Origin of the sequence: Streptomyces sp. SPB162 (genome assembly GCF_029504575.1) — a bacterium.
Taxonomy (GTDB): Bacteria; Actinomycetota; Actinomycetes; order Streptomycetales; family Streptomycetaceae; genus Actinacidiphila.
Genome location: NZ_JAQFII010000001.1, coordinates 1 through 227,710 on the forward strand (window position 1 = coordinate 1; position 227,710 = coordinate 227,710).

Sequence of the window (227,710 nt, forward strand, 5' to 3'; positions counted from 1 at the left end):
CTCTCAGTACGTGCGGTCGAAGTGCACAACCTCCCCAGCATCGAGATGAAAGATCACGATTTCAGCAAGTAAATCTGCGTGCGCGACCCTTGTAGAAGTTCCATACTTCACGCTTTGATGGTGAAGTGCGCAGAAAATGGCTCTACTTGCACATGGGACGGGCAGCGGCTCTCACACTTGGGATCATAACGCTTGCTGGAACGACAGCCTGGCTGCTAATGGTTCCGGGGGCCTGGCTGATCGCTGGCGCCACAGTGCGACAGATGTCAGGGGAAAAGCAAGCGGCAGCGTTGAACGCAGTGCGCGCGACGCTCGTCGCAGCCTTCGTTGCTCTCACCGGCAGCTTCACGTACCTCTTAAATCGGCAGGGTTACTTTCTCAGCCGTCGAGGCCAAGTGGCAGACCGGTACACGAAGGCTGTCGAGCAATTGTCATCGGACCGCCTGATGGCTCGAATTGGCGCAATCAACTCTTTGGAAAGCATACTCAGGGAGGCCCCTTCGTATCACTGGGCCATTGTGTCGACCCTAGCCACATTTCTCCGGGTAACTACTAAAACCGTCACTCCGCCACCAGTGCCGGAAGAAGACGCAATCGCCGCAATGATCGCTCTTGCGCGCCGGCCTGAAGGCCGCGAAGAATTTCGGATTGACCTATCTGGAGTCGTGCTGTGCGGGTTGGATTTACGCAACCGAGGCCTGCCCGGCCCGGCCAGACTGCGTGGGGTCGAGCTGACAAACTCCGACCTACGAAAAGCCAATTTGGGGAAATCAGCTGACCTATCCAATGCCATCCTAGAGGAAGCAAATCTATCCGGCATCATAGCGACTTCCGCCATATTCAAGAGAGCTCGGATGGCAGGAGCAAAATTAACCGAGGCCAAGCTGGAGGGCGCCCAATTCCAAGTGGCGCAACTCGATGGCGCCGACCTGAACATGGCGCACCTCAACAAGGCGGACCTGACCGAGGCCTGGCTGGACGAGGCACAGGTTTATCAGACGAGCTTCAACTGTGCATTTTTGACCAAGACATCGTTCGGCAGAACCGACCTGAGTAATTGCAACCTACTACGCAAGGATCAGCTACTAAAGGCGGATCTGCGGGGCACCACTATCCTTCCTGTATTGTTCGCCCGGGACCCAGACGTACTGGCCCATGTGGCTGACTGCGAGTCGCGTCCCCGCCGCACCCGCCCGGAGCCAGTTGATTAGCCTGCGCCGACGGACGCCCTGCCGGAGGCTTTTGGAAATAGCACCTGCTTGCACCCTGCCCGCGAACTCGCGGCTCACCTGTGCTTAGCGTGCAGTCCTTCGGCCGGGGTCGATTCCCAGCGCTTCGCGGTGCCGCCAGGCCAATGCCAGGCAGGCTCGCGCTGCCGGCAGGGTTGCCGAGCTATCCCGATACTGACAGACGACGTCCTCAGTAAATGACAGCCCTTGGTATGGGCCCTTTTTACCCCGCAGCGCGTAGAGCGATTTTCTGAGTCGCTCAGTTACCAACAGCTCGCCCTCGAACATACTTTCCACCATGCCCGCGAAGACTTTATCGAAGACTTTATCGTCGAAGACGCTCACGACCAGAATCTCCGGCTTCCAAGTGAGTGGGTATAGCCCGATACCGAGATAGTGCAGCCGGGCGCCGCCGCCGAGCACAACCTCCTTCAGATAATGATACTCATCAGGGTGCAGCCGCGGGTCATGCTCGGCCGGGTCTTGAACATCGGCTTCACCGAGAAATTCCTCCGCGTATTCGCGAATTATCGTCGACCTCAGGTCGAACTCGTCCGAGATCATCGACGCCTTATCCGTCGAAGGCTGGAATTCTCCAGCCGGCACCACGTGCACTGTCCCCCCAGCCGTCGCAACTCCTGTGCGCCGATGCAGGTAGAAGCTGATGTCACGTTTAGCCCGTCGAATCGTAAGCGTGTTCACGCCGGGTACGCAGCATCGCTTTGACAGATCGAATGGGTCGGCGAGCCATCTGCGGTACAGACCCAGCACCGAGCGACCTTCACTTTCCTCGAACCGCTTGGCCGCTTCGAACCCCAACGGCTCGCACGTGTCAAAGGCATCGAAATAGGAGCCCTCAGTGAAGGTAAGTAGAGGTGACGGGTCAACCTCAAGTAATCGGAAAGACTTTCCATTGAAGAAATGCCCAGGTGCCTGGTAATGACTTACCGCATCCGAGTACGTGGGAAGCGCTTTGCCTGCAACCTCGGGCCAATAACGAGCACACTGAGTTCTGGCCTGGGCATGGTCGTCTTGCACCGAGGCTTGGAAGCGGAGCCGGACATCGCTGAGCGGAAGCGGCCCAGGTGGAATCCAACCTTCCTTAGTGAGTAACGGAACTCCGGCGTCTGCCCGATGCACGGCCTGTTCCTCAATTGATCTCTGGATGAGCTCTGGGGCGCGATCACTGATAAACTTGCGGATTCTCACGAATTCCTCGACGCCTGTGCCGGTTCGCATTTGGGCTCCAGTATGTGGGTACCGAACCTCAGTCCTAGCAGGCGCGCTGCGTCCTGGCGATGGTGCGGGCTCCGCAAGCCCTTCGGTTTCGGCAGAGACGGCTGCCCGCCAGGCATCCATGGTGCATTGGGCCAGAGCAAGGGGGTCCCGATCAGAACCCTCGGAGTAGGCAAGCAAGATCCTTGTGAGGGCGCTGATCCGCGGTCGATCCGACAGCGAGACGCCGCGAAGGATGGCTCCCGCAGTCCAGGTGCTGAGCACGGGGCCTGGTGGGCTCATCGACCGATCAGCAATCCTCCGCAGGGACGGCTGCCCCGCCTCTACGTACAACTCCCAGAGCGCGTCGATGAAACCGCGCCGCCCTGGTGCCACGGCTTCGCCACTGGGTCTGATCAGACGAGCCATACACGTTCCCCTCACCCGTATGCCGTACCACCAGACTACGCGGCGACCAGTTAGGATTCATGACATTGGTGACTTTGACTGAAACTGCAGGGCGCCCAACGTTGGTCATCTACGGGGACAGGTTTACCGCGAGGGCTCCGCCCTGCCTCCCAAGATGAGATAGTCAACTTATGACCTGGTTGATCTTTGATTTCGCAGGCGTCATCGGACAACATCAACCACAGGAAGATCAAAGTGCGCTGCTATCCGCGGCAGGAGGTCCGGCGGGTGCCGCTTTCTGGCAGGCCTACTGGGATCATCGCGAGGGCTACGACGCGGGCAGTTTCGAGGCCCAGGACTACTGGTCAGCAGTGCTGGCCGACTGTGGCAAGACCTTGACCCCGCATGCGCTCGATCGGCTCATCGCGCTCGATGTCGCCAGTTGGATTCACCCGAACCGAGAAACCATCGCGCTACTCGATGCTCTAGCCTTGCGTGGAACCAACATGGCCCTGCTCTCCAACTGTCCAAGGGAACTCGCCGCAACGCTGGACAAGGTTTCCTGGCTCGGCCATCTCTCTCGAAAGTTCTACAGCAGTCGCCTGGCGATGGTTAAGCCGAATGCCGAGATCTACCTGACGGTGACACGGCTACTCGGCACCGAGCCGACGGAGTGTGTTTTCGTTGATGACCGACCAGCTAACGTCGCCGGCGCTGAACAAGTAGACATGCGCGGGATAGAGTTCACAAACACCAACAGTCTCAGACAAAGGTTGATTGAACTCGACATATTATGATACCGAGGTCGAGGCGGTCGCCGTTATGTTCTGTCGTCGGGGCGTCCTGAGGCCGGGGGCCAGGGAGCGTGTTCGTAATAGTCACGGACATGGATGCTCGAGATCATGCTTTACCTGTCTCAGAGCGTGTCTGACAGGGCGTTTCATCCTGTTGTTTAGTCCCGGATTGCCGGGTTCGGCTGATTCATGCTTCACACCATGTCGGGGTGGATTCGGCGGTGAGTCTGCGGGTCATGAGGATGGCGATGGTGGTTGCCGGTGGTTCTGTCGACCGTGCGCCACCCGCCGCCATCGGGGATGTTGCCGAGTTTCTTGATGTCGACGTGCACCAGCTCGCCGGGCCGGTCCGCCCGTAGCGGCGGATCGGCTCGCCGGTCGGGCGGTCCAGCCAGGCGAGCCGGTTCATCCCGTGACGGGTCAAGATCCGGTGCACGGTCGAGGCGGGAAGTCCGAGGATGGGGCCGATGCGGGCCGGGCCGGCCTTGCGGGTCTGCCGCAGATCACAGACGGCGGCTTCCCTCTCGGGGATCGTGCGGTGCGGGGTGGTGTGCGGTCGGCTCGAGCGGTCGAACAGCCCCTGATCGCCTTCCGTGCGCCACCGGCGCACCCACTTGTGGGCCGTGGCCCGCGAGATGCCCATCTCGGCCGCGACATGCGCGACGGGACGGCCCGAAACGACGCGTTCGACCAACAGACGCCTGCCAAAGACCGTCAGTCGGGCATTACGGTGGGACACGAAGGCTTCCGGTGGGTGTGTTCCTCAGGGCTGTCCCGTAATCCCTGGCGGGCGCCCGACGACAACTACGGCACCTCGCTGCGTTGTCGGAACGCCCGAATACATCCAGTATGCGGGCGCCCCTCCGCCGTGCGATGCACCGCATCTGACGCCGCGCGCTGATCCACCAGGGATGACGGGACAGCCCTTGGACAGCTCCACCACACCGGAGGTCTTCGCCATGTTCAAGACCCACGACTGTCAACAACGCTCGTGATCAATACGCCTAGCCGGAACCCGATACGGCGGGGGCTCCGCCGGCAGGACCGTGTCGATCGTCCAGGGCGACAAGGCCGCCTCCGGTGTGCGGAGGCGGGCACGTGGGGGCGCGCTCTTGCGGGTGGAAGTACTGCAGGAACAGCTGCCGCACTACGGCCGGGGGCCGGGCTCGCCACGGTCGTGACACCGCATCAGGATGCCGGGCGGGAGGCGTAGCCCACCCGGCAGGCGGTGGCAACCGGCGATGGCGTCAGACGGGGTTGCTGCGGCCGTGCCAGTCGAGGCAGACCACCAGGGCATCATCGTCGGCGTCCGCGTCGCGGTAGTCGGCGAGTTCCCGCAGCACGGCGCCGGGCACGTCGGCCGCGGGCAGCATGGTGGCCGCGCCGATCGCACGCGCCAGTGCCTGCTCCTCATACGCCACGCCGGCCGGTGACGAGGCGGCGTAGACCCCGTCGCTGACGAAGACCAGCCGGTCGCCGGGCAGGACCCGGAACTCCTGGACGACGTAGTCCGTCTGGTCGAACATCCCCAGGGGCAGCTGGGCCTCGAACGGGATACGTTCCACGGCCTTGTCCCGCTGGCGCCACAACTGGGGCGAGCCCGCGTCCACCACCTGCACCTGGCCGGTGGCCAGGTCGAAGCAGAGCAGCAACGTGGACACGTGCGCGTCGCCGCCGTGTTCGGTGTACAGGGCCTGGTCGGCGAGCGCCGCCTGGTCGGCGATGCCGATGCCGGCACGCCGCGCGTTGCGCAGGGCGTTGACCGCGAGGTTGGTCAGGAGGGAGGCGTCGATGCCCTCGCCCATGCCGTTGGTGATGGTCAGGGTGAGGGTCTGCGCGGTGCCGGCCCAGTCGAAATTATCGCCGTGGATCGCATAGGCGGGCTCCAGCTGGGCACCGATGGAGTACTCGGTGCGGGCGCAGGAGCGGGCCGGCAGCAGCTGCCACTGCATCTCGGCGGCGAGCGTGAGCCGGTTGATCCGACGGGCCTGCAGATAGACGTCGGTGTCGCGCTCGGCGACCAGGATCTCGTGGCCCAGGAGCCCGGCGATGTCGGCGAGGTCGCGGACGGCCACCGGGGTGCAGTCCGCGGGAGGCAGGCGGACGGTGAGGACGCCCAGCCGGTCGCCCCGCACGGTCACCGGCAGGTGCAGGTCGATCATGTCGTCGTCCGTCGACCGTTCCTCGGTCGGTTCCTGGCTGCCGAAGGCACGGCCCTGCGCGCTGGAGTGCACCGAAACCGCGGCGGCAGTGTGCGGCAGCGCCGTGACCTGCTGCAGAGCGCTCTGGCTGTAATCGGCCATCAGCAGATCCACCGCGTGCGCACCGTAGTGGGCGGCGAGTGCCGAACGCACCGCGTCCAGCAGGGCGTGCGGAGCGGCTGTGCGCAGCGCACGCTCCACGGACAGGAAATTCTTCATGGGGTGGTTCAGACTTTCTCGACGGAGACGATGTGGAAAACATGATCGCCGGTGATCACGGCGGGCCAGGGGCAGATGACGGGGTGGAAAGAAGCCGCGACGGATGACACAGTGGGGTGATGCCCCCCACTCCCCCGTCGTTCGATGCCGCGCGTGCGGCTCACGCTGCCGGGACAGTGGCGGAGTGGCTCGAAGTGCTCTGGGGTCGTGGTCAGGACGGCACCACGCTCGGCTCGCTCCCGCCTTCGCAGCTGCGAGCGCTGACCGTGGTCGAGGAGCGCGCGGGAGCCAACCTGCGGACCTTGAGCGACGCTCTCGGTTCGCGTCCCCCCTCGGTGAGCCGGCTGTGCGACCGCCTGGAAGCGGGCGGCCTTCTCGAACGTACCCCCAGTGCCACCAGCGGGCGCGAAGTGGAGCTGCGTCTGACCAGCCGTGGCCGAACCGCTCTGCACGACATAAGGGCCCTGCGCCGGCACGAGGTCACCGAGGTGCTGCAGACGATGTCCGCGGCTCAGCTCGCCGCTCTCGCCGAGGGGCTGGAGGCGTTCCAGGACGCCGCGCGTTCCCGCGTCGGCCTGGAACAGCCGTCTGCGACGATCGGGCGCGGCGAAGCGGACACCGCTTAGCGTCTGTCCCACTCCCGCTCCCCCTTCCTGACCCCGCTCGAGGCCGCCGGGTGTCGCCGGAGACCCGATGTCGGGCACCGCGAACCCGGCCCACCACTGCTCATCGGGTGCCCTCACCAGGAAATGTTGCCATACGGAAACTAAATGGCTAGCGTGGCGGTCCTGGCCGCATCCACGGTCGGCACCTGCCCGCCGGCGACCCGAGCAAACTCGCCGGCACCACGGGACCCGCAGCCGGCTCGGCCACCAGGCCTCCGCCGGCGCTACCGCCATGAGAGGCCGACGCGTGCACTCCCCCGGCACCGCTGAGCACGGCATGGGGCTCACCAGCCGCCGCACCGACCGCACTCTGGTCATCACCGTCAGCGGCGACATCGACCCCGGCACCGTCGGTCCGCTGCAGTACGCCCTGAGCAGCGCGCGCACGGGCCCCGACGAGGATCGCACCGTCGTTCTGGACCTGTCCGGGGTGGGCTTCGCGGGCACTTCCCTGATAAACGCCCTGCTGCGCGCCCGGAGCTTCCTGGGCGCGGAGCGCCTCATGATCACCGACCCTTCGCCCTGCGTCGTCCGTCTGCTGCGCCTGGCCGAGCTCGACCGGCATTTCCTCGCCGACGCGGGGGGCGAATTAACGCTGATCGGGGCAACGGCCACTTGATCCCCCCGCGCCCGGGAGGGGGCACTCCCGCGCCGGGCACGGCGCACTGCCGTGAGCGGCCCTGGCAATGGATCACGTGTACGTATATTGGGGGTGCGTCGCCCCACCGGGAGCTGGGCAGTTACTGTCCAGACCGGCGACCGACGCTGGCGAAGCACTCCGCAGTCCGTGGAGGCAGACATGGATCAGGGGTGGACCTTATGGAGTCGTTGCAGGTACGCCCAATCGGGCCGGACCGTGATGACGTGGTGGTGCTGGCGGTATCCGGTGAGCTCGACTACGCCACGGAGCAGGCTCTCGGTGACGCGGTGGCACGCGCCATGGGCGACCACTGCCGGCGCCTGGTCCTGGAGTGCGCGGGCGTGACGTTTTGCGACTCCCAGGGCCTGAACCGCTTCCTGCAGTTGCGGCTGGACCTGGAGAGTCGCGGCATCGACCTGATCCTGACAGGGATCAGCGCGTCCCTGCGGGCCGTCCTGGACCTCACCGGCGCGATCGAGGTCTTCCTGCTCACCGACACCGTCGAGGACGCCCTGCGCGCGTCCTGAGCCGCGGACCTCTCGCGAAGCACCTGCCCCTCCCCGCTCGGCGCGAGCCGCGCCCGACCACGCTGACGGGTCACTTGTCGGCGACGGCGAACAAGGTGCCTGCCACGTCGGAAAGTTGCGTGCCCGGCCCGGGCGACGCGGACGCGGGGCGCACGACGGCTCCGCCCGCCGCGACGGCGCGAGCAGCCGCCGCCTCCGCGTTCGGGGTGCGGAACGTCACCTGCCAGCGGGGCCGGACCTTCGGATCCGGTGCCTGGTCCACCGCGCCTCCGTGCAGGCTCGCCACGGCGTGTCCGTGGATCACGAGGACCTCCCGGTCGTCCTCGTAGCGCAGCGCGCACCGCTCGGGGGGTTCGGTGTCCCAGCCCAGAGCCTGGCTGTAGAAGATCGCCGCGGCGAAGGTGTCGCGGGTGTGCAGTTCCATCCACACCAGCCGGTCGTCCGCGCCCCCCGGGCCCCCGGCGCCCCAGCGGGGCGTGACGGGGCCCTCCCACAACACGAACGGCGCGCCGTCGGGGTCGGTGGCCCATGCCATCCGCCCCGGGCCGAAGGACAGCGGACCGACCGCGACGGTACCGCCCCGTTCACGTACCCGGCCGGCCGCCTGGTCCACGCTGCTCACCACGAAGTGCACCGACCACTCCCTCGGTACACCAGGTGCGCGCCCGGCGGCCCCCACCCCGGCGAGCGGGGGCCTCGTCGCTCCAAGCGATCGCGTACTCGTCGAGACCGAACCCGCGCCGGTAGGACCAGCCCAGCGTCGCGGCGTAGAAATCCTTGACCATCGAGAAGTCAGGGGCCGCCAGGCTCACCCAGCACGGCGCGCCCTGCACTACATCCACAGCAGCCGGCATACCGGCTCCTTTCTGCCCAAAGGGTGAGTGATCACTGTGCCACCAGCGGGGCACGGTCGCGGTCCGGGGCGCGCTCCCCGGGGCGGGCGTGTCGAGCGCCGCGGTTGACGCCTCGCGCCCCACAGACGCGTGTTCGTCACCCCGCGGACCTGATACCGGCGTACAGGCGCCGGGTTGCCCCCGGGGGGGTACTGCCGCTGTGTCGGTGCTGTGCGGTAGGAAGGGGGAACAAGCAGGGCTGGTCAGAGGGGGTTACGGACATGGGGCCACGGAATCGGCCGTTGGGGGCGCTGGAGCACGGCAGCGAGGCGGGTGCTTTCGCCGGCCTGACGGTGCCGCTGCGGGTCGCCGCGTCACTGCTGGGGATCTCGACCTACATGCTCGACAAGCTGATAGCCGACGGTGTGTTCGTCATCGAACGGGAGGACGGTTCGTCGCAACGCGTCATCGCCCTACCGCGCGTCCTGGCGGTCCGCCGCTGGATGCTCGACGGTTCCTCCGCGGACTGAGGCGCTGCCGATCCGCACGTCCGCACGCCGTCACGGAAGCAGGGGCCCGGCCAACTGCCCCTCTCCGACGCCGGGTCACCCCGGCCACGCCGACTCCGCTGCCCGCCGCCTGTGCCCAACGCGTCGACGGGTCCACGGCTCCACGGCTCCACGGCTCCACGGCTCCACGGCCGGCGCCTACACCGGTCCCGGGGTCCCGGCGATCACGTCGAACCCCGACGCCGAGACCGACCACGTCTACGACGTCAAGGAGAACCGCTACTCCGGGCACCCCCACCCGTCCCGTTGCGCATGGGTGCCGGCCTTCCCGACGTCGCCCCGTGGGTGAACGCGGCGGGGCCGGGCGGCCCGGAGCGCGTCGACACACGCTCGGGGCCGCCCGGTCGTCAGCGCAACTGCCACAGGTGGTCGGCGGTGCCGTTGTCGTCGTACTGCACCACGTGGGCGCTGTTCGCGGTCGACATCAGATCCACGCCCAGGACCTTGCCGGAGTTGCGGTTGCGGATGCGGTACCAGCCGTCACCGTTGTCGACCAGCGACCACAAGTGGTCGGCGGTGCCGTTGTCGTCGTACTGCACCACATGCGCGCTGTTCGCCGTCGACATCAGATCCACCCCCAGGACCTTGCCGGAGTTGCGGTTGCGGATGCGGTACCAGCCGTCACCGTTGTCGACCAGCGACCACAAGTGGTCGGCGGTGCCGTTGTCGTCGTACTGCACCACATGCGCGCTGTTCGCCGTCGACATCAGATCCACCCCCAGGACCTTGCCGGAATTGCGGTTCCAGATCCGGTATTCGGTGGCGGCCGGGATCCAGGGGTGGCCGTCGGGAGCGGCGGTGGGGAACGCGGTGATGCGGAGCCGGGCCGCGCCCATCGGTATGAGGGTGAGGGTCTCGACGGGGGCGGTACTGCGCGCCGGGCTCTCCTGCAGCGGTGTGACCACATGCTGGCTGTCGGCCGTCCACTCGGCGATCCGACGGCCGGGGGCCGTGATCCGCACCGGGGTGCCGGCCTGGGTGAAGGGATTGGCCGTCAGGCGGCCGGTGGGTCCGGTGAAGGTCAGCCCGGCCGGGGCGGCCGGGTCGATGGCCAGACCGTAGTTCCATGGCGAGGTCGCGTGCACCGCGTATTCGGGGAACTGGTCGCTGCCGGCGAAGCGCTCGTACTGTTCGCCGACCTTCAGGGAGTAGGTGAGGGGGCCGTGATCGACTGAGACGGAGTGGTGGTTGGCGCCCCAGGTGCGGACGGCCGTGGTCTGCGGGAAGCGCACGGTGACCTTGTCGCCGCTGGACCACGTCCGGTTGATCTTGGTGAACGCCGGTCCGGCCGGCGCCGCCTGCGGCCGGCCGTTGACGGCGATGACCGGGGCGGTGCACCAGGCCGGGATGCGCAGGTAGAGGGGGAACGCGACGGCGGCCGGGGTGGTGAGCGTCAGGGTCAGGGTGTCGGCGAAGGGGTAGTCGGTGTCCTCGGTGACGGTGACCGTCGTTCCGTTGCCGACCTTGGCCGTGACGACGCTGGGGGCGTACAGGGCGGCCGCGAGGCCGAGATCCGGGGTGGCGAGCCACAGCTCCTCGGTGAAGTACGGCCAGCCCATGCCGTAGTTGTGGGGGCAGCAGCGGTACTGGTCGACTCCCGGCAGATACGCCTGCATCGCGAAGCCGTTCTGGAACTGCCCCTGCGACTTGGGCGCGTTGTCCAGATCGACGCTGTTGGCGCTGGTGATGTAGTGGATGGCGCGCCCTGCCGGATCGAGCGAGGCGGGAAGGGAGTTGAAGGCCAGGTCCTCGCAGCGGTCGGCCCACAGCGGATCGCCGGTGATCCGGGTCAGCAGCTGGTGGCTGGCCATGAACTCGACGATGCCGCAGGTCTCGAACCCCTGGCGCGGGTCGCCGAATCCGGGCCGGGCGTTCTCGTCCCCGGCGAACCCGCCGCCGGGGAACTGCCCGTAGGAGTTCATGACCGCGCCGTACGTGTCGTAGGTCGCCCGGGTCAGCGCGGCGGATCCGTTGCGCAGCGCGTACTGGGCGGGTTCGCGGAACCCCTGCGCGATGTTGACGTTGTGCAGGCTGGGGAGGTTGTTCACCCAGCTGGCTCCATTGGTGTGGATCTTGTCGGCGAGGGTCAGCAGGAAGGCGTCCTGCGTCCGGTTGAACAGCCAGAGGACGCTGTCCAGGCCGTCGCCCCAGCGCACCGAGACCCAGCTGGAGTTGAAGGCGCCGGGCCCCTGCGCGTTCATGTAGCGGAAGAACCGGGTGAGGAAGGGCACGATCCTGGTGTCACCCGTGTACTCCTGCCAGGAGCGCAGCGCCTGGAGCAGCGGGAGGAAGGGCCAGAAGTCCGGCCCGTTGTTGAGGGACGTCCGCAGCGCGGTCGGGCCGAAGAACCCGTCGGACTGCTGGGTCGCGAGGATGCCGTCGATCCACCGCCGGCTGCCGGCGCGCGCGGCGGCGTCGCCGGTGACGGCCGCCAGGTCGACGTAGCCGCGCAGCCAGTACGGCACCTCCTCCCAGCCGGCACGTTCCGGGTGCGTCCACCCGGAGGTGGTGATGTCCAGAAAGTGCGAGGCCTGCTCGTAGCGGCCGCACAGGCCGTCGAGCTGGAGCTGTAGTTGTCCGGCCAGCCAGCCTCTGGCGGTGACACTGCCCGGCGGCAGCCTGAGGAAGGCCGTCGGCTGGAGGGGGGCTGCGTTGGGGAAGTACAGGCCGCCACGCGCGGGGGCGACGCGGGCCGTGGCGGGCGGTGACGGATCCTGCCCAGCGAGCGGACATCGCGACGGTCAACCCGGTGGCCATGGCGCTGCTGATGAACTGCCGGCGGTTCACGGACATGGTGACGGCTCCTCGTCAGGCGCGGAACCCGTCTCCGTTGCGAGGGGCGGATGGCGCGCGCTGGGCACAGGTGTGAACACCGCCCGGCACCAGGGGTGGAGAGGGTGGGACGCCATCTTCTCCATCGTTGCAAAGAAGGTGTTCAGCGAAATGACAGCATGCCGGAGGAAGCCTGTCCAGATGCGCGACAGCATCTGATGCGCATTCATGCGCCCGTGGATGCAACGTTATAAATATCGTCGCAGGCCAAGGGAGCACCGCGGAAGTACGCGCCGGCGGAGCGCGGTTCAGCGCTCCACGACGTTCTCGTCACGCGGGTCGGAAGCGTGCGGATCGGGCTGGCCGGGCTGGTCGGGCGGGGTGAAACAGGCGGTCACGGTCTTCCCCGACCGCTGGTGGTGGGTCTCCCAGCTGTCGGCGAAGTGATCGATGAGAGCCATCCCCCGCCCGGACGTCGCGGCATCGCCGGCTTCGCGCGGCGCGGGCAGCTCGGTACTGGAGTCATGGACGCTCACGTGCAGGCACTGGCTGTCCCACGCCAGGACGAGCTGGGCGGTGCTGTGCGCGTGCACATGCGCGTTGGTGATCAGTTCGGAGACGGTGAGGAGGACCGCGTCCACCGTATCGGGCGCCTGGTGGGTCCACCCCAGGGCGTCGAGATGTTCCCGCGCCCAGACGCGCCCCTGTCGTACACCGCCGGACACCGGGAAGGACTGCGCCCATCCGACGGCCCGCAAGGACATGTCGCCCATCGTATTACTCCTTAATGCCGGGGTTGCGCTTCGCCTACCCCGGCAGCGGGCGATCAGCCACCCCGGCCCACGAGCCCCGGAACCGACCGGCCCGCGAGCACCGGCCCGCGAGCACCGGCCGACCCGTGTGGTGCTACCGGAGCCGATCGTCGTCCTGGCAGGATGGCGGCATGGAACGTGTGCTGGGAATCGGTGGACACTTCATGCGGGCAGCGGACCCGGCGGCCCTGGGCGCCTGGTATCGCGAGTGCCTGGGGATGGCAGCCGACGAGAACGGCCTGTGGCGTCAGGAAGCCGGACCGACGGTGTTCGCCGCGTTCGACTCCGAGACCGACTACTTCGGGTCCCGCACCCAGCAGGCCATGCTCAACTTCCGGGTCCGCGACCTGGACGCGATGCTCGCGCAGCTGCGCGCCAAGGGAGCGGACGTGGCCGACGAGACGCAGGACATGGCGGGCGTGGGGCGCTTCGGCTGGGTCACCGATCCCGAGGGCAATCGCGTCGAGCTGTGGCAGCCCGCCTGACCGTGTCCTCACGCGCCCGCCCCGGAGCGGCGCGCGGGTGTCGTCGCGGACGGCCGGGGCAGGCGCCGACCATGTGGGCATCAGGCGTTCGCGGAAGAAGAGGCATGCGGTCGGGTGAGGAAGGGTGACGGTCGGCGACGCCGGGAAGGGCGCGCCGGATCTGCTGGCCGGGCTGCGGGTGGACCGTTCCCGCGCCGAGGCGCCGGTGCTGCTCAGCGGTGACGGCTCGGAGATCGAGACGTGGCGCGAGAACTTCCCGTACCGGAACAGACTCCATCGCAAGGAGTACGAGCGGAACAAGCGCGTCCTGCAGATCGAGCTGCTGAAGTTCCAGCGCTGGGTGAAGGAGACGGGAAGCCGCGTCGTCGTCGTGTTCGAGGGCCGGGACGCCGCGGGCAAGGGCGGAACCATCAAACGGTTCACGGAGTACCTCAACCCGCGCGGAGCACGGGTGGTCGCGCTGGACAAGCCGAGCGGGCGCGAGCAGTCGCAGTGGTACTTCCAGCGGTATGTCGCGCACCTGCCCGCGGCCGGCGAGATCGTCATGTTCGACCGCTCCTGGTACAACCGCGCCGGAGTCGAGCGTGTCATGGGCTACTGCACGGACGAGGAGTACGAGCGTTTCCTGCGGCAGACGCCCGCGTTCGAACGGATGCTGATCGACGACGGCATCGTCATGGTGAAGTTCTGGTTCTCCGTCTCCCGCGGCGAACAGCGCACCCGCTTCGCGATACGCCGGGTCGACCCGGTACGGCAGTGGAAACTCTCGCCGACCGACCTCGCCTCGCTCGACCAGTGGGACAGCTATACGGCGGCCAAGGTGGCGATGTTCCGGCAGACCGACACGGAGCAGGCCCCCTGGACGGTGGTCAAGAACAACGACAAACTCCGCGGCCGCCTGGAGGCGATGCGCAGCTTCCTGGCCCGGTTCGACTACGACGGCAAGGACGTGGAGGCGGTCGGCGTGCCGGATCCGCACATCATCGGCGCGGCCAACACGCTGCTGGAACCGGGCGAGGAGGACACCGACCTGTCCCCCACCCCGCTCACCCCGCGACACATGGGGCCGGGAAAACATCCGTAAGTCGTGTCATCACCTTCCCCGGGCGGACGACACCGATCGGACGTCTCCTCCCCCGCCCGCGACCCACTGCCCGGACGGGCAGCGGGTCGCGGTGATCAGCCGAAGGCGGAGAAGCCGTGCGCCTCCTTCTTCTGCTGGGACAACCGCACGTCGCTCCAGTCCAGATCAACCGCGGCCTGGCGTTGTACCTGCTGGGCGGCCTCGCGTGCCTCCGCCGGTGCGTCGCCGCGTTCTTCTATCAGGCGCCCGTAGATCGGCGGGTGCTCCGTTATCTCTGCAGTGCTCATAATGCTGGCTCCTGCCCCCGAACCGACGATCTACCCGGCCGTCTTCCACCGGATCGCGGGGCGGTCCGGGACTGCTGTTGCGCAGGGGCACACAGTGGCCGCACCTGCCGTGGCGCCCGGCCCCGGGCCGCACCGACGGCGTCTTGTCTCCCCGCGGGACCACCGCGATGATGGAAGCACGACAGCACCGAGCCGCCGTCGGCTGTGAGGGGATCACCGTGAAGCCTGTTGCCGAGCCAGCCGCCGATCCGATCACACCCGAAGGGCTGGTCCACAGTGCGATTCCGGACTACCGGGACACTCCCCTGGGCCGTCCTGTAGCCCTCACCCCGGGCCTCCTGGACCGATGGGTACCGTCCCTGCGGTCATCGGCTGCGAGTTTCAACTCCAGTATCTGAACGCCGGGGCCGACGATGCCGGTGCCGTTATCGGGGGAAGCGCGACCGGTTCCGTCGGTCCGGCCGTTCCGTCAGTTCGTGGTGAAAGTGCACAGCCGGTGCGATCTGGCCTGTGATCACTGCTACGTCTACCAGCACGCCGACCAGAGCTGGGCCGCCCGCCCCAAGGTGATGGCCGACGCGACGATCACGACGACCGCCCGGCGGATCTCCGAGCACGCCGCCGCGCACGGCCTCGACGAGGTCCATGTGGTGCTGCACGGCGGAGAGCCGCTGCTGGCCGGGCGCGAGCGGCTGCGCCGCGTCTCGGAGGAGTTACGGCATGCCCTCGCGGGCGTCTGCCGTCTCGATCTGCGGATGCAGACCAACGGCCTGCTGCTGGACGACGCCTACTGCGCCATGCTCGCGCAGGAGGACATCCGGACCGGGATCTCGCTCGACGGCGATCGGACCTCCAACGACCGGCACCGCCGCCGGGCGGACGGTTCGGGCTCCTACGACGCGGTGGTCCGCGCGACGCGCCTCCTCGGCTCGCCGCCGTACCGCTCCGCCTTCGCGGGGCTGCTCTGCACCATCGACATCGCCAACGACCCGACGGCGGTGTACGAGGCGCTCATCGCGCTCGATCCGCCGCGTATCGACTTCCTGCTCCCACACGCGACCTGGGACCACCCGCCCCCGCGTCCGGCCGGTGACGACGGCGCCACCGCGTACGCGCGCTGGCTGATGACCATCTACGACCGCTGGCTCCTCGACGGCTGCCGTCCGCCGGTGCGGCTGTTCGACTCGATCGAAGCGACCGCCAACGGTCTGGCCAGCTTCACCGAAGCCCTGGGGCTGGGCAGCCCCGACCTCGTCGTGGTGGAGACCGATGGCGAGATCGAGCAGGCGGACTGGCTGAAGACGGTCGCCCGGGGAGCGCCCGCGACCGGGTTCCACATCGACCGGCACGCATTCGACGAGGCGGCCCGGCACCCGGGCTTCCTGGCCCGGCATGCCGGGCCGGCCGGGCTGTCGGGCCAGTGCCGGCGGTGCCCGGTCGTCCAGGTGTGCGGTGGCGGCCTCTACGGCCACCGGCACCGGCACGGCCGGGGCTTCGACAACCCCTCGGTGTTCTGTGCCGACCTGTTCGCGCTCATCGGCCACGTCCGACGAACGCCCCGCTCGGCTCGGAGCCGCCCCACGGAGGCGCCCGCGCCCCCGGTGCACGTCCTGACCGGCGACGACTACGACGCGCTGGCGGCGGGTCGCGGCGATGAACGGGCCGTGCGTGCTCTGCTGGCCACCGAGCTGAGTACGCGCCGGGTCCTGCTCGACGCCGTGCGCGAGCGGATCGGCGACGCGGCCGACCCCGCCCTGTCGGTGTTGATCGAGCTCGCCGAAACCTCGGCGCACACCGTGCCCGGGGTGCTGTCACAGCCCTGCTTCCGTGCCTGGGCGGTGCGCTGCCTCACCGACCCCAGCGCCACCCCCGCCCTCGCCGGCGCCCGGCTGGCGGAGATGGCACTGGCCGCCGCCGTACGCGCGGGAGGCTCCGCCCGGCTGACGGTGGCCTTGCGCGGGGGCAGCGCGCACCTGCCGTCGCTGGGGCGGTTGGTCGCGCAGGACGCCGTGGCCGCCGACCTGGAGGTACGCGGCGGTGAGCTGTTCGTGCACACGGGGGGCGCGGCGTACGCCGTGCGCGAGCCGCCGGACGGCATGCGCTGGGAGCCGCTGCGGTACCTGCACTTCACCGGCCGGCCGGTGGCCGTCGAGGACATGGATCCGTTCCGCGACGTCTACCGGGCGCCGGCCCGTCCCCGTCTGACGGACGACGAGTTCGACCGCTGGCGTTCGGCCCTCACCGCCGCATGGCACGTCGTCGGCACCCGGCACGCCCCGTACGCGGTCGCCACCGCCGCCGTGCTCACCGCGCTGACACCCCTGGACGATCCGGAGGGGAACGGCCTGGCCCACGTCGACGATCACGTGTTCGGTGTCCTCGGGCTCGCGCTCGCGCCCGACGCCGAAGCGCTGGCCTCGCTGCTCGTGGACGGTGCGCGGCGCCTCACGACGAACGCGCTGCTGGAGTGCTATGCGCCGGCCGCCGGTCCGCGGAGCTGAGGGCGGATGCGCGAGCCCGGCGTCGGGGACCTGGAACTCAAGATCACGGCCGACCTGCGGGCCCTGGGGCTGGGCAGGGGGGACACGGTGTTGGTGCACGCGTCGATGAGCCGCGTCGCTCCCCCGCCCGGCAGCGAGGACGCGGTGTTACGGGCCATGCTCACCGTGACCGGTCCCGAAGGGACCATCGTGGCCCCCGCGTTCACCGACGAGAACTCCCTCACCTCGCGGGCGCACCTGAAGGCCATCTACGGCTTGACAGAACGTCAGGTAGACGCGTTCCGTGCCGCCATGCGCCCCTTCGACCTGGGGACTCCTTCGACCAGTACCGGCCGCCTGAGCGAGCGGATCAGGAGCACGCCGGGCGCCCTGCGCAGCGATCATCCGCAGACCTCCTTCGTCGCCATCGGCCGCCTCGCGGAAGAGATCACCGCACGCCACGCCCCTGACTGCCTGCTGGGAGAGGACTCCCCGCTGGGCACGCTGTACGCGGCCGACGCGCGGATCCTGCTGCTCGGGGTCGGCTTCGACTCGTGCTCGGCCTTCCATCTCGCGGAATACCGCGTGCCCACGCCGCCCCGCCGCGACTACACCTGCAAAGTAGCCACGCCCTACGGCCCGCGATGGCGGCGGGTGCGCGATGTGGTCCTGGACGACACGGACTTCCGGCTGATCGGCCGCGCCGTGGAGGCGCCGGCACCCGGCTGCCGCCCCTTGGTCGTCCACGGACGCGTCGGGAGGGCGAGTGCGCGACTGCTGCCGTTCGCGCCCGCCGTGGACGCGGCGGTGCGCTGGCTGACCGAGCACCGCCCCGCCGCACCGGCGGCAGCGCCCACGACGGCGACACCCGCACCCGGGGAGCGGGTGCGCGATGCCTGAACATCCCGTCCGCAGGCGCGGCGCGCAGGCCGCGTACTTCTTCCTCAGCTACGGCCGGACACCCTCGCGGCCGGGCGAGCGTCAACACCCGGACAAGAACCTCATCCGCTTCTACGAATCGGTGGCCACGCACCTCATGCAGTTCACCGACCTGGAGGGAGGCATCGCACCGGGCTACCTCGACCGCAGAACGGAGATCGGCACCCCGTGGCGGCAGGAGCTCAGGAAGGCCCTGGCCACCTGCCAGGTGCTCGTTCCGGTGCTCTCGCGCCGGTACATCACCAGCGAGTGGTGCGGCAGGGAGTGGCAGGCCTTCGAACACCGCCAGCAGCTCCAGCGGGACAAGGGCACCTTCACCCGCAGCGCCATCGTCCCGGTCATCTGGACGCCGCTGGACGCCGCCGACCTGCCGCGGGTGGTGCGGGAAGTCCAGTACACGCACGACGACCTCGGGTACACCTACCGCCAGGAAGGCCTCTACGCACTCATGGCCGCAGACCGCAGGACCGCGTACAACCGGGCCACCCTGGAGATCGCCCGCACCATAGAAGCCGTCGCCCGCAGCTCACGGCTGGAGCAGTGCGATCCGGACCTGCTGGACGGTCTCGGCAACGCGTTCGAGGAGGAGTCGTGACCCCCGCCGGCGCACCACCCCCGAACGCGGCGACGCGCGCCACCTCGCCGCCCGTCTTCTTCCTCAGCTACGTCCGTACCCCACCCCCTGCCGACGTCCCGGAACCCGAACACGCCCCTGACAAGCTGGTGCTGGAACTCTTCGCCGAACTCAACGCGGAGGTCGTCCGGCTCACCGGCGCTCCGCCCGGAGCCCAGGTCGGATATCTGCCGCGCCCCGACGACTCCGCGGAGCAGTCGGCGGACGCCCTCGCACGCTGCCGGGCCTTCGTGCCGCTGTGTTCGCCGCGCTACTTCGCCAGCACCGGCTGCGGGCAGCAGTGGCATGCCTTCACCTCGCGGCCGGGCGATCCGCGGGCCGCGATCATTCCCGCGCTGTGGGTCCCGGTGCCGACCTCCGGCCAGCCGTCGGTCTTCCGGAACCTTCCGCAGGCCACCCCGGCCGCGAGCCTCCCCGACGTCGCGCGGCGCTACGCGGAGGAGGGGCTGTACGGGCTGATGGCCCTGGAGGAGAGCAACGACGCCTACTCGCTGATCGTGCGCCGGATAGCGGAGCGGATCGTCGAGACGGCACGCCGTTCGCCCGCCGCCCCCGTCGACCGCCACGAGCTGGGCGTCCTGCGGGAGCAGCCCGACGCCTTCGCGGCCTCCCCGCCGCCGCGGCTGGCCATCGCCGTCCTGGCCCCGCGTGCGAGCGGTCTCCCCCAGGACCGTCAACCCCACCGCTACGGGCCGTCGCCCCTCGACTGGCACCCCTACGGCGGCAGTGTCGGAGCGCCCCTCGCGGAACGCATGTCCGAACTCGCGCGCAACCTCGGGTTCGTTCCCGACATCAGGACCTTCCACGACGCGACGGCCGAGCTCCTCGACGCCACGGAGCCGACCAGTCCGTGGATCCTGGTGCTCGACCCCTGGTCGCTGTACGACGAGGAAACGGCCGTCCTCGTACGGCGCTTCGACGCCGGGGACCGGCCATGGGCCGCCGTACTGGCCCCGTTGGCCGACGACGATCCGCAGAACGCGCAGCACGGCCCCACCCTTCGGGAGTTCCTGCGCGGAGCCCTGCCGCGCCGGCGCGCCTCGAGCCGGATGATGCACCGCGCCGCGATGGACGGCATCCCCAACGCGGAGGTGTTCGGGCGTCTGTTCAGCGAACTTGCGGAGAGCGCGGGCCTGCAGTTCCTAAGGGTGTTTCAGGTACCATTCCGGACACGGCCGTCCAGCGCTGCGGGAAGCGGTCACGACCCTACATCGATGGACTGAGCCGGCCTCGAGTGAACGATCCAGGGCGATGGCGCAGCGGTCCGGAGGCGACACAATGAGCGACGGCGGGCGACGGGGCAAGATCGTCACGTTCTATTCGTACAAGGGCGGCACCGGCCGCACGATGGCGCTCGCCAACACCGCCTGGATCATGGCCTCGGCCGGCCGCCGTACCCTCGTGGTCGACTGGGATCTCGAAGCGCCCGGCCTCGACCGTTTCTTACACCCCTTCCTTGATCAACGCGCCCTGCAGACCACTCCCGGCGTCCTCAACCTCATCACCGACTACGTGCAGAAAGTCTCCGACGAGAAGCGGCCCCACAAGCCACTGCACGAGTGGCACGAGCACGAACTCAAGACGCATGCGGCGTGGATGGCCCAACAGGCGAGCATCGAGCGCGCGGTGACCACCCTGGACTGGCGCTTCCCTCAGGGCGGCCGACTCGACTACATCTCCGCGGGCCGCCAGGACCGCAACTACTCCTCGTCCTTCTCGCAACTCGACTGGAACGTCTTCTACGAGAACCTGTTCGGCGGAGAGTACCTGGACGCCCTCTGCGAGGAGTTCCGCCGCGGCTACGACTACGTGCTCATCGACAGCCGGACGGGCCTCAGCGACATCTCCGACATCTGCACGATCCACTTCCCCGACGTGCTGGTGAACTGCTTCACGCTGAACGACCAGAACATCGACGGGGCCGCCGCCGTCGCCCGGCGCGTCGAGGACACCTACGGAGACCGTCGCCGGATCCGCATCCTGCCCGTCCCCATGCGCGTGGACGACTCCGACGGCGAGCGTTTGGGAGCCGCCCGGGCCAAGGTGCGCCACCGGTTCGACCAGCTGGTCGCCCGCATCTCCGACGCCGATCCGCGCGACTACTGGGGCGGGGTCGAGATCCCGTACAAGGCGACGTACGCCTACGAGGAGATCCTCGCCACCTTCCTCGACACTCCGCGCGCACCCGCCTCCCTGCTGGCCGCCTGTGAGCGGCTGACGAACGTCATCACCGAGGGCGACGTACCCGCCTTCCATCCGATGGACGACGTGCGCCGCGCCCGCTATCTCGACACCGTCACCCGCCGCCGTCCGCCGGGCGCCTCCCAGGTGTTCCTCAGTTACGTTCCCGCGGACCGCACCTGGGCCGAGTGGATCGGCCGGGTCCTGACCGACGCCGGGTTCACCGTCCGCGACGAGCTGTACGACTCGGGCGTCACCGCGGGCGCGTCCCTGACCGAGGCGACCGACCACCAGGTGGCCACCACGACCCGCACACTGGCCGTCCTCACCACCGCGTACCAGAACTCCCCGCACGCCAGGGCGGTCTGGGAGGCCGTCGCGTCCAGTGACATGACGGGCGCCAAACGCACCCTGGTACCGGTCAAGGTCAGCGACGTACGGCTGCGCGACCCGTTCGCCGACCGTATGCCCGTCGACCTCTCGCCCCTCGACGAGCAGGGCGCCCGAGCGGCCCTCCTGCGGGCCATGGACGCCCCCGCGCAGTTGCTCGAGCATCCGGCCGACCCCGCGCACAGCGGCCCGCGCTTCCCCGGCGCCCGACCGCCGGTGTGGTCCGTACCGCTGCGCAACATGTCCTTCACCGGCCGCTCGGCCATGCTCGACGACGTACGCGAACGCCTGCGGTCCACCGGCGCGGCCACGCTGCTGCACGGCATGGGCGGCGTCGGCAAGACCCAGCTCGCGCTCGAGTACGCCCACCGCTTCATGGCCGACTACGACGTGGTCTGGTGGATCTCCGCGGAGCTCACCAACGCCGCACGCGAGCAGTACGCCAAGCTCGCCCCTCACCTGGACGTGCTGCCCCGCGAGAGCATCAGCCGTACCGCGGAGGCCACCCGCGACGCGCTGCGACGCGGCGCGCCCTACCACCGCTGGCTGCTGGTCCTCGACAACGCCGACGACCCGGACGCTCTCAAGGAACTGCTGGTCAGCGGCGGTGACGGGCACATCATCATCACGACGCGCAAGGAGGGCTGGGCGCGCATCGCCGAGCCCTTGGAGGTCGAGGTCTTCACCCGCACCGAGAGCGTCGAACACCTGACCCGCTGGGTCCCGGCCATCAGTGCCGAGGACGCCGCGGGCGTCGCCGCCGTCCTGGGTGACCTCCCGCTGGCCATCGACCAGGCGGCCGCGTGGCTGAACGAGACGGGCCAGCAGGCCTCCGCCTACCGCGAACTGCTGGAGCGCCAGGTCGCCACCGCGGTCCACGGCACGCGCGACGACGTCTACCCCCTGCAGGTGGCGGCGACCTGGACGGTCTCCATCGACCGCCTGCGCGAGGCCGTGCCCGTCGCCGTCCGGCTGCTGGAACTCTGCGCGCACTTCAGCGCCGACCCGATCTCCCTCAACCTGCTCTACGGCCAGGAGATGGCCGACGCCCTGGGGGACTCCCAGCCGCTCGACGAGCACAGCTTGGGGCGTGCCATCCAGGAACTCAGTCGCTACGCGCTGGTCAAGGTCGACCGCAAGAGCCACAGCCTGCAGGTGCACCGACTCGTGCAGGCGGCCGTGCGGTCCTCCATGACCGCCGACGAGCACCGGGCGGCTTACACCACCGTGCACAGCGTCCTGGCCGGCGCGCGGCCGCCGCAGGGTGACGTGGAGAGCCCGGAGAACCGGAGCCGCTACGCCACCGTCTGGCCGCACCTGGCGCCGCCGTGGACTATCACCTCCCTCAACAACCGCATCCGGCAGCTCATGGCGGACCGCATGCGCTACCTGCGCACGCGCGGCGAGTACGACGCCGCCGTCGTGCTCGGCGAGGAGCTGGTCGCGTCCTGGACCCCGCGCACCGGTGAGGACGACCGGTGGACGCTGCACCTGCGCTTCCAGATCGCCAACGCGAAGCGCTCCCAGGGCGAGTACGAGGCGGCCCTGACCATCGACCAGGCCGTCCACGCCCGTCAGCTCGCCGTCCTGGGCCGCGACGACCCGCACACACTCATGACGGCCGGCAGCATCACCGCCGGCCTGCGCGGCGTCGGCCGCTTCCAGGAGGCGCTCGACCTCGACCGGCAGACCCGGGCCCGGTTCATCCACCTGTTCGGCCAGGACGACCCACGCTCACTGACCGCCGCCAACAACCTCGCCGTGTCCATGCGCATGTCCGGCGATTGTTTCGCTGCCCGCGACGTGGACGACGAGACCCGCGAACTGCGCACGAGCATCCTGGGCGAGAATCACCCGCTGACCCTCTCCTCCATGATCAGCCTCGGCCGCGACATGCGGTCGTGCGGCGACTACGAGGGTTCGCTGGCGATCCTGCGCGACGCCTACCTCAAGGCCTGCCGCCACTCGGAGCTGGGCAGTGACTACCCCCCTGCGCGGGAGGCGGCCAAGGCGCTGGCAACCACGCTGCGTCGGTTGGGGCAGCTGGAGGAGGCCGAGCGGCTCACGCTGGAGGTGCTGGAGAACTGCCGGCGCCGGTTCGGCGACCACTCGCCCGAAACCCTGGTTGTCTGGCTGGGACAGGCGGGACACCTGTCCGCCGCGCGCCGCCACACCGAAGCACGTGACCTGACCGAGAGACTGCTGGAAGGCTTCCGCACCGCCCTGCACCCCGAACACCCCAACACCCTGGCCTGCGCGGCCAACCACGCGGTACACCTGCTCGCCGCGGGCAACGCCGGCGAAGCCAGGGCCGTGGCCGAGGAGACCGGAAGCGTCCTGGAGCGGCTGCTCGGCCCCGAGCACCCGTTCTCGTTGTCCTGCTCCGTCAACCTCGCCAACGCGGAAGCCGCCCTGGGTGACACCGCCTCCGCCGAACAGCGTTACGGCACGGCGCTACCCGCCCTGCAGCGCCTCCTGCGACCCAACCACCCCTCGGTCCTGGTGTGTGCGGCCAACCACGCGCTCCTGCTGAAGGCCACGCATCGAACGGACGAGGGAGCCGCGCGCTTCACCCAGGTTCTGGAGACACTGGCCGGACTCCTGGGCGAGGACCACCCCAAGGTGACGCAGCTGCGGGACGGGGAGTGGGTCGGCCTGGAGCTCGACCCGCACCCCATCTGACGCGGAGCTGTCCGCTCCCCGCCAAGGCGTGACGCCGGGCGGAACGACACCGTCGAATACCGCGGTGCTTTCGGAGGGCTGGTGCCCCCGCAGAACAAACCCTGCCGTGTTCAGCGCTGCCTGCCACGAATTCTCCGGATGGGTCTATTCAAGCCATCGTCACGCGCCTGATCCAGAATCTCGAAATATTTCGAGCATCGCCTCAGGCCTACTCTGTAAACATTCGAAGAAGTTTCGGAAACAGAGTCATTGACCGCCCTTGCGAGCCCGATCCATACTTTCCAGCGGTCGAGGGTTCCCCCACCCGAGAAACGCCTTCACCGAGCTGCATGAAGCGGCCGTTCCAGCATTGCTCCACGGCCGCATTCCGCTTCTTCGGACGTAACCGTCGGCCGATCCCCTCACCCGTCCCCCGGAAGGAAACACGCACATGGACATGGACATGGGCACGGACATGGAGAAGGACAACGCACTCGCGCACCGAATGAGCCGCAGGGGCTTCATCGGCCGCGCCGGCGCCCTGACGCTGGCCGCGTCCGCGTCCGGGCTGCTGCTGCTGCCCGGCATCGCCAACGCCGCCTCCATCACCACCAACCAGACCGGTACCAACAACGGGTTCTACTACTCGTTCTGGACCGACGGTGGCGGGTCGGTCTCCATGAACCTCGGGTCCGGCGGCAACTACAGCACCTCGTGGCGCAACTGCGGGAACTTCGTCGCGGGCAAGGGCTGGAGCAACGGCGGCCGCAGGAACGTCTCCTACTCGGGCAGCTTCAACCCGTCCGGCAACGGATACCTGGCGCTGTACGGATGGACCTCGAACCCGCTCGTCGAGTACTACATCGTCGACAACTGGGGCACCTACCGGCCCACCGGAACCTACAAGGGTTCCGTCACCAGCGACGGCGGCACGTACGACATCTACCAGACGACTCGGTACAACGCCCCTTCCGTGGAGGGGACCAAGACCTTCAACCAGTACTGGAGCGTCCGGCAGGCGAAGAGGACGGGCGGAACCATCACCACCGGCAACCACTTCGACGCCTGGGCCCGCTACGGAATGCGGATGGGCAGCTTCAACTACTACATGATCCTCGCCACCGAGGGTTACCAGAGCAGCGGGAACTCCAACATCACGGTGAGCGGGTGAAGGTCCCGGACGCGCGACGAACCCGACCGCGGTCACACCGCCGACACGAGGAGGACCCGACCGCATGAGATCCCGACCACGCTCCCTGGCCATAGGACTGGCCGTCGCCGCGACGGCCGTGGCAGGCACCGTCACAGCCGGCGTCCACGCCACCCCGGCCCAGGCCGCCACCTGCAACGGATACGTCGGGCTGACGTTCGATGACGGCCCGTCCAACAGCCACACACCCGCTCTGCTCAACGCGCTCACACAGAACCGGCTGCGGGCCACGATGTTCAACGAGGGCCAGTACGCGGCCGCCTACCCCGCCCAGGTCCGGGCCCAGGTGCAGGCCGGCATGTGGGTCGGCAATCACAGCTACACCCATCCGCACCTGACCCAGCTGGGCCAGTCCCAGATCGACTCCGAGATCTCCAGGACGCAGCAGGCCATCACCAACGCGGGCGGCGGCAGCCCGCAGCTGTTCCGTCCTCCGTACGGTGAGACCAACGCGACCGTGCGGTCTGTGGAGGCCAGGTACGGGCTGACCGAGATCATCTGGAATGTCGACTCACAGGACTGGAACAACGCCAGTACGGACGCGATCGTGCAGGCCGTGAACCGGCTGACCAACGGCCAGATCATCCTCATGCACGAGTGGCCCGCCAACACCCTCGCCGCGATCCCGCGCATCGCGCAGGCCCTGGCGAACAAGGGCCTGTGCTCCGGCCGGATCTCCCCGCAGACCGGTCGCGCCGTCGCCCCCTGACGGCAGACGCACCGGCATTGGCGCCGGTATTGGCGCCGACCAGCGCGTCCCCACCGTAATGCTCTCCGCCGGCCGGCACGCGCCGTACTACGTGGGTGGCACCCCGTGGGCCATGGTGCGTGCCGCGTCCGGTGAGGCGGGATGGGTGCGGAGCCAGACCAGAACCTCGGGCAGCGCCGAGACCGCCGCGAAGTGCGCGACACCGGGTTGGAGCACCACGGTGGCTCCCTCGATGCGTTCGGCCAGCCAGCGAAAATGCCCCAGCGGCGAGAAGACATCGAGCTCACCGTGCCACAGCAGCGTCGGCACTCGGATGTCCGCGGGGTCGAATCCCCATTTCTGGCAGAACGACACCGCGTCGTCGACCCAACCGCCTGGGCAGTCCTCATCAGTGGCCAGCCCGGTCGCGAAGTTGCGGCGCAGCATTGTACGAATTCCGGCGTCGGCCACCACCGTGCGGTCGGCGACCGGCATTTCCTCGACCAGGTCCGATAAGAGGGAGAGCGGGTCGCCACTTATGGCGCCGGCGTTCTCGCCGAGGGATTTGGACAGTTCGTCGCGGTTCTGCTGGGCTTTGGTGTACTCGCGGACGTTGGACTCGGTCATGCCGTCGAACCAGTCGAGCCCTTCCGCATCGTGCGGGGCCAGGCTCACCAGAACGGCCGCGCTCCGCACGAGTCCCGGATATCTGGCAGCGCAGGCGAGTGCGTGCGGGCCGCCGCCCGAGCGGCCTACCACCGAGAAGGATTTCAGCCCGAGGCTCTCGGCGATGGTCCGCACGTCGTCGGCCGCGTGGACGACCTGCCGACCGGAGGCGCGGGTGGAGCCACCGTATCCGGGCCGATCGTATGCGATCAGGTAGATCCCGAGTTGGTAGAGCACCATCGTGCGGGGCCGGGGACCGTGGCGGCTGCCGGGAGTGCCGTGCAGGAGGAAGACCGGGTGGCCCTTGGGATCGCCCCATGCCTCGTAGACGAGCTTGCGCCCGTCCTCCGTGGTCACTTCACGGTTCACCCAGTGCCTCCCGTCGCTTGTGACCCCCCGCCCGGGTTCGCCGCCTGCGGCCGATTCGAATCACCGAAGTGGATCCTTTCACAGAGGATCCGTGCCACCGGCGGCTTTGCCACGACCGGCCAAGAAGTCATCCTTTTTGGTCACAGCGTCAATCGGCGAGCTAGAGAGCTCCTCAGTCAGCGCTGTAATCATTCCACGAATGGCTCCCGCAGGTCCCGGCAGTGCGGTCGCAGTTGCGACACAGCGTGGGACCGCGGAGGGGGAATTCGCGACGGCATCGCGCGGGACCGTCCACGGACGGCGGCGGAGACGGTCCCCAGACGACACGCAGGGTGGCCTATCGCGGCGCGTCCAGCCCGCGACCATCGCCCGTGCCACCGGCGGTAGGTCGTTCGACGGGCGACAGCGAGCCGGTCACTCGCCGTTCCACTTGACCATCCAGGTGTCGTTGAGCACGGAGATGACCTGTTCACAGCGTTCGACGAAAGCGTCGGGTCCCAGAGCGTCCTGTCCGGCCGCGTTCTCCCGTCGTCGCATGAGATGCTCCAACTCGGTCGCCGTACGGGTGAACTCCAGTTGCTGGTATTCGTACTTCGCCGCCATGGAATGTGCGGCGAGGACAGCGGCCACGGTCGAGGTCACAGCGACCCAGGCGGCTGCCGGCACGACGGCGAAGGCTCCCGACAGGGCTCCCAGCGCCGCTCCTGACGCGGCCAGCGCGAACTCGATCCGCCGCGTCAGGGCCAGCCGTCGGCCCATGAGCCGGGCCTTCGGCCGGTAGTAGTCCTGGATCTGGTTCTTCAATCGCAGCTCTATATACGAATCGACACCCGACACCGGCGGAAGTCCGCGGTTCCCGACCTCGACGCCCGCGATGTGCGGCAGCAGATCCGACGCCTCCCGGCGCGTCCTGTCGAACCGGTCCAGCAGCACGGGCAGAGCGTCGTCACCGCGGTAGGGGGCGACACCCGCCAGGAAGGTGTAGACATCCCTCTTGAACGCCTCGCTCGCCGAGCGCAACCGCGTCCAGTCCTGTATCTGCAGCGGGCCGGCCCGACCGGACACCACAGGGATCAGGCCGGCGGCGGCCGCTGCCACGCACGCCAGAACCTTCGCGAGGATCTCGTTCGCCGCCGCCAGTTGGGACGAAGCCGTCCCGACGACCGCGGCGGCGATGCCGAGCGCCAGTGAAGCCGCTCTGACTCTGCCGATCACGCGCTTGCGCCGATTGGCGGCCTGTGACCAGACGCCCTGTTCATTCCAGAGGTCCGTCACCGCTGAGCGCACGTCGGATGCCACCATGGCCACAATTCTGACGAAGCCTCAGCCCCTGAATGCGGGGAAGTCCCGAATTCGCGTCAGGTCGGCACGGCGGTGCCGCCACCAGGGCGCGAGCTGGACGACGCCGAAGGCCACTTCCATGACGAGGAACAGCCAGAGGAACCGCGGCGCACCGTGGGTCAGCGCGTACGCCTGCCACGCGGCGAACAGCGTGCGCGCGACGCCGTCGAGCAGTCCGTGCACCGGCAGCGGCCGGACGATGCGCAGAACGGCCCAGACGACCACGACCGAACCCATCAGGTTGGCGTACAGGGTCTGTATCGGGTCGAGTTCGGGCAGGCGGCCCAGGCCGAGTGTGTCGCCCAGGGACGACAGCGCGTCGTGCATCAGCGCATACGTCCAAGGTGTCGCGAACCCGGCCGTGACGACCAGGTCGTACCAGGCGCTCGCGCGTACGACGCGCAGATAGGGAGGACGGGTGGGGGTGAGGCGAGTGATCACAGTGAGGCTCCTGCTGTTCAGGGGGCGGCGACACCTCACGCTAAACAGTGGAGTACGGTCCAAGGTCAAGTCCATCAGCTGACGGAGGGTCATGCGTATCGGAGAGCTGGCCGCGCAGGCGGGCATGAGCAGGGACACCATCCGGTTCTACGAGAAGATCGGCCTCGTCCAAGGCCGACGGCTGCCCAACGGATATCGCGACTTCCCGCCCGAGACGGTGACCTGGCTGCACTACGTGCGCACCGCGCAGACACTGGGCTTCTCCCTGGCGGAGATCGCACGGACCGGCGAAGAACTGCGCGCACTGCCGGATGCCGCGGAAGCGTTGTCCGTGCTGTTCCAGGAGAAGATCCACGTCGTCGACGCCCGCATGGCCGAACTCGCCACCCTGCGGACGGAACTCGTCGCACGCGTCGGTACCGGATGCCCCCTGCGGGCAGCCGGCCGGTCGGCCTGAGCGCGCCCGAGCGCACCCGCCATGAGCCGGCGGACTTTCCTTCGAGACGCAACCCAACGGTTGCACCCAGGTGAGCGATGTGCAACTCTGGAGTTGCACTCAATGACGACAGTGAAGGAGTCTTCCCATGAGCGAGGATCGGATCGAACGTGACACCCTGATCGCGGCACCGATGGAGCGGGTCTGGTCGCTGGTGGCACAGCCCGGGTTCTGGGTGGCCGACAAGGCGAGTCTGCCCGGCACGGAGGCCAGGGAAGGCGAAGTGCTGGTGGCGAAGCACCCCGAGCACGGTGACTTCCCGGTGCGCGTGGAGAAGGTCGAGCCGCCGACGTACCTGGCCTACCGCTGGACCAGCGCGTTCCCGGGAGAGGAACTGCGGGAGGACAACAGCACCCTCGTGGAGTTCACCCTGACCCCCGAGGGCGACCAGACACGGCTGCGCGTCGTCGAGAGCGGGTTCCTGGCGCTGGCCGGTTCCGACGAGCTGCGCGAGGAGAACCACAAGGACCACAGCGGAGGCTGGCCGCTGGAGCTGGACGCCCTCAAGTCGCGCGCCGAACAGCCGTCCGTGTGACGGACGAACAGGGCGGCGCGGACGAACCGGTCGACAGCGTCCTGACCGCACTGGCCGACCCGACGCGCCGTCAGTTGCTGCAACTGCTCGCCGCCCAGGGTGAGGCCACCGCGACGACGCTTGCCGAGCGGCTGCCTGTCTCGCGGCAGGCTGTGGTCAAGCACCTCGGCGTCCTCGACGCCGCGGGACTGGTCTCCGGCAGCCGGGTCGGACGCGAGGTGCGGTACACGGTGCGGCCCGCGGCCCTGGACGCCACGGCCCGGTGGATGGCCGCGCTCGCGACCGACTGGGACCAGCGGCTGGCGATCATCAAGCGCGCCGCCGAGGCGGCGGAGCGGAACGAGCGCTGACGCGCCCGGCGTGATCGCCCGCGGACGGAGGAGGCTCGGGTCCGGTGGCGGCGACACCAGGCCCGAGCGGACCTGCCCCCTACTCTCCCGTCCGGTCAGCGCAGTCGGCGAGCGCGCAGCACCACGTCGTCGGTGTGGTGCGCTCCGGCGCCGCCATCGGGTACGACGCGCGCCCGCTGCTCGTCGACCTGCACCTCCCAGTCGTCGTCCAGCAGCGCGACGACCATCGAGGGCCAGACGTAGTCGTCCGGGTCGAATCCGTCCTCGCGCGCCGGCTCGGCGTCCATCCCCGCGTGGTGCACGAGCAGCAGCACACCACCCGGTGCGACGGCCGCGAGCAACGCCCGCTCGGACGCGCCGTCGGGGCTGCGCAGCAGCGCCGGGTACTGCGCGGAGACCAGGTCGAAGGAGCCCGGCGGCAGTGCCGCCCGCGCCAGCTCGGCGTGCACCCACCGAATCGTGAGATCGGCGTCCCGGGCGTGCCCGGCCGCTCGCTCCAGGGCCACGCTCGAGACCTCGAGGGCGGTCACGTCCCAGCCGCCGCGCGCGAGCCAGAGGGCGTCCGCGCCCTCGCCGCAGCCGACGTCCAGGGCCCGACCGGGGGCGAGCCCGGCGGTCTCGGCCACGAGCGCGCCGTTGGGCTGTCCGCTCCACAGCTGGTGCCGGTCGGCGTAACGGCTGTCCCACTCCGCACGCACCGCGGGGTCTCCGACGTATCCGTCGGCGGACGAGGGGGTGGCGGACGCGGGGGACTGTGCTGCGAAGTCGATGTCATCGGTCATGGGCCCACCGTCACCCATCGCGTCCCGATCGCGCCACTCCTGTTGCCGGTTCGGCAACGTCCCGGGCCTCATCGTCCCGCGCGCGGGCCGCGGGTCCCGCCGGTGGGTACGGACCCCGCGCAGGCGACGTCCGCGGTGGGCAGTTTCCCGGTCCGCAGGTAGGCGTTGACCGTGTCATCGGCGCAGACGTTGCCGTAGGAGCCGAAAATGCCGTGCTGGTCGGCGCCGTTCACGGTGACCAGGCGCGAACTGGGCCACGCACGGTGCATCGCGGTGGCGCCGGCGTAGGGCGTACGCGGGTCACCCGTGGCGTTGACCATCAGGGCCGGAAGGTCGTGGCGCACGGCGGTGGGACGCTCGCGCGGCCGGTCCCAGAACGCGCAGGGAGTGATGTCGTTCGTGAACGGTCCCATCAGCGGATGACGCTCGCGGCTGCGCTGGATGCCGCGCCAGTACACCTCCGGGTCACGCGGGGCGGCCACGTCACCGCAGAGGATCGCGGTCTGCACGCTGCCGTAGGCCGATCCGCCGTCGCCCCCCTTGAGCACGAAGTCCAGCGCGGCCGCCAGATCGGCGTCGGGCTCGGCCGGCCGGCCCTGCGCGGCCTGCCACATGGTCCGGATCACGGACGCGAACGACCGACGCGCCGGCTCCGTGTCGTCCGACAGGCCGCTGAAGACCATGAAGGGCACCGTGTGCTCGTCGAGCCGGTACGACGGCGTGGACCCGCCGCCGATCGTCAGGGGTCGCTCGGTCGCGGCGTGCTGGATGCGGTCGATAGTGGCCAGGACCGCGTCACGGGTCGTACCGAGCCCGTAGTCCGCGTCGTGCTGGGCGGCCCACGCGGCCCAGTGGCGCAGTGCCTTCTCGTTGATGGCCTCGGTGCCGACGAGCAGCCGGGGGCTGTAGCGGGCGGGATCGATCACGCCGTCGAGGACCATGCGGTCGGTACGGCCGGGGAACATCGTCGCGTAGACCTCGCCGAGGTACGTGCCGTAGGAGTAACCCAGGTAGGAGACACGGCGCTCGCCGAGGGCGGCCCGGACGACGTCCATGTCGCGGGCGGTATTGCGGGTGGTGATGTACGGCAGCACATCCGCGTTGGTCGCGCGACACCGGTCGGCCAAGTCCCGCTGCAACGCTGTCATCCGGTCGAAGCCGGCCCGGTCGTGACCGGCGAAGCGGAAGGGGCTGCCGGTCGGCCATCCGCAGTCCAGCGGGGTGCTGCGGCCGACGAATCGGGGGTCCATGCCCACGATGTCGTAGCGGTCGCCCACGTCCCGCAGCGCGTCGTGCACCCAGGGCGGGTCGCCCAGGTCCGTTCCGCCCGGGCCGCCGGTGTTGAGCAGGAGGGAGCCGACGCGGTGCGCGGTGTCCGCCGCTGCGATCCGCGAGATGGCGACCGTGATCGTGCGGCCGCCGGGATCGGTGTAGTCGAGCGGCACGGTGACGTCCGCGCAGCGCGCCCCGGCCTTCTCCAGCTCCTTGCCGGTGTCGTCGCCGGGGCCGAGGACGCAGCTCTTCCAGAGCAGTGGCTGGTGCTCGTACCGGTCCAGGCCGGTAGCGGATATCGGACCGGTCGCGGCCACGGCCACGGCCGGCAAAGTGGTCAGGACGGCGGTGGCGGCGAGGGCCAGCGCGCAGGCGCGGAGGCTCATGCGGAATCCCCTTCGGTCGTGCGGTCGGACGTCGTACGGGCGGACGTCGTACGGATGGGCGTCGTAAGGATGGGCGCGGTACGGACGAGTGCGGTGCCGGCGGAAGCCGTACGGGCGGGGGTCGTACGGGCGGAATCCGTCTGGGCAGGAGCCGTACGAACGGAATCCGTCCGCGCGGGAGTCGTGGGGGCGCGGTCCGGTCGGCGGCCTTCGCACAGGGCCGCCTCCACCACGCCGCGGAACTCCTCCTCCGCTCGCTCGGTGGACGGCACCTGGGTGAGCGCGACGGCCACGCGGCGCCCGCCGGGGCCGACCGCACCGAGCGCCCGGTGGCCTCCGGGCACGGTTCCGGCGTGGCCCCACCACACCCCGCCGCAGCGCAGCGGACTGGAGATCAGACCGAGTCCGTAGCGGGCACCGGGCCACAGGCGGTCCGGGTCGGCTGCCACCGTGTCCTGCATGGCGGCCAGTTGCGCCGGGGGCAGCAGGCGGCCGCCGAGCAGGGCGGCGAAGAAGTGCTCCAGGTCGGCGGGTGAGGAGACCAGGGCGCCGCCGGTGCCCGCGAACGTCATGTTCCAGTCGGTGCCGTCCGTCCGGCCGGCCGCCTGCTCGGGCACCCAGTAGCTGTGCGAGTGCGGGCCGTGCAGGTGCGGGTCGTCGCCGGGCCAGGAGGTGTCGCGCAGCCCGAGCGGCCGGATGATCCGGCGGGTGATCTCGGATTCAGCCGAGCGACCGGTGACCTTTTCGATGATCAGGCCGGCGGCCAGGTAGTTGGTCGTCGCGTAGTGGAAGGAGGAACCGGCCGGTGTGATGGGGTGCGGCATGCCCAGCGCCCGGGTGATCAGCTCGCGCGGCTCGAAGTGGTGGTATCGCAGCCGCTCGGGGTGAGCCCAGTCGAGCGAGTCGAGGTAGTCGGGCAGCCCGCTGGTGTGTTGCAGCAGCTGCCGAACGGTGATTCTCCTGCCGTCGTATCCGTTGCCGCTGATCAGACCGGGTACGTAGCGGTCGATCGGCGCCTCGGGGTCGATCCGGTGCTCGGCGGCGAGTTGCAGGACGACCGTGGCGGTGAACGTCTTGGTGACACTGCCGACGCGCAGCCGGTCCCGGGCGGTCATCGGGCGGCCGGTGTCGAGGTCGGCCGTTCCGGTGGCGTCGCTCCAACGGCCGCACACCGGGTCGGTGACCTCGACGGCGGCGCCCGCGAGATGGTCGCCGTCGGCCAGCGTGCGCAGTGCCCGGCGCACGGCGTCATGTTCACCGCAGCCGGGTAACGCCGTGTTCGAGGGGCGCGCGGCGGGGGCGGCGGCCGCCGGAGCCACGCCCGCGGCCAGCACGAACGCGGCGGCCGCGAGGGCCGCCGCCGTGCGCGGATGTTTCACAAGTCCCATGCGCACCGACGCTATGCGGCGCCGTTCTGCGACTCACTCCGGCCAGCTCCCGGCCACAACGGGTGTCACCCCTACCGCCGTTGCTCGGGCTACCCCCATCCAGGGGTCATCTGGGATCCGCACGACGCCATACGGCACTGCGCCGCGGAACCGGTCGCACAGCGAGCCGCACCAGCGGCGGGCCTGGCCAAGGTGCCGCGCACTGAGCCGATCTTCGCGCTGCTGTAAACGCCCGGATGAGGAGAGGCGCCGGGTGCCGCCTTCCCGACATGGGGGACGGCCGGACGGAGCCCGGGTGCGGGCTGCCGTCCGGCCGCGAGGCGCGGAGCGCCGGGGCGCTATTCGAGGAGCTCCGCGTACGTACCCATGGCCATGGCGATGTCCGCCTGGGCCCAGAAGCGGTGGTACGTGAAGGACGGGGCCGCGCCGCCCGCCAGGTACGCCTGGATCTTCGGCCAGGCCGGGTCGTTCTTGTAGAACGACCGCAGCGAGGAGAACGTCGACGCGGAGTTGATCGCGTCACCGTTGGGCATCGTGCCGGTCCATCCGCTCGGCACGGAGACGGGGTCGTTGAAGCGGCTGTAGTCGGTGCGGGTCTCGGGCACCGCGATGCCGATCGCATCCCGGTTGTGGTCCCACATACCGTCGAGCAGCGCCTTGGCGACCGTCTTGGCCTGGGCGTTGCCGGACTTCGCGGCGTAGTAGGACAGGGTCTTGGCGTACGCGGCGGCCACGCCGACGTCGTTGGTGTAGTCGGCGACGGTCACGTGCAGACTCGCGTTGGCGCCGGGGCTGGTGGCGTTCCAGGTGTCCGGGGCGCCGGCCCAGTGCAGGGTGGAGGGGATCAGGAAGGTGCCGTCGGGGTTGATGGTGGTCTTCGACAGGGCCCAGCCGACCCACTTGTCGAGTACGGCCTTCGCCGCGGCGCTGCCGCTCTCGTGGTAGTACTCGGCGACGCGCTCCATCGACCACGCCTGGAAGCCGAACCACTGGTTCGACGGCGGGTCGTGGTAGACCGGCGCCTCGTCGTAGAACATGCCGTAGAACGTGGGCGTCCCGGCGGGCGGGGTCGCGTAGCGGCCCTGCCAGCTGTTGGTCGCGCCGCCCGCTATGGCGCCCTCGTCGGACTGCAGCCAGCGGTAGAACTCCAACTGCCGTCCCAGGCTGGTCGCCCAGTCGGCCTGTCCGGTCGCCGACTTGGGCTTGAGGTCGGCGTTCTGGCTCAGCGCGTAGGCCGCCATCGGGTTCTGGTAGCCGCCATGCGCGTGGCCGGAGCCGATGCGCCATGCCCAGCCGGCAGACGGGTCGGCGGCGCCGCCCCAGGCGTAGTACCAGGTCAGCAGGTACTCGGAACTGTTCTTGCCGGAACCTGCCGGGCAAGCGGACGGCCCGACGCAGTTGCCTATCTTCTTGAAGTACTTGTCGTACATCGCGTACCGCAGGTAGTCGCCCATCTTGGCGGCCTTGCCGACGGTGGTCGACACCGCGGTGCCCTTGCCCTGCTCCTTGGCCCATATGTCGGCCCAGTAGGCGGCCTGCACCGCGCGGGCGTCGGCGTCGGGGGCGTCGGTGAACTTCCACTGCTTGGCGTAGGAGGCGTCCTTGGTGAACAGGTCCAGGTAGCCGTTCTTACCGCCGTACTGGAAGTCGTCGCAGGTCGGTTGCGGAACGGTCTCCCAGACCGACTCCTGCGGGCCGCGCTGGAAGGTGTTGATGTACGAGGGGCCGGTGTCGGTGGGGCCGGCCGTGCACTTGCCGGGAGAGTTGCCGTAGCCGTAGACGTTGTCGACGTCCTGCAGCCAGTGCATGCCGTAGATGTCGTCGGTGCCGTACGCGCTCTTCAGTTCACCGGCGATCGGGTCGGTGCCCGCGGCGACCGAGGGGTCGAGGGCCGCCGGGTACTGCGAGGGCAGGTCCCATTCGGGTGCGTAGGTGGCGGGTTTCGACGCGTTGTAGAAGGAGTTGGTGGGCTGGTCGGCGTGGGTGGGGATCATGTACTTCTCCATGAGGTCCCACGCACCGTTGAACTTCGTCCAGTCCCCGGTGATCTTCCCGTACATGGCCTGCAGCCAGATCAGGTAGCTGTACGCCTCCGAGGTCGTCTCGTGGCCCTGGTCGGGGGCCTCGACGATCAGCGTCTCCACCGAGTGGTAGGGGATGCCCTCGGGCGAGAAGTAGCCGCTCGCCGGGTCGTTGATCTTCGCGTACAGGTCGAGGAAGCGGGCGTCGTAGTCCTGGCCGGCGGCCAGTTCCGTGACGGACACCTGGGCCTGGGCCAGACCCGGCGCGGTCACGGTGAATGTGGCCGCCCCGGTGCCCGCGGCGTCGGCGGCGACGGTGACCTGCTGGGCGGTGGCCCAGTTCGCCGGGGTGAACGTCAGGCTCGCGCCGGAGGTGATGGACAGTCCGGTGTTGCCTGCCGTGCGGGCCACGGTGGCGGTGACGTTCGCGGTCGGCGCGGCGGAGAGCTTGACGCCGAAGGAGCCCGTCTTCGATTGCTGGACGGAGAGTTGGGAGGGTGTGGCGATCAGCGCCGCACCGGCGGCGACCGTGATGCCGACCGGCGTGGACTCGCCCGAGGCGCCCTGGTTGTCGTACGCCTTCGCGTACAGCGAGTACGCTCCGGCCGCGAGACCGGTGGCGTCGAAGGTGTACGGGGCGCTGGTGTCGGTGCCGAGCAGGGTGGTGTCGCTGTAGAACTCGACCTTGGTGACGGTGGCGCCGTCGGCGGCCGCGGCGGTGGCGGCCATCGGCACGGCGGCGCCCGCGGTGAAGACCGCTCCGGGCGCCGGGCTGGTCAGCACCGCGAGAGGCGGTTGGTGGGCCCCGGCGCACAGGGTGCCGTTGACGGAGAAGGCGGTCGGGGCGGCATTGGTGCCGCTGTAGCTGAAGTTGGCGCCCGCGCTGACGGCGGCGCCAGCGGCGATGGTCCGGTTCCAGTCCATGTTCTTGGCGGTGACGGTCTTGCCGGACTGCGTCCAGGCGGCGCTCCAGCCGCTCGACAGCTGCTGATTGCCCGCGTACGCGTACGTCAGGGTCCAGCCGTCGAGGGCGGCCGTGCCGCGGTTGGTGATGGTGACGTTGGCGGTGAAGCCGCTGCCCCAGTCATTGGCCGTGTAGTCGACGCCGCACTGCACGGCGGCGGCCCGCGCGGGGCCGGCTTCGGCGACGGTCAGGGCCACCGGCAGCGCGAGCGCCACCACGAGCGCTGTCCGTAATCGCCACTTGACTCTACTTCTTGACAACGCGGGCATGGCCATGGGGCCCTCCTCGGCGGCTCGGAAACGTGGGGGTGTGCAGCAGGAGCACCAGTGGGAGCGCTCCCATGATTCGAGCGGCGCGCAATTGCTGTCAAGGAAAATTACAAAGACCGCCCCGCCAAACTGCTCCGCTTGATGAGGTGAACGCACCCCCTGGCGCGGTCCGCCACTCGCCACTACATTCTGACGACACCAGTGGGAGCGTTTCCGTCGACCGAGTGCCGCAGCAGGGCGCTTGTGACCTCAAGGAGCGCTCGTGTCACCACCCCCGCGCCTACCGATCCTGCTCGCCGGAGCCGCCCTCCTCCTGGCGGGCACGGCCCTGGTCCCGCTCGCCTCCACCTCCGCTGCCGGGGCAACACCCCTGTGCACGGTGCAGTACACCACCACCAACCAGTGGGAAACCGGCTTCCAGGGCGCCGTCAGCATCACCAACAATGGTCCCGCGCTCAGCAGTTGGGCGCTGACCTTCGACTTCACCGGCAACCAGAAGGTGACGCAGGGCTGGAACGCCAAGTGGTCCCAGTCCGGCGCCACCGTCACCGCCGCCAACGAGAGCTGGAACGGCTCCCTGGCCACCGGCGGCAACGTCTCCGGGGGATTCCTCGCGTCCTGGTCCGGGACCAACCCCGCCCCCACCGTCTTCAAGCTCAACGGTGTCACCTGCAACCAGGACACCCAGCCGCCGACGACGCCGCCCACCACCCCGCCCACGACCCCGCCGGGGAATCCGGGCGCGCCGCCCAAGCTGCACGTGTCGGGCAACAAGCTCGTCGACCAGAACGGCGCCACCCGCCGGATGCTCGGCGTCAACCGCTCGGGCGGCGAGTTCCTGTGCGTCCAGGGCTACGGCTTCTTCGACGGCCCGGTCGACGACGCGTCGGTCGCCGCCATCGCGTCCTGGGGCGTCAACACCGTCCGCATCCCCCTCAACGAGGAGTGCTGGCTGGGCCTGGACAACGTCAACCCCGCCTACGCCGGCGCCGCCTACATCAGCGCCGTCAAGGCCTTCGCCGGCCGCCTCGAAGCGCACGGGATCACGCCGCTGGTCGAACTCCACTGGACACACGGGCAGTACACCGGCAACTCCTCCGGCTGCGCCGACATCCACGCGACCTGCCAGAAGCCGATGCCCGACGCCCAGTACACGCCGGCCTTCTGGACCTCGGTCGCCAACACCTTCGCGGCGGATCCGGCCGTCGCCTTCGACCTGTTCAACGAGCCCTATCCGGACCGCGCCACCTCCACCGCCGATCAGGCGTGGGCCTGCTGGCGTGACGGCGGCACCTGCCCCCGGCATCGGCTACGAGGTGGCGGGAATGCAGGACCTGCTGGACGCCGTCCGCGCCACGGGTGCGACCAACCTCGTCCTGATCCCGGGGCTCGCCTACTCCAACGACCTGAGTCAGTGGCTGCGGTACGCGCCGACCGACCCGGCGGGCAACCTCGCCGCGGCCTGGCACAGCTACAACTTCAACACCTGCTCGACGGCGACCTGCTGGGACGCCACCCTCGCGCCGGTCGCCGCCCGTGTCCCGCTCGTCGCGGGTGAGATCGGCGAGAACACCTGCGGGCACGGCTACATCGACGGTGTCATGCGGTGGCTCGACCAGCACGGAGCCTCATACCTGGGCTGGACGTGGAACACCTGGGACTGCTCCACCGGCCCGTCCCTGATCAGCAACTACGACGGCACTCCCACTGCCTTCGGCATGGGGCTGCGGGACCATCTGCGTGCTCTGAGCTGACCGGTACGCCTCCGCGCCGGGGCAACGGCCGCAGGCTGCCGGGGCGAGGCCGGGGCGAGGCGGGGTCCGCACCCACGTGGTGCGGACCCCTCGGCGCGCTCACGGATACCTCGCCCCGTGCCCCGGAGCGGCGGCCGGCCGGACAGGCTCCCCGCGGGTCTCATCACGGCGGCGCACCGCCGGGGAGCCAGCCCGGTCCGGCCCCCACCGCCTGAACCGCCGCGCCCGGCACCCCGGACCACGGCGTCCTGCGGCTCCCGGCCGGCCCGGGCGGCGTCCGAGAACATCCCGCCCCGGGCCGGGCCCCGGAGCCGGGCCCGCGACCGGGAGCCCTGCGGCAGCCGGGCCGCGGACCCAATGCCGGGCTACCGCCCGCGGGCGTGGCAGGGTGGGTGTCATGTGTGGCCGATACGTCTCCACCCGCACCCCGCAGGACCTCGCTCCGCTGTTCCACGTCAGCGCTCCGCATCCGGAACAGGTCCTGGCGCCGAGCTGGAACGTGGCTCCGACGGACGACGTGTGGGCCGTGCTGGAGCGGGCCGACCACGAAAGCGGGGAGCTGGCGCGGCAGCTGCGTCCGCTGCGCTGGGGCCTGGTGCCGTCCTGGGCCAAGAGCCTCGGCGTCGGAGCGAAGATGATCAACGCCCGGGTGGAGACGGTCCACGAGAAGCCGGCTTACCGACGCGCGTTCGCCAAGCGGCGGTGCCTGTTGCCGGCCGACGGCTTCTACGAGTGGCAGGCGGTCCCGGCGACCGAGAGCGCCAAGGCCTACAAGCAGCCGTACTTCATCAGCCCCGAGGACGGCGCGGTGATGGCCATGGCAGGGCTGTACGAGTTCTGGCGGGACCCGGAGGTGGCGGGGGACGACGACCCGGGGGCGTGGTGGATGACCTGCACCATCATCACCACGGAGGCCACCGACGCGGCCGGGCGGATCCATCCGCGGATGCCGCTGGCCATCGCCCCGTCCGACCACGACGCGTGGCTCGACCCCACCCATCAGGACCCGCACGAGCTCCGGGCGCTGCTCACCACTCCGGCCGGCGGCCACCTCGACACCCGAGCGGTCTCCACCGCGGTCAACAGCGTGCGCAACAACGGCCCCCAGCTCCTGGACGCCCCGCCCGCGGAGCGCACCGCGTAGCCGGAGAGCGAAGTGCCGCCCGCCCGGGCGCTCGCCGCCCCTCGCGACGTCTCCATGTCCGAACAACACCATATGCGCCATATGTAGTTAATCGCAGGTTACATTCTCGTCCAGTGGATGGGTGAGGCGCCGTAGTCGATCCCCCTCGTGGAACGGGGCGGGCATGCGGGACGAAGATCGTGCCGGATGCGAGCGAGAGCGCGTCAGAGGCTTGAGCCGGCCCGTCGTCAGTCGCCCGCACGCCGAGCTCCGTCGACGAGGGAAGTCATGAGCCACGTGGAAACCACCGCGCCCGCGCCCGCAGAGCGGCCGGCCGCCAAACTGACGCTCCTGACCCTGACCGCGATGGTGGTCGGCTCGATGGTCGGCGCCGGAGTCTTCTCCCTGCCCCGGCGCTTCGCCCAGGAGACCGGTGTCGCCGGGGCGCTCATCGCCTGGGCGATCGCGGGCACCGGCATGCTGATGCTCGCCTTCGTCTTTCAGAGCCTGGCCGTCCGCAGACCGGACCTGGACGCGGGCGTCTACGCGTACGCCAAGGCCGGGTTCGGCGAGTACCTCGGCTTCTTCTCGGCGTTCGGCTACTGGGCCAGCGCCTGCGTCGGCAATGTCACCTACTGGGTGCTGATCATGTCGACGATCGGCGCGATCTGGCCCGCGCTCGGGGACGGCGACACCGTGTTGGCCGTCGCCCTGTCCTCGGTCGGCCTGTGGGCGTTCTTCCTGTTCATCCGGCGGGGAGTCAAGGAAGCGGCGGCGATCAACAAGATCGTGACGGTCGCGAAGATCGTACCCATCCTGGTCTTCGTCGTCCTCGCGCTGTTCTTCCTCGACACGGACGTCTTCGCGGCCAACTGGGGCGGCGCCGACTACGCCGGCTCACTGTTCAACCAGGTCCGCGGAACGATGCTGGCCACCGTCTTCGTCTTCCTCGGTGTCGAGGGAGCGAGCGTCTACTCCCGGCACGCCGAACGGCGCGAGGACGTCGGCCGCGCCACCGTCCTGGGCTTCCTCAGCGTCTTCGCCGTGTTCGCCTCGGTCACCATCGTGTCCTACGGCATCATGCCGATGGCCGAGATCGCCGAGCTGCGCCAGCCGTCGATGGCCGGAGTCCTGGAGCACGCGGTCGGCACCTGGGGCGAGGTGTTCGTCAGCGTCGGACTGATCGTCTCCGTCCTGGGCGCCTACCTCGCCTGGACGCTGATGGCCGCCGAGGTGCTGTTCGTGGCCGCGAAGGACGACGACATGCCCCGGTTCCTGCGGCAGGCCACCGCGGAGGACGTACCGGTCCCGGCGCTGCTGATGACCACCGTGCTGAGTCAGGTCGTCCTGGTCATCACGATGTTCTCCGACGACGCGTTCAATTTCGCGCTCGACCTGACGAGCGCGCTGAGTCTGATCCCGTTCCTGCTCGCCGCGGCCTTCGCCGTCAAGATCGCGTTGCGGCCGGACCGGGAGCGCGTCGCCGGGCAGGTCACCCGCAGCGAACTCGTGATCGCCGCGATCGCCACGGTGTACACGGCGTTCCTGCTGTACGCCGCCGGGCTGAAGTTCGTGCTGGTCTCCTTCCTCATCTACGCACCGGCGACGTTCCTGTTCATCAAGGCCCGGCGGGAGCAGCACCGGCGCCTGTTCTCACCCGGCGAGGCCGTCATCTGCGCCGTCTCGGTCGTCGGCGCGGCCGTGGGCGTGATCGCCCTGGCGCTGGGCTGGATCGAACTGTGACCCGCACCCGACCCCCTGGTTGTCCTCGACCGAAAGGCGCAACGCGATGAGCACCGACATCACCTCCCAGCCGGGCTTCGGCGTCCATTCCGAGGTCGGCAGGCTCCGCAAGGTCCTGGTGTGCGCGCCCGGCCTGGCGCACCGCCGGCTGACTCCGACCAACGCCGAGGACCTGCTCTTCGACGACGTGATGTGGGTGGAGAACGCCCAGCGCGACCACGCCGACTTCGTCAACAAGCTGCGCGGACGCGGGGTGGAGGTCGTGGAGCTGCACGACCTGCTGGCGCAGACGATGGCGATCCCGGCGGCGCGGTCCTGGCTGCTCGACCGGAAGATCGGCGCGAATCAGGTCGGCCTGGGGCTCATCGAGCCGACGCGGGAGTTCCTGGACACGCTGGAGCCGAGCGCCCTGGTGGAGTTCCTCATCGGCGGCCTGGCGACGGCGGACCTGCCGGAGGGCTTCCGGCCGGGGTACCTCGCCCTGGCGGGCATCCGCGAGTACCTCATGCCGCCGCTGCCCAATACCCTCTACACGCGGGACACGACGTGCTGGCTCTACGGGGGTGTGACGCTCAACCCGCTGTACTGGCCGGCGCGGCACGACGAGACGCTCCTGATGAAGGCCGTCTACACCTTCCACCCCGACTACAAGGAGTCGAGGGTGTGGTGGGGCGACCCGGAGAAGGACTGGGGGCAGGCCACGTTCGAGGGCGGCGACATCATGCCGGTCGGCAACGGCGTGGTCCTCATGGGCATGAGTGAACGCACCTCCCGGCAGGCGATCACCCAGGTCGCGGCGGCACTGTTCGAGCAGGGCGCGGCGCAGCACGTCGTCGTCGCCGGCATGCCCAAACTCCGGGCGGCCATGCACCTGGACACGGTCTTCACCTTCGCGGACCGTGACATCGTCACGCTGCACCCACCCATCATGAACGCGGTCCACACGTTCTCGCTCCGGCCCAGTGACAGCGCGCCGGGAGTCGAGATCACCGACGAGCGCGATCGCCCGTTCACCGACGTCGTCGCCCGGTCCCTGGGCCTGAAGGAACTGCGCGTGATCGAGACCGCCGGTGACGCGTACGCCTCCGAGCGCCAGCAGTGGGACAGCGGCAACAACGCCGTGGCGCTGGAGCCGGGCGTGGTGTTCACCTACGACCGCAACACCCAGACCAACACCCAATTGCGCAAGGCCGGAGTGGAAGTGATCACGATCGTCGGTGCGGAACTGGGTAGGGGCCGCGGCGGCGGCCACTGCATGACCTGCCCCATCATCCGCGAGCCCGTCGACTACTGATTCCGCCGGGCACCTGAAGTGCGCACGGGTCGGAGGCCCGTCGCCACGCGGATGAGGTCGGCGACCGCGGCAGTCGGCTCTGCGTCGGCCAGGCGATCACTGGATGAACTGCGTCAGGTTCCGCACCTCAGCCCCTGGCCCCTCCGGGTAGTCCACGGATCGCAACGGGTTCAGCGGTACCCAGACCCCTGAGCAGCAGGGTGCGGTGGCCGCCATCCGCCTGGCGCTGCTGCCCGACGACGGCCCCACCGGAGGGCTCTTCGACGACGAGGGAGCCGTGCCCCGGTGATGGGGTGGCGGGCTCCCGCGGCGCCCTGCGCGGTGGTCAGCGGTTCGCCGCTCGCGCCAAGTGGCGGGGAAAGCCGCCGTGCGGCAGCGGGTAGGCGTCCGTGTCCTGATCCTCGTCGCTGTGGCTGTGGCCGTAGAGGGTGTTGATGGCGGCCTCCATGGCGGGGGGCAGGTGGGGGGAGGCCCCTTGGTGGCACTGGGTGAGCAGGGCGTGGCGCACCCGGCGGGGCAGCAGAGGAAGCGAACTGGGGGGCCGGCGCGGGACGCTCGGCCGGTCCGCGGTCTCCAACTGGTGGGTCTGGCTGCGCCACTGCTGGGCGGTGCGGTGCTGGCCCTGGTTGCGGTGGTGGAGATACAGACAGAAGGCGGCGGTGGGGTTCTCGCCACCGGCGGCGTACTGCCACCAGTACTCGGCGGCGTCGCTGTGACCGGCCAGGAAGAGCAGACAGCCGAAGACGAGCGCGCCTTCGGTCTCGGCGCCGGCCTGGTCGGCGAAGCGGGCGAGCGCGGCGGCGGCGCGGGCGTCGCTCACGACCAGGGAGACGGCCAGGTGCAGGTCGCGGGCGGCGGTCTGCCGGATGGAGTCGGCGCAGGCCGGTACGCACAGCGGCTCGCGTACGCGGTCCGCGGGGGCGTCGGACGGCGGGGGGCGGTGGTGGCGGCAGGGCTCGTGCACCGCGTCCTCGGGCTCGGCGGCGGTGTCGAGGTCGGCGTCCAGGTCGTCGACGTCGGGGTCGTCCCGGTTCGGGAAGACGTCGGTCTCCCGCAGGAGGGCCTCGATGTCCTCGCGCAGCCGGCGGGAGGCTCGTCTGGTCACGCTTCCTCCTTGAGCAGGGACGTCAGCTTGGTGGCGAGCCGGTCCTTGGCGCGCATGACGTGGGAGCGCACGGTGTCGGTGGTCGTGCCCAGGTACTCGGCGATGTCGTGGTCCTCGGCCTTGAGGACGTAGCGCAGGATGATGACGTCGCACTGCCGTTCCGGAAGCTCGGAGATGGCCGTGTACAGGCCCAGTTCGCTCTCCAGCAGGGCCCAGCCGTCCTGGAGCTCGCGTACCAGCAGCTTCCGCATCGCGGCGCGGAACGCGGCGGTGTCGGGCATGACCGGGGTGCGCCGGTGGCGCACCAGCCAGTGGTGGATGTGGTCCTTCAGCGCGGTCCACGCGTACTGCGGCACGGACTCCTGGCGCAGGACCAGATCCCAGTCCTGTGCCAGCTGGTCGTGGACCTCGCGCACCAGTCGCGCCGCCTGGTGGCCGTCGCCGACCTGCAGCAGCGCGTACCGCAGCCACAGAGTGCGGTGGTACTCGTAGAACGCGGCCAGGGTCAGGTTGGCGCGGCGCTGCGCGACCTGTTCGGAGGTGGCGCGCGCCGAGGGAGCGATGGGGTGGGGTCGGGTCATCGTGTCATCGCCTTCCATCGGCCGGCACGTCTTCGATCTCGCTCACGGGCGTCCCGTCCGCTGGCACCGCACCGTTCCGTGGATGGAGGGGCGTCGGCGGGGAGTTGATGTGCTCCCACGATCAGCAAAGCGGATCACGACCCCTGCTGTTGAAGATCGTTTCGACTATTTTTTCACACCACGTGATGAGACGGTAACGCATACATGTTCGACTGATGGACGTATTTGCGGAGGAAACCCCGCGAATCCATCGCCACAGGGCCCGGCCGGTGTGAAATTGGCCGAAGGGGGTGCTTGTAGGCTGCGCGGTCCGGGGAGGAGCCCGGGGGGCCGCCCGGTGCCCGCGCCGCGAGGGGGAACACCATGAGCATCGATCACGAGTCCGGCATCGACCTGCAACTGGACCGGCCCCACTCGGCGCGGATGTACGACTACTACCTCGGGGGCTACACCAACTTCCCCGCCGACCGCGAGGCGGCGGGCCGAGCCATCGTGGCCTTTCCCTCCGCGCTGGTCGCCGCGCGCGCCAACCGCCGCTTCATGCACCGCTCCACCCGCTACCTGGCCTCCCTGGGGCTCACCCAGTTCCTGGACATCGGCACCGGTATCCCCACCCCGCCCAACCTGCACGAGATCGCCCAAGAGACCGACCCCGCCTCCCGCGTGGTCTACGCCGACAACGACCCCATCGTGCTGGCCCACGCCGCCGCCCTGCTGCACGGCACTCCCGAAGGGCGCACGGCGTACACGCAGGCGGACGTCACCGACCCCCGGGCCCTCCTGGACTCCCTTGAGGTCAAACGGACCCTCGACCTCTCCCGACCCGTCGCCCTGAGTCTCAACGCCCTCCTGCACTTCGTCACCGACGACCAGGACGCGCACGGCATCGTCGAAACCCTCAAGAGCGAGTTGGCCCCCGGCAGCACCCTCACCCTCACCCACCTGACCGCGGACTTCGACCCCGACCCGATCGATCGCGCCCTGCAGGTCTACCGGGCCGCCGGCACCCCCGTCCAAGCGCGCACCCTCGCCGAGTTCACCGCCTTCTTCACGGACTGGACCTTCCTGGACCCCGGCATCACGTCCACCCAGCAGTGGCGACCCGATCCCGAGGACAGCCTCGGCGGAATCACCAACAACGAGACCGCCTGCTACGGGGCCATCGCCCGCAAGCCCTGAGCCCGATCCGCACGGTCGGGCGACCGACGGCACTCGACTCGCGCGCGCCCCGGCACAGGTCGGCGGATACCGCGCTCATACGATGCGATCGTGCTCCTCTCCGTCTACATCGCCTCCGTCCTCGCGTTCCTCGCCTTCGCCGTCAGCCTCCGCAAGGACCGCCGCCTGTTCCGCAACGCTGTCTTCCTCGGGCTGGGTCTCGGGCTCTTCAGTGTCGCGTTCGTGGCGTCGCTGCACGGGGCACCGATCCCCGGGACGCGCTTCGTCCTCTACCTGCTGCCGGGGCTGGTCGTGCTCGCCGGCCTCGCGCTGCCCTTCGCGCTCGTCGCCAACGGTCTGCTGATGGTCCGCAAGGAGGGACGCGGCCTGGGCAACCTGCTGTCACTGCTCGCGGGCCTGGGCATCTTCCTCCTCCTGGCGTTCCTCGCCTTCGCCGCGAGCTCCGGGTCCCGTGTGATCTTCTCCGCGGGTGTGCTGACCGTGTTCGTCGTCGCGTATGTCTCGTTCCTCTTCGTCTGCTACCTCATGTACTCCTTCCTCTACGGGCGGATCACGGTGCGCGCCGGTGTGGACTTCGTCGTCGTGCTCGGCTGCGGTCTGGCCGGTGACCAGGTCCCGCCCCTGCTCGCGTCCCGGCTGGAGCGGGCACTGGCCGCCTACGCGGCGGAGGAGCGCCACGGTGGGTCGCCCCACCTGCTGGTCTCCGGCGGGCAGGGGCCCGACGAGGGCCGCCCCGAGTCGCACGCCATGGCGGAGTACCTGGTGGCGAAGGGGGTTCCGGAAGAGCGGATCCTGCGGGAGGAGCAGTCGCGGACCACGGAGGAGAACCTGGCCTGCAGCAAGGCGTTGATGGCGGAGCGCGGCCCGGCGTACCGGTGCGTCGTGGTGACCAACAACTTCCATGCGTTCCGGGCCGCGCTGATGGCGCGACGGGCGGGCATCAACGGGCAGGTGATCGGCTCACCCACCGCCGCGTACTTCTGGCCGAGCGCGACGATCAGGGAGTTCGTGGCGATCTTCGTGGACCACCTGAAGTTGAATCTCGCGATCTGCGGCGGACTCGTCGCGCTCGGCGTGGCGGCCCTCGTCGCGACCTGAACCGGCGCAGTGGCAGTGCTCGAAGGCCTGACGCGCGACCGCCCCTACTCCCGCCGGGCGCGCGCCAGGCTCGCCGGACGTACCGCTCCCGGGCCGAAACGGGCGTTGGCGCGGTCGATGGCCGGTTCGATGGCGAGGCGGTTCTCCCGGACCTGGTCCAGGCTCAGTTGCTGCGCCGCGTCGTGGGCGGGGCGCAGTTGCTCGGCGCGCACGCTGAGGGATCGGACCCGGGCCCGCTGCAGACCCAGCGCGGTGTACAGCGCGTAGACGGTGGCGCGGACGTCATCCCCGTGCGCCGAGGCTTCGGGCAGTGACCGGGTCCTGGTGGTGGTCGAACGGTCGGCGTAGCGGACGGTGAGGGACAGGGCGCCGGTGATCTGCGCCTGGGAGCGCAGACGGGAGCCGAGCTGGTCGCTGAGGTCGAGCAGGACGCGCCGGTGCCGCCCGGGGTCGAGCTCGTCGCGGTCGAAGTGGTGGTCGGCGGAGACGGAGCGGGCGACGGGCTGCGGGGTGACGGGGCGGGGGTCTCGGCCGTGGGCGAGGTCGTGCAGGGCCCGCCCCGTGGTCGCTCCCAGGAGCCGCTGGGTCGTGAGCAACGGCGCGTCGGCGAGGTCCCCGATACGGTGCAGGCCGTGCCGGACCAGCGTCTTCGCGGTGGCCGGTCCGACGCCGGGCAGGGCGCCGACGGGTTGCGGGCGCAGGAACGCGGCGACGTCGTGCGGGTCGTGGCCGATGACGGTGATGCCGCCCGGCGCCGTCACCGCGGCGGCCATGCCGGCCAGCAGCCGGTTGCCCGCGACGGCCAGCGTCACCTGCACCCCGTGCAGCGCCACGACCCGCATCCGGATCAGTTCGGCGAGGTCCCGGGGGGATCGGTCGAAATACCGCAGCGCACCGCTGAGGTCCATCTGCGCGCCGTCGGGTTCCAGCGCCTGGACGCGCGGGCTGATGCCCTGCAGGACTTCCAGGAGCTGCTGGTACAGCGCGGGGTCGTCGCGGGTCTCGCCGTGGAAGTGCGCGTGCAGGATGTGGCGCTGCGCCGGTTGCATGAGGGTCACCCCGCACTTCCGGGGCTGATGTGACCGAGCTTGGCGAGGTTCGCGGAGCGGGTGCCGGCAGGCTGCAGGTCGGCCCACGGGTGCAGGACGGCGCCGGTGGTTCCGTTGGCGAGTGCGCGCCGCGGCGGCTGGGCGGGGGTGGGCCCGGGGACGGCTGTGTCGCCCAGGAGGCGCACGACGGCCTCGGGTCCGTGGTCGCGGCGGGCGGTGGCGAGCGCTTCGAGGTCCCAGACGCGGCTGCCGACCACCGTGCGGCGCGGTCCGCGGCGCTGGACGGTGCCGCGGACCAGGAGCAGTCCGCTGTGGAAGACGGTGTGGGCGCAGGCGGCGTGGGAGTCCTCGAAGAAGGCCAGGTCGACAAGGCCGGAGCCGTCTTCGAGGGTGACGAAGATGATGCGCTTGCCCGACGCGATGGGCGGGGTCTGCGTCGAGGCGCGCACCCCGGCGACCAGGACGGTCTGCCCGGACTCGAAGGCCTCCAGGTGGGCGGCGTCGGTGGCGCCGACCTCGCGCAGGAGCCGGTGGTGGTGCTCCATGAGGTGCTGGCTGACGTCGATGCTCAACGTCTCCAGTTCCGCGCCCAGCGCTTCGCGGCCGGTCATCTCCGGCAGGCCGCTGGGGGCGGAGCCGGCGCTGATGTCCTGCAGCGGCAGCTGACCGTCGCCCTGGCGGCCGCGGGCGTGGGCGTGGAGTTCGGCGATCTGCAGGAGCAGGTCCCGGCGGGTCAGCGACCCGCGCAGGGCGTCCAGGGCGCCGACCTCCGCGAGGCGTTCCGCGGTGGGGCGGTCGGGGCGGCCGCGCTGCCACAGATCCTGCAGCGAGGTGTAGGGCTGGGCGTCCACCAGGCGGCCGACCTGGTCCTCGCTGATGCCCTTGACCGCGGAGAACGCCAGCCGTACACCCCAGGTGCCGTCGTCGGTCTTCTCCACGGTGTGAGTGGCCCGGGAGTGGTTGACGTCGACGCCCAGGACGGGCACGTCGTGGCGCCGGGCGTCCGCGACGATCACCCGCTTGGGCCACATCCCCGGGTCGTGTTCGAGGAGACCGGCCACCAGGAAGGCCGGGAAGTGCGCTTTCAGCCAGGCCGACTGCAGGGCGGGTACGGCGAAGGCGACCGCGTGCGCCCGGCAGAAGCCGAACGAGCCGAACCCCTCGATGATCCTCCACACCTCCTCCCGGACCTCGGGGGTGTAGCCGCGGGCGGCGGCCTCCCGGTGGAACCACTCCCGCAGTTTCGGCAGGCGGTTCCTGTCGCCCAGGGCGCGGCGGCCGACTTCGCCCATGGCACGGTCGCAGCCGGTGAGGGTCGCGAGCATGTCGATGATCTGCTCGTGCCAGATCGTCACCCCGTAGGTGTCGGCGAGGACCGGTTCGAGGTCGGGGTGCGGGTAGACGGGGGCGGCGCCGTGGCGGGCGGCGATGTACTGGGCGGGCATCCCGCCGGCGACCGGTCCCGGACGGAAGAGGCTGATGTCGGCGATGACGTCCTGCGGGTCCCTGGGCTGCAGTCGGGCCAGCAGATCCTGCTGGCCGGGGCTCTCCAGCTGGAACATGCCGATGGTGTCGGAGGCCTGGATCAGCTTGAAGGCGAAGAAGTCGTCCAGCGGCACCTGCCGGTGGTCGTCGAGGTCGATGCTCTGCCCGGTGACGCGCTGGATCTCGGTGACGGCGTGCGCCATCGCGGACTGCATCCGCACCCCCAGCACATCCAGTTTGATCAGCCCGAGGTCCTCGACGTCCTCCTTGTCGGCCTGCACCATCGGGTAGCCGCCCGGGGTGGGCTGCACCGGCAGCCGGTCCAGCAGGGTGGTGTTGCTGACGATGACGCCGCACGGGTGCATCGCCATCCCGCGGGGCAGCGCGTCCAGGCCTTCGGCGAGTTCCCACAGCGGTCCGAACCGGTCCGCCGCCGCGGCCAGGTCCCGCAGTTCCGGCAGCTCGGCCAGGGCCGAGGTGATGTCGCAGGCCCGGATGTGCGGGAACGACTTCGCGATGCGGTCCACCGTGTGCGGCGCGATGCCCAGGGCCATACCGGTGTCGCGCAGGGCGTGGCGGGCCCGGTAGGTCTCGGGCATGCCGGTGACCGCGACACGCTCCGTGCCGAAGCGTTCGATGATCCGGTCGTAGACCTCCAGGCGGCGGGCGGACTCCACGTCGATGTCGATGTCGGGCAGTGAGTTCCGCCGGGGGTTGAGGAAGCGCTCGAAGAGCAGGTGGTGTTCCAGCGGGTTGGCGGTGGCGATGTACAGGGCGTGGTTGACCATGGAGCCGGCGCCCGAGCCACGGGCGGCCACCCGGATCCCCATCTCCCGCACGTCGGCCACGACGGCCGCCACGGTGAGAAAGTACGTGTCGTACTGCATGCGGGCGATGACCTCGAGCTCCTCCTCCAATCTCTGTACCGCAGCCGCGTCACGGTCCAGACCCCGTCGGATCATGCCCGCCTCACAACGCTTCCGCAGCAACGCCGCCGCCTCACCCGGACCCGGGCCGGCGCCAACGACCGCAGATTCGGGAAAGTGCGGGGTGCCCAGCCCCAGGTCGGCCACCGGGTCGACGCGGCACCGCTCCGCCGTGCGGTCGGTCTCCGCCAGCAGCCGCCGCGCGCGCTCCGTCCCGGCACCCGCCGCCTCGGTGACGCGGTCGGCGACCGTGGACATCGCCGTCGGGTCCTTCAGCCAGCGCTCGCCGGTGTCGAGGCGGCGCCGGTCGATGGGGCGCAGCAGCCGGGCGGCGTCCAGGACGTCGGCGAGGCGGTGCTGCTCGCGGTCGGCGTAGCGGACCGCGTTGGTCAGCACGGCCGGGACGCCGAGCCGGTCGGCCAGGGCCAGGGTGCGGCCGGCCAGCCGCAGGGAGCCGGGGCCGGTGCCCTGCAGGCCGAACCACGCCACCTCCATCCGCAGGTTGTCACCGGCCAGGTCGCGCCATGGGGTGAGGAGCTGTCCTGCCAGGTCCTCACGGCCGGCGCTCAGGGCGCGGACGGGTTCGGAGACCGGGCCCAGCAGGACCGTCAGCCCCTCCCCCGCGTACTGGGCCAAGGCCGCCCAGGACACCACCGGCACACCCGCGACCGGATCGGTGTACGCGGTGGACACCAGGCGGCACAGCCGGGCCCATCCGTCGGCGTGCTGCGCCAGCAGCGTCACCCGCAGTGGTGCCTCCACCACGTGGGCGCCGCCGCGCACCGGAGTGCGGGAACGGGTCGCGGTGGGTGCGTGGCGGTGGGGCGCGACGGCGATGTCGACACCGAGGATCGGGCGGACGCCGTGGGTCGCGCAGGACTTGGCGAACCGTACGATCCCGGTGACTGTGTCACGGTCGGTGAGCGCGAGTGCACCCATGCCTCGTTCCGCCGCACGGCGCACCAACTGGTCGACGTGCGCGGCGCCGTAGCGGGCCGAATAGCCGGACATGGCGTGGAGGTGCGTAAACGATGGCATCGGCACCTCCACTCACAGTCCACGCGTCCTCCCCCACCGGATCTCCTCCGTCGCTCTTCCACCATAACCCGAGATCCGTACATTTGTTCGATAGCTACTGTGCGTCACCATCATGGCCACCAGCGGCAGCGCCGAACCACCGCGGCAGCCGGCCGAGCAGCTCCTGCTGGTCGGCACCGACCCACGCCACGTGCCCGTCCGGCCGCAACAGCACCGCGGGAGCGTCCGGTTCCTCGCTGACGTCGACGACATGGTCGACCCGGTCCTCCCAGCCCGCCACCGAGAGCCGGCCGGTCCGGTCGAGCAGCAGCCCGCGACCGCCGTGCATCAGCTCGTAGAGGCGCCCGCGCCGCAGCGCCACGTCCCGCATCCGCCGGCCGAGCAGTTCATGGCCCTCGCCGAAGTCGTAGCGGACGTCGACAGCGGTGATCATCCCGGTGACGTAGCGGTTCACCTCCTCGAAGTCCATCAGCTTCGAGAACAGCCCCCGCAGCGCGGTCGGACCCGGTTCGGCTCCCAACAGGGTTATCTGCGCACGGGTGTTGTCCAGCACACGGGCGCCCACCGGATGCCGTTCGACGTGGTAGCTGTCGAGCAGCCCCTCCGGCGCCCAGCCCTTCACCGTGGCGGCCAGCTTCCAGCCGAGGTTGAACGCGTCCTGCACACCGAGGTTGAGCCCCTGTCCACCGGTCGGCGGGTGGATGTGCGCCGCGTCGCCTGCCAGCAGCACCCGGCCGACCCGGTAGCGCTCGACCTGCCGGGTGGCATCGCCGAACCGGGACAGCCAACGCGGCGAGTGCACACCGAAGTCGGTGCCGGCCACCGTCCGCAGCCGCCGCCTGAACTCCTCCAAGGTCGGCGCGGCCGTACGGTCCTCGGCCACCCCGTCGGCCGGCACGACAACGCGCCACGCCCCGTTCTCGCTCGGGACGACACCGAATCGCAACTGGGTCCTGCGGACCTCCTCGACGACGGCGGCGACCGCCGCCGGATCCTCGCTGATCTCCATCTCCCCCAGCAGCGTCTCGACCGTCGCGGGCTCGCCGGGAAAGCCGACCCCCAGCCGCTTGCGCACCACGCTGCGGCCGCCGTCGCACCCGACGAGGTAACGCGAGCGCAGCTCCGTGCCCCCGCTCGCCGACCGGACGGTCACCCCTTCCTCGTCCTGGCTCAACCCGACCACTTCGCAGCCGCGCCGGATGTCGGCACCGAGTTCGAGTGCCCACGCGTGGAGCAACCGCTCGGTGACCGGTTGCGGCGTGGCGAGACCGTACGGGTGTGCCGTGTCCAACCGGTCCGGCCACGGTGTGACGATGCCGCCGAAGAGACCGCCGACCCGGAACCTCTCACTCACCGCCGAGAACCGGTCCAGCAGGCCGCGCTGGTCCATCACCTCGACGCTGCGCGCGTGCAGTCCCTGCCCGCGGGACTCCCCGGTCGGCCCGGTCAGCTTCTCCAGCACGACCACCCGCACACCGTGCAACCGCAACTCGCCGGCCAGCATCAACCCGGTCGGTCCAGCGCCGACCACGATCACGTCAATCATCGCAACACCCGTTCAACAGGATCGGAATCGGTCCGGCCGCTCCCCGCGAGTCGGCGCCACACATCCGCGCCGAGCCGTCGCGAATCTCGCGTTCTTGCAGGTCAAAGCCTTGACCAACCATTCTGCGGGCCGCCCGGGGTCTTGCCGCAAGCCCCCGGGCGCGCTATACGTTGAGAGTGGCGAGGACGGGGTTTCCCTCCCGCCGCTCTCCCGTCCGCCGTGCACCCTCCCTCTTCCCATGGAACGGCGACCCTCCTTTTCACGGCCGGGCCACTGTCAACGCGGTGCGGTCGCGGGGTGGCGGTGGCGGTCGTAGCGTCGGAACATGAGTCACTCAACCGGCGGGATCGTGGAATGAAGCCGCTGTGGTCCGGAACGGTCTCCTTCGGGCTGGTCTCCATCCCGGTGCGCCTGGGATCGACGGTGAGCAGCCACAAGATCCCGTTCCGGCAGATGCACAAGGCGGACCACGGGCCGGTCCGGTACCGCAAGAAGTGCGAGCTGGACGACACGGTCCTCAACCAGGACGAGATCGGCCGCGCCTACGAGACGTCCGACGGCACGCTGGTGGAGATCACCGACGACGAACTCGCCGCCATGCCGCTGCCCACCGCCAAGACGATCGAGATCAGCGGCTTCCTCGACATGGCCGGCGTTCCCAGCGCCCAGTACAACACCCCGTACGTCCTGCAGCCGAGCTCCGGCGGCGACAAGCCCTACGTCCTGATGCGCCAGGCCCTCGCCCGCTCAGGGAAGGCAGCTGTGGGCAAGGTGGCGCTGCACAACAAGGAACAGCTGGTGCTGATCTACGCCCATGACGATGTCCTGATCGCCCACACCCTGCACTGGCCCGACGAGATGAAGTCCCCCGCCGAGGGGCCGCGCCCACCGCCAAGGTGGAGCTCGCCGACAACGAGATCAAGGCCGCCATCGCCCTCATCGACGCACTGGGCGAAGCGGACCTGGACACCTACGAGGACCAGTACACCGCCGCGGTGGCGGACCTGGTGCGCGGCAAGGTCGAAGGCGCCGAGGTCGCTCCGGCCGGCGCTCCCGCGCCGGCGGCCGGGAAGGTCGTGGACCTCATGGAGGCGCTGGAGGCCAGCCTCGCCCAGGCCAAGGAGAACCGCGGCCAGGACGCCACGGTCCACGACATCGCCCCGGCGAAGGCGAAGGCGAGCGCCGACAAGGCGCCCGCGAAGAAGACGACGGCGAAGAAGACGACCGCGAAGAAGGCGGCGAAGAAGGCCCCCGCGAAGAAGACCGCCGCGCGCAAGCGCAGCGCCTGACCGCCCGGCCATCGGGGGCGGACTCACGCCGAGTGATCATCGACCGTCGCCCCGACGTGCCCAAAACGCTGCGGCCAGGACCGCCGGCCAGTGCAGGATGACACCTCCGTCATCCACACAAACCGACAGGACTGGGGTGCAGTGAACAGCCGACTTCGTCACTTGTGGAGCCGTTCAGCCAGAGCCGTGTTCCGCGGCAGGATCGCCGCGATCGTGGGAGCGGTCGCGCTGCTCGCGGCCGTGTTCACCGGCACGGCCACCGGAACGTCCGCGGCCGCCGACAGCCGGGCACAGGCCGCGGTGGGCGGATGGACCTGTCCGGGCGTGGCCGTGCCACCCGGATACGTGATCACCATGTTCGACCGGAACGGCTGCAACGGCGCGGGAGCGTGGTTGCAGCAGCCCGTCCGTGACGGGATCTGGACCTGCGCGGGATCGCCGATCGTGTCCGGCTACGTCATCACCATGTACGACCGCAATGGCTGCAGCGGCATCGGCGCCTGGTTCCACAAGCTCGCCCGCGACGGGATCTGGACCTGTGCCGGGTCCCCGGTCGTGTCCGGGTACGTCATCACCAACTACGACCGCAACGGCTGCAGCGGCATCGGCGCCTGGTTCCATCAACTGGTGCGCAACGGCATCTGGACCTGCCCCTACTCCCCCATCCCGGCGGGCTACCGCAGCACCACGTATGACGCGCGCGGGTGCAGCGGCCTGGGCGCCTGGCTCACCGTTCGCGCCTGACCTCGAACGGACTCCCGTAGGCACCGCCCGGCCGGGCGGTGCCTACGGGCGGTTTTCGGACGATCTTCCGACACCCAAGCGCCACCCCGCGGCTACGGAACGTGCGGGGAGGCCCACGTTCCCCTTCCGCGACAGCCAACGCCGGCACCGGGGTCGGCCGCAGTGGAGTGGTGCGTTGCGGGTAGGCGCGAGGCATGGCGGAGCGGGAAGCAGTGCAAGAGCCGGTGGAGCTGTGCGACTGGTGCGGCCGGCTCTGGTACGACGGCGGAGTCCTGGCGATAGTGCGTGACTCCTCGGCCGTACATGCCACCGATCCGGCCAAGGACGGCATGCGGCTCCTCGTGGCCTGCGGCGGCGAACACCTGGGGGCGCTCCTGGAGAGGTACCGCCAACGGCCCTTCGTCGAGGAGGAGTTGTGGTCCTGGCAGATCGTCCGGGCCCTGTCGGCCGCTCCGCACGACATGACCGTCGAGGAGCTCAGCCCGGTGACCGGCCTGACCACGCCACAGATCCACCGGGCGCTGGCCTGGCGCGACGAGTGCGCCCTGCACGCCGACCGACCCGGACAGGACCCGCCGTAGCACCGGTGGCACTGACCTGACCGCTGCCGGGGAGTGCCGAGGCGCTTCGGCGGTCAGGTGAGTTGGACGCCGATGAGGCAGGTGTCGTCGTCGGTGTCGGCGTTGCTGCGGGTCAGCAGGTAGTCCAGGTGTGCGTCCAGGGTCGGCGTGGAGCTTTCGGCGGCGGTGATGAGCTGGTCCAGGGAGGACTGGACGGAGCGGTCCCGCCGTTCGATCAGACCGTCGGTGTACATCAACAGGGTGTCGCCGACCTTGAGTTGCACCTCGCCCTCCTGGAACTGCGCGTCGGGCCGCGCGCCGAGCAGGATGCCCTTGATGGCGGGCAGCGGTTCGGCGCGGCCCTTGCGGACCAGGATCGGCGGGAGATGGCCGGCACGGGCCCAGCGCAGGATCCGGGTGGAGGGGTCGTACAGGGCGCAGACCGCGGTGGCGGTGACGTGCTCGGTGAGGTAGTGGGCGACGGTGTTGAGCCACACGAGCAGTTGGGCGGGCCCGGCGCCGGTGGCGGTCAGGCCGCGCAGGGCGTTCCGCAGCACGATCATGGAGGTGGCGGCCCGGATGCCGTGGCCCGCGATGTCGCCGACGGCCAGCAGGACCTGCCGGTTCGGCAGCGTGACGATGTCGTACCAGTCGCCGCCGACCAGACGGTCCTCCTCGGCCGGCCGGTAGCGCACCGCGATGTGCAGTCCCGGGGTGTCGATGGGGGCGCTGGTGGGCGGCATGATGGCGTGCTGGAGCTGCAGGGCGAGCCGGTTGTGCTCGGCGGACTCCCTTTCGGTGTGCGCGAGTTGGTCACGGGTGGCGGCGAGCGCGACCTCGGTCCAGTGCTGGGCCGAGATGTCCTGGTACGCACCGCGGATGACCTGCAGGTTCCCCTGGCTGTCCAGGACCGGTTCGGCGACGATCCGGATGTGTCGGGAGGTCGTGTCGGGCCGGTTCAGCCGGAACGCGGTGGACGCCGGCCGGTGGTGGTGCAGCAGGGTGCGCAGGAACCGTCCCAGGGCGATGGCGTCATCGCGGTGGGCGTGGGCGGCGAGCTCCTGCAGCGGGATCGGCTTGTCGGTCGGCTGCAGGCCGCACAGGGCGAAGAGCTGGCTGTTCCAGGTGATCTCGCCGGTGTGGAAGTCCTCCTCGAAGCCGCCGATGCGCCCCAGTCGCTGTGCGTGCTGCAGCACGCTGGCCAGGCGGGTGCCCTCGTCGTGGATGCGCCAGGTCGCCAGGACCTCCTCGCCGTGACGGGTGATGCTGACGTCCGCGACGATGGGTAGCGGGATCTGGTCGACCAGGCTGGTGGTGGCCAGCCGCCGGGCCCGGAAGGGCTCGCCGGTGGCGTGGACGTGCTCGACCTTCTCGTACAGGCCGTTGGGGTCGGCGCTCACCGGGTAGCTCTCGAGGAGCAGCGAACCGGCGATGGCGGTGGGCGGCCGGCCCGCGAGGTCGGCGAAGTGCGCGTTGAGGTGGTGGATCCAGAAGTCGGTGACGCGTCCGTCCCCGTCCAGGTGCGGTCGCAGGACCATGGCGGGGTCCCACAGGCCTTCGGCGAGACCGACCAGGTCGGAGGGCTCGGTGGTGGGTCCGAGCGGGACGTGGGCGTCCAGGGTGTGGGCGCACAGATCGGCCAGGGCCTCGACCTGGCGCTGGACCTGGGGCGGCTGGGGGTCCAGGGGGCCGGGCCAGCAGATCTCCAGGGCGCCCACCAGACGCCCGCTGGTGCCGGCGGGTACGACGACGCGGCCGGCCTGTGGGGAGGTCGTGCCGCCGATGGAGGGTAGTTGGGCCTCGGCCAGGGTCCGGGCCCACACCGTACGGCGCTGGGTCAGTGCCCGCCGGGCCAGCGTCGCCACCTCCGGGGGAACATAGTGCCAGCGGGCCCCCTCGGCCTCGGGGAAGCCCGCGTGGCCGGCCAGCCGCAGGGCCCCGTCGTAGGTCACGGACCAGATGGCCAGCGCGTGGGCGCCCAACGGCGCCAGCGCGTAACGCAGCAGGGAGTCGGCGACGGTCTGGGTGTCCCCGGCCGACAGGGTGCCGCTCTCGGCGGTCCGCATGCGCACGGTCGCCGCGGTGGTCACGTCGGGGACCTCGTGGGAGGGGGCCGCTTTGAGCATGGCGGCGGTGAGCTCGGTGAGGTGGTCGCGGGCGGCCTGGTTGACGATGTCCGCGGCCAGTTCCAACAGGGTGACACTGGCACTCGCGGCAAGGGTGTCGAGTTGCCGGGCCGCCTCGCGCGGACCACAGTGCAGACGCTCCACCAGGATGCCCTTGGCCTGTTCGATCAGCGCCTGGCCGGCGGCCGCGTCCTGGGCCTGCTGGACCTGCACGCGCAGCCGCGCGACCGTGCCGGCCAGGCGGCCCGGGGTGCTCTGGTCGTCTTCGCGCACGGAATCCTGGTCGTCTCCGCGCGCGGAGACGACCACCACGCTGGACTCCGCGGACCCCGGTGGCTCTGGGGGTGTGGACATGTGTTGCTCCTTGCGAAAGGCCTGCCGACCGCGTTGCCGCGTCACACGAGTGGATACCTGCTGATCGGCCGATCACCCAGCGCGTTCGACCGGCCGATCAGCTCCTGCCGGAACGCTCCGGGCGCCCGGGTCAGGCCCGCAGCCACTGCTGGATGCAGGCGATCAGCGCATGGGCGTCCACGGGCTTGGTGACGTAGTCACTCGACCCCGAGGCCAGGCTCTTCTCCCGATCCCCGTGCATGGCCTTGGCGGTGACCGCGATGATCGGCAGATCGGCGTGCTCCGGCATGGCCCGGATCGCGGCGGTGGCGGCGTAACCGTCCATCTCGGGCATCATCACGTCCATCAGGATGAGTTCGATGCCTTCGTGCCGCGACAGTGCCTCGATCCCGGCCCGCCCGTTGTCGGCGTGCAGGACCTGCATGCCGTGCAGCTCCAGGATGCCGGTGAGCGCGAAGACGTTGCGCGGGTCATCGTCCACGACCAGGACCTTGCGCCCGGCCAGCCGCCCGTCCACCGGGTTGAACACCGGCTGGGTCTCCCGCCCTGGGCGCACCAGCGGCAGCACGTCGCTGGGCTGCTCCGCGCTCAGGTGCAACACGATGCGCTCGCGCAGCTCGTCCAGGCTGGGCAGCAACTCCAGGGGCTGGGAGTCCGAGCGCGCGTGCAGTTGCTGCTCGTGCACGGCGTCCAGCCGCCGGCTGTTGTGGGCCAGCACCGGCACCCCGCGCAGCGCCCGGTCGCCGTCGAGGGCCTCCAGGAAGGTGAAGGCCTCGTCGCCGGACATGTCGAGCTCCAGCACGACGCAGTGGCACGGTTGCGCGGCCAGCGCGGCCGCGGCCTGCCCGGCACCCAGCACCGAGATGACCTCGACGTGGCTGCGGGGGTCCGTGGGTTCGCGGCTGGCGGCGACATCGGCCACGGCGCTCTCCGCGACCATCGACAGCAACCCGTGGGCGCGCTCCTCGATCACCAGCACCCGGCGCCGCGGCGTCGACGGCAGCCCGTTGGCCGTCGCGGGCACCGCCGGCGTCGCCACCGGCGCTTCGGATCCGTCCGGGTCGAGGGTCTGCGGGCCGTCCTGGGAGCCGGCGGAGGAGTCCTCGAAGCCGGGACGCTCGATGGGGATGTGGAGGGTGAAGGCGCTGCCTTCCCCCAGCGTGCTCTCCGCACTGATCGAACCGCCGAGCAGCTGCGCGATCTCTCTGCTGATGGACAGCCCCAGCCCCGTGCCGCCGTACTTGCGGCTGGTGGTGCCGTCGGCCTGCTGGAAGGCCCCGAAGATGGTCTCCAACTGCTGCTCGGCGATACCGATGCCGGTGTCGCGCACCCGGAAGGACAGGGCCGGGCCGCTGTCCCTGACGTACGCGGGCAGCCCGTCCGGATCGGCGGTCTCGATGTGCAGTTCGACCTGGCCGGACTCGGTGAACTTCACCGCGTTGGACAGCAGGTTGCCCAGCACCTGCCGGAGCCGCGAGTCGTCGGTCACCAGGTGCGGAGCGACATCGGGAGCGGTGGTGACCTGGAAGTCCAGGCTCTTCTGGGTGGTCAGCGGGCGGAAGGTGGCCTCCACGTAATCCACCAGCTGCCGCAGCGGGACGCGTTCGGGAGTGATGTCCATCTTCCCGGCCTCGACCTTGGACAGGTCCAGGATGTCGTTGATCAGCTGCAGCAGGTCGGAACCGGCGGAGTGGATGACCCCGGCGTACTCCACCTGCTTGGGCGTCAGGTTTCTGGCCGGGTTCTGGGCCAGCAACTGGGCCAGGATCAGCAGGCTGTTGAGCGGGGTGCGCAGTTCGTGGCTCATGTTGGCCAGGAACTCCGACTTGTACTTCGACGCCAGCGACAGCTGCTGGGCGCGTGCTTCCAGTTCCTGACGGGCCTGCTCGATCTCGAGGTTCTTGGCCTCGATGTCGCGGTTCTGGGTGGCCAGCAGCGCGGCCTTCTCCTCCAGTTCGGCGTTGGAGAGCTGGAGTTCCTCCTGCCGGTTCTGCAGCTCCTCCGAGCGGGCCTGCAGCTCGCCCGCCAGGCGCTGGGACTCACCCAGCAGCTCGTCGGTACGGGAGTTGGCGACGATGGTGTTGACGTTGACGCCGACGGTCTCCATCAGCTGCTCGAGGAAGTCGCGGTGGACCGGGGTGAAGCGGTTGACCGACGCCAGCTCGATGACTCCGAGCACCTGGTCCTCGACCACGATGGGCAGCAGGATCAGACTGGTGGGCGCGCTCTGGCCGAGTCCGGACCCGATGGCGACATAGTCCTGCGGTACGTCCTCGACCGCGATGATGCGACGGCTGCGCGCGGCCTGGCCCACCAGCGACTGGCCGAGGCGGAAGTGCCGCGGCCTGCCGTCGCCGCCCACCCCGCCGGGGTGTCCGTAGGAGCCGACCAGGTGCAGCTCCACCCGGTCCGCGCTCTGCGCGCTCTCGTCCGTCTCGGCGAGGTAGAAGGCGCCGTACTGCGCGGACACCAGCGGGGCCAGCTCGTCCATGATGAGTTCGGCGACGACGGCCAGATCGCGGCGGCCCTGCATCAGGCTGGAGATGCGGGCCAGGTTGGTCTTGAGCCAGTCCTGGTCGTGGTTGGCCCGGGTGGTCTCGCGCAGCGACTCCACCATGGAGTTGATGTTGTCCTTGAGGTCCGCGACCTCACCGGAGGCGTCCACGGTGATGGAGCGCGTCAGGTCGCCCTCGGCGACGGCGCTGGTGACCTCGGCGATCGCGCGCACCTGGCGCGTCAGGTTCCCCGCCAGCCCGTTGACGTTCTCCGTCAGCCGCTTCCAGGTGCCCGAGACCCCTTCGACCTCGGCCTGTCCGCCGAGTCGGCCCTCGCTGCCGACCTCGCGGGCGACGCGGGTGACCTCGGCGGCGAACGACGACAGCTGGTCGACCATCGTGTTGATGGTGGTCTTGAGCTCCAGGATCTCCCCGCGCGCGTCCACGTCGATCTTGCGGGTCAGGTCGCCCCGGGCGACAGCGGTGGTGACCTGGGCGATGTTGCGGACCTGTCCCGTCAGGTTGTTCGCCATGGAGTTGACGTTGTCGGTCAGGTCCTTCCAGGTCCCGGCGACGTTGGAGACCCGGGCCTGGCCGCCGAGGATCCCCTCGGTGCCGACCTCGCGCGCGACACGGGTCACCTCGTCGGCGAACGCGGACAGCGTGTCGACCATGGTGTTGATCACCCCGGCGAGCGCGGCGACCTCGCCCTTCGCCTCCACGGTGATCTTCTGTGACAGGTCGCCCTTGGCCACCGCGGTCGCGACCTGGGCGATGGACCGCACCTGGCCGGTCAGGTTGGAGGCCATCACGTTGACGTTGTCGGTGAGGTCCTTCCACGTGCCCGACACCCCGCGCACGGTGGCCTGCCCGCCCAGGTTCCCCTCGGTGCCGACCTCACGCGCCACGCGGGTCACCTCGTCCGCGAACGCGGACAGCTGGTCGACCATCGTGTTGATGGTCTCCTTCAGCTCCAGGATCTCCCCGCGCGCGTCCACCCGGATCTTCTGCGACAGGTCACCCTTGGCCACCGCCGTGGTGACCTGGGCGATCGACCGCACCTGCGCCGTCAGGTTGTCGCCCATGACGTTGACGGACTCCGTCAGGTCCTTCCACGTCCCCGACACGCCCTTGACGTCCGCCTGGCCGCCCAGGCGCCCCTCGGTGCCGACCTCACGCGCCATGCGCGTGACCTCGTCGGCGAACGAGGACAGCTGGTCGACCATCGTGTTGATGGTGTTCTTCAGCTCCAGGATCTCGCCCCGGGCGTCGACCCGGATCTTCTGCGACAGGTCGCCCTTGGCGACCGCGGTCGCCACCTGGGCGATGGACCGGACCTGTGCGGTGAGGTTGCCGGCCATGAAGTTGACGGAGTCGGTCAGGTCCCGCCAGGTCCCTCCGACGTCGGGGACCCGGGCCTGGCCGCCCAGGCTGCCCTCGGTGCCGACCTCGCGCGCCACGCGGGTGACCTCGTCGGCGAACGAGGACAGCTGGTCGACCATCGTGTTGATGGTGTTCTTCAGCTCCAGGATCTCGCCCCGGGCGTCGACCGTGATCTTCTGCGACAGGTCGCCCCGAGCGACCGCGGTGGTGACCTGGGCGATGTTGCGGACCTGGTCGGTGAGGTTGCCGGCCATGAAGTTGACCGAGTCGGTCAGATCACGCCACACGCCGCCCACGCCGGGCACCAGCGCCTGGCCGCCGAGACGTCCCTCGCTGCCGACCTCGCGCGCCACGCGGGTCACTTCGGCCCCGAAGGAGGACAGCTGGTCGACCATCGTGTTGACGGTGTCCTTGAGCTCGAGGATCTCCCCGCGCGCGTCCACGTCGATCTTCTGCGACAGGTCGCCCTTGGCGACGGCCGTCGCGACCTGGGCGATGTCACGCACCTGCGTGGTCAGGTTCCCGGCCATCGCGTTCACCGAATCGGTCAGGTCCGCCCAGGTCCCCGACACTCCCGGCACCTCGGCCTGGCCGCCGAGCCGTCCCTCCGTGCCGACCTCCCGGGCCACCCGGGTGACCTCGGAGGTGAACAGCGACAACTGGTCGACCATGCCGTTGAAGACCGTGGCGATCTCCCCCAGCAGGCCCTCGCCGTCCCCGGGAAGACGGGGGCCGAAGTCCCCGTCACGCACCGCGGTCAGCCCTGCCAGGAGCTGGCGCAGTTCGGGCTCCCCCACCCCGCCCCCGCTGGGCACGGGCACCTTGCTGGTCGTGATCCGCTGACCCTCGCTCATACCCAACCCTTACCCTGCTGTGTGACCGCGGACGCGGCAGCAGGCAGCCCGCCCCTGACCGGACCGGCTGCCCGCACTCAAGACGTGTTCGACCATTTGAGTTTACCGTCAGTCACCTGCGGACCTGCCGAGATCGCGACACTGCGGGGTGGGGCATCGCCTCGACAGCGCCACGTATGTGCCGTTTGTACGGCCTTGAGCGGGAGCGGCGGCGTTCCACCGGGGTCAGGCGCGGCGTGCGGCCCACACCGTACGTTCGGTGCGGACCGCCAGGTCGCCGCGGCGCAGGATGCCGCGGGGACTGTCGGGGTCGAGCAGCTCGTCCAGCAGATCGAGATCCTCGGCGGCGAGGGCGTGGGCCGCGCTGCTCCGCAGGCGCCTGAAGCTGCTGAGCGCGTACCGGCCCACCGCCTCGCCGCGGGAGCCGTCGACGTTCACCGTGATCGTGCGCTCGCCCGCCACGGTGAAACCCGCGGCGGTCAGCTTGGGGCCCCAGTCGGCACCGCGGTGAGGCGCCTGCTCGGCATGGTGGTGGGCGAGGGCGGCGTGGCAGCGCTCCTCGAGGCCCGGCCGTTCCCGCGGAGCGCCGGCGGGCAGGAAGCGCGGGAAGCCGGCCAGCTCGACGACGGCGAACAGTCCGCCGGGTGCGAGCACGTCGTGGACCCTGCGCAGGGTGCGGTCGAGGTCGGCCAGGTGGTGCAGCGACGCCGACGCCCACACCAGCTCGGGCCGGCCGAGTTCCGGCCGGTCCACGTCGAGATCGGCCGGCACCGTGCGCACCCGGTCGGACACGCCGAGCGCCGCGGCTTTCTCCCGCAGGCGGCGCAGATGACTCTCCGACGCGTCGACGGCGGTCACCCGCGCGCCGGGGAACCGCGCGAGCAGGGCGAAGGTGCCCGCTCCCGTGCCGCATCCCAGGTCGACGATGTGGCACGGCTCCCTCTCGACGGGCAGCCATGCGGTGATGGACGCGATGTGCTCGGCGAGCACCTCCGCGTCCAGGTCGAGGATCTCCGCCTGGCCGTCGTCGTCGGGGGCGGGATGGGAAGCGGGGTGGGCGCCGTCGTGCGCCGCGTGCGGGGCGGTGTGGTTCATGCCGGCCACGCTAGGAGGAGCCCGCCGTCACGTCATCGTGGCTCCCGGTGTGCGCAAGACGATGGCCGGATGAGCTGCCGTACGCGCAAGCGGCCGCCTCAGAGGTCGTCCATCCCCGAAGGAGCGGACGTCAAAGGCGTGTCAGCGGTGCCGATCAGGGCAGGCGAACGCAGAAGACGCCCATTCCCGCAAGCGAAAGATGCCATGGACCTCATCGCAGGTGGCCCCCTCCAGATCACGCTGCGACGCTACGGGCCGACCCTGCACCTCACCCTGGCCGGGGAACTCGACATCGAGGCCGAGCCCGCCTTCGCGCAGATCATGGCCACCCTTCCCGCCGGCATAGCGGTCATCGCCTGCGATCTGTACCACGTCCATTTCATGGACGTGGTCGGCGTGCGCTGCATACTGGCCCTCAAACGCTCCGCGGAACAGCGCGGTCTGGCGGCGCTGGTCTGCAACTGGCAGTCGCAGCCCCTGCAACTGCTCAACCTCCTGGGCGGCCTCGAACGCGACTACGACGTCGAACTGCGTTCACTGCAAGCCCTGTTGCGAGATCATGCCGACGCCCAACGCGCCCTCGGGATCGATAGCGCCCGGCGCGGCGCGGCGCTCGTGGGCTCCGAGCCGCAGCGCCTCGTCCGTGACCGACGGAACCCCGACCCGCCGCCCGCGGCGCGTTGAGACGGTTCGATCACTCGCGCCCGCGACGCGGAACGGTTCCCGCATCGATGCGGCCGGGCCGGTTGGGCGGAGGCAGGACGCCGGGGGGTGGGTTGAGCCGGACGAGCAGGCGGGAGCACAGATGAGGGCCGGGCAGTGGGGGAAGCACAGATGAGGGCCGGGCAGTGGGGGAAGCGGATACCGTCGCGGTGCGCCGCGCTGTTCCGCTACGCAGTGCGCGGCGTACGGCAGCCGGGGCAGGAACGGGATGTGCTGCTGCTGCAGGTCAAAGCGGTGATCGCGTCCCTCGTCGCCTGGGAGACGGCCCACGAACTGTTGCCGGCGGCCGTGGGGACCTACGCCCCGCTGGCGGCGCTGCTGGTGACCCGGTCCACGCTGTATCGCTCGTTGCACGACTGTGTGCAGTATCTCGGCGCCATGGCGGTGGGCGTGCTGCTGGCGGCGGCGTTCGGCACGACCGTAGGAGTGCACGCCTGGAGCCTGGCCGTGCTGATCTCCGCCTCCCTCGCGGCGGGGAAGATCCAGCACCTGGGCGCACACGGCGCGCAGGTGGCCGTCATGGCCCTGTTCGCGTTCACCGCGGGGCAGGGCGAGCCCGTCTTCATCGGCCACCTGGCCCTGGCCATCCTCATCGGCGCGGCCTGCGGCCTCGCCGCCCACGTGATACTGGCCCCCTCACGTCATACCCAGGCCGCTCAGGGCGGCGTAGCGCGCCTCGCGGCACAGGCCCAGCACGTCCTACAGTCCCTCGCCGACGACTTGCAGGACGGTCCTCCCACGAGCGCCAGGACGAGGAACTGGGCACGGCACAGTGCCGAGTTCGACCGACTGGCCGATCGGATGCGCGCCACCGTCGAAGCGGAACGGGAGAACGCGGTCCTCAATCCCCGCCGGCCCTCAGCCGGCGCCGAACACGTACTCCCCCGTCTGCCGGCCACGATCGGTGTGCTGCAACGCGCCTTCTCACACTGCCACTCCATCATCCGCAGTCTGACCTACGCCGCCCGCAGCGACCGCTGGACGGCTCTGACCCCGGAGTTCCGCGCCCCATACGGGGATCTGCTCAACTCGATCGCCGACGCGATGGAAGAGGTCGGTCGCATGGGTCCGACGGACCCCGACGGCCTGCGGGAAATGCTCCGGGAGGCCGACCGCCGGATCGACGCCCTCGAGCGGCAACTCACCGAATCCTCTGCCGACGCTCCCGCGCACCTGTCCCTGCACGGCACACTGATCACCGACGCGGGACGGCTTCTGAGCGACCTCGCCCAGGCCGACCCGCGTGACCACGAACCCGCCGAGGACGGAGTCAACCGCTGATCGGCGGCTGACGGAGCCGGTCCACGGACCGACCCGTTTGGATCGTGTGAGTCATGGATCACCGACATGCGGGAAAGTGCCCATCAAGACGCTTTAGCCGGTTGCCGATTCGGGGCAGCCACGGGAGCGTCCCTGGAAGTGGATGGCGGTGGTTTGTGATGGCGGAACGGTTTCTGAAGATCTCTGCGTCTCCGGGCGTGGTGGGTCGGGCCCGTCAGTGGGCACGCGACGCGGTGAAGTCGTTCCGCTGGCCGACTCGCTGGAGGCCGGACGAGGGCGCGGTCGCGCTGGTGGTCTCGGAACTGGTGACCAACGCCCTGCGACATGCGGGCGGCACAGTGGGCCTGACTTTGGTCTCCGGGGCACGACAGCTGCGGATCATCGTCAGCGACGGTTCCCGGCAATGGCCGGTTCTGCGCACCCCGCACCCCACCGAGGCCGGCGGGCGGGGCCTGCACATCGTGGCGCGCCTGACCAGGGCATGGGGAGTGGAGGAGAGTCCGGAAGGGAAGCGTGTGTGGGCCGACGTGATCCCGCAGAGCACGCGTCCGCACTCGACGGCTCCCGCGACGACTCCTGCGGACGCCACGTCGGGGGCGACGTTGAACCAGGGGTGCCTGAGCTGCTCGACGACTCCGAACGCGAGCGGGCTCAAGGCGGCCATACGGCACGGCAAGTGGTCCGCTCGGCTGCTCGGCTTCACCAGGGCGACACTGCATGCAAGCCCACGGCCGTTGCTGCGGGCGGGCAAGCGGGTGCTGCGGAAGATGGAACTGCCGAAGGTGATCCCGGCCGGCTCAAGGGCAGCCTGCCGCTGATGACCGGCGGCGTGTCGGTCCGGCGCGGCCGTCCGGCGCAGACCCACATGGCCGACGGGGCGGCGGCACAGCATCTCCCCTGCGGCGGCGGTGCAGCATGCTGGTGGAGGCAACCGGCGTGGACGAGGCGGGTAAGGAGGTCGGAACATGACCGATGAGCTGGTCGACCGCCTGCTGCGCGAGCACGGGCAGACCTTCGCGGACGAGGCCGGCATCACCCTGCGGGACGAGCCTTCACCGCTGTACAGACTTCTGGTGCTGTCGTTGCTGAGTGCCACCCGCATCTCGGCCGGCATCGCGGTCGCCGCCGCACGGGAGCTGTCCCGAGACCGTCTGCGCACCGCGTCGACGATGGCGGCCGCGCCCTGGCAGCAGATCGTCGACGCGCTGGGACGGGCCCACTACAAGCGCTACGACGAGAGCACCGCCACCGCCCTGGGAGAGGGCGCCCGGATGCTGCAGGAGCGGTACCACGGCGATCTGCGGAAGCTGCGTCAGGAAGCCGACGGTGACGTCGAAAAGGTCCGCGCCCTGCTCCAGGAGCATCCGCGGATCGGGCCCGTCGGGTCGGACATCTTCTGCCGTGAGGTCCAGAGCGTCTGGACCGAACTGCAGCCGTACTGCGACCGGGCCACCTTGGACCAGTCGGCCGCACTGGGGCTACCGCACACGGCGTCCGGTCTGGCGCGCAGGATCGGCTCGACCGATGTCACTCGCCTGACCGCCGCTCTGGTGCGCGTCCGACTGCGCGGCGGCACATTCGACGGGGTCGGCCGCTCGACGGAGAACGGGTCCTAACGGGGCTCCGCGACCAGGCCCGGTGGCTGTAGTTCGGCCCACACCCGCTTGCCGGATCCGTACGGGGTCACACCCCATTGCCCGGCGGCCAGCGTCGCGACGATGCGCAATCCGTGGCCGCCTACCTTGCCGGGGTCTGCCGGGCACATCAGTGGCTGGGCCCGGGAGTCGTCGCGCACCGTGATCCGCAACCGGCTCGCCTCGAGGACCAGGGACAGCTCGACGGAGCCGCCGGCATGCCGCTGCGCGTTGGTGACCAGCTCGGACACCACGAGAGCGACCGAACCGATGTCGGGGTGCCAATCGGCGCACCACGGATAGTCCTGCACGTGCTTCAGCGCCCAGTCGCGGGCCACACCGACCTCACCACCGGCCGGAGCCACCGCCAGGAATCGCTCAACCATCATCCATCATCGCCCGCACCGTTCCTCCAAGGCCCCGCACCCACCAGCGGGCAGGATCGTCAGTACGCGCCTCGACAGGCGCCTGCCCGCATCTCGGGCATTCACCGCTTCCGCGGATCACCTTGTCCGCCGTGAACCGTGATTCCCGGCACAACGCAGCGGCCGCAGGAGCCGCGAGGATGTCGCCACCGTGCGCGCCGGCACCCGCCGCACGCGTCTCCACCCGAAAGCCGCCGCGCGCGCCGCGGTACGCACGGCACAATCCGGTGGGCGGCGGCCCGGGCGGTGAGGGTGGGCTGTGGCGGCCGGAGCGAGCCGGTCAGTCGTCCTCGGGCTTCGGCTTCCCGGCAGCGCGGGACCGCTCCGACGCGCCCTCTTCGTCCGCCAGGTCGTCCTCTTCCGGAGGATCACTCGTCCATGCGACGGGCGGCGTCGGGGCCGTGATGGTCTGCGGTTCTTCGGAGCCCGGTCGGGTGCTCGGCTGAGAGCCGGGCGCGTGGGGTGTCTTCGTTTCGTCGTCAGGATTCGCCATAAGGCACGTGTTCCCCCTCCGCTCCGTTCAAACGCCCTCCGACACGCCGCCCCGGCAAGAATAGGCAGGACGGCCCAACGATCTCGCGATATGTCGTCGCCTACGACGCCGGCCGGTGTCGGGCAACGGTCTGTTGCCCGACACCGGCCGGCGTTGTGCGCTGTGACGCGGAAGCGGAGTCAGTGACGAGCCTTCGCTCGATCCAGGGCCGCGACACCGACCGCGGCCAGGGCGATCTGGATGAGCCATTCGATCCAGTCGACGCCGTTGGTGTCGTCCACGTTCAGAGCATGGGCGATGGCAGCCCCGATGAACGCTGCCAGGATGCCGACCAGAATGGTCCAGATGATTCCGATGTGCTGCCGACCGGGCACGACGAGGCGTCCCAGGACACCGATGATGATGCCGATGACCACGGCGGCTGATGATGCCTGAGATCTCCATGACGTCCTCTCCTTGTGGGCTCTTCTGCAGCGACGTCTGCCCCCTGCTCGCAGGAACAAGCGGATCCCGGCGCGATCCCCGGTAGGTGTCAGGTCCGACCGGGCGGGCGCGGCGGCGCCGAGCTCAGCCGTTCAGGACCGATGAGTTTCTGCGTGATCCGCAGTCGAAGAGAATAGTTGGGTGCGCTGCGACCGCCGGCGTGGTCGAATCGCTCACCTGCCGAATCCGTCGGAACCCAGACATCAGACACCGAGGAATCTCAGATGCGCACTCTGATCAGCACCGCCTTCGTCTCCCTCGACGGCGTCGTGGAAGCTCCGGGCGGGGAGCCCGGTTACCGGAACGCCGGGTGGACCTTCAAGAACATCGAGTTCCTCCCCGAGGCGTTCGAGATCAAGGGCCGGGAGCAGAAGGAAGCCTCCGCCATGATGATGGGCCGGGTCAGCTATGAGGCGTTCAGCCCGGTGTGGCCCGGCATGGAGGATTTCGCCGACTACAAGGTGATGCCGAAGTACGTCGTCTCCACCACCCTCACCGAGGACGACCTGGTCGCGAACTGGGGCGAGACCACGATTCTGCGTTCGCTCGACGACGTCGCCGCGCTGAAGGAGACCGAGGGCGGCCCGATCATCGTGCACGGCAGCGCCTCGCTGAACCAGCACCTGTCCGACGCCGGCCTGATCGACCGCTACCACCTGCTCGTCTTCCCGCTTCTGCTCGGCGCGGGCAAGCGTCTGTTCAGCGGCACGGACAAGGACACCCAGAAGCTGAAGCTCGTCGAACACGCGGCCTACGCCAACGGCCTGCAGAAGAACGTCTTCGACGTCGTCCGCTGACACCGCTCCCACGGCCGTCCTGCCCTCCGCATCCGCGGTCAGTGGTCGTGGGGGCCAGGGCGGTGGACGGGTCCGTGGGCGTCGTCGCAGTACGGATCCTGTTCACCGCCCGCCGGCGTGGCGATCTGCAGCAGCCCGGAGCTCTCCTCCTCGCCGACGTGGTCGACCTGCAAGGTCGCGTGCTCGATGCGGTACTCGTCCCTCAGCAGCTGCCGCAGCGTACGGCGTACGGCGTGACAGTCGCGGCCGGGCTGCACCAGCACGTGGGCGGAGAGGGCGTTCTGTCCGGAGGTGATCTGCCAGACGTGCAGGTCGTGGATCTCCACGACGGTGTCCTGCGCGGCGAGGCGGTCGCCGAGGACGTCGGGGTCCACTCCGACGGGCGCGGCCTCGAGGAAGATCCGAGCCGAGTCGCGGATCAGCCCGTACCCGGCCTTGAGCATCAGGGCGACGACGAACAGCGAGGCGACCGCGTCCGCGCGCACGAAACCCGTGGTCAGCACGACCGCTCCGGCGACGGCGGTGGCGATGAAGCCGAACAGGTCGGTGAGGATGTGCTGGTAGGCACCCTCGACGTTCAGCGACGTACGGTTGGCCTTGGAGATCGACCACGCCGCGGCGAGGTTGACCACCACGCCGACCAGGGCGGTGATCAGGACGAGGCCGCCGGTGACGGCGGGCGGGTCGATCAGCCGACGGACCGCCTCGTACGCCAGCCACACCGACAGGAGCAGCAGAGTCAAGCCGTTGGCCTGCGCGGACAGGATCTCCACCCGCTTGAGCCCGTACGTGTAGTGCCCTTTCGCGGGCCGGGCCGCGAGGCGCATCGCGATGAGCGCCAGAACGATCGAGACGACATCGGTGAGCATGTGCGCGGCGTCCGAGATCAGCGCGAGGGAGTTCGCGGCCACGCCGACGACGACCTCGGCGCACATGAACACACCGATCAGCGCCAGGGCGATCGTCAGCCACCGCCGGTCCGCGTCGGCGGCCACCCCGTGCGAGTACCCCGCATGACCATCCCCGCCGCCGGGGCCGGCGGCGTGATCATGCTCGTGGTCACTCACAACGGCCTCCAAGACGCGCGGACGGGTTCGGCTGGGGTCAAGTGAACCGCAGCAGTGCCGCTTCCACCAAAGGTTGCAATGGGGACCGTTACCACTGTCACCTGCGACGATATGCAGGCAAGTGCGGCGCACCGCGCGAGCGGACGGGTTTCCCCCGGGTGGCCGCGACGACGCGGACACACCGGCACGCCCCTCCGCCGACGATCTCCCCTCCCCCGTCTCCTGCCCGGCCCGGGCATGGCCGCCGGTTGACTCCGCCGGCTGACGAGCCGTCCGCGGCGGCGAAGGACGATGTCACATCCGAGGACCCGGCGGTGTCTTCATGTCGAACCAGTGAACGTCCAAGGAGGACACCATGGCGATACGCGTTCCGAAGGCGGAGCTCCCCACCACACTCCGCGACAGCATGATCGAGCAGCTCGGCGCGGTGCCGGAGCCCGTCGAAGTGGTGTGGCACAGCCCCGCGGTCGGCACATCGAACCTGGAGTTCTCCGCCAAGGTGGGCGCGTGGGACGCGGCCGACACGAGCCTCAAGTCGTTCGCGCACATGGCCGTCGCGGCGAAGGTCGGGTGCGGTTGGTGCCTGGACGTCGGCTACTTCCAGGCGCAGAACCAGAAGCTGGACCTGACCAAGGCGAGCCAGGTGCCCCGCTGGCGGAAGTCGGAGGTGTTCACCCTGCTGGAGCGGGACGTGCTGGAGTACGCCGAGGCCATGTCGGACACGCCGTTGACGGTCACCGACGAGCTCTACGCACGTCTGCTGGCGCGGCTCGGCCCGGCGGCGATGGTCGAGCTCACGGCGTTCGTCGCCTTCGTCAACATGGCCACCAGGAACAACATCGCGAACGGGATCGAGTCGCAGGGGTTCTCCGACGCCTGCGAGATCGCGCTGGCCGCCCGTCCCACGGCCGACGTAGCGTCGCCCGCATGACCGGGAACCCGTTCGTGACCCACCGCAGCCTGCTGTTCACCGTGGCCTACGAGATGCTCGGGTCGGCGGCCGACGCGGAGGACGTGGTGCAGGAGTCCTGGCTGCGGTGGGCCGACGTCGACGCCTCACAGGTACGGGACCCCCGGGCGTACCTCGTCCGGATCGTCACGCGGCAAGCGCTCAACCGCCTGCGGTCGCTGTCCCGCAGCCGCGAGGAGTACGTCGGCGAGTGGCTGCCGGAACCGCTGCTGACCAGCCCTGACGTCGCCGAGGACGTCGAGCTCGCGGAGAGCGTCTCGATCGCGATGCTGACCGTGCTGGAAACGCTCGGGCCGACGGAGCGGGCGGTGTTCGTGCTGCGCGAGGTCTTCGACGTCCCGTACGGCGAGATCGCCGAAGCCGTCGGGAAGTCCGCGGCGACGGTGCGACAGGTCGCGCGGCGGGCGCGCGAGCACGTGGCGGCCCGGCGACCGCGCGTGCAGGTGAGCCGATCGGAGCAGCAGGCGGTGGTGGAGCGGTTCCTGGCCGCGGTACGGACCGGGCAGTTGCAGGAACTGGTGGAGGTCATGGCACCGGACGTGGTCCTGATCGCCGACGGTGGCGGCCTCGCCGCGGCCGCGCCGGCCCCGATCCACGGGGTCGAAGCGGTGGCGAACGTGCTCGCACGCGCGCAGCAGGCGGGAGTGACCACCCTCGAGGCGACGGCGGTGTGGCTCAACGGCGCGCCTGCGGGCCGGATCGAGATCGACGGCGAGTTGGCCACGGCGTTGAGCGTCGTGGTGGAGGATGGCCGGATCACCCGGGTGTACCTGGTGCGGAACCCGCAGAAACTGACGCGGCTGGACGAACCGTCGGAACTCGCGAGGTAGGCCGCAGCCGCTGTGGCGTCGTGGGTGTTCCGGGCGGTCGCAGCCGCCCGGAACACCCACGGCTACGCGTCAGGACGTGGTCGACCGACTGATCGATCGGCCAATGCTCCGGACGGTCCCTGACGGGCGCGCGTCAACGGCACAGGGCCGCGTCCACGATGCGGTCGACGCGTCCTCTGGTCGCTTCGTCGGACAGCTGCATACTCACCGCGACGTTGGCGGCGCGGCCGCCGACGGTGGCTCCGCCGCGCGTCTCGTATCCCGGGTAGCTACCGCCATGGCCCCAGTAGAGACCGCCGCAGGACAGCGGCTTGCTCACCAGCCCCAGCCCGTAGCGGGCGCCGGGGCCGAAGGTCTCCTCCGCGGGGACGGTGGTGCCGCGCATCTGGACGCGCTGAGCGGGCTTGAGCAGGCTGCCGGTCAGAAGCTCCGAGAAGAACCGGTCGAGGTCGGAGTTGGTGGAGATCATCTGACCCGCCGCCCAGGCCCAGGAGGGGTCGAACTCCGTCACGTCCTGCAGCGGCGCGCCGGCCGAATCCCTGTAGTAGCCCGTGGGATGGGGTTCTCGGATGGTCACGTCACCGGCGGCGGGGAAGTAGGTGTGGCGTAGACCGATCTTTTTGATGATGCGCCGGTCGATCTCGTGGGCGAGCGTCCTGTGGGTGACTTTCTCGACTATCAGGCCCGCCAGTACGTAGTTCGTGTTGCTGTACTTCCATTTCTCCCCAGGGTCGAACTCGGCCTTGTGCCGGAGTGCGATGTCGAGGAGCTCGCGGGGTTCGAAGTGCCGGACGTCGTCACCGAGATAGTTGCTGTAGTTGGGAAGGCCGCTGGTCTGCTGCAGGAGCTGACGGACTTTGATGCGGCGCCCGTCAATGCCCTCCCCGCGCACGACGCCCGGAAGGTAGGTGTCGACCGGGGCATCGAGTCCCATCTTCCCCTCTCCCACCAGCTGCAGCACGACCACGGCGGTGAACGTCTTGGTGTTGCTGCCGATGCGCACCTGGCCGTCCCGGGGCACTTCCGATCCGGTGGCCAGGTCGCCGACCCCTGCGGTGTAGGTACGGTTCCGGCCGTCGCGGCCCTGGACGCTCGCCAGCGCGGCCGGAATGCCCTCGTCCGCCACCAGCGCGCTCAGCCCCTGCTGAACAGTGTCCGGCCGGGTGGCGGCGGACGCCGCGGGCGGCGTCAGCGCACCCATCGTCAGCACGCCCACGCCCACGGCCACCGCGGCCGCGGCCGGCACGGCGCGCCAACCGGTCCGGGTCCGACGCTGCTGGGAAGAACGGGATCTCTGCCATGCCTGCTCGCGCACGGACCAACTCCTACGGGATCGGGGAACCAGCGGTATGTGCTCGGCCCAGCATGTCCGCACACGACCATCCGCCACGATCCCGCTACCCGCACAACCCCAGGTGGGGCTACCCCCCGAATACACGGGTGGTCGGACGGGGGTGGGAGTTCAGTCCGCTCGGGGGTGTCCCTGGCTCGGGATGCGGCCGCAGACCAGGTTGCCGGGCTCAGCCGGGTCGTCGCTGATCCAGAACTGGGACCAGAGCACGGCGAACTCCGGGCGGCTGAGGTAGCCGTCGCCGTCCAGGTCGAGGAGGTCGAAGACCTCGTCGGTATCGATGCTCTGCCCGTGCCAGGTCTCGATGAGCCGACGGTGTTCACTGCGGGAGATCCGGCCGTCCCCGTTCTCGTCGACGGCGTCGAAGAGCGTGTCGGCGGTCGCCGTGACGGCCTCGCGCATGGTGGGCAGCAGGTCCACGAGGGCGAGGAGTTCGTCGATGTCGACCCGGCCGTCGCGGTCGGCGTCCCCGACCGTCCGCAGGCCCTCCCACCAGCCCATGACGACCTCCTCGACCCGGGCGCGCAGGTCCGTCCCCGGCTCAACTCCCGGCAGCCGGCCCCAACGGATGACGAGCGCCTCGAAGTCGTCCCTCCGCAGGTAACCGTCCCCGTCCGCGTCGAACGCCGCGAACATCCCCTCGACCTTGTTCCGCTGGAACACGCTGGCCATGATCGACCCCCCTCTTGCACCGGACCACAGGAACGCCCTCACGTAGGGCGATCAACCAGCAACCATAGGTGAGTTCGGGTGCGCCGAGGGGGTTCACCTGATTCGGACATGTGATCCCCACGGTGCCCTGCGCCCGGTGGCACCCACCACGACGCGAACCGGCGCTCCTTGACCGCCCGAGGGTCGCCGGATTACCGGTTCCGGTCCACGAGCGCGTAGGCCCGTACGGGAAAGGTGCCCATGCCCTCGACCGCCGGTGGTGCGGCGGTGAAGCGGAAGCCGTGGGGCGGCAGCTGTTCCAGCCCTCGCAGGTGCTCGACCACGGGGATGCCCGCGGCGAGCAGTTGGGTGTGAGCGGGCCGGGTCCCGTCGGTCGTGCTGTCGATGTTGAGCGAGTCGATCCCCACCAGGGCCGGTTGCTGCTCGGCGAGCCAGGCCGCCGCATCGCGCGTCAGGTAGGGGTGGCCGTCACCGTACCGCTCGGTGCCCCAGTGCCGGTCCCAGCCGGTGTGGATCAGGACGGCCTTTCCGGCCACGTCGTGCGGCAGCAGGAGTGCCCGGTCGACGGCGCGCCCCCCGGTGCCCGTCACCCGGATCACCACGCCGTCCAGGTCGGTCAGCCGCTCCAGTGCCAGCGCGGCAAGGTCGTCCCCGTCGCCGAAGCGGTGGAAGGGGGCGTCGAGGTAGGTGCCGGTGTTGGCCACCATCGCGATGTGTCCGATGGAGAACTCGGTGCCGGGGGTGTAGATGCCGCGCGAGGCCTCGCGGGTCAGGTGCTCGCCGATCTCGGGGCCCGGCAGCCCCGGAAGGGTCACCATGCCCTGCCGGATCGGGTGGCTCAGGTCCACCGTCCGGCCCTTGGAGGCGGCGGTCGATTCCGCGCCGCGCGAGCCTTTGTGGGGCTCACGCAGCATCTGCCGTCCGCTGACGTGTACCTCGCCGACCATGAGCAGGCCCAGGTGGCGCACGAACAACTCCCCGACCTCCCGGTCGGTGATGTCCGACCCCGGCACGTCCAGCCGGAATCCCTGGGTCTGCAGTGCTCCGCCGTTGGCGAAGACAACTTCGGCGTCGAACTGCACACGCCATTGCTCCGTGGTTTCCATGCTCCGATGATCAGCGCAGACCTGCCGTATTTCCATCGGATTTCCTGAAGCACTACCGAAGCCCGCTGATGACGATCGACGGCGCGGAGCCCTCCGCAGCCCGCCCCGCGCCGTGCCCGGTGTCAGTGCGCCACCGTGACCACGATCTTGCCGAACTGGGTGTTGGACTCCATGTGCCGGTGCGCCTGGACGATCTCCTCCAGCGGGAAGAGGCGATCCACCACCGGGCGCAGGGAGCCGGTGTGCAGGCCCGAGGTGATGAAGGCCGCGGCGCGGCGCATCCGTTGGGGGTCCCTGGTGATCTCCAGCATGGTGAAGGTGCGCAGGTTCAGTGCGGGCATGCCCAGGTCGAAGCCGGGATAGGGAGTGGGCTGCCCGCTCTGCGCGCCCCACAGGAACACCGTTCCGTCGGGGGCCACCGCTCGCGCCAGGTCGGCCACGCCCGGCCCGGCGACAGCGTCGAAGACGAACTCCGCGCCCCGGCCGCCGGTGATCTCCAACACCCGTCCCGCCACGTCCTCCTCGTCGGAGACGATCACCTCGGCCGCGCCCTCGTCCAGCAGTCGCTGCCGCTTGTCGCGGGTGCGGGTGACGGCGACCGGCGTGGCGCCCACCCGGTTCGCGGTCTGGACGGCGGCCAGGCCGACGCTGCTCGATGCGGCGGTCACCACCGCGACGTCGCCGGCCCGCATTCCTCCCACCTCGACCATCGCGCCATAGGCCGTGAGGTAGGGCATCCACACCGCCGATCCGGTCACCGCGTCCACCGCGTCCGGGCGGGGCAGCAGCGCACCGGCCGGCACGATCGCCCGCTCGGCGTACACGCCGTAGTCGTTGTACGAGAAGCTCGGGACGACGCTGACCGGCTGGCCGACATCGAACCCGGTCACCCCCGGGCCGACCGCTTCGATCACCCCGGCCGCCTCGTTGCCGAGCCTGGCGGGCAGGTTCTCGGCCCGCTGAATGTACCGGCCGCTCCTGAACAGTGCCTCCGCCCTGTTGAGCCCGATCGCGTCCACCCGGACGCGCGCCTCGCCCGGCCCCGGCTCGCCCGTGTCCAGGTCCTCGACCCGCAACACCTCGGGCCCACCGATCTCGTGGAACCGCACAGTCCTCGCCATGGCACCATCCTTCGTCCGCGGGAAACCCGGTTCACCGTGACACAGAAGTACGATGCCGGTCAAACTTTCACGCGCGTCGTACTAGGAGGGCAGTGAAGACAAGCCGCCACTGCCCTACCCGAACAGGGGGAACCGGGCCTCGTCCGCGCCCAAGCGGGCACGGTCGGCCTCCGACAGCGCCGCCCGCCCGGTCGCCGCGCGCGTACTGCTCGTCGGCCGCCGGCCGGCGGCCGCGCCCACGGGCTCCGGACCGAGCGGACCGCTCGACCGGTACCCGGCGCGGGGAGTTCGTCGACCGACCGGCGGAGGGGCCGGGGGCCCTCGCGTCATCCCCCGCTCGGAACCTCGATGGTCTTGCCGCTCGCGTCGACGGTGTGGGTGTTCCAGTAGGTGTCCCACGTGTCACCGACGTGCTCGGGAACCTTCCCCTGCGGGAAGCGGACGTATCCCTTGGGCGGCTCCTGGCCGTTGGGAGCACAAGCGCGGCCGGAGCTGCCCACCGCCAGGACCGGGTACTCCCCGCCCCCGCAGATCGCGTCCTCGGACGAGCAGCCGGCCAGCATCGTCACGGTCAGGCAGCCCACCGCCAGGGCCCCCAGCACGGACCGCAGCGGGCGACCGGCGGCTGCGGGCGGCAAGGCGTGGACTCGGTCGGCCATACGCACGGGTGGTGTCCCCCTTGGAAGAGTTGGTACGACCAGCCTGCCCCAAGAGGTGCGGGTCATCATGAGTACGGATACTCAGGATGACGACCCCCCGGCGCCGTTCACCCGGACGGCCCACCCCACCCGCCGCCCACGCCCACCTGAACACCGCCCCTGACCTGCCGATTCACAGCAGCCGGCCTACCCCTTCCCCCCGCACCCGGGTTGCTCGGCCGGTGGCAGCGGGGCGGGATGGGGAGCAGGGCGCGTCCACTCGTGCGGGGAGAAGACCCTCGCAGGCGTGTGCCGAGGAGTGATCATTCATGGCAGCCGATGGCGTTTTTCGGGACTCGAATGAGCTCAAGGGCCTGACCGCCTACGATGCCGGCGGAGAGAAGATCGGCCACGTCCAGGAAGTCTATTTCGACGACCGGACGGGCCGCCCGGACTGGGTGACCGTCAAAACCGGCATGTTCGGCACGAAGGAGTCCTTCGTGCCGCTGGCGGGTGCCCGCAGCGACGGTGACGCCCTGCACGTCGCGCACGACAAGGCCACCGTCAAGGACGCGCCCCGCCTGGACGCCGGCCAGCACCTGGACGTGACCCAGGAGCAGGAACTCTTCGCGCACTACGGACTGAGTGACCGCAACGGCGTCAGCGGCGCGCCCGGGGTGGGCGGCAACCGCCCGTCGGCCCCGCTGTCCGACCGCGACATGGACGCGTCGATGGTGCGTTCCGAGGAGCAGCCGCACGTGGAAACCGAGGAGCACGAAGTCGGTCGCGCACGGCTGCGCAAGGTCGTCGTCACGGAGAACGTGACCACCACCGTTCCCGTCTCCCACGAGGAGGTCCGGGTCGTCCACGAGCCCATCGACGCCAACGACAGGGCGGCCAGCGGCGGCCGGGTCGCCGAGGGCGAGACCGAGGTGACGCTGCACGCCGAGCAGCCCGTGGCGCGCAAGGAGACCGTGGGTGTGGAGCGGGTGCGAATGGAGACCGAGAAGGTCACCGAGCAGCAGGAAGTCAGGGCCGACGTACGCAAGGAAGAGATCAAGTCCGACAACGACGACCAGGGCAAGCCGGGTCGACACCGCTGACCACCTGCACGGGCACCGTGAAGGAGTCAGCCGCCTGAAAGCTTGCGGCGGCCCCTGCGCACCGGACGGGAGCAGGGGCTGCCGCATGCCCTGAACTCCCGAGTCTCCCGACCTGTTCGCCGACCTGTTCGCCGACCCGCGCGAGAACGTTGCGCAGCCAGAGACGACCTCCCCGTTGACTTCGGCGGTCAGCGCGCCCACGCCCCGGCCGCTCCGGCCCGGCGACACCGTCACCCCTCACCGTCGAGGGCATCGGCGCGGTGTCCGACACCGCGGTCCCGGGGCCGGATCCCGTCCCGCTGCCCGCCTGCCCGCCCGCGTCACGGGTCCGCAAGCGTCCCGGGTCCGCCCGCGACACGGCTCGCCAGACGGCGTCACGGGACGGCACACTGCCACCATGGTCGACACCCCGGGCGAGGCACTGGAACTGCACAGGCTGAAGGTGGCGCAACTGGGCGTGCTCCCTTTCGCCATCGGATCGTTCGACACCATAGGGCCGCTGGCCAAGGCCGACTTCCCGCACCGGCACACGTTCTACGAGATCGCGCTGGTGACGCGTGGCCGCGGCGCGCACGTGGTGGACCTCGTACGGCAGGACCTCGATCCGCCGTACCTGTACGCCATGGTGCCCGGGCAGGTCCACTACTGGGAGGACTGCGAGGACATCGCCGGATGGGTGCTGCTGTTCAACGAGGACTTCCTCCTGCCCCACCCCGGGGACGCGGAGGTCATCCGCCGGCTCAGCGCCCGGCCGAGGCTGCGACCCGATCGGGAGGAGGCGGCCGGCCTGCAGATGTTGCTGGCGGAGCTGGACCGCGAGTACCGGCAGGCCGCCCGGGGGCACATCGGCATCATCTCCTCGTACCTGCACATCCTGGTGCTGCGGGCGTTACGGATGCCCGATCCGGCGGCGCCCGGGGAGGGGGCGGGCGCCGCCGGGCGGGCCGGGGAACTGGTGGACCGTTTCCGGTTGTTGATCGCACAACCGGGCCCACGGCTCCACTCGGTCGAGGAGTGCGCCCGTGAGCTGCGCGTCTCGACGAGTTACATGCACGACGCGGTCAAACGCGGAACCGGAAGGACTCCGGGCCAGCTGATCAGGGCGCGGCAGATCCTGGAGGCGAAACGACTCATCGCCGGCACGAGCCTGACGATCCGCCAGGTCGCCGCCGAGGTCGGCTTCGTCGACCCTGCGTACTTCTCCCGGTTCTTCCGCCGGGAGACGGGGGTGTCCCCCGGGGACTTCCGCCGGGCGGTCGGCGAAAAGCACCACGACCCGGCAGGACGGTCCCTCGCCGTCCCCCGGCCCCCTGCGTAGATTCGCACTCATGCCCGGAGAGCACGGCTGACGTGCCAATTCTTGCCGTCGGCTATGTCATGCGCATGCCCTACCCCGAAGGAGAGACCTGTGCCCACCCCCCACGACGAGTCCAGCGGTTCCCCGGCCCTCGAGGAACACCGGGGTATCAGCCGCAAGAACCTGATCAAGGCCGCCTTACTGGCCGGCACCGTGCCGCTGCTGACCGGCGGTGGGGTAGCACTGGCCCGGGACCGCGCCGTAGCGGCCCCGAACCGGCCGCTGTCCGCGACTCCCGCGTGCCACGACGGCGACGCGACGACGCTCACCAACATCGAAGGGCCCTACTTCAAGCCCAACTCGCCCCTGCGGACGAACCTCGTCGGCGCCGGCCTGCCCGGGACGCCCCTCACGGTCAGCGGCTACGTGTTCGGCCGGGACTGCCGGCCAGTCTCCGGCGCGCTGCTGGACTTCTGGCAGGCCGACGACAACGGCGGCTACGACATGAACGGCTTCACCCTGCGCGGCCACCAGTTCAGCACCGCTCAGGGCGCGTTCGGCCTGACGACCATCGTGCCGGGTCTCTACCCGGGACGCACCCGGCACATCCACGTCAAGGTCCAGGCGCCGGGCAAGCCCATCCTCACCACGCAGCTGTACTTCCCCAACGAGCCCCGCAACAGCACCGACGCCTACTACGACAGACGGCTCCAGATGACCGTGCGGCAGGTCGGGTCGGGTGAGCAGGCCACGTTCGACTTCGTCCTGAACGTCACGGGCTCCCCCACACCGCCGCCGACCACCCCGCCGCCGACCACCCCCGGCGGAGAGGGAACCTGGGCACCGGACACCGCTTACCAGGCGGGCCGGCAGGTCACCTACGGCGGACAGACCTACCAGTGCGTCCAGGCCCACACCTCGATGGCCGGCTGGGAGCCGCCCAACGTGCCCGCCTTGTGGCAGCGCCTCTGACCGGGAAGACCGGGAGGCGGGCGGACAAGGTCCGTCCGACACGGTGCGGAGGGGGCCGCTGCGGGCCGGGGTCGCGGTCCGCAGCGGCCGTCATCGGGCCGCGGATGCTCAGGCTTCTTCCGCGCCGTGCCGGACGACGGTGTCGGGACCGGGCGACATGACCGTTTCGTGGCCGTCCTCGAACCGCACCCTGAAGGGCGGAGCCCCGTCCGGGCCCATAACCTCGATGACCTCCGCTTGCCGGTCCTGCCGGCCGACCGTGCGCCCGTGAACCAAGAGACGGTCGCCCACACTTGCGCGCATATCGCTGGCTCCTCTGCAGACGGGACCAGGAGCCCAGAGCTTCGTGCAGCTCCTGGGACGATGTCGAGACCCAAGCCAATCAGACGGTAACGGCGATGTCACCCTCGGCACTGTGCCGATCTCCCGCGTCACCACAGCCCATGGTAGTTCAGGTTCACCACCAGCGCGGCCGCCGCCGTCGACAGGAAGACGATCCCTCCGACGATGTCGCGCGAACGAACCCGCAGGTGGGCGGTGATCGCGCCGACGAAGTACAGCACGAGCCCGACGGCGGCGAGGTTCCCCAGCAACGGGACCACGAACCCGGCCGCCAGCCCCACCGAACCCGCCGCCAGACACATGCCCAGCCGGGGCACCCACGAGCGGGGCACGCCCTTCATGTCCGCCTGGGTCTTGGGGTAGTCGTGACCGATCAGGTAGGTGACGGCGGCGATGGCGTTGAAGACCGAGGCGACCACGGTGATCGTGACGTAAGCGGCGAACATGAAGTCTCCTTGTCAACAGGAGCGCGTGCAGCAGGCAGCCGGGCTTGAACCCCGCGAAGCCACCGGGTCGGGTCCAGCAGAACGAGGCGGCGTACGCGTTCCGGGGAGCGGAGGGCGTCCATGTGACGCCCCTCGCACTCCCGACAGGTATCTCGTTCAGCGGGATACTCGCTTGGCGAGATGCTAAGCACCGGCCGTCGATCATGGAAGGCCGGTGACATGGGCGAGGAAGACCCCCGGACCGATGCCGCGATCGTCTTGGGTCAGGCGTTCTTCGGCCCGCTGATCGGCAACGTCCTGGGCGTGGCCGAGGAGTTCGACGCCGCTGAGATCGCCGTCGTCGACCGCTTCCTGCAAGCCGTCGCGGAAGCGGTTGCCTCGCCGAAGACTCCCGGGTAGGCGCTCCGGGCACGGGCTCGGCGGGAAGGTCGTCCGCTCGGATAATGCACATGCGGTCCGGCCGCTCCGCGTGGTAATCCTCCCTGCCATGGGAGATCTTGTGACAGCGCGGCTCGTACTGCATCCGATGACCGTCGGCGAGGCTGAGTGCCTGGTGGCGGGCGAGGTCGATGGCGGTGCCCGATGGGCACCCGACTATCCCACCGAGGGGGACGTGTCGGCCGCCCGGCGATTCCTGGGCACGTGCGCGAGCACCGGTGACCCGAAACCGTTCGGCAACTACGAGGTCCGGCGCCGCGAGGACGGCATGGCCATCGGCGGCGTGGGCTTCCACGGACCCGCGGACGCGAACGGCGGCGTCACGATCGGCTACGGTCTCGTCCCGTCGGCGCGGGGCAAGGGATACGCGTCCGAAGCTCTCCGCGCGCTGCTGCTGTTCGCGAGGGCGCGCGGCGTCGCCTCCGTGAGGGGCGACGCCGACCACGACAACATCGCGTCCCAGCACGTCATGACGGCGGCCGGCATGCGACCCACCGGACAGGACGAGCGCGTCAGGTACTTCGAGATCGCCTGGACCGACGCACCCGCGGATTCCGGCCCCCGCGCCTGGCCCTTGTGCCGGTAGAGGACCAGGTACGGCACGTTGCCCACCGAGTGGGTGAACACGCCGACTCCGGCGAAGTCGGCCACCGGTGCCGCGGCAGCGCCGACCAGCCGCGTCTAGGCCGTGTCTGACACATACCGGCGTCCGCCCGGAGGGCGGGGCCCGGGGCGTCTGGTGCGTGCGATCGCACGGCGGAGGGTCGCCCCTGTACCGGACGTACCGGGGCGGGCCCGACAACTGGGGGCCCCTCCCAGCGGTAGCTGGGGGAGAGCACGCGTGCCAGACGTCCCGGGCCAGGCGGGATGTGTCAGACACGGCCTAGCCGTGCCAGCGGGCACCGTGCCGGTGACGCCCCGGCTCGATCTCGATGTCCGGCACCAGTCCCGTTCGCACCCGTTCCAGCTGATGGCGTGTCATCTGGCGAGCGCGCCGCTCCTCGATGTAGGCGAGGGCGGACACCGTTCCTCCCCGCGGATTGCTGCGGGCGAGGAAGTAGACCGCGACGGTCCGCCGCACCTCTTGCGGCATCGGCCGCCGCCCCTCGCGCGCGGCCGAGCGCACGCGCTTGGCGCTGTAGCGAAGCGCGCGCATCTGGACCTTCCGCCACAGGCTCGAGGGAGACGGAGGTGCCTGCTCCGAGGAGGCGCCTCTGGGGCGCATGTGGTGGGCGCTTCTGGCCATGTCCCATTCCTACCGCGTGGTTCCCCCGTCCCGCAGGCGGTTTTCGCCGGAGCCAAGAGGCGTGGACGTCTCCGGAGGAGGCCCGGTGACGGGGGGCGACCGTTCGACGCAGGCGGTCGCTCACACTCTCGGGGCGGTTCCGCCCCCGCACGGAGGCCGACGTACAGCGGCTCATGGGCGTCCGACGGACGGGTGAGCGTCCGCCCACCGGTGGTCCGGATTCCTCATCCAGCGGAATCGGGTGGTATACGGCCGAAAAGTCCGGTCCGGCGGGCTGCCGGGCCCTCCTAGGGTGGGCGGGGCCGGCACGGAAAAGTCCATTCGGAGCGACTTACCCTGGAGGCGGTTGGCGATGTTGGCCGAGGGCACGTATCTGATCAAGAACGAGGCGAGCGGACTGTACCTGGGCGTGCAGGGCGCGGCTGTACAGCCTCGAGTCCCTGTCGTGCAGGAAGAGCTGACAGAGGGAGCGGCGCGGCCGAGCCGGCGCTGGCACCTCAAGCGGGGGACCGCGGGACCCGATTCGTGGCTGCTGCAGAACGAGCACAGCAAGTTGTACCTGGACAGCACGGCCGACCGGCTCAACAACGGTGAGGGCATTCGACAGAGTGCCCTGGAGATCCGTCCCGACCACCTCCAGGCGCAGACCTGGCGGCTGGCCGAGATCGGCGGGGGCCTGGTCACGGTGGCCAACGTCAAGAGCCATCTGCATCTCGCCATCCGCGGTGACAGCCGGGAGTCGGGCATCGCGGCGGAGCTGGCCGGGGTGCGCACCGGGGACGACCGGGGCTCGCAGGTCTGGCGGTTCGAACGCGTCCCGGCACGTGGTGAGTCCCGGGCGTTCGACGCCCTGACCGGCACCGTCATACAGCCCGGCGGCGGGATCCTGGGGGCGGTCGCGTCCACGGTCTCCGGTGTGGTCAAGCAGGCGCTGGAAGCGGGAGGCGGGATCTTCGAGACCGCCGCCCGCGCGATTCCCAGCAGCAGTGAGGTGCCGTACGTGCGCTTCGACGGTTTCCGCGGGGGCGAGTTCATCCGCTTCTCGCAGCGCCACGGCATCGAGGTCGGACCGAAGCCTCTCATCGAGCAGTTCCCGCATCTGCCCAAGGAGTTCCACGACGGCTTCGACGCCGTGACCTCCGCGGGACGGGGATCCGAACACACCCATCTGGGTATCACCGGTGACGTGTGCGTCGAGTTCTGCGAGAAGGGCAGCAGCGATCTGCTGCCGGTGAGTTTCCGGGTACCGGTGGACCTCCTGCCGGCCGACGGCGACGCGCGCTGGGGCGACCTCACCCCGGCGGGCGACAACGGCCGTCTGATGGTCTCGCTGGGTGAGCGGAAGTGGCTGGTCGACCGGCGCCGCGACCCGGACGAGATCTCCGAGGTGCGGCCGTTCCTCCTGGAACACCTTCCGCAGGAGTTCCGCGACCGACTGGACGCGGTGGCCTCCGCCACCATCGGGACGGAGACCCACTACTTCCTCGCCCTGGACGACCGGTTCAGCGTCGTGAGCGAGAGCCGGCTCGTCCAGGGAACGACCAGGATCACCGACGCCTATCCGCTGCTGGAAGGGGTTTGGATGTAGCGTCCGCGGCGCGATGGCCCGCCGGGAGCTCCGGCGCGGGCGAGTGCCCGCGCCGAAGCTCCCGGTGGGGCGGCCGTCACCGGGTGGCGAGGGTGGAGCAGCGGGAGGGGTCACCGGAGCTGTACCCCACGGTGAACCACTGCTTGCGCTGGCTCGACGAGCCGTGGGTCCACGTCTCGGGGGTGACCTTGCCCTGGAACTCCGCCTGGATCCGGTCGTCGCCGACGGCCGCCGCGGCGTCCAGTCCGTCATCGATGTCAGCGGTGGTCAGCTTCGTCAGCAGCGGGCGACCGGTGGACTGCTGCGGGGTCCGGGTCGCCTGGTAGGCCCACACCCCCGCGTAACAGTCCGCCTGCAGCTCGAGTTTGACCGAGGCGCTGTCCGGGCCCTGCCGGTCGTCACCGACACCGCGGGTCGTGCCGAGCAAATCCTGGACGTGGTGACCGTACTCGTGCGCCACCACGTAGGCCTGGGCGAACGGGCCGCCCGACGCCCCGAACTTGGTCTTGAGGTCATCGAAGAACCCCAGGTCCAGGTAGACCTTCTGGTCACCAGGACAGTAGAACGGACCCACCTCCGACGTGGCGGGTCCGCACGCGCTCGTGTACCGGCCGGTGAACAGGACGGTCCTGGCCGGCACGTACGCGGTACCGCGGGTGGGCAACTCCTTCTTCCAGTACGTCTGCACGCTGTTGATCACAGCGACGATGCGGCAGTCCTCCCGCGTGTTGGCCTGCTGTCCGGTCCGGCACTCCTCACTCACCTGCTGGGAGTCCGTGGATCCGGAGCTGGGGGCGGAGTCGCCGCCGATTCCCAGCTGACTCGGGCCGATACCGAAGAAGAGCGCCACCAGCAGAGTGATGATGCCTGCCGCGCCGCCACCCACGGCGAGACGGCCGCCGGGCATGCCCCTGCGGTCGTCCACCTGGGAGGTGTCGAGATCCGCCTGGTCGTCGAACTCCATCGTGACCCTTTCCTCAGGTCTCCATCACGGCGCTGCGGACCGTGGTCAGCGGCGTCCGCGCAGTCGGCCGAGGAGCTGGCGGGCCTGCTCGCGCTTACGCGGGTCGGCAGCCGTACGCCGGGCGGTCGCGATCGTCCGCTGCCCCTGGGGGCTCCGGCTGAACTCCTTGATACGGGCGATGATTCCGGGCATGACCCCTCCTGGATGATGGCGTGAACACCGTCGATTTCCTCGTGTGCGGGGCGTCTACCCGGCGAACCTCACGGGATGTGTCCGAGTCCGATCGACTGCGGTCGCGTCGCCCTGCTGCCCGGTGGCACACCTCACACCCTCAGGGGCGTCGCGACCGGAACACGCGAAGAGGGCCGACCGTTGACCTATATACGAGCGCGAGAAACCTGCCAAGGGTTCCGTCGCGGTTGTCGAGCCACCGGGAGCGCGAAGTGCCCTGGTGGGTTTCCGCCGCGAAGGACGAGGTCCTCGTCGCCCCTGAACCGCTTCGGCCGGTTCCCCCGACCAGCCGAAGCTTCCCGAGACCCGGCCGGCGTCCCCCCGCCGGCCGGGTCTCCCATGCCCGCCTTCGACCCGGGTGCCCAGCGCTGTGCGCGTGCGCGAGTCGCCGCGGCGCTCAGGCCACCGTGCGAGTGATGGCGTCGTCGACGACCGCCCGCAGGTCACCGGTGCGCGCGTAGGTGGCGCGCTGGATCCCGGCTCCGCCACCATGGCTCAGCAGCCGGTCGAGCGATTCCTTGACGAAAGTCAGGTCGTCGGCGTCCGACAGCGCTTCCGCGACGTGGTCCACCAGCGCGCCGATCACTTCCTCGGCGGGGGCGGGGTTCCACGTCAGCGGATGGACGAGCCGACCGGCAATCCCGGAACGTGCCGCCTGCCAGGCCCCCAGCCGCAGCAGGCCCACGGACGCGGTCGATGCGGGCTCGCCGGCACGCCAGGCACGGGCCGACGTCTCCACGAGTCCCCGGACCAGCGCCGCCAGCAGCACCGTGTCGTCCGCGTCCAGACAGACATCGGCGACCCTGACCTCGACCGTCGGATAGTTGCGCGAGAGCCGCGCGTCGAAGTAGATCATCCCCTCGTCGAGCAGCGTCCCGGTCTCCAGCAGCGCCTGCACATGGGTGCGGTAACCCTCCGCCGAGCCGAACGCCTCCGTCGGTCCCGCGGACGGCCAGCGCCCCCAGACCTGGCTCCGGTAGCTGCTGTACTGACTGTCGCATCCTTGCCAGTACGGCGAGTTCGCGCTCAGCGCCAGCAGGATGGACAGCCAAGGCCGCATACGGTCCAGAACGGCCACGCCCTCCTCGTCCGAGTCGACGCTCACGTGCACGTGGCAGCCGCAGGTGAGCTGCTCCTGCGCGGTCAGTCCGAACTTCTCCACCAGACGTCGATAGCGCTTCCCGGCACTCACCGAGGGATCGACGGGCAGCGGGAACGTGGCGAGCGCGGCCACGTCCGCCCCGACCTCACGAGCCCGCTCCGACGCGGCCGCGCGCCATCGGCGCACCTCCCGCGCGAGATCACTCATCGAAACCTGCGGTCGCGTCGTGGTCTCCAACTGCTCGCGCTGCAGCTCCGATTCGAGCCGGGCCTCGTCATCACTCTCCGCCTGTGCGGCCAGCACCGCTCCCGCCACGGCTCGTGGCTCCCCTGTACCCGGCTCGACCAGCAGAAGTTCTTCTTCGACGCCCACGGTACGCACGACGCGCCCCTTTCCTCGTTCTCCCCGGTGGCCTGCCCGCAAGCGCCTGGAATACGCCGCCTGACCCTCTTCTGCTCCGCGCGCGTACCGGTGGGCTCATTCTCGCGGCGGTCCTCCTCGCGACCACGGGACCGCCCTCCTGGACCGCCTCAGGAGGTCGCCCGCGCGGGCAGGGCCGCCGGGGCGGGGTAGGGGTCACGGAAGGTGAACGCGAGGGGGCCGTCGCCGTGTTCGCGCAGCAGGGCGACGCGCTCCATGGCCTCGGCGGTCGTCGGGCGGTGGCCGGCGGGCACCCACCACAGGGCCTGATGGTGCTCGGACATCTTGGTGAACCACTCCCGGCGGCGGCTGAGCACCGCCAGGTGTTCGCTGCGGTAGGTGAAGTCCTTCAGCGCCTGGACCGATTCCCAGACGGAGCAGTTGATCAGGAGCAGGTCGTCCGCGCCGTCGGGCCGCAGGCCCGTCGAGTCCTGTCCCCCGTCGTCCACCATGCGCCAGACGAAGCCGGGGGCGCGGTCGGCCAGGGTGTTGATCTCGGGCAACTGCGCTACGAAGGAGGCCAGTTCGGGGCCGTCGAGCGGGCCGACGATGCGCCCGATGTTGACCTGGGCCAGCTGAAAGTTGGTCATGGCGTCAGCATGACCGGGTCGGCATTCTATCGTCAAGGGTTATTTGTTTTAGAAACCAGGGTGACGCAGCACCCCTCCGGCGGCGGGTCCATCGTCGCCGTCCAGTCCTCACCGCCGGCACACCTGGGAAGCAGCCCTTCGATGAAGGCGAGGTTCATCCCGCAGACGAGCGCCGGGAACTCGTCGGCCAACGAGTGGAACGGGCAGTTGTTCAGCCGGACCTTCTCCCCGTCCTGGTACGGCTCGTACCCCCGCGCCCGCAGGGCCGCCACCGGGTCGGCTTCCTCACTGCCGGATGCCGCACCCTCCGCGGCACCGGCGGCTCGCGCGGCCGACTGCAGTTCCCGGTCGAGCGCGGCACCGTCGACGACCTTCGCGAGCAACCGGCCCGCGGCATCGTAGGAGCGGGGCGGCAGCGACACCCCCCGCTCACCCGGCGCCCGCAGGTACAGCTTCGCCGGGCGCCCCGCGCCCGGGCCGGTACGCCCGGACAGCCGCTGGTAGGAGACGGCCAGGAGACCCGCTTCGACGAGCTTGTCCAGGTGGAACGCGGCGAGCGAGCGGGAGACGCCCACCGCCGTGGCCGCCGCGTCACGGCCCACCGCACCCGGGGTCGCCACCACGTGCCGGTAGAGCCCACGACGCACCGGGTCCGCCAGCACACCCACGGCTTCGAAAACCTCATCCTCACTGTTCACGGGGCAATTCTATAACCAGCGACCGCTGTCACTAGTGGCCCCGCCCGTCCCACGCCGTCGACGTCCGGACCTTCGTCAACGACGCCGGTTACTCCGTCCACACCGGACGAGCAGGTACACACCGAGAACGGCGGCTGCGGCGATCAACGGCGTGCGGTTCGCCCTGACGCTCAACGCGGCCTGGTCGGCCTTCTCACTCACGGCGTCGGGGGTCCGGTTCGCCGCGAACCGCCCCGCGCGGGACGCGGCGTCGCGCACCTGCGCCGCGGCTTGGGCCGCCCTCTCCAGGACCCGGGTCCGCACGTCGGCCTTGGCCGCCAGCGCCTCGACCGTGAGACCGAGTTCGTCGCGGGTGTGTTCCATCTGCTCGCGCAGCTCCTGTGGGGTGGGTTCCGACTCGTTGCGGTGCGGCTTCGCCATCGGGGTGCCTTCTCCTCGGTCGGGGCCGTGCGGGCCTCGACGCCTGGTCTGCTTCGGCTGGGGGTCTGTCTCGGCGTTCGAGCTGGGGTGTCGGTCTCGGCGGTCGATACGGTGCGGTGCCGGTGGATCATTCCATCCGGCGGCGCTGTTCGTCGGTCCACGCACGGGTGTCACGCGGTTCGACGTAGGGCTCCTCGTCCGGCGGGTAGCCCCCCGCGATCGCGCGCTGGCGGGCCATCTCGGCGTCGAACTCCAGCCCCAGCAGTACGGCGAGGTTGGTGATCCACAACCACACCAGGAAGATGATCACGCCGGCGAGGGTGCCGTAGGTCTTGTTGTACGAGGCGAAGTTGGCCACGTAGAAGGCGAAGCCGCCCGACGCGGCCATCCAGATCAGCAGGGCGAGGACACTGCCCGGAGTCACCCACTTGAAACCGCGGCCCTTGGCGTTGGGAGCGGCCCAGTACAGCAGCGCGATCATGATCGTCACGAGCACGACCAGCACGGGCCATTTCGCGATCGACCACACCGTCAGCGCGCTGTCACCGATACCCAGCGCGGCACCGGTCTGGCGTGCCAGACCGCCGGTGAAGACCACGATCAGCGCACTGGTGCACGCCAGGACCATCAGCACCACGGTCAGACCCAGGCGCAGCGGCAGCACCTTCCACACCGGGCGGCCCTCGGGCACGTCGTAGACCGCGTTGGACGCGCGGATGAACGCGGCGATGTAACCCGAGGCGGACCACACCGCGACGGCCAGACCCACGATCGCCAGCAGCGAGCCGACGCCGCTGTTGCCCTGGAGCTGCTTCACCGCATGGGTGATCACGTCCCGGGCCGAGCCCGGGGCGAGCTGCTTCAGGTTGTCCAGGACCCGCTGTGTGGTCGACTCGCCCGCGATGCCCAGCAGGGACACCAGGACCAGCAGGGCCGGAAAGAGGGCGAGGATCCCGTAGTAGGTCAATGCCGCCGCGCGGTCGGGCAGCTCGTCCTCCTTGAATTCCTTGACCGTCCCCCGCAGCACCGCCCACCAGGAGCGTTTCGGCAGCTCGGTGGGGCGGTCGGGCGCCTCCTCCTCCACCTGCTCGTCCGGACCCACGCTCTCGTCCCGGTCCGGGGCTGAGCGGTCGCCGTCGTCTTCGTGTGCTGACTTCGGTGTGAGGGGTGACATACCTTGCGGCTTTCCCGCAATAGCCCGCCCATGCTTCGCGGCGCCAACTGTGACCGGGAGTGTTCGGACCCGCACTCGGATGCCCACTCATTCGAGGGTTCGGTGTTTGCCACTCGTCGAACCGGTCAGGTGGAAGGCGTCACTGAACGATGAAAGCGAGGTGCGCGATGGGACTCCTGGTCCTGCTTACTGCTCCGATGGTCCTGGCCCTGATCCTGGTCTGGAACAACCCTCCGCAGAACGCCCGCCACCGTTCCGCCGACCGTGCGGCCACAGCCGGCTCCGCCTCGTCGCAGCGCCGCAGCCATCGGCGGCCCACTCACGCGTGACCCGGCTTTTGACCGCCCGCGCGCCTTCCGAAGGGCTCCGCACGACCGGTGGTTTCTGCCCCGGCAGCCGGGGAACCCGCGCTGGCGGGTGTGAATTCGTTGTTTCCGCACTTCAGAACTGATCACCGAAATTCAGGAGACGCCATGGACGCGATCGTCTTGCTCAAGGAAGACCACAAAACAGTCGAGAAACTGTTCAAGAAGTTCGAAGCGGCGGGCGAGAACGCGGTCAAGGAGAAGCGGAAGATCGCGGATCAGATCATCGAAGAGCTCACCACGCACGCCTTCATCGAGGAAGAGATCTTCTATCCGACGGCCCGCGAAGCGGCCCCCGACACCAAGGACCACGTCCTGGAGAGCGTCGAGGAGCACCACGTCGTGGTGTGGATGCTCTCCGAGCTCGCGGGCCTCGACTCCGCCGACGAGCGTTTCGACGCCAAGATGACGGTTCTCATCGAGAACGTCCGCCATCACGTCGAGGAGGAGGAGAAGGAGTGGTTCCCCGAGGTGCGGAAGGCGATGGGGCGCAACAAGCTGCAGGAGGTCGGCATGCAGCTGGAGGCCGCCAAGGCGAAGGCACCGCGCAGCCCCCTCGCGGTTCCCAGCGCGAAGAAGTAGTTCGCCGGGACCCTGTCGCGGTGATTCGACGAGACCTCGACGCCACCCCGGTGGTCACAAGGTCCAGGCCGCGCCGGATCACGTGGTTTCCCCGCCCCGATCGGCAGCAGGGCGGAGGCACGTGATCCGGCGCGTCCTGGCTCGCGAAACCACCGCGCGACTACTGGGCGGGCGCGTCGGTGTACGTCCGCAGGGCGTCCTCGACCGAGTCGTACAGAGGGTTCATCAAGCTCACACCGGTCAGTTCCAGGAGCCGGCGCACCGCCGGCACGGGCGCGACCAGCAGGACGCGGCCACCGGCCTGGCCGATGTCCCTGATCAGCTCGAGCACGACCCGCAGCCCGGAGGAGTCCATGAACGGCATCTGGGAGAGGTCCAGCATCAGGTGCCGATATCCGAGCGCCATCTGGTCGGAGAGCTCGCGCTGCAACTCGGCGGCGGCGTCGTAGTCGAGTTCCCCTCGGATGGACACCACCGCGCGCTCGGGACCATGAGCGGTGACGGTGACGGCCAGTGCGGCAGGCTCAGCGGGCACAGCAAACCTCCAAATAGTGATGACACCGCACCGCTACCCTCGATCCGCCCCACCACTCCCACGGATGTCGCCGATCCGGCACGCAGCCACAGCCGTAGCCGCCTCAGGGAGTGAAGTGCAACCGCAGCGTCAGGCCGGTGGAGGCCGCGCGGATCTCGACGAGGTCGCTCAGCTGGTGGATCATCCACAGGCCGCGGCCTCCGTTGGCCGAGGCCAGCGCGGGACGCCTGCGGCCCGAGAGGGGATCAGCCAGGTGCCCGGCGTCGGAGACCTCCGCTGTGACCGTGCCCTCCGGGGCCGTCCACAGCCGCAGGGTCCCGCTGCCGCCGCCGTGCCGCAGGGAGTTGGTGGTCGCCTCGCTGACGGCCAGGACCAGGTCGGCCACGCGGCCCGGGGTCAGGGCGGTGCGCGACGCCCAGCCGACCGTGCGGTCGCGGACGTCGGCGAGCCCTCCGGTGGTGTAGAGCACGGTCAGCGCGTCGTCGGGCGGCTGCGGCAGGGGCTGGTCGCAGTCACCGCACACCACCGAGGCGTCGACGTAGGCGTCACTGAGGTGATCTTGGCCGTCCAGGATGAGCGTGGGATGGGTGCGCCGGGCGTCGGCGATCACATGTTCCGGCAGGCCGGGGACGAAGTAGGGACACAGGATCGTGGCGTCGCGGTGGGCGAACGCCGTGTTGATCAGTGCCTCGTGACGGGTGGCCTCCAGCAGTTCGGCCGGTGTGCGGGCAGGCCAGATCGGCTCGCCCACGATGCGGGGCGAACGACCGGCACTCCGGTCGGCGAAGCCCTGCAGGGCGGACAGGATCCGTCCGGGGTTGCGGCCCAGTACCGTCATGTCCGCGAATTCCACCGCCGCGGCGGCGTCGCCCAGCTCGTCGCGCAGCGGCCCGAGGCTGTCGCCGGGAATCGCGACGAAGGCGGGCTCATCGGCGTCCACCGCGGCGCGCACGAAGCCGCCCACCGCGCGCAGGTACTCGTCCTGCGTGTTGTAGAACAGGGCCGGGTGGACGAACGAGCCCGAGGCCGCCGGCGTGGTCACGGTGGTCGTCATGCGGCAATCTCCAGGACATCGCACTCGTCGGGGAACATCGCGGCCGCCCGCACCAGAGAAGCCGGCGGACTCTGCAGCACCAGGCGGCGGCCCTTCTCCTGGAGGGACACGGTCGCGGAGACCAATTGCGCGAGGGCGTCGACGTCCAGGAAGTCCAGCGCCGCCAGATCCACATGGACGACGGGACCTGGCATCCTCGTGACGCTCCGCAGAACCACCGCGAGCGCGGAGCGGGTGTCGGAGTCCGCGTGCCCGTGCAGCCGCACCCCGGGGCCGTCCGGTGACGCGCTGACCGTCAGCGGCAGCTCCGCACCGGAGTGGACCCGCCGGCTCGGCAGGTGCGGGCAGTGCGCGGCGACGGCCAGCTCCGCGGAGGTGGCCGAAGCGCCGTCGAACAGGCACAGGCCGGTCAGGGGCAGATCCGCGCAGACCTCACGGCCCAGGCGCAGTTCGTACTCCAGGATCCGCTCGACCCCCGGAATCTCTCGCGTGCACCAGTTCATCTCACTCGCGATCCGCACGCCCGGGAATCCCTGGCCGAGGGCTTCCTCGCACGCCGCCCGCATTCCGGCCAGGACCACGTCCGGATCGAAGGGCAGCTGCCGCAGATAGGAGTCGGTGGCCTCCTGGATGAGGAGCTGGCCGCGGCGGGCGGCCGCCTCCACATCCACCCCTCGCTCGCGCAGTACGCGATCGACGGCCCGCGGCGGGTGGACATCCGTGACATACACGACGCGCTGTCCGCACGCCAGGCCCTCGCGGACGAACCGGGTCACGGTCTCGGCCCATTCGTGTTCATCGCCGTAGACACCGCACGAGTGCCCGCCCTCGGACGCGACAGGGCTTGTTGAGTCCGCTGAGGACACGTCTTTCCTCCTAGCCGAGGCCTCCGGCGACGCACCACCATACCCGCCCGGAGCACGACGGAGCCATCCGCTCCGCCCGCCGCGACGGCGCTCGCGGCGCCGCACGACGCGCACGCGGCATTCCGCCGTCCGCCCAGACGAAGGGGCGGCACCACCGTTCGGGTGAAACGACGGAACTAGTCCCGTGGTCGGTAGTTAGCAGCGTGTTCCTCGCGTTGTCCGTATCGCCTCAAAGGATCCTCATGTTCAAGAAGTTTCTCGGCACCGCCGCGGTGGCCGTCTCCGTCATCGGCGTGTCCGCCGCGTTCGTCTCCCCGGCCATGGCCATCGGGAACGACGAGGGCGCCTCCACGACGAACGGAAACGGCGCCGAGTCGTCGTACGGCAACACCCACACCGACGGCACGCTGAGCCCGCAGGTCGGCCTGGTCCAGGGAACGCTGAACAAGCCGTGCATCGGCCTGCCCCTCAAGGCGAACGTCGGCTCCCTCATCGGCCTCATCCCGATCACGGTGCAGGACATCAACGTCCTGTCCTCCCCGCAGAACCAGCAGTGCACCGAGAACTCGTCCCAGATCAAGGGCGACGAGCCCCTCTCGCACCTCATCGACGACATCCCGGTCCTGTCCGGCAACGGCGTCAACAACGACTGATCCTTCCGTCCGCAGTACCCCAGGGGCCCGAGACGCACGCCGGTTTCGGGCCCCTCGCGGGGTCCGCACACGGAGCCGACCGTTCGCGGGCTCCTCACACCTGTCAGCGCGGTGGACGCACGAGGCGTCCATTCGGTGGAACACCCGTGACCTGCCGCGGAGCAGCACCGTTGTGGGATCGACGCCGTGACCTCTGCGGCGAATTCAACCTTCCAAGGAGATTCTCGATGTCCCGTATCGCCCAGGCAGCCGCCATCACCGCCGCAGCCGGCGCCGTCCTGGCCGCCGGCGCAGGTATCGCCGCCGCGGATGCCGACGCCCACGCCGCAGCCGTAGGCTCCCCCGGTGTCCTGTCCGGCAACCTCCTGCAGGTACCGGTCCACATCCCGGTCAACGTCTGCGGCAACACCATCGACGTCATCGGTCTCCTGAACCCGGCGTTCGGCAACACCTGCCAGAACATCGACGGCCAGCACGGCACCGACGACGACAACGACACGTGGGCCGGTCAGAACCACTGACCGCCACCACCCCCGCAACACCACCGGCCCCCCTCCACGGCTTGCCGCGGAGGGGGGCCGAGCCGTGTCCTGTGCGGCAGGACGCCGCTCAGTCACCCGGCCAGGTACCGGTGACCCGGCGCCAGCCGGCCGCTCCGCCGCGCTGAACCGCCGCCCGGACCACCGCGACGATCAGGCCTTGGACGGCCGCGGCGGCGAGCACCTCACCCCAGCCGTGGTCCTGTTCCAGGGGCTGCGGGGCGTCCCGACCGGGGCCGACGTGGTCCCAGATCTTCCGGAAGACCAGTCCGGCCAGGGTGCCGCCCACCAACCCCACGACGAGGCCGACCGGTTTGTACACGACATTCGCTGCCTTGGGCATGTTGTACCTTCTCTCGGCTCGGGCATTCCCACGTCACGGGTTCGGGTCCGTTTCCCTCTCCAACCGTTCCCGGCTCTGCCGCTCACGCTGCGGCACGACGCTGTAGCGGGGGGTCATCGGCCGAGGCGATGCCGGCCTGGAAGACACCGAAGCGCGTGCAGGCCGAACCGGTGAGCAGGCTCAGTACGGCGGCTACGGCGGCTGCGGCGGCCACGCGACCGGTGCGCGCCGACAGCACCGCACCGAGTCCGCCCGCCGCGGTGAGCACTTCGGCAGCGCGCATGAGCCGTCCCGCCGAGCCGGTCCGGTAGGTCTCGGCCACGATTCCCAGCCGCCGTTCCATGACATGGGCGGTGGCCAGGTCGGCGATGGCCGCCAGGACCGCGGCGCGGCGCGCCGGACCGGTCTCCGTGCCGGGACCCACGACGAGCGCCATGCCCGCGGCGGCGGCCGTCGCGGAGCCCGCGAACAGGTACGGCAGCTCACGGTGCGCGTCGTGCCAGGCCGGCACGGCGGTGTCGGCGGCGAGCACGGCGGTGTACGCCGCCAGGGCCGGCCCGAGCAGAGCCGCGGTGGCGGTGGCGGCGGCGCCGGTCCGCGGCAGTCTGCCGGTCACCGCGGTGAGGGCCGCCGTCCCTGCGGCGGGCCCGTACGCCGCGAGCAGCCAGGAGCCCATGCTCATCGGCGAGGTGGGCTTGAACACCCGCAGCATGTTCGCGAACCGGTCGGGGCGTCCGAGGTCGTGCACGAGGGCGGCCGCCGACAGCGTCACCGCGGCCAGCGACGAGACCTTCATCGCCTTCGCCGTGACCGGCCGGCCGGTCAGCTGTGCCGCGGCGCCGAGCACCGATCCGGCGCCGGCCAGGCCACCGAGGAAGAAGTAGCCGGCGATGTCGCGGGCCTCCCAGGACGGGGCCTTGATCACCGGTCTGCCGTAGGAGGACTGGAACTCGGCCCGCGGCACCATGAGTTCCTCACCCCGGCGCTTGCGCCGACCGCCGCCGCGACCCGCCCGGAGCGCGTCGGGCCGTGCTTCCCGTCCGGGTCGGGCGTCGTGGATCCCGCCCCGGTAGCCCACGGCGCAGTACGGGCAGATCGACCCCACCACCCGGTCGGCGCCCGCGGTGCGGGCTGCCTTCGGCTGCCCCGATTGCGCGGCGGCGCCCCTGCCCAGCGGATCCGTCCCCGTGAGCTGCCGGTACACGGGCCAGCCCTGGATCAGTGTGCGGACGCCCATCATGCCCTCCGATACGAAACCCGCCGGTACCCGCCGATACGAAACCCGCTGATGGCGGACCGGCTGCCCCATCACTCTGCGGCCACCCGGGCCGCCGCGCATCCGCGTCGGGCCGTTGGGGTCCCGGAGCACCCGCGGTGGTGTCGCGGGGACGGACTACGCGCCGGCGGCGAAGAACTCGGTCAGGGAGGCGACGAGGGCGTCCGGTGCCTGTTCCGCCACATGGTGACCGGAGTCGATGCCGTGGCCACGGACATCGGGTGCCCAGTCGCGCCAGATGCGCAGCGGGTCTCCGTAGAGCTCCGAGAGGTCGTCCCGCAGCGACCACAGGACCAGCGCGGGGCACTGGATCCGAACGCCCGCCTCCCGATCCGCCTCCTCGTGTCGTTGGTCGATGGTCAGACCGGCTCGGTAGTCCTCGAGCATGGCGCGCACCACCCGGGGGTTCCTGACCGCCGCACGCCATTCGTCGTAGTTCTCCCGCCCCGTGCTCAGCGGGTCGCCGTGGTACCAGCTGTCCGGGTCCGCGTTGATGACGCCGCGAGGCCGGGGGCGGCCTGCCGGGCCCCTCCCCCCGGGGAGAGGTCTCACCGTGCGACGGGCGCTCACATCCGCTGCGCCAGACCCGGGTACGTGACGACGAGGCCGTCGGCGTCGAGGGTCAGGTCCGCCCGGTAGGTGCCCGAGGCGTAGCGCACGCGCTGCGCACCGAGGTGCGTGTACGTCTGCCGGTTGGGCCGGACCACGAGGCCGGGGACCTGGATCCAGGCCATCAGGAAGTCCCGCTCGCCCGGTCGGCGCTGGAGGGCGTGGCGCAGCACGGGCATCGTGTTGGTCAGCGGCGACAGTCCGAGGTCGCAGTCGAGAGCGCCGTCGAGGTCGGGCGCGGGTGCTCCGTTCACCGTCCAGCGCCCGTCCAGCGCCCGGCACAGCTCCAACTCGACCGTCCCGCTCGCGGTGTCGGCGGTGGCCAGCAGCCTGCGGGTCACGAAGTCCTCAGCGGTGTCGAGTTCGTACGTGATCCAGTAGGGCTCGGGCACCGTGCCGACCACCCGGCCGCGCGCCCGCAGCGTGCTGCCGTCGATGTCGATCCACGCCGTCTCGTACCCGCCGCTCTCCTCGACCGCCCAGGTCACGGCATGAGATCCGGTCATCGTGCCATCGTAACGAGGGGCATGGGCCGTTCCCGGGTAGCCGATCGGCTGTGTCGGGCCGCGCACGGACGAGGTGGCCGGGACTGGCTGCGAAGCCTGTCCCGGCCACCTCGTATCGAACGCTCGTATCGGACGCTCTCAGGAGTTGCGGACGACCGTGCGCGGCCGCTGCCTGAGTAGCAGCGCCGTCGCCGCCAGGAGGGCCGCGGCGATCGCGCAGGCCACGGCGAGGCCGGTCGCACCGGTGAACGTGCCTCCCCAGCTGTCCCGGAGCACGGAGACGGAGCTGAAGGCCGGGGCGAAGGAGTGCACCGCCACGGTGACCACGGCCGCTGCCGCGCTGGCCGCCCAGATCCACACCGTGTCCCGCATGGCCAGCAGACCCGCCAGGATCAGGCAGAGCAGGGCGATGCCGAGGGAGATCCCCGCCGCCACGTCACCGGTGCGCAGTCCCGCGATGTCGGAGGGCAGGTGGATCGCTCCGATCACCAGCAGTGCCGCGGCGGCGGGCCAGCGCAGCACGGACCGCGTGGACGAGGCCGCCGCGGGTCCGCGCGCGAACGCGGTCGTGGCCTCGGCGCCCGAGGCGCCCCGACCTTTCGCGAACCGCGCGGTGTTCAAAGCGGCCAGAGCGCCTGCGGTGGGACGACGGGGAGCGACCGCGGCGTTGAGGGCACCGCGGAGGTCGGTCGGCCGCTCGTCGAGGCAGGCGACGGCTTGCAGCGGCTCCGCTTCGCCCCGGTCGGTGGAGAAGATGGTGAGCAGCTCCGCCACCTCCTCGATGGGGCGTCCCATCGCCGCCGCCCGCAGCGCCTTCTCGGCGTCGCCGGCCTTGTGCGGGGGCTTGTTCAGCAGGCCGACGAGTTCGCAGACCTCGGGCAGCGGCCGGGACACGGCAGCCAGTCGCAGGGCCTCGTCGCCGAGGGGCGGGAACCCGCCGCTCTCGTTGAGCAGGGTCACCAGCGCGGCGACCTCGTCCAGGGATCGCATGGTCGCCACGGCCCGAAGGAGGGTGACGCGGTCTTCCTCGCCCGGGCCTATCGCGAAGCGTTCGTTTTGGGGTGAGCTGAGATCAGTTGCCATGTCGGGGTTTCCTTTGCGGAGCCATCGGGGCAAGGCCGCCTTCGGCCGCCACTGTGTGTCACACGCGACGCACAGTGAGTTCATAACAGCCGACATATCCGGTCCGCGCCATTCGGAGCGGCGAACGGTCGCACTATCGGAGCAACATCGCCTCGCGGCGTCACGATGTCCACGAAGGAACACCCGGGCCCCCGCGCGCGTCCGGTGCGGGTCCCGGGGCCGCCCGCGCCCGGGTGACGGGCGCACCGGCGCCGTCAGGGCGACGGCGGCAGCCGCAGTCCCCGAAGGAGCAGCTCGACCAGTCGGCGGGGGTCGTAGCGGGGGTCGCTGTCCCGTCCGATGCAGAGGTTGCCGATGCCGCGCATCAACTCATCGGCACGCGTACCGGGCCTGATCGCACCGGCATCGACCGCGGCGTCGAGCAGGTCTGCGCAGACGGGCACCAGGCGGTCGAGGAAGTAGGTGTGGAGCGCCTCGAAGCCACTGCTGTCCGACTGCAGCGCGTTGGCGAGTCCGTGCTTCGTGACCAGGAAGTCGACGAACAGGTCCACCCACTGACGCAGCGCCGCGAACGGGGAGTCGGCGGCGGCCAGCAGGCTGGGGCCGGCCTCGGCACATGCCTCGACCTGGTGGCGGTAGACGGCGACGACCAGGTCCGCCCGCGTCGGGAAGTGCCGGTAGATCGTCCCCATCCCGACGCCCGCCCGGGCCGCGATCTCGCGGATGGGCGCGTCGACGCCGGAGGTGACGAACACCGCGGCGGCGGCGTCGAGCAGCGTCTGGCGGTTGCGCAGCGCGTCGGCCCGCTTGCTGCGGGCCGGCACCTCCCCGGAGGGGCTTGCCGTGGGCACCACGCTCTCCTTCCGTCCGTCGTTGACAAAGCGGAACAGCGCTCCGTATATTAATCGGAACGACGCTCCGCTTTGAGTCTAGCCGAGCCGGACGTCCGCGACCGCCTCGCCCCGCCGGCCCCGTGGAGGACCCCCGGCCGGGGCCACGAAAGGAATACGCGACATGAGTGCACCGACCCACCCCGCCGACTACGTCAGCTCCCCCACACCCGTCCTGTCGGTCAGCCCGGTAGTTCTGCCGGTTCCGGGCCGGGCCGTGGACCTGGAGGTGCGCGTCTCCGCACCCGTGACCGGGGACGGCTTGCCGGTCATCCTGCTCTCGCACGGCCAGGGCTACTCGAACCACCTCTCCTCACTGAACGGCTACGCCCCCCTCGTCAACTTCTGGGCGGCACACGGCTTCGCGGTGATCCAGCCCACCCATCTGAGCTCCACGACGCTTCGCCTGGACCCCGAGACCCCCGGGGCGCCGCTGCACTGGCGCTCGCGCGCCGAGGACATGACGCGGGTCCTCGACCGGCTCGACGCGATCGAGGCGGCCGTCCCGGCTCTTCGCGGCCGCCTCGACCACCGCAGGATCGCGGTGGCCGGACACTCGATGGGCGGGCACACCGCGAGCCTGCTGCTGGGCGCCCGGCTCACCGACCCGCAGGACGGAACGGAAGTGGACCTGGCCGACCCCCGCATCACGGCCGGGGTGCTGCTGGCCGCGCCCGGCAGGGGTGGCGACGCGCTCACCGGAAGCATCGCCGAGAATTTTCCCTTCCTCCTGACCACGGACTTCTCCCGGATGACGACCCCCACGCTCGTGGTCGCCGGCGACAAGGACGAGTCGGCCCACCTGACGGTCCGGGGCCCGGACTGGCACGCCGATCCCTACGTCCTCTCCCCCGGACCCAAGTCCCTGCTCACCCTGTTCGACGCGGAACACGGGCTCGGCGGGATCTCGGGATACGACGTCGCCGAGACCACGGACGAGAACCTCGAACGGGTGGCCGCGGTCCAGCGGCTCACCTGGGCCTACCTCCGCACCCGGCTCCACCCCGGCGACTCCGCCTGGCAGACGGCGTGTGGCGCGCTGGCGGCCGACCCGGCCGCGCTCGGACGAGTCGAGTCCAAGTAGGCGGGCGGCCAGGGCAACCCTCCGCGGCGCACGGGGAGTCGACGGGGTCGGCTGCCGAGGTTCCGCTCCGAAGATCCCGGGTTCGTTCAGGGTGCGCAGCAGGGGCCGGCCGAGGGCCGCGCAGGGCGATCAGTGGTGCCAGGGCGATCCGCAGGGAGGCGTCGGCGAGGGCACCGCCGCCCCTGACCGGGGAGCAGCCGGCGTCCCGGTCGGCTTCCGGCGTCCCGGTCGGCTTCCGGCGTCCCGGTCGGCTTCCGGCGTCCCGCTGGTTGCGCCGGACTGTCCGTCAGGCGCGGTGGGTTCCGTAGTAGCTCGCGATCTGCTGGTGATAGCCCAGGTCGCCGGCGTGCCTGTCCTTGTCGAACTCCGGGGAGTCCTTGATCTCGTCCTTGGTACGGGCGACGTGGATCTTCCGCTCCGCGAGGTCGATGGAGCGGATCGTGCCGGCCGGCAGCAGAACGTGCCGGCCGAAGATCCACACGCCGGTGTCGACGACGATGTGCGCGGACCCGGCGTCGTCGGAGTGCTTGTCGACCTTGCCGATGACGCCGTCGGTCGCTTCGACCTTGAAGCCGGTCAGGTCCGTTCCCGCCTCGTGACCCGCGGTCTCCCGGTATCCCCACATGCCGTCAGCCACAAGAAGACCTTCCGTTGCCGTGCGATGTCGCGATGGTGATCGGAATGACGACGGCATTCTGCAGCACATGATCACGTCATGCGGGGACCTGGACGATGCCGGAGTGGCGACAGCCGCGGCCCCCGCGGCCGCGGACGTGGTACGCGGCGTGTACGGCCGGCGGCTCGCCCGCATCGACAGGGGCGTCGGGGACTTCGCCACCGCCGCCGACGTCGAGGCCGAGAAGGCGATCCTCGACGTCATCCGCTCCACCCGACCCGACGACGCGGTACTCGGCGAGGGAGGGCGGCCGGCGGGGTGCCGCCGGGGCCACCCGCCGGTGGTGGGTGGATCCCCGGTGCGGAACCCTGAGCTACGCCGTCGACACCATGCTCGGCCCGTCCGCGATCAGGCCGGCGAGCCGCCGGTCGCGTCGAGCCACTGCCCGGTGACCCAACGGCCGTTGTCCGAGGCCAGGAAGGCCACGACGTCGGCGATGTCGGCCGGGGTGCCGACCCGGCCCAATGCCGACATGGCGGCCGCGCCCGCCCAAGCCTCGTCGCTCGCCCGCAGCCAGTCGGCGTTGACGTCCGTGTCCACGATCCCCGGCGCCACGGTGTTGACGGTGATCCCGCGGGCGCCCAGCAGCTTGGACAGGTTCCCGGTGAACACGTCCAGCGCGCCCTTGGTCATCGAGTAGGCGATCAGTTCCGGCATCACCGCGGCGTGGGTGAGGCCCGTCGAGACGTTGATGACGCGTCCGCCGTCACGGAGCCGGTCGACGCCCAGTTGGGTCAGGAAGAACGGTGCCTTCGCGTTGACCGCGAACAGCCGGTCGTACTCCGCCTCCCCGATCTCCGAGAACGACTTCGAGGTGCCGATGCCCGCGTTGTTGACGAGGATGTCCAGACCCTCCGCGTGCTGGTCGAAGGCGGCCCAGAGAGCCCCCGCGTCTCCGGGCAGCCCCAGTTCCACACCGAGCGCGAAGACGGTGCCGCCCGCCGCCTCGATGGTGGCCACGGTCTCCTCGGCCGCCGCCCGGTTGCTGCCGTAGTGCACGCCCACGACGGCTCCGGTCCGGGCGGGCGCCGTCGCAGGGCGTCCGCCCGAACCGGCTCATGACCGGGTCACCGGGTCACTGGGGGAAACTCCACTTCTGGTTGGATCCGTTGTTGCAGTCCCAGATCTCGAGTCGGGTGCCGTTGGTGGTGGCGAAGCCGGGGATGTCGAGGCAACGGCCGCTCGCGGGGTTGACGAGCGTCCCGTTGCCGACCGTCCACTGCTGGTTCCCGGCGCCGTTGCAGGTCCACAGGTTCACGAGCGAGCCGTTGGCGGTGGCCCCACCGATCACGTCGAGGCAGAGCCCGGCTGCGCGCACGGCACCGTTGGCGACCGTCCACTGCTGGGCAGGCGAACCATTGCAGTCCCAGAGGTCGACGACCGCGCCCGGGGTGGTCGAGGCGGTGTAGTCGTCCAGGCACTTGGCGGCGTTGAGTACCGAGCTGACCTGGCCGGTTCCACCGCCTCCGGTGCCCGTTCCAGGAGTGATGGACAGGTTGTCGAACTGGTCGGTGCGGTAGCCCTGGATGCCCAGGCCGGCTTGCCCGGTCTGGAAGGAGGCGTCGCTTACCGATCCGAACTGGTCGCCGTCGAGCTGGGCACTGATCTGCGAGCCCTGGAACGTGAACGACAGGTTGTGCCACTGGCCGCTGCCCAGCGCGGTCGTCGTTCCGGTGGCCAGGGTGTGGTTGGAGCCGTCGGTGTACATCTTCTCGATCCACCACTGGCCGGTGTCCCGGATCCGCAGGTAGTAGGCGTTCATGTGGGACTGCGGCCGCTGCTGCGTGTTGGCCGCGCCCGAGCAGTTCGATCGTTCCCGCCCCACGCAGATAGACGTCGGAGCTGACGGTGTAGTTCGACCAGATGGGATCGCCGATCAGGGCGTAGGAGTCGGAGTCGTCCTGCCACTCGATCGGCTTGACCGGAGCCATCTGCTGCACGCACTTGCCGGAGCGGCCGGCGCAGGGCTGGACCTCGAAGGAGCCTTGCATGTCGGAGAGGTACCGCGCCTCGGCGCCGTTGCCGTAGCCGTCGAAGGTGTCACCGTACGGCAGCGCCAGCGCGTGCGCGGCCGGCGCGGTCGCGGTGCCCTTGCCCTGGCCGCCCAGGGTGCTCACCGTGTAGACGTAACCCGGCTGCATGGTCAGCGAGTACGACCCGTTGTTCGGCGTGATGTCCTGGGTGTGCACGAACGAGGTGGCGGAGCCCGGGTTGTTGACGTTGGTGGCCCATACGTGGACGGTGCCGGTGGACAGGCCGCCCTTGACGGTGAAGTTCACGGTCTGCGAGGAGCCCGAGGTCGTGGTCTCGAGGATCGTGGAGTAGTCCGCGCCGGTGTTCGACTTCACGGTCACATAGGTGCCGTTGGACTCGGTACCGCCGAGGTATCCCGAGGCGGAGTCGATGAACTTCCAGCCGGGCCTGGTGAACTGGGTGACCTGGGCGGTCGCCCACGTGCTGGCCCCGATGGCGTAGTTGCCCGACCACGGGGAGGCCGCGGTGGCCAGACCAACGGTGTTGTACGGCAGGTTGGGGTAGATCGCCGCGAGCAGCGGCCAGTTGAAGTAACTGGTCATCTTCGCGTCGATGTACCCCCGGGTGATGGCGCGGATGAGCGCCGGCGCTCCGGTGTTCATATCCTGCGAACCGTTCTCACTGTCCCACAGCGGCTTTCCGTTGTTCTTCGCCGCCGTCGTGCTGGAGCAGGTGTGCGCGTTGCCGCCGTCACCGCCTTCGCACGAGTAGTGCGCGCCGATGATCGAGACGGCGTTGTTGAACGCGGCGTTGTTCGCCATGTCGTCGGCGACGCCCCAACCGCTGTCGTCGGCGACCAGCTGGACACCGGCGTAGCCGTGCGCGTTGAGCGCGGAGCGCAACTGGACGAACCAGTTGGCGTCGTGCCCGCGCTCGTTCCATCCGCCGAGGTACTTGACGGTCAGGTTGTGCTGCTTGGCGCAGTCCAGCCAGGAGATCAGGTAGCTGACGGTGTCGGTGGACCAGAATCCGCCGTTGATCCATCCCGGGGCGGCCCAGGCCAGGCCGTACAGCCCGATGGCGGGGTTGCGTGCCGCGGCCTGTTCGGCCAGCCAGAACTCGTACCCGGCGTCGCAGTTGACAGTGCCGCGGGAGTGCTCGATCGACGGCTCCGACCCGTCGGTGGAGTTCGCGTCACCGCCGATCTCCACTTTCAGCAACTGCAGGTTCGCCCCGTAGCCCGGCTTGAACAGGTAGTCCAGGATCTGCGACTGCTGCGCGGCCGGATAGTCGGTCAGCAACCGTGAGTTGCCCCCTCCGCCGCTGATCGCGCCGATGCCGTCGAATGTCCGGCCGCCCTGAGTGCCGTCCACGCTGATCGACGTGGTCGCGGCCTGGGCCGGCACGCTGCCCATCGCCAGGACGGAAGCCAACAGGGCCAGCACCCATAAGGGTGCGAGTCTCCGGAGATGTCTCATGACTGATGCCCTTCTGGGGGAAAAGGCGTTCACGGGGCTGTTCGCTGCCTTCTGACAACGTTGTCAGAGCGGCTTCGTCATCGCGGCTGCGAGGCACAGCAAAGGGGAGTATCGAACAGCTGTCAACACAAACGACCGAAACTGCGACCACATGCAAACAGGTCGTCGAGCGAGAGTGCGTGTCGACACCGAACGAACTTGTTCGCTACGAACATGTTCGCTACAGTGGTCAGGTGACCCCGCGAACCCCAACCCCCCGCAGCCGCCGTGAGCGGCCCGCCAAGCCCGCCCTCTCCTACGAAGGCATCGTGGAGACCGCGGTCCGCCTGATGGAGGACGAAGGGCTGCAACGCGTCACGATGCGGCGCCTCGCCCAGGAGCTCGACACCGGTCCGGCCTCCCTCTACGTGTACGTGGCCAACACGGCCGAACTGCACGCGGCGATCCTGGACGAACTGCTGGGCTCCGTCGACCTCTCGCCCGCCACCGGCGACGGTGACTGGCGCGATCGACTGACGCAGGTACTCACCACGTACACCCTCGTGCTCTTCGAGAACTCCGCCCTCGCCCACTCCGCCCTGGTCGCCCGGCCTTCGGGACCCAACTACCTGGCCCTGGTCGAGGCCGTCCTGGCCCTGCTGCACGCAGGCCGGGTGCCCGGCCCGCAGGCCGCCTGGGGCGTGGACGTGCTGCTTCAGGTGGCCACCGCGAGCGCCGCCGAACACTCGACCCGGGCTGACGCGGTCGACTCCACGGACGAGCACGAAGCCCTTGTCACCGCGCTGCGCGACGCCTCCCCCAGCACGCATCCGCACACCGCCTCCCTGGCCCGGGACCTCGTCTCCGGAACCCCAGGACAGCGCCTCGACTGGATCTTCCACGCCGTCATCAACGGCATCCTCACCACCGCGCGCACCACGTCCTGAAACGCGCCCACCCTCCCGGCGCCACCACGTGCCCACAGGAAGAGAGCTCTCCCATGAACGCCTCCACCCACCACCCCATCGCCATCATCGGCGCCGGCCTGGGCGGCCTCACCCTTGCCCGCGTCCTGCACGTCAACGGCATCGAGTCGGTCGTCTTCGACCTCGACGCCTCCTCCCACGCCCGTGTCCAGGGCGGCATGCTCGACATCCACGAGGAGACCGGACAGGCCGCGCTGCACGCCGCGCGCCTGCACGAAGCGTTCCTCGCCAAGATCCATCCCGGCGGCGAATCCACCCGCGTCTACGACAAGGACGCCGTCCTGTTGCACGACGAGTCGGACGACTCCGCCGACAACGGCGAGAGCACCCACAGCCGGCCGGAGATCGACCGCGGGGACCTGCGCGATCTGCTGCTCGGTGCCCTCCCGGAGGGCACCGTCCGCTGGAACGCCAAGGTCACCTCGGTCCGTTCACTGGGGACGGGACGGCACGAGGTCACCCTCGCCGACGGAACCCTGTTCACCACGGACCTGCTCATCGGAGCCGACGGCGCGTGGTCCCGCACCCGGCGCCTGCTCTCCGACGCGACCCCCGCCTACACCGGGGTCTCCTTCGTCGAGGCGGACCTGCAGGACGCCGACTCCCGCCACGCGGACGCCGCGCGGCTGATGGGCGGAGGCATGTTCTTCGCGCTGGGCGACCACAAGGCCGTTCTCGGCCATCGCGAAACGGATGGCAGCCTGCACGTCTACGTAGCGCTGCGTGCCGCCGAGGAGTGGCTGTCGACCATCGACTTCACGGACACGGCCGCCGCCAAGGGAGCCGTCCTGGAGCACTTCGCCGACTGGGCACCCGCGCTGCGCGGCCTGGTGGCCGACGCGGACGGTCCACTGATCCCTCGGCTGATCCACGCCCTGCCCATCGGCCACAGCTGGAAGCGGGTGCCGGGAGTGACCCTGCTCGGCGACGCGGCGCACCTGATGTCGCCGTTCGCGGGTGAGGGGGCCAACCTCGCCATGATCGACGGTGCGGACCTGGGACGCTGCCTGGCCGCGCACCCGGACGACGTCGAGACGGCGCTCACCTCGTACGAGGACATCCTCTTCCCCCGCGGCGAGGTGACGGCCCGGCAGTCCGCGGAGGGCCTCGACCTGATCTTCGGCGATCGCGCCGCGCAGGCCCTGGTGGACATGTTCACCTCGGCCGACCACCGGACGACCTGAGCACCACGGGCCGGCCGTGACGCCGCGCGCGCAGACGGCACCCACCTGGTGACGACCCCCGTACGTCACCAGGTGGGTAGCTTGGTGTGCTGTGCTGTGTCGCGAACGCGGTGCCGCGTGGGCGGGCCCGACGGGCTTCGCGGACGCTCCCGCCCCCCAGTTCGCCGAATCGAAGTTAGCTTGTTTCAACGAACGGATCAAGTGGCTAAGGTCTTCCTATTACGACAGACCAGCAGTCGGAGAGCAGCTGAATGCCTTCTCGTCACTTCGACGGCCGCCGCGTCCGCGCGGTGCGCCGTGCTGCCGACCTGACCCAAAGTCAGGTCGCGAAGGCGCTCGGCATCGCCGACCCGACCGTTGCCAGTTGGGAGACCGGACAGTCCTGCCCGGACGGGGACAGGCTGCCCGCGCTGGCGGCCGCCCTCGGAGCGGATCTGGACGCCCTGTTCCCTCGTGAGGGATGGCCCGATCTCGCCGATCTGCGGTGCGACGCCGGATACTCCCAGTACCAGACCAAGGACGTCCTGGGGACCAAGAGCGCTGGGCCCGTCGCCAACGCCGAGCGGGGCGTGCGCCGCCTGCGGGCGGCCTACGCGGAGGCTCTGGCCGATGCGTACGGGGTGGGTGTCGAGGAACTGCTGGCGGCGCAGGAGCGGTCCTTCGGCAACGACGCGCCCCTCCCCCCGACGCCGCCGGATGAGCGCCGCCGCGACCCGCGCACCCTGTCCGAGAAGATCGCCTTCATGGTCGAGCACACGTACCAGGGCGGGCAGACACCGCCGGCCGACGTGGAGATCGCGCGGGTCGTCAACGCCCAGGCGGGCGGCACCGTGGTCTCCGAGAGCGACGTGCACGACCTGCGCACCGGCGCCCGCACGGACGCGTCACCGCAGATCCTGGCCGGTCTCGCGGCGGCCTACCACGCTCCGCCGCAGTTCTTCCGGCCAGACGACGAAGCCGTGCGTGAGCTGGCCGCCAACCTGGAGTTGATCGCGTCGTTCCGCCGCGGCGAAGTCGGCACCATGGCGACGCGCGGCGGCGGGGGCGCGCTGAACACCCGGCTGGTGTCCTTCCTCAACGACCTGCTGGACGACATCGAGGACGGCAAGCTGCCGGGCGTGGGAACCGACGCCGATCTGGACTGACGCGCGCGACGCGGGTCCGGTCAGACGGTGATCTCCAGGTACTCCACGCCACCCCCGGCACGGGCGCGCAACGCGCTCTGCAGGAGGCCGAGCAGGTGCGGCGGGGCGACCGCCGGATCGATGTGGTCGGTGGCGAAGAAGGCGTGCTCGCTGAGCTCGCTCTCCTGCACCGTGATCGCCGCCTGCTGCCCGGCGCTGAGCTCGCCGCCGTCGAAGACGTACATCACCTGCTCACCGCGGCCGGGGACCGTGATCCAGGCGGTGGCGAGTAGCGGCCCGAGTTCCACGTCGATGCCGAGTTCCTCCCGGCCCTCCCGCACCGCGGCGATCGCGGGCGTCTCGCCCTGCTCGACATGGCCGCCCGGCAGGTTCCAGAACGGCTTGTAGGTCGGGTTCACGAACAGGGCGCGCCCGTGTTCGTCGAAGCACAGCAGGCCGGCGGAGACGGTGGGGCGGGCGTTGTTGTCGGTCATATCGGTGCTGTTCACGCTTTCTCTCATGGCAGGGGCGATCCTTACACGGTCGCGTTGCTCGACAGCAGGGCTCGGGCGGCCTCCGGGTCGGTGCGGTCGTAGGCGGCCCGGGTCCGCACGAACCGCTCCACCTGGACGTCGAAGTCGTCGTCGGCGGGAGGCACGTCGACCGGAGCGCTGTGCGCCGCCGTACCGGCGGCCATGGCGACCAGCGCGCTCCTGATCCAGTAGGCGTCGGCGACGGCCCGGGCCTCGTCCTCGGCGTGGCCCTGCCGGTCGGCGAGTGCCGTGGCCCGCGCGTACAGGCCCGGTGTCGCGTAGTGGCTCAACGTGCGCTGCACATCGCTGATCTCGGTGATGTAGCGCTCCAGCCGCAGGGCGGGCGGCGGCGAGAGCTTCCTGAGGTCCCGCGCCCGGTTCAGGCGCGCGGAGAAGCGGTGGCCGGGCAGCAGGTCGCTGGGCGCGCGCAGGATGACCGGGGGGACGGCGAGGGCCAGTTCGCGCCACAGGGGGTACAGGGCGGTGAGCGCCCGATTCGCCTTTCGGCGGTCGACGAGGGCCTGGGTGGCCGGGGCGATCGCGCCCACGGCCCACAGCAGGAACACCAGGTAGAGCATGGCGTCCGTCACGTCCTCCTGCACGGTGATGAAGTGCGCGGAGACGGTGTGGACCGTGATGAGCGCGCAGTAGGCGGTGCGCACGACGGCGTACAGCACGGCCAGGGCCATCGCGACGGCCATCATCGTCAGGCCGATCCTGAGCGTCCAGCGCCGCGCCCGGCGGGCGGAGCCGCCCCACTGGTAGGCGCAGACCGCGGCGGCCGCGGCCGTGTAGAGGTAGAACAGGCCCATGTAGAGCGCCAGTCCCACCTCTCCGGCGTGGCGGGCCATGAAGTACGGGCTCTCGGTGTGCGTGCGGTCCAGGACGAGGAAGAAGACCGCGGCCATGGTGAGCACGGTGGCCAGCGACGCGCGGGTCGCGACGCGGTGCACGGTCGCGGTGACGCGCACCCGTCGCAGGGCGGCGCCGTCGGACGCGGCCACGTCGCCGTCGACGGCGGTGACGTAGCGGAGCAGCACGCAGATGCCGGCGATGGCGATGACGTGCTTGAGCAGCGTCGCGAGGTCGACGACGCCCAGGTGGTCGATGACGGCCCTGCCCAGGCCGGTGCGGAGCAGCCACGCGACGGCGAGCGCCGCGAAGGCGCCCCACAGCGACCGTTCCCGGGACCGCCCGCGCAGCGCGGCCGGTATCCGCCACACCGCGTGGAAGAGCAGTAGGGCGATGATGGCGTAGGCGATGACGTCCGTCATGAGGGGGCACCTTCTTGCGGCTTCGTGCGGCGGGGGCCCGCGATGGGCCGCGACAGGCTTTCGTCGAGATTGCGCAGCGTCACATCGCCGGTGATCCGGGCGTGACGGGTCTCGTGGTGCAGGAGATCGGCCAGTGTCTCGGCTCGGGCCTCGGCATGGGTGGCATAGCCGCTGCGGGCCAGGACCTGGCCGGTGGCGAGCAACCTGTCGATCATCTCGGGGGGCATGCCGGGGAAGAGCAGCGCGAGTTGTCCCTTCTCCGCGCCGGATCCGTCCTCGCACCACAGATGACACAACTCATGGAAGATGATCTTTTTGCGGTGGAACTTCGTCGTCCCCTGGACGTGCAGGATCAGGTCCAGGGGACGCTGACGGTGCTTCACCCACAGGCCGCAGGCGCCGGTCTGACCCGGAACGTCGGCGGGCAACTCGACCAGGCGGATCCGGCGGCCCCGCTCGGCTTCTATGTTCCTGATGAACCCGGCCATGGTGAAGGGGTCGGGCACCGGCATGTCGCGCAGGATGCGGCGGCACTCCCGGCGCAGTGCGCCCGGCGCCATGGGATCGCGGCGCTGCCACCACATGGCTGCTCCTCCTCGCGGGCGCCGTGGGCAGGAGTGGTCGGCCCCTGTCGGCGGGCTCGCTCGGGTCGCAGCGGCCGTCGGGTTCGCGTGTTCGAGCAGTAACGGTACGCCACCCCGCGGACACCCGTGCACCGCCCGTCCCCTCGGCGCCGCGGACCTGCGCCCCCGCAGCCCCCCGTCAGTGGCCCAGGGTCGCGCGCAAGGACGGTTGCAGCAGGTCGGCGTGGGCGCGCACCATGTCGTCACACAGGTCCCAGATGCGTTCGACGGGCAGGGCCGCGGCGGTGGCCGGGTCGGTCATGGCGGCCTGCCGGATGTGGCGCGGCTCGTCGTGCAGTGCGGCGCGGACGACGAGATCGTTCATGCTCAGGTACGTGCGGTTGAGTGCGGCGCACTGGGCGGGCAGCGGGCCGACGCGGGTGGGCTGGACGCCCAGCGCGTCCACGAGGCACGGCACTTCGACGGTGCCGTCCGACGGCAGGTTGTCGATCAGGCCGTGGTTGGGCACGTTGCCGTACACGGTGCGCGGTGTACCGGTGATGATGCTGTGGATGATCTGCGGGGCGTACTCCATGCTCCCCTCGACGGGCAGCGGGGCTCCGGTGGCCAGCGCGGCGCGGGTCCTCGCGTACTCGGCGGCGTTCGCGTCGACGATGTCCAGGTACGCGCCGACCGGCAGCCGCAGCCGTTCGATCTCCTCGGCGTGGTGCAGGTACCACGGGACGTACTCGGCGGAGTGCTCGCTGGTCTCGGTCGGGTAGTAGCCCAGCCGCCGGTACATGTCCACGCGGACCCGGCGGCGCAGTTGCGCGTCGTCGGCGATCAGGGCGTCCAGCCGGGGGTACAGATCGGTGCCGTCGTGCTCGAAACGCAGCACCCAGGCCTGGTGGTTGACACCGGCGGCGCGGTACGAGACCTCCTCGTACTCCACGCCCAGCAGGTCGGACAGGTCGCGCATGGTCCAGTACACCGAGTGGCACAGGCCCACGACACGGGTCAGGCCGGTGGCCTGGGTGAGGTATTGGACATTCATGGCCATGGGGTTGGTGTAGTTCAGCAGCCAGGCGTCGGGGCAGAGCTCCTTGATGTCCTGGCCCAGTGACGCGAGCAGGGGGAAGGTGCGCAGCGCGCGGAAGATGCCGCCGACGCCGAGGGTGTCGCCGATGGTCTGGCGCACGCCGTAGGAGGCGGGGACGGCGAAGTCGGTGCGGGTCGACTCACCCATGCCGACCTGCACGATGTTGATGACGAAGTCGGCGCCGTCGAGGGCCGCCCGCCGGTCGGCGTGGACGGTGATGCGCGGGGCGGCTCCGCGTTCGCCGGCGATGTGGCGGGCGGCCCCGTGGGCGGTGGCCAGGCGGTCGGCGTCGATGTCGTGCAGCGCGATGTGCGCGTCCTTGAGTTCGGGAAAGGCGAACAGGTCCGCCAGCAATCCCTGGGTGAAGACGACGCTTCCGGCACCGATGAACGCGATCTTGCAGGTGGTCATGCGGGGTTCTCTCCATTGCGGGTGATGGCTGCCAGGGCTTCGTCCCAGGTCGGTTGGGCGGTGGTGCCGCCGTGGCCCCGCGTCGACAGGGCGCCGCAGGCGGCCGCGAAGTCGAGGGCGGCGGCGGCCGGAAGGCCGGCCAGGACGGCGGCGACGTAGCCGGCGTCGAAGCTGTCGCCCGCGCCCACGGTGTCCCGGGGGGTGACCGGGGTTCCGGCGGATCGCAGCAGGGTGCGGCCGTCGTGGGCGAGAGCGCCGTTGGCGCCGTCCTTCACCACCACCAGGGGTCCGCGCGAGGCGAGGCGTGCGGCGGCGGCGTCCAGGGTGGCCGCCTCGGGGCCGGCCAGGGCTCGGGCCTCCCGGGCGTTGGGCAGCAGGATGTCGGTGGCGGCCAGTACCGCGTCCAGGCCGGGGCGCGTCCAGTGCCCGGCGGGGTCGTCGTTGGTGTCCAGCGAGGTGGTGGCGCCGTGCTCGCGTGCGGTGCGCAGCAGATCGGGCAGGGCGTCGGCGAGTCGGGGCAGCAGGAAGTACGAGGCGGCGTGCACGTGCCGGCAGTCGGCGAGCAGCGCGGAGGGGATGTCGTCGCCGCCGGTGGCGGCCAGGGTGCCGGGGGCGGTGAGGATCGCCCGGTCGCCACCGCGGGTGATCACCGTCGTGAGCGGGGTGGGCAGCTCCGGGTCGAGGCGCAGGGCGTCGGTGTCGACGCCCCGGGAGGCCAGGGACGCCCGCACGAAGCGTCCGGCGTCGTCGTCCCCGATCCGTCCGGCGAAGGCGACCCTCAGCCCCAGCCGGGCCGCGCCGCACGCCATGATGGCGGCGGAGCCGCCCAGGGTGAGCAGGCCGGTGGTGACGAGTTGTTCGCGCTGACCGAAGGCCAGGGGGGCGTCGAGCGGGCCGAGGATCACGTCGGGGTTGGCGTCCCCGATGACGAGCAGGTCGAAGGTGTCGGGCATGTGGCTTCCTGTGGTCGCGGAAAGGTGTGCGCGCGCCGGATCGGCGGGCGGCCGGTGGCCGGTGGCCGGGGTCAGCCCTTCAGGCCGCTGGAGGTGATGGAGGTGATGAAGGACCGCTGTGCGCAGAGGAACGCCAGCAGGACCGGGAGCACGGTGATGACGTTGCCCGCCATGACCGCCGCCCACTGCGTGTGGTGCTGGCCCTGGAAGGTCGTCAGTCCCAGCTGCAGGGTGTAGTGGGTGTCGTGGTTGATGGCGATCAGCGGCCAGGACAGGTCGTTCCAGGTGGACAGGAACGTCAGGACGGCCACCGTGCTCAGTGCGGGGCGGGACAGCGGCAGGACGATCAGGAACAGCACCTTCAGCCGGGAGCAGCCGTCGATCCACGCCGCTTCCTCCAGCTCCCGGGGCAAGGACAGGAAGAACTGCCGCAGCAGGAACACCGCGAAGGGGGTGACCAGGGACGGGACGACCAGGGCCCCCAAGGTGTCGATCAGGCCCAGGCGCTTCATCACGAGGAAGGTGGGGATCATGGTCAGTTGGAACGGGATCGCCATCGTCGCGAGCATCAGCGACAGCAGGGTGCGGGAACCGGCGAACCGCATGCGGGCGAACGCGTAGCCGCCGAGTGAGCCGAACAGCAGATTGGACAGGACCGCGACCGTCGAGACGATGAGCGAGTTGGCGAACCAGCGGGGGAACATGGCGTTGCCCAGCACGTAGCGGTAGCCGCCCAGGTCGATGTGGGAGGGCCACAGGGCCGGCGGGAACCGGTTGATCTCCGCGTTGCTCATCACGGAGCTGAGCAGCAGCCAGATCAGCGGGATCGCGAAGAGCGCGGCCAGCGGGGCGAGCAGCAGGTGCCAGGCGCTGAACGGCAGCCGCACCCGGGAGCGGCGTGCGGGGCGCGGCACCGCCTCGTGCGGGTGCCCGGTGGCGGCGGGGAGGGTGGAGGTCGCGGTCATCGGGAGGCTCCTTGCAGGCGGGCGGGCCCGCGGCGCCGGATCACGTGCCGTGCGGCGGTGGCCAGGAACAGTGCGAGGGCCAGAACGTAGGCGGCCGCCGCACCGTAGCCGGCGGTGAAGTTCTTGAAGGCCTGCTCCCAGATGAAGTAGACGATCACGGTGGTGGAGCCGAGCGGTCCGCCCTTGGTCGTCACGTACACCAGGTCGAAGACCTGCAGGGCGTTGATGGTCTGCCACAGCAGCAGGAAGACGTTGACCGGCGTGAGCGTGGGCAGGACGACGTGGCGCAGCAGGTGCCGGCGGCCGGCGCCGTCCAGCCGGGCCGCTTCGAGCAGGGACGGCGGGACGTCCTGCAGGGCGGCGAGGTAGACCACCACGCAGAACCCGGTGCCGCTCCACAGCGAGATCGCGACGAGCACGAGCAGGGCCTGGCCGGGGTCGGTGAGGAACCCCTGGGAGGAGATGCCCAGCGCGTGCAGGGCGGAGTTGGCGGCGCCGAACTGCGGGTCGAGGATGAAGGAGAACAGCACGCCCTGGGCCGTGGCCGAGATGACGAACGGTACGAAGATCAGGGTGCGGTACAGGCCGACGAGCCGGATGCGCCGGTTCAGGACCAGCGCCAGCGTCAGGCCCAGACCGATGCTCAGCGGGACGTACAGCGCGGTGTACACCACGGTGTTGCGTACCGCCTGGCTGAAGTGCGGGTCGTGCCGCAGTGCCCGGTAGTTGTCCAGACCGACCCAGCGGCTGGGGGTGACCAGGTCGTCCGCCTGGAAGGACAGCAGCAGCGACCAGGCGACGGGGACGATGCTCAGCCCGAGGATGACCAGGACCGAGGGCGAGATGAACGCCCAGGCGGTCGCGGACTCGCGCAGGCGTCCGCGGCGGCGCGGGCGCGGCGTGCGGACGGCGTCGGAGAGCGTGAGGGGGGCGGGTAGACGGGTCATGCGGGCTCCTCAACGCGGGATGAGCAGGGCGGCGTTGGCCTGGTCCGCGCAGCGGCGCAGGGCGGCTTCGGGACTGCTCCTGCCGAGCAGCACGGCCACGACGGCTTCTCCCAGTGCCTCGGATATCTGCGGATAGGCGGGGTGCGCGGGCCGGACCCGCGCGGACTCCAGGGCGTGGGTGAACACCGGCAGGCCGTTGGTCCTGGCGGCCTGCGCCCGCCACTCGGGCAGGCTCTGGGTGCTCCGGCTCAGCGGCAGGCTGCCGGCCTGGACGTCCCAGCTCACGTCCTGGCGCGGCTGCATGAGCCAGCTCACGAAGGTGCGGGCGGCCCGCACCCGGGCTGTGCCGTTGTCGAACACCGTCCAGGTGTCGGGCCCGGAGATGGTCATCGGGCGGCGGCTGTAGCTGGGCAGCGGCACGACGTGGTGGTCGATGTCCGCCTGGGCGATGTCGGGCAGTTGCCACGGGCCGGTGGCGACCATGGCCATCCGACCGGAGGCGAAGACCTGGTACATCTGCTCACTGCCGGGTTTGGGGTCGATGTACACGCTCCGGTCGCGGGCGAGTGCCCGTACGGTCTCCAGGGCGCGGACCCCGGCGTCGGCGAACCCGATGCCGTGCCCGTCCGCGGCGATGACCTCACCGCCCAGGTCCCACACCATCGGCCACAGGCGCCACACGGTGTCCTCGTCGCCCACGCCGGGCCACCCGGTGCCGAACACGCCGCGCCCCGGGTCGGTCAGTCGCTTGGCGGTCTCCTGGAACTCCTGCCAGGTCCACCCCGGTTCGGGCAGCGGCACGCCCGCGTCGTGGAAGAGCTTCTTGTTGCACACCACGGCGAGCGCGTCCAGCAGTGCGGGAGCCGCCCGCACGCGCCCGTTGACCGTGACCGCCTCGCGGGCCGGCGCCCAGTAGTCGGTCCAGGGGACGGGGCCGGAGCGGACGGTGTCGGTCAGGTCCACCACCTGGGGGCTGCGGGCGATACCGGCGAGGTCGGAGCCGAAGACGTAGGCCACGTCCGGGTACGACCCGGAAGCGAGCGCCGCGGTCACCTTCTGCAGCATCACGTCGGCCAGGACCCCGCCGCCGAAATCGACGCGGATGCCCGGATGGGTGCGGTGAAACTCCTTCACCAGCGCCTCGATCGCCGCCCGGCCGGTATCCGTCTGGCCGTGCCACAGTTCGATCGTGACGCGCCCGTCGGGTCCGACGCCGTCGTCGGACCCGACGCCGCATCCGGGCAGCAGCGCAGCGGCCGCGGCGCCGAACGCCGCACCGCTGCCGCGCCGCAGGACGTTGCGACGCGACGGCCGGGCGGGACGGTGAGGGCCGAGCGCCATCGATACCTCCAGAAGCCGGAAGAGCGAGCGGGTGGGGCGACGGGTCGCGCGACGGTCAGCAGGTCTGGCGGACGTATCCGCTGCTGCCGGCGGGCGAGACGTCCACGTCGCGGCGCACGATGCTCAACTGGCCGCCCCATCCGGCGCAGGCCTTGCTCAGGCCCTTCTTCGTGTACTCGATGACGATCACGTTGCTGCCGAACGCGGCGGTGTAGTCCCCGCATTCGGAGTAGGCGCCGCACTCCTCGGCGACGGCGAAGTCCAGTCCGATCTGGGCGCGCGAGCCTGCCAGTTCCGCGGTGTTCTTCTGCGCGATGGCCAGCCCCCGGGCGTGGGAGCGCGCGGCCAGCAACGTCATGTAGGACTTGGCGGCGCCGACGCTGAGCAGTCCCTTGGAGCGGGTGTAGCTGTCGTAGTTGTCGGGCTCGACGCCCTGGAAACCCTTGTTCGCGCACCCGTCGATCCAGCCGCCGACCTTCGTGGCGACGCGCTGCCGCTTGTCGGCGGTCCTCAGGTCGAGCAGTGCCTCGCCCCACCCGTCGTCGTAGACGACTTTGCCGCTGCCGTCGCGCAGCAGCAGGTCGGAATCCCACTGACCTTCCGCGCCCGGCTGGACCTGGAAGGCGTTGACGTAGCAGATGTTGTACAGCCCGGCCGCGGGGGACGCCTCATGGTCGCGGGTGACGACCCGCACTCCGGCCGGCGGGGTGTAGGCCGCGCCGATCTGGTAGTCGAATCCCGCGTGGGCCGGCGGCGGGGACACCGAGGCGGGCGCACCGGCGGCTTCGGGAGCCGTCAACAGTGGAGTGATCATCGCGGCGGCCGCGGCCGTGAGCGCGGCGAGATACCAGCGGGAAGGGAGGCGGGTGATGCGCATCATCGGGCTCCAGATGATGGGAGGGTACGTCCCCGCCTCGGACGCTGACAGCGATCCTGGCGACTTTGTCCGGGCTCTCGGCTCGTGGGCCGTCTACCGGCTAGGCGTACCTCTGGCGCCGAATACTCCGTTCCGGCGTTGCCCGGAAGTAAATCGAGCAGAATTGGTCATGTCAAGAGCTCAAACATGCGCGGAAGCCGTGGATGCGAAGCGTTACCGCTCATGCACACAGCGGAACATGAGCCCCGGCAGTTCAATGGTGCCGGGGGACGGGTAGTCAGCCGCGCATGAGACGTTTCGAGGGATACGGCGTACTGATCACCGGAGCGGGTCGCGGCATCGGCGCGGCCACCGCCCGGCGCATGGCCGGCGAAGGCGCACAGGTCCTGGTCACCGACCTGGACGGGGACCTCGCCGAGACGGTGGCGGCCGACATCCGGAAGTCCTCGGGCACGGCCGAGGCACTGCCCTGCAACGTGGCCGACCGCACCGCGATCGAGGCCGCCGTCGCCTACGCGGTCGAGCGGTTCGGCACCCTGGACGTGCTGGTCAACAATGCCTACGCCTGCCATCCGGACGTCCCGCTCTTCGAGGACGAGGCGGACGAGGGGTGGGCCCGCGACCTCGACATCACCTTGAGCGGCGCCTTTCGCTGCGCCCGCGCGGCCCTCCCCCACCTCGCGGCCGCCCCGGACCGGCGGGGCGCGATCGTCAGCATCGGCTCGGTCAACGGCGAGCAGGACTTCGGCAACCACGCCTACAGCGCGGCCAAGGCGGGCCTGGGCAGCCTCACCCGGACCCTCGCCGGCCACGCGGCCTCCCGCGGGGTCCGGGTGAACCTGGTCGTCCCCGGCACGGTCCACACCGAAGCGTGGGCGGGACGCGAGGACGACCTGCGGGTCATCGCCGCGCACTACCCGCTCGGCAGGGTCGGCCTGCCCGACGATATCGCGGCGGCGGTGGCGTTCCTGGCCTCCTCGGACGCCGCCTGGATCACCGGCGTGAGCCTCCCCGTCGACGGCGGCATCCTCATCGGCCAGATGGGCCCGCGCCGCGCCGTGGGCAGGGAGTGAACGGCCCGGACGCCGGCCGTCCCTCCCGACCGCCCGCTACGAGCGGCGGGCCCATTTGCCGCCGTTCTCGGCGACCCAGCGACCCAGGGCGACCAGCGTGCTCTCCACGCCGTCCGCCATGTGCGCGCGCAGCGCCTCCAGTTCCGCGCGCGTGCCGCCCAGTACCGGGTCCAGGCCCAGCAGTTGCCAGGACTGCTCCGCCACGGTGCCGGTGCCGAGCGGGCTGAAGGTCCAGCGCCACCGGACGAGGCCGTCCACGACGAACGCGAACGCGTCGCCGGGGTCGGCCTGGAGTACCTGCGAACGGCTGGTCCATTCCCGATCGCCGCGCCGGCTGCGCCCGCTGAACCAGGCGCCGACCCGGGGACCCGCGCCGTCGTCGTAGCGCACCTCGCTCACGTCCGGACTCCAGATGCTGATCATCGTCACATCGCTCACCAGGCCGTAGACCTCCGGCGGGGTGGCCGCCAGCCACGTCTTCCTGGTGAAGCGGAAGTCCGCGGGGTCGAGGTGTTCGGGGGCGGTGTCCTGGTGCGGAACGGTGATGCTCACGGGGTCTCCCTGAGGTGTGGGTCGGGCGGGTGCCGGGCCCCGGCGGGTGCCGGGCCCCGGAGGTGTTGGTCCGTCGGAGACGTCGATGCCGCCGTTCGGTTCCCAGGCGATGTTCTCCGGCATCCGGCCGCCGGCCAGGTCGAAGTGCCGAGTGATGTGCGCGTGGGACATCGGTGCCGTGGCAGCCGTTGCCGAGCCGGGCCAACCGACGGTGAGGGAGGCCGCCGCGAGGGTGGCCGGCAGTACGTTCCTTGCGAACTTCTGTGACACGTTTCCTCCCAGCGTCGTGGACGGTGTCGTGGTGCGGTCCTGATGTCGGCGTACCCGGCTCGGAGGACTCCGGTCCGGCTGCCTGAGACCCCACTGTGGGCGCGGTCGGCCAGGGGCAACCAGCCCCGGCTCCGCCTATCCCTGGCAGGGGCAGGCCGCGCGGGCCGTCCCCGCCGCATACTCGTGGCCATGGGCGATGTGCCGGCCCGCGCTCACCTTCGACGACATCGCGGCCATCGCCACCGAAAGCACCGGCCGCGCCGTCACGAGGACCACCACCACCGATGACCGGTTCCGCGAGCAACTGGTGGGCCACGGTGTCCCCGCCGAGGCCGCGAACCAACTGCTGGGCGTCTTCGCCGCGAGCCGCGCCGGCGAGTTCGCCGCGGTCGACCCCGCACTGGCCACGCTGCTCGGCCGCGAGCCCACTCCCCTGAGCACCGTCCTCCGTGAGCAACCGGCCACCCAAGACGGCCGCTGACCGGCCCGGCGGACGACCGATGGCCCGGCGATCGCGCGTCATGCGAAAGTGATGGCCATGACCGACCCGGACCAGCCCCTGCGATCGACACGGGACACGGGGCCGCTCCTCCCCCGGCTCCCGGCGCACTTCTGGGCTGTTCCCCATGTGGGTTCCCGCTTTCCCGGGTCGGCAGCCGTGAGCCGCCTGCCGGGCCTCGCGGCGGGCGCCAACTGCCAACTCTTCGCGTACGAGGTGCTCCGCCATTTCGGCCTGGCACCGCCGCCGTTGCGCTCCAGCGACCTGTGGGACGACACGGCAGCCACCGTGCGCGTGCCGGTCGCCCAGCCGCTCGACCTGCTCCTCTTCAACGGAACCCATGATCCGTACGGCGCCCACGTCGGCGTCTGCGTCGAGGATGACGCGGTCCTGCATCTGTGCGCGGAGGTCGGACACCCGGCCGTCTGGGCTCTGGCCGACTTCGCGGCACGGGAGCGGTACCGCGTGCTGATCGGAGCGAAATCGGTGTCTGCGGCGTAGCCGGTCATGGGCCCGTGGACTTCGGACCGTACCGGGGCGAACCGGCGGCGTACCCGCCCCGACAGCTGTGCCGGGTCGTGTGCGGGCCGGTCGCTCCGGCGATCGTGGTCGAGTCGGCAACGCGCCGTCACCAAGCTGTGAAGGTTCTGCGGGACGGTGGTTCTCAGCCGAGCGCGCCTTCGCGCTCCTCATCGGGGGGAACACCACATGAGCACCGTTCGCAGAGCCGCCGTCGTCCTCACCGCCGTGTCCGCGCTGGCCCTGACCGCCTGCGGACCCTCCGACGACCACGCGGGCGGGACCGACGGGCCTACCGCGAGCCCGACGAAGTCCACCGGCCCGGGCAAGTCCGCTACGCCGTCCAAGCCGGCGAAGCCGGCCGCGTCCCCCGGCAAGGGCTCGTCCGGCGGCAAGGGCTCGTCCGGCGGCAGCGGCGGCTCGTCGCCCGACCCGGACTACGACGTGTTCCCGTGCAGCACGTACGACCTGAAGTTCACCGCCTCCCTGGCGGAGCCCACGACCAGCAGCTACCTCTTGAAGATCACCAACAAGGGCAGCAAGGCGTGCACGGCACTGGGCCACCCGAGCGTGACCTTCGGCGATCTGGACGGTCAGGCCACGAAGCGGGGCTCGGCCCCGAGCATCGAACACGCGCTCAGGCTCGAGCCGGGCAAGTCGGCCTACGCCGGGCTCATGGGCGGCGTCAAGGACGGCGGGGGAAAGACCGTCAACATGATCGCGATGACCATGGACACCGAGTCCGATCTGGCACAGACGCCACTCAAGGCCGCGACTCCCGGCCTGTACGTCTCGGACAAGAACTCCGTGACCGCGTGGATGAACAACTCCGAGGACGCCCTCAGCCTGTGAGACACGGCCGGGGCCCGAACAGGGCCCCCGCCGTGCCGCTGCGATCAGTCGAACTGGCCGGGCTGGTAGTCGCCGGCGGGCTGCTGGACGAGGATGTTCACCCGGTTGTAGGCGTTGATGAGGGCGATGAGGCCGACCAGGGCGGAGAGCTGGTCCTCGTCGAAGTGCTTGGCTGCGTTCGCCCAGGCGTCGTCCGGCACACCTCCGGCCGCGTCCGCGATGCGGGTGCCCTGCTCCGTCAGTTCCAGAGCGGCGCGCTCGGCGTCGGTGAACACCTTCGCCTCGCGCCAGACCGCGACCAGGTTGAGGCGCGTCGCGGTCTCCCCGGCGTGGGCGGCGTCCTTGGTGTGCATGTCGAGGCAGAAACCGCAGCCGTTGATCTGACTGGCGCGGATCTTCACCAGTTCCTGCGTCGCGGCCGGCAGCGTCGAGTCCGAGATCGCCTTACCCGCCGAGTTGATGTACTTGAAGAACTTGGCCGCGACCGGGTTGCCGTAGAGGTTCAAGCGAGCTTCCATGATGCACTCCTATGCCGTTGCTGCTGTGCTGGTTACATCTCTCTGACGGTTCGGCTCGAGCAGATGTGACCGGAACGAATGTGACCTGCGTCACCCCTCCCGCGTCGCGGGAGACAACGGCGGCGGGTCGCGTCAGGGGTGCAGCACGATCTTCCCGGCGACGGTTCCGGACTCGGCCAGGCGCATCGCTTCGGCGGCGCGGGCGAGCGGCAGTCGGGCGGCGATCTGCGCGGTGATGTCGCCGCGCTGGAGGGCGCCGAAGACCTCGGTGAGGTCGGCGCGCAGCCGGCCTCGGAAGCGGTTCTTGGCCAGCGCCCGCCCGGCCCAGACGTTGAAGAAGTAGGCGCGGCGCCGGTTGGGCAGCGCGTTCCACAGCCACACACGGCCGAGCAGCTTCAGCACCGGCAACTGCTTGGATCCCTCCTCATCCCGAGTGGAGGCGCTGCCGTAGCAGACGAGCGTGCCGCCGGGTGCGAGGAGGCGCCAGGAGTCGACCGCGCTGCGACCGCCGACGTGGTCGAAGACGGCGTCCACTCCGGCGGGTGCGAGTTCGCGGATCCGCGCGGCGACGTCCTGGGTGCGGTAGTCGACGGGAGTGACGCCGTGCTCCCGCAGGGCGTCGTGGTGGCGCGCGGAGGCCGTGCCGATCACCTTCACGCCCGCGGCGTGGGCGAGTTGGACCAGGACCGAGCCGACGCCGCCGTTGGCGCCGTGGACGACGATGGTCTGCCCGGAGCGGACCCGCGCCGTGCGGTGCAGCATCTGCCAGGCGGTGATGCCGTTGACCACCACGGTCTCGGCCTGCGCCGCGTCGATCCCGTCGGGCACCGGCACGGCGTCGGCCGCGTCGACGAGCACGTGGCTGGCCCAGCCGCCGACCTTGACCAGCGCGGCCACCCGGGTCCCCACCAGGCCCGGCTCGACACCCTCGCCGGTGGCCTGGACGGTGCCGACCAGGTCGTAACCGGGCACGAAGGGGAACGGGGGCTGGTCGTAGTAACGGCCGCGGCGCATCTGCTGCTCGGCGAACGAGACGCCGGTGGCCTCCATGCGGATCAGCAGCCGGCCGGGGCCCACGACGGGGACTGCTCCGTGGCGGATCTGCAACCCTTCCGGCTCCACTTTGCCCGGCAGAACCACTTCGACAAGTCCCTCGGCGTTCATGACGACCTCCATCGCGCTGCTTCGACCGTTATGGCTTTTCGCTTTCGTTAGAAGTTGTAACGCAGAACGACAGCGAGTGTCAAGAACGTTTGTGATAGGTTCTAACTAACCAATGACTGTGTAACCAGGAGGGCGGACGGTGACAGGCATGACGGACACGGGCCCGACGACCCCGCGCGAGCGCTACCGCACCCAAGTACGTGCGGACATCAAGAAACACGCATGGGAACAGATCGCCGCCTCGGGCGCGACCGCGCTCTCCCTCAACGCGATCGCCAAACAGATCGGCATGAGCGGGCCGGCGCTCTACCGCTACTTCGCCGGCCGCGACGAGCTGATCACCGAACTGATCCGGGACGCGTACCGGAGCCTGGCCGACACGCTCCGCGCGGCCTCCGCGCCCGGCCCCGACGTCACCGCCCTGGCGCACGCCCTGCGTACCTGGGCCGTCGAGGACCCCCAGCGTTACTTCCTCGTCTACGGCACACCCGTGCCCGGCTACCACGCGCCCGACGACGTCACCGAGATCGCGGCCGCGACGATGGCGACCCTGCTCGACGCCTGCGACGCGCTGCCCACCGGCGGGCCCACGTCCCCGTTCGCCACACATCTCGACGACCACCGGCAGTGGGCCGACGGCCATCCCGCGCCCGCCACCGCCCTCCACCGCGCCCTGCGGTTCTGGACGCGGCTGCACGGCGTCCTGTCCCTGGAGCTGGCCGGTCACTTCACCGGGATGGGGTTCGACCCCGCCCTGCTCTTCAACGCGGAGTTGGACGACCTACTGGCCGGCTGATCCCGCCTCCGCGGGTCGCTTGAGACTGGTCGTCGCGGCCGCGGCACAGGCCCCGGCGGCCAGCCCGGAGCCCAGCACGATCAGGTTCAGGTAGAGGGGAACGTCGTCGGACGCGTAGTCCCCACCGGTGTTCGTCTCGCAGACGAAACGGAGCGGCGCGAACTGCACGGTGTAGTCCACGACGTGCATCGCCCGCTCATCGCCCGCCGAGCGGCAGGGCAGCATCGGCGAGGAGCCGGCCCCGTGGTCCTCCGCACCCAGCGCTGCGCCCGCCGCGCAGAGCAGGCCCCACGTGTACACGGCGACCGCGAACGCGAACAGCAGCGCGGCGATGGACCGGAGCCACCCCTGGCGACCGGGACGCCCCAGCCCGGCCCGGCCGAGGCTGCCGAAGCCGTAGCCGACGAAACCGCAGACGGCGATCGCGCCGATCACGATGAGCAGCAGAAGCAGATACACCATTGGCCCACTCCATCAGTGCAAGATCGCAACTGCCGTGACGGAGGCCACAGTTCCGGCAACAGGGGCGTCACAACACCTGGTCCCGAACAACGGAAACGGGCCGGCCCGACGCGCTGGGCGCCCGGCCGGCCCGTCCGACAGGGCCGGTCAGAGCACTAGTCCGTGCCGAACTCCATCGCGGCGCGGTCCAGCATCTCGTCGTCGTCGGAGACATCGCCGCGGGAGGCGATGGCCTCGGCGCCGCCCTCCGGCATGCTGCCGATCAGCCCGGTCGCGGCCGCCTGGGCGGCACCGATGGCGGGATTCGCGGTGCCGATGAGGCCGAGCGCGGCGTACTGCTCCAGCTTGGCGCGCGAGTCGGCGATGTCGAGATTGCGCATGGTGAGCTGGCCGATCCGGTCCACCGGACCGAACGCCGAATCCTCGGTGCGCTCCATCGACAGCTTGTCCGGGTGGTAACTGAACGCCGGGCCGGCGGTGTTGAGGATCGAGTAGTCCTCACCGCGCCGCAGTCGCAGCGTCACCTCGCCGGTGACGGCCGCGCCCACCCAGCGCTGCAGGGATTCGCGCACCATCAGCGCCTGCGGGTCCAACCAGCGGCCCTCGTACATCAGCCGGCCGAGGCGCCGTCCCTCGTTGTGGTACTGGGCGACGGTGTCCTCGTTGTGGATGGCGTTGACGAGGCGCTCGTACGCGGCGTGCAGCAGGGCCATGCCGGGCGCCTCGTAGATGCCGCGGCTCTTCGCCTCGATGATCCGGTTCTCGATCTGGTCCGACATGCCCAGGCCGTGCCGGCCACCGATGGCGTTGGCCTCCATGACCAGGTCGACGGGGGAGGCGAACTCCTTGCCGTTGATGGTCACCGGCCGGCCCTGGTCGAAGCCGATCGTCACGTCCTCGGTGGCGATCTCGACGGAGGGGTCCCAGAACCGCACGCCCATGATCGGCTCGACGGTCTCCACGCCGGTGTCCAAGTGTTCGAGGGTCTTGGCCTCGTGGGTGGCACCCCAGATGTTGGCGTCGGTGGAGTACGCCTTCTCCGTGCTGTCGCGGTAGGGCAGGTCATGGGCGACCAGCCACTCCGACATCTCCTTGCGGCCACCGAGCTCGGTCACGAAGTCCGCGTCCAGCCAGGGCTTGTAGATCCGCAGGTGCGGGTTGGCGAGCAGGCCGTAGCGGTAGAACCGCTCGATGTCGTTGCCCTTGAAGGTCGAGCCGTCGCCCCAGATCTGCACGTTGTCGTCGAGCATCGCCCGGACCAGCAGCGTGCCGGTGACCGCGCGGCCGAGCGGCGTGGTGTTGAAGTAGGCCCGCCCACCCGAGCGGATATGGAACGCCCCGCAGGTCAACGCGGCCAGCCCCTCCTCCACCAGCGCGGCACGGCAGTCGACCAGACGCGCGATCTCGGCGCCGTAGGTCTTCGCACGACCGGGCACCGAGGCGATGTCGGGCTCGTCGTACTGGCCGATGTCGGCGGTGTAGGTGCAGGGGACGGCGCCCCTGTCGCGCATCCACGCGACCGCGACCGAGGTATCGAGGCCGCCCGAGAAGGCGATGCCGACGCGCTCGCCGGCGGGGAGGGAGGTGAGGACCTTTGACATAGGAAGAGTATGCATAATTACGCATGGCCATGCAAGGAGAGTTCGGGTGGTATACGCCCGGTGGTTTTCACACGGCGCGCCGCATGCACACCAGATCGCCCCGCTCGTCCCAGGATTCGGCGACGGCGAAGCCGAGCCGCCCGTACAGGTCGACGGCGCCCGTGCGCCACTTCCAGACCGACAGTTCCACCGTGCTGATGTCGTCCCGCGCGCAGCGCGCGAGCGCGGCATCCATCAGCGCGGAGGCGACACCTCGACCCCGGAAGGACGGGTCGGTCCAGAGCCGTTTGATCTCCGACCGTTTCCCGACAGGGGCGGTGAGCACCAGGCAGCCAACGGCTTTGCCCGCACCATCGACGGCCACCAGTACCACGTCGTTCGCGAAGGCGGCCCGCGGCGTCAGGATCTCCGCTCGATAGCGCTCGGGCAGCTCGCCCACGCCGTCGACGGCCCTGCCCTTCTCCTCCTCCGTCCGCAGGTGGTAGGCCGCCAGCAGTCCGGACACCTCCGCGTCCGCCGCGGGACTCTGGCCGAGCCGGCTGACGATGGCGATTCCGCTTTGATCCGTCACGGCCCCAGCATCACACCCGCCACTCCCGTCGACCACGTCCGTCGGCCCCCCGCCACCCCGGCCGACCGGCGTGCCCACCGGGCGTGACTCGGGAGGAAACCGCACAATAGGTCATCGAGCCGAGGAGTGATCATGGTTGTTCCGGGTGCCGCGGGCGGTGACGGGAGAAAGGGCCTCGTCCTCACCGCGATGATTTTCGCCGTGGCGATGACATTCATCGACCAGACGATCGTGTCCATCGCGGTGCCCGAGATCCAGAGGGAACTGGGGCTGAGCAGCACCGGGGTGCAGTGGGCCGTCAATGCCTACCTGCTCTCCCTCGCGGCACTGTTCGCCTTCGGCGGCCGGCTGGCGGACACCCTGGGCCACCGCAAGATGGTGCTGCTCGGCGTAATCGTGTTCGCCGGCGCGTCGGCCATGTGCGGGCTCACCCCGAAAGGCGGAGCGGCCCAGGCGTGGATCGTCGCCTTCCGGGCCCTGCAGGGCGCGGGCGGCGCGATCATGTTCCCCGCCGCGCTCGCGATCGTCGTACAGACGTATCCGCTGCGCGAGCGCGGGCGCGCGCTCGCGTTGTTCTTCGGCATCGCCGGCGGGCTGACGGCCATCGGGCCGATCCTGGGCGGATATCTGACCGAGTGGACCTGGCGGGCGATCTTCTGGGTCAACATCCCGGTGGCGTTGATCGCCCTCTGGCTGATCCTGTTGTCCCGCCCGCAGACCGAGCACCGTCCGGCGCCGATGGACTACCGCGGGCTGGCGCTCATCGCGAGTGGTGTGGCGCTGAGCGTGTTCGGCTTCCAGCAGGCGCCGATCTGGGGCTGGGGCAACCCCGGGATCTGGCTGTGCATCGCCGGCGGCGCCCTGCTGCTCGTGGTCTTCGTCCTGGTGGAGCGGCGAACCGCGTCGCCGCTGATGCAGGTGCGGATCTTCCGTATCAGGCCGTTTCTGGTGCAGAACCTCGTCCTGGGCATCTCGATGCTGGTCTTCGTTCCCGTGTTCTTCTTCGCCAGTGAGTACGCCCAGATCGCCTTGGGAGAGACGGCGCAGCAGACGGGCCTGTACCTGCTCTACTTCTTCCTCGGCTTCGCGGTCGCCGCGCAGATCGGCGGGCGCATGCTCGACCGCGCCGGCGCGAAGCGCCCGGTGGTCCTGGGCTGCGTCCTGGCCGCCATCGGTTTCTACTGGTGGGCCGGCAAGGTCGTGGACCTGGACTTCGGGTCGCAGGTCTGGTGCGTGGTGCTGTCCGGCGCCGGCATGGGGTTCATGCTCGGCCCGGCCAGTACGGACGCGGTGAACCGCGCCTCGCGCCTGTCGTACGGGGAGGCGACCGGCATCACCCAGACCGTGCGGAACTACGCCGCCAGTCTGGGCCTGGCCGTCCTCGGCACGGCCCAGATCTCCCGGTTCCGCTCGGGGATCACGTCCTCCCTCGTCGCCCAGGGCACGCCGCACGACCAGGCGACGACGCTCGCCGACAGGTACGCGCAGTCCCAGGGCCCGGGTACCGGAACCATCCCGGCCTTCATCCGCCTGGACTTCGCCTACTCCATGCGCACCGTCCTCTATTCCATGGCCGGCATCATGGCGGTGGCCGCGATCGTCGCGGTGCTCGGCCTGCGGCACGGGCTGCAGCACGACCCGGACGAGGACGCGCCGGCCGAGGAGACCGCGGCGACCCCGCCTTCCTGAGGCACCGCCCCACCAACCGCCGAACGCTCTCGCGAGCAACGCCCCGACGAGGGCCGCGCAGGCATGGGCGCCCGCTGCCGGTGCCACCGGGGCTCGCCGCGCACCGGCGCGGCCGAGACCCGTCGGAAGCACCAACACTTTACTTGCGCCTGATGGCATGCTCCGGTCACATCTGGCAAGCTGCCCGCAGTCGTCGTCCCGACCCGGGGAAGGACGGCCGCGTCACCTCTCTGCGATCTACCAGCTCTGCGCACAGCCCGCGGCCTCCCCCGGCACACCCACGCCGCCGGGAGGCCACCGAGCAGGCCGCAATCCCGGCCGCCTCAAAGGAGTTTCGTGTGAGACCCTCCCCCCACAAGGCCCTCACCGCGACGGTGTTCGCCGTCGCCGCGCTGGCCGCCGCTTCGCTCCCCGCCGCCTCGGCGACCGCCGCGACCCCCACCGTTCGCGCGGCCGCCGCCTGCACACCGGCCCAGGTGGTCGCCAACGGAGGCTTCGAAAGCGGCACTTCGCCCTGGAGCCAGTCGTCGACCAGCGTGATCACCAATCGCGCCGGCCAGACCCCGCACGGTGGCACGCACTTCGCCTGGCTGAACGGTGTCGGCACCACCCACACGGACACGCTCTCGCAAAGCGTCACGATCCCGTCCGGGTGCAGCACCGCCACCCTCACCTTCTGGCTGCACATCGACACCGCCGAGACGACCTCGTCCACCAAGTACGACAAGCTCACGGCGAAGATCGGCACGACGACGCTCGCGACGTACTCGAACCTGGACAAGAACACCGGCTACACGCAGAAGTCCTTCGACGTCTCCTCGTTCGCGGGTCAGAGCGTGAACGTCGCCTTCACCGGCACGGAGGACTCCAGCCTCCAGACGAGCTTCGTACTCGACGACCTCGCCCTCGACACCTCCGGTGGCACGACCCCGCCCCCGGACTCCACCCGCACACCGGCGTCGCCCTCCTACACCGTCAGCCTGAGCAGCAACACCAGCGGCACGGTCTGGACCGGCCACGAGAGTGCGACCTTCACCAACGCCTCCTCCACCCCGCTGAGCGAGGTGTACCTGAGGCTGTGGGACAACTACCACGGCACCTGCTCCGCCATGCCGATCACCGTCAGCAACGTCACCGGTGGCACCGCGGGCGCCCTCTCGGTCGCCTGCACGGCCCTGCAGATCTCCCTGCCCGCTCCCCTGGCGCAGGGGCAGAGCGCCACGATCGGCTACGACCTGGGCATCACCGTGCCCAGCGGCGCCGACCGGTTCGGCCATGACGGGGCCTTCAACATGATCGGCAACGCCCTGCCGGTCCTCGCGGTCAAGGACGGGGCCGGCTGGCACCTGGACCCCTACACCAACAACGGTGAGTCGTTCTACTCCCTGGCCTCCGACTTCAAGGTGACCCTGGACCACCCGAGCACCCTGCTGGCGCCGGCCACCGGCGCCTCGGTCGACACCCCCGGCACCAGCGGGCGCACGATCACCACGGCAACCGCGTCGAAGGTCCGTGACTTCGCGTGGGCGGCCGGCCCGTTCACCAAGATCTCCGGCACCTCCGCCGCCGGCACCCCGATCAACATCTACTCCGTCTCGGGCATCAGCTCAGCCGACTCGCAGTCGATGCTCAGCACCGCGAAGACCGCTGTGGACGCCCACGCGGCCCGGTTCGGCGCCTACCCGTACGGCGAGCTGGACGCGGTGATCGACAACAGCTTCTGGTTCGGCGGCATGGAATACCCGGGGTTCGTCCTCGACCTCGTCAGCACGACGGCGCTCACCCATGAGATCGGGCACCAGTGGTGGTACGGCATCGTCGGCGACGACGAGTACAACACCCCCTGGCTCGACGAGGCGTTCACCGACTACGCCACCGACCTGGCACAGAACAAGACCGGCACGAGCTGCTGGAACAGCGTCTCGTGGGCCTCGACGGCGGAGAAGATCACCAACTCGATGGCCTACTGGGACGCCCACTCCTCCCGGTACTCCACCGTCATCTACAGCTACGGGAAGTGCGCCCTGCACGACCTGCGGCGTGTCCTCGGTGACAGCGTCATGGCCAAACTCCTCAAGGACTACGCCACGTCGCACTGGTACGGCATCTCGACCACGGCCGAGTTCAAGGCGGCCGCCCAGGCCGCCACGGCCACGGACCTGACCTCGTTCTGGACCCAGCACCGCATCGAGGGCTGAGCCGAGCCCGGTTCGCGGCGGGTGGCGCGCACCGTGCGCCACCCGCGGCGAACCGGCATCGCGACGGATGTGTCGGCCCGCGCATATCCGCTCGCGCGGCGGGGCACCGATCCCTACCGTGTGACGCCCGGCGCGTTCGCGTCCACCGCACCACGGCCGTCACGGAGTTCGCATGCCCCCACTGATGAAGTTGACGGCGATCACCCTCGACTGCGCCGATCCCGAGGCGCTCGCCGCGTTCTACCAGCAGGCGACGGGGCTTTCGCCGCACCCCCGGTCCGACGCCGACTTCGCCGGCCTCACCCGCGGCGACGGCCTCTTCTTCGGCTTCCAGCGCGTCGACGACTACCAGGCTCCGCGCTGGCCCGGCCAGATCGTGCCGCAACAGAGTCATCTGGACTTCAAGGTCGACGACCTCGACGAGGCGGAAGCCGCGCTGCTGACGCTGGGCGCGACCAGGCCGGAAGACCCGCCGAACGACGGAGCCTGGCGAGTCCTCCTCGATCCGGCCGGGCACCCCTTCTGCCTGACCACGGCCTGACCGGGACCGGGCCGACCTCGCCGGCTTCGACGGGCCCCGTCACCCGGCCGTCCCTGTTCCTCGGCGGCGGCCTGGACGCCTCCACCACCTGGATGACCGATGCGATCAAGGCGTTCCCCACCACCCTGCCCGGTCTGCTCTCCTGCCACCTCCTCGACGGCTGCGGCCACTGGATCCAGCAGGAGCACCCCGAAGAGACCAACCGGCTCCTGATCGACCGGCTCACCGCCTGCCCGCCCGGGACGCGGGAACCCGGAAGCGGACCACCGCCGCGTGCGGACCGATCAGGAATCAAGAAGCGTCGGCCACCGAGGTCGGCCTACGGTGACGGTCAGAGGCGAAATCCCGGGCATCCGGGGAGCCCTCGTACCCGACACAACCCGGGTCGCCGCGACCCACGACGTCTGGAGTGACCATGACCGACTCCTCCACCCAGGGGATCAAGACCGTGCTGCACCCCGTCTCCGACCTGGCGAAGGCCAAGGCGGTGTACGCCGCCCTGCTCGGTGTGCAGCCGACGTCCGACGAGTCCTACTACGTCGGCTTCGAGGCCGCCGGACAGCAGATCGGGCTGGTGCCGGCCGGTGGGCCGCAGTCCGAGACGTCACCGGTCGCCTACTGGCACGTGCCGGACATCAAGGCGAAGCTCGCCGAGGTGACCGCGGCGGGTGCCACCGTCAAGGAAGCGGCGCACGACGTCGGGGGCGGCCGCCTGGTGGCCACCGTCACCGACCCCGACGGCAACGTCCTCGGGCTGCTCCAGGACCGTTGAGCACCGGCCACCGCCGCGCCGGTGCCCGGCAGGCCATTGCCCCGGCCGCGCCGACCCAGTAGAACCGGACGTACTTCGCAACTGGTCGGATGGGGCCAGGTGCCGACGGAGACCGCGCCAGCGGACCCCTCATGGATGGAGACACGCACAGCATGGCCAAGAGGACGGACCAGCGGTCGCCCGCGCAGCACGTTGCCGACAGCCACGACGTGATCCGCGTGCACGGCGCGCGTGTGAACAACCTCAAGGACGTCAGCATCGAGATCCCCAAGCGACGGCTGACGGTGTTCACCGGGGTCTCCGGCTCGGGCAAGAGCTCCCTGGTGTTCAACACGATCGCCGCGGAGTCGCAGCGTCTGATCAACGAGACGTACAGCGCCTTCGTGCAGGGCTTCATGCCGACGCTGGCACGGCCGGAGGTCGACGTCCTCGACGGGCTGACGACCGCGATCATCGTCGATCAGCAGCGGATGGGGGCCGACCCCCGCTCCACGGTCGGCACCGCCACCGACGCCAACGCGATGCTGCGCATCCTGTTCAGCCGACTCGGGAAGCCGCACATCGGCCCGCCCAGCGCGTACGCGTTCAACGTCCCCTCGGTCCGGGCCAGCGGCGCCATCACCGTCGAGCGCGGTGCCAAGAAGGCGGTCAAGGCCACCTTCAACCGCACCGGCGGCATGTGTACGCGCTGCGAGGGGCGGGGCGCCGTCTCCGACATCGACCTCACCCAGCTCTACGACGACTCCAAGTCGCTCGCCGAGGGCGCCTTCACCATCCCCGGCTGGAAGTCGGACAGCTTCTGGACCGTCCGGGTCTACGCCGAGTCGGGTTTCCTCGACCCGGACAAGCCGATCCGCAAGTTCACCAAGAAGGAGATGCAGGACTTCCTGTACCGGGAGCCGACCAAGGTGAAGGTCGAGGGCGTGAACCTCACCTACGAAGGGCTGATCCCCAAGATCCAGAAGTCGTTCCTGTCCAAGGACAAGGAGGCCCTGCAACCGCACATCCGGGCTTTCGTGGAGCGGGCGGTCACCTTCAGCACCTGCCCCGAGTGCGAGGGCACCCGGCTCAGCGAGGGCGCCCGGTCGTCGAAGATCGAACGGATCAGCATCGCGGACGCCTGCGCGATGCAGATCAGCGATCTGGCCAAGTGGGTCGGCGGCCTCTCCGAGCCGTCGGTGGCCCCCCTGCTCACCGCGCTGCGGCAGACCCTCGACTCGTTCGTGGAGATCGGCCTCGGCTACCTCGCGCTGGACCGCCCGGCGGGCACACTGTCCGGCGGGGAGGCGCAGCGCGTCAAGATGATCCGCCACCTCGGCTCCTCACTCACCGACACCACCTACGTCTTCGACGAGCCCACCGCGGGCCTGCACCCCCATGACATCCAGCGGATGAACAACCTGCTGCTGCGGCTGCGGGACAAGGGCAACACCGTGCTCGTCGTGGAACACAAGCCGGAGACGATCGTGATCGCCGACCATGTCGTCGACCTCGGTCCCGGCGCCGGGACGGCGGGCGGCACGGTCTGCTTCGAGGGCACCATCGACGGTCTGCGCGGCGCCGACACCATCACCGGCCGGCATCTGGACGACCGGGCCGCCCTCAAGGAGAGCGTGCGCAGGCCCACCGGCGCGCTGGAGATCCGCGGCGCGACCGCCAACAACCTGCGGAACGTGGACGTCGACATCCCGCTCGGAGTGCTCGTCGTCGTCACCGGCGTCGCCGGCTCCGGGAAGAGCTCCCTCGTGCACGGGTCGATCCCCGCCGGTGAAGGCGTGGTGTCGGTCGGCCAGGGCCCGATCCGGGGCTCACGGCGCAGCAACCCGGCGACGTACACCGGGCTGCTCGACCCGATCCGCACCGCGTTCGCGAAGGCCAACGGCGTCAAACCGGCCCTGTTCAGCGCCAACTCCGAGGGCGCCTGCCCCACCTGCAACGGCGCCGGGGTCGTCTACACCGACCTGGCGATGATGGCGGGCGTCGCCACGACGTGCGAGGAGTGCGAGGGCAAGCGGTACCAGGCGTCGGTGCTCGAGTACCACCTCGGCGGCCGCGACATCAGCGAGGTGCTGGCGATGTCGGTCTCCGAGGCCGAGGAGTTCTTCGGCTCCGGTGAGGCGCACACGCCGGCCGCGCACCGCGTGCTCGTCAGGCTCGCCGACGTCGGGCTCGGCTACCTCAGCCTGGGCCAGCCACTGACCACACTGTCCGGCGGCGAGCGGCAACGGCTCAAGCTGGCCACCCACATGGCCGAGAAGGGCGGCGTCTACGTCCTCGACGAGCCGACCACCGGGCTGCACCTCGCCGACGTCGAGCAGCTGCTCGGCCTGCTCGACCGCCTCGTCGACTCCGGCAAGTCGGTCATCGTCGTCGAGCACCACCAGGCGGTCATGGCGCACGCCGACTGGATTGTCGACCTGGGGCCCGGCGCCGGCCACGACGGCGGCGCGATCGTCTTCGAGGGCACACCCGCCGACCTCGTCGCCGACCGCTCCACCCTCACCGGCGAGCACCTGGCGGCCTACGTCGGCACCGGCCCGGAGCCCTCGCGGACACCGTGACGGGCGGACTGCCCCCGTACCGACGCCCACCGGTCGGTACGGGGGCGCTCCGCGGGGTCGAATCGGTTCCCATCCTCACCGCGTACCGCCGTCTGTGGCACGATCGTCCAGGTGACCAGCAGACCCACCGCGGAGCAGCGGCTGCGCGACCTCGCGCTGCTGCGCCGCGTCCGCGACCGGATCGACCGCGAGTACGCGCAGCCGCTGGACGTCCTGGCGCTCGCCCGCGGCGTGAACATGTCGGCGGGACACCTCAGCCGCGAGTTCCGCGCCGCCTACGGCGAGTCGCCGTACGCCTATCTGATGACGCGGCGCATCGAGCGCGCGATGACGCTGCTGCGGCGGGGCGATCTCAGCGTCACCGAGGTCTGCTTCGCTGTCGGCTGCTCGTCACTGGGCACCTTCAGCACGCGGTTCACCGAGTTGGTCGGTGTGCCGCCCAGCACCTACCGGCGCGAGGCGGCGAGCGCGACGGCGGGGATGCCGTCGTGCGTGGTGAAACAGGTGACCCGGCCTATCAGGAATCGGGAAGCGTTGCCACCGGACCGCGGATAGCGTGGCTGCCATGAACATCACGATTCACTCGAGCTTCCTCCCGCACGTCGACGCGGAGGCGTCCCTGGCGTTCTACCGGGACGTCCTGGGCTTCGAGGTCCGCAACGACGTCGGGTACAACGGGCTGCGGTGGATCACCGTCGGGCCCGCCGGCCAGCCCGGCGTGTCCATCGTCCTGCACCCGCCGGCCGCCGACCCGGGCGTCACCGACGACGAGCGCCGCACCGTCACCGAGATGATGGCCAAGGGCACGTACGCCATCATCACCTTCGCCACGCCCGACCTCGACGCCACCTTCGAGCGGCTGCAGGCCGGCGCCGAGGTCGTCCAGGAGCCGACCGAGCAGCCCTACGGCGTGCGCGACTGCGCCGTCCGCGATCCCGCGGGCAACCTCATCCGCATCAACGAGATCCGCTGAGCCCTCGCGGGCCGTTCCCGCCCCTGATGTCCGGCCGGTCCTCCGGCAACGCAGCGCCACCGATGTTTCCGATGTGGAGCCCGTCATGACCACTCCGCGGGACCTGTTGATCATCACCATGGACGTCACGTCCAGCCGCCCCGTGGAGCAGGGCGAGCTGTCGCTGGCCCTCGCCGGGGCCGAGCTGATCGACCTCATCGCCGCCCAGGCCCTCTCCCTGGACGGCGAGCGCCTGCTGCCCGGCCCGCAACCGGCCCTGGGCGACCGCCTGTTGGACGAGGCGGCGGCGGCGCTCGTGCGCGAGGAGCCGTACGAGTCGGCCGAGGACTGGCTGTGGCGCCGGGGCCGTGACCTGTCCGCGGCCTACCGCACCGCCCTGGAGGCGGAAGGCGACACCGTCCGGCCGCGCCACCCGTGGATCCCGCTCAGAACCGGGCCGGCCGAGCTGACCGACTCACCCGCCCGTCGCCACGCGGCCGAGCGCTGGACGTCGGGCGATCCCGTCCTCGCGGGCCTCGCCGCAGCCGTGGGCATCCACGACAAGCCGACCGAGGAGATCACGGACCTCGCCGACGACGCGGTGGTGACGGTACTGGCCGCCGTCCACGAGGCGGTCACCGAACTGGAAGGCGTACGGCAACGGCGCAGGATCGAGGAGGCGGCCTTCGACAACATCTGGCGCGGCCAGTAGGCGACGCCTAAGCGGGCCTGCCCGCGCGCAGTGCGCCGACGGCCGCCTCCACCTGCCGCAGCGGCTCGGGCCCGACCGCCCGCAGCACCACCGTGCCGGCCCCCGCCGCCCACAACTCCCGCACCCGGGCAGCCGCGGCGTCAGCCGAGCCGGTCGCGGCGAACACCTGCTCGACCGGCCGGCCCAGCCACTCGCCGTGACCCGCCAGCGCGGGTCCGACCGTGGCCTCGAGCCGTGCCGGATCGTCCTCGACGCAGAGGAACGTGAACACGGTCAGGCTGTGCCCGGCCTCGCTGCGGCCGCCCTCCTCCATGTGCCCCAGTGCAGCCGCCAGGTCGGCGGGACCGTGCCCCTCCGCGATGATCGCGCCGTCCGCGGCCCGCCCCGCCAGCTCCAGCGAACGCGGTTTGACCACCCCGGCCAGTACCCGCGGCACCACCACGGGCGGATGCACCAGCCGCACCGCGTCCAAGCGCACCTCCCGGCCGTCGACGCTCACCTGCTCGCCGCGCAGCAGTCCGCGCACGGCCGTGACCGTCTCCTCCAGCAGCGCCAGCGGACTGCGCGGCGCCACCCCGACCTTCACCATCCACTCGCGTACCCCGTGGCCGACTCCCGCCGTCAGACGTCCGGGAAACATCCTGGCCAGCGCCGCCAGTTCCATCGCGAGCAGCGCCGGGTTCCGCAGCGGTGCGGGGGCGATCCCGATGCCCACCCGCAGTTCCCGGGTCACCGCCAGCGCGGTGGCGGCGGACGCGATGGATCCGGCCCACTCCAGGTCCTCCACCACCCAGAGGTCGTCGACTCCCAGCCCCTCCATGGCCCGCGCGAAGTCCGGCAACCCCTCCGGGGCCCAGTCGCGGTCGTACATCACACCGACGCGCTTCCCAAGATCAGTCATGGCCCGAACGCTACGCAGCGCAGTGGCGGCCGCGCAACGGACCAGCAGGCCCGGGGGAACGGTGGTCCGCCCGGATCCGCTGCCGTCACCCGGACGGAGTCGCCCGGTGCGCGGGCGCGGGGCGTGCCGCGCAGACTGGGCGGGCGGCCCCGTGCCGGACCCGGGAGGGTCTCCGCCGCCCCTCCGGGCGCGGGAGACGCCGGGTCGCGTGTCGCCGGACGAAGGGGGCAGAGGCGTGGAGCCGACCACAGGCCACCACAGCAGCACCGAACGCGACCAGGAGTCCGCGACCCGCTCGCGGATCACGTTGCAGGTCAACAGAGTCCCGCACACGCTGACGCTCGACCACCGCACCACCTTGCTCGACGCCCTGCGCGAGCACCTGGATCTCACCGGTGCGAAGAAGGGCTGCGATCACGGGCAGTGCGGCGCGTGCACGGTGCTGGTCGACGGCGCGCGGGCCAACAGCTGTCTTCTGCTGGCGGTCACCGTCGACGGTGTGCCCATCACCACCGTCGAAGGGCTGTCCCACGGCGACCGGCTCCATCCGGTGCAGGAGGCGTTCCTGGCGCGGGACGCGTTGCAGTGCGGCTACTGCACGCCGGGCCAGGTCTGCTCGGCGGTGGGCGTGCTGGCCGAGGCGGCCGCGGGCCACCCCTCCCACGTGACCGCGCCCGCCGCGGCACCCGGAGAGCCGGTGCGGCTGACCGGCGAGGAGATCCGGGAACGGATGAGCGGCAACCTCTGCCGTTGCGGCGCGTACCCCAACATCGTCGACGCGATCGAGGACATGAACCGGTGAAGCCCTTTGCCTACCACCGTCCCGCGGACCCCGACGCAGCCGTCGCCGCCTACGCCGCGAACCCCGGAGCCCGCTACCTCGCGGGGGGAACCAACCTCGTCGACCTGATGAAGCGCGGCGTGGAGAGTCCGCACAGCCTCATTGACGTCGGCAGGCTGCCGCTCGACCGGATCGAAGAGGTGCCGGACGGCGGGTTGCGCATCGGGGCGACCGTACGCAACAGCGATCTCGCCGCGGATCCGGTAATCCGCAGCCGCTACCCGGTGCTGTCCCAGGCGATCCTCGCCGGCGCCTCCGGACAGTTGCGCAACGCCGCGACCACCGGCGGGAACCTGCTGCAGCGCACCCGGTGCACGTACTTCCAGGACACGTCCAAGCCCTGCAACAAGCGCACGCCGGGCACCGGCTGCCCGGCCCGCGAAGGCGTGCACCGCGACCTGGCGGTACTCGGACACTCCGAAGACTGCGTGGCCACCAACCCGTCGGACATGGCCGTGGCGCTGAGCGCTCTGGACGCCGTCGTCCTGCTGCTCGGCCCGGACGGGGAGCGCGCCGTCCCGGTCACGGAATTCCACCGGTTGCCCGGCGACCGCCCCGACCGCGACAGCGAGATCCGCCCGGGTGAGCTGATCACCGGGGTGGCGCTCCCCCCGCCCCCCGCCGGACGCTCCGCCTACCGCAAGGTCCGTGACCGTGCCTCGTACGCCTTCGCGCTGGTCTCCCTCGCCGCGGTGCTCGACGTACGGGACGGCACGATCACCGGGGCCGCCCTGACCTTCGGCGGCCTGGCCCACAAGCCGTGGCGCGCCCGAGCGGCCGAAGAGGTGCTGCGGGGGGCACCCGCCACCGACGGGACCTTCGGCCGTGCCGCCGACGCCGAACTCGCTGCCGCCCGCCCGCTGCGTGACAACGGCTTCAAGGTGCTGCTCGCCCGCAACCTCACGGTGAGCCTGCTGGCCGAGCTCGCCGCCCGCACGTGAGCACCGCACGTGACCGCCCGAGGACATGAGGAGCCGACCATGAGCCACTCGATCCCCCCGCTGGGCACGCCCGCGGTGCGCCGCGAGGGCCGTGACAAGGTCATCGGCGCCGCCCGCTACGCGGCCGAGCACACGCCGCCGGGCTGTACCTACGCCTGGCCGGTTCCCGCCACCGTCGCGCGCGGCAGCATCGTCGCCATCCACACCGCTGAGGCGCTGGCCCTGCCCGGGGTCCTGGCCGTCCTCACCCATGAGAGCGCGCCGCGCCTGGAGAAGCCCGACGACGCGACCCTGGCGGTCCTGCAGGACGCGCACGTCCCGCACCGCGGCTGGTACGTCGCCCTGGCCGTCGCGGAGACCATCGAGGCCGCGCGCGCGGCAGCCGACGCCGTACGCGTCGAGTACTCACCCGTCCCGCACGACGCGGTGCTCACCACGGACCACCACGGCCTGTACATCCCGGAAACGGCCAACGGTGGTGAACCGGCCACCAGCGAACGCGGCGACTTCGACACGTCCTTCGGCGCGGCCCAGGTCCGTGTCGACGTGACCTACACGATGAGCGCGCTGCACAACCACCCCATGGAACCGCACGCGTCCACCGCCGACTGGCAGGACGGGCATCTGACGGTGCACGACTCGAGCCAGGGGTCCAGCACCGTCCGCGACACCCTGGCGGCGATGTTCACGCTCGACCCCGACCAGATCACCGTGTACTCCGAGCACGTGGGAGGGGGCTTCGGTTCCAAGGGCACACCGCGGCCCCATGTGGTGCTGGCCACGATGGCCACCTTGAACACCGGACGGCCCGTCAAACTCTCCCTGCCGCGCCACCACCTGCCCACCGTGGTGGGACACCGTGCCCCGACGATCCAGCGGGTCCGGCTCGGCTCCGGCCAGGACGGAGTGATCGCCGCCCTCGCCCATGACGTGATCACCCAGACCTCCACGGTCAAGGAGTTCGTGGAGCAGGCCGCCGTGCCCGCGCGCATCATGTACGCCTCCCCCAACAGCCGAACGAGCCACCGGGTGACCGCCCTGGACGTGCCGACCCCTTCCTGGATGCGAGGGCCCGGCGAGACCCCGGGCATGTACGCCCTGGAGTCGGCGATGGACGAACTCGCCGTCGCCGCGGGCGTGGACCCCGTCGAACTGCGCCTGCGCAACGAACCGTCCATCGATCCCGACACGGGACAACCGTTCAGCAGCCGCGGTCTCGTCGCCTGCCTGCAGGAGGGGGCGGTCCGCTTCGGCTGGGCACGACGCGACCCGCGACCCGGCATCCGCCGCGAGGGCGACCTGCTGCTCGGCACCGGCGTCGCCTCCGCCACGTACCCGGTGCTCGTATCGGCCGCCGGCAGCACCGCGCACGCGGCACCCGACGGTTCCTACCGGATCCGCGTCAACGCCACCGACATCGGCACCGGCGCACGCACCGTCCTCGCCCAGATCGCCGCCGCCGCGCTGGAGGTCCCTCTCGAAGCGGTGACCATCGAGGTGGGCAGCAGCGACCTGCCCACCGCCCCCCTGGCCGGCGGCTCCTCCGGCACCGCCTCCTGGGGGTGGGCGGTCCACAAGGCCTGCCGCACCCTCGTCGACCAACTGCGGGAGCTGACCGGGGAGCTGCCGGCTGCCGGGGTGACCGTCCGCGTGGACACCGAACAGGAGACCGAGACCGAGCCGCCGTACGCACGGCACGCCTTCGGCGCGCACTTCGCCGAGGTCCAGGTCGACACCATGTCGGGTGAGGTGCGCGTCCGGCGCCTCCTGGGTGTCTACGCGGCCGGCCGGATCCTCAACCCGCGCACCGCGCGGTCGCAGTTCATCGGCGGGATGACCATGGGACTGGGCATGGCCCTGACGGAGGGCAGTACCCTCGACCCGCTCTTCGGGGACTTCGCCGAGAACGACCTGGCCTCCTACCACGTACCGGCCTGCGCGGACGTCCCCGCCATCGAGGCACACTGGATCGAGGAGGAGGACGAGCACCTCAACCCCATGGGCAGCAAGGGAATCGGAGAGATCGGCACCGTCGGTACGGCCGCCGCCATCGGCAACGCCGTGCACCACGCGACGGGGATCCGGCTGCGTGAACTGCCCATGACCCCGGATCGGGTCCTGAGGCAGCTGCTCGGCGCCGGCTGAACGCGACCGGCCGGCGCCGGATGCCGGGGAAGCCCTACCGGATCGCCGGGGACTGCCGGCCTCCGCCGATCCGCTCGTCCATCCGCGTCAGCCGGCCCAGGACGCGGCGGTTCATCCACACCAGCCAGACGAAGAAGGCCGCTCCGAAGGCCGCGGCCAGGCCGCCACTGGCATTGCGTCCGCTCGAGAACCAAAGAACCGCCGGCAGGAAGCAGAAGACCGCCATCATGGGGAGCGCCCACTTCTGATTGCGCCGGATCTTCCCCAACCGCCGCCGCACCAGCCGGCCCATGGCTTCGCGCTCGGCGGGATCGTCGGGCAGCTCCTCCTTGATGATGCGGCGGTCCAACGTCGGCACGGCGTCGGACTCGGCGCCGATCGCGGTGGCGTCCTTCCGCCGGCGCCGCATCATGCGCCAGGTCACCACCCCGCAGGCTCCCACGCCGCCCACAACGGCGCTGGGCCAGGCGTCGAGCCCGTTCACGGCGAGCCGCATGGCGACCCACACGATCAGCGCGATGCCGGCGATCCCCCACCAGCGGTCCACGATCCGGGGCTTCGGTCTCTGTTGTGTCGTCACCGGGCTCTCCTCTCGACGCCGAGGGCGGATCCGCGCCCGCCTGCCAAGCGGCTACCCCTTGTGCGGGACGGACAGTCCCCGGCCCGTTGACTGTGAGTTCGCGGACTACCCGCTCCACCCGCCTCCTTCGTACCGTCGCCGCGTTCGTTCCACGAGCCCCGATGCATGCGAAGGGACCGCACCATGGCGAGAACCACCACAAGGCGCCTGGCCCTGTGCGCCACGACCGCAGTACTGAGCGCCGCCCTGTCACTGCCCGCCCTGCCGGCCGGGGCCGTCACCGCGGGAGCGGAGACGGCCGGCGGCACCTCGGCGGCGACGACGTGCGCCGCGGACGACGGCCGGATCTACACGCCGCCCGAAGACGTGCCGGCCACCCCCGGAACCGTCATCGCGTGCCGCCGCGTCACGCTGACGCAGGTGCCCGGCAACATCGCGATGTCCGCCTGGAAAGTGCAGTACAGCTCCACTGACAACACCGGCGCGCCGGTGGCCGTGTCCGGTACCGTAGCCGTCCCGTCGAAAGCCTGGACTGGCCCCGGCGCCCGTCCCATCGTCGCCTTCAACCCCGGTACGCTGGGCCTGGGTTCGCAGTGCGCCTTCTCCAAGCAGCTCGCGGGCGCCTTCCAGGACGAGTACGAGGGCGACAACCTGGCCGCCTTGCTCAAGGCCGGATACGCGGTCGCCGCGACGGACGGCGCGGGCTACCTCGACGGACAGGTACACCCGTACGTGTCCGGAACCGACGCGGGCCACGCCCTGCTGGACATCGCGCGGGCCGCCCCCTCCGTACCCGGCAGCGGTCTGTCGGCCAAAGCCGGCGTCGCCCTGTGGGGGTACTCCGAAGGCGGCGCCGCCAGTCTCTGGGCCGCCCAGCTCGCGCACGGCTACGCGCCCGCCCTCAAGGTCGTCGGCGTCGCCTCCGGCGGGGTTCCGGGCGATCTGAAGGTCGTCGCGCCGTCGCTCAACGGCGGCGCCTTCGCCGGCTTCCTCGCCGACGCGGCGATCGGGATGGCCACCGCCCACCCCCAGCTGCCCTTCACCGAACTCCTCAACAGCACCGGCGAGGACGCCATCGCCCGCGCGGAGACGCTGTGTCTGGTCGGCACTGTCGCCGGGTTCCCCGGCGCGCGGATCGAGAGCTACACCACCGACGGCTACTCGTTGGAGCAGCTGTACACCCTGGCCGGTCCCGACGGCAGGACCTGGGGCGAGGTGCTGGACGCGCAGAAGCTGGGTGTGGGCATCGGGCCTTCCTGGTCCTCGGCCACCTACCGGATCGGGTTCCCAGTGCTGCAATACAAGGGGTTGGTCGACGAGGTCATCCCCGGCGCCACCGAGGACGCCACCCGGGCCGCGTACTGCCGCGCCGGTATCACCACAACCTGGAAGACCTACCCGGGCGACCACCTGCTGGCCGACCAGCAGGCCGTCGGCGACGTGGTGACGTGGCTGGGCGACCGCTTCCAGGGCACGTTCGACCTGGGCAACTGCCTGCTTCCGTAACCGAGTCGGAGAAGTGCCCATCGCCGTTCGGCATCACCCCGGTGATGCCGAACGGCCGCGGCACACGGCCCCGCGGTGATCCGGGCAGTTGTCCCCGCGCGGGCCCCACTCAGCTCCCCGCGAGCACGATCACCCAGTCCTCCGCCGTGAAACGCACGGGGTGCCGCTTGTCGGGGTTGATCCGGACCCCGTACGCGGGGCCCGTCGCGGCCTGCGCGCGCAGCCGGTAGCCGAGGGCGCACTCATGGCGCTGACGTGCCGCGGCGACGACGGTGGCGAACGTGACCTTCTCCCCCGCGCGGACGTAGTCGGCCGCGGGTTTGAGGTAGAGCTCGCTCCCCTCCGGGGTGAACAGCTCGTCGAAGAGACCGGCCAGGTAAGGGCTCTCCGACAGCTGCGTCATCAGCAGGCTGATGAGGCGACCGCTGACGATGAAGTCGACCCCCGCGCGCACCGGCGCGAGCAGCCGGTTGCGGTCGTCGGCCATCTCCGTGGTGAGAGGTATCTCCCGACGTGTCGCCTCCTCGATCGCCCTCAGGTGCAGCAGCGTGACCAGCGTCCTGTCGTCCGTCTCCGTGGCCCGGGTGGCCAGGTGAGCGGCGGCGGACGCGTGGTGCCCGGTGTCTCCGACGACGATGACGCTGTCGTAGGCGAGGACGTCCAGCCCGTTCAGTACGCGTGGGTCGGTGGTGTCCGCACCGTGGAACGTCACGTCGAGGTGCCGGGCGCCGTCTGCCGTGTCGCACGTGCCGGTCGGCGCCGGCCCGTCTCCGCGCGCCACGACGTCGAGTGTGGTGGGGGCGGTCTGACGGAGCGCGAGTTGATCGAGGATGAGGGGGCCGCGGCGGTTCCAGCCGAGCATCAGGAGCCGTTGCGCGGTCGGCGGCCTGGACGTGGCTGTGACGATCGCTCCGGGGTCGACGTCGCAGGACGCGTCCACCAGGACGACCGTGTCGTCGTCCGGTGCGATGACGATGATCCGGTCGTTCTCGGTGATGGCCGTGCGGGGGTCGGGGTTCAGTGCGATGTCGCCGGCGCGCAGCAGGCCGACGACCGAGGCGTCGGAGAAAGCGAGCAGGGCGTCGCCGAAGGTCCGTCCGACGAGCCCGGAGGCGGCCACGGTGTAGAACTCGTCCCCCGCGAAGTCGAGCAGTTCCTCGTAGACGAGTGAGAGCCCGGGCTGGCGGGCGGTCTGCACGACCAGTCGGGCGACGATGTCGTCGATGGCCAGGACCCGTCCGCGCGGTCCGGCGGCCAGCGTGGCGGTGAGGTGGTTCTGCGCGTCCTGGACCGCGGCGATCACGATCGCGTCCCCGGATTCGGGTGTGGGCGCGTTGAGAGCGAGGAGGGTCTTCACCACGTGGGCATCGCCGTCGTCCCCGTCCGGAGGCAGCACCAGGATGGCCTTCGCGGTCTGCGGACTGACTCGGGCCAGAGCGGCGGGGTCGGTGGTGGAGCCGGTGCGGCAGACGATGGACGTGCTGCCGGTGTCCCCCAGCCGGGCGCCGATCTCCTCCTCCATCTCCACCTTGTCCTTCGAAGCCAGGACCGTGACGATGGACCGGCGCTGGTTGGTGTTGGCGGTGACCAGCTCCGCGAGCACCGAGAAGATGGAGTCGGACCAGCCCAGTACGACGGTGTGCCGCGCCTCGAGCACCGCGGAGTGGCCCATGCGGAGCTCGAGGATGCGCTGATTGATCCCCGTGGTGATCAGACTGACCAGGGCCGAGACGAACAGCAGGGCGACCAGCGCGAGCAGGATGGACGCCATGACGTACAGGGGGGAGCCGACCGCCCCTCCGATCTTCAGGGTCTGCCCGACGCTGACCCAGACGGCCGCGAGCCGACCGGAGAAGGTGGCCGGAGTCCGGCGGTCGGTCCACACCAGCACCACGCTCACCGGGACGACCGCGCCCAGGCAGGCGAGAGTGAGCCAGCCGATGAGGGCGGCGGTGCTGCGGGACACGAGATTGTCGAACCGGTACTGCAGGCGCCGCCAGAGCGTCCCGACGTGCTGCACCATGTACCCCCCATGAGACGCCGCGGCAGCCCGCCGACGACCGCCGCCGTCCAGGCCACGTTAGGGAAGTTCGGACGGCGGGCGGCCCGAAGCCGATCCCGCTCACCCGGAGGTATGAATCGAGGAACGGGAACCCGGTCCCACGTTTAAGCGGGGGAAGCGGGGTACCCGATCAACAGGGGGAACGCGGCGGCCGACAAGGGCGGCCGCGGCCCGTCATTCATCCTGGGGAAGAGGAAACTCGCATGTACATAGGTCTCGGTACCGTCGTTCTCATCGTGATCATCATCGCTGTCGTGATGTTCCTGCGGCGCGGCTGACCTCAGCGCGCGGAACGTGTGCACTCGCCCGCACGGCAGTGCCCCACCGGGATCGTGGTCACTCGCCCGCCGACACGGCGGGCGAGTTCCACGGAGCCGTCCCGCGGCACGGGACCGCGCGGACATCCTGCCGCGCCGAGCGTGTCCGGCGGTGAACCCGCACCGGCCCGGTCGGGTCGGGAACGACTGCTAGAATCAGCGTGATGGCCTTCGGCGGCGCCCCGTGCGCGTGCTCGAAGGCTTTTTTCATGCCTTCCGACAACCGTGCCCCCACCGCCCCTGCCATCGTCGGCTACCGCGCCCTGCTCCGTAACCGCGAATTCGCCGGCCTCTACGCCGCCTTCACCCTGTCGGCCGCCGCGAGCACCGTGTCGGGCTTCGCCCTCGGCACCCTGGTCGACCGGCGGACCCACTCCCCCTTCCTGACGGCCGTCAGCATGTACGGCGCCACCTTCGCGACCGTGCTCGGCGCCCTCACCCTGATGTCGGTCGCCGACGGACGCCGACCTCGCCGGATCCTCGTCGTGCTGCAGTGCCTGGAGCTGGCAGGCGTCGCCGCGCAGGCCCTCCCGGGGCTGCCGTTGGCCGCCCGGTTCGTCCTGCTGCTGGTGCTGGGGTTCTTCCAGTCCCTGGGAACCGGCACGCGGATGGGACTGCTCGCCGAAGTCGTGCCCACCGCCGGCTACGCGCCGGCACGCTCCCTGCTGAACATCACGTCGGGCGGCATGGCCGTCCTGGGCTACGCGCTCGGCGCTCTTCTGCTGCGGTACCTGAGCCCGCAAGGAGTCTTCGTCGTCGCCGCGGTCCTGACCGCTGCCGGGCCCGCGGTGGTGGCCACGACCGTCCGGGAGCACTCGATCCGCCTGACCCGCCGCCCCGGACTGCGGCAGACCTGGACGACCAACGCCGCGCTCTTCTCCCGGTCGGGCCGGCGGGCGCTGCTGGTGAACCTCTGGGTTCCCAACGGCCTGATCGTCGGCTGCGAGGCCCTGTTCATCAGCTACGACACGGCGCACGCGGGCACTCTGCTGGCCGCCGGATCGGCCGGCATGCTCCTGGGGGACCTGATGGTCGGACGCCTTTTCACCGCCGACCGGCGACGGCGCCACGCCTACCCCCTGCGGCTGCTGCTCGCCGCCCCCTACCTGCTGTTCGCGTTCCATCCGCCCGTCCCGGCCGCGGCGGCGGCGGTGTTTCTCGCCAGTGTCGGGTTCGCCGCCACCCTTCCCCTGCAGGAACAGCTGCTCGCGCTGACCCCTGACGCGGTCCGCGGCCAGGTCCAGGGCGTCGAGTCCGCCGGCCGGATGACGTGGCAGGGCATCGGCGCCGCGATCGCCGGCGGCATCGCCCAGCACGTCGCCGCCGGCACCACGATCGGCGTACTCGCCGCGACCTCCCTCGCCGTCACCGTCGTCTCCCGGCCGTTCCTGGCGGGCGTCCCGGCGCCCGCACCGCGGCTTTCGGAGGGCTGAGCGGGCGCGGCGGTGCCCCCGGGGTTGGGCCGGCCGGGGTCTCCAGACTGCGGAGAAGGCCGCGGAGCGGAAAAATGGGAGGTCCCGCTGCCAGGAGACGTCATGGGACGCACCACGATCCGACGATCCGGCCCCGGTACGCCCCGACCCCGGCCTCGGGTGCGGACCCGGTGAGCTCCTCCCGCGGCGGCGTGGACGTCGTCACCGAGGCGCTGGCGGAGCTGCACGGCCGCTACGGGGCGCTGTCCGAGGGCCGGGTCGCCGACTACATTCCGCAACTGGCCTTCGCGGACCGTGACTGCTTCGGCCTGGCGCTGATGAGCATGGACGGTCATGGCTACCGCGCGGGACGGTGCGGCGTGTCGTTCACGCTCCAGTCCCTGACCAAGCCCTTCGTCCTGGCCCTCGTCCTGGCCGAGCTGGGCGCCGACGAGGTGCGGCGCAGCGTCGGGGCGGAACCCAGTGGTGAGGCGTACAACGCCATCAGCCTCGACGCGGTGACGGGGCGGCCCGCCAACCCCATGATCAATGCCGGTGCCATCGCGGTCACGGCCCTGGTCCCGGCCACCGGGCCCGGCGAACGGTTCGCCCGGATCCTGGAGTGTCTCGGGCGGTTCGCCGGCCGCGCCCTGTACGTGGACGAGGACGTCTACCGTTCCGAGGTCGCGACGGGCGACCGCAACCGGGCGCTGGCGTATCTGATGCGCGGTACCGGTGTCCTGCGGGGTGATCCGGGCGAATCGGTCGACACGTACTTCCGGCAGTGCGCCGTTCGGGCCACGGTGACCGATCTGGCGGTGATGGGAGCCACCCTGGCGAACGGCGGGATCAACCCGGTGACGCGTGAGCGCGTCGTTCCCGAACCGGTGGCCGTTCAGGTCCTGTCGGTGATGGCGATGTGCGGGATGTACGACGCGGCGGGGAGCTGGATGCTGAACGTGGGCCTGCCCGCCAAGAGCGGTGTGTCCGGAGGCCTGGTCGCCGTCAGCCCGGACCGCTTCGGCATCGCCGTCCACAGCCCGCCCCTGGACGCGGTGGGCAACCCCGTCAGGGGTGTCGCGGCCCTGCGGGAGCTGTCCGAGCGCTTCGGCCTGCATCTGATGCGCAACGCCGCGCCGGGCGCCCCCACCGTGCCGCTGTCGACGACCACGAACGGCGGACGGATCGCCCTGATCGTGGCCCAGGGCCGGCTGGACTTCACCGCGGCGGAGCGCGTGCTGTTCGCCCTGGAGCAGCGGCGGGCGGGCGCGCCGGGCGCGATCGTCCTCGCCCTGGAACGCGTGTCCGGCATGGACTCGTCGGCCAAGGCGATGCTGGAGCGCGCGCTGACCCTGCTCATGGAGGCCGGCCACGACGTGACCGTGGTCGGGGACCTCCCCTTCCGAACCCACGGCACGTGGAAGCGCTCCACGGACCGCGCCCAGGCCCTGACAGCCGCTGAACGGGCTCTGCCCGCCGTTCAGGACCGTCACCGGGACCCCGACGGGAACCGTTGACCAGCTCACCGGTGCACGAGCGGGCAGCCGACCCGGGGCGAGCGAACGTGCCGGGTCCGGGCGGCCGTGCCAGGGTCCGGGCGGCCACGCCGGAATCGATCGCCTGGCGTGCCTCCCGCACCCCCGCGCCCCCTCAGACCACCTCGTAGGGCCCGCTCGGAAGCGGCGGCGGGCCAGGTCTGGGACGCGCAGTCGACGACGCGGTCCGGCCGGGTCACGGTGTGTCCCAGACGCGCCACCAGTTCGCTGCCCACCGCCGGCTCCGGCACGTCCTGCGGCACGAAGAGAACCGACACCTGCAGATGCGGCGGCTCGGCGAACCAGCGCCGCCGGCCCGCCCACACGAAGGGCGACAGGAGGTGGTTGGTGGTCGCCAGGCCGAGGCGGGCCGCGTTCTTGGCCCGCGGCACCACGCCGTGCAGGTCCTTCGGCGCTTCCAGGCCCACCCCGTGCGCGGTGCCGCCCGCGACGACCACCAGGCAGCCGTCGGCAGGCGCCCTGCCCTGCCGGGTGCCGAAGCGCTCCCCCTTCACGACATGGCCGACCTCCAGGACCGTCGCGCGGAACTGCGTGGCGTCCGGGTCGCCCAACCAGAGGTCGGTCCCGATGCGCGCGCGGAACCACGTATCGGGGAACCGTTGCTGCACCTCGTCGAGTTCCACGGCCTCCAGGTGGCTGACGAACATCGTGCGCACGGGCAGCTCCGCGGCGCGGAGCCGCTCCACGCAGGCGATGACCTCCGCCGCGGCGTCCAGACCCCCCACCCGGTTCAGCGGCAGGTGCAGCGCGAACCCCTCCAGGCTGACGTCCTCGACACCGGCACGCAGCAGGTGCAGGTCGCGCTCGCCGACACCCGGCGATCTCATGCTGCTCATCACCTCGACCACGACCCGGGCGCCCCGCAGACCGCGCAGGCCGTCGGCACACGACACCGTCCGGATCACCCGCCCGGGCAGCGCGGGCGCTTCCTCGCCGCGCCAGTAGGGCGACAGGACCAGCACCTTTCCGCTGTACACGTCCTTCATCCGGGCTGCCTCGTAGGTCGTTCCGACCGCGATGACGTCCGCGCCCAAGCGCTGCGACTCCTCCGCCAGAGCTTCGTGGCCGAAGCCGAAGCCGTTGCCCCTGACGACCGGGACCAGTCCGGGGAACTGCCGGGTCACCGCGTCCTGATGCGCCCTCCAGCGCACGGGGTCGACGTAGAGCGTGAGCGCCATGACCGGTGACCTCCTTCTCGCAACTGCGCGACGCGCAAGGTGGAACTGTCGGCAAGTACGGGCATCGCCCGGCGTCCGTTCACGGCCGGGCACAATGCTTCGGAAAGCCACATGACCTGCGGTCCGGACGTCTGCCGGCCACCCACAGCGATCATCAACCCAGCGCTGTCGGACCCCCGTTGGGGCGGTACGACGGATCCGCTGCCCGGTGCCCCGTGCTCGCCCCTAGGGGGCGACGGAACGGTCGGAGAGATGGGCGAGCTCGGTGAAGAACGCCCGGTAGAGAGGCTCGTCCGTGGTGGGGATCTCGACGGTCGCGAGCAGGTGGCGAGAGCTCGTCGTGCCGGCGTAGATCGGTGCGTCGAGCTGCTCGACGTTGCCGAAGTGCAGCCGGGTCACGCCGCCCTTGCGCGCCTCGACGCGTACCTTCACCCAGCTCAGCGGCGTCCGGTACGACCCGATGATGCGATTGCGCCGGAACAGCTCGAAGATCCCGTGGTCGACCCGCAGATGCACGTCACCGTGCTCGAAGACCCTGGATTCCATGTCAGCCGGCCCGTCGGTCGGCGAGCGTGGCCGGCCGGAACGCGCGCCCGGCGTCGGCCGGGCCGAAGAGCTCGAACACCCCCCGATCCACGCGCGGGTGTAAGTCGCCGTATTCGAACGTGAGCGGATCCATGCCGCAGAAGGTATCGCGATTTCGCACTGGTGATCACGGAGGGCCCGACATCCCGCGACGGCCGCGGCCAGGCCCGCGTTCGCGCCCGATCGGTGGGCTGCCCCCGCTCCTGGTGGCGTACGCGGCGGAGCAGGAGCGGACCCCGGCCGCCAGGCGGCCCGAGCCGCTCCGATCCGCTGCCCACGCCCGGGGACCGACGACGGCCCCGGACGCCGTGCCTGCTTCCGGCCCTGCCAAGGGCTGTCCCGGCATTCCTGGCGGGCGCCCGACGACAGCTACGGCACCTCGCTGCGTTGTCGGAACGCCCGAATACATCCAGTGTGGGGGCGCCCTTCCCCTTGCGATGCACCGCACCTGACGCCGCGCGCTGATCCACCAGGGATGACGGGACAGCCCGTAGCCTTAGGACGTGTTGTGAAAGTAGCGGCGTCCCGGGCCAGGCGGGATGTGTCAGACACGGCCTAGCCGACGGGAAGGTGCTTGCGCACCGTGTGCGCCGCGGACCCGAGGTCGTTGACCGAGCGGGCCGCCGCGGCCTGGGCATTGCGTCCGGCCCGCCGCGCGCCACGTCGGCCGCGGTCGGCGGCCAGCTGGGAGCGGTACGCCAGCGACGGCTTTCCGTGGGTGTCGGCGGCGGCGATCGCCAGGCCGCCCAGCAGGGAGAGGTTCTTGTAGAAGTGGATTTTCTGCTGGTTCCGCTCCTCCGGATCGTCAATCGTCCAGTACGCGTGCGCGGCCAGAGTCGTGGGCACCAGCGTCGCGGCGAGCGCGAAGGAGGCCAGTCGGGGGAACCGGCCCAGCGCCAGCAGTACCCCGGCGCCGATCTGCACGCCCGCGTTGATCCGCACGAACTGTTCCGGGTTCTTCTCCAGCGACGGGACCTGCTCGTTGATGCGCCGGACGACGGGCTCGGCGGCCGGGGCCAGCGCCTCGGGGTTCCGCAGCGCGGAGTAGCCGCCGGTGATGAAGGTCGAGGCCAACAGGGGCCGGGCGCATTTCCTCAGAATGGTCATGGAGTGCGGGTGCCCGGCCCGGCGACGTGCATTCCTGGGCCGGGGCGGCCGTCGCCCGCCACCGGCTCTTCCCACCCGGGTGGCCCAGGGCGGGGGCATCGGGCACGGCGGTGTGCGGGGAGCCGGATCGGCTCCCCGCACACCGCCGGCGGAGACGGTCGCTGTCCGCGCCGCCGCCGTCCGGCGTCGGCCCGCGCGGGTCAGTACTGCTCGGTCTCCTGGTACCCGGTGTTCCCGTCGTCGTCGCCGTTGAAGGCGTCGATGGCGGCGGCCGGGTCGAATCCGGGCGGGCTGTCCCTGAGGGTCAGACCCATGCCGGCCAGCTTCATCTTGACTTCGACGATCGACTTGCCGCCGAAGTTGCGGATGTCGAGCAGGTCCGCCTCGGAACGCGCCGTGAGTTCGCCCACCGAGTGGACGCCCTCGCGCTTGAGGCAGTTGTACGAACGAACGGTGAGGTCGAGCTCCTCGATCGGCAGCGCCAGATCCGCGGCCAGTGCCGCGACCGTCGGGGACGGGCCCATGTCGATGCCCTCGGCATCGGCGTTGAGCTCGCTGGCCAGGCCGAACAGTTCGACCAGGGTCTTGCCGGCCGACGCCAGGGCGTCACGCGGCAACACCGCCTGCTTGGTCTCGATGTCGACGATCAGCTTGTCGAAGTCGGTGCGTTGCTCGACGCGGGTCGCTTCCACCGTGCAGGTGGCCTTGAGGACCGGGCTGTAGATGGAGTCGACCGGGATACGGCCGATCTCCTGGCCCTGCTGCTGGTTCTGGACGGCCGAGACGTAGCCCCGACCGCGTTCGACGGTCAGTTCCACCTCCAGCTTGCCCTGCCCGTTCAAGGTGGCGAGCACCAGGTCGGGGTTGTGCACCGTGACCCCGGCCGGGGGCGCGATGTCGGCGGCGGTGACGACGCCCGGCCCCTGCTTGCGCAGGTACATCACCACCGGCTCGTCCTCCTCCGAGGACACCACCAGCTGCTTGATGTTCAGGACGATGTCGGTCACGTCCTCCTTGACGCCCGGCACGGTGGTGAACTCGTGCAGAACGCCGTCGATGCGAATGCTGGTGACAGCCGCACCGGGAATCGACGACAACAGCGCCCGACGCAGCGAGTTGCCCAGGGTGTAGCCGAATCCCGGCTCCAGCGGTTCGATCACGAACCGTGAACGCCACACCTCGACGACCTCTTCGGTCAACGACGGACGCTGAGCGATCAGCACAGGAAAAATCCTCCATACTCCGGCGCCCTGACGCGGCGCCACCACCCGTGACTTTACTGGCGACGGACGTCGTCCGAGCCGCGCCGTGCTGGCGTGGACGGCTCGGGCCGGTTTCCGGCCCGCTTCCGGCCGTCCGGCCGGAGGGCGGGCGCACATGCGTCGGGCCCCGGCATTGCCGGGGCCCGACGCGTCTGCGGAGCGGTGGTGACCACCTGTTCGGCGCTATCGCCTACCAGCGGTACCAGCGGTGTCGGCCCCCCGAGTGCGTACCTCGCATCACGAAGCCGAGCAACCAGACGACCAGCACCACGACGGCGACCCACCAGAGGATCTTCAACGCGAAGCCGGCACCGAAAAGGATCAGAGCGAGCAGTAGAACCAGAAGCAAAGGACCCATGGTTATCAACCTCCTGACCAGCGGATGCCCTCAAGCTGATCGATCATTCACACGAATTCCACGAACGCGTCTCCGCCTTCGCGTCGTTCGCCGAACCCGTACCCGACCCGGCGGGCCACGCCGCGGGTCGTCTCACCCGGACGGGTGAACGGCACAGCGCCGGCGTGCACCACTCCCCCGGTCGTCCTCCGGTCCCTCCACCTCCCGCGGTGCGTGGACCTGGCGGTGCCGGGCACCCGTCCCTGTGGTCTGGTGGAGTTCCGAGGACCCGGCAAGGAGTGACGGATGGCTGAGTCGTTCGACGCGGTGGTGATCGGTGCGGGCCCCAACGGGCTGGTCGCCGCGAATGTCCTGGCCGATGCGGGGTGGCACGTCCTGGTCCTGGAGGAGCAGCCGGTGCCCGGCGGCGCGGTGCGCAGCGACCGGGAGGTCCATCCGGACTACGTCAGCGATGTGTTCAGCTCCTTCCATCCCTTGGCCGCGGCCTCACCCGCTGTCACGGCGCTCGAGCTGGAACGCTGGGGCCTTGCCTGGAGTCACGCGCCGCGGGTTCTGGCCCATCCGCTCGCCGACGGGCGATGCGCCGTGCTGGACCGGGACCGCGGGCGCACGGCGAGGAGCCTGGAGTCGTTCGGGGCGGGCGACGGCGACGCGTATCTGCGCCTGGTGGAGGTGTGGGACCGGTTGGGGCCCGATCTGCTCCAGTCCCTGTTCGCGCCCTTTCCCCCGGTCCGCTCCGGACTCGCGCTCGCGGCCAAGATGCGCGCCGCCGGCGGGCTGCGCCTACTGCGCATGCTGGCCCTGCCGGTACGACGACTCGGGGAGGAGGAGTTCACCGGGCAGGGCGGTCCGCTGCTGCTGGCCGGTTGCGCGCTGCACGCAGACTTCTTCCCCGAGGCCGCCGTCAGCGCGGGCTTCGGCTGGCTGATGGCGATGCTGGGCCAGCAGTTCGGCTGGCCGGTGCCGGTCGGTGGCGCGGGAGCGCTGACGGACGCGCTGGTGCGGCGGCTGGCGGACAAGGGCGGCGAAGTCCGGTGTTCGGCACGTGTCCGTGCCGTCCAGGTGCGGGACGGCCGCGCGGCGGGCGTCGTGACCGAGGACGGACAGCGGATCGGCGCCCTGCGCGCGGTACTGGCCGACGTCCCGGCGCCGACGCTGTACGGGGACCTGGTGAGCTGGGACGAGCTGCCGCCACGCCTGCGGGACGACATACGGCGTTTCCAGTGGGACCACGCCACGTTCAAGGTCGACTGGGCCCTGTCCGGGCCGATCCCCTGGACGGCGCCCGAGGCCGTCGGCGCGGGCACGGTCCACCTGGCGGAGAGCCTGGACCATCTGACGCGGTTCAGCTCCCAGCTGGCCACCGGGCAGATCCCCGATCGGCCCTTCGCCCTCCTCGGGCAGATGACCACCTCCGATGCCACCCGTTCGCCGGAGGGCACCGAGTCCGCGTGGGCCTACACCCACGTGCCGCAGAAGGTCCGCGGGGACGCGGGAGAGTCCGGACTCTCCGGCCGGTGGGACGCGGGCGAGCGGGAGACGATGGCCGACCGGCTGGAGGGTGAGGTCGAGCTGCTGGCCCCCGGTTTCCGGGACAGGATCAGGGCCCGCCGCATCCTGGCCCCGCCGGACCTGCAGGGGCTCAACGCCAGCCTAGTCAACGGCGCTCTGAACGGCGGCACGGCGGCACTCCATCAGCAGGCCGTGTTCCGTCCGACACCCGGTACCGGCCGCCCGGAGACACCCGTCACCGGGCTCTACCTCGCGTCGGCGTCCGCCCACCCGGGCGGCGGGGTGCACGGTGCCTGCGGCGCCAACGCCGCTCGCGCCGCCCTGCGCTCGCAGAGCGCCCTGACCCGTCACGTCCTGGCCCCGGGCCTCTCCGGACTGCAACGCGCCCTGGCCGCACCCAAGAAGCTCCGCGGCCGATGACCTCACCCCCACACGACACGCCCCGCAACCGAAAGGCACTTCGATGGCCGTCCGCCACGTCTTGATCAAACGACCTCCGCACGCCGTATGGTCGGTCCTCAGCGACGGGAGCACCTACGCGGACTGGGTCGTGGGCACGGACACCACCCATGAGGCCGACGCGAACTGGCCGGACGTGGGTTCGTCCATCGCCTACACCGTCAGACTCGGTCCACTCGAGCTCCAGAACAGGACCGTGGTCCGGGTGAACGAGCGCGAGAGCCGCCTGGAACTGGAGGCCTACGCGGGCCCCCTGGGCACCGCGCGCATCGCCATCGAGATCCGCCCCTGGGGCGACCACTCGCTGGTCATCGTCGACGAGCACCCCCTCAGAGGTCCCGGCGGCCGGCTGCACAACACGTTGGTGGACGCCGCGATCATGCTGCGGCACCGCAGCATGCTGGACCGGTTCGCCGCCGCCGTGGAGCGCACCACACCCCCCGAACCCGAACCCACCCACACCGACGAATCCGCCGAGGCCACACCCTCGACCTGATTCCGGACCCGGGGGTACCGTGCGGGGCGTTCATGATGGGCCTGCGGAGCGGTGGCCTCGGCGTTCTCGCGAATTTTGGGGCATCCGTCGACATGTCGACGGATGTGTCCCGAGCGGCGGCGAGCCGGCTCGCGGTTCTCGGAGGTCGGGGTGGGGTGGGCTTTAGGATGGCGGGATGGCGGATTCTCGGCCCACTTCGGCGTTTCATGTGACCAACATCGGCGTCACGCCCACGGATCGGCTGATCGGTGCGCTGGACGCGCAGGCCGACAGCGCGGGTGTGCGCAGGCTTCGGGCGTGGGCTCATGCGGCGGTGGCCGCGCGGCCCGGGGAACGGGTGGTGGACGTCGGCTCGGGCACCGGGTCGGAGACCCAGGTCCTCGCGGCGGCCGTCGGGCCGACCGGCGAAGTGCTCGGGGTCGAGCCGCACGACGGGCTGCGGGCGGCCGCGGAACTGCGGGCGGCCGCGGCCGGCAGCGCCGCCCGGTTCGTCGCGGGCGACGCGGTGGCGCTGCCGCTCGACGACGCCGGCACCGACGTCGTCTGGTGCGAGCGCGTCTTCCAGCACCTCGCCGAGCCCGCGAAGGCCGTCGGTGAGATCGTGCGCGTGCTGCGACCCGGCGGGCGCGTGGTGCTGCTCGACACGGACTGGGCGACGTCCCTGCTGTACCCCGGCGACCCCCAGGTCGTCGCCGCGCTGATGCGCCGCGCACTGAAGGCTGCCGCGAATCCGCACGCCGGGCGGCAACTCGTCGGCCTCCTGGCCACGGCGGGACTGGAGATCACGGATGTCGGATCGCAGGCACTGATCCAGAGCAACACCGAAGTCAACTGGCAGCTCATCCGCATGCTCGGCGAGTCCGCGCTGCGCGAGGAGCTGATCTCCGAGCAGCAGCGGGACGCGCTGTACACCGACCTCACCTCCGCCGCCGACGAGGGCGCGCTGCACATGTCCGTGACCATGTTCGGAGTGGCCGCGAGGCGTCCTTCCGCCTGATGCTCCGTCATCCGAAGTAGCCCACGGAATTTTCGGCACGCGGAGGTAGGACGGGGCCACTTGGGGCAGACGAGGCTCATCACGATCCACCGATCGAGGAGGCTCACATGCCCATCACCTTCCGCAAGTCGTTCCACATCTTCCCCGGCGTCCGGCTCAACGTGAACCGCAAGTCCCTCTCCCTGACCGTCGGTTCGAAGGGCAGCCATCGCACCTGGTCGACCACCGGCAGAAGGACCACGTCCGCCGACCTCCCGGGTCCCTTCGGCTACCGCCACACCGACACCCGCGACTGAGTCGGCGCACGGCCCGGCCGGCTCAGCAGGGCCGGCGGACGTATCCGCCGCTGCCCGCGGCGGACACGTCCTTGTCGCGCTGGACGATGCTCAGCCGACCGCCCCACTCGGCGCACGCCTTCGCCAGTCCCTGCGACGTGTACTCGATCACCAGCACCTCACTGCCGAAGGCCGCGGTGTACTCGGCGCACTCGTCGAGTGCGCCGCACTCCTCGGCAACGGCGAAGTCCAGGCCGTTGGACACGTGCGCCCGCGCCAGCTCGGCCGTGTTCTTCTGCCCGATGGCCAGGCCCCTTTCGTGGGCGTGCGCGGACAGCAGACGGATGAAGGCTTGCGCATCGTTCTCGGTCAGCAGCCCTTGGGACCGGGTGTAGCTGTCGAAGTTGTCCGGCTCGATCGCCTGGAAGCCCTTGGCCGCGCAGCCGTCGATCAGGCCGTTCACCTTCGCGGCCACCCGCTGCCGCTTGGCGGCGGTGCTCAGGTCGAGCAGTGCCTCGTTCCAGTCCCGGTCCATGACGATGGAGGTGTCGGCCTGCCGCAGCAGGAGATCGGCATCCCAGTCACCTTGGGCGCCGGGCTGGGCCTGGAAGGCGTTGACGTAGCAGATGTTGTAGAGCCCGGCCGCGGGGTCCGCTTCCCGGTCCCGGCTGACGACCTGGACACCGGTCGGCGGCGGGTAGGCGCCGCCGATCTGGTAGTCGAACCCGGCGTGCGCGGGCGGCAGCGTGACCGCGGCGCCGTGGGCGCGGGAATGGGCCGTCGAGTGGATGACCGAAGGGGCGTCGGTCGCCGCTGGGGGACCCGAGGTGCCACAGCCGGCCAGCAGAACAGCCGCCAGCGCGGCGGGACCGAAGCGGTGGAGGGTGCGGATGCGGGACGAACGGATTCGGGACGGACCCACCCGTGGACTCCTCGTACTGGCGGGCACGTCCCCGCCTCGGATGCCGCGGGCGATCCTGGCGACTCGGTCCGGGCTCATGGCGAGATCGCCTACCGGCTGGGCGTGCCTCTGACGTCGGAGTTCGACGTCCGCGTCCCCCGCAGGCTATCAAGCGGCCGGGTCATGGACGACCGAACGACCGTCCGGCCAGGACGCCTCGCGCCATGGCCGGACAGTCGGTCGGACAGTCGGTCGGACAGTCGGTGAGGAACGCCCCGTCCTGTCGGGGCCCGTGTACAGACACAGGTTCCCGTGCGGGCAGTCGGCCGCGTCTCCGGTCGCCGGGTGTCCCGTGACCCCGGCGACGGATGCGTTGTTGTTGTTCCCGGCCGCGGGCGCGGCGGCGTTCGCGGACCCGGTGACCGCCAGACCGGCGACGATCGCGAGCGTGCCGACCGCCGCCGCGGCTGCTGTGCGCGATGCCATGGTTCCCCCTGCGAATCTGGTCGCGGCAAACGGGCCGACCCGAGGCCGGCCCGTTTGCCGCGACCAGATTCGCAGGGGGTGGACGGGGGTGTCATTCCTTTCGATCACCGTCGAAAGGTGCAGGTGAGCCCGCGGGTCGGCGCACAGACGGACGGCCCCTCCCAGGCCAGGACCTGGGAGGGGCCGAAGATGACCGGGGTGGACACGGTCTCGCCGATGGGGGCGGCGGAGTGGATCAGTAAGCGGAGTTCACGTTGTCGATCGAGCCGTAGCGGTGGGCCGCGTAGTTGGCAGCGGCGGTGATGTTGGCGACCGGGTCGGTGAGGCTGTCCTTGGTGCCGGCGACGTGGTAGGTGTCGAAGGTCGGCTGGATGACCTGCAGGAGACCCTTGGACGGGATGCCGTTGATCGCGTTGATGTCCCAGTCGTTGACCGCGTTCGGGTTGCCGCTGGACTCACGGATGATGTTGCGGTGCAGGCCCTCGTAGCTGCCGGGAATGCCCTTGCTCTTCATGATGTCCAGCGACTGGCGGATCCAGCCGTCCAGGTTGTTCGTGTACTTGGGGGCCGACACGGCCACGGGCTTTCGCACGGTCGAACGGTTCGCGGCCGGCTTGGCCGCGTGCTGCTTGGCCGCGACGGGTTTCGGTGCGGCAGCCTTGGCTGCGACCGGCTTGGCCTTCGCCTTCGCGGGCCCCTTGGTGAGGTCGTGCGTGGAGTCCTTCGCGGCGGCGGGCTTGCCGACGTAGGCCGGGTAGGACTGGGCGGTCACTCGCTGGCTGAGCCCCTGGACCTTCGTGCCGGACTGGCTGCCGGCGGTGACCTTCGCGACGTCGACGGCCGGAAGCGCGGAGGTGCTCTGGGTGGTGGTGCCGGCCAGCGCGAGGGCCGTGGTGCAGCCGGCGGCGGCGAGCGCCACAGCGGAGACCTGGAGACGCTTGGTGGGACGGAAGGTGCGCAGGGCGGAGAGCTGAGTGCGTGCGGGCATGCGGGATGTACCTCTTCCAGGCGGAATCAGGGGGACGGCCGGCCGTAGTGGCGGCGTATGGAGCAGGTGGCGGGCCCGTTCTCGCTGATGCGTCGGGAGGCCGCGGCGCTCATGTCGTTCTTACTCGACCCATGGTTAACGCGGGCCGTCGGCGATGGCAAAGACCCCGCCTACTATCCGTCGTAGTATGCGAAGCCGAATGGCACCCGGCGGCGTGCGGCGCGGCCCGCGCAATCCGGCGAAATCGTCCACTAAGCAACTTCGGAAGTGACGTAGGTCCTGTGCCCGGGCTCACGCGATTCGGGCATTTCGCACCCCGAAAACCGGCCGCTTCACGAAAGGGCGGCCGTTGATCGCGCATCTCCTATTGCTTTGTCGCACCCCTACGGAATAACGCCCCCGGGCAGCAGTATGGGCACCGACGTGACCGTCGGTGCCCATACGTTCACCTGCCGCCGCAGCTCACCAGGGAAGGACGCCTTCCGCGTCGAAATAGCCGCCGGTGGGGCCGTCGGGGCCCAGCTGTGCCATGCGCACGATGATCTCGGCGCCCTGTTCAACGCTCTGTATTCCGGTGTTCGCATTCAGGTCGGTCTCGGTGAAGCCGGGTTCCACGGCGTTGATCCGCATGTTCGGGAACGCCTTCGCGTACTGCACCGTCACCATGTTGACCGCGGCCTTCGACGCCGGATAGGCCACGCCCGGGTAGGCGTACGTCGGGGTTTCCGGGGTGGTGACCCGAGAAAGCGAGGCCAGGCCGCTGCTGACGTTGACCACAACGGGGGCGGCGGAACGCCGCAGCAACGGCAGAAACGCGTGGAGAACGCGCACCGTGCCGAAAACGTTCGTCTCGAATGTCGTCCGCATCACGTCCGCGGTCAGGCCCGCGGCATCGACCACGACGATTCCGTCGTCACGCATCTCCGCCTGAATGCCGGCGTTGTTGATCAGTACGTCCAATCCCCCGTCGGCCTCGACGGTTTTCGCCGCGGCTCGCACGGACGCGTCGTCGGTGACGTCGAGCTGGACCATGCGCGCTCCCAGCTGCTCGGCGGCCCGCCGGCCGCGTGCGGCGTCCCGGCTGCCGAGGTAGACGGTGTGTCCCGCGGCGATGAGCCGGCGGGCGGTCTCGAAGCCGAGACCCTTGTTCGCTCCGGTGATCAGTGTGGTCGTCATGCCTCCACGCTGCGGCACAGCACACGGGTGGCACCAGGCCCGGATCTTCCTGGGACTGCCAGTACCAGGTACATCCGAGCCGTCCGGTGCACAGTGGTGACATGGCGAGCGAGGAGTTCGGACGCACGGTGCGGCGCTGGCGCGATCGGGTCCGCCCGGAGGCCGCGGGTCTGCCGAGCGGTGGCCATCGCCGCGCTGTCGGTCTGCGCCGCGAGGAGCTCGCCCTGCTGGCCGGGATCTCGGTCGACTACGTCACCCGCCTCGAACAGGGCCGGGCGACCAACCCCTCGGAGCAGGTCGTCGAGGCCCTGGGACGGGCGCTGCGCCTGTCCGCGGACGAGCGCGAGCATCTGTTCCACGCCGCCGGACTGGTCCCGCCCGGACAGGGCACGGTGCCCGGCTACATCACGCCGAGCGTGCAGCGGATGCTCGACCGGCTGAACGGAACGCCGGTGGCGGTCTCCGACGCGGCGTGGACCCTGCTGTTGGCCAATCCTCTGTACGTGGCGCTGATGGGCGAGCGGCACGGCAACGAGCGCAACGCCGTGTGGCGCACCTTCCTCGGCCCGGCCGGACACGTCCGCCATACACCCCAGTCGCAGCGTACGCTCGAGATCGCGCAGGTCAGCGCGTTGCGTGCGACCGCGATCCGGTATCCGGCAGACCTGCGGGTACGGCGGCTGATCATGGAGCTGCGGGCGGGAAGCGAACGGTTCGCCGAGCTGTGGGACGGCGGAGCCGTCGGCCGGCACGAGGCCGGCCGCAAGACCATCGACCACCCGCTGGTGGGTGTCCTGACGCTCGACTGCGACATCCTCAGCGTCGCGGGCAGTGACCTCCGCATCATGATCTACACCGCCGAGCCCGGCACCCCGGACGCCGAACGCCTCGCCCTCCTCTCCGTACTCGGTATCCAAACGCTCACCGGGTAGCGGCCCGGGCGAGGGGTGGTCGGTCGGCGGACCGGCGTTTTCGACGACCATGGTTCCGGGCGAACGGAGGACCTGCCCGGACGATCACCGGCACACTGGCCGACATGCCTGTCTCGCTGCACCACATCGTCATCGACGCCCACGACCTGCCCGCCCTGGCCCGGTTCTGGGCCGGGGTCCTGGGCTGGCGGATCCTTTCCGAACGGGAGCGGGAGGTCGTGATCGGCCCGGACGAAACCGCGCCGGTGGGTATCTGCTTCATGCCGGTGACGGACCGCAAGACCGTCAAGAACCGCCTGCATCTTGATCTGACATCCCCCGCGGAGGAACGGGAGGCCGAGATCGAGCGCATCCTCGCGCTCGGTGCCCGCAGGGCGGACGTCGGGCAGAGCGGCAGTGAGTCATGGACCGTGCTGTCCGATCCGGAGGGAAACGAGTTCTGCGTGGTCCGTCCGAAGAAGACCCTCATCAGCTGAGACCCGTTCGGGCAGACCATGGCCGGAGCCGGATGACGGGGCCGGGCAAGGAGGCCGTCACTCGATCGGCCGGACGGGTCCTACGTGCCCGGCTTCAGGTAGGCGTCGATCAGGGCGAACGTGGCTTCGGGCTGCTCGATCTGCGGCAGATGGCCCGCCTCGGGGATGATCTCGAGCCGTCCGTTGCCGAACGCCTCGGCGTACGCCGCGCCGTAGGCGGGGGTGACGATGCGGTCGCTCTCTCCCCACAGCACGAGCGCCGGGACGTCGACACGCCCCAGGCGGCGGAGGAGTTTGGGGTCGTGCATGTAGGGGTTCCCCGCGAGTTCCCGCAGGGTGGCCTGGTTGGCCTCCCGCAGGGCGAGCTGCTCGGTGGGGATGTCGGCGGGATCGACGTAGTAACGGGCCGAGTCGTGCCAGGCGTACTCGGCCAGTCCGGCGGCGTCGAGGGCGAAGAAGTCGGTGATCGGCTCGGACTCGACGTGCACGCCGGCCGGGTCGATCAGGACGAGTCCGGTGATGAGGCCCGCGGTGTCCCGCACCGCCATGTCGGCGGCCGTCCAGCCGCCGAGCGAGGAGCCGATGACGAGTACGTCGCGCAGCTTGAGGTCCTGGAGAAGGTGCAGGTAGGCGAGGGCGAGGTCGTCGATACCGGTCAGCCATGCGGGGCGGGGAGCACCGTTCCAGCCCGGGTGGGTCGGTGTGATCGTGTGCAGGGTCTCGGCGAACCGTGCCGCGATTCCGGCGACGGTGGCCGGGCCTCCGCCGCCGTGCAGGATCAGGCAGGGCCGGCCGGAGCCGGCTTCGGTGAGGGTGAGGGACAGGTCGGAGTACACGTCAACCGTGCGGTTCGTTGGCATGCCCCGACTCTAACTAAAGATGTTTATATAAACAAGCTTGGCCATGGACTAGGCTGGCTCCATGCCCGATGAAGTGCAGGTCCTTGGAAGAGCGGTGAAGCAGGCCCAGTACAAGCAGCACCGGGCGCTCGAGAGCCGGCTCGCCGCGGCCGGAACCACCCTCGCGCAGTGGGACGCCCTCCGGGCCATCAGCCGCACACCCGGAGCCCCGGCCCGCGCGCTGGCGGGAGCCACGTTCCAGAGCGAGCAGGCGTTCGGGACCCTCGCCGGCAGGCTGACCGCCCTCGGACTCATCGAGCGCAGGCCGGGCCGCGGCCGGCGCATCGAGCACTACCTCACCCCCGCCGGCGAGGAAACCCTGGCCACCGGACACCGGATCGCCGACCAAGTCCTCACCACGTGCTACGCCGCCCTGTCCCTCGCCGACCGCACCACCCTGATCGAGCTCCTGGGGCGCATCGACATCGACCTCGACGCATAGGACGGGGCCGGGTGCGAGAGTGAGTCACCTCAGGGATAGCCTGAGCCTTATTCGAAAAGTCGTTCCCTTACCCGGTCTGTCCGGGTTACTGTGCTTCTCTCACCATGATCGCCAGCGAGGGAGGGCGCGCGGAGCATGGACAGCCGCAAGTCTGCAGGACGCCCCGGCCGACCGCCGGGTGCGCCGGGCAACTACGACGGGCTCACCAGCCGTCAGGTCGACATCGTCGCCACCATCCGCGACTTCATCGACAGCACCGGCTACCCGCCGTCGATGCGGGAGATCGGCCAGGCCGTGGGCCTGTCGAGCACCTCCTCGGTCGCCCACCAGTTGATGGTGCTGGAGCGCAAGGGCGCCCTGCGCAGAGACCCTCACACACCGCGCGCCTACGTGCTGCCGGAGGACTCGCGCCCGGCGCAGCCGGCCGGCCGCACGACGACCACGCCCGTGCCGCTCATCGGCAGGATCGCGGCCGGCAGCCCGATCACCGCGCAGGAGGACGTCCAGGACGTGCTCGACCTGCCGCGGCTCCTGGTGGGCGAGGGGGAGCTGTTCGCCCTGGAGGTCGTCGGCGACTCCATGATCGGCGCGGCCATCGTCACCGGAGACTGGGTCACCGTCCGCCGGCAGAGCTCGGCCGCCAACGGCGACATCGTCGCCGCGATGATCGACGGCGAGGCCACCGTCAAGCGGTTCAAGCGCGACGCGACCGGACACGCGTGGCTGCATCCCCACAACGACGCCTACTCCCCCATCGCCGGGGACGACGCGACGATCCTCGGCCGCGTGGTCGCCGTGATGCGCCGGATGTAGCCTCCGCTCCGATGGACGGCGCGCGGTCGGATCCGGCCACCTGCCCCGATCCGCTCAGCTGCCTTCGGTGCGGGCCTCGTAAGCGGTGATCATGTCATCAACGGCGGCGGGACCAGGGGCGATACCGACCCAGGCGCCGGCGTCGGTCCACATCTGGAGCGGGTCGGCGCCGATGTCGTCGGTGGTGCCGCTGACGATGACGTACGGGCCGTAGCGCTCGAGCGTCTCGGGCTCGATCGCGCGTACCGGCGCGCGCGACAGCACCTCGATGGCTTCCACCCTCAGTCGCAGCACGCCGTCGGCGCTCCCGCCGGGCAGCATCAGCACCCCTTCGACCCGCAGCAGGTCGCCCTCCTCCAGATCCTCCAGGGCGGTCCTGACCAGCACGGGATCCGTCACCAGGCACGGCAGCAGCATCTCGTCCGCCGCGTGGTCGGTGGGCGAGTGGATCAGACGGAACGCCGCCGTCGCCCCGTACGCGTCGCCGGGCGCGGGGGTGGGGATCTCTTCGACGTAGCCGTCGAGCACCAGGGCGACGGGCTCCAGCGCGCCCATCAGCGGGCGGTGGTGGTGGCGGCGACCGGGGTCGGGGTCGTCATGGTCTCTCCGATGGATCAGCGGCCCGGTCCGGGTCGACGTCAGGCGGTGGCGAATACGAGTCCGTCAGCTCCCAGTATCCCAGCGACGCCGGTGTGCCTCCGCCAGCCCTGCGTCGGGCGGCTGGTGCCGCGTCAGACGTGTTCGGGGACGATCCGGTGCAGGCCCTTACGGTCGTAGTAGCCGGTCATCGCGAAGCCGAAGGCCAGAGCGGCGATCGTGCCGACCGCGATCATGATCCACGCACGGGTGAGCCCGGCGTCCGCCTGGGCGCCGAAGTACATGATCGCCCGCACGCCGTCGGCAAGTTGCCGCATGGGTTCGAACTCGGACAGCACGCGGTAGAAGTCGGGCAGCGCCTGCAGCGGAATGGTCGCACCCGAGGACGGCAGGGCCAGCGCGATGAACACGAACATGCTGATCAGCTGCCCGATCCCGCCGAAGGCGGCCAGCAGGGCCTGCACCCCGAGCCCCACCGCGGCGGTCGCGCAGAACGAGAAGACCCACAGCAACGGCAGGTGCGACGCGTCCATCCCGAGGATCACCACGGTCGCCAGCATGATCAGACTGGACGTCAGCGCGGAGAGTCCCCATGACATCACGCAGGTGACGATGAACGTCCGGGTCCGGGTGATCGGCACGGTGGGCCGCTGGGTCCGCACGGGCCCCAACTCGCTGGCCGCGTATCCGAGCGCGACGTCGACGCCGTTGCTGATCACGCTCGCGCCGAGGAAACCGGACAGGACCAGGAGCAGCGTGTAGTAGAAGGCGGTCAGGCCCAGGCCGCTGTGCGAGCCGATGGCGTGCCCGACCGACACCTTGACCGTCACCGGGTCCTGCAGCAGGAGCCGTTCGGCGTTGCTCGGGGCACCGCCCCCGGGGCGCGGCCGCGCGATGAGTGACGCACCGAGCTGCGCCGACGCCCCGTGCGCCGCCTGCTGGGAGATGGAGCTCGCCAAGGAGGAGGCCAGGCTGCCCGCCCCCGGGTTGGTCAGCACCGACATCGTCGGCCGCGCCGGCTGCTGCCGGGTCGGGGCGCCCAGTGCGCCGACGGCCGCGGTGAAGCCGTCCGGCACCTCGAGGACGCCGTACAGCTTGCCGGAGGCGAGTCCGTGCCGGGCAGCGGCCGCGTCGAGCCGCCGCCAGGACGCCTGCTGCTGTGACGAGGCGGACGCGGCGATGCCGTCGGTGACCTGTTCCCCCAGATTCGTCCGCTGTCCGGCCACCACGGCGCCCCGGTCGGCGTTGACCAGGCCGATGGGCATGTCGCGCAGATTGCCGCCGGGGTTGAGGATGCCGCCCATGTAGACCAGGGAGAGCAGCAGGGCGACCAAGCCGATGATGGTCGCGGGGAAGGCCCAGATCTTGGGATTCCCCACGACCTGCCACACGGTCGCGCCGCCCGCGGTGCGCTGGTTCACCGGCATCGCTCTCCATCGGTAGCCCGGACAGCCCTGGTAGCCCTGGGTGGCCCTGGTGTCATCCGAGGGGAGAGTATCCCGTTTTATCCGTTTTGCTCCTCTTCTGAAGCCCGGCGATCAGGGATTGCGGCACACGGCGCCGGAGAGAGCGCCCTCCTGGAGCAGTTGCCACATGTGACGGCGGCGCAGCTTGCCGCTGGTGGTGCGCTTGAGCAAGCCGCGGCGGCCGGTGACGAGGGTGAGGGCGGGCTCGGGGCCGAGTTCGGCGCGCAGCATCTCGGTCACCTTCTCGGTCCAGGGCCCGGGGGCGGCTTCCACGAAGACGGCGACGCCCGCCCGGCCGCGGTCGTTCAGGGCCACCACCGCCGCGCGGTCCCGGTCCACCCCGATCACGGCGGCGACCTTCGCGTCGAGGTCGTCGACGTAGACGCTCCGTCCGCGGAGCTTCAGGCTGTCGCCCATCCGGCCCAGGACGAAGAGCTGGCCGTCGTGCAGGAAACCGGCGTCGGCCGTGCGCAGTTCACCGTCGACGAAGCGGGTGGAGTCAGGACCACCCTCCCGCCCCGCGTGATACCCGGCTGCCACCGAGGTGCCCGACACCGCGATCTCCCCGAGACGGCCCGCCGGGACGGGGGCGCCGTCCTCGTCGAGGATGCGGACGGCGACGCCGTCCCCGTCCTGGGGGAAGCCGTGGCCGACGAGCCAGCCGGAGCCCGGCTCGACAGCCCGGTCGCCCAGTCGCGCGGTTGCCTCGACGACCACCTCCCGGCCCATGCGCAATGCCGCCCAGTCGGGGTGCAGCATCAGCAGCGGCGCGGTGGCGCCCGACACCGCGAGGGTGTTCTCCGCCAGTCCGTAGGAGGGCACATACGCGTCCGGGGAGAACCCGGCCGGTGCGGCGAACCGGGCGAACGCGGAGAGCGCCGCCGGGTCGACCGCCTCGGCTCCGACGCAGACACTGCGCCACCCGGACAGGTCCAGCTCGTCCAGCCGTCGCGGGCGGACCCGCCGGGCCGCGTAGGCGAAGGCGAACGACGGCGCCGCCGAGTGCGCCGCACGGCCGGGCGCGAAGCAGGCCAGCCAGCGGGCCGGGTCGCGGATGAACTGTTCCGGGCGCATCAGCCACAGGTCGCTCTGCGAGGCGACCGGGAAGAGGCAGCAGCCGATCAGGCCCATGTCGTGATGGAGCGGCAGCCAGGACGCGAAGCCGTCCCCGTCCCGCCATCCGATCAGGCGGCTCTGCAGGGCGCGGTTCGCCGCCAGGTTCTGCCAGGAGACCCGGACTCCGCGGGGTCGCCCGGTGGAGCCGGAGGTGAACTGGAGTACGGCGATGGCGTCCTGGGGCGGAGCCACCGGATCCTCGGGTACGGGATCTCCGGGCACGGGTACCCCGTCAGTGATCTCCTGGGGCGTCCACGGACGGCCGGGAAGCCCCGCCCGGGTCATCGCGCGGGCTGCCAGGGCGTCGAACTCCCCGCTCGCGACCACCAGGGCGGGCGCTGCCTGCTCCAGGATGGCGACGATGTGCTCGACGTACGCGTCATCGGTCTGGAACGAGGGCGGCGGCAGCGGGGAGACCGTCGCGCCGGCCGCCCAGGCTCCGAACAGCGCCGCCAGACAGGGCAGCCCGGTGGGCATCAGCAGGCACACGACGTCGCCTCGGCGGACGCCGGCCGACCGCATCGCGGCGGCGGCCCGGTGGGCGGCGGCCGCCAGCTCCGGATAGGGGACGTACGCCCAGCCGCCGGAGTCGTCGGCCAGGTGCACGCCGCGACCGGGACGGGGGTCGGTCAGCCAGGCGGTGAGCGGCGGAAGGTCCCGCACGGCTAGCTCCCCACCCGGCTGGTCTCCGCCGGCGCCGCCCGGCCGGGACGGGGCAGGAAGCGTCCCGTCCCGGCGAGGTACCTCCGGTACTCCGCCCCGAACTCCGACCCGCTGAGCCGGCGTTCCTCCTGCGCGGCCGTGGTGTTGAGCGCGAAGAACCCGTAGCAGAACAGAGCCGCCGTGACCGGGTGCGGGAAGAGCGCCGCTCCGCTGAGGAACGCCAGCAGGAAGGCAGCGTAGAACGGGTGCCGGATCAGTCCGTAGGCACCGTGGGTCACGATGTGCCGCGGCTCGTCGTTCTCCTGGTGCCACAGCGCGACGGGGATCCGGTGCGTGCCCAGGGTCAGGAAGATCAGGGCGATCGAGACGGCGTTCAGTGCCACCGCCACGAGATCCAGCCCGGTGCGCCAGGAGTCGGGAGCCATCGGCTCCCAGCCGACGGCCGTGGACACGGCGATGAACAGCGGAGTGAGGCCGAAGGGCAGGGCCGTGAGCCACCACTTCGCGTTGAAGCGGCCGTCGGACCGGAAGAAGACTCTGGGGAGCGCTCCGATGACGGCGAAATTCAGCAGGAGGAGGAAAAGGGCGGGCTTGTCCACGGGATCGGGGTCCTTTCGAATGCGGCACGAGGAAAAATGGGAGGCGCGTGGCAGCGGAGAGGCCGGGGCTCACACCCGGCCTGAGGGCTCCGAGGGCTCGGAGGCTCGGTCGGACGGGGTGGCCGGGGTCGGCCGGCGGCCCGGCAGCCACCAGTTCCAGCGGCCCATCAGCCGCATCGCGGCGGGCACCACGATGAGCCGGATGACGGTGGCGTCCAGGGCGATGGCCAGCGCGAGGCCGAGGCCGAGCTGCTGGATCGGCATGATGCCGGTCAGTGCGAAGGCGCCGAACACCGCGACCATCAACAGCGCGGCCCCGGAGATCAACGGTGCGGTCCTGGCCATCCCGGCGGCCACCGCGGACGTGTTGTCCGCGCCGGCGTCGTGCTCCTCGCGGATACGGCGGAGCAGGAAGACCTCGTAGTCGGTACTGAGGCTGAACAGGATCGCCAGCAGCAGGATCGGGACGAAGTTCTGCAGGTGGTCGGAGCGTTCGAAACCGAAGAGCGTGGAGCCCAGGCCGCGTTGGAAGACCAGCACCAGCACGCCGTAGGTCGCGCCGAGCGACAGCACGTTGATCGCGATGGCCTTCACCGGCAACAGCAGGGACCGGAAGGTGACCAGCAGCATCAGGTAGAGGACGGCCAGCATCACCGCGACCACCTCCGGCAGGGCGTCCCCGATCGCGGTGTTGGCGTCGGCGCCTTCCGCGGTCTCGCCGCCGACCACCGCGTGCAGGCCGGGGGTGCTGATCCCGGGCCGCCGCCGAGCGGACGGAAGCCAGCAGCGCGCGGGAGTCGTCGGACGAGGCGTAGTCGTCCCCGATGACCTCCAGCACCATCGTGCGGCGGTCGGCGGAGACGTAGTGGTCGACGGTGCCGCGGGCGTCGCCGGGCAGGCGCGAGAACACGGCCGCGTCCAGCCCGGCCAGCGGCCGCTCGGGGCTGACGGAGCGCAGCACGTCCAGCGGGGAGCGGACCGCGGTGACATGGGGCAGCCGGGCGAGCCGCTCCTGCAAGGCGGCGACCTCCCCGGCGCCGGGTGACGCGGACAGCGCCGTCCGCGACGTGATGACGACCTGGTGGGGGGAGGCCGTGCCCGGCCCGAACTGCTCGCGCAGGGTGTCGAAACCCTGGCGCACGGGGGACGAGGTGGGCGCGATGCGCGCATCGGGGGTGAACGTGTGCAGGTCGAGGGAGGGAGCGGCCAGCGCCAACAGGGCGGCGCTCGCCAACGTCAGGAACAGCACGGGCCGGCGCATGATCTGCCGCGCCAGCCTCCCCCAGCGGTCGCCCTGTTCCGCCGTCGCCGGGCGATGCTCCCCTGGGGCCCGCCGCCCGGGCAGGCGTCCCCACAGGATGCGGTCGCCGACCAGATGGAGGACGACGGGCAGGACCACGACGCTGGCCAGGGTGGCGAAGGCGACCACGACGACGATACCCAGCGCGATGGAGCGTATGACGTTGAGGTCCACCAGGAAGAGGCTGGACATGGCCAGGACGACGATCAGCCCGGAGAAGAGCACGGTTCTCCCGCTGGTCCGCAGGGCCGTCGCCAGCGCGGTGGTGCGATCGCGACCGGCGGTCAGCTCATCGACGTAGCGGGAGATGATGAAGAGTGAGTAGTCGACACTGACCCCCAGCCCGATCATGGTCGCCGCGTTCTGGACGAAGATCGACAGCTCGATGTGCGCGGCCAGTACGGACATCACCCCGAAGGTGAGCACGATCGCGGTCACCGACACCACGAACGAGACCACGGCGGCGACCACCCCGCGGTAGAGCAGCAGCAGGATGAGCAGCACCAGCGGGAAGGTGATCAGCTCGGCTTGCTGCAGCCCTTCCGCGCTCAGCTTGTTGATCTCGCCCCAGAACGTTCCCGCGCTGACCATCGAGACCCGCAGGCCCTGGGGCGCGTAGCGGTGGTCGATCTCCTGCTGCACGTCCGGCAGGACGCGACGGGCCGTCCCGTCGTCCAGCGCCGATCCGACCGTGGTGACGGCCGTCCGGCCGTCCTTGCCCACGAACTCCTTCCGGGCGTCGCCGGACAGGGTGAGCCAGCCGTAACTCCCGGTCGCCTGCAGCCGCTTGTCGCCGGTGACCTCGCGCATGACCCGGCTCATCCGCCGGTCGAACTCCGCGCTGCCGGCCAGGTTGCGCTCGTCCGTCACGACCAGCGTGAGGTTGCTGGCGCCCCGGTCGGCGAATCCCGACCTCATCGACTGCACCGCCCGCAGCGAGTCCGATCCGGGGACGTACCAGCCGCCGCCGCTCAGCCGGTCGGCCAGCGGCAGGGCCGCGACGGCGGCCGCGACGAGCGCCACCAGCCAGACAGCCAGCAGAGGTCCGCGGAACCGGTGGAGGGCTTGGCTCAGACGCTGCGACATTCCGCGCTCCGGGGGGTCGGGTGGAGAGGCGTGTTCGGGCGGTGGGACGGGCCGGCGAGGCAGCGTGCGTGCCGGCCGGATACGTGGTCGGGGTCCGGCGTCAGGGCCGCGCGCCCACCAGTCCGGCGAGTTGCCCCAGGGTGGTCACCTCCCGCAGGTCGGCCTGGGTGAACAGCGCGTCGAACTCCTCCTGCAGGTCGACGGCCATCTCGACCAGCAGGAAGCTGTCGGCGGCGAGGTCCCGCAGCTGCGTTTCGGGGGTCAGGGAGTCGACGGGAACCGAGAGCGTCGCGCTGATGCGGTGGGCGACGTCGTCGAAGGTGACGGAGGGCACGGGTGCGGTCCTTACGGGTGCGATCGGTGAACGGTGGGCGGAGGCCGCCACGGCCAGCCGGGCATCGCCGAACCGGGCGGCGGTGTAGCCGAAGACGGCGCCGTGCGGCGGACGGCGCCGGGCGGGGCCGGAAGCGGCTGCCGGGTCGTCGGTGGTGTAGTCGCGCAGAACGGTGTGCCGGTTGTCGGGATCCGCTTTGTACAGCGCTTCCTTGACCGTCCACAGCCGTACGTGTTCCGCCGCGCGGGCGCTTTCGGCGACGGTGTCGAGCCAGCAGCGTTCGCGGTCGTCGAGGAAGAAGCGCGCGGTCGCCGCGGGTGCCTCGCGGACGGTTTCCAGATCGACACCGACGCCCGCGACGTCCTCGTCCGGGACCGCAAGGCCGGCGGCGACGGCTGCTCCCCCGACGTGGGAGAGCGACAGCCGGCGGTGCGGGAAGGCATAGCCGGTCGTGTCGGTGGGCAGCCCCAGTACCCCCAGCAGCGTCCGCAGGGCATGGCGCGCGATCAGCCACTGCTCCCGCTGCACCCGGCCGGTGAGTACGGCGAAGCGCGCGCCCTCCCGCCGGGTCAGCGAGGTGGGGTGCAGCGGTCTCCGGGTCCATACGGCGAGCACCGTCGTCCCGCCCCGGGCCGGGGGCGCCGCGGTGCCGGTCACGCCGCGTCCCCGTCGGAGGCCGGATGCTCCAGGAGCGGGCCGCGGCCGCCGAGGAACGAGATGCGTTCGCCGTACTCCGCGAGGGTCTTCGCGTAGACCTCCTCGTCGGCCGTGGTGAAGCGGGCCAGGGTGGAGTCGATGTACTCCTGGCCGTACCGGCCCGCCATCTCCTCCAGGGCGTCCTTGACGTACTTCACGTGCCAGCGCTCGTCCTCCATGATCGTCTCGATGGTCTGCCGGACCAGCGGATGGGTGTCCCCGGCCCGGAGGTGGCGGTGGTACTGGGCGATGACCCGCTTCTCGAAGACCTGGGTGACCGCCATGACCTCCATGAGGTTGGCGGGCAGCCCGACGGCCTCCAGGTACTGGTCCTGGTAACCGCCGGACAACTTCACCGCCGTGTGGCCGAGGTCCTCGATGCAACGGGTCCAGTACTTCGCGTGGTTGGCCTCGTCGGCGAAGTGGTGGGTCACGTTCGCCTGCAGCGGGCTGCCGCGCAGGGTGCGGGCGACCCTGCCGAAGAACAGGGCGCCGTTGATCTCGGAGGAGCGGTAGTAGCTCAGCAGCCACAGGTCGTTCTCGGACAGGGTCACGATGTCTCCTCGGGCCGGCGGCCCCACTTCGAGGCGACCAGCCGGGTGCAGACGGCTTCGGTCAGCGCGTGCGGATCGGGGGCCGCGTAGCCGGGCCAGGCCGCCCGCAGCGCTTCGTTGTGGAACGTCTTCGGCAGGTAGAGCTGCGCGGCGAAAGGCGAGACCGAAGCGAGCGACTGGTGCAGCGGCCCGGCGCGCAGCCCGGTGGCGGCCTGCAGCAGGTCGTCGAAGCTCTCCCGGTCGCAGGGGACCGGCCGCAGCAGGCCGCGCCGCTGGAATCCGGCGTCGCGGGCGAAGACGGTGAAGGCGGTGTCGACGAGTTCGCCGAGGGTCGGCGTCTGCTCCGGGTCGGGGCAGACGTGGTAGACGCCGTCGACCACCGCGGGATCGAGCAGGTGGGTGACCGCCGACACGGTGAAGTCGGCCGTCGCGAGGGAGAGCGGCGTCTTCTCGTCCCCCGGGAGCAGTGAGAGCAGCCCGTAATGGAAGAGCTTGAGCGTGTTGTGGAAGACGTTGTACTGCGTCACCCGCCCGCTGTCGTCGTCGGCGATGATGGTGGGCAGCCTCAGGACCGAGACCGGTAGCCGGTCCGCCGCGTCCAGGAGGTGCTCCTCGGCCGCCCACTTCGACCACTCGTAGTGGTTGACGAAGCCGGCGGGCACCGACGGCTCCTCCGCGATGTCGCCCTGCCGGCTGCCCGCGGCGTACAGCGTGGAGAGCAGCGCGAAGCGCCGCAGGTGTGCGCAGCGTTCGGCGAAGGCCCGCAGCCGGACGGTACCGGCCACGTTGACGTCGTCGGCGAGGTCCCGTTCGACGTTGAAGCGGGTGACGGCCGCCGCGTGGACGATGCGGGTGACCACGCCCGGATCCACGTCGCTCAGCAGGTCGTCGTGGCGGACATCCGCCGCCACACACCGGGTCCGTCCCGCGGCGGCCGACCCCAACTCCGCCGCCAGCCGCTGCTGTTTGCGGGCGAGTTCGGCCGCGGAGGCGGCGCGGACGGCCAGGATCAGCTCGTCGTCCCCGTCGTCGAGCAGTGCGGCGGCGAGCCGGCGGCCCAGGTAGCCGTCCGCGCCGGTGATGACGGTGGTCCCCCTCACGCGGTGCCTCCCCGCAGCTTCGCCAGCACCGTCGTCGCCGCGTCCTCCAGGCAGGGCCAGGAGGCCGGGTCGAGGCCGTGGCGGTCGGTCAGGGCGAACAGCCAGCGTTCGAGGCCGAAGGCCACGCAGCAGCTGTCGGCCGGGCGGCCGTCGCGGCTCAGGCCGAAGCCGGCCCCGAAGTGGTCGTGGTGCCGGTTGACCGACGCGATGGCCAGGTCACCTCCGTACGTCGCCTCGTGCTTCACCGGCTGGACCCGCTGCAGCAGGTGGCGCGGGTTGCCCTGGGGCCGGAAGAAGGGGTCGGTCGCCGCCAGCCACTGCACGTCCAGGTCGATGAGCCCGAAGAACAGGTCGACGGCGGAGCGGGCGTGGTCGAGGAAGTCGACCGTCTCCGCGGTGGTGCCGAGGCAGACGATCTCCCGCATCGTGAAGCTGCTCAGCCGCCGCAGCGGCACATGGTGCGTCTCCTGACGGAAACAGGTGTTCCGGGTCGTCAGGTACAGCGGGCCGTCCAGGGCTTCGCCCTGGTGGGCGTTGTAGAGGTGGTAGCAGGCCGCCGGGGTCAGGACCTCGGTGACCGGCGAGAGGCCGGGCAGCTCGACCCGGCCGTCGTCATCCGCGACGGGGCCGTCGAGGAAGGCGTCGATGTTCTCCTCCTCCGGGCTCAGCCGGGCCACGAAGGTCGCCTGGTGCGGGAAGGAGCGGAGGTAGCCGACCTGCTCCAGCCGCTGGGCGGGCAGCGACGCGGGATGCCGCTCCTCCTGCGCGTCCCAGAGGGAGGCGAGCCGCACGAAGGCGCGGTCGCAGTCCTCGAAGAGGCGCAACAGCGGGCCGCGCAGGGCCGCTTGTCCGGACGGCTGCCAGGACAGACCGATACGGTGCAGAGCGGTGAGGCGGTCGGGTCCGGCGGTGTTCGCCGTCGCGCGGGTCACGGCGTCACCGCCGCTCCGCCGAACCGGTCCACGATCGTGTGGATGTCGCGGAAGTCCCCTGGTCGCAGGTCCTCCACGTCGATCGGTGAGGCACGCAGCCGTTCCAGGAACAGCAGCAGTTCCGGCAGGTGCACGGAGCGCAGGTGCCGCTCCTCGAACAGGGGCGTGCGGTCCGTGAGGTCCGCGGCGGACAGGCCGGAGGCCTTGCCGAGGACCCACGTTCGCAGCCGGTCCCGGATCTCCTGGTCAGAAGGCATCGACCGGCTCCTTGTCGAGAATCCCCGCCGCGATGAGAAAGGTGACGACCTTCGTCGAGACGTCACGGCGGTGGGCGCGCTGGGCCGGAGCGGACCAGGCCTGTTCCGCGACTTCCCACGGCTCGTCCAGCCCGGCGTCGGCGTAGACGTCGGGGTTGTAGTACTCGCGCCAGCTGCCGACGAAGAACTGCTCCAACTCGCCGTGCAGGTCCGCCACCGTGTCGGTGCCCCAGGACGGGACGCAGGCCTCCCACAGCGCGGTCACCAGTTGGCGGCCGAACACCAGGTGCCGCGATTCCTCGACGTGGTGGTTGTCGTTGATGAAGCGCGCCACGGGATGCAGCCGGGCGTCCCGGGCCTGGATCCAGTTGTAACGGTCCACGATCTCCTCGAAGATCATGGTCTTGGCGAAGAAGAGGAAGTCCTCGACGCTCTGCGAGCGGGCCTCCGGCAGTGCGAACTGGCGGGTGCGGTACACCTTCGCGTACCGGGTGCAGAAACCGCCGAAGTAGATGCTGTGCTTGTTCTCCTCGTCGAGGAAGTGGTGCAGGTACTCCGAGACGCCCAGCAGGTCCTTGCGGTACAGCCGCTGCGCCAGGCCCTGCATCAGACCCTTCTCGCCGTGGATGTTGAGACTGTAGAAGTTGACGGCCTCATGGAAGGCCAGCCGTCGCCTGGCGGCCTCATCGAGCGTCTCCCACAGCGGGGTGCCGTACAGGCTCACGTACTCGGGGGAGCTGAACCACTCCTCCTCGGGCCGGACCTCCGCCGGCCACTGCCCCAACGTGACGTAGGGGTTCTGGTAGGAGCGCTTCGACAGGTGGCTGAGTCTGTTCACCGTGTCACCGAGTGAGGCGATCGCCTCGGCGAGCCGGGGTTTCGGGGTGTTCTCCGTACTGCTCAAACGATCCTCATCAAACGTCTCTGGTCGTTGGTCGGGTGTGCCGGTGACCTGCCGGCTCACCGTGGGAAGGAGTCGGTGGCCCGCAAGATGACGCACTGCCAGTTCAGGCCGAATCCGGCCATCACGAGGGCGACGTACTGACCGGACCGCACCCGGCCGGAAGCGATCAGTTCCGCGAGGTTGACGATGTTGTCGGCGGAGATGACGTGCCCCACGTCCCGCATGGACGAGAAGAAGACCTTCCCGGCGTCCACCCCCAGCAGGCGGGCCAGGATCTGCCACGCCTTGTCGTTGGTGTTCTGCGTGACGACCCAGTCCAGGTCCGCGGCCGACAGGCCGGCCCGGGTCAGGGTCTCGCGCACCAGCCGGTGCGTGTACGCGAAGTACATGCCGACCGTTTCGTCGTCGTCCGCCTGTCCGAGGCCGCCGTTGGTGATCTGGTGTGCGGTCACCAGCCGGAACGCGGCGGGCTGCCGGCTGACGACACAGGCCGCCGCACCGTCGGAGATCAGGTTGTAGGCCTGCTCGTACCGTGCCCCCTCCGGGAAGCGGTCGGCCGTCACGCACAGCACCCGCTCCCAGCCCTCTTCGGCCTGGAGCATCGCCCCGGCCAGCCGCAGGGATCCCAGCATCGCCGTGCACGCCTGCTGGTTGAGTCCGATGACGACGGCCTTCTCGAGCCCGAAGTCGGCCTGCAGCCGGCCGGCGGGGAAGTCCATCAGGTGCTTCACGTCCCGGCTGCGCTCCCAGGCGGCGGGGTCCCCGGCGTTGCCGTTGACGGGCAGGCACGTCGCGTAGACGATCGCGTCCACCTCGCCCAGCCGACCGGAGTCGGCGAGCTGCGCGGTGGCGTTCTTGGCCAGGTCATAGGCGCTGGTCGTGGGCTCGCAAACGTGGTGCCAGCGGAAGCCCGCCGACTCCAGGTCCTGCGCCGAGGACATCAGGCGCCCTGCGGCACCCGTCTCACTGACGTGTGCTTTACGTTCGCCCAGTGCGTGGACGAACGAGTCGACGAATACGTCTGTCACAGCATCTCTCCCAGCAGGAACTCGGGGACCATGGGCCGCGCCGCGATCCGTGCCGCCTGCCGCGTTGCAGACGGGACCGTCGGCCCGGGAGGGTCGGCCGCTCATCTGGAAGCCGGTCCGTGCACCGGTGGTGAAGCCGGCCACGTGTGCGTGTTCCCCCACCTCCAGGGTTCCTCGCGGCGCCGCCGTAGTCGATGGCCGCCTGCTGCGGATTGCCGTGACCCGGCTGTGCGCCGCGCACAACGCGGCAGGTCAGGGGGTTCTGGGCGGTGAGAAGCCGGGACGTGCCGGTACGGTCAGGGGCAGCGCACGGCCACGAGGGCCATCCGGCACGCGAGTTGGTGCCGGGCGTCGTCCAGCGCGCTGCCGGTCAGCGTTTCGACGCGGCGCAGCCGATTGAGCACGGTGTTGCGGTGGCAGTGCAGTTCGTCGGCGGCCCTGGCGGCCGAGCAGCCGCCGCGGAACCAGGCGTCCAAGGTCGCGAGCAGCAGGTCCCGCTCCTCCTGGGGGCAGTCGAGCAGCCGTCCGAACGTGTGGCGTGCCAGCCGCTGCGCGACGTGCGGGCTGGTCACCACGAGGGCTTCCAGCAGGTGGTCGTCGAAGGCCGCGACGCCCGGCGCGGCGGCGGGCAGCGTCTGCAGGGCGGTCTCGGCGCAGTGGTAGGCGGTGGCGATGTCGGCGAGGCTGTCGACCTCGCAGGAGATCCCCACCCGCCGGGCCGCGCCGACCGAAAGGGCTTCCACGAGGCGTCCCAGCGAGGTGGCACCCAGTTCCAGCAGTCCGATGTGCCGGTCGGCGCGCCTGCGCCAGAGGGTCGTCACCGCGTGGGAGGGCAGAGCATGTCGCAACGCCCGCGGCACCCCGTTCCTCGCGCCGTCGTGCTCCCCGTGCTCCGCGTGCCCCCCGTGCGCCGGCGCCTCATCGGCCACGGCGATCACGACGAACCGGCCGCGCGCGGGAAGGCCGAGACTCACCTGTGCCTCGGCCGCGACCACCGGCTCGACGCCCCGTCCCTCGATCAGCGCGTCGATCACCGTCTCGCGGTGTTCGGTGCTGCGGCGCCGGTGGTCGACCTCCGCCAGTTGGTGCCCGTCGACGAAAGCCTGGGAGTAGCTGTCGAGCGCGTCCCAAACGGGCCCGCTCTCGTCCAGGAGGCGTTGCAGCACTTCCGGGGAGAGCGCACGGGCCGCGTCGAACAACTTCTCCCAGAGGAGTTGCGTGGCCAGCCGGTGGACCTGCAACAGGGATTCGACCGACACGCCTTCCTGTGCGCGGTAGCCTCCCCACGTCCTGGGCACGGCCAGCGGGTCGCTGTCGGTGGGCGGCCTGCCGGCGAGGATCCGCAGGAAGCCGAGGACGTTCTCGTGAAGGGAACGGCGTATATCGGACCCCGGTACGAACTCCAGGTACCCCACCTCCCTGCCCACGGTGAGTTCCATGAGCTCGTCCACGAGGTGCGGGAGCTGCCGCAGCAGACCTTCGGCGAGACCTTGCACGACGGGGGTGCGGGCGGCGCCTCCCTCGCGCGGTGAGGGGAGTTGTAGGGCCGCCTCGTGACCGCCGGCCTCGGCGGCACTCCGGGCGGCCGGGACGACCGGGGCCGACGGGGCGTCGACCACCGGGTGCGCACGGCCCGGTAACTCCCCCGGGCGGCCGTCGCGGGCCCTGCCCGGCGGGCCCGGCGGGCCTGCCGGGGTACGGGATTCGGCTGAGGCGGACGCCTCGGGCAGGGGCGTGCCCGGCCGGCCGGGACGTGCCCGGTGCTCCGTCAGCTGCTTCTCCACGGACGCGGTACCTCTGGTGAACATCGGCGGTGCTCCTTCCGGTCGTTCGGCGGACGGCGGCGGCACCTTCGCGCACGCGCCTCGGGCGACTGCCTACCGCTCGTGCCCGTGCGGAGCCGAACAGGGCGTCCGCCAGGGCCGCATCGCCAGGTCCGCGAGCGGCGACCGGGATCACCGGACCGTCGACCGCTTCGTGGGCAGCGCGACGGGGGAAACGAGCCCGTGCGGCATCCAACCGGGCGGGTCCCACCCTCGGACGCCCGAGCAGTCTCGCAGCATGTTTATCACCCTCTGGAACAAGGAAGTTACCGTACGGTATCGAATCAGCCGCGCTCCGGCGCGAGGACGCCGGCCGCGCCACCGGCCGTGCGGCCCGGCGGAGCATAAGAGTTCCTAAAGCCGACCTCATGTCGTCCTGAAGGCCTCGGCGGCACCGCTCCGCCGAGGTGGCGGATCCGGAGGTCTATACCTCCAGTGCAATGTCACTGAAATACGCCGGTCACAGCAAACTCTCAGCATTCATGACCGGGCGTCAGTTCACCCCGACGCGCCCCATCGCGAACCTTCACCCCGTCTGAGGGCAACGAAATCCGTGTCGATGGACGGGCGTTCGATGTGGCAGTGTCCCGCCGCAACGCAGTCCGGACGCGATGATGGGATGAACTTGTTGCAGCTCAGAGATCGAGGCGAGCACCGGCGCCGTTCGAGGGCCAAGAGGCGGACCGTCCTCGCGATCGCGCTGGCGTCGGCCACGCTGGTCGCCGGCGGCGTCACCGCGCTCGCCACGACGGGCGCCATCGGCGGCACGAACACCCAGCAGGTGGATTCGGCCGTCCCGCAGGCGCTGGACGACGTTCCGCCGGACGAGCCGCGCAAGGGCATGGTGTACAAGGGTCTGGAAGCAGCCCCCGAGGACAGCGCGTGCGTCGGCGGCTTCGAGGTCGAGGGCGTCAAGCAGTGCACGCACGGCCCCGACACGCCGCCCAAGGGCGTGGACATCACCAAGGACACACCCCCGGCCGTCAAGGCGATCGCGCCGGCCTCCATACCCAAGGCCGGCGGCGGCAAGGCCCCGGGCGGCGCGGAGCTGCTGTCGGACGTGCCGGCGACGCTGGACGCCGCTCACCCCGGCAAGGCCGTCGCCTCCGCCCCGCCCGCCGCGACGGGCTCCACGGGCCCCGCCGCCAAGGCCGCCGCGGCCCAGGACGCGGCGTCGGCCGTGGTCTGTGACGGCGACGGATCGACCGGCAACCGCGTCCAGGTCGTCTACGCACACGGGCCCGGTGCGAACCGCTTCGCCGAGTACCTGCCCTCGTTCAAGAAGTGGGCGCACGACTCCGACGTCATCTACAACGCGAGCGCGACGGAGACCGGCGGCGTACGCCACATCCGCTACGTCACCGAGTCCGACTGCACCGTCGCGGTGCTCAACCTCGAGGTGCCGGCCGCCGCGATGCAGGACTTCAGCGCCACCAACCAGGCGCTGGCCACCCAGGGGCTGAACCGCCGGGACCGTAAGTACATGATCTTCGCGGACTCCAACGTCTACTGCGGCATCGGCAGCTTCGCCGGCGACGAGCGTCCCGGCCCGGAGAACTCCAGTAACTTCGGCCCCTCCTACGGCCGCACGGACTCCGGCTGCTGGGGTGGCTCGACGCCCGCGCACGAACTCGGCCACAACCTCGGGGCGGTCAACAACAGCGCCCCGAACACCAGCCGTGGCGGCCACTGCGTGGACGAGTGGGACATCATGTGCTACTCGGACACGCCGTACTACCCGCAGATGCAGATCCACTGCCCGAACCGCAGCAGCGACGACCGGCTCGACTGCAACCACGATGACTACTTCAACACCAACCCGCAGCCGGGCAGTTATCTGACGACGCACTGGAACATCGCCAACAACCAGTTCCTGCTCACCAACGGTGGCAGCAACCCCAACCCCAACCCGACGCCGAACCCGACGCCCACCCCCTCCCCCACCACGACAAAGGTTCCGACGCCCAACCCGACACCGACCACGACGCCGACCGCCACGCCGAATCCGACGACCGGTCCTGACGTCGTCGTGAGCCAGGTGACCCAGAACTCCGCGGTGCTCACCTGGAAGCCGGCCGCCGGCGCCACCGGGTACGACCTGCTGCTGGACAAGAAGGTCATCGGCACCGTCAAGGCCACCACCGTCCGGGTGGTCAGCCTGCGGCCCGGCACCGCGTACAAGGTCGCCGTCGCCGTGCACGGCGCGGACGGCAAGGTCTCGGCGTCCGGTCGCCAGGCGGCGTTCCCGCACCCAGCCCGCCAGCGGCACGGCCGGCCCGGTCCAGCCCGGCAAGCGCTACCTGATGCTCAACAGCTTCACGGGCCAGGCCGCCGACATGTACGGCGCCTCCCGTGCCAACGGCGGGGTGCTCATCGGCTACCAGCGCCACGGTTACACCAACCAGCAGTGGTCGTTCGAGAGCGTCGGCGGCGGCTACGTCCGGGTCAGGTCCGCGGTGTCCGGGAAGTGCCTGCAGATCGGCGGCCAGCCGGTGGCGGGCCAGTGGATCGCCCAGCAGCCGTGCGGCCGGGCCGCTTCGCAGGCGTGGAAGATCACCGCCAACGCGACCGGTTACACGCTCGGCGCCAAGGGCTCCCCGCTCGTCCTCGGCGTGAGCAACCGCGACTACTACGGCGGGGCGCTGCTGGAGCTGCAGCAGCCCGGCAACCAGGCCTGGCAGCGCTGGACCTTCCAGCAGCCCACGTCCTGACCCCTCGGCCGTCCGCCGCCCCCGCGGGGGCGGCCGAGACCCCATGAACCGACGGGCCCGCCCGCCCCACCGGGCGGGCCCGTCAGCGCGCTCCCGCGGGCCGCCCCCACCCGCCCCGCCCCCTTTCCCGACGCTCGTGAAAGCCGGTCCCAGATGCCCCGCCCGCCCCTCCGCCTGCCGCGGCCGCCCGTGGCCGCGCTGCTGGTCCTCCTCGTCGCCCTGCTGTCGCTGCTGTGCACGAGGCCGGCGTCCGCCCATGGGGACACCATCCACCTGGAGATCACCGGCAACGCGGAAGGCCGCCTGACGATCGCCGCCACGTGGGACGAGGACCACCACCCCGTGGACGAGAAGGTCGCCGCGACGCTGCAGGCGACCGCGGCGGACGGCCGCCAGGTCGGCCCGTGGGCCCTGACCCCGCTGGACATGGCGCGGGGCACCTATACCGTCGCCGTACCGCTGCCGCCCGGCACCTGGCAGGTTTCGGCGGAATCCGCGTTCCCGGCCATGGGCGCGGGAAAGACCACCCTCAAGGTCACGGCCGTTCCGGGCCGCCCGGCCCCGACCGTGAACACGAACGCCCCGACCACCGCCGCCCCGGCCCCGGCTCCGAGCCACCCCGCCGCGGCCGCCGACACCGGCGATTCCGGATCGTCGGCCACCCTGGTGACAACCCTGGTCGCCGCAGCGGTCGTCGCGGCAGCCGTCGCGGTGCTGGTCGTGCGCCGGCGCCGCTCCGGCCCCCGGCGGTAGCGACGGGAGCTCGTCCGACGACCCAACGCGTCAGGCGGGTTCCAGCGAAGGTGTTGAAGCGCTTCGACTGAGCTCTGGACAGCAGCTTAGGCCGCGTCTAGTGTCGATACGCGGCAGCTGTCACGGGACAGGGTCGCGAGTGTTATCGAAGCGCTTCAATCGATAGGTTGTCCTGTGCAACCCCTTCGCCCTCGTCGGATGGAGACCCTCTATGGCCACGCTCGCCGAGGTCGCCCGGCACGCCGGTGTCTCCGCCAGCACGGTGTCGTACGTCCTCAGCGGCAAGCGCTCGATCTCGGAGGGCACCCGCGACCGCGTCGAGCGCAGCATCCAGGAGCTCGGCTACCATCCCAACGCGGGGGCCAGGGCGCTCGCCAGCAGCCGGTCGCATATCGTGGCGCTGATGGTGCCGCTGCGGACGGACATGTACGTGCCGGTGATGATGGAGATCGCCATCGCCGTGGCCACCACGGCGCGTCAGTACGGGCACGACGTACTGCTGCTGACCGGCGAGGAGGGGCCCGCCGCCGTGCGGCGGGTGGTCGGCAGCGGGCTGGCGGACGCCATGATCGTGATGGATGTCGAGCTGGAGGACGAACGCGTTCCGCTGTTGCGGGACTCCGTCCACCCCTCCGTCCTGATCGGGCTGCCGTCCGATCCGTCCGGACTGACCTGCGTCGACCTGGACTTCACCGCCACCGGAGAACTGTGCGGGGACCATCTCGCCGATCTCGGGCACCGCGACATCGCCGTGATCGGCGAGGCCCCGGCCGTCTACCAGCGGCACACCGGGTTCGCCGAGCGCACCATGGAGGGGCTGCGCCGGCGCGCCCGTGAGCGGGACCTGCGGCTCATCCACCGTCCCTGCGACGGCAGTTACGAGTCCACCGCCGGTGTCCTGTCGCGCATCTTCGAGGAGCGGCCCCGCACCAGTGCCCTCGTGGTGCAGAACGAGTCGTCCGTCGGCCCCCTGCTCAGCCTGCTCCAGCAGCAGGGCCGCGCGGTCCCCGAGGACGTGTCGGTGATCGCCATCTGTCCCGACCAGGTCGCCGAGCAGGCTTCCGTGCGGCTCACCTCGGTGGCCATCCCCGCCCAGGACATGGGACGGCGTGCCGTCGAGCTGGTGATGGGCAAGCTGGAGGGCCGCGAGCCGCGACCGCTTACGCTGCTCCCGCCGCAGCTCACCGTGCGCGGCAGTACCGGGCCCGCAGCAACCGTCTGACCTTCCGCCACCCCCCGGGTCCCGCAGCCACGGCGCCGGACCGCGATTCCGCATGCCCTGCGATCCCCCGCGCCCTGAAGGAGACCCACCGTGATTCAGACGCCGCCCGCCGTGTCCCTCGCCCAGTCCTCGCCCACGGCCGGCACGTTCAGCGAACGCGCGGGTGGGCTGGAGTGGACCGGCCGCCAGGAGACGCTCCGCGTCGAGGCGTGGGGTCCGGACGCGGTACGGGTCAGGGCCCGGCTCGGCGGCCCGCTGCTGGAGGGTCTGCCCGGCGCCCTCCTGGACGAGCCGCCGGCCGCCCCGGCCGCGGCCGTCAAGATCGAGAACGGCCACGCCCTGCTCGTCAACGGGGCGATCACCGCGACGGTCGACGCCGAGGGCATGGTGCGCTTCCTGCGCACCGACAGCGGCGAGGAACTCCTCGCCGAGGAGCGGGCGCACTTCTGGTGGCCCGGTCCGCGGCTGCGCACCGCGACCGGCAACGGGTACCACCGCATCGAGCAGCGCTTCCGCGCCTATGACGGTGAGCGGTTGTACGGGCTGGGCCAGCACCAGCACGGCCTGCTCGACCAGAAGGGCGCCGTCATCGACCTGGTGCAGCGCAACTCCGAGGTGACGATCCCCGTCCTCACCTCCAGTAGGGGCTACACCTTCCTGTGGAACAACCCGGCGATCGGCCGCGTCGAACTGGCGGCCACCGGCACCCGCTGGGTCGCCGACAGCGCACGGCAGACCGACTACTGGATCACGGCCGGAGATCCGGCCGCCGCGCAGCGCCGCTACACCGCGGCCACCGGCCGCACCCCGATGCTCCCCGAGTGGGCCGCCGGCTTCTGGCAGTGCAAACTGCGCTACCGCACCCAGGACGAACTGCTCGGCGTTGCCCGCGAGTACCACCGCCGCGGCCTGCCGCTCGCCGTGATCGTCTGCGACTTCTTCCACTGGACGCACCTGGGCGAGTGGAAGTTCGACCCCGCCGAGTGGCCGGACCCCGCCGCGATGACCCGCGAACTCGCCGAGATGGGTGTACAACTCGCCGTCTCCGTCTGGCCGTCCGTCTCGCCGCTCAGCGAGACCCACCAACCGATGGAGCAGGCCGGGCACTTCATCGGCACCGAGTACGGCCCGATGGCGCACGCCGACTGGCCGGACAAGCAGGTAGCGGAGCCGGTCCAGGTGGCGTTCTACGACGCCACCAACCCGCAGGCCCGTGACTACGTCTGGCAGCGGATCAAGGACAACTACCTCACCCCTTACGGCATCAAGGCGTTCTGGCTGGACGCCTGCGAGCCCGAGCTCAAGCCCGGACACGCCGCCAACCTCCGCTACCACGCGGGCCCCGGCCTGGAGGTCGGCAACCTGTACCCGCGCGAGAACTCCCGCACCTTCCACGAGGGTCTGCTCGCCGCCGGGGACGAGGAGGTGGTGACCCTCAACCGTTCCGCGTGGGCCGGCAGCCAGCGCTACGGTGCCGCCCTGTGGTCGGGCGACATCGGCACGGACTTCGCCACGCTGCGCGACCAGGTGACCGCCGGACTGCATGTCGCGCTGTCCGGGATCCCCTGGTGGAACACCGACATCGGCGGCTTCCACGGGGGCGACCCGGACGACCCCGCCTACCAGGAGGTGCTGGTCCGCTGGTTCCAGTACGGCGCCTTCAGCCCGCTCTTCCGGCTGCACGGCTTCCGTGATCCCGGCATGCCGCTGGGACCCGATATGACCGGCGGCCCCAACGAGGTCTGGTCGTACGGCGAGGAGGCGTACGGGATCCTCACCGACTACCTGCGGCTGCGTGCGCGTCTCAAGCCGTACCTGCTGGCGCAGATGCGCACCGCGCACGAGGACGGCGTCCCGCCGATGCGCCCGCTCTTCCTGGAGTTCCCGCGGGACGAGGCGGCCTGGGGCGTCGGTGACGCCTTCCTCTTCGGCCCCGACCTGCTGGTCGCCCCGGTGCTGGAGGCCGGTGCCCGCGAGCGCACCGTGTACCTCCCGCGGGGCGCGCGGTGGACCGACGCCTGGACGGGCGCCGTGTACGAGGGCGGGCAGTCGGTGACGGTGCCGGCGCCGCTGGAGCGCATCCCGCTCTTCCTGCGGGACGGAGCCGTGCTCCCGATTCGCCCGTAAGGCCACAGCGCGACGCCCCCCGGCCGACCGGCCGGGGGGCGTTTTCGGGTCCGCGGGTTCAGCGGGGTCAGCGGGATCAGCCGGAGAAGTCCAGGCGGTCCAGGCGGACCGGACCGCGCAGGGTCAGGTGCACGTCGTGGACGCCTGCCGGGGCGGTGTCGAGCGGCACCCGCACGTCGTCGTAGGCGTAACGGCTTCCGGTCACGGGCACGCCGACGGCCGCCAGCGCCGTTCCGTCGCCGAGGTACAGCTCGAGCGACGTCCCGCCCGGAGCGGCGTCCTCCTCCCGGGAGACCCGCACCACCACGGTGTCCGGTCCCTCCGTTCCGAAGTCGCAGCCGCGGAAGAGCAGCCGGCCCGGCTCCGTACCGCCCGGGGCGACCGCGTCGCCCCGCTCCTTCGTCCGGTCGACCAGCACCACGCCGCTCTGCTCGTCGAAGTCCGCCGCCGCGAGGCCGCGCCGGCGCACATCGCGCGGGGCGGCCGGCTCGCCGCCGAGCGTGAGGGTGCGCGCCAGGCGGATGTCGGTGCTGGAGGCGCCGGCCTGGATCTCGTACCCACCCGGGCCGACGGTCCACCGCCCGTGGGCGACGTCCCAGAAACCGAGCCGGTCGAGCGGCACGGTGAAGGAGACGGTGCCGGACTCGCCTGGCAACAACGAGAGCCGGCCGTGGGCGACGAGGCTGCGGGCGGGCCGTCGCACCGTCGTGGCGGGCGCCCCGGCGTACAGCTGAACGGTCTCGGTGCCGGCCGCGGGGCCGGTGTTGGCGACCGTGAGCGTGGCGGAGACCGCGTCGCCGCCGAGCGACAGGTCCAGTCCCTGATACTCGAAGGACGTGTACGACAACCCGTGGCCGAAGGGGTAGAGGGGCGTTCCGCGGAAGTAGAGGTAGGTGGAGCCCGCGGTGATGATGTCGTAGTCGAGCAGGTCCGGCAGGTCCTCCTCGGCGGCGTACCAGGTCTGCGGCAGGCGACCGGACGGGGAGACGTCACCGAACAGCACCCGTGCCAGGGCGGTGCCGGCCGACTGGCCGCCGTGCGCGCTCCACAGCAGCGCGGGAAGCGCGGCATCGGCCGCGGCGACCGCGTAGGGGTAGCTGGAGGTCATGGCCAGCACCGTCCGCGGGTTGGCGGCGTGGGCGGCGCGCCAGAGGGCTTCCTGCCGCTCCGGCAGGGCCAGCGTCCGCCGGTCCTCGGTCTCCCGGCCGTTGATGTGCGGGTCGTTGCCCGCCACGACGATCACGGTGTCGGCGGCGGCAGCGGCCCGCGCCGCCGCCTCCGCGCCGTGGCTGATGACCTCCACCGTGAAAGCGCTGCCCCGCTCGGCAACCTTCAGGCCGTCGGCGGTGACTTGGATGTACCGGCTCGTCCCCGGGTGTCTGAGGAGGTGAGCGTCGCCGTGCCGTTCCAGTGCGAACGTCTCCCGCACGATCCAGCCGCCGGGCTGGTCCGCGGCGGCACGCACATAGCCGTCCTCGGCCACGGTCAGGTAGCGGCCGGAGGGCGCGCGCAGGGTCAGCAGGCCCTCGCCCCACTCCGTCAGGGTCAGCTCGGTGGGTTGCCCGCCGACGCGCACCGGGGGCAGGTCGGTGCGGCCGCGGAGATGCGCCGGATTGAGCGAGGCCTCGCCCGCGCGGGACGGGACGTCCGCGGCGGGCTCCGGCACCTGCACCCAGCCGTCGTCCGTCCGCAGCCGGACCCGGTCCGCGCCGTCGGCGAAGATCACCCGGTCGGCGCCCAGGCGCTCGCGCAACGCGTCCACCAGCGAGGCGCGCTGGATCAGACTGCCGCTGTACCAGTCCGTCTTCACCTCGTCAGCGAGCGGGCCGACGATCGCGACCGTGCGCGTACCGCTCTCGTCCAGCGGCAGCAGCCCGTCGTTCTTGAGCAGCACCACGGCGGCCCTCCGCCGCCCGCAGCGCGAGCGCGCGGTGCGCGGGGGTGTCGTAGGAGCTCAGGTCGGTGGCCGCGTAGGGGCCCTGGTCCGGGTCGAACTCACCGAGCCGGAAGCGCAGGGACAGCAGCCGGCGCACGGCGGTGTCGACGTCCTTCTGGTCGATCAGGCCACGCCGCAGGGCACCGTGCAGCCTGCCGGTGATCTTCGACGAGTCCTGGTCGTGGTCGGTGAAGCTGTCCACTCCGGCGCGCAGTGCGGCGGCCGTGGCCTCCTCGTGCGAGTCGAAGTAGTGCTCGGAGTCGACCAGGTTCGACGGGGCGCCGGCGTCCGAGCAGACGACGAGATCCTGGTCGGTCCAGCGGCGCAGGTGCTCGTCGAGCAGGGGAGAGACGTGGTTCGGGCGGCCGTTGACCAGGTTGTACGCGGGCATCACCCCGGCGACGGTGCCCCCCTCGACCGGTCCGCGGAAGGCGGCCAGGTCGTACTCGTGCAGGACGCGGGGGCGCACGGAGGAGGACGTGGTGTCGCGTGCGGTCTCGTTGTTGTGTGCCAGCCAGTGCTTGAGGACGGGCGCGGTGCGCCAGCGGTCCGGGTGGTCGCCGCGCAGCCCGGAGGTGTAGGCGGTGGCGAGGTCGGAGGTGAGGCGCGGGTCCTCGGAGTACCCCTCCTCGTTGCGGCCCCATCGCGGGTCCCGCAGCAGGTTGACGGTCGGTGCCCAGACGTTGAGCCCCACGCGGGAGTCGCGCGTGCGCATCGCGCGTACCTCGGTGCCGACGGCCTCGCCGACCGCCCGCACCAGCTCCGCGTCCCAGCTCGCGCCGAGACCGACGGCCTGGGGGAAGACGGTGGCCGGTCCGCTCCAGGCGACGCCGTGCAGCGCTTCCTGCCCGGTGCGGAAGGCGTCGAGCCCCAGTCGCGGCACCGCGGGCGCGAACTGGTGCAGCATCGCGATCCGCTCGTCGGGCGTGAGCCGTTGGATCAGGTCCTCGACCCTGGCGGCCAGGGGGAGTCTCGGATCGCGGAACGGCAGGTCGTGGGTGGTCACACAGGCCCCTTCGGGTGGAACAGGCGAGAAACGACTGCGGGAGTACGACATTCGAAGCGCTTCGATGCTGGTGCGAGGGGTGGACACTGTCAAGGCTTGCGGCGGTAACGGCCCAAAGTTCCCGGTCCCTTGCGGGTGCGGTCTTTGATTCCGTGCACTGCGGACTCTTGCGCGCCCCGCCACGCACACTTAACCTCATCGCAACATCGAAGCGCTTCGATCGATGGTTTCGAATTTTCTGCCAGACCCCCATTGAGATGCCGGCCGGCGTGCTCCGCCACGTGTCCTGGCGCCGCCACGAAGGGTTGACGCAATGCCGAACTCCCAGGCCCCGGCTCCGGCCGTACCAGCCGCTCCCAGCCGGAGAACCTTCCTCACCGGCGCGATAGCCGTAGCCTCGATCGCCGCGGGCGGCCCCCTGCTCACCGCCTGCTCGTCGTCGAAGAGCACGAGCAACAAGGGCAGCGTCGCCACCGGCGACGCGCTCAAGAAGGTGCTGCCCGCCTACGTACCCTCGACGCTGGTCCCCCCGGACATCCCCGGCGTGAACGGTTCGAGCCCCGGCTTCACCAAGCTCCCCGACCCGCTGGTCGTCTCGGTCAAGGCCAAGCCCGGCAAGGGGAGCACCTTCAAGGCGATGACCCCCATCTGGGGCACCGTCCCGAAGAAGGACAACGCCTACTACAAGGCGGTCGACGAGGCGCTCGGCGCCACGGTGGCGTTCGACCCGCTGGACGGCACCACCTATCAGGAGAAGATCGGCGCGGTGCTCGCCTCGAGCGGCATCCCCGACCTGGTCACCATCCCCGGCTGGAACATGCAGGGCCAGATCCGCAACGCCATCGAGAACAAGTTCGCCGATCTGGGCCCGTACCTGTCCGGCGATGCCGTCAAGAAGTACCCGAACCTCGCGGCCATCCCCACCGGCGCCTGGCAGATGGCGGTGTTCGGCGGCAAACTGCGCGGTCTGCCCAACTCCGGCGGCGTGCTGGGCAACGCGTTCTTCTACCGCAAGGACCTCGTCGACGCCGCCGGCGTGGCCCTGCCGAAGACGGCGGACGAGTTGGTCTCCTTCGGCAAGTCCGTCACCGACGCGAAGAACAAGCGGTGGGCCTTCGACGACCTGTGGGCGTGCATCCAGAAGCTCTACGGCGTCCTGCCGGACGCGCCGCACTACTGGCAGCTCAAGGACGGCAAGCTCGTCCACAAGATCGAGACCCAGGAGTACCGCGAGGCGCTCGCCTTCGCCCGCAAGCTCCACGACCAGAAGCTGGTCCACCCCGACGCCGACGCGGGGAAGGACGGCGACGCGAAGATCCGCTTCACCTCCGGCCAGACCGTCATGTACCAGGACGGCACCGGCGGCTGGTACGGCATGGTCTCCGAACAGGCCAAGCAGAACCCGAAGTTCGCCATGCAGGCGCTGGACTACTTCGCGGCCGACGGCGGTGCCCCGCTGCTGTGGCAGGACGACCAGGCCGGCATCTTCAGCTTCATCAACAAGAACCTCCCCAAGGAGAAGATCGAGGAGCTGCTCGCGATCGCCGACTACGCGGCCGCCCCGTTCGGCTCCCAGGAGTTCCAGCTCGTCAACTACGGCGTCGAGGGCACGCATTACCACCTCAAGGACGGCGCGCCCGTCTTCACCGAGCAGGGCGTCCAGGAGGCCCAGCCCGCCACGCTCTACTTCCTCGCCGCCCCGCCGCCGTCCATCGCCCACCCCGACCAGCCGCAGATGGTCAAGGACTACGCGGGCTGGATGGCACGCCAGGCACCCCATCTGAAGAAGCCGCTGTTCTACGGCATGCAGATCGTCGAACCCACCCGTTACGCCTCCCTCTACACGGGCTTCGACGACCTGCAGAAGGACATTCGGCGCGGCCGCAAGCCCGTCAGCGCCGTCGAGGACGCCGTCAGCACCTGGAAGAAGAGCGGCGGCGAGCAGTTGCGCGCCTTCTACCAGGGCATCCTCGACAAGAACGGCAGCGGGGCGTGAGGACGAGGGTGCGTGTCGCCGCCGGGCTGCCCCGGCAGCCCGGCACCGGCGGCACGGCCCGGGAGGAGCGCGCCACCCCGGCGGCGGCTCCGGCGCCGAAGCCGCCCGCCCCGGGGATCAGCCGCCGCCAGCGGTTCCGGCGCGACCGTACCCTGCTGCTGATGACGGTGCCGGCCGTCGCACTGCTGCTGGTCTTCAACTACGTGCCGCTGCTCGGCAACGTGGTGGCGTTCCAGGAGTACGACGTCTACGGCGCCGGCATCACCGGCAGCCCCTTCGTCGGCCTCGACAACTTCCAGCGGCTCTTCGACGACTACCGCTTCTGGGAGGTGATCGGCAACACCCTCAGCATCACCTTCACCCAGCTGATCCTCTTCTTCCCGATCCCCATCGCGCTGGCCCTGCTGCTGAACAGCGTCTTCAGTGACCGCGTCCGCGCCTGGGTGCAGGGGATCGTGTACCTGCCGCACTTCTTCTCCTGGGTGCTGGTCATCACCGTCTTCCAGCAGATGTTCGGCGGCGCCGGTCTCATCGCCCAACACCTGCGCCAACACGGCGTGGACGGCTTCGACCTGATGACGAACCCGGCGCTGTTCAAGTTCCTCGTGACCTGGCAGGCGGTCTGGAAGGACGCGGGCTGGGGCGTGATCGTCTTCCTCGCCGCACTGAGCGCCGTCAACCAGGACCTGTACGAGGCCGCCGCCGTCGACGGCGCGAACCGCTGGCGCCGCATGTGGCACATCACGCTGCCCGCGCTGCGCCCCGTGATCGCGCTGCTGCTGGTGCTGCGCGTCGGCGACTCACTCAACGCCGGCTTCGAACAGATCCTCCTCCAGCGCGACGCGGTCGGCCCCGGAGCCTCGGAGATCCTCGACACCTACGTCTGGTGGACGGGCATCAAGACCGGCGACTTCGGCTACGCGGCCGCCGCTGGAATCTTCAAGGGCGTGTTCAGCGTGCTCCTCGTGCTGCTCGCCAACCGGGCCGCCCACGTGCTGGGCGAGCAGGGGGTGTACTCCAAGAAATGACCGCCATACTCACCGACCCGGAGAGCCGGGGCGCCACGCCCCTGGAGAAGATCAACAGGACCGGCGGACGACCGGTGTGGGAGGAGGAACCCAGCGCGATCGGCCAGGGGATCAAGGGACTCTCCCTCGTCGTCGTCTGCCTGTCCATCCTGGCGCCGCTGTGGGTGGTCGTCGTCACCAGCCTGTCCGACAGCAAGACCATCACCGAGGCCGGCGGCCTGGTGCTCTGGCCCGGGACGATCACCTTCCGCTCGTACACCGAGCTGCTGAGCGGCGGGATCGTCACCCGCGCCGCCCTGGTCAGCATCATGGTCACGCTGGTCGGTACGGCGTTCAGCATGGCGATCTCCATCCTGTGCGCCTACGGGCTGTCCCGCACCGGCTCCTTCGCCCACCGCCCGATCCTCATGACGCTGATGCTGACCATGTTCTTCGGCGCCGGACTGATCCCCACCTACCTGCTGGTGACCGGCATCGGACTGCAGGACAGCTACTGGTCGATGATCCTGCCCAGCGCGATCAGCGTCTTCAACATCCTGGTGCTCCGCTCCTTCTTCATGGGCGTGGCACCGGAGCTCATCGACAGCGCCCGCATCGACGGGGCCGGTGAGTGGCGCATCCTGTTCCGCGTCGTCATGCCGCTGTCCCGCGCCGTGATCGCCGTCGTCTCGCTCTTCTACGCGGTCGGCTACTGGAGCCAGTGGTTCAACGCCAGCATCTACATCAACGACAGCGAGAAGTACCCGTTGCAGATGATCCTGCGGCAGATCGTGCTCAAGCAGGAGGTCCCGCCCGGCGCCATGGGGCAGGCGGTCAGCAGCGGCGCGATCTCCAGCCTGTCGGTGCAGATGGCGGTGATGGTGCTGGCGCTGCTCCCGGTCGCCGTGCTCTCGCCGTTCGTCCAGAAGCACTTCCACAAGGGCATGCTCATCGGCGCCGTCAAGGGCTGACGCCCGGTCCTACCCTCCGCTCACTCCCCCCGCTCACTCCCCCCGCACAGTGAGGTCTTCGCCATGCCCCTGCCCAGCCGACGTGGTGTGCTGCTCGGATCGGCCGCCGGTGCGGCCGCCGCCGCCCTGCCCGCGGTCCCGGCCCGCGCCGCCCAGCCCGACGCACACCCGGCACGGCCCCACCGCTGGCGCACCGTGGCCATCGGCGGCACCGGCTTCGTGACCGGCGTGCTGTTCCACCCGACCGTGCGCGGCCTCGCCTACGCCCGCACCGACATCGGCGGCGCCTACCGGTGGGAGGAGCGCACCGCGCGGTGGACCGCGCTGACCGACTCGCTGGGCTGGGACGACTGGAACCTCCTCGGTGTCGAAGCCATCGCCGTCGACCCGTCCCATCCCGACCGCCTCTACCTCGCCGTCGGCACCTACGCAGAGTCGTGGGCCTCCCCCGGCGCCGTGCTGCGGTCCGACGACCGGGGCGCCACCTGGTCGCGTGCGGATCTGACGGTGCGGCTCGGCGCGAACGAGGACGGGCGGGGAACGGGCGAACGCCTCCTCGTCGACCCGCGGGACAGTCGGGTGCTGTGGCTCGGCACCCGCCACGACGGACTGTGGAAGTCGTCCGACCGCGGCGCGAGCTGGGCCCGCGCCGCCGCCTTCCCCGGCGTGCCCTCGGCCACCGGGCAGGGCGTCACCTTCCTCGCCGTGGCCGGACGCGTCCTCTACGCGGGCTGGGGCGACGGGGGCAGCGCCCTGTATCGCACGACCGACGGCGTCACCTGGGAGGCCGTCCCCGGCCAGCCCACCGGGGTGAGCACCCGGGTCCCGCAGCACGCGGTCCACTCCAGCGGCACGCTGTACGTCACCTACGCCGACGCGCCCGGCCCCAACGGCATGGCGGACGGCGCGGTGTGGAAGCTCGACACCGCCGCGGGCACCTGGAGCGACATCACTCCGGTGAAGCCCGCCGAGGGAGACCTGTTCGGTTACGCGGGCCTGGCCGCCGACGCCCGGCGCCCCGGCACGGTGATCGCCTCCACCAACAACCGCTGGAGTGCGGTCGACACCCTCTTCCGCACCACCGACGGCGGCCTGAGCTGGACCTCGCTCAAGGACACCGCCGTCCTCGACGTGACCGAGACGCCGTATCTCCGGTGGGGTGAGGCCGCGCCGAAGTTCGGCTGGTGGATCCAGAGCGTCGGCATCGACCCGCACGACTCCCGCCACGTCCTCTACGGCACCGGCGCCACCGTCTTCGGCACCCGCGACCTGGTGCACTGGGCCCCGCAGGTCCGCGGCCTGGAGGAGACCGCCGTCACCAAGCTCATCTCCCCTCCCACCGGGACCGCCCACCTGCTGTCCGCACTCGGCGACATCGGCGGTTTCTACCACGACACCCTCGACTCCTCCCCCGCCGCCGGCATGTACACCGGCCCCGTCTTCGGCTCCGCCACCGGCCTGGACCAGGCGGCGCTCAAGCCCTCGTACGTGGTCCGCACCGGCTGGTCGTCGACGCGCAACGGCGCCTGGTCCGAGGACGGCGGCCGGAGTTGGACGCCCTTCGCCGCCCAGCCGGAGCAAGCCGCGAACGCACCGGGACCCGTCAGCGTCAGTGCCGACGGCCGCACGCTGCTGTGGTCGTTGATCCACTGGAGCGGCACCACCTATCCGACGCAGCGCTCCACCGACAACGGCGCCCACTGGACCGAGGTGGGCACCTTCCCGCAGGGCGCCACGCCGGTGGCCGACCCCGTCGACCCGGCGCGCTGCTACGCCTACGACACCGCCTCCGGAACCCTGTTCACCTCAGCGGACGCCGGCGCGGTCTTCACCGCCGCCGCCACCGGGCTGCCCGCGGGCGACACCCAGTACCGCATCGGCGCCGCACCCGGGCGCCGCGGCCATCTGTGGTTGTCGGCCAAGGACGGCGGTCTGCTGCGGTCCACCGACGGCGGCGCCACGTTCACGCGGGTCCCGGGCGTGCAGGCCTCCTACACCGTGGGATTCGGCAAGTCCCGCACCCCGAGGGGATATCCGGCGCTCTTCCACGTCGCCCGGATCAACGGGGTGACGGGCGTCTTCCGCTCCGACGACGCGGGCGCCACGTGGCTGCGGATCAACGACGACGCCCACCAGTGGGGTTGGACCGGACAGACCATCACCGGCGACCCCCGAATCCACGGCCGTGTCTACCTCGGCACCAACGGCCGCGGCATCCAGTACGCCGACGCGTTCTGACACAACGGCGAAGCCCCGACGAAGCTCCCGACGAAGTGAGTGTCACCATGCCCGATCTGAACGACGCCGCGCGCGGCCGGATCCTCTTCGGCGGCGACTACAACCCCGAGCAGTGGCCCGAGGAGGTGTGGCAGGAGGACGTCCGCCTGATGCGCGAGGCGGGGGTCAACACCGCGACCGTCGGGGTCTTCTCGTGGGCGCGGCTCGAACCCCGCCCGGGAGCACGCGACTTCGGCTGGCTCGACCGCGTGCTGGACCTGCTGGACGCGAACGGCATCGGCGCGGTGCTCGCCACCCCCACCGCCTCACCGCCGCCCTGGATGGGGGCCCGCCACCCCGAGACGCTCCCCCGCTCCGAGGACGGTTCGGTGATCTGGTACGGCTCGCGTAACCAGTTCTGCGCGAGCTCGCCCGTCTACCGCGACTACGCCCGCCGGATCACCGAGGACCTCGCCGAGCGCTACCGCGACCACCCGGCGCTGCGGATGTGGCACATCAACAACGAGTACTGCACCAGTTGCTGGTGCGACGAGACCGCCCGCCACTTCCGCCGCTGGCTGAGCGCCCGCTACGGATCGCTGGAAGCCCTCAACGAGGCCTGGGGCACCGCGTTCTGGAGCCAGCGCTACGACGACTGGGAGGAGATCGTCCCACCACGCAAGGTCCAGTACATCGTCAACCCGACGCAGGGCCTGGACTTCCACCGCTTCACCTCCGACGCGCTGCTGGAGTGCTTCACCGCCGAACGGGACATCGTTCGCCGGCACAGCCCCGGGATACCGGTCACCACCAACTTCATGCCGATGTGGGTCGGCCAGGACGGCTGGACCTGGGCGAGCCGCGAGGACGTCGTTTCGGTCGACATCTACCCCGACCCCAAGGACCCGCACGGCGGCGCGTACGGCGCGATGGTCCAGGACCTGACCCGCTCGCAGGCCGGCGGCCCGTGGATGCTCATGGAGCAGGCGGCGGGCCCGGTCAACTGGCGGGGGGTGAACCACCCCAAGCCGCCCGGCCTGATGCGCCTGTGGTCCCTGCAGGCCGTCGCGCGCGGGGCCGACGCCGTGTGCTTCTTCCAGTGGCGGCAGTCCCGCCAGGGCAGCGAGAAGTTCCACTCCGGGATGCTCACCCACACCGGTGCGGGCGGCCGCACCTTCCAGGAGGTCAAGGGCCTCGGTGCGGACCTGCTCCGGCTGAAGGACGCCGTGGGCGGCCGTGTCGAGGCCCAGGCCGCGGTCCTGCACGACTGGAACGCCTGGTGGGCCGGCCGGCAGCCCGGCCGCCCCTCGACACTCCTCGAGTACGAGCAGGTCCTGCGCTCCTGGCACCAGGCCCTGTGGGAGAGCGGCATCACCACCGACTTCGCCCACCCCGAGACGGATCTGAGCCGCTACCGGCTCCTGCTCGTCCCCCACCTCTACCTGCTCACCGATGCCGCTCTGGACAACCTGGCCGCGTACGTCCGCGCGGGCGGCACCCTGGTCTGCGGCTTCTTCACCGGGGTCGCCGACGAGGACGACCGCATCCGCGCCGGCGGCGTGGACGTCCGGCTCCGCGAACTGCTGGGCCTGGCAGCGGTCCACGAGTGGTGGCCCCTCGACGACGGGGAGACGGTCACCGTCGAGGACACCGCGCTGGGCCCCTTCCGCGGCACGCTGTGGTCGGAGGACCTCGAACCCTCCACCGCGCACCCGATGGCCGTCCACAAGGGCGGCGTCCTGGACGGCCGGCCCGCCGTGACCCGCCACTCCTACGGGGACGGCACCGCCTGGTACGTGTCGGTGCTCCCCGAACCCGCGGCGCTGCGGGCCCTGCTCACCCGCGCCGCCGACGAGACTGGTGTACGGCCTCCACTACCCAACCTCCCCGCTACGGTGGAGGCCGTACACCGCGGCGGACTGCTCTTCCTCCTCAACCACGGGCGGCACCCGGCCACGGTGCCCGTCCCCGGCGCCCACACCGACCTGCTCACCGGCCGTGACCTGCACGACGAGATCCCCCTCGACCGTTACGGCGCCGCCGTCCTGCGGCAGGCCGGAGCGTGAGCCCGCCCCGCCGGCGCGGCAACTGGGACCCGGCACCCGCCGCCCGCTGGGAGGACGCCTTCCTCGTGGGCAACGGACGGCACGGCGCGATGGTGCACGGCGACCCCGCCGACGAGCAGGTGGTGGTCAACCACCACCTGCTCGTCCGGCCCAACGGCGCCGAGCACTGCCGGGCGCCGCAGCTGGCCGACGGACTGGAGCGACTGCGCGACGACATCCTGGCGGGACGCGCCGCCGAAGCCGTCCACCGCACTCTCGGCGACCTGCCCCTGCAGTGGGTCCGCCCCTTCCACCCCGCCTTCGCCGTGCGCGTCGGGCGACCGCGCACCCCGGTCACCGACTACCGCCGCGCGATCGACTACCGCACCGGCACCGTCCGTACCACCTGGACCCAGGACGGCGGCCGCTGGGCCTCGGAGTGCTTCGTCTCCCGCGCCGACGACGTGATCGTCCACCGCCTCACCCCGCCCCCGTACGGCACGATCACCGCGCAGATCCACCACGACGTGCGGCTCCCCGGGGCTCCCGCGGACCTGCGGGTGTCCAGCGCCGCCGCCGAGGAGCACCCGGACGAGGCGCTGATCTCCACCTCCGTGCGCTATCCGCGCAGCGACCTCGGGTACTCCGGCTGGACCCGGATCATCGCCCGCGCGGGCACGCTGCGCACATCGGGCGGGACGACGTCCGCCGAAGGCTGTACGGAACTCACCCTCCTCACCCGCGTCGCCCCCTGGAGCGCTCCCGGCGCCCCCGCGCAGCGGCAGTCCTACGAGGCGTTGTCCGCCCGCGATCGGCCGCTGCACCAGGAACCCTACGACCGGGTGGAACTCGACCTCGACGCCCCGCCGGAGCATCGCGCGCTGCCCGCCTCGTCGCTGCTCGCCGACCCCGGCACCCACCGACTCGCCCTCCTGGAGCGGCTGTTCGACGCGGGCCGCCACCACCTGCTGTCCTCCTCCGGCCTGCTGCCGCCCCGCCTCACCGGGATCTGGACCGGCGACTGGGAGACGGCCTGGCAGGGCGCGTTCACCTGCGACGCCAACCTCAACCTGCAGATGTCGTCGGCCGCGGTGGCGGCGCTGCCCGAGGTCTCCCTCTCCCTGGCGGCACTCATCCGCTCCCAGCTCGACGACTGGCGCGACAACGCGACCCGCCTCTTCGGCACGCGCGGCATCGTCGCTCCGGCCCACAGCGACGGCCTGTCCGGTCACGCCTACCACTGCTCCGACGCCTATCCGCTGCACCTGTGGACCGCCGGAGCCGACTGGCTGCTGCACCCGCTCCTCGACCACGCCGCCGTCACCGGCGACCGCTCCTTCGCCCGCGAGGTCCTCGCTCCGCTGCTCGCCGAGACCGCCGCGTTCTACGAGGACTTCCTGACCCGTACCGGCCCCGACGGAACGCTCGTCCTCGTCCCCTCCTACTCCCCGGAGAACACCCCCGCAGGCGCCGACAGCCCCGTCACGGCCAACGCCACCATGGACATCGCCGCCGCCCGGCACGCCCTGCGCGCCACGGGTGAGTCCGCACACGCCGCGCTCGCCGACCGTCTGCCGCCCTACCGGATCAACACGGACGGCGCGCTGGCGGAGTGGTCCTGGCCGGGCGATGCGCAGCGCGCCCCCGACGCCTACGACCACCGGCACATCAGCCACCTCTACCCCGTGTGGCCGCTCGACGAGATCAACCCGTGCGACACACCCGAACTGGCCCGCGCGGCCCGCCGCGCCCTCGAACTGCGCGGCGCCGAGAACGACTCCGCCCACGGCCACCTGCACACGGCGCTGGTCGCCGCCCGGCTCGGTGACGCACGGCACGTGGCGGCCGGCCTGCTCTCCGTGCTCGACCAGGACTTCTTCCACAACGGCCTGATGAGCTCGCACTATCCGGACCGCGCGGTGTACAACGCCGACGCGGCCCACACCCTGCCCGCCGTGCTCATCGAGGCACTGCTCCACTCCACCTCCGACCGCATCGTGCTCCTCCCCGCGCTGCCGCCCTTCCTCCCCACCGGCACCTTGCGCGGCATCCGCACCCGCTGCGGCGTCACCGTCACGGAACTGTCCTGGTCGGTACCCGCGCGGCGACTGCGAGTCGTCCTGCGAGCGGCGACCGACCTCACGGTCGGCGTGCAGACCGGAACCGCCGGGCGCCCGCGCCCCCACCGTCTCCCCGCCGGCCGGGACCTGGTCCTGGACCTTCCCCTCGGCGGGGTTCCCCCCACCAACCCCCCACCCAGCAAGGGAGTCCCCCCATGCGCAGAGCCGCGCGCCCGTTCCTCAGGACGGCGCTCCTGACGCCGTTCCTGGCGTTCCTCGCCGTCCTCGGTCTTCTCGCCGCCCCGGCCCAGGCCGCCACCTGGTCGTCCTCCGACCAGTGGGGCACCTGGTCCAACGGCGGCTACACCCTCTACAACGACGTCTGGGGCAGTGGAGCCGGCTCCCAGACCATCTGGGCCAACTCCTACAGCAACTGGGGCGTCTGGGCGAACCACCCCAACACCGGCGGCATCAAGTCGTACCCCAACGCCACCAAGTACGTCGGGAAGCCGCTGTCCTCGCTGTCCAGCGTGAAGAGCAGCTTCAACGTCAGCGTCCCGGGCGGTGGCGCGTACGAGACCGCGTACGACGTGTGGGACTCCGCCAACGCCTACGAGATCATGCTGTGGATGAACAAGACCGGTGCGGTCGGCCCACTGGGGACTTCCCAGGGCACGGTCACCCTCGGCGGTCACAGCTGGACCGTCTACAAGGGCAGCAACGGCGCCAACGCGGTCTTCTCCTTCGTCCGCAACGGCAACACGAGTTCCGGAACGGTCGACATCCTCGCCATCCTCCGCTGGATCAAGAACACCAAGGGCTGGTTCTCCGACATCACCCTCGGCAACGTCCAGTTCGGCTACGAGATCACCTCATCCGCCGGCGGCCTGAACTTCACCACCAACAGCTATCAGGTCACCGCTTCCTGAGCCGCGCCACCTGAAACGCGCCACGCGGCGGAGTCCGGACGGGCTCCGCCGCGTGGTGTGGACGCCGTCAGACCTCCAGATCGGCTTCGATGCGCTTGAGTTGATGCCTGGCCATCGCCAGGTTGGCGCGGCCCTTGTCCAGTGCCAGATAGAGGAAGAGGCCGTTCTTGCCCCGCCCCTTGATCAGCCGGATCAGGTGGTACTGCGTGCCGAGGGTGATGAGGATGTCCTCGATGTCGTCCTTGAGGCCGAGCATCTCCATGGTGCGCACCTTGGCGCGCACCACATCGGTGTTCCCCGCGGCGGCGACCGCCAGATCGAGGTCCTTTCCACCACCCAGGGTGCCCAGGGCCATGCCGCTGGTGTAGTCGACGAGCGCGACACCCAGCGTGCCCTCGATCGATGTCGTCGCTTCCTTGAGGCAGGTCTCGATGTTCCCCATGAGCGGGTACTTCCTTCCGGTCTGTGCGAGATGGTGCGGTCGTTGGTGCGTCGGAACGGTGGTGCGGTCAGGTGGACTCGGGTCGGAGCAGCGCCCCGTCGGTCAGTTCGGCGATGCGCGCACTGCACCGGCGGGCCTCCAGGTGGAGCCGGCCCACGTTGGCGTCGGTGCCCGCCCACGCGGTCAGCACGACGGAGAGCCCCGCCGCGTAGGTCGCGACATAGCCCTGCTCGCCCCGGACCAGCAGTTCTCGGAACGCGCCCCGGTCGGTCCCGTCCGCCAGGCGCAGCGCGACCGAGAGCACGGCCGCACTGAGCGCGGCGACGGTCTCGGACTCCGGGGTGGGAAAGTCCTGGGCCACTACCAGACCGTCGGTACTCGCGGCGAGAACCCCGGTGAGGTGCGGAACGCGGGCCCGTAACCTGCGGAGCTCTTCCATGACATCGGCCTCCGTCGCCATCAGTTGTCTCCTTTCGGCGCGCTGTCTCAGTGCGCGTCTCATGACGGCGATGCCGGTGCCTCATGGGGGGTCCGGAAGATCACAGAGTTGCCTCCAATGCGTCACGCAGTCGGCGCAGCAGGGATATGTCGGGGTCCGCGGACAGGTCCGCGACCCAGGCGGGTATGGGAGAGGGCTCCGCGGCCGTCGAACGGCGAGGGGTGCGCACATGTCCTGCGGCGGCCAGCCGTCGCACGTCGACGAGGGTGTGGAAGGCGGGGCGGCCCAGCAGCCGGGCCATCGCGAGGGGGGTCCGCACACCGTCCGCCAGCTCCAGGACGGCGCGCTGGCGCGGGGTGACGGCGGGGTTGCCGTCCGCCTGGCGGCGTACGACGGGCGCGCTGTCGACCTCGGGGTGCGGCCAGAGCTGGTCCAGCAGTTCCTCCCGCCGCCGGGTCTCGCGTTCGACGAGTTCGGCGGGCAGCGGACGCACGGGCCCGAACCAGTGGGTGGCTCCGTAGCGGAAGCGGGTCGGGCCGGTCCTGGGCGCGAGCGCGAAGAACGCGGCGTCGAAGACCGCGCCGAGATGGCATATCTCCAGCTCCCCGCTGGTGAGCAGGTTGCTCTCGACGAGGCCGCGGCCGACCCGGCACCGTGCGCCGGACCGGTCGATCGCCTCCTGCCACTCCGCGGCGGAGAGCCGGCGGCGGGCGAGGAGCAGGACGTCGACGCCGGGAGCGGCGGGGCTCTCGGCGTGGACGACCTCGCCGTCGAGCAGGTAGACCGTGCCGGTCTCCCGGAGCAGCGCTCCGGTGGCCCGGTCTCCGGCCATCCGGACCAGCATCGAGGGGTTCAGCGTCCTCATCCGAGCACCAGACGCTCGGCCAGGTTCTGCAGCCGGAGCCGGGCGAGGGCGAGGTTTCCCTCGTCACGGTCGAGCCAGAGGTGGAAGAACACGCTGCTGTCGAAGGTGGTGTCGACGAAGCACAGCAGGTGGTAGCTGGTGGGGGTGGTGACCAGGACGTCCTCGACGGAGGGCCCCTTGACGCCGTCGCCGCCCTCGCCGCCGTTGTTGGCGGGGGGCGCGAAGGCGGTGTGCTCGGCGGCCATGCGGGCCAGTTCGGCCGTCTCGACCGCGGTGGTCTCGTGGTCGTTCGTGGGGGACGCGCCGAGAGTGCCGAGCGCCAGTCCCGTGGTCCACTCGACGACGGAGGCGCCCCGTGCACCGGGCAGGCCCATCGCTTCGAGTAGGCACTCATCGATTCCGGGCACGCGAATAGCCTCTCGGTTCGCGGCAGTTGGCGACTCAACTGCACTACGGTGACCGAGAGACTACGCACGGCGATGCTTCGGATGCGGACGTAATATGATTTCCGGCGAAAACACGCAGCGTTGAGCTATGCTCCGCCCTTGCCAGATGCATAGTCGCCCGCATCCGGCGCATCGACGGCTGTCGTCGTGATCAGCGGTGGGCGAACCACTTCGTCGCGGGCAGAACCCTGTCGCCCTAGGCCGGGTCTGACACATCCCGCCTGGCCCGGGACGCCTGGCACGCGCGCTCTCCCCCAGCTACCGCTGGGAGGGGCTCCCAGTTGTCGGGCCCGCCCCGGTACGTCCAGTACAGGGGCGACCCTCCGCCGTGCGATCGCACGCACCAGACGCCCCGGGCCCCGCCCTCCGGGCGGACGCCGGTATGTGTCAGACACGGCCTAGTCGAACAGGGCTTGGTTCTCCCAGGCGTTGCCCGACGTGGGGTCGGCCGGATCCCAGCCGTTCCCGCTCACCGCGGTCCAGGTCGGCCCCCCAGGGAAGGCGCCCAGGCCGCGGCCGCCGGGTACGGCCTCCACGATGTTCAGCCCGTCGTGCCGGACTCGAATCCGCCGGGGTGAGCGTGCTCGCCGCCGCCGCGTGCCGGGCGGCGGCGGCGAGCACGGTGCGGGCGGCGGGCAGTGGTACCAGAACGGTGCCGGCGGTTCTGCGGAGCAGGGATCTCGCGTGGCACCCCCTCGATGTCCCTTCGACGACGGGCGGGTGGGGGGTGTCCTGCGTGGCGGCGCGCGGGGTGTGTCCTGCCGCCTCAGCCGTCGAGCCGCACCACGCGGACCGCGCCCGCCGGGACGGCGAGGAGGCCCGCGGCGCGCTCGCCGGTGAGGAGCTCGGTGCCGGCGGATTCCAGCGGGACCTTGGTCTCCGCGCCGGTGTGGTTGATCGCGAAGAGGTACGAGCCGTGCTCGCCGGTGCGCCGGACCACTTCGACGTCGCGCGGCAGCTCGTCGCGCGGGCCGACCCCGGCGTCGGCCGACGCGGCGGCCAGCACCGCGTCCAGCGCGTCCGCTCCGAGCCGGGCGGAGACGTACCAGGCGCTGCCCGCGCCCAGGGCGTGGCGGGTGACGGCCGGGTGCCCGGCAGCCGGACCGTCGACGTAGGTCCACACGGGCTCGGCGCCGCGCGGGACGACGAACTCCGTCCAGACATCGGCCTCCAGCTCGGCGCCGTCACCGGCCGCCATCCGCACCCGCTCCCCCGCGAGCAGGGGCGCGTGCTCCTCCACCGTCAGTCCCAGGACGTCGCGCAGGGCGCCCGGGTGGGCACCGGGGTGCACGCTGTCGTGCTCGTCGACGATGCCGGAGAAGTACGACACGACGAGGGTGCCGCCGCCCTCGACGTAGGCGCGCAGGTTGGCTCCGGCACGTTCGGTGGTGAGGTAGAGCGCGGGGACCACGACCAGCGGGTAGCCCGACAGGTCGGCCTCGGGGTGCGCGAAGTCGACGGTCAGGTGCCGGTCGTAGAGCGCCTCGTAGAAGGTGTCGGCGCGTTCGCGGGCGTCGTGGTCCTCGGTGGGGCGCCACTCCAGTTTCTGCGCCCACCAGGACTGCCAGTCCCAGACCATCGCGGCGTCCGGGACGGTGCGGGTGCCGGCGATCTCGGCGAGGGCAGCCAGGTCGCCGCCGAGCGCCACGACCTCGCGCCAGATCCGGCTGTCGGTACCGGCGTGCGGCAGCATCGCGGAGTGGAACTTCTCGGCGCCGAAGCGCGACTGGCGCCACTGGAAGAACATCGCGCCCTCCGAGCCCCGGGCGACATGGGACAGGCTGTTGCGGGCCATCTCGCCGGGGCGCTTGGCGGGGTTGCGCGTCTGCCAGCTGACGCCGCTGGTGGAGTGCTCCATCAGCAGCCAGGGGGCGCCGCCCGCGACCGAACGGGTGAGGTCGGCGGCCATCGCGAGGTTGACCTGGGTGCGGCGGCCGTCCGTCATCAGGTAGTGGTCGTTGCTGACGACATCGGCCTCGCGGCCCCACGCCCAGTAGTCCATGGAGTCGCACTGGCTGAGTGCCGTCATGAAGTTGGTCGTGACGGGGATGCCGGGGGCCAGCCGGTGCAGGAGGTCGCGCTCGGCGGTGAAGTTGGCGCGGATCGTCTCGTCGGAGAAGCGCGCGTAGTCGAGCTGCTGGGCGGGGTTGGCGACGGTGGGGGTCAGCCGGGGGGCGTCGACATGCGTCCAGTCGCCGTAACGCTGGCCCCAGAACGTCGTGCCCCACGCGGCGTTCAGTGCGTCCAGTGTGCCGTAGCGGGCGCGCAGCCAGCTCCGGAAGTCCTCGACGGAGGTCTCGCAGTAGCAGGCGGAGACCGGGACGCCGTACTCGTTGTGGACGTGCCACAGCGCGAGCGCGGGGTGCCGGCCGTAGCGCAGGGCGAGCTGCTCGGTGATCCGGGCGGCGGCGCCGCGGTAGTGCGGCGAGCTGTGGCAGATCGCGCCGCGTGAGCCGAAACCGTAGCGCACGCCCTCCCGCGAGACGGGCAGCGCCTCGGGGTGGGCGGCGTAGAACCAGGCGGGCGGCGCGACGGTCGGGGTGCCGAGATCGACGCGGATGCCGCCCGCGTGCAGCAGATCCAGCAGCCGGTCGAGCCAGCCGAAGTCGTACTCGCCCGGCGCGGGCTCGAGCAGTGCCCAGGAGAAGATCCCGACGCTGACCATGCTCACCCCGGCCTCGCGCATCAGCCGGACATCCTCCTGCCAGACCTCCTCAGGCCACTGCTCGGGGTTGTAGTCGCCGCCGTACAGCAAGCCACGGACGCGAGGCAGCATGTGAACTCCTGGATCATTTCTGGGAACGTGCACAGTCGCCTGTTCGGCGACTTGGCCCAGATAACCGCATGGCAACAACCATTGACAAGTGTCCTAGAGGTTTCTCTACTGTGAACGCTCACAGTGCATGGATGGCAGCCGTACCGATGCGGCCGCCCTTGTCAGGGAAGCGAGCCCATGCGTACCTCTCTCATTGCCAAGGTCATGGTCGGCGCAGTCGGCGCGGCCCTCCTCGCGGGCTGCGGCGGCAGCTCGGACAGTGCCGGCCAGGCGCAGGACTCCGGACCGGTCAGCCTCACCTACTGGGCCTGGGCGCCCGGCCTGGACAAGGTCGTCGACATCTGGAACAAGCAGCACCCGGAGATCAAGGTCACGGTGAAGAAGCAGGCGTCGGGCGACGACCTGGTCACCAAGATCATCACGGCCGCGAAGGCCCACAAGTCCCCTGACCTGGTGCAGGCCGAGTACCAGGCGCTGCCCACCCTGGTCAGCAACGACGTGCTCGCCGACATCTCGAAGCAGGCCGGCGCCACCAAGAAGGACTTCGCGGACGGCGTGTGGCAGCAGGCCACCCTCGGCTCGGACGCGCTGTACGCGATACCGCAGGACACCGGGCCGCTGATGTTCTACTACCGCCAGGACCTCTTCCGGCAGTACGGACTGACCGTCCCGACGACCTGGGACGAGTTCGCGGCCACCGCCCGCGCGCTGAAGCAGAAGGACGCCAAGAAGTCCCTGACCACCTTCTCCAGCGGTGACCCCGGTCTGTTCGCGGGCCTGGCCCAGCAGGCGGGCGCCAAGTGGTGGACGACCAGCGGTGACAAGTGGGGCGTCGGCATCGACGACGCCGCCTCCAAGAAGGTCGCCGCCTTCTGGGGCGGCCTGGTCAAGGAGGGGGCGATCGACAACCAGCCGATGTACACCCCGGCGTGGAACAAGGCCCTCAACACCGGCACCCAGATCGCCTGGGTCAGCGCCGTCTGGGCGCCCGGCGTCCTCACCTCCGCGGCCCCCGACACCAAGGGCAAGTGGGCCATGGCCCCGCTGCCGCAGTGGAAGAAGGGCGAGAACACGACCGGCAGCTGGGGCGGCTCGACCACCGGCGTCACCAACGACTCGCAGCACAAGGACGCCGCCGCGAAGTTCGCCACGTGGCTCAACACCGACCCCACGGCGGTCGCCGCCCTGGTGAAGGAGGGCGGCATCTACCCCGCCGCCACCGCGGCCCAGACCGGCAGCGCGCTGGCCACGGCCCCCGACTTCTTCGCCAACCAGCCGGACTTCTACACCACCGCCGCCGGTATCGCGAAGCACACCGCCCCCGGCGCCTGGGGCCCCAACGTCAACGTCGCCTACAGCGCCTTCAAGGACACCTTCGGGAAGGCCGCCCAGAACAAGTCGGAGTTCGGCGCCGCGCTGGGCACCATGCAGCAGACCACCGTCGCCGACATGACCAAGCAAGGTTTCAAGGTCTCCTGAACATGACCACTCACCGACCGGCCACCACGAAGGCCACCCCCGCGCGCGCGTCCCGTACGCGCAGCGCGGGGCCCCGCATCGCGCCGTACGGGTTCCTCGTCCCCGCGGCCGTCCTGTTCGCGCTGATCTTCGCCCTGCCCATCGGCTACGCGGTCTACCTGAGCCTGCACAAGGTGGAGGTCAGCGGCCTGGGCCTCGGCAAGAACGCCCGCCACGAGGTGTGGGCGGGCCTGTCCAACTACACCGGCGTCCTGCACGACGGCGAGCTGCTCGACGGCACGCTGCGCATCGCCGGCTACGGGGCGGTCGTGGTGCCCACCATGCTGGGGCTCGCGCTGCTCTTCGCGCTGATGCTGGATGCCCAGCGGACCCGGCTGCGCGGCTTCACCCGACTGGCGATCTTCCTGCCGTACGCCGTTCCCGGCGTCGTCGCGGCGCTGCTGTGGGGCTTCCTGTACCTCCCCACGGTCAGCCCGTTCCACTACCTGCTCGGCACGATGGGGCTGCCGGAACCCGACCTGCTCTCCGGCGGCGCGATGTTCGGCTCGCTCGGCAACATCGCGGTCTGGGGCGGCACCGGATTCAACATGATCGTGATCTACACGTCGCTGCGCGCGATCCCCGTGGAGATCTACGAGGCGGCCCGGATCGACGGCTGCTCGGAGCTGCAGATCGCGCTGCGCGTCAAGATCCCGACGGTGGCGCCCGCACTCGTCCTCACCTTCTTCTTCTCCGTCATCGCCACCCTCCAGGTGTTCAGCGAACCGACCACCCTCAAGCCGCTGACCAACTCCATCTCCACCACCTGGAGCCCACTGATGAAGGTCTATCAGGACGCGTTCGTCCGCGGGGACATCTACTCGGCTGCCGCGACCTCCGTGGTCATCGCCGTGGTGACCCTCGTCCTGTCCTTCGGCTTCCTCAAGGCCGCCAACTCCCGCACCACCCAGGGAGCCTCACGATGAGCACCACGACCACCGCCCCCGGCACCGTGCCCGCCGCCGGGACCACCCCCGGCGCCGCCCAGGGCCCGCCGAAGAGCCGGCGTTCGCGCCGCCCCGGGCTGATCCCCACCGTCGTCCTGCTGGCCGGCGCCGGATACTGCCTGCTGCCGGTCGCCTGGGTGCTGATCGCTTCGACCAAGAGCAGCCGCGAGCTCTTTTCGACCTTCACCTTCCTGCCCGGCACCGGATTCACCCGGAACGTCGCCGACCTGTCGGCCTACCGCGACGGCGTGTACTGGCAGTGGATGCTGAACTCCCTCTTCTACGCGGGTGTGGGCGCGCTGCTGTCCACGGCGGTCTCCGCGCTCAGCGGTTACGCGCTGGCCAAGTACCGCTTCCGGGGCCGCGAGTCGATCTTCAACATCCTGCTGACGGGGGTGCTGATGCCACCGGTCATCCTCGCGATCCCGCAGTACCTGCTGATGGCCAAGGCCGGACTCGCCGACAGCTACACCTCGGTACTGCTGCCGAGCATCCTGTCCCCGTACGGCATCTACCTCGCGCGGATCTATGCCGCCGCGGCCGTCCCGGACGACGTGGTCGAAGCCGCCCGGATGGACGGGGCGCGCGAGTGGGGGATCTTCACCCGTATCGCGCTGCCCATGATGCTGCCGGGGCTGGTGACGGTCTTCCTGTTCCAGTTCGTGGCCGTGTGGAACAACTTCCTGCTGCCGTACATCATGCTCGGCGACGACGAGAAGTTCCCGGTGACCCTGGGTCTCTACACCCTGCTGCAGCAGGGTGCCTCGGCCCCCGCCCTCTACACCCTTGTGATCACCGGCGCGCTGCTGGCAATCGTCCCGCTGATCGCACTGTTCCTCGTCATTCAGCGGTTCTGGAGCCTGGATTTGCTCTCCGGCGCCGTAAAGTCCTGACCAGCACTGCACCTTCGCGAAGGACCTGCCCGCATGAGCCGTACAGACCGGCGCCGCCCCCCGACGATCCATGACGTGGCCCACGAGGCGGGAGTCTCGCGTGGCACGGTGTCGCGGGTGCTCAACGGCGGGATCAACGTCAGCCCGGCGGCACTCGAAGCGGTCAACGCGGCCATCCGCAAGACCGGATACGTCGTCAACCGGCACGCCCGCAGCCTGATCACGGGCCGCTCCGACTCCGTCGGCTTCCTGCTCACCGAGCCGCAGGAGAAGTTCTTCGAGGACCCGAACTTCAACGTGCTGCTGCGTGGCTGCACCCAGGCCCTCGCCGCGAACGACATCCCGCTGCTGCTGATGATCGCGGGCACCGAGTCCGAGCGGCGGCGGATAACGCGTTACATCACGGCGGGCCACGTGGACGGGGTCCTCCTCGTCTCCAGCCACTCCGGCAACCCGATGGCCGAGCGGCTGCAGCAGGCGGGCATACCGCTGGTGGCCTGCGGCAAGCCGCTCGGCAACTCGTCGAAGGTCAGCTACGTGGCCGCCGACGACCGCGACGGCGCCCAGGAGATGGTCCGCCATCTGCACCGTTCCGGCCGCCGGCGCATCGCCACCGTCACCGGGCCGCTCGACACCCCGGGCGGCGTGGACCGGCTGGCCGGCTACCGCGAGGTGCTCGCCGAGGTCGGGCTCCCCGCGGACGAACTGCTGATCGCCGAGGGCGACTACAGCCGCGCGAGCGGCGAGTCGGCGATGGACCGGCTGCTGGAGCGGGCGCCGGACCTCGACGCGGTCTTCGTCGCCTCCGACCTGATGGCGCAGGGCGCCCTCAACGCCCTGGAGCGGGCCAGGCGCCGGGTTCCGCAGGACGTCGCCGTCGGCGGCTTCGACGACTCCCCCGCCGCGCTGGGAACGCGTCCCCCGCTGACCACCGTCCGCCAGCCGTGGGACCGGATCAGCTCGGAGATGGTGCGGGTCCTGCTCTCCCGCATCGCGGGCGAGGACCCCTCCACCGTCATCCTGCCGACGGAACTCGTCGTCCGCTCGTCCGCCTGACCCGCGTTCCATGCCGTTGACCGCTCCCTCCCACGAGGGGCGGTCAGCGGCATTCCTCCCACGGAGCCCAGTCGCCGAACCAGTCCGCCGGGGTCTGGGCCGCCGCTTCTCCGGGGGTGAGCTGCGGCCGGTCGGCGGGAACCGGAATCGCCGCACCTGGGCCGCAGTTGCGGTACTCGCGGAAGCGCTGGCTCTGCCAGGGGTACGCGGCCGACATGTTCGCGTACGGCTCGGGCGCGTTGATGCCGGCGCCGAGCAGGCTGTCGCGGACGGTGAGCATGGGTACCGCGGTGGTGTCCGAGCTGGGCACCCAGGGGCGGGCCAGCCGGTAGAAGCCGTCCGGGGCCGTGCTGCTGATCCGTGAACGGACGACCAGGTAGCCGTACGGGGTGGAGACGGCGGTGCTGGGAGCGAAGACGAAGCCGTACGGGGCCGAGGCCAGGTCGGTGCGGTTCAGTGTGCGGAAGTGGGAGGTGTCGAACACTGCGGTGGCGCGCCCGAAGACGAAGTCGACATCGCCCTCGACGTAGCAGCGGTGGAAGTACTGCCGGGCGATGGTGGTCCTGGCCGGGGTGTCGGCGTACAGGGTGTCCTGGTGGCCGAGGAACCGGCATGTGTGGAAGGCCGCGCGGTCGCCCGTCGTCTTGAGGGCGACGGCCTGGGTGCCGGTGATCTCCGGGTGGTCCGCGCGCAGCCAGTCGTTGGCGAACGTGAGGTCGCGGGCGGTGAAGCCGTCGGCCTGGACCGTGGTGGTGGCGGAGCCGGAGGTGCCGTAGGTGCCGGAGCCGTCGGGCTTCGGCGTGCCGTTGGCGTGATCGTAGACGATGACGGTGTCGCGGGCGTCGCCGCTCGCGCCGATCAGCGTGAGACCGGTCTTGGCGGCGGGGACGGTGACCGTCTCGCGGTAGACGGCCGCGGCGAGGACGACTGTCCACGGCTCGGCGGGGTTGTCCGGGGTCGCGGACACCGCGGCCGGCACGGTCAGGTGGTCGCCGCGGCCCCGCGGGTCGACGTAGCGGGTGCGGTCGTCGCGGCGCCCGGCGGGCGAACCGTAGCGGCCGAACGGCCGCGCGGAGCGGGAGCCGGGACGGGTGAAGCCGGTGACGGAGCCGGCGGCCGCGGCGGCGGCGCCCAGGACGGCGGCTCTGCGGGTGAGGGACATGGGGCCACTCCTTCGCTGGTGGGAGGGGACCGGGCGGGCCGGACCGTTCCGGCCCGCCCGGCAGTGCGCTGCTACAGCCGCCCGGCGCCCGCGCCGCAGTCGACGATGTGCGGAACCGCGCTCGGACGGTCGACACGGGTGCGCAGCGCCGGAGTCCAGCCCGCGTCACCGGCGATGACCGTGGCGGGGTGGGCGGCGTTGAACGCGCCGAGGAGGTCCGTCTCCTTGCCGTTGACGACGTTGTGGTGCTCCGTCATCGCGGTGCCCTTCCAGTACGCGATGACCCGGTCGGCGCCGACCGTCTTGGGCAGCGTGAACGCGTTCGCCTCCGCGACGAGTTGGGACTTGAAGCCGACGCCGAGGCTGTAGACGTATTCCTGGCCCGTGGTCACGACGTAGTGGTTGTTGTACGTGTCGACCTGGCCGAAGCGGACCCGCGGCGCGCGTTCGGTGATGTTCTTGAACAGGTTGTGGTGCAGGGTCACGCGCAGCTTGCCCGCGTCGGTGGCGGCGGCACCGTCGCTGTTGCCGAAGAGCAGGGTCTTGTCGTGGTCGGTGAAGGCGTTCCAGGAGGCGGTGACGAGGTCGGCACCCTTGACGATGTCGAGTTCTCCGTCGTGCTGCTGGTAGATCCGCCCGAAGTAGAACGGCTGGGCGGCGTCGGGACGGCGGCCGTCGGTGAACGTGTTGTGGTCGATCCAGACGTGGGTGGCGCCGTAGACGACGAGGTTGTCGTACTCGGAGTTCCAGTTGCCGGTGGCGCCGTCGGTGGGGTCCCACTGCGGGAAGCAGTCGAACGCGTCCTCGAAGGTGAGGTTGCGGACGATCACGTTGTCCGCGTTCTTGACCTGGAGGTCGAGGGCGAGCAACTTTGCGTGCTTGCCGACGCCCACGATGGTGGTGTTGGAGCCGACCAGGAGCTGGACCCGCGCGCCCTGCCGGGCGGCGGAGGCGGCACGGGCGTCCTCCTGCGGGCCGGTGGGCACGGTGGTGGTCCCCCAGGTGGCCGGGTCGTACGCGGCGAGGTAGGCGTCCAGCGCATAGCCGTCGGTGGCGTAGTCCGCGCAGCTCAGCGGCTGTCCGGCGGCGTCGGTGTTGCCGTCGATGGTGCCCTTGATCTGGATGATCTTGGGGGTGGCGTCGCCGCCGTTGAGGGCGGCGGCGAGCTGCGCGCGGGTGCTGACGGTGAAGGTGTGGGCCGCGTCGGCGGCCTGACCGCCGGTGGTCCCGGCACCGGACGACGCCCAGCCGTCCCCCGCGGGTAGGGCGGCGCGGGCGGGCGTGTGATGCGCTGCCTGGGCGGCCGGCGCGTGGGCCGCCTGGGCCGGCGCGGCCAGCGCCAGGGAGGTGCAGCCGATCAGCACAGCAATTACATGGGCATGACAGGTTCTTCTCATGACGACTCCCGCTGAGGCGAAGGGAACGGACGGAGGGAACGGACGCGGCGGGGCGCCGGTGGGGGGCGGCGCCCCGCCGCGGGTATCAGCTCTTGTGCTTCTTGTAGTCCGCCTGCGCGGCGTTGAGCTTGTCCGCGAGCTTGTCGGCGAACTGCTTGGCCGTGGTCTTGCCGAGCAGCAGCTTCTGGAAATCCGGCTCGGAGTCGGCCTTGGTGATGCTGTTCCAGTCCGGCAGGTAGTACGGGAACTGCACGATCTTGGTCTTGGGATCGTTGAGCGAGTCCATCGCGGCCTTGGTCGGCTTGGCGTCAGTGATCCACTTGTCCCACTCGGTGTCGGTGTTGGCCGGGATCGCGCCCGCCGACTGGTTCCAGAGGCTGTTCATCTCGGCCGAGGCGGCGAACTCGATGAACTTCCACGCGGCCGCCTTGTTGGAACCGGACTTGAACAACCCGAGCCCGTCGACGGGGTTGGACACGATGGTCCGCACTCCGCCGTCGGTGGCCGGCGGCAGTGGGATGCCGTCGATCTTCTCCTTGCCGAACGCCTTCACATGGTCGTTGTACGAACCGAGGTTGTGCTGCAGCATCCCGATGCTGCCCTGGTCGAACTCGGCGACCATCTTCACGAAGTCGTTGTTGAGGTCGGCCGCGGGCGTCGCCTTCTTGTACAGGCCGACGTACTTCTCCAGCGCGGTGATGTTCGCCGGGTCGTTGACCGTGGTCTTGTCGCCGTTCCAGAAGGTGTCGATCCCCGACTGGGCGTACATCATCTCCAGCGCCTGGGCGATCGAGCCCTTGCCGCCGCGCAGGGTGAAGCCGAACTTGTTGTTCTTGACGTCCGTCAGCTTGTCGGCCGCCGCGTACAGGCCCGCCCAGGTGGTGGGCGGCTGCAGACCGGCGGCGGTGAACAGGTCCGTGCGGTACCACAGCGTGCCCTGGTTGGCCGACGTCGGCACCTCGTAGAGCTGCTGGGCGTCACCGCCCGCCGCCTGGACGCTGGTGACCATGCCGGCGACGAGCTTGCCCTTCAGCGCGCTGTCGTTGATCCGGTCGGTGAGCGGCTCCAGGGCGTTCTGGGCGACCATGTTGGCCAGGTACGCCGTGCCGACGCCGCCCACGTCGGGCAGGCCTCCACCGGCGATGGCGGTGTCGTACTTCTTCTGTACGTCGGCGATCGGGATGCCGACGTACTCGACCTTGATGCCGGGGTTCTTCTTCTCGAACGCGGCGATGATCTGCTTCCAGACCGCGGTACGCACCCCACCGTTGTTGTCCCAGAAGACGATCTTCCCCTCCCCCTTGCCCTCGTCGCCCGACGAGGTGCCGGAGTCACCACAGGCGGTGGCGGTGATCGCGAGTGTGGCGGTGATCGCCGTGGCGGCGATCAGACGGGTTCTGCGGCGTGGCTTCTTCGACTGTGACATGGCGGCTCTTTCGGTCGTGGGATCTGGTCCTGCATTGCGGTGGTGCGGTGCGGTGGTGCGGTGGTGCGTGCGGTGTGGTGCGGTGCGGTGGTGCGTGCGGTGCGGTCGTGCGATTCAGGAGTGATGCGGAAGGCGTCGAACGCGGCCGTTCCCGCGGGGCCCCGGCCCGGGGGCGCGGTGGCGAACAGGCCGAGCTGGGCACCGAGCCAGCGCCACGGGCCGGCGGTGAACACCGGTCCGGAGGCCAGCGGCCCCTCGCCGATGTCCGCGCTGAAGTGACAGCGGGCACTCGGTGCGACCTCGATGCGGAGCCGGGCCCGGCCGTCCGGCGCCGGGCGGGCGTACTCGGCGTCCCGCTCGGCCGCCTGGCCCGCGGACTCGGCGAAGCGGTGCACGAGACGGATCCCGTGTGCTCCCCGCTCCAGGCCGATCCAGGAGTAGGTGTCCCCGAGGACGGCCAGTCCCGCCCGGGCACCGGGGGTGGCGGAGTCCAGGGTCAGCTCGACGGTGACCGTGCAGGACTCGGCCGGCAGCCGCTGGACCAGGACGTTGGGCACCGTCCGCAGGTCTTCGACGCCGGTGGTGCGCGCGCAGGCCAGCCGCAGGCCGTCGCCGCTGTGTGCGGTGGTCCGTCCGGGGCGCGGGTTCGCCGTCCACGACCACTGGCGGCCGAACCGGCCACCGGGGAAGTCGTCGTCGGTGGCGGGGGCTTCGACCGGCTGGTCCTCGCCCTTCGGCTTGGCGTGCACGGTCACCGGCTCTCCGTCGGCGCCCAGTAACGGCCAGCCGTCCGCCGCCCACCGCATCGGCTGCAGATGCACCACCCGGCCGTACGCTCCCCGCGCCTGGAAGTGCACGAACCAGTCCTCGCCGGACGGGGTGTCCACCCAGGCGCCCTGGTGCGGCCCGTTGACCGCGGTACTGCCCTGCTCGAGCACGACCCGCTCCTCGTACGGTCCGAAGAAGTCCCGGGAACGGAACGCGCCCTGCCAGCCGGTCTCCACCCCGCCCGCGGGGGCGAAGATCCAGAACCAGCCGTCCCGCCGGTAGGCCTTGGGTCCTTCGAGGGTGAACCAGCCGGGGAGGGCGTCGGCATCGATGATCACCCGTCCCTCGTCGAGCAGTTCGGTGCCGTCGGAGCTCATGCGGTGCCCGGTGAGCCGGTTGTTCACCCCGGCCCGCGACCTCGCCCAGGCGTGGACGAGGTACGCGCTGCCGTCCGCGTCCCACAGCGGGCAGGGGTCGATCAGGCCGCGCCCCGCCTTGAGCAGGTGCGGACGGGTCCACGGTCCGCGGACGTCCTCGGCGTTGACCTGGTGGATGCCGGTGTCGGGGTCTCCCCAGAAGATCCAGAAGCGGCCGTGGTGGTGGCGGATGGACGGCGCCCACACCCCGCCGTCGTGGCGCGGCACGGCGAAGGCGACGGCCGGCTCCCATCGGTCCAGGGCGTGGCCGACGATCCGCCAGTTGACCAGATCGCGCGAGTGCAGGATGGGAAGGCCCGGCGCGCGGCCGAAGCTGGAGGCGGTCAGGTAGTAGTCGTCACCGACGCGGATCACGTCGGGGTCCGGCCAGTCGGCGTTCAGCACGGGATTGCGGTAGGTGCCGTCACCGAGGTCGGCGGTCCACGCGCGCGTCATCCGGTCTCCCCCCCGCCCAGAGCCCGCGCCAGCGCCGCCGCTTCGTCGCGCCCGAGCCGCCCGTCGGCGATCCCGGTGACGATCCGCCGGGTCACGGTGGCCGCCGGCGGCACCGCCAGCCGCTCCCGCGCCGCGAGCGAGGAACCGACGCCGGGGTACTCGCCGGTGCGCACGAACCACGGGTCCGGTCCGCTGAACACCAGCGTCCACCGGCCGCCGGCCAGGGCGAGCCAGTCGGCCGGGCGGCCGTGCACCGCGTCCTCGCCGTCGGCGTCCGCGCTGAAGACGTCAGCGGGACGTGCCTCCTTCGGAGCTCGCCAGAAGAACCCGCCGTACCCCGCGCCGGGCCGGCCGTTGGTGGCCGGGCTGCCGATGCCCAGCGGGCGACCGGTGGTGTTGGTGAGCGCGAAGGTGACGTCGAGCGCCCAGGCGGTGTCGTCGATCCGCCGGACGTCGACGGTGCGCCGCTCGTGCAGCAGTTCCCGGTCGTCGGCGGTCCAGGACAGCTCCTCCGTGAAACCGGCGGACGTCCGCCGGAGCCAACCGCTGTGCCGCTGTTCACCGTGGTTGTCCCGTTCGGTGGGCCCCTGGCCGCGGACGAAGGTCCGGCCGCCCCAGAAGTTGCGGCCCGCCACGTCCGGGACCGCGACGCTCACCCCCAGGTGGTGCCGGTGGTCCGTGGGCATCACCTCGGTGACCTGCACTCCGCCCAGGGTGCGGACCAGGTGCAGATACGGCCGTGGTGACAGCCCGCGCTACAGCCAGGTCGGGCCGGTGGTCATAGCGGCCGACGACCTGGTCGCCGCACCGCAGTTCGAGGGGTTCGGTCATCAGCAGTGCACCTCCCGCGCGGACTCCTGTACGGCCCAGGGCGCGCCGAGTTCCGAGAAGAGCGCGAGCGTCTGCGCGGCGGACTCGACCATGTCGTCGACGCCCGGCACCACCCGGCGCTGGGAGCGCTCCCCCGCAACGGCACGCCACAGCCGGCCGGGAACCGGCACGGGATCGGCGGCGGTGCGGATCGCCTCGACGACCTTCATGAAGGCGCCGGTGGAGCGCGGCGGGACGAGCAGCTCCTCGCCGTGCGCGAGGTGCGCGAGCAGGTTCTCCAGCAGATCGGTCCGGGCGAAGACGCGCTCCTCGGGGCCGTGCGAGGCACGCTGCAGCAGCACCCGGTCCTGCTTGTACCAGAAGGTGATGCGGCCCTTCGTGCCGTGCACGGCGACATACGGTTCCGTCGCGGTCTCGGCGCACAGGGTGGCGGCGACGGCGATCCGGGTGCCGCGCGCGGTCCGGATCCGGACGCAGGAGGTGTCGTCGGACTCGATGTCGTTGGCGCGGAAGAGTTCGGTCTCGATCGCCGCCACGTCCTCGGCGCGGTCGCTTCCGTCCAGCCGCAGGGCGGTGGCCACGGCATGCGCGAGGGGGTTGGTGAGCACGCCGTCGACCACGTCGACGCCCCGCAGGGTGCGGCGCCCGGACCAGGCGGCGCGGGTGAAGTACCCCTCCTCGCGCACCCAGTTGCCGGCGGCGCCGATACCCCGGACCCGGCCGATCGCGTCCTCGGCGACCAGCTCGCGGATCGCGGTCACCGCCTTCGAGCCGAGCGACTGGAAGCCGATCTGGCATGCGCTGCCCCGCGCTTCGAGACCGGTGACCAGCCGCTCGTACTCGGCGTACGACGGGGCCGGGGGCTTCTCCAGCAGGACGTGCGCGCCATGGGCGGCGGCGGTCAGCGCCAGGTCGGCGTGGGTGTGGATCGGCGTGCAGACGATCGTGACGACGGCGCCCGTCCGGTCGATCAGCTCCCCCAGGTCGGTCCCCTGTACCGGTGTGCCGAGTCCGGTGAGCCGCTCGTCCTCCAGCGTCCGCAGGTCGCACACCCCGGCCAGCCGTACGGTTCCGGCGGCGGTGAGCCTGCGGAGGTTCTCCAGGTGCCAGTGCCCGTGGCCGTACGCGCCGGCCAGGACGACGGGTGTCGCTCCCATGCCGCTCACCCCTTGACCGCCCCGGCGCTGAAGCCGGTGACCAGCCACTTCTGGATGAACGCGAAGACGATGACGACCGGCACCGCGGCCACCACCCCGCCCGCCGCCAGCGCCCCCAGGTCGACGCTGTCGGCGCCGATGAGGGTGTTGAGGCCGACCGGGATCGTCTGCTTGTCCTGCGAGCTGAGGAACATCAGCGCGAACAGGAAGTGGTTCCAGCTGTGCACGAACGCGAAGGAGCCGACCGCGATCAGTCCGGGCCCCAGCATCGGCAGCACCACCGCGCGGAACGCCTGCAGCCGCGAGCAGCCGTCGACCCAGGCGGCCTCCTCCAGCGCCATGGGCACGTTCTTGATGAAGCCGCTGATCAGGATGATGGACAGCGGCAGTTGGAACACGGTCTCGGCGATGATCACGCTCCACAGCGAGTTGATCAGCTGCAGGTTCCGGAAGATCTCGAAGAGCGGAACGAGCATCAGCGCGCCGGGGATGAACTGCGAGCACAGCAGCCCCAGCATGAAGGCGTTCCTGCCCCGGAACGTGAAGCGGGCGAGGGCGTAGCCGCCGCACAGCGCCACCACGGTCGTGGTGATCAGGGTGGCGGCACCCACCAGCATGCTGTTCTGGAAGTACATGCCGAACGAGCGCTCGTTCCAGACCTTCTCGAAATGCTCGGTCGTGGCCGGCCAGGGCACCAGCGACGTCGACCCCGCCGGACGCACCGCGAACAGCAGCATCCAGTAGAACGGGACCAGGGTGAACAGCAGGTACAGACCGAGCGGCAGGTAGATCTGCCAGCGCGGTGTGCCGTCGTCCACCGAGCGGCGGCGGCGCCGGGAGGTACGCGGCGGAGTGGTTCCGGCCGGTGGTACCGCTCGGACGTCCTTCTCCGCGAGTGCGGCGGTCATGTGCGGTCGCCTCCGAACTTGCTCAGGCGCAGATAGAGGATCGAGCAGAACAGGAGGATGACGAAGGCGACGGTGGTCAGCGCCGACGCGTAACCGAAGTCGTGCCCGTCGATCCCGGTGTTGGCGACGTAAAGCGGCAGTGTGGTGGTCTGGCCCGCCGGTCCGCCTCCGGTGAGGGTGTAGAGCAGGTCGACGTTGTTGAACTCCCACACTCCGCGCAGCAGCGTGGACAGCACGATCGCGTCCCGCAGGTGCGGCAGCGTGATGTGGAACAGCTGCCGGTAGCGGTTGGCGCCGTCGACCGAGGCCGCCTCGTACAGCTCCTGGGGAATGGACTGGAGGTCGGCGAGGATGAGGATGGCGAAGAAGGGGACGCCGCGCCAGAGTTCGGCGAGGACCGCCGCCCAGAACACCGTGCCGGTGTCGGAGAGCACCGAGGTGCCGTAGGTGCCGATGCCCGCGTCGGCGAGGTAGCGGCTGAACCCGGTGGAAGGGTTGTACAGCAGCATCCAGATGGTCGTGGTCAGGACGCCGGAGACCGCCCAGGGCGAGAAGACCAGGGCGCGGGCGATGCCCCGGCCGAGGAAGGTCTGGTTGACCAGCAGGGCCAGCACCAGTCCGAGGGCGAGCTGCAGGCTGACCTCGACGACGACCCACCGGGCGCTGAAGCCCAGGCTCTGCCAGAAGAGCGGGTCGTCGGTGAAGATCCTGGTGAAGTTGGAGAACCCGGCGAAGCCGTTCCGCCAGGGCTTGGTGACGTTGTAGTCCTGCAGGCTGTAGTAGAGGACGCTGACCATCGGGTACGCGATGAACCCGAGCATCAGCAGGCCTGCCGGGGCTATCAGCAGATACGGGAGGCGCCGGTCGCGCCGCCGGGATGGTTTCGCCACGGCGATGGCCATGACTGGGACTCCTTCACTACGGGGGTAAGCGCTTGCTGAATGGTGTGCGGCGCCCCGGACGAGGAAGGTCTGGGGCACTCGCGACGGGGAGGGCTGGTCGGGCACTCAGCCCGCGTAGGGCTCGGGCACTTCGCCGGGCCTGGCCAGGAAACGGAAGTCGCAGCCGGTGTCGGCCTGGGTGATCTGCTCCTGGTAGAGGGCGCCGTAGCCCCGGGAGAAGCGGGGCGGGGGCGGCTGCCACTCGGCGCGGCGGCGTTCCAACTCGGCGTCGTCCACCTCGAGGTGGAGGCTGCGGCCCGCCACGTCGAGGGTGATCGGGTCACCGGTGCGGACGAGGGCCAGCGGGCCGCCGACGTACGACTCGGGTGCGATGTGCAGGACGCACGCGCCGTAACTCGTCCCGCTCATCCGCGCGTCCGAGATCCGGACCATGTCGCGCACCCCCTGTTTCAGCAGATGGTCGGGGATCGGCAGCATCCCGTACTCGGGCATCCCCGGGCCGCCGAGCGGCCCGGACCCGCGCAGGACCAGCACGCTGTCGGCCGTGATGCCCAGCTCCGGGTCGTTGATGGTCGCCTGCATCGCCCGGTAGTCGTCGAAGACCACGGCCGGCCCGGTGTGCTTGAGCAGGTGCGGCTCGGCGGCGATGTGCTTGATGACGGCACCGTCCGGACAGAGGTTGCCGCGCAGTACCGCGAGGCCGCCCTCGGCGGCCAGCGGGTTGCCGCGCGGGCGGATGACGTCCTCGTTGTGGACGAGTCCGCCGTCGAGCTGCTCGCGCAGCGTGGGGTGCGCGACCGTCGGGCGGTCCAGGTGCAGGAGGTCCGTCAGCCGCGCGAGGAACCCGGGCAGGCCGCCGGCGAAGTGGAAGTCCTCCATCAGGTACCGGCCGCCCGGGCGCACGTTGGCCAGCACGGGGACTGTCCGCGCGATGCGGTCGAAGTCGTCCAGCGTCAGTTCGACGCCGGAGCGGGCGGCCATCGCGATCAGATGGATCACGGCGTTGGTGGAGCCGCCGAGGGCCAGGACGGTGGCGACCGCGTCCTGGTACGCGTCACGGGTCAGGATCCGCGACAGTCGCAGGTCCTGCCACACCAGCTCGACGATGCGCGCCCCCGAGGCGGCGGCCATCCGCTCGTGGCCGGAGTCGACCGCCGGGATCGAGGAGGCACCGGGCATGGTGACCCCCAGCGCCTCGGCGGCGGCCGTCAGCGTGGAGGCGGTGCCCATCGTCATGCAGTGGCCGGGGGAACGCGCGAGCCCGTTCTCCAGCTCGGCCAGCTCGCAGTCACCGATCAGCCCGGCCCGCTTGTCGTCCCAGTACTTCCACATGTCCGTGCCGGAGCCCAGCACCTCGTCACGCCAGTGGCCGGGCAGCATGGGCCCCGCCGGGACGAAGACGGCGGGAAGGTCCATGCTGGCCGCACCCATCAGCAGCGCCGGGGTGGACTTGTCGCAGCCGCCCAGCAGCACGGCACCGTCCACCGGGTACGAGCGCAGCAGTTCCTCGGTCTCCATGGCGAGCAGGTTGCGGTAGAGCATCGGCGTCGGCTTCTGGAAGGTCTCCGAGAGCGTGGACACCGGGAACTCCAGCGGGAAGCCGCCCGCCTGCCACACCCCGCGCTTGACCGCCTGGGCGCGTTCGCGCAGGTGGGAGTGGCAGGGGTTGATGTCGGACCAGGTGTTGAGGACCGCGATCACCGGCTTGCCGAGGTGCTCCTCGGGGAGGTAGCCGAGCTGCCGCGTGCGGGCCCGGTGGCTGAACGAGCGCAGCCCGTCGGTGCCGTACCAGCGGTGGCTGCGCAGCTCCTCGGGAGTCTTCCTCACAGCGCCCAGCCCTTGATGAGTGCCGCCACCTCTGCGCGCTGCGGGTCGGGCAGTTCACGACTCGGCGGCCGCACCTCGCGGCGGCACAGGCCGAGAGCGGCGAGCGCCTCCTTGACGACGGTCACGTTGTTCGCGGACTGCTGCGCGGCGCGCAGGTCCTCGAAGGGGCGGATCTGCTCCCAGATCCGCATCGCCTCGGAGTAGTCCCCGGCACGCAGGGCCGTCAGCATGCCCAGGGACACGGACGGCGCGACATTGACCAGGCCCGAGGTGAAACCGGTGGCACCGGCCCCCCAGTAGGCGGGCGCGTACAGCTCCGCCAGTCCCGCCACCCAGACGAACCGGTCGAGGCCGGCGTCGCGGGCGAAGGCCGCGAAGCGGGCGGCGTCCGGCACCGCGTACTTGGCGCCGATCACGTTGGGGCACAGGTCGCCGAGCAGGGCCATGCGGTCGCCGCCGAGGAGCGGGTTGCGGATGTAGGGCACCACACCCAGTTCGGGGACGGACTCGGCGATGGCCCGGTGGTAGTCCACCCATCCGTCGTGCGAGACGTAGGGGTGCACCGGCTGGTGCACCATCACCATCTGGGCGCCGTGGTCACGCGCGTGCCGGGCCGCGGCGACGGCGGTGGGAACGTCGTGTCCGACGCCCACCAGGACCACGGCCGGTCGTTGCGCGGTCTCGGCGAGGGTGTCCTCGACGACCGTGAGTCGTTCCTCGGGGGTCAGGGCGTAGAACTCGCCGGTGTTCCCGTTGGGCGTCAGCGTCCGGACGCCGCCGTCCAGCAGCCGGCGCAGCAGGGACCGGTAGGCGGTCCGGTCGATCGCGCCGTCGGCGTCGAAGGGCGTCACCGGAATCGCGACGACGTCGGCGAGTGCGGCCCGCAGCTCGGCGGGGTGCGTCAGTTCGGTGCGGTCCATCAGGCGCCCGCCTCCTGGTGCTCGGGGTACGCGCGGCGGACGAAGTCGGAGATGTGCGCGTGCAGCAGACGGGCCGCGCCGTCGGCGTCGCCGGCCAGCGCCGTCCGCAGGATCTCCTGGTGCTCGCGGGCCTCCTGCTCCCAGGAGGGGGAGGCCGCCCAGGCGACGGCCGACACCAGGGCCGCCTGGTCGCGTACCTCGTCGAGCATGCGCGTCAGGAGCGGGTTGCCGCAGGGCAGGTACAGCGCCCGGTGGAAGTCGCGGTTGGCCAGGCTACGGTCGGCCCGGTCCTCCGCGCCCTCGGCGCGCACCAGCGCGTCCTGTGCCGCCGCCAGGGACTCCTTCCTGACGATGCTGCGGCGCAGTGCCTCCGGTTCCAGCAGCAGTCGCACGTCGTAGATCTCACGCGCCATGGCCGCGTCCACGGCCCGCACCGTGACGCCCTTGTACTGGCTCATCACGACGAGTCCGGTGCCGGCCAGCGTCTTGAGCGCCTCGCGCACGGGGGTCTTCGAGACCCCGAACTGCGCCGCGAGATCGGCCTCGACGAGTGGCTGTCCCGGTCTCAACTGCCCGGTGAGGATGCCGTGCTTGATCGCTTCCAGCACGTACTGCGTCCGGGAGGGGATCGGGGCGGGGGCAAAGGTCATGTGCGCTCTCAGATCTCACGTATCGCGTCTCATATATGACGTACGAAGTACGACGCGATGAAAGTTAGAGCCGCGCCGAGGCTTCGTCAATGCTTTCGACAGAACTGATCCAACACGGCTCCGGCCCGGTGCGGGAGCGCTCCCACATCGGGCCGGATCGGGCCCGGGTCGCAGTCGGTCAGGGCCTGCGATCAGGGCAGTTGCAAGGGTCCGCGATCAGCCGACCTTGCCGGTGCCCGCCCCCGCCCGGACCTCGGCCGCCACCTGCGCGGTGGGGTCGAGGGTGAACGCGTAGGGCGGGCTGGTGAAGGTGCCGGTGCGCGTGATGACGGGGGCCGCGCCGCCGTAGTCGTTGCCACTGGCGTTGGCGTAGCCGTCGACCGGACTGTCCTCGGTCGTCCACACCGGGAGGTTCACGTTCACGAAGACGTTGTTCTGAACCAGGCACTGCGCGTTCATCAGGCAGTGGATGCCGCTGGTCGGAGCGTTCTCGTAGAGGTTGTCGTAGGCGTGCAGATGCCCGAACCTGATACGCGGCAGCCGCGAGTCCACGTTGCTGAACCAGTTGTGCCCGTAGGTGACCCGGATGCTCGCGTCCTCGGAGGCGTTCTTGTCGCTGTGGCCGACGAGCGAGCCCTTGAAGTGGTCGTGCAGGTGATTCCAGGAGACGGTGACGTCCGTGGAGCCGTGGTTGATGTCCAGCAGCCCGTCGTAGTAGTCCTTGTCGTGCGTGCGGTCGTTGGACAGGTCGTTGTGATCGATCCAGACGTGGTCGGACTTCTGGATCTGGATGAGGTCGACGGGCGCCTTGGCCAGCGAGATCCTCAGGTTGCGGACGATGACGTTGTGGGCCTTCTTGATGAACAGCCCGGCCCCGGTGAGGCCCGAGTCGGCGCCCACACCGACGATGGTCTTGTCCGAGGTCACGTAGATCTGCTCGGTGCCCCGCAGCATCCCCGAGACCTTGATCGTCTTCGCTCCCGTCGACTTGGCCTCGGTCACGAGCTGGGCGACCGTGGTGACGGTGACGGTGGTGCCGCCCGCCCCGCCCGTCGTGCCGGCGCCGTATCCGATGGGCGCGTTCTCGAAGGCCGCTGCCGCGACCACGACCGGACCGGATCCGGTCGCGGGCACGACCGGGCCGGCGCCCGCCGGGGAGGCGACGACGGCGACCGAGGCGACACCGGTCGCGACGGCGGCGGCGATCAGGGCCCGGCGGTTGATCGATGGGATCCGCTTCATGGCGTGCCGCCTCTCACTTGTAGGTGATGTCGGATGAGGAGTACAGGCAGTTCACGCCGTCGGGACCACTCCCGATCTTCTTCGGCTCGCCACTGGTCACGCCCTTGTAGCGGTCGCAGGGGCTGATCTTCTTGCTGCTGTCGTTCACGACGGTGATGCCGGAGAGCTTCGCGGTGTCGCCGTAGTTGGAGTTGATGCCGACGATGGACTTGCCGGGCGAGGTGACCGTGACGTTCTGGACGATGACGTGCCGCTCGTACTGCTTCTTGCAGTTGCCGCACGAGCGGTAGAGCTTCCCGAAGTCGTTCACCTGGAAGTTCTTGATGATCATCGTGCCGGGGCCGTTGTGCTGGAAGACCTTGTCCGAGGCCTTGCGCGCACCTCCGCCGTCGATGGTCATGGTCTGCGACGCGGACGTGCCCTTGAAGGTCGCGGCGTCCTCGCCGACGTCCTGCCACCAGACGTTCTTCAGCGTGCAGGTGCCCAGGCAGTGGATGCCGTCGGCCGCCGGGGAGCCGAGGATGACGTTCTGCAGGGTCGCGCCGTTCGCCAGCTCGAAGATCGGATCCTGGCTCTCACTCTGTCCGTCGGTGCCCAGGTCACCGCTGCCGATGTACCGGATCATGCCGCCGTCACGGGTGCCGGTCACCTTGATCGTGCTGGTGACCAGCTGGTCGCCGGCCGGCGTCGGCCAACTGGCCGCCGCGGGTGCGGCTTGGGGCGCCGGGGCCTGCGCGGACGCGGATCCCGGGACGGTGACCAGTCCGGTCACGGCCAGGGCGATGGCCGCCAACGGCGCGAGAACGGCGGGGACGACCCGCCGGGTGGATGTACGTGCTGCCATGTCGGTCCTCCATGGGGGGATGTCGAAGGATGCGGCTGCCTCAGACCCGTTCACGGTTGAAAGTCGAAGTTCATGTCCGTGAACGATGGGGCCGGTGATGAAGTTAGAGAGCAAGCGCGTACCTGTCAATGACCTGAACAAGCGGATATCCCAGGGGAGTTGATGAGCAAGCGCTTGCCCTCGGGCAGGCGAAAGCGGCCGACCACGCGAAGTGGTCGGCCGCCGCCGCGCGGACGGTGTCCGCTCAGCCGATGGTGAGTTGGGTCACCGAGTTGGCCGGAAACGTACGCGTGAAGGTGGCTCCCAGGCCGGTCACCGCGGTAGTGACCGGGACGACATGACGGGGGTCGGTGAGGGTGTTGGTGTCGGAGGGGCCGGCCGAGGTCAGGGTGACCGCGGTACCGGTGGTCGGGACGGCCGCGGCGGCCCCCGCCAGGTTGACGGTGATCGACTGCGCGTTGCCGCTCGGGTTCACGACGGTGAGGTAGTACTTCCCCGTCCTGGACGAGCGGCTGACCACCTGGTTGACGGTGCTGGTGCCGGCGTAGGAGGCGGACAGGATCTGATCGCCGTGTGCGGCGGCCATCATCTGCTGGACGTAGGCGCTGGGCGAGTTGTAGCTGGTCGAGGCGTCGAAGGCGATCAGGTTGGTGTTCCACTGGACGCTGTTGACGTTGGCCAGCAGCGGGGCGTACGCCTCCATCGCCACCACGTCGGAGTTGCGCTGCAGATTGGTGAGCCAGGAGGCGTCACCGATAGCGCCCGCCAGGTTCGGGGTCGGCCGGCCGATCTGGGAGGCCCACTCCCCCTCGAACACCTTCGGGCCGCTGCGCGAGTAGGTGTCGTACGCGTGGGCGTTCGCGTTGAACCAGCCGGGCGAACGGTAGTTGTGCAGGTCCACCACGTCCGGAGTACGTGCGGAGACGCCGGTGGTGGCGATCAGCTTCAGCGCGGGATAGGCGGCCCTGATGGCGTCGTGGAACTGCGCGTAGCGGCCGTTGCCACCGTCGTAGCTGCCGGTGGTGTCGAACCAGTCCTCGTTGCCTATCTCCACGTACTTGAGGGAGAACGGGGCGGGGTGCCCGTCGGCGGCCCGCTTGGCGCCCCAGCGGGTCGTGACGGCGCCGGTGACGTACTGGATCTCGTCCAGGGCGTCCTGGACGTACGGGGAGAGCTGGTCCAGCGGGACGACGTCGTGCTGCAGGGAGTATCCGGCGTAGACCCCGAGGACGGGCTGCGCACCGAGGTCCTCGCACCATTCGAGGTACTCCAGCAGGCCGAGGCCGTCCGTGGACCAGTAGCCCCAGGGGTCCTGGTGGCCGGGCCGGCTCTCGGTCGCGCCGAGGGTCTTCTTCCAGTCGAAGCGTTCGGCGACCGTGTTGCCCTCGAGGTAGTTGCCGCCCGGCAACCGGATGAAGGAGGGCTCGAGGGCCTTCATCTTCTCCATCAGGTCGACCCGCAGGCCGTTGGGGCGGTTCTTGTACGTCGGCGGGAAGAGCGACACGTTGCTCAGCCACAGGGTGGCCCCCGCCGCCTTCTCCGAGGAGAGCACGAAGCGGTTGTCGGAACTGGTGGGGGCACCGGCCTTGGTCTTCAGGGTGACGGTGTACTTCTTCCAGGCGCTCGTGAGGGAAGGGATGCTCGCCGTCGCGTACGGCGTGCCGCCGGTGCTCTCCAGGGAGAGCTTGAGCGGACCGGTGAACCCCGGGGCGGCCTTGGCGTACAGCGAGGCGGTGTACCGGGTGGACGGCTTGACGGGGATGCCCCAGAAGCCGCCGTTCGCGACCCCTGCCCGGTTGCCGGCCGAGGCCTTGGCCAGGGAGACCTTCAGCGAACGGGTCAGCGCGGTGTTGAGCGGGTTCGCGGTGTCCAGGGCGATGCTCGCCGAGCCGCCGGTGGAACTGACGGCGGACCACGAGTCCGGTCCGGAGGCACTGGCCATCAGGGAGCGGTTCTGCAGCAGTTCGCCGTACAGGCCGCCCTCGCCCGAGTGGTTGATGTCCTCGGTCATCAGGCCGAAGAAGTCACTGGGCAGCGCGTGCGCGGCGGTGCCCGCGTCGACGGTGAGGGTGCCGTTGCCCTGGCCGAGGAGGTTCTCCAGTTCGGGAGCGGTCACCGGGTGGTCGTGCAGCACCACGTCGTCGATGGTGGCGTCGGCGAAGTCGGCCGGGTTGCCGTTGTACTCGCCGCGGCCGACCGCTGTGCCCGCGGACGCCTTCCAGGGGGTGGTGTAGGCGACCGTGGACTGCAGGATGCCGTTGACGTACAGCCTCAGTCGGCCTGACGCGTTGTCGCTGACGCCGGTGAGGTGGTACCAGGTCCCGATGGCCGGGGCCGTCTTCGCGTCGGCGTGGCCGGCGGTGGCGGTGGAGCTGTCGGACGCGAGCCGGGTGAAGGCGAACTTGCCGGTGTTGCCGCGCAGTTGCAGGTAGAAGCCGGAGACGGCGGTTCCGTCCGTGCTCACGAAGGTCTGGTATCCGGTGAGGGTGTTGAGCTTGACCCAGGCCGAGACCGAGAACGACTGCGAGGTGTCCGTCGCGGCGGTGGTGGAGGTCGCGGACGAGGTGGCCGTCCCGTTGGAGCGCAGGGCGTACGCACCGGTCCTGCCGGCGGTCCAGGCGGCCGTCGCGCCCAGGGTGAGGGGGTGGTCATGGCCGGAACCGTCCGCGGCGGAGGTTCCGGTGCCCGCGTCGAACGCCCAGTGCGCGGACTGGTCCAGCGCGGTCACCGCGGACGCGGACAGCGCGCCGGTGTGGAACCGCACGTCGTCCACGCCTCCGCTGAGGAAGTCCACCGGGTTCCCGGCGTACTTGCCGCGGCCGATGACCGCGTGCCCTGCCGCCTTCCACGGCGTGGTGTACGGGACGGTCGTCTGCGGCTTGCCGTTGACGTACAGCGTGAGGGTGCCGGCCGCGGCGTCCTGGACTCCCGTGAGGTGGTACCAGGTACCGACGGCCGGGGTGTCGGCGGCGGCTGCGACGGCGGCCGCCCCGGGGGTGTCCGAGGCCAGTCGGGCGAAAGCGAACGTCCCGGTGTCGCCGCGCAGTCCGAGGTAGAAGCCGCTGACCTCACTGCCGTCGACACTCACGGCGGTCTGGTAGCCGTCGGTGTTGTTGAGCTTCACCCAGGCGGAGACGCTGAAGGAGGCGGAGGTGTCGACGATCGGGGCACCGAGGTCGATGTTGCCGGTGCCGGTGCCGTTCGTCGCGATGCTGCCGGCTCCCACCTGTCCGGCCGCGTGGGTGGCTCCGGCCCCGATGCTGCCCGGGTGGGCGCCGCCGGAGTCGTCGGCCGCCGTGTCGCCGGCGGTCTCGTCCAGGGACCAGTGCCCGGCCAGGGCGGTGTCGGCGGCCGCGGGGGTGGCCGCGAGGGGGACGAACGCGGCGGTGAGGAGCGCCGCGCTCGTGGCGAGGGCGGCGGCGGTGCGCAGCCTTCGCCGCTGCTGACGGCGTGGTCGACGGGGCAGGGCGAAGTGCATGGGTCTCCCTTGAACGGTGGGGAAGGGTGGATTCCATGGCGCGGAGGGGGTGTGGGCCCCACGGGGTGGCGGGCGGATGTTCGTCCCCGTGCCGCACGGCCGCGCGGGTCAGGAGCGCGCGGCCGTGCGGCTGCTGGGTGGTCCGGTCGGGCAGGCGGGCTGACGAGAAGTCAGGCGCGCCGACGGGACGTCATGAGGCGCTGCAGCAGGACGAAGGCGAACAGCAGAGTGCCGACCGCGATCTTCGTCCACCAGGAGCTGAGCGTGCCTTCGAAGGTGATGATGGTCTTGATGACCCCGAGGACGAGGACACCCAGCAGGGTGCCCAGCACGTAGCCGGAGCCGCCGGACAGGATCGTCCCGCCGATCACCACCGCGGCGATCGCGTCGAGCTCCGTGCCGACCAGGTGCAGGCTGTAGCCGGACAGCGTGTAGAGCGTGAACAGCACCCCGCCCAAGGCCGAGCACAGCCCGCTGACCGTGTAGGCGCGGATCACCGTCCGGCCGACCGGCACGCCCATCAGCAGCGCCGACTGCGCGTTGCCGCCGACCGCGTACACCGCGCGGCCGAAGCCCGTGTAGTGCAGCGTCAGGAAGGCGATGGCGACGACGGCCAGCGCGATCACCACCGACCAGGAGACGAACACGCCGCCGGGGAAGGTGACATGGGACTGCGCGAGGGTGGTGAAGACCGGGTCGTCGATCGGGATCGAGTTGGTGCTGATCAGATAGCACAGGCCGCGGGCGAAGAACATCCCGGCCAGCGTCGCGATGAAGGGCTGGACCTCGAAGTGGTGGATGGCGTAGCCCATGGCGCCCCCGATCAGGGCGCCGACCGCCAGGACCACCGGGATGACCAGGGCCGGCGGCCACCCGTGCTGCTGGACGAGGGTGGCGCACAGCATCGTGGAGAGCGCGGCGACGGCTCCCACCGAGAGGTCGATGCCACCGGTGAGGATCACGAACGTCATCCCGACGGCGATGACCAGCAGGAACGCGTTGTCCACGAAGAGGTTGGCGATGGTCTGCCCGGCCAGGAAGTCCAGGTAGCGGTAGTTGCCCGCTTCGAGGGTCAGCGCGAACAGGACGGCGGTGGCCATGACCGGGACGTAGTCGCGGTGCTGGGCCAGGAAGGTGCGCACGCCGCGGCCGGCGGCTGCGCGGGGCTGGGTCGCGCTCATAGGGTGGTCGCCCCCTTCGGGCTCTGGG

At 70.6% G+C, this 227,710-nt stretch carries 201 protein-coding genes and 17 pseudogenes (1 of these 218 cut by a window edge); 99 read left to right on the plus strand and 119 right to left on the minus strand.

The window, feature by feature from the left end:
• Positions 1–263 precede the first annotated feature (263 nt).
• Positions 264–1,211 carry a pentapeptide repeat-containing protein gene (locus tag M2266_RS00005; protein ID WP_277436171.1) on the plus strand — a complete coding sequence of 316 codons (948 nt, stop codon included), beginning with the start codon at positions 264–266 and terminating at the stop codon, positions 1,209–1,211.
• Between the two features lie 84 nt (positions 1,212–1,295).
• On the opposite strand, the gene M2266_RS00010 is transcribed toward M2266_RS00005, so the two are convergent.
• Positions 1,296–2,468 carry a hypothetical protein gene (locus tag M2266_RS00010; RefSeq protein ID WP_277436172.1) on the minus strand — a complete coding sequence of 391 codons (1,173 nt, stop codon included), beginning with the start codon at positions 2,466–2,468 and terminating at the stop codon, positions 1,296–1,298.
• A 575-nt stretch (positions 2,469–3,043) separates the two neighbouring features.
• Between M2266_RS00010 and M2266_RS00015 the strand changes: the two genes are divergently transcribed.
• On the plus strand, positions 3,044–3,649 hold the full coding sequence (locus M2266_RS00015) for an HAD-IA family hydrolase (RefSeq protein WP_277436173.1): 606 nt from the start codon (positions 3,044–3,046) through the stop codon (positions 3,647–3,649).
• A gap of 263 nt (positions 3,650–3,912) precedes the next feature.
• On the opposite strand, the pseudogene M2266_RS00020 reads toward M2266_RS00015, so the two are convergent.
• Positions 3,913–4,385 (minus strand): annotated as a pseudogene (locus tag M2266_RS00020) (leucine zipper domain-containing protein); the annotation flags it as partial.
• A gap of 508 nt (positions 4,386–4,893) precedes the next feature.
• Entirely contained in the window at positions 4,894–6,066 is a 1,173-nt protein-coding gene (locus tag M2266_RS00025; RefSeq protein ID WP_277436174.1) for a PP2C family protein-serine/threonine phosphatase, read from the minus strand.
• A 119-nt stretch (positions 6,067–6,185) separates the two neighbouring features.
• Between M2266_RS00025 and M2266_RS00030 the strand changes: the two genes are divergently transcribed.
• The 3 genes from M2266_RS00030 (at position 6,186) to M2266_RS00040 (ending at position 7,898) form a co-directional block, all read left to right on the plus strand.
• Positions 6,186–6,692: a MarR family transcriptional regulator gene (locus M2266_RS00030; RefSeq protein WP_277436175.1), complete on the plus strand. Its 507-nt coding sequence runs from the start codon at positions 6,186–6,188 to the stop codon at positions 6,690–6,692.
• A gap of 271 nt (positions 6,693–6,963) precedes the next feature.
• Entirely contained in the window at positions 6,964–7,350 is a 387-nt protein-coding gene (locus M2266_RS00035; protein ID WP_277436176.1) for an STAS domain-containing protein, read from the plus strand.
• Positions 7,351–7,550: 200 nt separating this feature from the next.
• Positions 7,551–7,898, plus strand: coding sequence for an STAS domain-containing protein (locus tag M2266_RS00040; RefSeq protein ID WP_277436177.1), 348 nt, complete (start codon positions 7,551–7,553; stop codon positions 7,896–7,898).
• Between the two features lie 70 nt (positions 7,899–7,968).
• On the opposite strand, the gene M2266_RS00045 is transcribed toward M2266_RS00040, so the two are convergent.
• Both M2266_RS00045 and M2266_RS00050 read right to left on the minus strand, forming a co-directional pair.
• Complete coding sequence (locus tag M2266_RS00045) at positions 7,969–8,532, minus strand: VOC family protein (protein WP_277436178.1); 564 nt, start codon at positions 8,530–8,532, stop codon at positions 7,969–7,971.
• A complete protein-coding gene (locus M2266_RS00050; RefSeq protein ID WP_277436179.1) occupies positions 8,483–8,752 on the minus strand; it encodes a hypothetical protein in 270 nt (89 codons plus the stop codon). Before M2266_RS00050 ends, M2266_RS00045 begins: the two co-directional genes overlap by 50 nt.
• Positions 8,753–9,012: 260 nt before the next feature.
• Between M2266_RS00050 and M2266_RS00055 the strand changes: the two genes are divergently transcribed.
• Positions 9,013–9,261 (plus strand): hypothetical protein, encoded by a 249-nt coding sequence (locus M2266_RS00055; RefSeq protein ID WP_277436180.1) that lies wholly within the window; start codon positions 9,013–9,015, stop codon positions 9,259–9,261.
• Between the two features lie 386 nt (positions 9,262–9,647).
• Here the strand turns inward: M2266_RS00055 and M2266_RS00060 are convergent.
• Positions 9,648–12,093, minus strand: a pseudogene (locus tag M2266_RS00060) (RICIN domain-containing protein).
• A gap of 287 nt (positions 12,094–12,380) precedes the next feature.
• Positions 12,381–12,845, minus strand: coding sequence for an ATP-binding protein (locus M2266_RS00065; protein WP_277436181.1), 465 nt, complete (start codon positions 12,843–12,845; stop codon positions 12,381–12,383).
• Between the two features lie 170 nt (positions 12,846–13,015).
• Between M2266_RS00065 and M2266_RS00070 the strand changes: the two genes are divergently transcribed.
• Positions 13,016–13,369 carry a VOC family protein gene (locus tag M2266_RS00070; RefSeq protein WP_277436182.1) on the plus strand — a complete coding sequence of 118 codons (354 nt, stop codon included), beginning with the start codon at positions 13,016–13,018 and terminating at the stop codon, positions 13,367–13,369.
• 124 nt (positions 13,370–13,493) lie between these two features.
• A complete protein-coding gene (gene ppk2, locus M2266_RS00075) occupies positions 13,494–14,453 on the plus strand; it encodes a polyphosphate kinase 2 (RefSeq protein ID WP_277436183.1) in 960 nt (319 codons plus the stop codon).
• 95 nt (positions 14,454–14,548) lie between these two features.
• Here ppk2 and M2266_RS00080 read toward each other — a convergent pair whose 3' ends face one another.
• Positions 14,549–14,740: a hypothetical protein gene (locus M2266_RS00080; protein WP_277436184.1), complete on the minus strand. Its 192-nt coding sequence runs from the start codon at positions 14,738–14,740 to the stop codon at positions 14,549–14,551.
• A 476-nt stretch (positions 14,741–15,216) separates the two neighbouring features.
• Here M2266_RS00080 and M2266_RS00085 point away from each other — a divergent pair, with 476 nt between their 5' ends.
• The 7 genes and pseudogenes from M2266_RS00085 to M2266_RS00115 form a co-directional block, all read left to right on the plus strand.
• Positions 15,217–17,241: an FxsB family cyclophane-forming radical SAM/SPASM peptide maturase gene (locus M2266_RS00085; RefSeq protein WP_277436185.1), complete on the plus strand. Its 2,025-nt coding sequence runs from the start codon at positions 15,217–15,219 to the stop codon at positions 17,239–17,241.
• 6 nt (positions 17,242–17,247) lie between these two features.
• Positions 17,248–18,120, plus strand: coding sequence for an AAC(3) family N-acetyltransferase (locus tag M2266_RS00090; protein ID WP_277436186.1), 873 nt, complete (start codon positions 17,248–17,250; stop codon positions 18,118–18,120).
• Positions 18,113–18,754 carry a TIR-like protein FxsC gene (locus M2266_RS00095; protein WP_277436187.1) on the plus strand — a complete coding sequence of 214 codons (642 nt, stop codon included), beginning with the start codon at positions 18,113–18,115 and terminating at the stop codon, positions 18,752–18,754. Before M2266_RS00090 ends, M2266_RS00095 begins: the two co-directional genes overlap by 8 nt.
• Complete coding sequence (fsxC, locus tag M2266_RS00100) at positions 18,751–20,016, plus strand: FxsC protein (protein WP_277436188.1); 1,266 nt, start codon at positions 18,751–18,753, stop codon at positions 20,014–20,016. Before M2266_RS00095 ends, fsxC begins: the two co-directional genes overlap by 4 nt.
• 55 nt (positions 20,017–20,071) lie before the next feature.
• Positions 20,072–24,046 carry an FxSxx-COOH system tetratricopeptide repeat protein gene (fxsT, locus tag M2266_RS00105; protein ID WP_277436189.1) on the plus strand — a complete coding sequence of 1,325 codons (3,975 nt, stop codon included), beginning with the start codon at positions 20,072–20,074 and terminating at the stop codon, positions 24,044–24,046.
• A gap of 454 nt (positions 24,047–24,500) precedes the next feature.
• Entirely contained in the window at positions 24,501–25,196 is a 696-nt protein-coding gene (locus tag M2266_RS00110; protein WP_277441011.1) for a glycoside hydrolase family 11 protein, read from the plus strand.
• Between the two features lie 64 nt (positions 25,197–25,260).
• Positions 25,261–25,948: pseudogene (locus M2266_RS00115) on the plus strand (polysaccharide deacetylase family protein); the annotation flags it as partial.
• Between the two features lie 83 nt (positions 25,949–26,031).
• Here the strand turns inward: M2266_RS00115 and M2266_RS00120 are convergent.
• The 3 genes from M2266_RS00120 to M2266_RS00130 form a co-directional block, all read right to left on the minus strand.
• Entirely contained in the window at positions 26,032–26,958 is a 927-nt protein-coding gene (locus M2266_RS00120) for an alpha/beta hydrolase (RefSeq protein WP_277436190.1), read from the minus strand.
• A gap of 414 nt (positions 26,959–27,372) precedes the next feature.
• The gene (locus M2266_RS00125; protein ID WP_277436191.1) at positions 27,373–28,260 is read right to left on the minus strand and encodes a DUF4231 domain-containing protein; all 888 of its coding nucleotides are present in this window, start codon (positions 28,258–28,260) and stop codon (positions 27,373–27,375) included.
• Positions 28,261–28,281: 21 nt separating this feature from the next.
• Positions 28,282–28,740, minus strand: coding sequence for a hypothetical protein (locus M2266_RS00130; RefSeq protein WP_277436192.1), 459 nt, complete (start codon positions 28,738–28,740; stop codon positions 28,282–28,284).
• 91 nt (positions 28,741–28,831) lie between these two features.
• On the opposite strand from M2266_RS00130, the gene M2266_RS00135 reads away from it, so the two are divergent.
• The 3 genes from M2266_RS00135 to M2266_RS00145 all read left to right on the plus strand — a co-directional run bounded on the left by M2266_RS00135 (position 28,832) and on the right by M2266_RS00145 (position 30,121).
• Positions 28,832–29,197, plus strand: a complete 366-nt coding sequence (locus M2266_RS00135) for a MerR family transcriptional regulator (RefSeq protein ID WP_277436193.1) — start codon at positions 28,832–28,834, stop codon at positions 29,195–29,197.
• 127 nt (positions 29,198–29,324) lie between these two features.
• Positions 29,325–29,771: an SRPBCC domain-containing protein gene (locus M2266_RS00140; protein WP_277436194.1), complete on the plus strand. Its 447-nt coding sequence runs from the start codon at positions 29,325–29,327 to the stop codon at positions 29,769–29,771.
• Positions 29,768–30,121, plus strand: a complete 354-nt coding sequence (locus tag M2266_RS00145) for a metalloregulator ArsR/SmtB family transcription factor (RefSeq protein ID WP_277436195.1) — start codon at positions 29,768–29,770, stop codon at positions 30,119–30,121. The genes M2266_RS00140 and M2266_RS00145 overlap by 4 nt, the downstream gene beginning before the upstream one ends.
• A 95-nt stretch (positions 30,122–30,216) precedes the next feature.
• Here M2266_RS00145 and M2266_RS00150 read toward each other — a convergent pair whose 3' ends face one another.
• The 4 genes from M2266_RS00150 to M2266_RS00165 all read right to left on the minus strand — a co-directional run bounded on the left by M2266_RS00150 (position 30,217) and on the right by M2266_RS00165 (position 37,203).
• Positions 30,217–30,903, minus strand: a complete 687-nt coding sequence (locus tag M2266_RS00150) for a class I SAM-dependent methyltransferase (RefSeq protein WP_277436196.1) — start codon at positions 30,901–30,903, stop codon at positions 30,217–30,219.
• A gap of 68 nt (positions 30,904–30,971) precedes the next feature.
• On the minus strand, positions 30,972–32,561 hold the full coding sequence (locus tag M2266_RS00155; RefSeq protein ID WP_277436197.1) for an alpha/beta hydrolase: 1,590 nt from the start codon (positions 32,559–32,561) through the stop codon (positions 30,972–30,974).
• On the minus strand, positions 32,558–33,949 hold the full coding sequence (locus tag M2266_RS00160; protein ID WP_277436198.1) for a serine hydrolase domain-containing protein: 1,392 nt from the start codon (positions 33,947–33,949) through the stop codon (positions 32,558–32,560). Before M2266_RS00160 ends, M2266_RS00155 begins: the two co-directional genes overlap by 4 nt.
• A 338-nt stretch (positions 33,950–34,287) precedes the next feature.
• Complete coding sequence (locus M2266_RS00165; RefSeq protein ID WP_277441012.1) at positions 34,288–37,203, minus strand: glycoside hydrolase family 48 protein; 2,916 nt, start codon at positions 37,201–37,203, stop codon at positions 34,288–34,290.
• A gap of 289 nt (positions 37,204–37,492) precedes the next feature.
• On the opposite strand from M2266_RS00165, the pseudogene M2266_RS00170 reads away from it, so the two are divergent.
• The 5 genes and pseudogenes from M2266_RS00170 to M2266_RS00190 all read left to right on the plus strand — a co-directional run.
• Positions 37,493–38,957, plus strand: a pseudogene (locus tag M2266_RS00170) (cellulose binding domain-containing protein).
• Between the two features lie 397 nt (positions 38,958–39,354).
• Complete coding sequence (locus M2266_RS00175) at positions 39,355–40,101, plus strand: SOS response-associated peptidase (RefSeq protein WP_277436199.1); 747 nt, start codon at positions 39,355–39,357, stop codon at positions 40,099–40,101.
• Between the two features lie 267 nt (positions 40,102–40,368).
• Positions 40,369–41,823, plus strand: coding sequence for a basic amino acid/polyamine antiporter (locus M2266_RS00180; RefSeq protein WP_277436200.1), 1,455 nt, complete (start codon positions 40,369–40,371; stop codon positions 41,821–41,823).
• 46 nt (positions 41,824–41,869) lie between these two features.
• Positions 41,870–43,117 (plus strand): arginine deiminase, encoded by a 1,248-nt coding sequence (locus M2266_RS00185; protein ID WP_277436201.1) that lies wholly within the window; start codon positions 41,870–41,872, stop codon positions 43,115–43,117.
• 151 nt (positions 43,118–43,268) lie between these two features.
• Positions 43,269–43,406 (plus strand): annotated as a pseudogene (locus M2266_RS00190) (dehydrogenase); the annotation flags it as partial.
• A 36-nt stretch (positions 43,407–43,442) separates the two neighbouring features.
• Here the strand turns inward: M2266_RS00190 and M2266_RS00195 are convergent.
• Complete coding sequence (locus M2266_RS00195) at positions 43,443–44,222, minus strand: hypothetical protein (protein ID WP_277436202.1); 780 nt, start codon at positions 44,220–44,222, stop codon at positions 43,443–43,445.
• Positions 44,219–44,803 (minus strand): sigma factor-like helix-turn-helix DNA-binding protein, encoded by a 585-nt coding sequence (locus tag M2266_RS00200; RefSeq protein ID WP_277436203.1) that lies wholly within the window; start codon positions 44,801–44,803, stop codon positions 44,219–44,221. The genes M2266_RS00195 and M2266_RS00200 overlap by 4 nt, the downstream gene beginning before the upstream one ends.
• A 363-nt stretch (positions 44,804–45,166) precedes the next feature.
• Between M2266_RS00200 and M2266_RS00205 the strand changes: the two genes are divergently transcribed.
• A complete protein-coding gene (locus tag M2266_RS00205; RefSeq protein WP_277436204.1) occupies positions 45,167–45,982 on the plus strand; it encodes an SAM-dependent methyltransferase in 816 nt (271 codons plus the stop codon).
• A gap of 90 nt (positions 45,983–46,072) precedes the next feature.
• Positions 46,073–47,080 (plus strand): YdcF family protein, encoded by a 1,008-nt coding sequence (locus M2266_RS00210; protein ID WP_346780857.1) that lies wholly within the window; start codon positions 46,073–46,075, stop codon positions 47,078–47,080.
• Positions 47,081–47,124: 44 nt separating this feature from the next.
• Here M2266_RS00210 and M2266_RS00215 read toward each other — a convergent pair whose 3' ends face one another.
• The 3 genes from M2266_RS00215 to rox all read right to left on the minus strand — a co-directional run bounded on the left by M2266_RS00215 (position 47,125) and on the right by rox (position 53,124).
• The gene (locus tag M2266_RS00215) at positions 47,125–48,129 is read right to left on the minus strand and encodes a hypothetical protein (RefSeq protein WP_277436205.1); all 1,005 of its coding nucleotides are present in this window, start codon (positions 48,127–48,129) and stop codon (positions 47,125–47,127) included.
• Between the two features lie 5 nt (positions 48,130–48,134).
• Complete coding sequence (locus M2266_RS00220) at positions 48,135–51,578, minus strand: DNA polymerase III subunit alpha (RefSeq protein WP_277436206.1); 3,444 nt, start codon at positions 51,576–51,578, stop codon at positions 48,135–48,137.
• 94 nt (positions 51,579–51,672) lie between these two features.
• The gene (gene rox / locus M2266_RS00225; RefSeq protein ID WP_277436207.1) at positions 51,673–53,124 is read right to left on the minus strand and encodes a rifampin monooxygenase; all 1,452 of its coding nucleotides are present in this window, start codon (positions 53,122–53,124) and stop codon (positions 51,673–51,675) included.
• A 354-nt stretch (positions 53,125–53,478) separates the two neighbouring features.
• Here rox and M2266_RS00230 point away from each other — a divergent pair.
• The 4 genes and pseudogenes from M2266_RS00230 to M2266_RS00245 all read left to right on the plus strand — a co-directional run.
• Positions 53,479–53,940, plus strand: a pseudogene (locus M2266_RS00230) (Ku protein); the annotation flags it as partial.
• An 80-nt stretch (positions 53,941–54,020) separates the two neighbouring features.
• Entirely contained in the window at positions 54,021–54,413 is a 393-nt protein-coding gene (locus tag M2266_RS00235; RefSeq protein WP_277441418.1) for a hypothetical protein, read from the plus strand.
• Between the two features lie 186 nt (positions 54,414–54,599).
• Positions 54,600–55,157 (plus strand): hypothetical protein, encoded by a 558-nt coding sequence (locus M2266_RS00240; RefSeq protein WP_277436208.1) that lies wholly within the window; start codon positions 54,600–54,602, stop codon positions 55,155–55,157.
• Between the two features lie 212 nt (positions 55,158–55,369).
• Positions 55,370–55,738, plus strand: coding sequence for a hypothetical protein (locus tag M2266_RS00245; RefSeq protein WP_277436209.1), 369 nt, complete (start codon positions 55,370–55,372; stop codon positions 55,736–55,738).
• Between the two features lie 53 nt (positions 55,739–55,791).
• Here the strand turns inward: M2266_RS00245 and M2266_RS00250 are convergent, their stop codons facing one another.
• The 3 genes from M2266_RS00250 to M2266_RS00260 all read right to left on the minus strand — a co-directional run bounded on the left by M2266_RS00250 (position 55,792) and on the right by M2266_RS00260 (position 64,024).
• Entirely contained in the window at positions 55,792–58,197 is a 2,406-nt protein-coding gene (locus M2266_RS00250) for a SpoIIE family protein phosphatase (protein ID WP_277436210.1), read from the minus strand.
• Positions 58,198–58,327: 130 nt separating this feature from the next.
• On the minus strand, positions 58,328–62,929 hold the full coding sequence (locus M2266_RS00255) for a HAMP domain-containing protein (protein WP_277436211.1): 4,602 nt from the start codon (positions 62,927–62,929) through the stop codon (positions 58,328–58,330).
• Between the two features lie 225 nt (positions 62,930–63,154).
• Positions 63,155–64,024, minus strand: a complete 870-nt coding sequence (locus M2266_RS00260) for a class I SAM-dependent methyltransferase (RefSeq protein WP_277436212.1) — start codon at positions 64,022–64,024, stop codon at positions 63,155–63,157.
• Between the two features lie 204 nt (positions 64,025–64,228).
• On the opposite strand from M2266_RS00260, the gene M2266_RS00265 reads away from it, so the two are divergent.
• The 4 genes from M2266_RS00265 (at position 64,229) to M2266_RS00280 (ending at position 67,644) form a co-directional block, all read left to right on the plus strand.
• Positions 64,229–64,708, plus strand: a complete 480-nt coding sequence (locus M2266_RS00265) for an STAS domain-containing protein (RefSeq protein WP_277436213.1) — start codon at positions 64,229–64,231, stop codon at positions 64,706–64,708.
• A gap of 150 nt (positions 64,709–64,858) precedes the next feature.
• Positions 64,859–66,028: an FUSC family protein gene (locus tag M2266_RS00270; protein ID WP_277436214.1), complete on the plus strand. Its 1,170-nt coding sequence runs from the start codon at positions 64,859–64,861 to the stop codon at positions 66,026–66,028.
• Between the two features lie 158 nt (positions 66,029–66,186).
• Entirely contained in the window at positions 66,187–66,846 is a 660-nt protein-coding gene (locus M2266_RS00275) for an ATP-binding protein (RefSeq protein ID WP_277436215.1), read from the plus strand.
• 147 nt (positions 66,847–66,993) lie between these two features.
• Entirely contained in the window at positions 66,994–67,644 is a 651-nt protein-coding gene (locus tag M2266_RS00280; RefSeq protein ID WP_277436216.1) for an endonuclease, read from the plus strand.
• Here the strand turns inward: M2266_RS00280 and M2266_RS00285 are convergent.
• A complete protein-coding gene (locus tag M2266_RS00285) occupies positions 67,641–68,051 on the minus strand; it encodes an ATP-binding protein (RefSeq protein ID WP_277436217.1) in 411 nt (136 codons plus the stop codon). The genes M2266_RS00280 and M2266_RS00285 overlap by 4 nt on opposite strands.
• A gap of 708 nt (positions 68,052–68,759) precedes the next feature.
• Positions 68,760–69,024: pseudogene (locus tag M2266_RS00290) on the minus strand (GlsB/YeaQ/YmgE family stress response membrane protein).
• A 263-nt stretch (positions 69,025–69,287) separates the two neighbouring features.
• On the opposite strand from M2266_RS00290, the gene M2266_RS00295 reads away from it, so the two are divergent.
• Positions 69,288–69,860: a dihydrofolate reductase family protein gene (locus M2266_RS00295; protein ID WP_277436218.1), complete on the plus strand. Its 573-nt coding sequence runs from the start codon at positions 69,288–69,290 to the stop codon at positions 69,858–69,860.
• 38 nt (positions 69,861–69,898) lie between these two features.
• On the opposite strand, the gene M2266_RS00300 is transcribed toward M2266_RS00295, so the two are convergent.
• Positions 69,899–70,927, minus strand: coding sequence for a cation diffusion facilitator family transporter (locus M2266_RS00300; protein ID WP_277436219.1), 1,029 nt, complete (start codon positions 70,925–70,927; stop codon positions 69,899–69,901).
• A 355-nt stretch (positions 70,928–71,282) separates the two neighbouring features.
• On the opposite strand from M2266_RS00300, the gene M2266_RS00305 reads away from it, so the two are divergent.
• Both M2266_RS00305 and M2266_RS00310 read left to right on the plus strand, forming a co-directional pair.
• Positions 71,283–71,858 (plus strand): carboxymuconolactone decarboxylase family protein, encoded by a 576-nt coding sequence (locus M2266_RS00305; protein WP_277436220.1) that lies wholly within the window; start codon positions 71,283–71,285, stop codon positions 71,856–71,858.
• Entirely contained in the window at positions 71,855–72,727 is an 873-nt protein-coding gene (locus tag M2266_RS00310; RefSeq protein ID WP_277436221.1) for an RNA polymerase sigma-70 factor, read from the plus strand. Before M2266_RS00305 ends, M2266_RS00310 begins: the two co-directional genes overlap by 4 nt.
• Positions 72,728–72,860: 133 nt before the next feature.
• On the opposite strand, the gene M2266_RS00315 is transcribed toward M2266_RS00310, so the two are convergent.
• The 5 genes from M2266_RS00315 to M2266_RS00335 form a co-directional block, all read right to left on the minus strand.
• Positions 72,861–74,042, minus strand: a complete 1,182-nt coding sequence (locus tag M2266_RS00315) for a serine hydrolase domain-containing protein (RefSeq protein WP_277436222.1) — start codon at positions 74,040–74,042, stop codon at positions 72,861–72,863.
• Between the two features lie 147 nt (positions 74,043–74,189).
• Positions 74,190–74,750, minus strand: coding sequence for an EF-hand domain-containing protein (locus M2266_RS00320; RefSeq protein ID WP_277436223.1), 561 nt, complete (start codon positions 74,748–74,750; stop codon positions 74,190–74,192).
• 191 nt (positions 74,751–74,941) lie between these two features.
• The gene (locus M2266_RS00325; protein WP_277436224.1) at positions 74,942–75,856 is read right to left on the minus strand and encodes a cyclase family protein; all 915 of its coding nucleotides are present in this window, start codon (positions 75,854–75,856) and stop codon (positions 74,942–74,944) included.
• Between the two features lie 122 nt (positions 75,857–75,978).
• On the minus strand, positions 75,979–76,977 hold the full coding sequence (locus M2266_RS00330) for a zinc-dependent alcohol dehydrogenase family protein (protein ID WP_277436225.1): 999 nt from the start codon (positions 76,975–76,977) through the stop codon (positions 75,979–75,981).
• Positions 76,978–77,303: 326 nt separating this feature from the next.
• Positions 77,304–77,540 (minus strand): hypothetical protein, encoded by a 237-nt coding sequence (locus M2266_RS00335; RefSeq protein ID WP_277441014.1) that lies wholly within the window; start codon positions 77,538–77,540, stop codon positions 77,304–77,306.
• A 404-nt stretch (positions 77,541–77,944) separates the two neighbouring features.
• Between M2266_RS00335 and M2266_RS00340 the strand changes: the two genes are divergently transcribed.
• The 4 genes and pseudogenes from M2266_RS00340 (at position 77,945) to M2266_RS00350 (ending at position 80,987) form a co-directional block, all read left to right on the plus strand.
• A complete protein-coding gene (locus M2266_RS00340; protein WP_277436226.1) occupies positions 77,945–78,718 on the plus strand; it encodes a PRC and DUF2382 domain-containing protein in 774 nt (257 codons plus the stop codon).
• Between the two features lie 199 nt (positions 78,719–78,917).
• A pseudogene (locus M2266_RS32255) lies at positions 78,918–79,023 on the plus strand (hydroxylase); the annotation flags it as partial.
• A 92-nt stretch (positions 79,024–79,115) separates the two neighbouring features.
• Positions 79,116–80,036, plus strand: a complete 921-nt coding sequence (locus tag M2266_RS00345) for an AraC family transcriptional regulator (RefSeq protein WP_277436227.1) — start codon at positions 79,116–79,118, stop codon at positions 80,034–80,036.
• 90 nt (positions 80,037–80,126) lie between these two features.
• A complete protein-coding gene (locus tag M2266_RS00350; RefSeq protein ID WP_277436228.1) occupies positions 80,127–80,987 on the plus strand; it encodes a carbohydrate-binding protein in 861 nt (286 codons plus the stop codon).
• A gap of 108 nt (positions 80,988–81,095) precedes the next feature.
• Here the strand turns inward: M2266_RS00350 and M2266_RS00355 are convergent, their stop codons facing one another.
• Together M2266_RS00355 and M2266_RS00360 are read right to left on the minus strand one after the other, a co-directional pair.
• Positions 81,096–81,290 (minus strand): DUF1918 domain-containing protein, encoded by a 195-nt coding sequence (locus M2266_RS00355; RefSeq protein ID WP_277436229.1) that lies wholly within the window; start codon positions 81,288–81,290, stop codon positions 81,096–81,098.
• Positions 81,291–81,418: 128 nt separating this feature from the next.
• Positions 81,419–81,775: a DoxX family protein gene (locus M2266_RS00360; RefSeq protein WP_277436230.1), complete on the minus strand. Its 357-nt coding sequence runs from the start codon at positions 81,773–81,775 to the stop codon at positions 81,419–81,421.
• A 219-nt stretch (positions 81,776–81,994) separates the two neighbouring features.
• Between M2266_RS00360 and M2266_RS00365 the strand changes: the two genes are divergently transcribed.
• Together M2266_RS00365 and M2266_RS00370 are read left to right on the plus strand one after the other, a co-directional pair.
• The gene (locus M2266_RS00365; RefSeq protein WP_277436231.1) at positions 81,995–82,174 is read left to right on the plus strand and encodes a hypothetical protein; all 180 of its coding nucleotides are present in this window, start codon (positions 81,995–81,997) and stop codon (positions 82,172–82,174) included.
• Between the two features lie 88 nt (positions 82,175–82,262).
• On the plus strand, positions 82,263–82,799 hold the full coding sequence (locus tag M2266_RS00370) for a GNAT family N-acetyltransferase (RefSeq protein WP_277436232.1): 537 nt from the start codon (positions 82,263–82,265) through the stop codon (positions 82,797–82,799).
• 297 nt (positions 82,800–83,096) lie between these two features.
• Here the strand turns inward: M2266_RS00370 and M2266_RS00375 are convergent, their stop codons facing one another.
• Positions 83,097–83,369, minus strand: a complete 273-nt coding sequence (locus tag M2266_RS00375; protein WP_277436233.1) for a hypothetical protein — start codon at positions 83,367–83,369, stop codon at positions 83,097–83,099.
• Positions 83,370–83,811: 442 nt separating this feature from the next.
• Between M2266_RS00375 and M2266_RS00380 the strand changes: the two genes are divergently transcribed.
• Entirely contained in the window at positions 83,812–85,047 is a 1,236-nt protein-coding gene (locus M2266_RS00380) for an RICIN domain-containing protein (RefSeq protein ID WP_277441015.1), read from the plus strand.
• Between the two features lie 76 nt (positions 85,048–85,123).
• On the opposite strand, the gene M2266_RS00385 is transcribed toward M2266_RS00380, so the two are convergent.
• From M2266_RS00385 to M2266_RS00415, 7 genes are all read right to left on the minus strand, one after another.
• Positions 85,124–86,011, minus strand: coding sequence for a neutral zinc metallopeptidase (locus M2266_RS00385; RefSeq protein ID WP_277436234.1), 888 nt, complete (start codon positions 86,009–86,011; stop codon positions 85,124–85,126).
• Between the two features lie 45 nt (positions 86,012–86,056).
• Positions 86,057–86,203 carry a hypothetical protein gene (locus M2266_RS00390; protein ID WP_269272135.1) on the minus strand — a complete coding sequence of 49 codons (147 nt, stop codon included), beginning with the start codon at positions 86,201–86,203 and terminating at the stop codon, positions 86,057–86,059.
• 436 nt (positions 86,204–86,639) lie between these two features.
• A complete protein-coding gene (locus tag M2266_RS00395) occupies positions 86,640–87,725 on the minus strand; it encodes a glutamate--cysteine ligase (RefSeq protein WP_277436235.1) in 1,086 nt (361 codons plus the stop codon).
• A 149-nt stretch (positions 87,726–87,874) separates the two neighbouring features.
• Positions 87,875–88,354 (minus strand): DUF3291 domain-containing protein, encoded by a 480-nt coding sequence (locus M2266_RS00400; protein ID WP_277436236.1) that lies wholly within the window; start codon positions 88,352–88,354, stop codon positions 87,875–87,877.
• Between the two features lie 32 nt (positions 88,355–88,386).
• The gene (locus M2266_RS00405; RefSeq protein ID WP_277436237.1) at positions 88,387–89,052 is read right to left on the minus strand and encodes a helix-turn-helix domain-containing protein; all 666 of its coding nucleotides are present in this window, start codon (positions 89,050–89,052) and stop codon (positions 88,387–88,389) included.
• 75 nt (positions 89,053–89,127) lie between these two features.
• The gene (locus M2266_RS00410) at positions 89,128–89,472 is read right to left on the minus strand and encodes a DUF3618 domain-containing protein (RefSeq protein WP_277436238.1); all 345 of its coding nucleotides are present in this window, start codon (positions 89,470–89,472) and stop codon (positions 89,128–89,130) included.
• Positions 89,473–89,599: 127 nt separating this feature from the next.
• Positions 89,600–90,646: a YihY/virulence factor BrkB family protein gene (locus M2266_RS00415; RefSeq protein ID WP_277436239.1), complete on the minus strand. Its 1,047-nt coding sequence runs from the start codon at positions 90,644–90,646 to the stop codon at positions 89,600–89,602.
• A 167-nt stretch (positions 90,647–90,813) separates the two neighbouring features.
• Here M2266_RS00415 and M2266_RS00420 point away from each other — a divergent pair, with 167 nt between their 5' ends.
• A complete protein-coding gene (locus M2266_RS00420) occupies positions 90,814–90,975 on the plus strand; it encodes a hypothetical protein (RefSeq protein WP_277436240.1) in 162 nt (53 codons plus the stop codon).
• A 144-nt stretch (positions 90,976–91,119) separates the two neighbouring features.
• Positions 91,120–91,593: a hemerythrin domain-containing protein gene (locus M2266_RS00425; protein ID WP_277436241.1), complete on the plus strand. Its 474-nt coding sequence runs from the start codon at positions 91,120–91,122 to the stop codon at positions 91,591–91,593.
• 160 nt (positions 91,594–91,753) lie between these two features.
• Here M2266_RS00425 and M2266_RS00430 read toward each other — a convergent pair whose 3' ends face one another.
• The 3 genes from M2266_RS00430 to M2266_RS00440 all read right to left on the minus strand — a co-directional run bounded on the left by M2266_RS00430 (position 91,754) and on the right by M2266_RS00440 (position 94,048).
• Positions 91,754–92,128: an anti-sigma factor antagonist gene (locus tag M2266_RS00430; RefSeq protein WP_277436242.1), complete on the minus strand. Its 375-nt coding sequence runs from the start codon at positions 92,126–92,128 to the stop codon at positions 91,754–91,756.
• A gap of 103 nt (positions 92,129–92,231) precedes the next feature.
• The gene (locus M2266_RS00435) at positions 92,232–93,182 is read right to left on the minus strand and encodes a sensor histidine kinase (protein WP_277436243.1); all 951 of its coding nucleotides are present in this window, start codon (positions 93,180–93,182) and stop codon (positions 92,232–92,234) included.
• The gene (locus tag M2266_RS00440; protein WP_277436244.1) at positions 93,179–94,048 is read right to left on the minus strand and encodes an MEDS domain-containing protein; all 870 of its coding nucleotides are present in this window, start codon (positions 94,046–94,048) and stop codon (positions 93,179–93,181) included. The genes M2266_RS00435 and M2266_RS00440 overlap by 4 nt, the downstream gene beginning before the upstream one ends.
• A 242-nt stretch (positions 94,049–94,290) precedes the next feature.
• Here M2266_RS00440 and M2266_RS00445 point away from each other — a divergent pair, with 242 nt between their 5' ends.
• Complete coding sequence (locus tag M2266_RS00445) at positions 94,291–94,701, plus strand: rodlin (protein WP_277436245.1); 411 nt, start codon at positions 94,291–94,293, stop codon at positions 94,699–94,701.
• A gap of 227 nt (positions 94,702–94,928) precedes the next feature.
• On the plus strand, positions 94,929–95,222 hold the full coding sequence (locus M2266_RS00450) for a chaplin (protein WP_277436246.1): 294 nt from the start codon (positions 94,929–94,931) through the stop codon (positions 95,220–95,222).
• A gap of 88 nt (positions 95,223–95,310) precedes the next feature.
• On the opposite strand, the gene M2266_RS00455 is transcribed toward M2266_RS00450, so the two are convergent.
• The 6 genes and pseudogenes from M2266_RS00455 to M2266_RS00480 all read right to left on the minus strand — a co-directional run bounded on the left by M2266_RS00455 (position 95,311) and on the right by M2266_RS00480 (position 99,908).
• Positions 95,311–95,583: a DUF4235 domain-containing protein gene (locus M2266_RS00455; RefSeq protein ID WP_277436247.1), complete on the minus strand. Its 273-nt coding sequence runs from the start codon at positions 95,581–95,583 to the stop codon at positions 95,311–95,313.
• 33 nt (positions 95,584–95,616) lie between these two features.
• A pseudogene (gene nrfD / locus M2266_RS00460) lies at positions 95,617–96,550 on the minus strand (NrfD/PsrC family molybdoenzyme membrane anchor subunit).
• Positions 96,551–96,976: 426 nt separating this feature from the next.
• Positions 96,977–97,357: pseudogene (locus tag M2266_RS00465) on the minus strand (alpha/beta hydrolase); the annotation flags it as partial.
• A 68-nt stretch (positions 97,358–97,425) separates the two neighbouring features.
• Positions 97,426–97,974 carry a putative glycolipid-binding domain-containing protein gene (locus M2266_RS00470; protein WP_277436248.1) on the minus strand — a complete coding sequence of 183 codons (549 nt, stop codon included), beginning with the start codon at positions 97,972–97,974 and terminating at the stop codon, positions 97,426–97,428.
• Positions 97,975–98,112: 138 nt separating this feature from the next.
• On the minus strand, positions 98,113–99,057 hold the full coding sequence (locus tag M2266_RS00475) for a hypothetical protein (RefSeq protein WP_277436249.1): 945 nt from the start codon (positions 99,055–99,057) through the stop codon (positions 98,113–98,115).
• A gap of 254 nt (positions 99,058–99,311) precedes the next feature.
• Entirely contained in the window at positions 99,312–99,908 is a 597-nt protein-coding gene (locus M2266_RS00480) for a TetR family transcriptional regulator (protein WP_277436250.1), read from the minus strand.
• Between the two features lie 163 nt (positions 99,909–100,071).
• Between M2266_RS00480 and M2266_RS00485 the strand changes: the two genes are divergently transcribed.
• The gene (locus M2266_RS00485) at positions 100,072–101,031 is read left to right on the plus strand and encodes a chlorophyllase (RefSeq protein ID WP_277436251.1); all 960 of its coding nucleotides are present in this window, start codon (positions 100,072–100,074) and stop codon (positions 101,029–101,031) included.
• 286 nt (positions 101,032–101,317) lie between these two features.
• On the opposite strand, the gene M2266_RS00490 is transcribed toward M2266_RS00485, so the two are convergent.
• Positions 101,318–101,668 (minus strand): PRC-barrel domain-containing protein, encoded by a 351-nt coding sequence (locus tag M2266_RS00490; RefSeq protein ID WP_277436252.1) that lies wholly within the window; start codon positions 101,666–101,668, stop codon positions 101,318–101,320.
• A gap of 67 nt (positions 101,669–101,735) precedes the next feature.
• Here M2266_RS00490 and M2266_RS00495 point away from each other — a divergent pair.
• Positions 101,736–102,042, plus strand: a pseudogene (locus M2266_RS00495) (inositol monophosphatase family protein); the annotation flags it as partial.
• Between the two features lie 13 nt (positions 102,043–102,055).
• Here M2266_RS00495 and M2266_RS00500 read toward each other — a convergent pair.
• The 3 genes and pseudogenes from M2266_RS00500 to M2266_RS00510 all read right to left on the minus strand — a co-directional run.
• Positions 102,056–102,733 (minus strand): annotated as a pseudogene (locus M2266_RS00500) (SDR family oxidoreductase); the annotation flags it as partial.
• Positions 102,734–102,782: 49 nt separating this feature from the next.
• Positions 102,783–103,469, minus strand: coding sequence for an RICIN domain-containing protein (locus M2266_RS00505; RefSeq protein ID WP_346780941.1), 687 nt, complete (start codon positions 103,467–103,469; stop codon positions 102,783–102,785).
• Positions 103,470–104,196: 727 nt separating this feature from the next.
• Positions 104,197–105,159 (minus strand): annotated as a pseudogene (locus tag M2266_RS00510) (galactosylceramidase); the annotation flags it as partial.
• Positions 105,160–105,392: 233 nt separating this feature from the next.
• Between M2266_RS00510 and M2266_RS00515 the strand changes: the two are divergent.
• The 3 genes from M2266_RS00515 (at position 105,393) to M2266_RS00525 (ending at position 108,453) form a co-directional block, all read left to right on the plus strand.
• Complete coding sequence (locus M2266_RS00515) at positions 105,393–106,085, plus strand: TetR/AcrR family transcriptional regulator (RefSeq protein WP_277436253.1); 693 nt, start codon at positions 105,393–105,395, stop codon at positions 106,083–106,085.
• A 53-nt stretch (positions 106,086–106,138) separates the two neighbouring features.
• Positions 106,139–107,308, plus strand: a complete 1,170-nt coding sequence (locus M2266_RS00520) for an NAD(P)/FAD-dependent oxidoreductase (protein ID WP_277436254.1) — start codon at positions 106,139–106,141, stop codon at positions 107,306–107,308.
• Between the two features lie 251 nt (positions 107,309–107,559).
• A complete protein-coding gene (locus M2266_RS00525; protein WP_277436255.1) occupies positions 107,560–108,453 on the plus strand; it encodes a helix-turn-helix transcriptional regulator in 894 nt (297 codons plus the stop codon).
• 20 nt (positions 108,454–108,473) lie between these two features.
• Here the strand turns inward: M2266_RS00525 and M2266_RS00530 are convergent, their stop codons facing one another.
• From M2266_RS00530 to M2266_RS00570, 9 genes are all read right to left on the minus strand, one after another.
• A complete protein-coding gene (locus tag M2266_RS00530) occupies positions 108,474–108,953 on the minus strand; it encodes an NUDIX hydrolase (RefSeq protein WP_277436256.1) in 480 nt (159 codons plus the stop codon).
• 14 nt (positions 108,954–108,967) lie between these two features.
• Positions 108,968–110,239, minus strand: coding sequence for an MAB_1171c family putative transporter (locus M2266_RS00535; protein WP_277436257.1), 1,272 nt, complete (start codon positions 110,237–110,239; stop codon positions 108,968–108,970).
• Entirely contained in the window at positions 110,236–110,823 is a 588-nt protein-coding gene (locus M2266_RS00540; RefSeq protein ID WP_277436258.1) for a hypothetical protein, read from the minus strand. Before M2266_RS00540 ends, M2266_RS00535 begins: the two co-directional genes overlap by 4 nt.
• Before the next feature lie 178 nt (positions 110,824–111,001).
• Complete coding sequence (locus tag M2266_RS00545) at positions 111,002–112,312, minus strand: alpha-glucosidase/alpha-galactosidase (protein ID WP_277436259.1); 1,311 nt, start codon at positions 112,310–112,312, stop codon at positions 111,002–111,004.
• Entirely contained in the window at positions 112,309–113,265 is a 957-nt protein-coding gene (locus tag M2266_RS00550; protein WP_277436260.1) for a carbohydrate kinase family protein, read from the minus strand. Before M2266_RS00550 ends, M2266_RS00545 begins: the two co-directional genes overlap by 4 nt.
• Before the next feature lie 71 nt (positions 113,266–113,336).
• The gene (locus M2266_RS00555) at positions 113,337–114,230 is read right to left on the minus strand and encodes a carbohydrate ABC transporter permease (RefSeq protein ID WP_277436261.1); all 894 of its coding nucleotides are present in this window, start codon (positions 114,228–114,230) and stop codon (positions 113,337–113,339) included.
• Positions 114,227–115,177 carry a sugar ABC transporter permease gene (locus tag M2266_RS00560; RefSeq protein WP_277436262.1) on the minus strand — a complete coding sequence of 317 codons (951 nt, stop codon included), beginning with the start codon at positions 115,175–115,177 and terminating at the stop codon, positions 114,227–114,229. The genes M2266_RS00555 and M2266_RS00560 overlap by 4 nt, the downstream gene beginning before the upstream one ends.
• A 9-nt stretch (positions 115,178–115,186) precedes the next feature.
• Positions 115,187–116,518: an ABC transporter substrate-binding protein gene (locus M2266_RS00565; RefSeq protein ID WP_277436263.1), complete on the minus strand. Its 1,332-nt coding sequence runs from the start codon at positions 116,516–116,518 to the stop codon at positions 115,187–115,189.
• Between the two features lie 55 nt (positions 116,519–116,573).
• Complete coding sequence (locus tag M2266_RS00570; RefSeq protein ID WP_277441017.1) at positions 116,574–117,332, minus strand: endo alpha-1,4 polygalactosaminidase; 759 nt, start codon at positions 117,330–117,332, stop codon at positions 116,574–116,576.
• 350 nt (positions 117,333–117,682) lie between these two features.
• On the opposite strand from M2266_RS00570, the gene M2266_RS00575 reads away from it, so the two are divergent.
• Positions 117,683–118,468 carry an SDR family NAD(P)-dependent oxidoreductase gene (locus M2266_RS00575; RefSeq protein WP_277436264.1) on the plus strand — a complete coding sequence of 262 codons (786 nt, stop codon included), beginning with the start codon at positions 117,683–117,685 and terminating at the stop codon, positions 118,466–118,468.
• Positions 118,469–118,504: 36 nt separating this feature from the next.
• Here the strand turns inward: M2266_RS00575 and M2266_RS00580 are convergent, their stop codons facing one another.
• Positions 118,505–119,290: an SRPBCC family protein gene (locus M2266_RS00580; protein WP_277436265.1), complete on the minus strand. Its 786-nt coding sequence runs from the start codon at positions 119,288–119,290 to the stop codon at positions 118,505–118,507.
• Between the two features lie 196 nt (positions 119,291–119,486).
• On the opposite strand from M2266_RS00580, the gene M2266_RS00585 reads away from it, so the two are divergent.
• The 3 genes from M2266_RS00585 (at position 119,487) to M2266_RS00595 (ending at position 121,160) form a co-directional block, all read left to right on the plus strand.
• Positions 119,487–119,771, plus strand: a complete 285-nt coding sequence (locus M2266_RS00585; protein ID WP_277436266.1) for a hypothetical protein — start codon at positions 119,487–119,489, stop codon at positions 119,769–119,771.
• A 57-nt stretch (positions 119,772–119,828) separates the two neighbouring features.
• Positions 119,829–120,290 carry a hydrolase gene (locus M2266_RS00590; protein WP_277436267.1) on the plus strand — a complete coding sequence of 154 codons (462 nt, stop codon included), beginning with the start codon at positions 119,829–119,831 and terminating at the stop codon, positions 120,288–120,290.
• Positions 120,291–120,497: 207 nt separating this feature from the next.
• Complete coding sequence (locus M2266_RS00595; RefSeq protein WP_277436268.1) at positions 120,498–121,160, plus strand: DUF4232 domain-containing protein; 663 nt, start codon at positions 120,498–120,500, stop codon at positions 121,158–121,160.
• Positions 121,161–121,204: 44 nt separating this feature from the next.
• Here the strand turns inward: M2266_RS00595 and M2266_RS00600 are convergent, their stop codons facing one another.
• Together M2266_RS00600 and M2266_RS00605 are read right to left on the minus strand one after the other, a co-directional pair.
• Complete coding sequence (locus M2266_RS00600; RefSeq protein ID WP_277436269.1) at positions 121,205–121,678, minus strand: carboxymuconolactone decarboxylase family protein; 474 nt, start codon at positions 121,676–121,678, stop codon at positions 121,205–121,207.
• A 132-nt stretch (positions 121,679–121,810) separates the two neighbouring features.
• On the minus strand, positions 121,811–122,842 hold the full coding sequence (locus M2266_RS00605; protein WP_277436270.1) for a medium chain dehydrogenase/reductase family protein: 1,032 nt from the start codon (positions 122,840–122,842) through the stop codon (positions 121,811–121,813).
• A gap of 148 nt (positions 122,843–122,990) precedes the next feature.
• Between M2266_RS00605 and M2266_RS00610 the strand changes: the two genes are divergently transcribed.
• Complete coding sequence (locus M2266_RS00610) at positions 122,991–123,638, plus strand: TetR/AcrR family transcriptional regulator (protein WP_277436271.1); 648 nt, start codon at positions 122,991–122,993, stop codon at positions 123,636–123,638.
• Here the strand turns inward: M2266_RS00610 and M2266_RS00615 are convergent.
• The 3 genes from M2266_RS00615 to M2266_RS00625 form a co-directional block, all read right to left on the minus strand.
• Positions 123,624–124,100 (minus strand): hypothetical protein, encoded by a 477-nt coding sequence (locus M2266_RS00615; RefSeq protein WP_277436272.1) that lies wholly within the window; start codon positions 124,098–124,100, stop codon positions 123,624–123,626. The genes M2266_RS00610 and M2266_RS00615 overlap by 15 nt on opposite strands.
• A gap of 155 nt (positions 124,101–124,255) precedes the next feature.
• Complete coding sequence (gene argG / locus M2266_RS00620) at positions 124,256–125,701, minus strand: argininosuccinate synthase (protein ID WP_277436273.1); 1,446 nt, start codon at positions 125,699–125,701, stop codon at positions 124,256–124,258.
• Positions 125,702–125,768: 67 nt separating this feature from the next.
• A complete protein-coding gene (locus tag M2266_RS00625; RefSeq protein ID WP_277436274.1) occupies positions 125,769–126,272 on the minus strand; it encodes a GNAT family N-acetyltransferase in 504 nt (167 codons plus the stop codon).
• A gap of 132 nt (positions 126,273–126,404) precedes the next feature.
• Here M2266_RS00625 and M2266_RS00630 point away from each other — a divergent pair, with 132 nt between their 5' ends.
• The 9 genes and pseudogenes from M2266_RS00630 to M2266_RS00670 all read left to right on the plus strand — a co-directional run bounded on the left by M2266_RS00630 (position 126,405) and on the right by M2266_RS00670 (position 135,697).
• Positions 126,405–127,961, plus strand: coding sequence for an MFS transporter (locus M2266_RS00630; protein WP_277436275.1), 1,557 nt, complete (start codon positions 126,405–126,407; stop codon positions 127,959–127,961).
• Positions 127,962–128,299: 338 nt separating this feature from the next.
• The gene (locus M2266_RS00635; protein WP_277436276.1) at positions 128,300–130,159 is read left to right on the plus strand and encodes a M1 family aminopeptidase; all 1,860 of its coding nucleotides are present in this window, start codon (positions 128,300–128,302) and stop codon (positions 130,157–130,159) included.
• Positions 130,160–130,331: 172 nt separating this feature from the next.
• Positions 130,332–130,700, plus strand: coding sequence for a VOC family protein (locus M2266_RS00640; protein ID WP_277436277.1), 369 nt, complete (start codon positions 130,332–130,334; stop codon positions 130,698–130,700).
• A pseudogene (locus M2266_RS00645) lies at positions 130,699–130,918 on the plus strand (alpha/beta hydrolase); the annotation flags it as partial. The gene M2266_RS00640 and the pseudogene M2266_RS00645, both read left to right, overlap by 2 nt.
• 197 nt (positions 130,919–131,115) lie before the next feature.
• Positions 131,116–131,472: a VOC family protein gene (locus tag M2266_RS00650; protein WP_277436278.1), complete on the plus strand. Its 357-nt coding sequence runs from the start codon at positions 131,116–131,118 to the stop codon at positions 131,470–131,472.
• 152 nt (positions 131,473–131,624) lie between these two features.
• Positions 131,625–134,033 carry an excinuclease ABC subunit UvrA gene (locus M2266_RS00655; RefSeq protein ID WP_277436279.1) on the plus strand — a complete coding sequence of 803 codons (2,409 nt, stop codon included), beginning with the start codon at positions 131,625–131,627 and terminating at the stop codon, positions 134,031–134,033.
• 111 nt (positions 134,034–134,144) lie between these two features.
• Positions 134,145–134,588, plus strand: coding sequence for a helix-turn-helix transcriptional regulator (locus tag M2266_RS00660; RefSeq protein WP_277436280.1), 444 nt, complete (start codon positions 134,145–134,147; stop codon positions 134,586–134,588).
• 10 nt (positions 134,589–134,598) lie between these two features.
• The gene (locus M2266_RS00665) at positions 134,599–135,006 is read left to right on the plus strand and encodes a VOC family protein (protein WP_277436281.1); all 408 of its coding nucleotides are present in this window, start codon (positions 134,599–134,601) and stop codon (positions 135,004–135,006) included.
• 85 nt (positions 135,007–135,091) lie between these two features.
• On the plus strand, positions 135,092–135,697 hold the full coding sequence (locus M2266_RS00670) for a GPP34 family phosphoprotein (protein WP_277436282.1): 606 nt from the start codon (positions 135,092–135,094) through the stop codon (positions 135,695–135,697).
• Between the two features lie 7 nt (positions 135,698–135,704).
• Here M2266_RS00670 and M2266_RS00675 read toward each other — a convergent pair whose 3' ends face one another.
• On the minus strand, positions 135,705–136,598 hold the full coding sequence (locus tag M2266_RS00675) for an LLM class flavin-dependent oxidoreductase (protein WP_277436283.1): 894 nt from the start codon (positions 136,596–136,598) through the stop codon (positions 135,705–135,707).
• A 235-nt stretch (positions 136,599–136,833) separates the two neighbouring features.
• Here M2266_RS00675 and M2266_RS00680 point away from each other — a divergent pair, with 235 nt between their 5' ends.
• The 3 genes from M2266_RS00680 to M2266_RS00690 are packed head-to-tail and all read left to right on the plus strand — an operon-like array spanning position 136,834 to position 140,525.
• Complete coding sequence (locus tag M2266_RS00680; RefSeq protein ID WP_277436284.1) at positions 136,834–137,400, plus strand: 2Fe-2S iron-sulfur cluster-binding protein; 567 nt, start codon at positions 136,834–136,836, stop codon at positions 137,398–137,400.
• On the plus strand, positions 137,397–138,380 hold the full coding sequence (locus M2266_RS00685) for a xanthine dehydrogenase family protein subunit M (protein WP_277436285.1): 984 nt from the start codon (positions 137,397–137,399) through the stop codon (positions 138,378–138,380). The genes M2266_RS00680 and M2266_RS00685 overlap by 4 nt, the downstream gene beginning before the upstream one ends.
• Positions 138,381–138,419: 39 nt before the next feature.
• A complete protein-coding gene (locus tag M2266_RS00690; RefSeq protein WP_277436286.1) occupies positions 138,420–140,525 on the plus strand; it encodes a xanthine dehydrogenase family protein molybdopterin-binding subunit in 2,106 nt (701 codons plus the stop codon).
• A gap of 34 nt (positions 140,526–140,559) precedes the next feature.
• Here the strand turns inward: M2266_RS00690 and M2266_RS00695 are convergent, their stop codons facing one another.
• A complete protein-coding gene (locus M2266_RS00695; protein ID WP_277436287.1) occupies positions 140,560–141,105 on the minus strand; it encodes a hypothetical protein in 546 nt (181 codons plus the stop codon).
• A 183-nt stretch (positions 141,106–141,288) separates the two neighbouring features.
• Between M2266_RS00695 and M2266_RS00700 the strand changes: the two genes are divergently transcribed.
• Positions 141,289–142,611 carry a lipase family protein gene (locus M2266_RS00700; protein WP_277436288.1) on the plus strand — a complete coding sequence of 441 codons (1,323 nt, stop codon included), beginning with the start codon at positions 141,289–141,291 and terminating at the stop codon, positions 142,609–142,611.
• Positions 142,612–142,720: 109 nt separating this feature from the next.
• Here M2266_RS00700 and M2266_RS00705 read toward each other — a convergent pair whose 3' ends face one another.
• Positions 142,721–144,634 carry a TrkA C-terminal domain-containing protein gene (locus M2266_RS00705; RefSeq protein WP_277436289.1) on the minus strand — a complete coding sequence of 638 codons (1,914 nt, stop codon included), beginning with the start codon at positions 144,632–144,634 and terminating at the stop codon, positions 142,721–142,723.
• A 565-nt stretch (positions 144,635–145,199) separates the two neighbouring features.
• Here M2266_RS00705 and M2266_RS00710 point away from each other — a divergent pair.
• Complete coding sequence (locus M2266_RS00710; RefSeq protein WP_277436290.1) at positions 145,200–146,423, plus strand: hypothetical protein; 1,224 nt, start codon at positions 145,200–145,202, stop codon at positions 146,421–146,423.
• 170 nt (positions 146,424–146,593) lie between these two features.
• Positions 146,594–147,919, plus strand: coding sequence for a glutaminase A (gene glsA / locus M2266_RS00715; RefSeq protein ID WP_277436291.1), 1,326 nt, complete (start codon positions 146,594–146,596; stop codon positions 147,917–147,919).
• Positions 147,920–148,110: 191 nt separating this feature from the next.
• Here the strand turns inward: glsA and M2266_RS00720 are convergent.
• The 6 genes and pseudogenes from M2266_RS00720 to M2266_RS00745 form a co-directional block, all read right to left on the minus strand.
• A pseudogene (locus M2266_RS00720) lies at positions 148,111–149,136 on the minus strand (alanine racemase); the annotation flags it as partial.
• A gap of 225 nt (positions 149,137–149,361) precedes the next feature.
• Positions 149,362–149,682, minus strand: coding sequence for a hypothetical protein (locus M2266_RS00725; RefSeq protein ID WP_277436292.1), 321 nt, complete (start codon positions 149,680–149,682; stop codon positions 149,362–149,364).
• Between the two features lies 1 nt (position 149,683).
• Positions 149,684–149,815, minus strand: a complete 132-nt coding sequence (locus tag M2266_RS00730; protein WP_277436293.1) for a hypothetical protein — start codon at positions 149,813–149,815, stop codon at positions 149,684–149,686.
• A 461-nt stretch (positions 149,816–150,276) separates the two neighbouring features.
• Complete coding sequence (locus tag M2266_RS00735; RefSeq protein WP_277436294.1) at positions 150,277–150,828, minus strand: DoxX family protein; 552 nt, start codon at positions 150,826–150,828, stop codon at positions 150,277–150,279.
• Positions 150,829–151,028: 200 nt separating this feature from the next.
• A complete protein-coding gene (locus M2266_RS00740; protein WP_277436295.1) occupies positions 151,029–152,051 on the minus strand; it encodes a DNA-directed RNA polymerase subunit alpha in 1,023 nt (340 codons plus the stop codon).
• A 229-nt stretch (positions 152,052–152,280) separates the two neighbouring features.
• Entirely contained in the window at positions 152,281–152,448 is a 168-nt protein-coding gene (locus tag M2266_RS00745; protein ID WP_277436296.1) for a hydrophobic protein, read from the minus strand.
• A gap of 285 nt (positions 152,449–152,733) precedes the next feature.
• Between M2266_RS00745 and M2266_RS00750 the strand changes: the two genes are divergently transcribed.
• The 4 genes from M2266_RS00750 to M2266_RS00765 all read left to right on the plus strand — a co-directional run bounded on the left by M2266_RS00750 (position 152,734) and on the right by M2266_RS00765 (position 156,208).
• Positions 152,734–154,380, plus strand: a complete 1,647-nt coding sequence (locus M2266_RS00750; RefSeq protein WP_277436297.1) for an NAD(P)/FAD-dependent oxidoreductase — start codon at positions 152,734–152,736, stop codon at positions 154,378–154,380.
• A gap of 43 nt (positions 154,381–154,423) precedes the next feature.
• On the plus strand, positions 154,424–154,915 hold the full coding sequence (locus M2266_RS00755) for an SRPBCC family protein (protein WP_277436298.1): 492 nt from the start codon (positions 154,424–154,426) through the stop codon (positions 154,913–154,915).
• Positions 154,916–155,090: 175 nt separating this feature from the next.
• On the plus strand, positions 155,091–155,912 hold the full coding sequence (locus tag M2266_RS00760; RefSeq protein ID WP_277436299.1) for a methyltransferase domain-containing protein: 822 nt from the start codon (positions 155,091–155,093) through the stop codon (positions 155,910–155,912).
• 107 nt (positions 155,913–156,019) lie between these two features.
• Positions 156,020–156,208: a DUF4236 domain-containing protein gene (locus M2266_RS00765; RefSeq protein ID WP_277436300.1), complete on the plus strand. Its 189-nt coding sequence runs from the start codon at positions 156,020–156,022 to the stop codon at positions 156,206–156,208.
• A 22-nt stretch (positions 156,209–156,230) separates the two neighbouring features.
• On the opposite strand, the gene M2266_RS00770 is transcribed toward M2266_RS00765, so the two are convergent.
• The 3 genes from M2266_RS00770 to M2266_RS00780 all read right to left on the minus strand — a co-directional run bounded on the left by M2266_RS00770 (position 156,231) and on the right by M2266_RS00780 (position 159,738).
• On the minus strand, positions 156,231–157,109 hold the full coding sequence (locus M2266_RS00770; RefSeq protein WP_277436301.1) for an endo alpha-1,4 polygalactosaminidase: 879 nt from the start codon (positions 157,107–157,109) through the stop codon (positions 156,231–156,233).
• A gap of 700 nt (positions 157,110–157,809) precedes the next feature.
• Entirely contained in the window at positions 157,810–158,562 is a 753-nt protein-coding gene (locus tag M2266_RS00775) for a transglycosylase SLT domain-containing protein (protein WP_277436302.1), read from the minus strand.
• 462 nt (positions 158,563–159,024) lie between these two features.
• The gene (locus tag M2266_RS00780; protein WP_277436303.1) at positions 159,025–159,738 is read right to left on the minus strand and encodes an SDR family NAD(P)-dependent oxidoreductase; all 714 of its coding nucleotides are present in this window, start codon (positions 159,736–159,738) and stop codon (positions 159,025–159,027) included.
• Positions 159,739–159,839: 101 nt separating this feature from the next.
• Here M2266_RS00780 and M2266_RS00785 point away from each other — a divergent pair, with 101 nt between their 5' ends.
• Positions 159,840–160,670, plus strand: a complete 831-nt coding sequence (locus M2266_RS00785) for a helix-turn-helix transcriptional regulator (RefSeq protein ID WP_277436304.1) — start codon at positions 159,840–159,842, stop codon at positions 160,668–160,670.
• A gap of 104 nt (positions 160,671–160,774) precedes the next feature.
• Positions 160,775–161,146: a VOC family protein gene (locus M2266_RS00790; protein ID WP_277436305.1), complete on the plus strand. Its 372-nt coding sequence runs from the start codon at positions 160,775–160,777 to the stop codon at positions 161,144–161,146.
• Between the two features lie 80 nt (positions 161,147–161,226).
• Here the strand turns inward: M2266_RS00790 and M2266_RS00795 are convergent, their stop codons facing one another.
• Positions 161,227–162,006 carry an alpha/beta hydrolase gene (locus M2266_RS00795; protein WP_277436306.1) on the minus strand — a complete coding sequence of 260 codons (780 nt, stop codon included), beginning with the start codon at positions 162,004–162,006 and terminating at the stop codon, positions 161,227–161,229.
• A 61-nt stretch (positions 162,007–162,067) separates the two neighbouring features.
• Here M2266_RS00795 and M2266_RS00800 point away from each other — a divergent pair, with 61 nt between their 5' ends.
• The gene (locus tag M2266_RS00800) at positions 162,068–162,487 is read left to right on the plus strand and encodes a MarR family winged helix-turn-helix transcriptional regulator (RefSeq protein ID WP_277436307.1); all 420 of its coding nucleotides are present in this window, start codon (positions 162,068–162,070) and stop codon (positions 162,485–162,487) included.
• Between the two features lie 135 nt (positions 162,488–162,622).
• A complete protein-coding gene (lexA, locus tag M2266_RS00805; RefSeq protein WP_277436308.1) occupies positions 162,623–163,300 on the plus strand; it encodes a transcriptional repressor LexA in 678 nt (225 codons plus the stop codon).
• Positions 163,301–163,354: 54 nt separating this feature from the next.
• On the opposite strand, the gene M2266_RS00810 is transcribed toward lexA, so the two are convergent.
• The 5 genes from M2266_RS00810 to M2266_RS00830 form a co-directional block, all read right to left on the minus strand.
• On the minus strand, positions 163,355–163,855 hold the full coding sequence (locus M2266_RS00810) for a hypothetical protein (protein WP_277436309.1): 501 nt from the start codon (positions 163,853–163,855) through the stop codon (positions 163,355–163,357).
• Between the two features lie 176 nt (positions 163,856–164,031).
• Positions 164,032–165,318 carry a DUF3533 domain-containing protein gene (locus M2266_RS00815; protein ID WP_277436310.1) on the minus strand — a complete coding sequence of 429 codons (1,287 nt, stop codon included), beginning with the start codon at positions 165,316–165,318 and terminating at the stop codon, positions 164,032–164,034.
• Between the two features lie 117 nt (positions 165,319–165,435).
• A complete protein-coding gene (locus tag M2266_RS00820) occupies positions 165,436–167,142 on the minus strand; it encodes an AMP-binding protein (RefSeq protein ID WP_277436311.1) in 1,707 nt (568 codons plus the stop codon).
• 2 nt (positions 167,143–167,144) lie between these two features.
• Positions 167,145–167,741, minus strand: coding sequence for an isoprenylcysteine carboxylmethyltransferase family protein (locus tag M2266_RS00825; protein WP_277436312.1), 597 nt, complete (start codon positions 167,739–167,741; stop codon positions 167,145–167,147).
• A gap of 69 nt (positions 167,742–167,810) precedes the next feature.
• Positions 167,811–168,494 carry an MMPL family transporter gene (locus M2266_RS00830; protein WP_277441018.1) on the minus strand — a complete coding sequence of 228 codons (684 nt, stop codon included), beginning with the start codon at positions 168,492–168,494 and terminating at the stop codon, positions 167,811–167,813.
• 112 nt (positions 168,495–168,606) lie between these two features.
• Here M2266_RS00830 and M2266_RS00835 point away from each other — a divergent pair, with 112 nt between their 5' ends.
• The 4 genes from M2266_RS00835 to M2266_RS00850 all read left to right on the plus strand — a co-directional run bounded on the left by M2266_RS00835 (position 168,607) and on the right by M2266_RS00850 (position 169,660).
• Entirely contained in the window at positions 168,607–168,786 is a 180-nt protein-coding gene (locus M2266_RS00835) for a hypothetical protein (protein WP_277441419.1), read from the plus strand.
• 330 nt (positions 168,787–169,116) lie between these two features.
• Complete coding sequence (locus M2266_RS00840; protein WP_277436313.1) at positions 169,117–169,362, plus strand: hypothetical protein; 246 nt, start codon at positions 169,117–169,119, stop codon at positions 169,360–169,362.
• Between the two features lie 28 nt (positions 169,363–169,390).
• Positions 169,391–169,522 carry a hypothetical protein gene (locus M2266_RS00845; RefSeq protein WP_277436314.1) on the plus strand — a complete coding sequence of 44 codons (132 nt, stop codon included), beginning with the start codon at positions 169,391–169,393 and terminating at the stop codon, positions 169,520–169,522.
• A gap of 12 nt (positions 169,523–169,534) precedes the next feature.
• Positions 169,535–169,660 (plus strand): hypothetical protein, encoded by a 126-nt coding sequence (locus tag M2266_RS00850; protein ID WP_277436315.1) that lies wholly within the window; start codon positions 169,535–169,537, stop codon positions 169,658–169,660.
• Positions 169,661–170,227: 567 nt separating this feature from the next.
• Here M2266_RS00850 and M2266_RS00855 read toward each other — a convergent pair.
• The 9 genes from M2266_RS00855 to M2266_RS00895 form a co-directional block, all read right to left on the minus strand.
• The gene (locus tag M2266_RS00855) at positions 170,228–171,118 is read right to left on the minus strand and encodes a 4'-phosphopantetheinyl transferase superfamily protein (protein ID WP_277436316.1); all 891 of its coding nucleotides are present in this window, start codon (positions 171,116–171,118) and stop codon (positions 170,228–170,230) included.
• Entirely contained in the window at positions 171,115–171,711 is a 597-nt protein-coding gene (locus M2266_RS00860) for a ferritin-like domain-containing protein (protein ID WP_277436317.1), read from the minus strand. Before M2266_RS00860 ends, M2266_RS00855 begins: the two co-directional genes overlap by 4 nt.
• The gene (locus tag M2266_RS00865; protein ID WP_277436318.1) at positions 171,708–172,811 is read right to left on the minus strand and encodes an SDR family oxidoreductase; all 1,104 of its coding nucleotides are present in this window, start codon (positions 172,809–172,811) and stop codon (positions 171,708–171,710) included. The genes M2266_RS00860 and M2266_RS00865 overlap by 4 nt, the downstream gene beginning before the upstream one ends.
• Positions 172,808–173,743: a hypothetical protein gene (locus M2266_RS00870; RefSeq protein ID WP_277436319.1), complete on the minus strand. Its 936-nt coding sequence runs from the start codon at positions 173,741–173,743 to the stop codon at positions 172,808–172,810. The genes M2266_RS00865 and M2266_RS00870 overlap by 4 nt, the downstream gene beginning before the upstream one ends.
• A complete protein-coding gene (locus M2266_RS00875) occupies positions 173,740–174,000 on the minus strand; it encodes a hypothetical protein (RefSeq protein WP_277436320.1) in 261 nt (86 codons plus the stop codon). The genes M2266_RS00870 and M2266_RS00875 overlap by 4 nt, the downstream gene beginning before the upstream one ends.
• The gene (locus tag M2266_RS00880; RefSeq protein WP_277436321.1) at positions 173,990–174,904 is read right to left on the minus strand and encodes a diiron oxygenase; all 915 of its coding nucleotides are present in this window, start codon (positions 174,902–174,904) and stop codon (positions 173,990–173,992) included. Before M2266_RS00880 ends, M2266_RS00875 begins: the two co-directional genes overlap by 11 nt.
• A 56-nt stretch (positions 174,905–174,960) precedes the next feature.
• The gene (locus tag M2266_RS00885) at positions 174,961–175,932 is read right to left on the minus strand and encodes a 3-oxoacyl-[acyl-carrier-protein] synthase III C-terminal domain-containing protein (protein WP_277436322.1); all 972 of its coding nucleotides are present in this window, start codon (positions 175,930–175,932) and stop codon (positions 174,961–174,963) included.
• 296 nt (positions 175,933–176,228) lie between these two features.
• Entirely contained in the window at positions 176,229–177,740 is a 1,512-nt protein-coding gene (locus M2266_RS00890) for a PucR family transcriptional regulator (protein ID WP_277436323.1), read from the minus strand.
• Between the two features lie 1,848 nt (positions 177,741–179,588).
• The gene (locus tag M2266_RS00895; RefSeq protein ID WP_277436324.1) at positions 179,589–179,876 is read right to left on the minus strand and encodes a hypothetical protein; all 288 of its coding nucleotides are present in this window, start codon (positions 179,874–179,876) and stop codon (positions 179,589–179,591) included.
• Positions 179,877–180,091: 215 nt separating this feature from the next.
• Here M2266_RS00895 and M2266_RS00900 point away from each other — a divergent pair, with 215 nt between their 5' ends.
• The 4 genes from M2266_RS00900 to M2266_RS00915 all read left to right on the plus strand — a co-directional run bounded on the left by M2266_RS00900 (position 180,092) and on the right by M2266_RS00915 (position 184,568).
• Positions 180,092–180,466, plus strand: coding sequence for an RICIN domain-containing protein (locus tag M2266_RS00900; RefSeq protein ID WP_277441019.1), 375 nt, complete (start codon positions 180,092–180,094; stop codon positions 180,464–180,466).
• A gap of 153 nt (positions 180,467–180,619) precedes the next feature.
• Positions 180,620–181,219 carry a hypothetical protein gene (locus M2266_RS00905; protein WP_277436325.1) on the plus strand — a complete coding sequence of 200 codons (600 nt, stop codon included), beginning with the start codon at positions 180,620–180,622 and terminating at the stop codon, positions 181,217–181,219.
• 211 nt (positions 181,220–181,430) lie between these two features.
• A complete protein-coding gene (locus tag M2266_RS00910; protein WP_277436326.1) occupies positions 181,431–182,441 on the plus strand; it encodes a LacI family DNA-binding transcriptional regulator in 1,011 nt (336 codons plus the stop codon).
• Positions 182,442–182,531: 90 nt separating this feature from the next.
• Entirely contained in the window at positions 182,532–184,568 is a 2,037-nt protein-coding gene (locus M2266_RS00915; protein WP_277436327.1) for a TIM-barrel domain-containing protein, read from the plus strand.
• 76 nt (positions 184,569–184,644) lie between these two features.
• Here the strand turns inward: M2266_RS00915 and M2266_RS00920 are convergent.
• A pseudogene (locus M2266_RS00920) lies at positions 184,645–187,510 on the minus strand (glycoside hydrolase family 3 C-terminal domain-containing protein).
• Positions 187,511–187,895: 385 nt separating this feature from the next.
• Here M2266_RS00920 and M2266_RS00925 point away from each other — a divergent pair.
• The 7 genes from M2266_RS00925 to M2266_RS00955 all read left to right on the plus strand — a co-directional run bounded on the left by M2266_RS00925 (position 187,896) and on the right by M2266_RS00955 (position 198,735).
• Positions 187,896–189,506 (plus strand): extracellular solute-binding protein, encoded by a 1,611-nt coding sequence (locus M2266_RS00925; protein WP_277441020.1) that lies wholly within the window; start codon positions 187,896–187,898, stop codon positions 189,504–189,506.
• A complete protein-coding gene (locus M2266_RS00930) occupies positions 189,503–190,534 on the plus strand; it encodes an ABC transporter permease subunit (protein WP_277436328.1) in 1,032 nt (343 codons plus the stop codon). Before M2266_RS00925 ends, M2266_RS00930 begins: the two co-directional genes overlap by 4 nt.
• On the plus strand, positions 190,531–191,484 hold the full coding sequence (locus M2266_RS00935; protein ID WP_277436329.1) for a carbohydrate ABC transporter permease: 954 nt from the start codon (positions 190,531–190,533) through the stop codon (positions 191,482–191,484). Before M2266_RS00930 ends, M2266_RS00935 begins: the two co-directional genes overlap by 4 nt.
• 63 nt (positions 191,485–191,547) lie before the next feature.
• Complete coding sequence (locus M2266_RS00940) at positions 191,548–193,722, plus strand: 1,4-beta-glucanase (protein WP_277436330.1); 2,175 nt, start codon at positions 191,548–191,550, stop codon at positions 193,720–193,722.
• A gap of 47 nt (positions 193,723–193,769) precedes the next feature.
• On the plus strand, positions 193,770–195,767 hold the full coding sequence (locus M2266_RS00945) for a beta-galactosidase (protein WP_277436331.1): 1,998 nt from the start codon (positions 193,770–193,772) through the stop codon (positions 195,765–195,767).
• Positions 195,764–198,064: a glycoside hydrolase N-terminal domain-containing protein gene (locus M2266_RS00950; RefSeq protein WP_277436332.1), complete on the plus strand. Its 2,301-nt coding sequence runs from the start codon at positions 195,764–195,766 to the stop codon at positions 198,062–198,064. Before M2266_RS00945 ends, M2266_RS00950 begins: the two co-directional genes overlap by 4 nt.
• Positions 198,022–198,735, plus strand: a complete 714-nt coding sequence (locus tag M2266_RS00955) for a hypothetical protein (RefSeq protein ID WP_277436333.1) — start codon at positions 198,022–198,024, stop codon at positions 198,733–198,735. The genes M2266_RS00950 and M2266_RS00955 overlap by 43 nt, the downstream gene beginning before the upstream one ends.
• Positions 198,736–198,802: 67 nt before the next feature.
• Here the strand turns inward: M2266_RS00955 and M2266_RS00960 are convergent, their stop codons facing one another.
• The 6 genes from M2266_RS00960 to M2266_RS00985 all read right to left on the minus strand — a co-directional run bounded on the left by M2266_RS00960 (position 198,803) and on the right by M2266_RS00985 (position 203,703).
• A complete protein-coding gene (locus M2266_RS00960) occupies positions 198,803–199,177 on the minus strand; it encodes a hypothetical protein (RefSeq protein WP_277436334.1) in 375 nt (124 codons plus the stop codon).
• A gap of 67 nt (positions 199,178–199,244) precedes the next feature.
• Positions 199,245–199,679 carry a roadblock/LC7 domain-containing protein gene (locus tag M2266_RS00965; RefSeq protein ID WP_277436335.1) on the minus strand — a complete coding sequence of 145 codons (435 nt, stop codon included), beginning with the start codon at positions 199,677–199,679 and terminating at the stop codon, positions 199,245–199,247.
• 37 nt (positions 199,680–199,716) lie between these two features.
• Positions 199,717–200,481 carry a transcriptional regulator gene (locus M2266_RS00970; protein WP_277436336.1) on the minus strand — a complete coding sequence of 255 codons (765 nt, stop codon included), beginning with the start codon at positions 200,479–200,481 and terminating at the stop codon, positions 199,717–199,719.
• Positions 200,478–200,888, minus strand: coding sequence for a hypothetical protein (locus tag M2266_RS00975; protein ID WP_277436337.1), 411 nt, complete (start codon positions 200,886–200,888; stop codon positions 200,478–200,480). Before M2266_RS00975 ends, M2266_RS00970 begins: the two co-directional genes overlap by 4 nt.
• Before the next feature lie 437 nt (positions 200,889–201,325).
• Positions 201,326–201,463 (minus strand): hypothetical protein, encoded by a 138-nt coding sequence (locus M2266_RS00980; RefSeq protein ID WP_277441420.1) that lies wholly within the window; start codon positions 201,461–201,463, stop codon positions 201,326–201,328.
• A gap of 230 nt (positions 201,464–201,693) precedes the next feature.
• Entirely contained in the window at positions 201,694–203,703 is a 2,010-nt protein-coding gene (locus M2266_RS00985) for a beta-galactosidase (protein WP_277436338.1), read from the minus strand.
• Between the two features lie 177 nt (positions 203,704–203,880).
• Between M2266_RS00985 and M2266_RS00990 the strand changes: the two genes are divergently transcribed.
• The 4 genes from M2266_RS00990 to M2266_RS01005 are packed head-to-tail and all read left to right on the plus strand — an operon-like array spanning position 203,881 to position 208,117.
• The gene (locus tag M2266_RS00990) at positions 203,881–205,182 is read left to right on the plus strand and encodes an extracellular solute-binding protein (RefSeq protein WP_277436339.1); all 1,302 of its coding nucleotides are present in this window, start codon (positions 203,881–203,883) and stop codon (positions 205,180–205,182) included.
• Positions 205,183–205,184: 2 nt separating this feature from the next.
• Positions 205,185–206,147, plus strand: coding sequence for a sugar ABC transporter permease (locus M2266_RS00995; RefSeq protein WP_277436340.1), 963 nt, complete (start codon positions 205,185–205,187; stop codon positions 206,145–206,147).
• Positions 206,144–207,061, plus strand: a complete 918-nt coding sequence (locus tag M2266_RS01000; protein WP_277436341.1) for a carbohydrate ABC transporter permease — start codon at positions 206,144–206,146, stop codon at positions 207,059–207,061. The genes M2266_RS00995 and M2266_RS01000 overlap by 4 nt, the downstream gene beginning before the upstream one ends.
• 33 nt (positions 207,062–207,094) lie before the next feature.
• A complete protein-coding gene (locus M2266_RS01005; protein WP_277436342.1) occupies positions 207,095–208,117 on the plus strand; it encodes a LacI family DNA-binding transcriptional regulator in 1,023 nt (340 codons plus the stop codon).
• A gap of 43 nt (positions 208,118–208,160) precedes the next feature.
• On the opposite strand, the gene M2266_RS01010 is transcribed toward M2266_RS01005, so the two are convergent.
• The 16 genes and pseudogenes from M2266_RS01010 to M2266_RS01085 form a co-directional block, all read right to left on the minus strand.
• Positions 208,161–209,279, minus strand: coding sequence for a pectinesterase family protein (locus tag M2266_RS01010; protein ID WP_277436343.1), 1,119 nt, complete (start codon positions 209,277–209,279; stop codon positions 208,161–208,163).
• Positions 209,280–209,350: 71 nt separating this feature from the next.
• Positions 209,351–210,676 (minus strand): pectate lyase, encoded by a 1,326-nt coding sequence (locus tag M2266_RS01015; RefSeq protein WP_277436344.1) that lies wholly within the window; start codon positions 210,674–210,676, stop codon positions 209,351–209,353.
• A gap of 85 nt (positions 210,677–210,761) precedes the next feature.
• Positions 210,762–212,102, minus strand: a complete 1,341-nt coding sequence (locus tag M2266_RS01020) for a sugar ABC transporter substrate-binding protein (protein ID WP_277436345.1) — start codon at positions 212,100–212,102, stop codon at positions 210,762–210,764.
• Positions 212,063–213,742: a family 43 glycosylhydrolase gene (locus tag M2266_RS01025; protein ID WP_346780858.1), complete on the minus strand. Its 1,680-nt coding sequence runs from the start codon at positions 213,740–213,742 to the stop codon at positions 212,063–212,065. The genes M2266_RS01020 and M2266_RS01025 overlap by 40 nt, the downstream gene beginning before the upstream one ends.
• Positions 213,739–214,573: pseudogene (locus M2266_RS01030) on the minus strand (PmoA family protein). Before M2266_RS01030 ends, M2266_RS01025 begins: the two are co-directional and overlap by 4 nt.
• Positions 214,573–215,730: a Gfo/Idh/MocA family oxidoreductase gene (locus M2266_RS01035; protein WP_277436346.1), complete on the minus strand. Its 1,158-nt coding sequence runs from the start codon at positions 215,728–215,730 to the stop codon at positions 214,573–214,575. Before M2266_RS01035 ends, M2266_RS01030 begins: the two are co-directional and overlap by 1 nt.
• A gap of 5 nt (positions 215,731–215,735) precedes the next feature.
• Positions 215,736–216,638 (minus strand): carbohydrate ABC transporter permease, encoded by a 903-nt coding sequence (locus M2266_RS01040; protein WP_277436347.1) that lies wholly within the window; start codon positions 216,636–216,638, stop codon positions 215,736–215,738.
• Positions 216,635–217,540, minus strand: a complete 906-nt coding sequence (locus M2266_RS01045) for a sugar ABC transporter permease (RefSeq protein ID WP_277436348.1) — start codon at positions 217,538–217,540, stop codon at positions 216,635–216,637. The genes M2266_RS01040 and M2266_RS01045 overlap by 4 nt, the downstream gene beginning before the upstream one ends.
• Positions 217,541–217,645: 105 nt before the next feature.
• The gene (gene araD, locus M2266_RS01050; protein ID WP_277441021.1) at positions 217,646–219,376 is read right to left on the minus strand and encodes an L-arabinonate dehydratase; all 1,731 of its coding nucleotides are present in this window, start codon (positions 219,374–219,376) and stop codon (positions 217,646–217,648) included.
• Positions 219,364–220,287: a dihydrodipicolinate synthase family protein gene (locus tag M2266_RS01055; RefSeq protein WP_277436349.1), complete on the minus strand. Its 924-nt coding sequence runs from the start codon at positions 220,285–220,287 to the stop codon at positions 219,364–219,366. Before M2266_RS01055 ends, araD begins: the two co-directional genes overlap by 13 nt.
• Positions 220,287–220,937 (minus strand): GntR family transcriptional regulator, encoded by a 651-nt coding sequence (locus tag M2266_RS01060; protein WP_277436350.1) that lies wholly within the window; start codon positions 220,935–220,937, stop codon positions 220,287–220,289. Before M2266_RS01060 ends, M2266_RS01055 begins: the two co-directional genes overlap by 1 nt.
• Positions 220,938–221,153: 216 nt before the next feature.
• A complete protein-coding gene (locus M2266_RS01065; RefSeq protein WP_277436351.1) occupies positions 221,154–222,179 on the minus strand; it encodes a polysaccharide lyase family 1 protein in 1,026 nt (341 codons plus the stop codon).
• A gap of 13 nt (positions 222,180–222,192) precedes the next feature.
• Complete coding sequence (locus M2266_RS01070) at positions 222,193–223,023, minus strand: pectate lyase (protein WP_277436352.1); 831 nt, start codon at positions 223,021–223,023, stop codon at positions 222,193–222,195.
• Positions 223,024–223,267: 244 nt separating this feature from the next.
• Complete coding sequence (locus tag M2266_RS01075) at positions 223,268–226,501, minus strand: LamG-like jellyroll fold domain-containing protein (RefSeq protein ID WP_277436353.1); 3,234 nt, start codon at positions 226,499–226,501, stop codon at positions 223,268–223,270.
• A 170-nt stretch (positions 226,502–226,671) separates the two neighbouring features.
• Entirely contained in the window at positions 226,672–227,682 is a 1,011-nt protein-coding gene (yjfF, locus tag M2266_RS01080) for a galactofuranose ABC transporter, permease protein YjfF (RefSeq protein ID WP_277436354.1), read from the minus strand.
• Positions 227,679–227,710, minus strand: the 3' portion of a protein-coding gene (locus tag M2266_RS01085; RefSeq protein ID WP_277436355.1) for an ABC transporter permease. Its footprint extends 1,096 nt past the window's final position; only the last 32 of its 1,128 coding nucleotides appear in the window; its start codon lies off the right edge, out of view; the stop codon is at positions 227,679–227,681. Before M2266_RS01085 ends, yjfF begins: the two co-directional genes overlap by 4 nt.

Bases quoted from the DNA above. Each gene is read 5' to 3' on its own strand.
- M2266_RS00005 (WP_277436171.1), top strand. From the start codon at position 264: ATGTCAGGGGAAAAGCAAGCGGCAGCGTTGAACGCAGTGCGCGCGACG.
- M2266_RS00010 (WP_277436172.1), bottom strand. From the start codon at position 2,468: ATGCGAACCGGCACAGGCGTCGAGGAATTCGTGAGAATCCGCAAGTTT.
- M2266_RS00015 (WP_277436173.1), top strand. From the start codon at position 3,044: ATGACCTGGTTGATCTTTGATTTCGCAGGCGTCATCGGACAACATCAA.
- M2266_RS00025 (WP_277436174.1), bottom strand. From the start codon at position 6,066: ATGAAGAATTTCCTGTCCGTGGAGCGTGCGCTGCGCACAGCCGCTCCG.
- M2266_RS00030 (WP_277436175.1), top strand. From the start codon at position 6,186: ATGCCCCCCACTCCCCCGTCGTTCGATGCCGCGCGTGCGGCTCACGCT.
- M2266_RS00035 (WP_277436176.1), top strand. From the start codon at position 6,964: ATGAGAGGCCGACGCGTGCACTCCCCCGGCACCGCTGAGCACGGCATG.
- M2266_RS00040 (WP_277436177.1), top strand. From the start codon at position 7,551: ATGGAGTCGTTGCAGGTACGCCCAATCGGGCCGGACCGTGATGACGTG.
- M2266_RS00050 (WP_277436179.1), bottom strand. From the start codon at position 8,752: ATGCCGGCTGCTGTGGATGTAGTGCAGGGCGCGCCGTGCTGGGTGAGC.
- M2266_RS00055 (WP_277436180.1), top strand. From the start codon at position 9,013: ATGGGGCCACGGAATCGGCCGTTGGGGGCGCTGGAGCACGGCAGCGAG.
- M2266_RS00065 (WP_277436181.1), bottom strand. From the start codon at position 12,845: ATGGGCGACATGTCCTTGCGGGCCGTCGGATGGGCGCAGTCCTTCCCG.
- M2266_RS00070 (WP_277436182.1), top strand. From the start codon at position 13,016: ATGGAACGTGTGCTGGGAATCGGTGGACACTTCATGCGGGCAGCGGAC.
- M2266_RS00080 (WP_277436184.1), bottom strand. From the start codon at position 14,740: ATGAGCACTGCAGAGATAACGGAGCACCCGCCGATCTACGGGCGCCTG.
- M2266_RS00090 (WP_277436186.1), top strand. From the start codon at position 17,248: ATGCGCGAGCCCGGCGTCGGGGACCTGGAACTCAAGATCACGGCCGAC.
- M2266_RS00095 (WP_277436187.1), top strand. From the start codon at position 18,113: ATGCCTGAACATCCCGTCCGCAGGCGCGGCGCGCAGGCCGCGTACTTC.
- fxsT (WP_277436189.1), top strand. From the start codon at position 20,072: ATGAGCGACGGCGGGCGACGGGGCAAGATCGTCACGTTCTATTCGTAC.
- M2266_RS00110 (WP_277441011.1), top strand. From the start codon at position 24,501: ATGGAGAAGGACAACGCACTCGCGCACCGAATGAGCCGCAGGGGCTTC.
- M2266_RS00125 (WP_277436191.1), bottom strand. From the start codon at position 28,260: ATGGTGGCATCCGACGTGCGCTCAGCGGTGACGGACCTCTGGAATGAA.
- M2266_RS00135 (WP_277436193.1), top strand. From the start codon at position 28,832: ATGCGTATCGGAGAGCTGGCCGCGCAGGCGGGCATGAGCAGGGACACC.
- M2266_RS00140 (WP_277436194.1), top strand. From the start codon at position 29,325: ATGAGCGAGGATCGGATCGAACGTGACACCCTGATCGCGGCACCGATG.
- M2266_RS00150 (WP_277436196.1), bottom strand. From the start codon at position 30,903: ATGACCGATGACATCGACTTCGCAGCACAGTCCCCCGCGTCCGCCACC.
- M2266_RS00155 (WP_277436197.1), bottom strand. From the start codon at position 32,561: ATGAGCCTCCGCGCCTGCGCGCTGGCCCTCGCCGCCACCGCCGTCCTG.
- M2266_RS00160 (WP_277436198.1), bottom strand. From the start codon at position 33,949: ATGGGACTTGTGAAACATCCGCGCACGGCGGCGGCCCTCGCGGCCGCC.
- M2266_RS00165 (WP_277441012.1), bottom strand. From the start codon at position 37,203: ATGCCCGCGTTGTCAAGAAGTAGAGTCAAGTGGCGATTACGGACAGCG.
- M2266_RS00175 (WP_277436199.1), top strand. From the start codon at position 39,355: ATGTGTGGCCGATACGTCTCCACCCGCACCCCGCAGGACCTCGCTCCG.
- M2266_RS00180 (WP_277436200.1), top strand. From the start codon at position 40,369: ATGAGCCACGTGGAAACCACCGCGCCCGCGCCCGCAGAGCGGCCGGCC.
- M2266_RS00185 (WP_277436201.1), top strand. From the start codon at position 41,870: ATGAGCACCGACATCACCTCCCAGCCGGGCTTCGGCGTCCATTCCGAG.
- M2266_RS00200 (WP_277436203.1), bottom strand. From the start codon at position 44,803: ATGACCCGACCCCACCCCATCGCTCCCTCGGCGCGCGCCACCTCCGAA.
- M2266_RS00205 (WP_277436204.1), top strand. From the start codon at position 45,167: ATGAGCATCGATCACGAGTCCGGCATCGACCTGCAACTGGACCGGCCC.
- M2266_RS00215 (WP_277436205.1), bottom strand. From the start codon at position 48,129: ATGCAACCGGCGCAGCGCCACATCCTGCACGCGCACTTCCACGGCGAG.
- M2266_RS00220 (WP_277436206.1), bottom strand. From the start codon at position 51,578: ATGCCATCGTTTACGCACCTCCACGCCATGTCCGGCTATTCGGCCCGC.
- rox (WP_277436207.1), bottom strand. From the start codon at position 53,124: ATGATTGACGTGATCGTGGTCGGCGCTGGACCGACCGGGTTGATGCTG.
- M2266_RS00250 (WP_277436210.1), bottom strand. From the start codon at position 58,197: ATGTCCACACCCCCAGAGCCACCGGGGTCCGCGGAGTCCAGCGTGGTG.
- M2266_RS00255 (WP_277436211.1), bottom strand. From the start codon at position 62,929: ATGAGCGAGGGTCAGCGGATCACGACCAGCAAGGTGCCCGTGCCCAGC.
- M2266_RS00260 (WP_277436212.1), bottom strand. From the start codon at position 64,024: ATGAACCACACCGCCCCGCACGCGGCGCACGACGGCGCCCACCCCGCT.
- M2266_RS00265 (WP_277436213.1), top strand. From the start codon at position 64,229: ATGGACCTCATCGCAGGTGGCCCCCTCCAGATCACGCTGCGACGCTAC.
- M2266_RS00270 (WP_277436214.1), top strand. From the start codon at position 64,859: ATGAGGGCCGGGCAGTGGGGGAAGCGGATACCGTCGCGGTGCGCCGCG.
- M2266_RS00275 (WP_277436215.1), top strand. From the start codon at position 66,187: ATGGCGGAACGGTTTCTGAAGATCTCTGCGTCTCCGGGCGTGGTGGGT.
- M2266_RS00280 (WP_277436216.1), top strand. From the start codon at position 66,994: ATGACCGATGAGCTGGTCGACCGCCTGCTGCGCGAGCACGGGCAGACC.
- M2266_RS00285 (WP_277436217.1), bottom strand. From the start codon at position 68,051: ATGATGGTTGAGCGATTCCTGGCGGTGGCTCCGGCCGGTGGTGAGGTC.
- M2266_RS00295 (WP_277436218.1), top strand. From the start codon at position 69,288: ATGCGCACTCTGATCAGCACCGCCTTCGTCTCCCTCGACGGCGTCGTG.
- M2266_RS00305 (WP_277436220.1), top strand. From the start codon at position 71,283: ATGGCGATACGCGTTCCGAAGGCGGAGCTCCCCACCACACTCCGCGAC.
- M2266_RS00310 (WP_277436221.1), top strand. From the start codon at position 71,855: ATGACCGGGAACCCGTTCGTGACCCACCGCAGCCTGCTGTTCACCGTG.
- M2266_RS00320 (WP_277436223.1), bottom strand. From the start codon at position 74,750: ATGGCCAGCGTGTTCCAGCGGAACAAGGTCGAGGGGATGTTCGCGGCG.
- M2266_RS00325 (WP_277436224.1), bottom strand. From the start codon at position 75,856: ATGGAAACCACGGAGCAATGGCGTGTGCAGTTCGACGCCGAAGTTGTC.
- M2266_RS00330 (WP_277436225.1), bottom strand. From the start codon at position 76,977: ATGGCGAGGACTGTGCGGTTCCACGAGATCGGTGGGCCCGAGGTGTTG.
- M2266_RS00335 (WP_277441014.1), bottom strand. From the start codon at position 77,540: ATGCTGGCCGGCTGCTCGTCCGAGGACGCGATCTGCGGGGGCGGGGAG.
- M2266_RS00340 (WP_277436226.1), top strand. From the start codon at position 77,945: ATGGCAGCCGATGGCGTTTTTCGGGACTCGAATGAGCTCAAGGGCCTG.
- M2266_RS00345 (WP_277436227.1), top strand. From the start codon at position 79,116: ATGGTCGACACCCCGGGCGAGGCACTGGAACTGCACAGGCTGAAGGTG.
- M2266_RS00355 (WP_277436229.1), bottom strand. From the start codon at position 81,290: ATGCGCGCAAGTGTGGGCGACCGTCTCTTGGTTCACGGGCGCACGGTC.
- M2266_RS00360 (WP_277436230.1), bottom strand. From the start codon at position 81,775: ATGTTCGCCGCTTACGTCACGATCACCGTGGTCGCCTCGGTCTTCAAC.
- M2266_RS00365 (WP_277436231.1), top strand. From the start codon at position 81,995: ATGGGCGAGGAAGACCCCCGGACCGATGCCGCGATCGTCTTGGGTCAG.
- M2266_RS00370 (WP_277436232.1), top strand. From the start codon at position 82,263: ATGGGAGATCTTGTGACAGCGCGGCTCGTACTGCATCCGATGACCGTC.
- M2266_RS00375 (WP_277436233.1), bottom strand. From the start codon at position 83,369: ATGCGCGCGCTTCGCTACAGCGCCAAGCGCGTGCGCTCGGCCGCGCGC.
- M2266_RS00380 (WP_277441015.1), top strand. From the start codon at position 83,812: ATGTTGGCCGAGGGCACGTATCTGATCAAGAACGAGGCGAGCGGACTG.
- M2266_RS00385 (WP_277436234.1), bottom strand. From the start codon at position 86,011: ATGGAGTTCGACGACCAGGCGGATCTCGACACCTCCCAGGTGGACGAC.
- M2266_RS00390 (WP_269272135.1), bottom strand. From the start codon at position 86,203: ATGCCCGGAATCATCGCCCGTATCAAGGAGTTCAGCCGGAGCCCCCAG.
- M2266_RS00400 (WP_277436236.1), bottom strand. From the start codon at position 88,354: ATGACCAACTTTCAGCTGGCCCAGGTCAACATCGGGCGCATCGTCGGC.
- M2266_RS00410 (WP_277436238.1), bottom strand. From the start codon at position 89,472: ATGGCGAAGCCGCACCGCAACGAGTCGGAACCCACCCCACAGGAGCTG.
- M2266_RS00415 (WP_277436239.1), bottom strand. From the start codon at position 90,646: ATGTCACCCCTCACACCGAAGTCAGCACACGAAGACGACGGCGACCGC.
- M2266_RS00420 (WP_277436240.1), top strand. From the start codon at position 90,814: ATGGGACTCCTGGTCCTGCTTACTGCTCCGATGGTCCTGGCCCTGATC.
- M2266_RS00425 (WP_277436241.1), top strand. From the start codon at position 91,120: ATGGACGCGATCGTCTTGCTCAAGGAAGACCACAAAACAGTCGAGAAA.
- M2266_RS00435 (WP_277436243.1), bottom strand. From the start codon at position 93,182: ATGACGACCACCGTGACCACGCCGGCGGCCTCGGGCTCGTTCGTCCAC.
- M2266_RS00445 (WP_277436245.1), top strand. From the start codon at position 94,291: ATGTTCAAGAAGTTTCTCGGCACCGCCGCGGTGGCCGTCTCCGTCATC.
- M2266_RS00450 (WP_277436246.1), top strand. From the start codon at position 94,929: ATGTCCCGTATCGCCCAGGCAGCCGCCATCACCGCCGCAGCCGGCGCC.
- M2266_RS00455 (WP_277436247.1), bottom strand. From the start codon at position 95,583: ATGCCCAAGGCAGCGAATGTCGTGTACAAACCGGTCGGCCTCGTCGTG.
- M2266_RS00470 (WP_277436248.1), bottom strand. From the start codon at position 97,974: ATGACCGGATCTCATGCCGTGACCTGGGCGGTCGAGGAGAGCGGCGGG.
- M2266_RS00475 (WP_277436249.1), bottom strand. From the start codon at position 99,057: ATGGCAACTGATCTCAGCTCACCCCAAAACGAACGCTTCGCGATAGGC.
- M2266_RS00485 (WP_277436251.1), top strand. From the start codon at position 100,072: ATGAGTGCACCGACCCACCCCGCCGACTACGTCAGCTCCCCCACACCC.
- M2266_RS00505 (WP_346780941.1), bottom strand. From the start codon at position 103,469: ATGAACGCCTACTACCTGCGGATCCGGGACACCGGCCAGTGGTGGATC.
- M2266_RS00520 (WP_277436254.1), top strand. From the start codon at position 106,139: ATGAACGCCTCCACCCACCACCCCATCGCCATCATCGGCGCCGGCCTG.
- M2266_RS00525 (WP_277436255.1), top strand. From the start codon at position 107,560: ATGCCTTCTCGTCACTTCGACGGCCGCCGCGTCCGCGCGGTGCGCCGT.
- M2266_RS00530 (WP_277436256.1), bottom strand. From the start codon at position 108,953: ATGAGAGAAAGCGTGAACAGCACCGATATGACCGACAACAACGCCCGC.
- M2266_RS00535 (WP_277436257.1), bottom strand. From the start codon at position 110,239: ATGACGGACGTCATCGCCTACGCCATCATCGCCCTACTGCTCTTCCAC.
- M2266_RS00540 (WP_277436258.1), bottom strand. From the start codon at position 110,823: ATGTGGTGGCAGCGCCGCGATCCCATGGCGCCGGGCGCACTGCGCCGG.
- M2266_RS00545 (WP_277436259.1), bottom strand. From the start codon at position 112,312: ATGACCACCTGCAAGATCGCGTTCATCGGTGCCGGAAGCGTCGTCTTC.
- M2266_RS00550 (WP_277436260.1), bottom strand. From the start codon at position 113,265: ATGCCCGACACCTTCGACCTGCTCGTCATCGGGGACGCCAACCCCGAC.
- M2266_RS00555 (WP_277436261.1), bottom strand. From the start codon at position 114,230: ATGACCGCGACCTCCACCCTCCCCGCCGCCACCGGGCACCCGCACGAG.
- M2266_RS00560 (WP_277436262.1), bottom strand. From the start codon at position 115,177: ATGACCCGTCTACCCGCCCCCCTCACGCTCTCCGACGCCGTCCGCACG.
- M2266_RS00565 (WP_277436263.1), bottom strand. From the start codon at position 116,518: ATGGCGCTCGGCCCTCACCGTCCCGCCCGGCCGTCGCGTCGCAACGTC.
- M2266_RS00570 (WP_277441017.1), bottom strand. From the start codon at position 117,332: ATGATCACTCCACTGTTGACGGCTCCCGAAGCCGCCGGTGCGCCCGCC.
- M2266_RS00575 (WP_277436264.1), top strand. From the start codon at position 117,683: ATGAGACGTTTCGAGGGATACGGCGTACTGATCACCGGAGCGGGTCGC.
- M2266_RS00585 (WP_277436266.1), top strand. From the start codon at position 119,487: ATGTGCCGGCCCGCGCTCACCTTCGACGACATCGCGGCCATCGCCACC.
- M2266_RS00590 (WP_277436267.1), top strand. From the start codon at position 119,829: ATGACCGACCCGGACCAGCCCCTGCGATCGACACGGGACACGGGGCCG.
- M2266_RS00595 (WP_277436268.1), top strand. From the start codon at position 120,498: ATGAGCACCGTTCGCAGAGCCGCCGTCGTCCTCACCGCCGTGTCCGCG.
- M2266_RS00600 (WP_277436269.1), bottom strand. From the start codon at position 121,678: ATGGAAGCTCGCTTGAACCTCTACGGCAACCCGGTCGCGGCCAAGTTC.
- M2266_RS00605 (WP_277436270.1), bottom strand. From the start codon at position 122,842: ATGAACGCCGAGGGACTTGTCGAAGTGGTTCTGCCGGGCAAAGTGGAG.
- M2266_RS00610 (WP_277436271.1), top strand. From the start codon at position 122,991: ATGACGGACACGGGCCCGACGACCCCGCGCGAGCGCTACCGCACCCAA.
- M2266_RS00615 (WP_277436272.1), bottom strand. From the start codon at position 124,100: ATGGTGTATCTGCTTCTGCTGCTCATCGTGATCGGCGCGATCGCCGTC.
- argG (WP_277436273.1), bottom strand. From the start codon at position 125,701: ATGTCAAAGGTCCTCACCTCCCTCCCCGCCGGCGAGCGCGTCGGCATC.
- M2266_RS00630 (WP_277436275.1), top strand. From the start codon at position 126,405: ATGGTTGTTCCGGGTGCCGCGGGCGGTGACGGGAGAAAGGGCCTCGTC.
- M2266_RS00640 (WP_277436277.1), top strand. From the start codon at position 130,332: ATGCCCCCACTGATGAAGTTGACGGCGATCACCCTCGACTGCGCCGAT.
- M2266_RS00650 (WP_277436278.1), top strand. From the start codon at position 131,116: ATGACCGACTCCTCCACCCAGGGGATCAAGACCGTGCTGCACCCCGTC.
- M2266_RS00655 (WP_277436279.1), top strand. From the start codon at position 131,625: ATGGCCAAGAGGACGGACCAGCGGTCGCCCGCGCAGCACGTTGCCGAC.
- M2266_RS00665 (WP_277436281.1), top strand. From the start codon at position 134,599: ATGAACATCACGATTCACTCGAGCTTCCTCCCGCACGTCGACGCGGAG.
- M2266_RS00670 (WP_277436282.1), top strand. From the start codon at position 135,092: ATGACCACTCCGCGGGACCTGTTGATCATCACCATGGACGTCACGTCC.
- M2266_RS00675 (WP_277436283.1), bottom strand. From the start codon at position 136,598: ATGACTGATCTTGGGAAGCGCGTCGGTGTGATGTACGACCGCGACTGG.
- M2266_RS00690 (WP_277436286.1), top strand. From the start codon at position 138,420: ATGAGCCACTCGATCCCCCCGCTGGGCACGCCCGCGGTGCGCCGCGAG.
- M2266_RS00700 (WP_277436288.1), top strand. From the start codon at position 141,289: ATGGCGAGAACCACCACAAGGCGCCTGGCCCTGTGCGCCACGACCGCA.
- M2266_RS00705 (WP_277436289.1), bottom strand. From the start codon at position 144,634: ATGGTGCAGCACGTCGGGACGCTCTGGCGGCGCCTGCAGTACCGGTTC.
- M2266_RS00710 (WP_277436290.1), top strand. From the start codon at position 145,200: ATGCCTTCCGACAACCGTGCCCCCACCGCCCCTGCCATCGTCGGCTAC.
- M2266_RS00725 (WP_277436292.1), bottom strand. From the start codon at position 149,682: ATGGAATCCAGGGTCTTCGAGCACGGTGACGTGCATCTGCGGGTCGAC.
- M2266_RS00730 (WP_277436293.1), bottom strand. From the start codon at position 149,815: ATGGATCCGCTCACGTTCGAATACGGCGACTTACACCCGCGCGTGGAT.
- M2266_RS00735 (WP_277436294.1), bottom strand. From the start codon at position 150,828: ATGACCATTCTGAGGAAATGCGCCCGGCCCCTGTTGGCCTCGACCTTC.
- M2266_RS00745 (WP_277436296.1), bottom strand. From the start codon at position 152,448: ATGGGTCCTTTGCTTCTGGTTCTACTGCTCGCTCTGATCCTTTTCGGT.
- M2266_RS00750 (WP_277436297.1), top strand. From the start codon at position 152,734: ATGGCTGAGTCGTTCGACGCGGTGGTGATCGGTGCGGGCCCCAACGGG.
- M2266_RS00755 (WP_277436298.1), top strand. From the start codon at position 154,424: ATGGCCGTCCGCCACGTCTTGATCAAACGACCTCCGCACGCCGTATGG.
- M2266_RS00760 (WP_277436299.1), top strand. From the start codon at position 155,091: ATGGCGGATTCTCGGCCCACTTCGGCGTTTCATGTGACCAACATCGGC.
- M2266_RS00765 (WP_277436300.1), top strand. From the start codon at position 156,020: ATGCCCATCACCTTCCGCAAGTCGTTCCACATCTTCCCCGGCGTCCGG.
- M2266_RS00775 (WP_277436302.1), bottom strand. From the start codon at position 158,562: ATGCCCGCACGCACTCAGCTCTCCGCCCTGCGCACCTTCCGTCCCACC.
- M2266_RS00780 (WP_277436303.1), bottom strand. From the start codon at position 159,738: ATGACGACCACACTGATCACCGGAGCGAACAAGGGTCTCGGCTTCGAG.
- M2266_RS00785 (WP_277436304.1), top strand. From the start codon at position 159,840: ATGGCGAGCGAGGAGTTCGGACGCACGGTGCGGCGCTGGCGCGATCGG.
- M2266_RS00790 (WP_277436305.1), top strand. From the start codon at position 160,775: ATGCCTGTCTCGCTGCACCACATCGTCATCGACGCCCACGACCTGCCC.
- M2266_RS00795 (WP_277436306.1), bottom strand. From the start codon at position 162,006: ATGCCAACGAACCGCACGGTTGACGTGTACTCCGACCTGTCCCTCACC.
- M2266_RS00800 (WP_277436307.1), top strand. From the start codon at position 162,068: ATGCCCGATGAAGTGCAGGTCCTTGGAAGAGCGGTGAAGCAGGCCCAG.
- lexA (WP_277436308.1), top strand. From the start codon at position 162,623: ATGGACAGCCGCAAGTCTGCAGGACGCCCCGGCCGACCGCCGGGTGCG.
- M2266_RS00810 (WP_277436309.1), bottom strand. From the start codon at position 163,855: ATGGGCGCGCTGGAGCCCGTCGCCCTGGTGCTCGACGGCTACGTCGAA.
- M2266_RS00840 (WP_277436313.1), top strand. From the start codon at position 169,117: ATGGAGGACGACGGGCAGGACCACGACGCTGGCCAGGGTGGCGAAGGC.
- M2266_RS00845 (WP_277436314.1), top strand. From the start codon at position 169,391: ATGGTCGCCGCGTTCTGGACGAAGATCGACAGCTCGATGTGCGCGGCC.
- M2266_RS00850 (WP_277436315.1), top strand. From the start codon at position 169,535: ATGAGCAGCACCAGCGGGAAGGTGATCAGCTCGGCTTGCTGCAGCCCT.
- M2266_RS00875 (WP_277436320.1), bottom strand. From the start codon at position 174,000: ATGCCTTCTGACCAGGAGATCCGGGACCGGCTGCGAACGTGGGTCCTC.
- M2266_RS00890 (WP_277436323.1), bottom strand. From the start codon at position 177,740: ATGTTCACCAGAGGTACCGCGTCCGTGGAGAAGCAGCTGACGGAGCAC.
- M2266_RS00895 (WP_277436324.1), bottom strand. From the start codon at position 179,876: ATGACCTTCTTGTCCAGCAGCAGGTCGTACCCGGTGGCGCCGGCGGCC.
- M2266_RS00900 (WP_277441019.1), top strand. From the start codon at position 180,092: ATGTACGGCGCCTCCCGTGCCAACGGCGGGGTGCTCATCGGCTACCAG.
- M2266_RS00905 (WP_277436325.1), top strand. From the start codon at position 180,620: ATGCCCCGCCCGCCCCTCCGCCTGCCGCGGCCGCCCGTGGCCGCGCTG.
- M2266_RS00910 (WP_277436326.1), top strand. From the start codon at position 181,431: ATGGCCACGCTCGCCGAGGTCGCCCGGCACGCCGGTGTCTCCGCCAGC.
- M2266_RS00935 (WP_277436329.1), top strand. From the start codon at position 190,531: ATGACCGCCATACTCACCGACCCGGAGAGCCGGGGCGCCACGCCCCTG.
- M2266_RS00940 (WP_277436330.1), top strand. From the start codon at position 191,548: ATGCCCCTGCCCAGCCGACGTGGTGTGCTGCTCGGATCGGCCGCCGGT.
- M2266_RS00945 (WP_277436331.1), top strand. From the start codon at position 193,770: ATGCCCGATCTGAACGACGCCGCGCGCGGCCGGATCCTCTTCGGCGGC.
- M2266_RS00955 (WP_277436333.1), top strand. From the start codon at position 198,022: ATGCGCAGAGCCGCGCGCCCGTTCCTCAGGACGGCGCTCCTGACGCCG.
- M2266_RS00960 (WP_277436334.1), bottom strand. From the start codon at position 199,177: ATGGGGAACATCGAGACCTGCCTCAAGGAAGCGACGACATCGATCGAG.
- M2266_RS00965 (WP_277436335.1), bottom strand. From the start codon at position 199,679: ATGAGACGCGCACTGAGACAGCGCGCCGAAAGGAGACAACTGATGGCG.
- M2266_RS00970 (WP_277436336.1), bottom strand. From the start codon at position 200,481: ATGAGGACGCTGAACCCCTCGATGCTGGTCCGGATGGCCGGAGACCGG.
- M2266_RS00985 (WP_277436338.1), bottom strand. From the start codon at position 203,703: ATGCTGCCTCGCGTCCGTGGCTTGCTGTACGGCGGCGACTACAACCCC.
- M2266_RS00990 (WP_277436339.1), top strand. From the start codon at position 203,881: ATGCGTACCTCTCTCATTGCCAAGGTCATGGTCGGCGCAGTCGGCGCG.
- M2266_RS00995 (WP_277436340.1), top strand. From the start codon at position 205,185: ATGACCACTCACCGACCGGCCACCACGAAGGCCACCCCCGCGCGCGCG.
- M2266_RS01000 (WP_277436341.1), top strand. From the start codon at position 206,144: ATGAGCACCACGACCACCGCCCCCGGCACCGTGCCCGCCGCCGGGACC.
- M2266_RS01005 (WP_277436342.1), top strand. From the start codon at position 207,095: ATGAGCCGTACAGACCGGCGCCGCCCCCCGACGATCCATGACGTGGCC.
- M2266_RS01010 (WP_277436343.1), bottom strand. From the start codon at position 209,279: ATGTCCCTCACCCGCAGAGCCGCCGTCCTGGGCGCCGCCGCCGCGGCC.
- M2266_RS01015 (WP_277436344.1), bottom strand. From the start codon at position 210,676: ATGAGAAGAACCTGTCATGCCCATGTAATTGCTGTGCTGATCGGCTGC.
- M2266_RS01020 (WP_277436345.1), bottom strand. From the start codon at position 212,102: ATGTCACAGTCGAAGAAGCCACGCCGCAGAACCCGTCTGATCGCCGCC.
- M2266_RS01025 (WP_346780858.1), bottom strand. From the start codon at position 213,742: ATGACGCGCGCGTGGACCGCCGACCTCGGTGACGGCACCTACCGCAAT.
- M2266_RS01035 (WP_277436346.1), bottom strand. From the start codon at position 215,730: ATGGGAGCGACACCCGTCGTCCTGGCCGGCGCGTACGGCCACGGGCAC.
- M2266_RS01040 (WP_277436347.1), bottom strand. From the start codon at position 216,638: ATGACCGCCGCACTCGCGGAGAAGGACGTCCGAGCGGTACCACCGGCC.
- M2266_RS01045 (WP_277436348.1), bottom strand. From the start codon at position 217,540: ATGGCCATCGCCGTGGCGAAACCATCCCGGCGGCGCGACCGGCGCCTC.
- M2266_RS01055 (WP_277436349.1), bottom strand. From the start codon at position 220,287: ATGGACCGCACCGAACTGACGCACCCCGCCGAGCTGCGGGCCGCACTC.
- M2266_RS01060 (WP_277436350.1), bottom strand. From the start codon at position 220,937: ATGACCTTTGCCCCCGCCCCGATCCCCTCCCGGACGCAGTACGTGCTG.
- M2266_RS01065 (WP_277436351.1), bottom strand. From the start codon at position 222,179: ATGAAGCGGATCCCATCGATCAACCGCCGGGCCCTGATCGCCGCCGCC.
- M2266_RS01070 (WP_277436352.1), bottom strand. From the start codon at position 223,023: ATGGCAGCACGTACATCCACCCGGCGGGTCGTCCCCGCCGTTCTCGCG.
- M2266_RS01075 (WP_277436353.1), bottom strand. From the start codon at position 226,501: ATGCACTTCGCCCTGCCCCGTCGACCACGCCGTCAGCAGCGGCGAAGG.
- yjfF (WP_277436354.1), bottom strand. From the start codon at position 227,682: ATGAGCGCGACCCAGCCCCGCGCAGCCGCCGGCCGCGGCGTGCGCACC.